The 230686-nt window shown below is 70.1% G+C and carries 192 protein-coding genes and 1 pseudogene (1 of these 193 cut by a window edge); 96 read left to right on the top strand and 97 right to left on the bottom strand.

Translation table 11 applies throughout. From position 1 onward, the window contains the following. Both AOM45_RS35010 and AOM45_RS35015 read right to left on the bottom strand, forming a co-directional pair. The coding region (locus AOM45_RS35010) for a transposase domain-containing protein (protein ID WP_169792648.1) at positions 1–603 on the bottom strand (603 nt) is incomplete at its 3' end. Positions 604–635: 32 nt separating this feature from the next. Then, entirely contained in the window at positions 636–1829 is a 1194-nt protein-coding gene (locus AOM45_RS35015) for an HNH endonuclease signature motif containing protein (RefSeq protein WP_059362855.1), read from the bottom strand. Between the two features lie 641 nt (positions 1830–2470). On the opposite strand from AOM45_RS35015, the gene AOM45_RS35020 reads away from it, so the two are divergent. The 5 genes from AOM45_RS35020 (at position 2471) to AOM45_RS35040 (ending at position 7471) form a co-directional block, all read left to right on the top strand. Continuing rightward, a complete protein-coding gene (locus tag AOM45_RS35020; protein ID WP_051783676.1) occupies positions 2471–4186 on the top strand; it encodes a S8 family peptidase in 1716 nt (571 codons plus the stop codon). 55 nt (positions 4187–4241) lie between these two features. Next, positions 4242–5144, top strand: coding sequence for a LysR family transcriptional regulator (locus AOM45_RS35025; RefSeq protein ID WP_030468412.1), 903 nt, complete (start codon positions 4242–4244; stop codon positions 5142–5144). Positions 5145–5220: 76 nt separating this feature from the next. Then, on the top strand, positions 5221–6216 hold the full coding sequence (locus tag AOM45_RS35030) for a YeiH family protein (protein ID WP_030468413.1): 996 nt from the start codon (positions 5221–5223) through the stop codon (positions 6214–6216). Between the two features lie 17 nt (positions 6217–6233). Then, positions 6234–6761, top strand: coding sequence for a cysteine dioxygenase family protein (locus AOM45_RS35035; protein ID WP_030468414.1), 528 nt, complete (start codon positions 6234–6236; stop codon positions 6759–6761). 68 nt (positions 6762–6829) lie between these two features. Continuing rightward, on the top strand, positions 6830–7471 hold the full coding sequence (locus AOM45_RS35040; RefSeq protein WP_156093891.1) for a hypothetical protein: 642 nt from the start codon (positions 6830–6832) through the stop codon (positions 7469–7471). Here AOM45_RS35040 and AOM45_RS35045 read toward each other — a convergent pair. Continuing rightward, positions 7458–8075 (bottom strand): TetR/AcrR family transcriptional regulator, encoded by a 618-nt coding sequence (locus AOM45_RS35045; RefSeq protein ID WP_051783679.1) that lies wholly within the window; start codon positions 8073–8075, stop codon positions 7458–7460. The genes AOM45_RS35040 and AOM45_RS35045 overlap by 14 nt on opposite strands. A 73-nt stretch (positions 8076–8148) precedes the next feature. On the opposite strand from AOM45_RS35045, the gene AOM45_RS35050 reads away from it, so the two are divergent. The 9 genes from AOM45_RS35050 (at position 8149) to AOM45_RS35085 (ending at position 15483) form a co-directional block, all read left to right on the top strand. After that, positions 8149–8814 (top strand): 3'(2'),5'-bisphosphate nucleotidase CysQ, encoded by a 666-nt coding sequence (locus AOM45_RS35050; protein WP_030468558.1) that lies wholly within the window; start codon positions 8149–8151, stop codon positions 8812–8814. Further along, entirely contained in the window at positions 8811–9698 is an 888-nt protein-coding gene (gene cysD / locus AOM45_RS35055; protein ID WP_035910584.1) for a sulfate adenylyltransferase subunit CysD, read from the top strand. The genes AOM45_RS35050 and cysD overlap by 4 nt, the downstream gene beginning before the upstream one ends. Further along, on the top strand, positions 9698–11473 hold the full coding sequence (gene cysC / locus AOM45_RS35060) for an adenylyl-sulfate kinase (RefSeq protein WP_051783681.1): 1776 nt from the start codon (positions 9698–9700) through the stop codon (positions 11471–11473). Before cysD ends, cysC begins: the two co-directional genes overlap by 1 nt. A 58-nt stretch (positions 11474–11531) precedes the next feature. Further along, positions 11532–12587: a DUF1214 domain-containing protein gene (locus AOM45_RS35065; RefSeq protein WP_030468419.1), complete on the top strand. Its 1056-nt coding sequence runs from the start codon at positions 11532–11534 to the stop codon at positions 12585–12587. Continuing rightward, positions 12584–13732, top strand: a complete 1149-nt coding sequence (locus tag AOM45_RS35070; RefSeq protein ID WP_030468420.1) for a sulfotransferase family protein — start codon at positions 12584–12586, stop codon at positions 13730–13732. The genes AOM45_RS35065 and AOM45_RS35070 overlap by 4 nt, the downstream gene beginning before the upstream one ends. Further along, on the top strand, positions 13732–14511 hold the full coding sequence (locus tag AOM45_RS35075; RefSeq protein WP_081902212.1) for an SDR family oxidoreductase: 780 nt from the start codon (positions 13732–13734) through the stop codon (positions 14509–14511). Before AOM45_RS35070 ends, AOM45_RS35075 begins: the two co-directional genes overlap by 1 nt. After that, positions 14508–14957 carry an SRPBCC domain-containing protein gene (locus tag AOM45_RS35080; protein WP_030468422.1) on the top strand — a complete coding sequence of 150 codons (450 nt, stop codon included), beginning with the start codon at positions 14508–14510 and terminating at the stop codon, positions 14955–14957. The genes AOM45_RS35075 and AOM45_RS35080 overlap by 4 nt, the downstream gene beginning before the upstream one ends. A gap of 136 nt (positions 14958–15093) precedes the next feature. Continuing rightward, the gene (locus AOM45_RS51275; protein WP_156093892.1) at positions 15094–15234 is read left to right on the top strand and encodes a hypothetical protein; all 141 of its coding nucleotides are present in this window, start codon (positions 15094–15096) and stop codon (positions 15232–15234) included. A 33-nt stretch (positions 15235–15267) separates the two neighbouring features. Continuing rightward, positions 15268–15483 carry a hypothetical protein gene (locus AOM45_RS35085; RefSeq protein ID WP_030468423.1) on the top strand — a complete coding sequence of 72 codons (216 nt, stop codon included), beginning with the start codon at positions 15268–15270 and terminating at the stop codon, positions 15481–15483. A gap of 261 nt (positions 15484–15744) precedes the next feature. Here the strand turns inward: AOM45_RS35085 and AOM45_RS35090 are convergent, their stop codons facing one another. The 3 genes from AOM45_RS35090 to AOM45_RS35100 form a co-directional block, all read right to left on the bottom strand. Next, positions 15745–16074, bottom strand: coding sequence for a hypothetical protein (locus tag AOM45_RS35090; protein WP_051783682.1), 330 nt, complete (start codon positions 16072–16074; stop codon positions 15745–15747). Positions 16075–16142: 68 nt separating this feature from the next. Beyond that, complete coding sequence (locus AOM45_RS35095) at positions 16143–16796, bottom strand: Crp/Fnr family transcriptional regulator (RefSeq protein ID WP_030468425.1); 654 nt, start codon at positions 16794–16796, stop codon at positions 16143–16145. A 99-nt stretch (positions 16797–16895) separates the two neighbouring features. Further along, positions 16896–17543: a TetR family transcriptional regulator gene (locus AOM45_RS35100; RefSeq protein WP_236703938.1), complete on the bottom strand. Its 648-nt coding sequence runs from the start codon at positions 17541–17543 to the stop codon at positions 16896–16898. Positions 17544–17620: 77 nt separating this feature from the next. Between AOM45_RS35100 and AOM45_RS35105 the strand changes: the two genes are divergently transcribed. Both AOM45_RS35105 and AOM45_RS35110 read left to right on the top strand, forming a co-directional pair. Beyond that, complete coding sequence (locus AOM45_RS35105) at positions 17621–18835, top strand: cytochrome P450 (RefSeq protein ID WP_030468427.1); 1215 nt, start codon at positions 17621–17623, stop codon at positions 18833–18835. Beyond that, entirely contained in the window at positions 18832–19023 is a 192-nt protein-coding gene (locus AOM45_RS35110) for a ferredoxin (protein ID WP_030468428.1), read from the top strand. The genes AOM45_RS35105 and AOM45_RS35110 overlap by 4 nt, the downstream gene beginning before the upstream one ends. A gap of 168 nt (positions 19024–19191) precedes the next feature. On the opposite strand, the gene AOM45_RS35115 is transcribed toward AOM45_RS35110, so the two are convergent. Next, entirely contained in the window at positions 19192–20691 is a 1500-nt protein-coding gene (locus tag AOM45_RS35115; protein ID WP_035910591.1) for a serine/threonine-protein kinase, read from the bottom strand. Between the two features lie 114 nt (positions 20692–20805). Here AOM45_RS35115 and AOM45_RS35120 point away from each other — a divergent pair, with 114 nt between their 5' ends. Beyond that, a complete protein-coding gene (locus AOM45_RS35120) occupies positions 20806–22344 on the top strand; it encodes a tannase/feruloyl esterase family alpha/beta hydrolase (protein ID WP_030468430.1) in 1539 nt (512 codons plus the stop codon). A 39-nt stretch (positions 22345–22383) separates the two neighbouring features. Here AOM45_RS35120 and AOM45_RS35125 read toward each other — a convergent pair whose 3' ends face one another. Next, on the bottom strand, positions 22384–22938 hold the full coding sequence (locus AOM45_RS35125; protein ID WP_030468431.1) for an EF-hand domain-containing protein: 555 nt from the start codon (positions 22936–22938) through the stop codon (positions 22384–22386). 124 nt (positions 22939–23062) lie between these two features. On the opposite strand from AOM45_RS35125, the gene map reads away from it, so the two are divergent. Then, positions 23063–23878, top strand: a complete 816-nt coding sequence (map, locus tag AOM45_RS35130) for a type I methionyl aminopeptidase (RefSeq protein ID WP_030468432.1) — start codon at positions 23063–23065, stop codon at positions 23876–23878. A 57-nt stretch (positions 23879–23935) separates the two neighbouring features. Further along, on the top strand, positions 23936–24235 hold the full coding sequence (locus tag AOM45_RS50035) for a helix-turn-helix domain-containing protein (protein ID WP_030468433.1): 300 nt from the start codon (positions 23936–23938) through the stop codon (positions 24233–24235). Here AOM45_RS50035 and AOM45_RS35135 read toward each other — a convergent pair. Genes AOM45_RS35135 through AOM45_RS51280 form a run of 4 tightly spaced genes read right to left on the bottom strand, consistent with a single transcriptional unit; the run spans position 24167 to position 27441 of the window. Further along, complete coding sequence (locus AOM45_RS35135; protein ID WP_030468434.1) at positions 24167–24499, bottom strand: S26 family signal peptidase; 333 nt, start codon at positions 24497–24499, stop codon at positions 24167–24169. The two genes, AOM45_RS50035 and AOM45_RS35135, sit on opposite strands and share 69 nt — an antisense overlap. Further along, positions 24499–26283, bottom strand: a complete 1785-nt coding sequence (locus tag AOM45_RS35140) for an ABC transporter ATP-binding protein (RefSeq protein WP_051783686.1) — start codon at positions 26281–26283, stop codon at positions 24499–24501. The genes AOM45_RS35135 and AOM45_RS35140 overlap by 1 nt, the downstream gene beginning before the upstream one ends. Continuing rightward, complete coding sequence (locus AOM45_RS35145) at positions 26280–27233, bottom strand: TlpA family protein disulfide reductase (RefSeq protein ID WP_156093893.1); 954 nt, start codon at positions 27231–27233, stop codon at positions 26280–26282. Before AOM45_RS35145 ends, AOM45_RS35140 begins: the two co-directional genes overlap by 4 nt. 46 nt (positions 27234–27279) lie before the next feature. Beyond that, a complete protein-coding gene (locus AOM45_RS51280) occupies positions 27280–27441 on the bottom strand; it encodes a hypothetical protein (RefSeq protein ID WP_156093894.1) in 162 nt (53 codons plus the stop codon). Between the two features lie 166 nt (positions 27442–27607). On the opposite strand from AOM45_RS51280, the gene fxsT reads away from it, so the two are divergent. Continuing rightward, positions 27608–30055, top strand: a complete 2448-nt coding sequence (gene fxsT / locus AOM45_RS35150) for an FxSxx-COOH system tetratricopeptide repeat protein (RefSeq protein ID WP_030468437.1) — start codon at positions 27608–27610, stop codon at positions 30053–30055. Here the strand turns inward: fxsT and wecB are convergent. Then, positions 30052–31173, bottom strand: coding sequence for a non-hydrolyzing UDP-N-acetylglucosamine 2-epimerase (gene wecB, locus AOM45_RS35155; RefSeq protein ID WP_236703939.1), 1122 nt, complete (start codon positions 31171–31173; stop codon positions 30052–30054). The genes fxsT and wecB overlap by 4 nt on opposite strands. A gap of 182 nt (positions 31174–31355) precedes the next feature. On the opposite strand from wecB, the gene AOM45_RS35160 reads away from it, so the two are divergent. Genes AOM45_RS35160 through AOM45_RS35200 form a run of 10 tightly spaced genes read left to right on the top strand, consistent with a single transcriptional unit; the run spans position 31356 to position 41099 of the window. Further along, on the top strand, positions 31356–32183 hold the full coding sequence (locus AOM45_RS35160; RefSeq protein WP_030468439.1) for a hypothetical protein: 828 nt from the start codon (positions 31356–31358) through the stop codon (positions 32181–32183). Next, on the top strand, positions 32180–33124 hold the full coding sequence (locus AOM45_RS35165; protein WP_030468440.1) for a polysaccharide deacetylase family protein: 945 nt from the start codon (positions 32180–32182) through the stop codon (positions 33122–33124). The genes AOM45_RS35160 and AOM45_RS35165 overlap by 4 nt, the downstream gene beginning before the upstream one ends. Further along, complete coding sequence (locus tag AOM45_RS35170) at positions 33115–34278, top strand: O-antigen ligase family protein (RefSeq protein WP_236703940.1); 1164 nt, start codon at positions 33115–33117, stop codon at positions 34276–34278. The genes AOM45_RS35165 and AOM45_RS35170 overlap by 10 nt, the downstream gene beginning before the upstream one ends. Further along, complete coding sequence (locus tag AOM45_RS35175) at positions 34260–35294, top strand: glycosyltransferase (RefSeq protein WP_236703941.1); 1035 nt, start codon at positions 34260–34262, stop codon at positions 35292–35294. Before AOM45_RS35170 ends, AOM45_RS35175 begins: the two co-directional genes overlap by 19 nt. Next, complete coding sequence (locus AOM45_RS35180; RefSeq protein WP_030468442.1) at positions 35291–36139, top strand: hypothetical protein; 849 nt, start codon at positions 35291–35293, stop codon at positions 36137–36139. The genes AOM45_RS35175 and AOM45_RS35180 overlap by 4 nt, the downstream gene beginning before the upstream one ends. Then, positions 36136–36315, top strand: a complete 180-nt coding sequence (locus AOM45_RS51285) for a hypothetical protein (RefSeq protein ID WP_156093895.1) — start codon at positions 36136–36138, stop codon at positions 36313–36315. The genes AOM45_RS35180 and AOM45_RS51285 overlap by 4 nt, the downstream gene beginning before the upstream one ends. Next, positions 36312–37553: a glycosyltransferase 87 family protein gene (locus AOM45_RS35185; protein WP_236703942.1), complete on the top strand. Its 1242-nt coding sequence runs from the start codon at positions 36312–36314 to the stop codon at positions 37551–37553. Before AOM45_RS51285 ends, AOM45_RS35185 begins: the two co-directional genes overlap by 4 nt. Next, positions 37550–38944: an oligosaccharide flippase family protein gene (locus AOM45_RS35190; RefSeq protein WP_030468444.1), complete on the top strand. Its 1395-nt coding sequence runs from the start codon at positions 37550–37552 to the stop codon at positions 38942–38944. The genes AOM45_RS35185 and AOM45_RS35190 overlap by 4 nt, the downstream gene beginning before the upstream one ends. Continuing rightward, positions 38941–40008, top strand: coding sequence for a glycosyltransferase family 4 protein (locus tag AOM45_RS35195; RefSeq protein WP_030468445.1), 1068 nt, complete (start codon positions 38941–38943; stop codon positions 40006–40008). Before AOM45_RS35190 ends, AOM45_RS35195 begins: the two co-directional genes overlap by 4 nt. After that, a complete protein-coding gene (locus AOM45_RS35200; RefSeq protein WP_030468446.1) occupies positions 40005–41099 on the top strand; it encodes a glycosyltransferase family 4 protein in 1095 nt (364 codons plus the stop codon). The genes AOM45_RS35195 and AOM45_RS35200 overlap by 4 nt, the downstream gene beginning before the upstream one ends. Here the strand turns inward: AOM45_RS35200 and AOM45_RS35205 are convergent. Further along, entirely contained in the window at positions 41083–42312 is a 1230-nt protein-coding gene (locus AOM45_RS35205) for a putative glycoside hydrolase family 15 protein (protein ID WP_081902213.1), read from the bottom strand. The genes AOM45_RS35200 and AOM45_RS35205 overlap by 17 nt on opposite strands. Then, a complete protein-coding gene (locus AOM45_RS35210; RefSeq protein ID WP_236703943.1) occupies positions 42294–43613 on the bottom strand; it encodes an exopolysaccharide biosynthesis polyprenyl glycosylphosphotransferase in 1320 nt (439 codons plus the stop codon). The genes AOM45_RS35205 and AOM45_RS35210 overlap by 19 nt, the downstream gene beginning before the upstream one ends. 363 nt (positions 43614–43976) lie before the next feature. Between AOM45_RS35210 and AOM45_RS35215 the strand changes: the two genes are divergently transcribed. From AOM45_RS35215 to AOM45_RS35235, 5 genes are all read left to right on the top strand, one after another. Next, on the top strand, positions 43977–44789 hold the full coding sequence (locus AOM45_RS35215; protein ID WP_162185670.1) for a glycosyltransferase: 813 nt from the start codon (positions 43977–43979) through the stop codon (positions 44787–44789). Next, positions 44789–46123, top strand: a complete 1335-nt coding sequence (locus AOM45_RS35220; protein WP_051783694.1) for an NAD(P)/FAD-dependent oxidoreductase — start codon at positions 44789–44791, stop codon at positions 46121–46123. The genes AOM45_RS35215 and AOM45_RS35220 overlap by 1 nt, the downstream gene beginning before the upstream one ends. Continuing rightward, positions 46099–47052, top strand: coding sequence for a lysyl oxidase family protein (locus AOM45_RS35225; RefSeq protein ID WP_030468451.1), 954 nt, complete (start codon positions 46099–46101; stop codon positions 47050–47052). Before AOM45_RS35220 ends, AOM45_RS35225 begins: the two co-directional genes overlap by 25 nt. Positions 47053–47425: 373 nt before the next feature. Then, positions 47426–48526 carry a tryptophan dimethylallyltransferase family protein gene (locus tag AOM45_RS35230; RefSeq protein ID WP_035910594.1) on the top strand — a complete coding sequence of 367 codons (1101 nt, stop codon included), beginning with the start codon at positions 47426–47428 and terminating at the stop codon, positions 48524–48526. Positions 48527–48538: 12 nt separating this feature from the next. Further along, positions 48539–49897 (top strand): tryptophanase, encoded by a 1359-nt coding sequence (locus tag AOM45_RS35235; RefSeq protein WP_030468453.1) that lies wholly within the window; start codon positions 48539–48541, stop codon positions 49895–49897. Positions 49898–49972: 75 nt separating this feature from the next. Here AOM45_RS35235 and AOM45_RS35240 read toward each other — a convergent pair whose 3' ends face one another. Genes AOM45_RS35240 through AOM45_RS35255 form a run of 4 tightly spaced genes read right to left on the bottom strand, consistent with a single transcriptional unit; the run spans position 49973 to position 53739 of the window. Next, positions 49973–50566 (bottom strand): GTP-binding protein, encoded by a 594-nt coding sequence (locus AOM45_RS35240; protein WP_030468454.1) that lies wholly within the window; start codon positions 50564–50566, stop codon positions 49973–49975. Beyond that, positions 50547–50927 carry a DUF742 domain-containing protein gene (locus AOM45_RS35245; RefSeq protein WP_030468455.1) on the bottom strand — a complete coding sequence of 127 codons (381 nt, stop codon included), beginning with the start codon at positions 50925–50927 and terminating at the stop codon, positions 50547–50549. Before AOM45_RS35245 ends, AOM45_RS35240 begins: the two co-directional genes overlap by 20 nt. Then, on the bottom strand, positions 50924–51361 hold the full coding sequence (locus tag AOM45_RS35250; RefSeq protein WP_030468456.1) for a roadblock/LC7 domain-containing protein: 438 nt from the start codon (positions 51359–51361) through the stop codon (positions 50924–50926). The genes AOM45_RS35245 and AOM45_RS35250 overlap by 4 nt, the downstream gene beginning before the upstream one ends. A 29-nt stretch (positions 51362–51390) precedes the next feature. Further along, on the bottom strand, positions 51391–53739 hold the full coding sequence (locus AOM45_RS35255) for a sensor histidine kinase (protein WP_308202612.1): 2349 nt from the start codon (positions 53737–53739) through the stop codon (positions 51391–51393). A 531-nt stretch (positions 53740–54270) separates the two neighbouring features. On the opposite strand from AOM45_RS35255, the gene AOM45_RS35260 reads away from it, so the two are divergent. From AOM45_RS35260 to AOM45_RS35275, 4 genes are read left to right on the top strand one after another with little or no spacing between them, the layout of a single operon-like run. Next, complete coding sequence (locus AOM45_RS35260; RefSeq protein WP_030468458.1) at positions 54271–55209, top strand: helix-turn-helix transcriptional regulator; 939 nt, start codon at positions 54271–54273, stop codon at positions 55207–55209. A 38-nt stretch (positions 55210–55247) separates the two neighbouring features. Then, positions 55248–57050, top strand: a complete 1803-nt coding sequence (locus tag AOM45_RS35265; protein WP_030468459.1) for an FAD-dependent oxidoreductase — start codon at positions 55248–55250, stop codon at positions 57048–57050. Further along, the gene (locus AOM45_RS35270) at positions 57047–58072 is read left to right on the top strand and encodes a maleylacetate reductase (protein ID WP_030468460.1); all 1026 of its coding nucleotides are present in this window, start codon (positions 57047–57049) and stop codon (positions 58070–58072) included. The genes AOM45_RS35265 and AOM45_RS35270 overlap by 4 nt, the downstream gene beginning before the upstream one ends. Beyond that, complete coding sequence (locus AOM45_RS35275; RefSeq protein WP_030468461.1) at positions 58069–58950, top strand: dioxygenase family protein; 882 nt, start codon at positions 58069–58071, stop codon at positions 58948–58950. The genes AOM45_RS35270 and AOM45_RS35275 overlap by 4 nt, the downstream gene beginning before the upstream one ends. On the opposite strand, the gene AOM45_RS35280 is transcribed toward AOM45_RS35275, so the two are convergent. Genes AOM45_RS35280 through AOM45_RS35315 form a run of 8 tightly spaced genes read right to left on the bottom strand, consistent with a single transcriptional unit; the run spans position 58937 to position 71181 of the window. Next, on the bottom strand, positions 58937–61744 hold the full coding sequence (locus AOM45_RS35280; protein WP_030468462.1) for a discoidin domain-containing protein: 2808 nt from the start codon (positions 61742–61744) through the stop codon (positions 58937–58939). The genes AOM45_RS35275 and AOM45_RS35280 overlap by 14 nt on opposite strands. Next, positions 61723–63150, bottom strand: coding sequence for a glycoside hydrolase family 43 protein (locus AOM45_RS35285; RefSeq protein WP_030468463.1), 1428 nt, complete (start codon positions 63148–63150; stop codon positions 61723–61725). The genes AOM45_RS35280 and AOM45_RS35285 overlap by 22 nt, the downstream gene beginning before the upstream one ends. Before the next feature lie 11 nt (positions 63151–63161). Continuing rightward, positions 63162–65588 carry a glycoside hydrolase family 127 protein gene (locus tag AOM45_RS35290; RefSeq protein WP_030468464.1) on the bottom strand — a complete coding sequence of 809 codons (2427 nt, stop codon included), beginning with the start codon at positions 65586–65588 and terminating at the stop codon, positions 63162–63164. 4 nt (positions 65589–65592) lie between these two features. Further along, the gene (locus tag AOM45_RS35295; RefSeq protein ID WP_035910597.1) at positions 65593–66414 is read right to left on the bottom strand and encodes a hypothetical protein; all 822 of its coding nucleotides are present in this window, start codon (positions 66412–66414) and stop codon (positions 65593–65595) included. 10 nt (positions 66415–66424) lie between these two features. Beyond that, positions 66425–67213, bottom strand: a complete 789-nt coding sequence (locus tag AOM45_RS35300; RefSeq protein ID WP_030468466.1) for a carbohydrate ABC transporter permease — start codon at positions 67211–67213, stop codon at positions 66425–66427. Continuing rightward, entirely contained in the window at positions 67210–68031 is an 822-nt protein-coding gene (locus AOM45_RS51290) for a carbohydrate ABC transporter permease (protein WP_030468467.1), read from the bottom strand. Before AOM45_RS51290 ends, AOM45_RS35300 begins: the two co-directional genes overlap by 4 nt. Before the next feature lie 3 nt (positions 68032–68034). Beyond that, a complete protein-coding gene (locus AOM45_RS51295; RefSeq protein ID WP_051783729.1) occupies positions 68035–69270 on the bottom strand; it encodes an ABC transporter substrate-binding protein in 1236 nt (411 codons plus the stop codon). Between the two features lie 30 nt (positions 69271–69300). Continuing rightward, a complete protein-coding gene (locus AOM45_RS35315; protein ID WP_030468469.1) occupies positions 69301–71181 on the bottom strand; it encodes a glycoside hydrolase family 127 protein in 1881 nt (626 codons plus the stop codon). Positions 71182–71286: 105 nt separating this feature from the next. On the opposite strand from AOM45_RS35315, the gene AOM45_RS35320 reads away from it, so the two are divergent. From AOM45_RS35320 to AOM45_RS35330, 3 genes are all read left to right on the top strand, one after another. Continuing rightward, positions 71287–72297 (top strand): LacI family DNA-binding transcriptional regulator, encoded by a 1011-nt coding sequence (locus AOM45_RS35320; protein WP_030468470.1) that lies wholly within the window; start codon positions 71287–71289, stop codon positions 72295–72297. Between the two features lie 80 nt (positions 72298–72377). Then, positions 72378–73769, top strand: coding sequence for a fatty acid desaturase (locus tag AOM45_RS35325; protein WP_030468471.1), 1392 nt, complete (start codon positions 72378–72380; stop codon positions 73767–73769). Next, positions 73766–74323, top strand: a complete 558-nt coding sequence (locus tag AOM45_RS35330; protein WP_030468472.1) for a TetR/AcrR family transcriptional regulator — start codon at positions 73766–73768, stop codon at positions 74321–74323. The genes AOM45_RS35325 and AOM45_RS35330 overlap by 4 nt, the downstream gene beginning before the upstream one ends. Here the strand turns inward: AOM45_RS35330 and AOM45_RS35335 are convergent. After that, on the bottom strand, positions 74320–74730 hold the full coding sequence (locus tag AOM45_RS35335) for a MarR family winged helix-turn-helix transcriptional regulator (protein WP_030468473.1): 411 nt from the start codon (positions 74728–74730) through the stop codon (positions 74320–74322). The genes AOM45_RS35330 and AOM45_RS35335 overlap by 4 nt on opposite strands. 55 nt (positions 74731–74785) lie before the next feature. Here AOM45_RS35335 and AOM45_RS35340 point away from each other — a divergent pair, with 55 nt between their 5' ends. Next, the gene (locus AOM45_RS35340) at positions 74786–75457 is read left to right on the top strand and encodes an alpha/beta fold hydrolase (RefSeq protein ID WP_030468474.1); all 672 of its coding nucleotides are present in this window, start codon (positions 74786–74788) and stop codon (positions 75455–75457) included. Here AOM45_RS35340 and AOM45_RS35345 read toward each other — a convergent pair. The 3 genes from AOM45_RS35345 to AOM45_RS35355 all read right to left on the bottom strand — a co-directional run bounded on the left by AOM45_RS35345 (position 75454) and on the right by AOM45_RS35355 (position 78449). After that, a complete protein-coding gene (locus tag AOM45_RS35345; RefSeq protein ID WP_030468475.1) occupies positions 75454–75846 on the bottom strand; it encodes a hypothetical protein in 393 nt (130 codons plus the stop codon). The genes AOM45_RS35340 and AOM45_RS35345 overlap by 4 nt on opposite strands. Positions 75847–75913: 67 nt before the next feature. Continuing rightward, the gene (crtI, locus tag AOM45_RS35350; RefSeq protein ID WP_035910635.1) at positions 75914–77374 is read right to left on the bottom strand and encodes a phytoene desaturase family protein; all 1461 of its coding nucleotides are present in this window, start codon (positions 77372–77374) and stop codon (positions 75914–75916) included. 13 nt (positions 77375–77387) lie between these two features. Beyond that, positions 77388–78449 (bottom strand): polyprenyl synthetase family protein, encoded by a 1062-nt coding sequence (locus AOM45_RS35355; protein ID WP_081902215.1) that lies wholly within the window; start codon positions 78447–78449, stop codon positions 77388–77390. A gap of 92 nt (positions 78450–78541) precedes the next feature. On the opposite strand from AOM45_RS35355, the gene AOM45_RS35360 reads away from it, so the two are divergent. The 4 genes from AOM45_RS35360 (at position 78542) to AOM45_RS35375 (ending at position 81657) form a co-directional block, all read left to right on the top strand. Further along, a complete protein-coding gene (locus AOM45_RS35360) occupies positions 78542–79468 on the top strand; it encodes a phytoene/squalene synthase family protein (protein WP_030468478.1) in 927 nt (308 codons plus the stop codon). 10 nt (positions 79469–79478) lie between these two features. Next, on the top strand, positions 79479–80435 hold the full coding sequence (locus AOM45_RS35365; protein WP_030468479.1) for a Rieske (2Fe-2S) protein: 957 nt from the start codon (positions 79479–79481) through the stop codon (positions 80433–80435). Between the two features lie 80 nt (positions 80436–80515). After that, entirely contained in the window at positions 80516–80803 is a 288-nt protein-coding gene (locus tag AOM45_RS35370; protein ID WP_030468480.1) for a WhiB family transcriptional regulator, read from the top strand. Beyond that, on the top strand, positions 80800–81657 hold the full coding sequence (locus AOM45_RS35375; RefSeq protein ID WP_030468481.1) for a MerR family transcriptional regulator: 858 nt from the start codon (positions 80800–80802) through the stop codon (positions 81655–81657). The genes AOM45_RS35370 and AOM45_RS35375 overlap by 4 nt, the downstream gene beginning before the upstream one ends. Here the strand turns inward: AOM45_RS35375 and AOM45_RS35380 are convergent. Genes AOM45_RS35380 through AOM45_RS35405 form a run of 6 tightly spaced genes read right to left on the bottom strand, consistent with a single transcriptional unit; the run spans position 81654 to position 87156 of the window. After that, positions 81654–83096, bottom strand: a complete 1443-nt coding sequence (locus AOM45_RS35380; RefSeq protein ID WP_030468482.1) for a cryptochrome/photolyase family protein — start codon at positions 83094–83096, stop codon at positions 81654–81656. The genes AOM45_RS35375 and AOM45_RS35380 overlap by 4 nt on opposite strands. Beyond that, positions 83093–84292 carry an NAD(P)/FAD-dependent oxidoreductase gene (locus tag AOM45_RS35385; protein ID WP_030468483.1) on the bottom strand — a complete coding sequence of 400 codons (1200 nt, stop codon included), beginning with the start codon at positions 84290–84292 and terminating at the stop codon, positions 83093–83095. The genes AOM45_RS35380 and AOM45_RS35385 overlap by 4 nt, the downstream gene beginning before the upstream one ends. A 37-nt stretch (positions 84293–84329) precedes the next feature. Next, entirely contained in the window at positions 84330–85853 is a 1524-nt protein-coding gene (locus tag AOM45_RS35390; RefSeq protein WP_051783699.1) for an FAD-dependent oxidoreductase, read from the bottom strand. Beyond that, the gene (locus AOM45_RS35395) at positions 85850–86533 is read right to left on the bottom strand and encodes a class I SAM-dependent methyltransferase (protein WP_030468485.1); all 684 of its coding nucleotides are present in this window, start codon (positions 86531–86533) and stop codon (positions 85850–85852) included. The genes AOM45_RS35390 and AOM45_RS35395 overlap by 4 nt, the downstream gene beginning before the upstream one ends. Next, positions 86520–86837 (bottom strand): lycopene cyclase domain-containing protein, encoded by a 318-nt coding sequence (locus AOM45_RS35400; RefSeq protein ID WP_030468486.1) that lies wholly within the window; start codon positions 86835–86837, stop codon positions 86520–86522. The genes AOM45_RS35395 and AOM45_RS35400 overlap by 14 nt, the downstream gene beginning before the upstream one ends. Next, on the bottom strand, positions 86830–87156 hold the full coding sequence (locus tag AOM45_RS35405; protein WP_030468487.1) for a lycopene cyclase domain-containing protein: 327 nt from the start codon (positions 87154–87156) through the stop codon (positions 86830–86832). The genes AOM45_RS35400 and AOM45_RS35405 overlap by 8 nt, the downstream gene beginning before the upstream one ends. A 184-nt stretch (positions 87157–87340) precedes the next feature. Here AOM45_RS35405 and AOM45_RS35410 point away from each other — a divergent pair, with 184 nt between their 5' ends. After that, positions 87341–88705, top strand: a complete 1365-nt coding sequence (locus AOM45_RS35410) for an alpha-amylase (RefSeq protein ID WP_030468488.1) — start codon at positions 87341–87343, stop codon at positions 88703–88705. Positions 88706–88804: 99 nt separating this feature from the next. Here the strand turns inward: AOM45_RS35410 and AOM45_RS35415 are convergent, their stop codons facing one another. Beyond that, a complete protein-coding gene (locus AOM45_RS35415) occupies positions 88805–89836 on the bottom strand; it encodes a LacI family DNA-binding transcriptional regulator (protein ID WP_030468489.1) in 1032 nt (343 codons plus the stop codon). Positions 89837–90072: 236 nt separating this feature from the next. Between AOM45_RS35415 and AOM45_RS35420 the strand changes: the two genes are divergently transcribed. The 4 genes from AOM45_RS35420 to AOM45_RS35435 are packed head-to-tail and all read left to right on the top strand — an operon-like array spanning position 90073 to position 94523. Next, positions 90073–91329 carry an ABC transporter substrate-binding protein gene (locus tag AOM45_RS35420; RefSeq protein WP_030468490.1) on the top strand — a complete coding sequence of 419 codons (1257 nt, stop codon included), beginning with the start codon at positions 90073–90075 and terminating at the stop codon, positions 91327–91329. A 9-nt stretch (positions 91330–91338) separates the two neighbouring features. Beyond that, complete coding sequence (locus tag AOM45_RS35425) at positions 91339–92259, top strand: carbohydrate ABC transporter permease (RefSeq protein ID WP_030468491.1); 921 nt, start codon at positions 91339–91341, stop codon at positions 92257–92259. 7 nt (positions 92260–92266) lie between these two features. Then, positions 92267–93154, top strand: coding sequence for a carbohydrate ABC transporter permease (locus tag AOM45_RS35430; protein WP_030468492.1), 888 nt, complete (start codon positions 92267–92269; stop codon positions 93152–93154). Between the two features lie 19 nt (positions 93155–93173). Continuing rightward, positions 93174–94523: a GH1 family beta-glucosidase gene (locus tag AOM45_RS35435; protein WP_030468493.1), complete on the top strand. Its 1350-nt coding sequence runs from the start codon at positions 93174–93176 to the stop codon at positions 94521–94523. Here AOM45_RS35435 and AOM45_RS35440 read toward each other — a convergent pair. The 3 genes from AOM45_RS35440 to AOM45_RS35450 are packed head-to-tail and all read right to left on the bottom strand — an operon-like array spanning position 94501 to position 97187. Continuing rightward, a complete protein-coding gene (locus tag AOM45_RS35440; RefSeq protein WP_030468494.1) occupies positions 94501–95466 on the bottom strand; it encodes an SDR family NAD(P)-dependent oxidoreductase in 966 nt (321 codons plus the stop codon). The genes AOM45_RS35435 and AOM45_RS35440 overlap by 23 nt on opposite strands. A 3-nt stretch (positions 95467–95469) precedes the next feature. Then, on the bottom strand, positions 95470–96183 hold the full coding sequence (locus tag AOM45_RS35445) for an ABC transporter ATP-binding protein (RefSeq protein WP_051783701.1): 714 nt from the start codon (positions 96181–96183) through the stop codon (positions 95470–95472). Next, entirely contained in the window at positions 96180–97187 is a 1008-nt protein-coding gene (locus AOM45_RS35450) for an ABC transporter permease (RefSeq protein ID WP_030468496.1), read from the bottom strand. The genes AOM45_RS35445 and AOM45_RS35450 overlap by 4 nt, the downstream gene beginning before the upstream one ends. 137 nt (positions 97188–97324) lie before the next feature. Here AOM45_RS35450 and AOM45_RS35455 point away from each other — a divergent pair, with 137 nt between their 5' ends. The 3 genes from AOM45_RS35455 to AOM45_RS35465 all read left to right on the top strand — a co-directional run bounded on the left by AOM45_RS35455 (position 97325) and on the right by AOM45_RS35465 (position 100218). Then, positions 97325–98476 carry a sensor histidine kinase gene (locus AOM45_RS35455; protein WP_030468497.1) on the top strand — a complete coding sequence of 384 codons (1152 nt, stop codon included), beginning with the start codon at positions 97325–97327 and terminating at the stop codon, positions 98474–98476. Beyond that, positions 98473–99096, top strand: coding sequence for a response regulator (locus tag AOM45_RS35460; protein ID WP_030468498.1), 624 nt, complete (start codon positions 98473–98475; stop codon positions 99094–99096). The genes AOM45_RS35455 and AOM45_RS35460 overlap by 4 nt, the downstream gene beginning before the upstream one ends. A 183-nt stretch (positions 99097–99279) precedes the next feature. Next, positions 99280–100218 (top strand): DUF1883 domain-containing protein, encoded by a 939-nt coding sequence (locus AOM45_RS35465; RefSeq protein WP_059362858.1) that lies wholly within the window; start codon positions 99280–99282, stop codon positions 100216–100218. A 13-nt stretch (positions 100219–100231) separates the two neighbouring features. Here the strand turns inward: AOM45_RS35465 and AOM45_RS35470 are convergent, their stop codons facing one another. Beyond that, positions 100232–101452: an extracellular catalytic domain type 2 short-chain-length polyhydroxyalkanoate depolymerase gene (locus tag AOM45_RS35470; RefSeq protein ID WP_030468500.1), complete on the bottom strand. Its 1221-nt coding sequence runs from the start codon at positions 101450–101452 to the stop codon at positions 100232–100234. A gap of 109 nt (positions 101453–101561) precedes the next feature. Then, positions 101562–102035 carry a DoxX family protein gene (locus tag AOM45_RS35475; protein WP_030468501.1) on the bottom strand — a complete coding sequence of 158 codons (474 nt, stop codon included), beginning with the start codon at positions 102033–102035 and terminating at the stop codon, positions 101562–101564. Positions 102036–102109: 74 nt separating this feature from the next. Here AOM45_RS35475 and AOM45_RS35480 point away from each other — a divergent pair, with 74 nt between their 5' ends. From AOM45_RS35480 to AOM45_RS35490, 3 genes are all read left to right on the top strand, one after another. After that, positions 102110–102679 (top strand): TetR/AcrR family transcriptional regulator, encoded by a 570-nt coding sequence (locus tag AOM45_RS35480; protein WP_030468502.1) that lies wholly within the window; start codon positions 102110–102112, stop codon positions 102677–102679. Positions 102680–102867: 188 nt separating this feature from the next. After that, positions 102868–105174 carry an ATP-binding protein gene (locus tag AOM45_RS35485; RefSeq protein WP_156093896.1) on the top strand — a complete coding sequence of 769 codons (2307 nt, stop codon included), beginning with the start codon at positions 102868–102870 and terminating at the stop codon, positions 105172–105174. 39 nt (positions 105175–105213) lie between these two features. After that, positions 105214–107889 (top strand): toll/interleukin-1 receptor domain-containing protein, encoded by a 2676-nt coding sequence (locus tag AOM45_RS35490; RefSeq protein WP_030468504.1) that lies wholly within the window; start codon positions 105214–105216, stop codon positions 107887–107889. A 7-nt stretch (positions 107890–107896) separates the two neighbouring features. Here AOM45_RS35490 and AOM45_RS35495 read toward each other — a convergent pair whose 3' ends face one another. Further along, entirely contained in the window at positions 107897–113089 is a 5193-nt protein-coding gene (locus AOM45_RS35495; RefSeq protein WP_035910604.1) for a DUF7379 domain-containing protein, read from the bottom strand. A gap of 159 nt (positions 113090–113248) precedes the next feature. On the opposite strand from AOM45_RS35495, the gene AOM45_RS35500 reads away from it, so the two are divergent. Then, positions 113249–113671, top strand: coding sequence for an ester cyclase (locus tag AOM45_RS35500; RefSeq protein WP_030468505.1), 423 nt, complete (start codon positions 113249–113251; stop codon positions 113669–113671). Then, positions 113668–114474 carry an NAD(P)H-binding protein gene (locus AOM45_RS35505; protein ID WP_030468506.1) on the top strand — a complete coding sequence of 269 codons (807 nt, stop codon included), beginning with the start codon at positions 113668–113670 and terminating at the stop codon, positions 114472–114474. Before AOM45_RS35500 ends, AOM45_RS35505 begins: the two co-directional genes overlap by 4 nt. On the opposite strand, the gene AOM45_RS35510 is transcribed toward AOM45_RS35505, so the two are convergent. After that, on the bottom strand, positions 114461–115447 hold the full coding sequence (locus tag AOM45_RS35510) for a zinc-dependent alcohol dehydrogenase family protein (protein ID WP_030468507.1): 987 nt from the start codon (positions 115445–115447) through the stop codon (positions 114461–114463). The genes AOM45_RS35505 and AOM45_RS35510 overlap by 14 nt on opposite strands. Next, complete coding sequence (locus tag AOM45_RS35515) at positions 115440–115814, bottom strand: nuclear transport factor 2 family protein (RefSeq protein WP_030468508.1); 375 nt, start codon at positions 115812–115814, stop codon at positions 115440–115442. The genes AOM45_RS35510 and AOM45_RS35515 overlap by 8 nt, the downstream gene beginning before the upstream one ends. A 48-nt stretch (positions 115815–115862) precedes the next feature. On the opposite strand from AOM45_RS35515, the gene AOM45_RS35520 reads away from it, so the two are divergent. Continuing rightward, the gene (locus tag AOM45_RS35520; RefSeq protein ID WP_051783706.1) at positions 115863–116714 is read left to right on the top strand and encodes a helix-turn-helix domain-containing protein; all 852 of its coding nucleotides are present in this window, start codon (positions 115863–115865) and stop codon (positions 116712–116714) included. Here AOM45_RS35520 and AOM45_RS35525 read toward each other — a convergent pair. Beyond that, entirely contained in the window at positions 116660–118033 is a 1374-nt protein-coding gene (locus tag AOM45_RS35525; RefSeq protein ID WP_030468510.1) for an alpha/beta hydrolase, read from the bottom strand. The genes AOM45_RS35520 and AOM45_RS35525 overlap by 55 nt on opposite strands. A 76-nt stretch (positions 118034–118109) precedes the next feature. On the opposite strand from AOM45_RS35525, the gene AOM45_RS35530 reads away from it, so the two are divergent. From AOM45_RS35530 to AOM45_RS35540, 4 genes are all read left to right on the top strand, one after another. Next, on the top strand, positions 118110–118877 hold the full coding sequence (locus AOM45_RS35530; RefSeq protein WP_372497467.1) for an IclR family transcriptional regulator: 768 nt from the start codon (positions 118110–118112) through the stop codon (positions 118875–118877). Between the two features lie 165 nt (positions 118878–119042). Further along, positions 119043–120077: a Rieske 2Fe-2S domain-containing protein gene (locus AOM45_RS35535; RefSeq protein WP_030468512.1), complete on the top strand. Its 1035-nt coding sequence runs from the start codon at positions 119043–119045 to the stop codon at positions 120075–120077. Next, positions 120074–120232 (top strand): hypothetical protein, encoded by a 159-nt coding sequence (locus AOM45_RS51300; protein ID WP_156093898.1) that lies wholly within the window; start codon positions 120074–120076, stop codon positions 120230–120232. The genes AOM45_RS35535 and AOM45_RS51300 overlap by 4 nt, the downstream gene beginning before the upstream one ends. Further along, positions 120229–121158 carry a PDR/VanB family oxidoreductase gene (locus tag AOM45_RS35540; protein ID WP_030468513.1) on the top strand — a complete coding sequence of 310 codons (930 nt, stop codon included), beginning with the start codon at positions 120229–120231 and terminating at the stop codon, positions 121156–121158. The genes AOM45_RS51300 and AOM45_RS35540 overlap by 4 nt, the downstream gene beginning before the upstream one ends. Positions 121159–121267: 109 nt before the next feature. Here the strand turns inward: AOM45_RS35540 and AOM45_RS35545 are convergent, their stop codons facing one another. After that, entirely contained in the window at positions 121268–121681 is a 414-nt protein-coding gene (locus AOM45_RS35545) for a MarR family winged helix-turn-helix transcriptional regulator (protein ID WP_236703944.1), read from the bottom strand. A gap of 65 nt (positions 121682–121746) precedes the next feature. On the opposite strand from AOM45_RS35545, the gene AOM45_RS35550 reads away from it, so the two are divergent. From AOM45_RS35550 to AOM45_RS35560, 3 genes are read left to right on the top strand one after another with little or no spacing between them, the layout of a single operon-like run. After that, complete coding sequence (locus AOM45_RS35550) at positions 121747–123225, top strand: aldehyde dehydrogenase family protein (RefSeq protein ID WP_030468515.1); 1479 nt, start codon at positions 121747–121749, stop codon at positions 123223–123225. A gap of 9 nt (positions 123226–123234) precedes the next feature. Further along, entirely contained in the window at positions 123235–124344 is a 1110-nt protein-coding gene (locus tag AOM45_RS35555) for an NAD(P)-dependent alcohol dehydrogenase (RefSeq protein ID WP_030468516.1), read from the top strand. A gap of 2 nt (positions 124345–124346) precedes the next feature. Further along, complete coding sequence (locus AOM45_RS35560) at positions 124347–125852, top strand: acyl-CoA synthetase (RefSeq protein WP_030468517.1); 1506 nt, start codon at positions 124347–124349, stop codon at positions 125850–125852. A 6-nt stretch (positions 125853–125858) separates the two neighbouring features. On the opposite strand, the gene AOM45_RS35565 is transcribed toward AOM45_RS35560, so the two are convergent. From AOM45_RS35565 to AOM45_RS35580, 4 genes are all read right to left on the bottom strand, one after another. Continuing rightward, a complete protein-coding gene (locus AOM45_RS35565) occupies positions 125859–126278 on the bottom strand; it encodes a pyridoxamine 5'-phosphate oxidase family protein (RefSeq protein WP_030468518.1) in 420 nt (139 codons plus the stop codon). Next, positions 126275–127990 carry an aa3-type cytochrome oxidase subunit I gene (gene ctaD, locus AOM45_RS35570; RefSeq protein ID WP_051783712.1) on the bottom strand — a complete coding sequence of 572 codons (1716 nt, stop codon included), beginning with the start codon at positions 127988–127990 and terminating at the stop codon, positions 126275–126277. Before ctaD ends, AOM45_RS35565 begins: the two co-directional genes overlap by 4 nt. 99 nt (positions 127991–128089) lie before the next feature. After that, complete coding sequence (locus tag AOM45_RS35575; protein WP_051783714.1) at positions 128090–128836, bottom strand: sigma 54 modulation/S30EA ribosomal C-terminal domain-containing protein; 747 nt, start codon at positions 128834–128836, stop codon at positions 128090–128092. 113 nt (positions 128837–128949) lie between these two features. After that, positions 128950–129810 carry a PaaX family transcriptional regulator gene (locus AOM45_RS35580; RefSeq protein WP_081902208.1) on the bottom strand — a complete coding sequence of 287 codons (861 nt, stop codon included), beginning with the start codon at positions 129808–129810 and terminating at the stop codon, positions 128950–128952. 105 nt (positions 129811–129915) lie between these two features. On the opposite strand from AOM45_RS35580, the gene AOM45_RS35585 reads away from it, so the two are divergent. Further along, positions 129916–130827: an extracellular catalytic domain type 1 short-chain-length polyhydroxyalkanoate depolymerase gene (locus AOM45_RS35585; RefSeq protein WP_162185671.1), complete on the top strand. Its 912-nt coding sequence runs from the start codon at positions 129916–129918 to the stop codon at positions 130825–130827. Positions 130828–130886: 59 nt separating this feature from the next. Here AOM45_RS35585 and AOM45_RS35590 read toward each other — a convergent pair whose 3' ends face one another. Further along, a complete protein-coding gene (locus AOM45_RS35590; RefSeq protein ID WP_030468523.1) occupies positions 130887–132227 on the bottom strand; it encodes an aspartate aminotransferase family protein in 1341 nt (446 codons plus the stop codon). 79 nt (positions 132228–132306) lie between these two features. Continuing rightward, positions 132307–132789 (bottom strand): Lrp/AsnC family transcriptional regulator, encoded by a 483-nt coding sequence (locus tag AOM45_RS35595; RefSeq protein WP_030468524.1) that lies wholly within the window; start codon positions 132787–132789, stop codon positions 132307–132309. A gap of 127 nt (positions 132790–132916) precedes the next feature. On the opposite strand from AOM45_RS35595, the gene AOM45_RS35600 reads away from it, so the two are divergent. Both AOM45_RS35600 and AOM45_RS35605 read left to right on the top strand, forming a co-directional pair. Beyond that, the gene (locus AOM45_RS35600) at positions 132917–134362 is read left to right on the top strand and encodes an aminobutyraldehyde dehydrogenase (protein WP_030468525.1); all 1446 of its coding nucleotides are present in this window, start codon (positions 132917–132919) and stop codon (positions 134360–134362) included. 12 nt (positions 134363–134374) lie between these two features. Beyond that, on the top strand, positions 134375–135415 hold the full coding sequence (locus AOM45_RS35605) for an agmatinase family protein (protein WP_030468526.1): 1041 nt from the start codon (positions 134375–134377) through the stop codon (positions 135413–135415). A gap of 147 nt (positions 135416–135562) precedes the next feature. Here AOM45_RS35605 and AOM45_RS35610 read toward each other — a convergent pair whose 3' ends face one another. The 6 genes from AOM45_RS35610 to AOM45_RS35635 form a co-directional block, all read right to left on the bottom strand. After that, positions 135563–137203, bottom strand: a complete 1641-nt coding sequence (locus AOM45_RS35610) for an amidohydrolase (protein ID WP_030468527.1) — start codon at positions 137201–137203, stop codon at positions 135563–135565. After that, a complete protein-coding gene (locus AOM45_RS35615) occupies positions 137200–138669 on the bottom strand; it encodes an APC family permease (protein WP_030468528.1) in 1470 nt (489 codons plus the stop codon). Before AOM45_RS35615 ends, AOM45_RS35610 begins: the two co-directional genes overlap by 4 nt. A 236-nt stretch (positions 138670–138905) precedes the next feature. Then, a complete protein-coding gene (locus AOM45_RS35620; protein ID WP_301314207.1) occupies positions 138906–140021 on the bottom strand; it encodes a glycoside hydrolase family 68 protein in 1116 nt (371 codons plus the stop codon). Positions 140022–140025: 4 nt separating this feature from the next. Next, positions 140026–140850, bottom strand: a complete 825-nt coding sequence (locus tag AOM45_RS35625) for a carbohydrate ABC transporter permease (protein WP_030468530.1) — start codon at positions 140848–140850, stop codon at positions 140026–140028. Beyond that, the gene (locus AOM45_RS35630) at positions 140847–141800 is read right to left on the bottom strand and encodes a carbohydrate ABC transporter permease (protein WP_236703945.1); all 954 of its coding nucleotides are present in this window, start codon (positions 141798–141800) and stop codon (positions 140847–140849) included. The genes AOM45_RS35625 and AOM45_RS35630 overlap by 4 nt, the downstream gene beginning before the upstream one ends. A 7-nt stretch (positions 141801–141807) precedes the next feature. After that, entirely contained in the window at positions 141808–143160 is a 1353-nt protein-coding gene (locus AOM45_RS35635; RefSeq protein ID WP_030468532.1) for an ABC transporter substrate-binding protein, read from the bottom strand. A 124-nt stretch (positions 143161–143284) separates the two neighbouring features. On the opposite strand from AOM45_RS35635, the gene AOM45_RS35640 reads away from it, so the two are divergent. Beyond that, positions 143285–144340, top strand: coding sequence for a LacI family DNA-binding transcriptional regulator (locus AOM45_RS35640; RefSeq protein WP_030468533.1), 1056 nt, complete (start codon positions 143285–143287; stop codon positions 144338–144340). A 36-nt stretch (positions 144341–144376) separates the two neighbouring features. On the opposite strand, the gene AOM45_RS35645 is transcribed toward AOM45_RS35640, so the two are convergent. Next, the gene (locus AOM45_RS35645) at positions 144377–145006 is read right to left on the bottom strand and encodes a lytic polysaccharide monooxygenase auxiliary activity family 9 protein (RefSeq protein ID WP_030468534.1); all 630 of its coding nucleotides are present in this window, start codon (positions 145004–145006) and stop codon (positions 144377–144379) included. Positions 145007–145405: 399 nt separating this feature from the next. Here AOM45_RS35645 and AOM45_RS35650 point away from each other — a divergent pair, with 399 nt between their 5' ends. After that, positions 145406–146491, top strand: coding sequence for an RICIN domain-containing protein (locus AOM45_RS35650; RefSeq protein ID WP_030468535.1), 1086 nt, complete (start codon positions 145406–145408; stop codon positions 146489–146491). A 3-nt stretch (positions 146492–146494) separates the two neighbouring features. Here the strand turns inward: AOM45_RS35650 and AOM45_RS35655 are convergent, their stop codons facing one another. Beyond that, entirely contained in the window at positions 146495–147112 is a 618-nt protein-coding gene (locus AOM45_RS35655) for a TetR family transcriptional regulator (protein WP_030468536.1), read from the bottom strand. A gap of 58 nt (positions 147113–147170) precedes the next feature. Between AOM45_RS35655 and AOM45_RS35660 the strand changes: the two genes are divergently transcribed. The 4 genes from AOM45_RS35660 to AOM45_RS35675 all read left to right on the top strand — a co-directional run bounded on the left by AOM45_RS35660 (position 147171) and on the right by AOM45_RS35675 (position 152805). Beyond that, complete coding sequence (locus AOM45_RS35660) at positions 147171–147959, top strand: SDR family oxidoreductase (protein ID WP_030468537.1); 789 nt, start codon at positions 147171–147173, stop codon at positions 147957–147959. Positions 147960–147969: 10 nt separating this feature from the next. Beyond that, positions 147970–149055 carry an NAD(P)H-dependent amine dehydrogenase family protein gene (locus AOM45_RS35665; protein ID WP_030468538.1) on the top strand — a complete coding sequence of 362 codons (1086 nt, stop codon included), beginning with the start codon at positions 147970–147972 and terminating at the stop codon, positions 149053–149055. 252 nt (positions 149056–149307) lie between these two features. Beyond that, a complete protein-coding gene (locus AOM45_RS35670) occupies positions 149308–151611 on the top strand; it encodes a beta-L-arabinofuranosidase domain-containing protein (protein ID WP_030468539.1) in 2304 nt (767 codons plus the stop codon). Between the two features lie 114 nt (positions 151612–151725). Continuing rightward, positions 151726–152805 (top strand): alpha/beta hydrolase, encoded by a 1080-nt coding sequence (locus tag AOM45_RS35675; RefSeq protein WP_156093899.1) that lies wholly within the window; start codon positions 151726–151728, stop codon positions 152803–152805. On the opposite strand, the gene AOM45_RS35680 is transcribed toward AOM45_RS35675, so the two are convergent. From AOM45_RS35680 to AOM45_RS53885, 4 genes and pseudogenes are all read right to left on the bottom strand, one after another. Then, positions 152789–154795 carry a discoidin domain-containing protein gene (locus tag AOM45_RS35680; RefSeq protein WP_201780122.1) on the bottom strand — a complete coding sequence of 669 codons (2007 nt, stop codon included), beginning with the start codon at positions 154793–154795 and terminating at the stop codon, positions 152789–152791. The genes AOM45_RS35675 and AOM45_RS35680 overlap by 17 nt on opposite strands. Positions 154796–154850: 55 nt before the next feature. Beyond that, positions 154851–155972 carry a M20/M25/M40 family metallo-hydrolase gene (locus AOM45_RS53150; RefSeq protein ID WP_030468542.1) on the bottom strand — a complete coding sequence of 374 codons (1122 nt, stop codon included), beginning with the start codon at positions 155970–155972 and terminating at the stop codon, positions 154851–154853. Beyond that, positions 155969–156556 carry a pyridoxal-phosphate dependent enzyme gene (locus AOM45_RS53595; protein ID WP_253728365.1) on the bottom strand — a complete coding sequence of 196 codons (588 nt, stop codon included), beginning with the start codon at positions 156554–156556 and terminating at the stop codon, positions 155969–155971. The genes AOM45_RS53150 and AOM45_RS53595 overlap by 4 nt, the downstream gene beginning before the upstream one ends. Positions 156557–156599: 43 nt before the next feature. Then, positions 156600–156998 (bottom strand): annotated as a pseudogene (locus AOM45_RS53885) (pyridoxal-phosphate dependent enzyme); the annotation flags it as partial. Positions 156999–157079: 81 nt separating this feature from the next. Here AOM45_RS53885 and AOM45_RS35695 point away from each other — a divergent pair. After that, positions 157080–157949, top strand: a complete 870-nt coding sequence (locus tag AOM45_RS35695; RefSeq protein WP_030468543.1) for a LysR family transcriptional regulator — start codon at positions 157080–157082, stop codon at positions 157947–157949. Position 157950: 1 nt separating this feature from the next. On the opposite strand, the gene AOM45_RS35700 is transcribed toward AOM45_RS35695, so the two are convergent. Beyond that, positions 157951–158427 (bottom strand): hypothetical protein, encoded by a 477-nt coding sequence (locus tag AOM45_RS35700; protein WP_201780124.1) that lies wholly within the window; start codon positions 158425–158427, stop codon positions 157951–157953. Positions 158428–158788: 361 nt separating this feature from the next. Between AOM45_RS35700 and AOM45_RS35705 the strand changes: the two genes are divergently transcribed. The 4 genes from AOM45_RS35705 to AOM45_RS35720 all read left to right on the top strand — a co-directional run bounded on the left by AOM45_RS35705 (position 158789) and on the right by AOM45_RS35720 (position 166451). After that, positions 158789–160711, top strand: coding sequence for an alpha-L-fucosidase (locus AOM45_RS35705; protein ID WP_030468545.1), 1923 nt, complete (start codon positions 158789–158791; stop codon positions 160709–160711). Positions 160712–160737: 26 nt separating this feature from the next. Beyond that, positions 160738–162165 carry an RICIN domain-containing protein gene (locus AOM45_RS35710; RefSeq protein WP_030468546.1) on the top strand — a complete coding sequence of 476 codons (1428 nt, stop codon included), beginning with the start codon at positions 160738–160740 and terminating at the stop codon, positions 162163–162165. A gap of 131 nt (positions 162166–162296) precedes the next feature. Then, complete coding sequence (locus AOM45_RS35715; protein ID WP_030468547.1) at positions 162297–163562, top strand: vanadium-dependent haloperoxidase; 1266 nt, start codon at positions 162297–162299, stop codon at positions 163560–163562. A gap of 153 nt (positions 163563–163715) precedes the next feature. Then, the gene (locus AOM45_RS35720) at positions 163716–166451 is read left to right on the top strand and encodes an AfsR/SARP family transcriptional regulator (protein ID WP_030468548.1); all 2736 of its coding nucleotides are present in this window, start codon (positions 163716–163718) and stop codon (positions 166449–166451) included. A 33-nt stretch (positions 166452–166484) separates the two neighbouring features. On the opposite strand, the gene AOM45_RS35725 is transcribed toward AOM45_RS35720, so the two are convergent. The 9 genes from AOM45_RS35725 to AOM45_RS35765 all read right to left on the bottom strand — a co-directional run bounded on the left by AOM45_RS35725 (position 166485) and on the right by AOM45_RS35765 (position 177246). Next, complete coding sequence (locus AOM45_RS35725; RefSeq protein WP_030468549.1) at positions 166485–166964, bottom strand: YbaB/EbfC family nucleoid-associated protein; 480 nt, start codon at positions 166962–166964, stop codon at positions 166485–166487. Beyond that, the gene (locus AOM45_RS51945; RefSeq protein ID WP_030468550.1) at positions 166961–167899 is read right to left on the bottom strand and encodes a hypothetical protein; all 939 of its coding nucleotides are present in this window, start codon (positions 167897–167899) and stop codon (positions 166961–166963) included. Before AOM45_RS51945 ends, AOM45_RS35725 begins: the two co-directional genes overlap by 4 nt. After that, positions 167896–168216: a hypothetical protein gene (locus tag AOM45_RS35735; RefSeq protein ID WP_156093900.1), complete on the bottom strand. Its 321-nt coding sequence runs from the start codon at positions 168214–168216 to the stop codon at positions 167896–167898. Before AOM45_RS35735 ends, AOM45_RS51945 begins: the two co-directional genes overlap by 4 nt. 157 nt (positions 168217–168373) lie before the next feature. Beyond that, on the bottom strand, positions 168374–170872 hold the full coding sequence (locus AOM45_RS35740; RefSeq protein WP_030468552.1) for a hypothetical protein: 2499 nt from the start codon (positions 170870–170872) through the stop codon (positions 168374–168376). Between the two features lie 17 nt (positions 170873–170889). Next, positions 170890–171699 carry a carbohydrate ABC transporter permease gene (locus AOM45_RS35745; protein ID WP_030468553.1) on the bottom strand — a complete coding sequence of 270 codons (810 nt, stop codon included), beginning with the start codon at positions 171697–171699 and terminating at the stop codon, positions 170890–170892. Next, positions 171696–172625: a carbohydrate ABC transporter permease gene (locus tag AOM45_RS35750; RefSeq protein ID WP_030468554.1), complete on the bottom strand. Its 930-nt coding sequence runs from the start codon at positions 172623–172625 to the stop codon at positions 171696–171698. Before AOM45_RS35750 ends, AOM45_RS35745 begins: the two co-directional genes overlap by 4 nt. Next, positions 172625–173926, bottom strand: a complete 1302-nt coding sequence (locus AOM45_RS35755; RefSeq protein ID WP_030468555.1) for an ABC transporter substrate-binding protein — start codon at positions 173924–173926, stop codon at positions 172625–172627. The genes AOM45_RS35750 and AOM45_RS35755 overlap by 1 nt, the downstream gene beginning before the upstream one ends. Continuing rightward, on the bottom strand, positions 173923–176055 hold the full coding sequence (locus tag AOM45_RS35760; RefSeq protein WP_201780125.1) for a glycoside hydrolase family 36 protein: 2133 nt from the start codon (positions 176053–176055) through the stop codon (positions 173923–173925). Before AOM45_RS35760 ends, AOM45_RS35755 begins: the two co-directional genes overlap by 4 nt. 174 nt (positions 176056–176229) lie before the next feature. After that, positions 176230–177246 (bottom strand): LacI family DNA-binding transcriptional regulator, encoded by a 1017-nt coding sequence (locus AOM45_RS35765; protein ID WP_051783723.1) that lies wholly within the window; start codon positions 177244–177246, stop codon positions 176230–176232. 287 nt (positions 177247–177533) lie between these two features. On the opposite strand from AOM45_RS35765, the gene AOM45_RS35770 reads away from it, so the two are divergent. After that, on the top strand, positions 177534–178604 hold the full coding sequence (locus AOM45_RS35770) for an IS110 family RNA-guided transposase (protein WP_059362866.1): 1071 nt from the start codon (positions 177534–177536) through the stop codon (positions 178602–178604). 1019 nt (positions 178605–179623) lie between these two features. Here AOM45_RS35770 and AOM45_RS35775 read toward each other — a convergent pair. The 7 genes from AOM45_RS35775 to AOM45_RS35805 all read right to left on the bottom strand — a co-directional run bounded on the left by AOM45_RS35775 (position 179624) and on the right by AOM45_RS35805 (position 187825). Then, a complete protein-coding gene (locus tag AOM45_RS35775; protein ID WP_059362869.1) occupies positions 179624–180820 on the bottom strand; it encodes an HNH endonuclease signature motif containing protein in 1197 nt (398 codons plus the stop codon). 425 nt (positions 180821–181245) lie between these two features. Next, positions 181246–181794, bottom strand: coding sequence for a TetR/AcrR family transcriptional regulator (locus AOM45_RS35780; RefSeq protein WP_162185726.1), 549 nt, complete (start codon positions 181792–181794; stop codon positions 181246–181248). Between the two features lie 135 nt (positions 181795–181929). After that, positions 181930–183168 carry an MFS transporter gene (locus tag AOM45_RS35785; RefSeq protein ID WP_051784307.1) on the bottom strand — a complete coding sequence of 413 codons (1239 nt, stop codon included), beginning with the start codon at positions 183166–183168 and terminating at the stop codon, positions 181930–181932. Continuing rightward, complete coding sequence (locus AOM45_RS51950; RefSeq protein ID WP_030471151.1) at positions 183165–183572, bottom strand: hypothetical protein; 408 nt, start codon at positions 183570–183572, stop codon at positions 183165–183167. Before AOM45_RS51950 ends, AOM45_RS35785 begins: the two co-directional genes overlap by 4 nt. After that, positions 183569–185308: an ABC transporter ATP-binding protein gene (locus AOM45_RS35795; protein ID WP_030471150.1), complete on the bottom strand. Its 1740-nt coding sequence runs from the start codon at positions 185306–185308 to the stop codon at positions 183569–183571. The genes AOM45_RS51950 and AOM45_RS35795 overlap by 4 nt, the downstream gene beginning before the upstream one ends. After that, positions 185305–187095 (bottom strand): ABC transporter ATP-binding protein, encoded by a 1791-nt coding sequence (locus AOM45_RS35800; protein ID WP_030471149.1) that lies wholly within the window; start codon positions 187093–187095, stop codon positions 185305–185307. Before AOM45_RS35800 ends, AOM45_RS35795 begins: the two co-directional genes overlap by 4 nt. An 88-nt stretch (positions 187096–187183) precedes the next feature. Beyond that, positions 187184–187825: a TetR/AcrR family transcriptional regulator gene (locus tag AOM45_RS35805; RefSeq protein ID WP_162185725.1), complete on the bottom strand. Its 642-nt coding sequence runs from the start codon at positions 187823–187825 to the stop codon at positions 187184–187186. 191 nt (positions 187826–188016) lie between these two features. Between AOM45_RS35805 and AOM45_RS35810 the strand changes: the two genes are divergently transcribed. The 3 genes from AOM45_RS35810 (at position 188017) to AOM45_RS35820 (ending at position 193065) form a co-directional block, all read left to right on the top strand. Continuing rightward, positions 188017–189015, top strand: a complete 999-nt coding sequence (locus AOM45_RS35810) for a methyltransferase (protein ID WP_030471147.1) — start codon at positions 188017–188019, stop codon at positions 189013–189015. A 21-nt stretch (positions 189016–189036) separates the two neighbouring features. Further along, a complete protein-coding gene (locus AOM45_RS35815) occupies positions 189037–190266 on the top strand; it encodes a metal-dependent hydrolase family protein (RefSeq protein ID WP_081902507.1) in 1230 nt (409 codons plus the stop codon). Positions 190267–190371: 105 nt separating this feature from the next. Next, a complete protein-coding gene (locus tag AOM45_RS35820) occupies positions 190372–193065 on the top strand; it encodes a LuxR C-terminal-related transcriptional regulator (RefSeq protein ID WP_162185724.1) in 2694 nt (897 codons plus the stop codon). A gap of 167 nt (positions 193066–193232) precedes the next feature. Here the strand turns inward: AOM45_RS35820 and AOM45_RS35825 are convergent, their stop codons facing one another. The 8 genes from AOM45_RS35825 to AOM45_RS35860 form a co-directional block, all read right to left on the bottom strand. Beyond that, positions 193233–193928: a thioesterase II family protein gene (locus AOM45_RS35825; RefSeq protein ID WP_156094186.1), complete on the bottom strand. Its 696-nt coding sequence runs from the start codon at positions 193926–193928 to the stop codon at positions 193233–193235. A 5-nt stretch (positions 193929–193933) separates the two neighbouring features. Continuing rightward, positions 193934–195067, bottom strand: coding sequence for an acyl-CoA dehydrogenase family protein (locus AOM45_RS35830; RefSeq protein WP_035912390.1), 1134 nt, complete (start codon positions 195065–195067; stop codon positions 193934–193936). Further along, a complete protein-coding gene (locus AOM45_RS35835; protein ID WP_030471142.1) occupies positions 195060–198149 on the bottom strand; it encodes a non-ribosomal peptide synthetase in 3090 nt (1029 codons plus the stop codon). Before AOM45_RS35835 ends, AOM45_RS35830 begins: the two co-directional genes overlap by 8 nt. 9 nt (positions 198150–198158) lie before the next feature. After that, positions 198159–205385 (bottom strand): hybrid non-ribosomal peptide synthetase/type I polyketide synthase, encoded by a 7227-nt coding sequence (locus AOM45_RS35840; RefSeq protein WP_030471141.1) that lies wholly within the window; start codon positions 205383–205385, stop codon positions 198159–198161. 30 nt (positions 205386–205415) lie between these two features. Beyond that, a complete protein-coding gene (locus tag AOM45_RS35845; RefSeq protein WP_051784303.1) occupies positions 205416–211304 on the bottom strand; it encodes a non-ribosomal peptide synthetase in 5889 nt (1962 codons plus the stop codon). 222 nt (positions 211305–211526) lie between these two features. Next, positions 211527–212630 (bottom strand): FAD-dependent oxidoreductase, encoded by a 1104-nt coding sequence (locus tag AOM45_RS35850; protein WP_035912388.1) that lies wholly within the window; start codon positions 212628–212630, stop codon positions 211527–211529. 20 nt (positions 212631–212650) lie between these two features. Beyond that, positions 212651–213808 (bottom strand): FAD-dependent monooxygenase, encoded by a 1158-nt coding sequence (locus AOM45_RS35855; RefSeq protein ID WP_051784302.1) that lies wholly within the window; start codon positions 213806–213808, stop codon positions 212651–212653. A 347-nt stretch (positions 213809–214155) separates the two neighbouring features. Beyond that, positions 214156–216054, bottom strand: a complete 1899-nt coding sequence (locus tag AOM45_RS35860) for a S9 family peptidase (protein WP_030471137.1) — start codon at positions 216052–216054, stop codon at positions 214156–214158. 53 nt (positions 216055–216107) lie between these two features. Here AOM45_RS35860 and AOM45_RS35865 point away from each other — a divergent pair, with 53 nt between their 5' ends. Then, the gene (locus AOM45_RS35865; RefSeq protein ID WP_030471136.1) at positions 216108–216326 is read left to right on the top strand and encodes a response regulator transcription factor; all 219 of its coding nucleotides are present in this window, start codon (positions 216108–216110) and stop codon (positions 216324–216326) included. Positions 216327–216373: 47 nt separating this feature from the next. On the opposite strand, the gene AOM45_RS35870 is transcribed toward AOM45_RS35865, so the two are convergent. Beyond that, a complete protein-coding gene (locus AOM45_RS35870) occupies positions 216374–216859 on the bottom strand; it encodes a hypothetical protein (protein WP_030471135.1) in 486 nt (161 codons plus the stop codon). A 190-nt stretch (positions 216860–217049) separates the two neighbouring features. Between AOM45_RS35870 and AOM45_RS35875 the strand changes: the two genes are divergently transcribed. Continuing rightward, positions 217050–218240, top strand: coding sequence for an MFS transporter (locus tag AOM45_RS35875; protein ID WP_030471134.1), 1191 nt, complete (start codon positions 217050–217052; stop codon positions 218238–218240). A 250-nt stretch (positions 218241–218490) separates the two neighbouring features. Here AOM45_RS35875 and AOM45_RS35880 read toward each other — a convergent pair whose 3' ends face one another. Next, complete coding sequence (locus AOM45_RS35880) at positions 218491–219423, bottom strand: LysR family transcriptional regulator (protein ID WP_051784301.1); 933 nt, start codon at positions 219421–219423, stop codon at positions 218491–218493. 99 nt (positions 219424–219522) lie between these two features. Between AOM45_RS35880 and AOM45_RS35885 the strand changes: the two genes are divergently transcribed. Together AOM45_RS35885 and AOM45_RS35890 are read left to right on the top strand one after the other, a co-directional pair. Further along, positions 219523–219945, top strand: a complete 423-nt coding sequence (locus tag AOM45_RS35885) for a hypothetical protein (protein ID WP_030471132.1) — start codon at positions 219523–219525, stop codon at positions 219943–219945. An 18-nt stretch (positions 219946–219963) separates the two neighbouring features. After that, complete coding sequence (locus AOM45_RS35890) at positions 219964–220350, top strand: hypothetical protein (protein ID WP_156094185.1); 387 nt, start codon at positions 219964–219966, stop codon at positions 220348–220350. 21 nt (positions 220351–220371) lie between these two features. On the opposite strand, the gene AOM45_RS35895 is transcribed toward AOM45_RS35890, so the two are convergent. Beyond that, complete coding sequence (locus AOM45_RS35895) at positions 220372–220995, bottom strand: TetR/AcrR family transcriptional regulator (RefSeq protein WP_030471130.1); 624 nt, start codon at positions 220993–220995, stop codon at positions 220372–220374. An 82-nt stretch (positions 220996–221077) separates the two neighbouring features. On the opposite strand from AOM45_RS35895, the gene AOM45_RS35900 reads away from it, so the two are divergent. The 4 genes from AOM45_RS35900 to AOM45_RS35915 are packed head-to-tail and all read left to right on the top strand — an operon-like array spanning position 221078 to position 226016. Next, a complete protein-coding gene (locus tag AOM45_RS35900; protein WP_030471129.1) occupies positions 221078–221839 on the top strand; it encodes an SDR family NAD(P)-dependent oxidoreductase in 762 nt (253 codons plus the stop codon). 28 nt (positions 221840–221867) lie between these two features. Further along, positions 221868–223655, top strand: a complete 1788-nt coding sequence (locus AOM45_RS35905) for a flavin-containing monooxygenase (protein WP_030471128.1) — start codon at positions 221868–221870, stop codon at positions 223653–223655. Next, a complete protein-coding gene (locus tag AOM45_RS35910; RefSeq protein WP_030471127.1) occupies positions 223652–225085 on the top strand; it encodes an NHL repeat-containing protein in 1434 nt (477 codons plus the stop codon). The genes AOM45_RS35905 and AOM45_RS35910 overlap by 4 nt, the downstream gene beginning before the upstream one ends. A 10-nt stretch (positions 225086–225095) precedes the next feature. Continuing rightward, positions 225096–226016: an MBL fold metallo-hydrolase gene (locus AOM45_RS35915; protein WP_030471126.1), complete on the top strand. Its 921-nt coding sequence runs from the start codon at positions 225096–225098 to the stop codon at positions 226014–226016. 21 nt (positions 226017–226037) lie between these two features. On the opposite strand, the gene AOM45_RS35920 is transcribed toward AOM45_RS35915, so the two are convergent. Both AOM45_RS35920 and AOM45_RS35925 read right to left on the bottom strand, forming a co-directional pair. Then, complete coding sequence (locus tag AOM45_RS35920; RefSeq protein ID WP_030471125.1) at positions 226038–226550, bottom strand: hypothetical protein; 513 nt, start codon at positions 226548–226550, stop codon at positions 226038–226040. A 71-nt stretch (positions 226551–226621) separates the two neighbouring features. Further along, complete coding sequence (locus AOM45_RS35925; protein ID WP_051784300.1) at positions 226622–229483, bottom strand: AfsR/SARP family transcriptional regulator; 2862 nt, start codon at positions 229481–229483, stop codon at positions 226622–226624. A gap of 123 nt (positions 229484–229606) precedes the next feature. On the opposite strand from AOM45_RS35925, the gene AOM45_RS35930 reads away from it, so the two are divergent. Together AOM45_RS35930 and AOM45_RS35935 are read left to right on the top strand one after the other, a co-directional pair. Beyond that, positions 229607–230032 (top strand): hypothetical protein, encoded by a 426-nt coding sequence (locus AOM45_RS35930; protein ID WP_030471123.1) that lies wholly within the window; start codon positions 229607–229609, stop codon positions 230030–230032. 13 nt (positions 230033–230045) lie between these two features. Then, positions 230046–230456 carry a peptidase inhibitor family I36 protein gene (locus AOM45_RS35935; protein ID WP_030471122.1) on the top strand — a complete coding sequence of 137 codons (411 nt, stop codon included), beginning with the start codon at positions 230046–230048 and terminating at the stop codon, positions 230454–230456. 66 nt (positions 230457–230522) lie between these two features. On the opposite strand, the gene AOM45_RS35940 is transcribed toward AOM45_RS35935, so the two are convergent. Beyond that, positions 230523–230686: the end of an RNA polymerase sigma-70 factor gene (locus tag AOM45_RS35940; RefSeq protein ID WP_035912385.1), read on the bottom strand. The gene runs 724 nt beyond the window's last position; 164 of the gene's 888 nt are visible here — the last part of the coding sequence; the start codon falls outside the window, past its right edge; it ends in the stop codon at positions 230523–230525.

Below are 230686 nucleotides of genomic sequence, written 5' to 3' on the forward strand. Positions count from 1 at the left end.
CTCAATATCGTCGAGCACGCGCGCAAACAACTCACGTTCGTAGACGCGCCAGGAGTCGATCGCCGCAGCCACGATCGCATGAGTGCCGCATTCACCCAAGCCCACGATCCGCACCTGCGGAAACGGGCTTTTCCCATCTTGATGCCCCGTCTTGCCGAAAGCCTCGAGGTTGTCCGCGGTGTCGGGCACATCCACGATGACGCCGTCGACGGCCATCACCCGCCACCCGTGAAACCACGCGCCCTTGGTGCCTGGCTGCGCCATCGGCGCCGCGACCCGCTCGAACAACACCCGCAACGGCTCCTCGCCGAGCCGTTGCCGCGCCTGGGAGATCGCGCTCGTGCTCGGCACCTGCCAGCCAGTCCGCCACGTGCCCAGAAACCGCAAGCCGTTGACCAGCTTGCGCATCACTTCCTCGTAGCCGTCACCGAAGAACAGGCACAACGCCAGCACGTAATAGACGACCACCCGCGCGGGCAGCAACCGTGAACGCTTCTCCCGACGCCCTGTCTCGACCAGCACCTCGTCCACCAGGTCACGATCGAACAGGCGGGTCAGCACACCGATGCTGATTCCATCGGTGAACGAGCGAGGCGACGGCACCGAACCACCGTAGTGCCAACCACTTCACGGCCTTACACAGCCACATCCAAGATCGCTAACTTAGCGGCATTGGGGTCGAGCCAGTCAGGTGCGTAGAAGGTCGGGATGCCGTTGACCAGCTTGACGTTCCACTTGCTCTGGTGGATGAGCGTGTGGTGGTGGCGGCAGAGCAGCACGGCGTTGCCGACGGAGGTGTCGCCTCCGTTGGCCCAGTGTCGGATGTGGTGGGCGTCGCAGTGTCTGGGTGGCCTGCCGCAGCCGGGGAACGCGCAGCCCCGATCCCTGGCGACCAGGGTGCGGCGGATTCCGGCGGGGAAGGTGCGGGTCTTGCGGCCGATGTCCATCGGCTGGCCCTGGCTGCCCAGCAGCAGCGGGATGATGCCCGCATTGCAGGCCAGCTGCCGCACCTGGTCGGCGGGGATGTGGTCGCCGTTGTCGAGCATGCCCTGACCCACCTGGTTGGCGAGGTCCTCGTGCCGCATCGTCACGGTCAGCGTGACCGGCTCGCCGCCGTGCTCGGGCAGCTGGTCGGCGCGCAGCATCAGGTCGACCAGGTCGGCGAGGGCGTCGCCTTCGCGTTCGGAGCGGCTGCGCTCGTCTGGGCCTTGCCCGGTGTCCGGACGGGGCTTGGCCAGCGGATCCAGCAACGCCTCGTACTTCGCACCGGTGACCTTGTCCAGCTTCGCCCGAATCTCCAGCCGCCCGTTCTTCCACTGCATCAAGTGCTGGTTCGTCGGCGGCGCGGGCTCAGGATCGCGAGGCTCGGGGTCGTTCTGGTAGAGGCTGTAGGCGAGTGTGTTGCCGAGCTTGCGGACTGTGACGGGCTCGAAGTCTCGCGCGTAGCCGACCACGGTGGTCTCGTGTTCGGCGGGCACGGTCTTCATGATCGCAGCGATTGCCGCGACGTGGTCGATCGACAACGCACCCTCGGCCACCGCCTGCGCCGTCAGCGGCAGCACCGGGGCGAGCTCACTACCGGTCGGGGTGATCTCATTCGTCAGCAGCGCGGCGTTGTCGATCCACCGCTTGGCGACGTGAATGTCCCAGCGGACGACGTGCCGCAACACCTTCGGCAAATCCTTGTAGCCGAGCTCGCTCGCGGCTCCGCGCCGATCCAATTCGGCGACGATCTGCAACGCGGCGTTCTCACGGACCTGGATTTCCGTCACCTCGTCGACGAGACTGCGGAGCAGCTCGTCGGTGGAGAGGAGGCGGGTTTCGATCACGTGTTCTAATCTACCGCAAGATCACGGCCAAATAACGGGTAACGCCGCACACGATCGAGTGAACCAGCGATGGCGAAGCCGAGCCGGACAGGGCAATGCGAACGCAGGAAACCGGTAATGGGGTGAGCCGAACAACAAACGCAACCACGCACGACTGCGATTGGGGCTTGACTTTGGGTGCGAGGTGCTAGCCTTTTCGGATCGGGCGGGTGCGGAGCATCCGACCTTTTCCGCCCGACACAGCGCCTCGCAAGGGCCCCGAAGTCAAGCCCCAATCGCAATCGTCGCGAAGCGGCGATGAAATGACCCGGCTCGTCATACGACCCACGAAACCACCAACGCAAGGCGACATGGCAACAAAAGGTGACCCCTCCGCTGGAACCCGCGCCGAACCACCCCAAGCCGACCCGCGCAACGCGCCCCGGCACGCGCAACCCCACCCCCGCCCCAAAGCCCAGCACGGACCCCCTGCCACCCACCGGCCCACACCCCCACGACCTGCGACGTTCGGCGTGAACCGAACGGAGCATTTCTGAAACCGCGCGTCCCGAACGCGTCCCCACCTCCTCTAATGCCGTGACGGGCCCCTGCACCCGCGCGACACGCGTGGGCATCGCCCGCTAGGGAGTGTTGGAGGAACAGTGTTCTTGCGTTCACGTTCTCGCCTGCGCACCGCGGCCATCGCCGCGGTCGTGGGCGCAGGCGTTCTGACGGCGGCGACCCCCGCCGCCGCGGCGCCTCTCGCGGGCACACGCGCGTACCTGGTCATCACGGCGCCTGGTGCCACGGCGGGTGCCGCGTCGGCCATCACGAGCAACAGCGGCACTGTGTGGACTACCTATGACGCCATTGGTGTCATCGTCGCTCACTCCGGGGCCGCTGACTTCGCGAGCCGCATGCGTGCGGTGTCCGGGGTGCAGAAGGTTGGTGCCACCCGCACCACGGACGTTCCCGCCGAGGCGGCCAACCCGCCGATTCCCACCGCGCCCTCGCAGGCTGCGCCGGCCACGTCCGAGCCTGTGCGTTCGGACATGACGCAGATCGGTGCCGACAAGGCGTGGGCGGTCAACCAGGGGTCGGCGAACGTCACCGTTGGTGTGCTCGACACCGGGGTTGACGACCTGCACGACGACCTCAAGGCCAACTTCGACGCCGCCAACTCCGCGTCGTGTGCCTACGGCAAGCTCGACACTCGCACCGGGGCGTGGCGGGACACCGACACGCACGGCACGCACGTGGCCGGGACGATTGCCGCGGCCAAGAACAACCGGGGCATGGTCGGGGTCGCGCCAGGGGTGAAGATCGCCTCGGTGCGCATCGCGGAGAAGCCGAGTGGGCTGTTCTTCGCGGAGAACACCATCTGCGCCATGGTCTTCTCCGGTGACCGCGGCTTCGAGGTGACCAACAACAGCTACTACACCGATCCGTGGCTGTTCAACTGCCCGGACAACGCCGACCAGGACGCGATCCTCGAGGGCGTCAAGCGGGCCGTGGCCTACGCCGAGGGCAAGGGCGTGCTGAACGTGGCCGCCGCGGGCAACGAGAACTACAACCTCGCCGCCAAGAGCAGTGACGCGACCAGCCCCAACGACTCGACGCCGGCGACTCGCACGGTCACCAACGCGTGCCTGAGCGTTCCCACCGAGGTCTCCGGTGTGGTCAGCGTCGCGTCGATCACCTCGACGAACAGCAAGTCGTCGTTCTCCAACTTCGGCACCGACAAGATCCACGTCGCCGCGCCCGGTGACAGCGTCTACTCGACGGTTCCCGGTGGTCGCTACGGCACCAAGTCCGGCACGTCGATGGCTTCCCCGCACGTCGCGGGTGTTGCCGCGCTGCTGAAGTCGGCGAACCCCACGGCCACGCCTGCCCAGCTGCGTCAGCTACTGGCGACCCAGGCCGACGACCTGCGCTGCTCCGACAGCCGGTGCTCCGGCACCACCGCGAAGAACAACTTCTTCGGTGAGGGCCGCGTCGACGCGTTCGCCGCGGTCGACACCGGCACGCCGCCCGGCATCACGTTCGAGAACACCGCTGACGTGAACATCCCGGACAACGGTGCCGCCGTGACGAGCCCGATCATCGTCTCCGGCATCACGGGCAACGCCCCGGCCGCGCTCAAGGTGGGCGTCGACATCGTGCACACCTACCGCGGTGACCTGGTCATCGACCTGATCGCCCCGGACGGCACAGCGTTCCGGCTGCAGAACTCGAGCAACGACAGCGGTGACAACATCGTGCAGACCTACACGGTCGACGCGTCCGCCAAGGCCGCGAACGGCACGTGGAAGCTGCAGGTCAAGGACGTGGCCTCGGCCGACGTCGGCTACATCAACTCCTGGAAGCTGACCTTCTAGGGGCCACCTGGTCGGCCGCCCTTCGCGGGCGGCCGATCAGGCATATGGTGCGAAAGTGTTCGATACCCGCCAGCTAGAGGTGTTCGCGACCGTCGCCAGGACCGGCTCGTTCAGCGCGGCCGCACGGGAGCTGCACTGCACCCAGCCGGCGATCAGCCAGCAGATGCGCGCACTGGAACGGCAGGTCGGAGGGCCGTTGTTCGTGCGCACCGGCCGCGGGCTGGCCCTCACCGAGGCCGGTCGCATCCTCGCCGAGCGCGGCACGGCGTTGCTCGACGAGCTGGCGGCGACGCACCAGCAGATCAGCGCGATCGCCACGCACGACATCGGCACCATCCGCATCTGCGCGTTCCCCAGCGCCACCGTCTCGCTCGTGCCGGCCGCCGCCGCGATCCTCGCGAAGGAACGCCCCCACCTGCGGCTCGAACTGGTCGAGGGCGAACCGCCCGACTCGTTCTCCCTGCTGCGGCGTGGCGCCACGGACCTGCTGGTCAGCTTCAGCTACGAGGGCGAACCCCAGGACGAGACCGCGGTCGCCGGGATGCTGCGGGTGCCGCTGATGCACGAACCGCTCGCGTTGCTCGTGCCCACCGGCCACCGGCTGGCAGGCCGCGAACGCGTGTCGATGGCCGAGACCGAGCAGGAGCGCTGGATCGCGGGCTGTCCGCGGTGTCGGCACGCGCTCGACGAGGCGTGCGCCGAGGCCGGGTTCACGCCCGACATCACCTGTTCGACCGACGACAACCTGGCGATCCAGAGCCTCGTCGCCGCCGGGCTCGGCATCGCGCTCGTGCCGCGGCTGGTCCTGTCGTTCCTCAAACACCCCGGCCTGACCACTGTCGACGTGGAATCGTGCGCCCAGCGGCACACCGCGCTCTACACGTGGCCCGACCTGATCCGGCTGCCGATCGTGCGCGCCACGGTGGACGCGCTGGTCACCGCCGCCGCGAGGGCCTGACGTATAACGCGGGCTTATGCGTCCCCAAGAGATCGGGATCTTCTGCGCATAGGTCAAGACGCCCATCGTGGTTGTCATGGGCAGCATCCGGACAACGCCGCGCGCGACCGACTCACCGGTACCCGGTCTGACCGTGGTCGCCGGCGGTGTCGCGGTCGCGATGATCGCCGCCTGGGTGCTGCCCTCCGTCAGCGCGCTGACCGTGGCGGTCCTGCTCGGCGCCGTCGTCGCCAACGTCGTGACGCTCCCACCCTCGCTGACCCCCGGCATCAAGCTCGCCGGACGACGCCTGCTGCGTCTGGGCATCGTGCTGCTCGGGCTCAAGCTCGTCATCCGTGACGTGCTCGCGCTCGGCTACGAGGTGCTGGCGCTGGCGATCGTCGCCGTGGTCGTCACGTTCGTCGTGACGCGCCGGCTCGGCCGGGTGCTCGGGGTGAGCGAAGGCCTGTCGTTGCTGATCGCGACCGGGTTCTCGATCTGCGGCGCGTCGGCCGTCGCCGCCATGAACGGCGTGCGCGAGCAGGACGAGGAGGACGTCGCCAAGGCGCTCGGCCTGGTCACCCTCTTCGGCACCGTCGCGATGTTCAGCCTGCCGGCGTTGTACCCGCTCACCGGCCTGTCCCCCGCCGGCTACGGCGTGTGGGCGGGTGGCAGCGTGCACGAGGTCGCCCAGGTGGTCGCCGCCGCCGGGCCGGTCACCGGCGCCCTCGCCATCGCGGTGGCCGTGAAGCTGACCAGGGTCGTGCTGCTCGCGCCGATGCTCGCCGCGGTGAGCGTCGCCGAACGCCGCAGGTTCCCCGACGCCGGCACGCGCCCGCCGCTCGTGCCGTTGTTCGTGGTGGGGTTCCTGGCCGCGGCGGGTGTGCGCGCCACCGGTCTTCTGCCCGACGTCGTCCTCTCCGCGGCGACGTTCGTCGACAACCTGCTGCTGGCCGCCGGCATGTTCGCCCTGGGCACCGCCGTGCGCCTGCGTTCCCTCGTCCGCTCCGGCCTGCCCGCTCTCACCCTGGGCCTGCTCTCCACCGTCCTGATCGCCGTGGTGGCACTGACCGGCGCTTTGTTGATCATGTGAGCGAAGGAGTCACCGCCATGCCTCGTCTGCTCTCCCCCGCCGCCGCTCTCCTGGTCGGCGACCTCCGGACCGCCGTGGTGCGCGGAGGCGACGACCACGCCGTCGCCGCCCGCGTGGCCAGGGCGTTGACCGGCCACCTGGCCGACCCGCTGCTGCTCGACCCCGAGCACCGCGAACCGGACCCGGACCACTACCGCCAGCACGTCCTGCACGTGGAACCCGACGGCAGCTTCTCGGTCGTCGCCCTGGTCTGGCTGCCTGGCCAGGAAACGTGCATCCACGACCACGTGTCGTGGTGCGTGGTCGGCACGTACGTCGGCGAAGAAGAAGAGACCACCTATCGGCTCGTGGGCGACCGTCTGGTGCAGATGGGCATCAACCGCACTCCGCAGGGCGTGGCGTCGTACCTGGTGCCGCCCGGCGACATCCACAAGGTGTGCAACAGCTCGGACTCGGTGGCCATCTCGATCCACGTCTACGGCGCCGACATCGGCCTGCTCGGCACGAGCATTCGGCGCAGGTACGACCTTCCGGTCGCACGCTGACCGAACCGTTAAGACCAACATCGGCTTCGCGGCTAACCCCGGTCCCCTCCTGCAGCGATAGCAGGAACGTGGAACCCGATTTGTGGTCGGCGGCCGCCGCGGCCCTCGACGAGCACGAGCACGACCAGGTGATGGCACGGCTGGCGGGCACCGTCGTGCAACCCGGCCAGACCGAGCGGCTCGCCAGGGGTGAGCGCGACGTCGTGTTCCTGCTGCCCGACCGGCTGGTGCTCGTGCGGCCGGAGCCGTTCTGGACGGGCTCGTACGAGCGCGGACAGGTCGTGCGGATCATCTTCGCCGCGGGTCACGTCCAGTTCGACCTCGTCGGGGGCGACAGCCTCGAGTTCTGGATCGACGCGGACCTCACCCCGGCCGAGCCGTTCGTGGAGCAGGCGGAGACGTGGCTCGCGCCGCGGAAGAGCTCCTCGGGCGGCGCCGCCATCGCGTTCGGGCTCGCGATCCTGGTGGCGCTGCTGTTCGTGTTCGGGCCGGTGGACCTGATGCCGCAGGACGACCGGCTCACCGTTCGCTCGACGTGCAGCGACTTCCTCCGGGTCGGCGTGGACGAGCAGCTGGAACTGCTCAGGCGCCTGTTCGGTCAGGCAGGCCAGCAGGACGAGGCGGACAAGCCCGCCACGCTCGACGCGTCACGCCGGCACTGCGGGGAGCACGGGGGCGCGACGCTGGACTCGCTCGTCACCGGGAAATGATCCCGCGTTCGATCGCACCCGTCGCGAACTCGACGAGCGCGGCGGGCTTCACCCTGTTCGCCCGCGCGCCCTGCAACAGCAGGTCGTCCGCGAGCCCGATCAGCGAGTCCCACACGAAATGCGGCAGCGCCGGATCGTCGAGAAGCGTCTGACCGCACTGCTGCGCGGTCTCGGCCAACGCCTTCGCGAGCGCCCTGATCGTCTTGCGGTAGTCCTGCGCGGATCCCGCGACCTCCTTGCCCCGGCGGCCACCGGAGAGCACCTTCGCCTCCCACTGCGCGGCGGAGCGCCCGAACCGGCGCCACAGCTCGGTGACCTGGGGTTCGATCTCGCGCAGCACCCCGGCGATCCCGAGTCCGCGGTCGACGGTCGCGAGGGTGCGCTGCAGCTCGTCGAGACGGCGTTCCATGAGCGCGGCGAACACGTCCTCCTTGCCGGAGAAGTACTGGTACACGGTGCCGGAACTGACGCCCGCCCCCACCGCGATCGCGCGCATGGTCAGGCCGGCGTAGCCCTGCTGTTCCAGGATCAGCTCGGCCGACGACAGGATGTCGCGCCGCCTGCCCTCTGCGTCACCCCATGCGGTGGTCTGCTCGGTGCTCACGAGCCGCAGCCTACTTTGAACAACGTTCAAAAGCATATTGAACGTTGTTCGGTTTCACCCTACTGTCGAGTGCATGGCGGAGACCGACGGCGAGTTGGCGAGACGGCTGGCCACCGAGACGGGCAGGCTGCTGGTCAGCGTCCGGCCGGGCAACGGCGATCGCGCCGCGCAGAACTTCCTGGCGGCGCAACTGGAGGAGCACCGCCCGGACGACGCGGTGCTGTCCGAGGAAGCTCCCGACGACCCCCGCCGGCTCACCGCCGACCGGGTGTGGATCATCGACCCGCTCGACGGCAGCCGCGAGTTCGCCGAGCCCGGTCGCACCGACTGGGCCGTGCACGTGGCGCTGTGGCAACGGGGTGAGCTCGTCGCGGGAGCGGTCGCCCTGCCCGCGTTCCAGCCGATCTCCCGGGTTCCGCACCGCCGTCCCAGGATCGTGGTGAGCCGCACCCGGCCGCCCGAGTGCGCGGAGCGGGTGGCGGCCGCGATCGACGCCGAGCTGGTGCCGATGGGCAGCGCGGGTGCGAAGACGATGGCCGTGGTGCGCGGTGAGGCCGACGCCTACCTGCACGCGGGCGGCATGTACGAGTGGGACTCGGCCGCACCGGTCTACGTGGCGCGCGCGGCCGGGTTGCACGCCTCCCGCGCCGACGGGCGTCCGCTCGTCTACAACCAGCCCGATCCGTGGCTGCCGGACCTGCTGATCTGCCGTCAGGAACTCGCGGGGGTGCTCACGTGAACCACCTAGACCGGCTCGAAGCCGACAGCATCGACATCTTCCGCGAGGCGGTCGCGGAGAGCGAGCGGCCGGTGCTGCTGTACTCGATCGGCAAGGACAGCTCGGTGCTGCTCCACCTGGCGCGCAAGGCGTTCTACCCGTCGAAGCCGCCGTTTCCGCTGCTCCACGTCGACACCACGTGGAAGTTCCGCGAGATGATCGAGTTCCGCGACCGCACGGCCGCCGAGCTGGGGCTCGAGCTGATCGTGCACCGCAACCCGGACTGCGTGGCGATGGGCATCAACCCGTTCGACCACGGTTCCGCGCGGCACACCGACCTGTGGAAGACCCAGGGACTGCGGCAGGCGCTGGACAAGCACCGGTTCGATCTCGCGTTCGGTGGTGCCCGACGGGACGAGGAAGCCTCTCGTGCCAAGGAAAGGGTGTTCTCGTTCCGCACCGCGCAGCACCAGTGGGACCCGAAGAACCAGCGGCCGGAGCTGTGGCGGCTGTACAACACGCGGGTCGCGCCCGGCGAGAGCATCAGGGTGTTCCCGCTGTCGAACTGGACCGAGCTCGACGTGTGGCGGTACGTCGAACGCGAACGGATTCCCGTGGTACCGCTGTACTTCGCGGCGCCGCGGCCGGTCGTCGACCGCGACGGCCTGCTGATCATGGTGGACGACGACCGCATGCCGCTGCACGAAGAACCACGTCAGGAGCTGGTCCGGTTCCGCACGCTCGGCTGCTACCCGCTGACCGGCGCGGTGCGCAGCGAGGCGCGGACGGTCGCCCAGATCGTCGAGGAGATGCGGACCGCCACCACGTCCGAACGGCAGGGCAGGGCGATCGACCACGACCAGAGCGGGTCGATGGAGCGCAAGAAGCGGGAGGGGTACTTCTGATGGAGCTTCTGCGGTTCATCACCTGCGGCAGCGTCGACGACGGCAAGAGCACGCTGATCGGCAGGCTGCTGTACGAGTCGAAGCTGTTGTACGCCGACCACCTCGCCGCGCTGGAGGCCGACTCCCGCCGCGTCGGCACCCGCGGCGGCGAACTGGACTTCGCGCTGCTGGTCGACGGGCTGGCCGCGGAACGCGAGCAGGGCATCACGATCGACGTCGCGTACCGGTTCTTCGCCACCGAGGCACGGCGGTTCATCGTCGCGGACACGCCGGGCCACGAGCAGTACACGCGCAACATGGTGACGGGCGCGTCCACCGCCGAGGCCGCGGTGATCCTGCTGGACGCGCGCAAAGGTGTGCTGAGCCAGACCCGGCGGCACGCGCGGATCGTGTCCCTGCTGGGCATCAGGCACGTCGCCGTGGCCGTGAACAAGCTCGACCTGCTGGACTACTCGCAGGAGGCCTTCGACGCGGTGGCCGCGCAGTTCGCCGAGTTCGCCGCCGAGCTGGACTTCGCCGAGATCACGTGCGTGCCGATGTCCGCGACCGAGGGCGTCAACGTGATCGGCCACAGCGAGCTGACGCCGTGGTACGACGGGCCGACCCTGTTGCAGTGGCTGGAGACCGTGGACGCGGGCTCGGCCCAGGACGGCCCGTCGCGGTTCCTCGTGCAGTGGGTGAACCGGCCGGACTCGACGTTCCGGGGGCTGTCCGGCCGGGTTCTGCGCGGCACGCTCCGGCAGGGCGACGCGGTGTCCACCGGTGGTCGAACCTCCACTGTGGACCGGATCGTCACGATGGACGGGGATCTGGCGGAGGCGCCGGCCGGGTCGTCGGTCACCGTGGTGCTCGCCGACGACGTGGACGCGAGCCGCGGTGACGTGCTGGGCGCCGCCGCCGACCCGCCGGGCGTCGCCGACTCGTTCCAGGCGCACCTGGTCTGGTTGAACGAGAACGGTTTGCTGCCCGGCCGGCAGTACCTCGCGAAGATCGGCGCCCGCACGGTCGGGTTCACCGCGACGAAGGCGTTGCAGCTCAACGAGATCGGCGTCGACAAGGTGCACTTCGACGCGCCCGTGCCGTTCGAGGGCTACCGCACGAACCGCGACCTGGGCTCGTTCGTGGTGCTCGACCGGCTCTCCAACGCCACCGTCGGCGCCGGGATGATCGATTTCGCGTTGAGCCCGGCGAACGTGCGCTGGCAGACGCTCACCGTCGACAAGCAGGCGCGGATCGCCCGCAACGGGCACCGGCCGTGCGTGGTGTGGCTGACCGGGCTGTCCGGCGCGGGCAAGTCCACCATCGCCGACCTGGTCGAGAAGGCGCTGCACGCGGAGGGCAGGCACACGTTCCTGCTGGACGGCGACAACGTCCGCCACGGCCTCAACTCCGACCTCGGGTTCACCGACGCCGACCGCGTGGAGAACATCCGGCGCATCGCCGAGGTCGCCGCGCTGATGGTCGACGCGGGCCTGATCGTGCTCGTCTCGTTCATCTCGCCGTTCCGTGCCGAACGGGCGCTGGCACGCGGGCTCGTCGGCGAGAACGAGTTCTGTGAGGTCTTCGTGGACACGCCGCTGGAGGTGGCGGAGGAACGTGACCCGAAGGGCCTCTACCGCAAGGCCCGGCGGGGTGAGCTGGCGAACTTCACCGGGATCGACTCACCCTACGAACCGCCGGAGGAGCCGGAGATCAGGCTCGACACGACGACGTTGAGCCCGGAGGCGGCGGCTGCGGCCGTGGTGGCGAGGCTGCGCGCGCTCGGCGTCTGTTGAACGTTGTCCAGAATCAGGTATGTTCAGCTAGAACACGTTCTAAATTCTGGAGGCTGTGGTGCCGGATCAGGCGTGGTCGCAGTTCTGCCGGGCGCTGGAGAAGGCCGGCGAGGTGGTTTTGTCGGACCAGGCACCGGACACCCCGCTCGACCGCGCGGAGGGCTACCGGTACCTCGCGAGACTCACGCGCGAGATGCTCTACTCCTGCCTGGACAACGCCGATCCGGACTTCCCGCGCTTCCACGAGCTGGACCTCGTCAAGATCGGCGCGGACAACCCGGACAACGTCTACCTGTCCGCGAACATCCGCGGCGACAGGACGTACCGGATCACCGGGACCCGCGGCACCATCGCGTACTTCAGCATCGGCTCCAAGGCCAACCGCTACGCCAAGGACGGCACGATGGCGTCCACCGGCGAACTGTCCGACGCCGACCTGGAGATCGCTCCCGACGGCACGGTGGAGATCATCGCGAGCGCCGATCCGCACGACGGGAACTGGCTTCCGCTCGCGCCCGACTCCACCGGTCTGGTGGTGCGCCAGACGTATCTCGACCGCGAGACCGAGGTGCCCGGCCGGTGGCACATCGAGCAGGTCGGTGGTCCGGCCGAACCTGCCCAACTCACGCCCGAGTTCCTGGCCAAGGCGTTGCAACGAGCGTCGTTGTCGGTGCACGGCACGGCGGCCACGTTCGCGCACTGGACGCGCACGTTCATGAAGCGCCCCAACGAACTGCCCGACTTCGGCCAGGAGATGTTCCAGCGCGCGGGCGGTGACCCGGAGATCTTCTACCTGCACGGCTACTGGTCGCTGAAACCCGGTGAGGCGTGGGTGATCGAGACCGACGTGCCGGACTGCCCGTACTGGAACTTCCAGCTGGACAACTGGTGGATGGAGTCGCTCGACCACCGGCGCCGGATCACGGTCAACAAGCACACCGCGACCTTGGTCGACGGCCGCCTCACGATCGTTGTCGCGGAACGGGATCCGGGTGTCGGCAACTGGATCGACACCTGCGGTCACAGCTCCGGAACGGCGTTGCTGCGCTGGCTCGGCGCCACCGACCACCCGATCCCGAAGTGCCGCGTCGTTTCGCTGGAGGAGGTTCGATGACGGTCACGACCGCGCTGAACGTGCCGGAACTGCTCGACGCCGCGTCGGCGAAGACCGGGCTGTCGGACTACGGCGACGACTGGTTCCGCGAGCCGCTCGACGTCCTCGTCACGGCCCTCAACACCGAGGCCGTGCTGTCACCGCTGGGCCACGAGCTGACCAAGCGGCGGTTGACCGCCCTGCTGTCCGACCGGCTGCGGCTGCGCGCGTTGCAGCGCGAACACCCGTCGGTGCTCGACGTCGAGGTGCGCGTCGCCGCCGAGATCTGCGGTCTGCCGCGCACCGGCTCGACCCTGCTGCACCGGCTGCTGGCCGCGTCGCCCCAGGTCACGTCGACGTTGTCGTGGGAGGTCGCCTACCCGATCCCGTTCCCCGGCGAGGGGCCAGGGGCTCCGGAGCGCAAACGCCGTGCGCAGGAACGCATGCAGCTGATGTCGCAGCTCCCTTCCAACTTCGGTGACCTGCACACGGTGGTGTGGGACGGGCCGGAGGAGGACGTGATCCTGCTGGACCGCACGTTCGTGTCGATGAGCTTCGACTCGTTCTACTGGGTGCCGTCGTACGGCGACTGGCTGCGGACCGTCGACCAGGGGCCCGCCTACCGAGAGCTACGCGAGTGGCTGCAGGTGTTGCAGTGGCAGAGCCCCTCCCGCTCGCTGCCCTGGGTGCTGAAGTCGCCGCACCACCTGACAGCGGTGGACACGGTGCTGGACGAGTTCGCCGACTGCAAGATCGTCATGACCCACCGCTCACCGGTCAACGCCGTGCCGTCGTACGCGTCGATGGTGAGCGCGATCTCCGCGCAGTACAGCGCCGACGTCGATCCGGTCCGAATCGGACGGTACTGGTCCCGGCGGTTCGCGAAGACCCTGGCGGGCTTCGCCTCCGCCCGCGCCGCACGCCCGGACCGCTTCGTGGACGTGCGGTTCGCCGACACCGTCGCCAAACCGGTGGAGGTCGCCCGCGAGGTGCTCGACGCGCTGGGCCTGCCCGCGGGTCCGGCCGACGACGCGGCGTTCGAGACCTACCTGGAACAGAACCGCACCGAACGGCACGGCTCGCACTCCTACGCGCCACCGGACTTCGGGCTCTCCGAGGACCAGCTGCGGCGCGACTTCGCCTTCTACTCGGAGGTCTACCTGTGATGCTCCAGGACGAGGTCGTTCTGATCACCGGCGTCGGTCCCGGCCTGGGCTCGAAGCTGGCCGTCCGCGCGGCCGCCGAGGGCGCGAAGGTGGTCATGGCCGCCCGCTCGGCCGACGTGATGAAGCAGGTGGAGAAGGACGTCGCCGCCGCGGGAGGCGAGGCCGTCGGCGTGCAGTGCGACGTGCGCAGGCCCGACGAGGTCGCCCGCCTGGTGGAGACCGCCGTCGACCGGTTCGGCACGATCACCGGCCTGGTCAACTCGGCGTTCGGGCATCCGGGTTTCTTCGACCTGCTGGACACGCCGGAGAAGGCGATCCGGCGGTCGGTCGACATCATCCTGTTCGGCGCGCTGAACGTGACGCGGGAAGTCGTGCCGCACATGAAGACGGCGGGCCGTGGGTCGATCGTCAACATCGGCACCATGGCCACGCGCAAACCGTTGCGGGGCGAGGGCGGCTACGCGGTGGCGAAGGCGGCGATGGCGACCGCGACCAAGTTCCTGGCGCTGGAGCTGAGCGAGCACGGCATCCGCGCGAACCAGGCCGTGCTCGGCTGGCTGGACGGGCCGGGCGTGCGGTTCTACCTCAAGCTCACCGCCGACAGCCGCGGTGTCAGCGAACAGGACGTCTACGACGAGATCGCGGCCCGCAACCCGTTGGGGCGCATTCCCACCGACGACGCCTGTGCCGGCGCGGTGCTGTTCCTGCTGTCGCGTCACGCTTCCGAGGTGACAGGTGCGGTGCTGGACGTCAACGGTGGGGAGTACATGCCGGCATGAGCTACGTCATCGAGTCCGTCACCGTGGAGATTCCCGCTCCCGCGCCGTTCGTGTGGGACGTGCTGCTCGACTACCCCAACTATCCACAGTGGAATCCGTACACCCTGTCCGTGGACACGACTCTCGCCGTCGACTCACCGATCGACCTCACTCTTCCGAAGCCGGACGGCAGCGAGGGCACGTGGGTCAGCCGCGAGTACATCCGCGTCGTCGAGCCGCCCCGCCTGCTGCGCTACGACACGGGAGACACGTTCCCCGGTCTGCTCGGGGTGCGCGACCAGCTGATCACGCCGCTGGGCGACGACCGGTGCAGCTACCACACGTTCGAGACGTTCACCGGCAAGTACGCGGAGGCGGTGTTCGCGGCGCAGGGTGCGTACGTCAAGAAGGGCTTCGACTCGGTCGCGCACGCGCTGCGTGACCGAGTCAAGGAGCTGACCGGCTGAACGGGCGAGCCCCTGAAGGACCGGGCGCTCTTTCCACCGGGGAGAGCGCCCACCCGCCGCCGTCCACCCGAACAGCACCACCGCCGTCACTCCCCCGAGCAGCAGTCCGACCAGCGTCACCTCTTTCAGCACACCCATGAACACCCACCCGAACGACAGCAGCAACGCGCACCGCAGCACCCCGAGCTTCCGCGCGCGCCACCCCGCGACGGCCAGCAGCACTCCGCCCACGATCGACCCCGCCGACGCCGTGACCGGCACGCGCCACAGCCCGTAGGAGACGTCCACATAGGACTCGGTCACGAACGTCGTGGCCCGCTCCAGCCCCATCCGGTCGACGAGCTCGAACGCCGTCAGGTCGACGCCGGAGAAGTACAGCCGCGCGAACAGCGACGCCACGAACGCCACGGCTCCCACGAGCGCGAGCCGTCCGCCGATCTCGCGGGCGAAGACGATCACGGTGGCGCACAACAGGATCGACGCCAGCGCGAACAACGCGTACCCGGCGGTGACCAGCTCGGGTTGACGGGCGTAGGCGGCCAGCTGCTCGGGTGCCGCGAACGGTCCGGCGTCGAAGCGCGCCCGTTCCGCGGCGGTGAACCCCGCTGTCTCGACACCGAGGCGCCGCACGAGCAACGCGGCGAACCAGACGATCGGACCTGCCAGCAATGCGAGAACCCTCATGCCGTTCAACGCTAGGAACTCGGTTCCGCCGGGACATCGGACCACGGTCCGAACTCGCGGCGGCGCGGTGTGGCCGCACCCCCTGGCCACGGCCACACCGGCATCAGAGCCGCAGCAGACTCGACGGTGGGCGTTCCGGCTCCACCGCCTCCTCCGCCGCGGGAAGCGTCTCGGGCAACCACGCGCGCAGCGCTCGCCCGAACATGAGCAGCGTGCGCCAGGTGTCCCACAGGGCGATGAGCGCCGCCGAGAGGACGATCGACACGGCCACCGCGAGCACGCCGCCACCGTCGAACAACACGACGACGGCCACGATCGCCCACAGCTCGACGACGGTGAAGATCAAGGCGAACACGACCCGTTCCGTGTACTTGCGGCGAGCCCGCAACACCTCCGCGCGAGAGTGGGGGTCGGGGAGTGAGTTGCGCTTCATGACGGCTCCTGGTGCGACTCGGCGAACTGTGACACCGAGGAAACCGCGAGGGCCTTGACATGTCTGCGTCAGATGCCACACAACGCGCGCAATTCTTCCTCGCGCAGAATTTCTATGCCGTTGCGGCGGGTCAGGATGATTCCCGAGTCCCGCAGGACTTTCAACGTCCGCGCGAGCGTCTCGCGGGAAATCCCCACAATGCCCGCGAGCTCGCGCTGCGTGAGAGGCACCGTCGCGATCAGGTCGTCCGCGCCGCGGTGCGCGAGGTCGAGCAACATCGCGCCCACACGGTGCAGCGAGGGACCCGTCCGCAGCTCCTGCTGGTCGACCATGGCCCGCTGACGTGACGCGACGACCGTCAGCATCGCCCAGGTGATCCCCGGCCGCACCCGGCAGAGCGCCTCCAGGGCACGGGCGGTGATCACCAAGCCGCACACGGAATCCACCGCGGTCAACGTCGCCGAACGGCACCTGCCGTCCACGGCGGCGAGCTCGCCGATGATCTCGCCGGGCCCGCGGACGGCGAGCACGGTCTCCTCACCGCCCAGCGAGAACCGGCTCACGCGGACCCGGCCGCGCGAGACCACCAACACGTTCCGCGTTGGGTCGCCCTGGTGGCAGATCACCGATCCGGGCGCAAATTCGACGCAGGTCGCCGAACCTCGCAACGCTGTGCGATCGGCGGCGTCGAGCAACCCCCAGAAAGACCTGTCAATCCCCATGCTTCCATGATTCAGGCAACCGCACGCCGCACACTGCCCCGATCGATCTAAATCAAGGCGCTGGTGCGCCAAGGGATGTGAATTCCCGGTCGGCGAGCACTACCGCGGCTGGGACAGGCCGCGCAGCACCCGGTTCAGCGCGCTGGCCATCTGCTCGCGGTGGCGTTCCAGGGTTTCCGTCGTGACGCCCTCGACCGCGGCCTGGGCGACGTCGTCGGTCGCCACCCTGAGCACGGCGCTCATGGCCGCGGCCTGCACCCGGACCTCGATCGCGTCGGCGGGCTGGCCCAGGCGCCGGGCGAGGACCTCGGCCAGCGCGTCCTCCGCGCGTTCGCGCAGGACCAGGTAGGCGGCGCGCAACGCCGGTTCGTCGTGGGTCAGGCGCACCACGGCCAGCACGGCGTCCACGTCCTCGTCCGACGAGGGCAGCACCGGGCTGTAGGCGGCGCGGAGGTGGTCGATCAGTTCCAGCTCCGGCGGCCAGGCTCGCAGCACCACGCAGAACGCGTCGACCATCTTCGTGAGCAGCGGTTCGACGCAGCTCTCCTTGTGCGGGAAGTAGCGCCAGAACGTGCGTTCGGAGACGCCAGCGGCCTGGGCGATCTGTTCTCCCGACGTGGCGGCGACGCCCTGCTCGGTGAACAGGCGGACCGCGTGGCGCGAGAGGTCCAGGCGCTGGCGTTGACGTTGCTCGTCGCTCACCGGAGGGCGTCCGCGGCGGGGCTTTTCGGTCGCAACGTCCGTCATCGGGCGATTTAAGCACGTCACCGCGTCCCGAACATTTAATGGCACTGACTGTCACGAAAGTGCTACGGTCGGGTGTCATGAGCATCGCTCCCGAACGCCTCCAGCTGCCGCTGCCTCGGCCGAACATCCTCGACCTCGCTCCGCTCTACGACGTCCTGCGCCGCGAGGCCCCCATCGCGCCGGTCACCACGCCGGCCGGGGATCCCGCGTGGCTCGTCACCCGATACGAGGAAGTCCGTCTCCTGCTCGGGGACAAGCGCTTCGGCCGGTCCCACCCCGAACCGGAACGGGCGTCGCGCATCTCCACTGCCGCCGTGCAGGACGGGCCCAGCGGCGAGTACGCGACCGAGGAGGCCGACCACGCCCGCATGCGGCGCCTGCTGACGCCGGCGTTCTCCGCCAAGCGGATGCGGATGCTGTCCGACCACATGGGACGGTTGGTCGAGACGTACCTGGACGAGATGACCGCGGAGCACGAGGCCACCGGCGTGGTCGATCTGCACTCGCGCCTCGCCTACCCGTTGCCGGTGGCCATGATCTGCCTGCTGCTCGGCGTGCCGGAGTCCGACCACGAGCTCTTCGCCCGGCTGTCCGAGCGCATGGCCAACACGGCCATCGGCGAGGAGGCGCACCAGGCGCGCGAGGAGTTCTTCCGCTACATGGTCGGTCTCGTCGAGACCAAGCGCCCGCAGCTCGGTGAGGACGTGATCTCCGACCTCGTGCGCGCGCAGAGCGAGGACCCGTCGTTCGACTACGAGCAGATGGTCAGGCTGTGCGTCGGCCTGCTGTTCGCGGGGCACGAGACCACCGTCAACCGCATCGGCCTCGGCACGCTCTTCCTGCTCACCGACCGTTCCCGCTGGGAGGCGCTGGTCGCCGACCCGGACGGCCGCGTCGACGCCGTCGTCGAGGAGGTCATGCGGCTGGGCGCGCCCGGCGACCTCGGTCTGCTGCGGTACGCGCGTGAGGACGTCGACATCGCGGGCGTCACGATCCGCGCCGGCGACGCCGTCGTGCTCTCCATCAACGCCGCCAACCGCGACGCGGACGTGTACAGCGACGCCGAGGACTTCAACCCCGACCGTCCGGAAAGGACACACCTCGGGTTCGGCCACGGCGCCCACTTCTGCATCGGCGCCTCGCTCGCCCGCACCGAGCTGCGGGTCGTGTTCTCCGCGCTGGCCCACCGCCTGCCCGGCATGCGGCTCGCCAAAGACCTCGACGACCTGGAGGTCCGCACCACCCTCACCGGCGGCGTCGCCGAGCTGCCCGTCACCTGGAGGTCGCTGTGAAAATCGTGGTGGACCAGGGGAAGTGCGTCGGCGCCGGTCAGTGCGTGCTAGCCGCTGACGACGTGTTCGACCAGAACGACGACGGGCTCGTGGCGTTGCTGGAGGAGAACCCGCCGTCGGAGCGGCTGGAGGACGTGCGGCACGCCGCCGCCGTGTGCCCGGCGGGGGCCATCACCGTGCAGGAGTGAGGCGGGAGCGCGCCGCGGTCTACTCGACGAAGTACGAGTCTTGCTTGTCGAGGAACGCGGCGCGCTCCTGTTCCGTGCGGCACGTGCAGGAAGTCGCCCTGCTCCGCCTCGATCCACTTGTCGCCGTTGTAGAGCCGGACGGTGCCGCCGAGGATGAAGACAGGTTCGCTAGCTCTTCATGATCGGCTCGGTGAGCTTGGAGCCGTCCGCCTTGCCGACGAAGCAGTAGATGAGCCGGTCGGAGCTGCGGTAACCGTTCTCGGTCTTGACCTTCCACGCCTCGGCCGTGGGGATGATCACCCAGTACCGCAGCGTCTTCTCCTTGTCCTCGCCGAGCACCTTGGACGACAGGAACGTGCGCGTGCACTCGGTGCCGCCGATCTTCGTCAGCTTCTCGACGCCGGGGTACGGCACGTCCTTCTGCATCTCGTTGTCCGCGTAGACCTTGTCGAGCCGCTCGACGTCGTGCTCGGCGTAGCAGCCGACCTCGTTCTTGGACTCGATCTTCGGCGCGCCCTTCGCCGGCGTCCAGACCAGGCAGGCGTTGCTGGACCCCCACAGCGAGTCGTGCGGGATGTCGCCTTCGGGGCCCAGCGTCAGCACCGGTTGCATCGCGGGGGTGCTGGCGGGGCCGTCGGTGATGCCGATGTTGTAGAGCAGCGGCTTGAACACGGTGATGAACAACAGGACCAGCGCGCCGATGAGGAAGAGCGGGGTGAGCGTCGCGGAGAGGATGAGGCCGACCGGGCGCTTGCGGCGAGGGGGAACGGGGACGGGCGGGGCGGACGAGCTCGCCAGCGGACCCGAGGTGACGGGTCCGGACACCGGCCCGGTCAGCACAGGCCCGGTCAGCTGCGGTTCCCCGCCCGTCAGGGCCCGCTCGATCAACCGGTGCGCGGCCGCCACTCCCAGCCGCCGCTGCGGATCCGGCTCCAGCAGCCCGGCGATCAGCTCCCCGAGCGGCCCGGTCACCCGAGGCTGTGGCCGTTCGCTCATCACCGCCAGGATCGTCGCCGAGGTCGTGGGCCGGTCGAACGCCCCGCGCCCCTCGGTCGCGTAGAACAGCGTGGCTCCCAACGCCCACAGGTCCCACGCGGGTGAGGCCGGGCCACCCGCCAGGCGTTCCGGCGACATGTACGCGGGCGAGCCGATCAACGTTCCGGTCGCCGTGAGCCTCGGGTCGTCGAGCGACTGCGCGATGCCGAAGTCGGTGAGCTTCGCCGGTCCCCTGGCAGGCACCATCACGTTGCCCGGCTTGACGTCCCGGTGCACCACACCGGAGGAGTGCGCCGCCTCCAACGCCCCCAGCAGCTGCGCGGCCAATGTCGCCGCCTCGCGCACGCCGAGCGGCCCGTCCAGGTCGACCGCTTCGTCCAGGGTGGGAGCGTTGATCAGCTCCATCACGATGAACGTCTGGTCGTCCTCGGAGATGAGGTCGTACACGGTGACGATCGCGGGGTCCTGCAGCTGGCTCGCGATCCGCGCCTCGCGCAGCACCCGTTCCCGGTACACGGCTCGCTCGTCCGCGGGCACGTGACCGGGCAGCAGCAGTTCCTTGACCGCGACGTCACGGCCGAGCACCGTGTCCTGGCCCAGCCACACGGACCCCATGCCGCCCCGCCCCAGTTCGCGAACGAGCCGGTAGCGTCTGTTGCCCACCTCGCGCATGCGCGGAAGTCTCGCAGCCGATCACCACCGTCCGTCACCCGGTCCAGTGACGTACACGGACAGCGTCATCTGACGGGCGCGACGCAGGAACCCGCGCACCTACCGTCGCGGGACGTGAGACGACTGACAAAGCTGTTGGCCACAACGCTGCTGCTGACCGGGCTCGCGCCACTCGCGCCGGCGTCCGCGAGCAGCTCGTGCGCCACGATCCCGGTCACCGCCCCGGCCGGCGCCAAGATCGAGTCCGTGGACGCCGCGGCACGTCCCGGCGGAACCGTCACGTTCCCGCAGACGCCGCTGTCCGCACCGCCGCCGATCCACGACGTGCCCTCGTACTGCGAGATCACCGTGACGCTCACGCACGCGGACGACCACGTGAAGGTCGTGGTCGCGCTCCCGGACACCGGCTGGACCGGCCGGCTCCAGGGCGTGGGCGGCAGCGCGTACGCCGCCGGTGACCCCGGTGCCCCGCTCGTGCAGGCCGTGAAGGACGGCTACACCGCCGTGACCACCGACGCCGGTGTGCTGGACGGGCTCAACACCAGCTGGGCGCTGAAGAACGGCGAGCTCGACCGGACGCTGCTCACCAACTTCGCGACCCGTTCGGTGCACGAGTCGGCGGTCGTCGCGAAACAGTTGGTGCGCAAGCACTACCAACGACCGGTGAGCTACTCCTACTGGAACGGCTGCTCGACCGGCGGCCGTCAGGGCTACTCCGAGGCGCAGAACTTCCCGGACGACTACGACGGAATCCTCGCCAACGCGCCGGCTGTGAACTGGTCGCAGTTCGCCGTCGCGACGCTGTGGCCGCAGATCGTGCAGAACCAGGACGGCCACGTCGTCAGCAACTGCGTGCTGGACGCGTTCCGCAAGGCCGCGATCGAGGCGTGCGACGCGAATGACGGCGTCACCAACAACATCGTCGACCGCCCGGACCGGTGCAGCTACGACCCGCGTCAGCTCGTCGGCAGGAAGATCCTGTGCGACGGCGCCGAGATCACCGTGACCAAGGCCGACGCCGACGTCATGCGCAAGATCTGGGACGGCCCGACCGACGAACGCGGCCGGTCGCTGTGGCCGGGCCTGCCGAAGGGTGCCGACCCGCTCTGGCTCGCGGGCACGCTGCCCGGCTATCCCGGCCCCGGCTTCCCGGTCGCCGCGCTGTGGGTGCAGAGCTTCTTGCTGAAGCAGCCCGGTTTCGACACCTCGAAGCTCACCTACCAGCAGTACCGCGACCTGTTCCGCCAGTCGGTCCGCGAGTTCGACGACGTCATCGGCACCTCGGACCCGGATCTCACGGCGTTCCGGCGCTCGGGCGGCAAGCTGATCACGTTCGTCGGCACCGACGACCAGCTGATCCCACCCGGCGGCACGCTGTCCTACCGCGACCAGGTCGAGCGGCGCATGGGGTACGTGAACGACTTCTACCGCTTGTTCACCGCACCGGGCGTCGACCACTGCTCCGGAGGCAACGGCCCGCAGCCGACCAACCCGCTCGGCCAGTTGGTCGACTGGGTCGAGCACGGCAAGGCTCCCGCGACGCTGACGGCGGCGACGGCGGACACCACGCGGAACCTGTGCCCGTACCCGCAGGTGTCGCGGTACCTGCACGGTGACCCGAAAACCGCCTCCAGCTACCGCTGCACCCGCTAGAAACGGCTCGGGGGACGGCTTTCGTCGTCCCCCGCTTCGTCAGGCGTGCTGCAACGCCTTGGGGTACAGCCAGCTGCCGGGCGTGTCCTCGGCGGGATTCGTGTAGTAGTCCCGGACCGCCGCGACGTACTCGTCCACGCTGATCGCGCCGTCACCGTCGGTGTCGAGGTGCGCGAACGCCAACCCGCACTCCTCTTCGGAAAGCCCGCGCGCCCTCAGCAGCACCCCGAACTCGGCCGCGTCGACCCGCCCGTCGGAGTTCGTGTCCGCGAGGTCCAGCAACGACTGCACGATCTCGAGGAACTCCGCCTCGAACGGCCCGCCGTCCACGAACGCCTCGATCATCGCCTCGCGGTACTCCTCCGGCCCGATCCTGCCGTCGCGGTCGGTGTCGCAGAGCTCGGCCAGCACCTCCCAGAACCTGTCGTACGCCTCCACGAGGTCGCGGCCCCGCTCCGACGACGCGGGCTCGCCGAACGCCCGCAGCAGCCGGTTGGCCAGCGCGTAGATGTCCGCGAGCTCGATGACGCCGTTGCGGTTCACGTCGTAGTGGGCGAAGGTCGAGTCGATCCTGTGGTGCAGCACCTGCTTCATGACCAGGCACTGTGCTGACGCGACGGTGCTTCGCGCAACGCGCGTCCCCCGCCTGGGTGGTGTTGTTCAGCCGTCTCCGCGACGCCGGTATAGTTATACCGGAACCAGCACACGGAGGAACACGTTGATCGAGCTCAAGTCGCCCGCGGAGATCGCGCGCATGCACGTCACCGGTCAGTTCATCGCGGAGGTGCTCGACGAGCTCTCCACGAGAGCGGCGGTCGGCGTCAACCTGCTCGATCTCGAACTGCACGCGCGCCGCATGATCGAGGAGCGCGGCGCGGTGTCGTGCTACTGGGACTACTCGCCGTCGTTCGGCCGCGGCCCGTTCCGCAACGTCATCTGCCTGTCGGTCAACGACGCGGTGCTGCACGGCCTGCCCAAGAGCTACGTCCTGCGGGACGGCGACCTGCTGACCATGGACATCGCCGTCGGCATCGACGGCTGGGTGGCGGACTCGGCGGTGTCGATCATCGTCGGCACGCCACGTGAGGAGGACCAGCGCCTGATCCGCGCCACCGAGGTCGCCCTGGAGGCCGCGATCGAGGCCGCGCGCGTCGGCAACCGCCTCGGCGACATCTCCGCGTCGATCGGTGAGGTGGCGGCGGACTTCGGCTACACGTGCAACCTGGAGTTCGGCGGGCACGGGCTCGGCCGCACCATGCACGAGGCGCCGCACGTGGCGAACAACGGCAGGCGCGGCCACGGCATGAAGCTCAAGCCGGGCCTCACCATCGCGATCGAGCCGTGGCTCGCCGCGACCACCGACAAGATCATCTTTGACGAGGACGGCTGGACGCTGCGGTCGGCCGACGGCTCGCGCACGGCGCACTCGGAACACACCGTCGCGATCACCGCGGACGGGCCGCTGGTGCTGACGCGCCGACGTTCGGAGAAGGCCGTGACCAGCACGGTGGCGAATTCCGACGGCCTCGGGTAACCATGCAGGTGGGCTGAAGAGGAGAGGAACGGAGGACCGACAACACCGGGAGTCTGAATGACCGCAGGGGGCAAGGCAGAACTCGGCCACGACCTGGACGAGCTGCGGCTGCTGGTCGGCATGTCCTATCGGGAACTGGCACGGCGCACCGGCTGTGCCCGCAGCACGTTGCACGACGCGTTGACCGGCCGCCGGTTTCCCCGGCTGGACACGGTTCTGGCGATCGTGCGGGCGTGCGGCGGCGACATCGCGCGCTGGAGGCTGCGATGGGTCGCGGCGTGCAAGCGTTCACCTGCCGCGCACTGCACCCACGACGTCGCCGCAGTCGATCAAGCCGAGCTGACGGGAGTCTTGTGAACGCGGGTTGTCCCCCACCACCACGACGAACCCTTCTGGTACTCGTGCCACGTCGGGCAACGTCGGTGCGAGCCACTCCGGCACCGGGTCTCCTGCGACGGCCGCCACCCTCTTGACCCGGTGCGGCAGTTCGGGGTCGGGCACCCGGAACACGATCACCTCGTGGCGGTGCGGGTCGCGGAAGAGCTTGCGCGCCAAGAGCTTCTGACCGTCGTGCAGAGTCGGCGACATGCTGTTGCCCCGCACGGTGACCCTGATCCACATCAGCTGATCCTCACGTCCTGGTAGCCGTCGGCCTGGAGCCGGAACAGGCGGGCGTACTCGCCACCGGCGTCCATCAGTTCGTCGTGGTCACCCTGCTCGGCGATCCGCCCGCCGGCCAGGGTGACGATGAGGTCGGCACCGCGCAGCGCGGCCATCCGGTGGGAGATCAGCAACCGCGTCCGGCCCTGCGCGTGCCGTCTCACCGTCTCGTGCACCCGTTGCTCCCCTTCGGCGTCCAGTCCGGACGTCGGTTCGTCGAGGATCATCAGGTCCGCGTCGGTGCGCATCAGGCACCGCGCCAGAGCGACGCGCTGCCACTGCCCGCCGGACAACGTCACGCCCGTCCGTTCCTCGTCCGCGTGGGTCCTGGACAGCACCGTGTCGTACCCGTGCGGCAACGCTTCCAGCACGTCGGCGACGCGGGCCGTCCGTGCCGCCTCGACGATCCGCGCTCTGTCACCGAGCTGGTCCGGTTGCCCGATGCCGATGTTCTCCGCCGCGGTCAGGTCGTACGCCATGAACTCCTGGAACACCACGCCGATCCGCCTGCGCAGCAGCGCGACGTCCAGCTCGCGGAGGTCCACGCCGTTCCACGTGATCGAGCCCCGCTGCGGGTCGTAGAACCGGCACAGCAGCTTCACCAGCGTGCTCTTGCCGGCCCCGTTGACCCCGACCAGCCCGACGGCCACGCCCGCGGGGATCGTCAGGTTCACACCGCGCAGGACCCACGGACCGTCGTCCGAGTACCGGAACCAGACGTCCCGCAGCTCGATCGCCGCCGTTTCCGAGGGTGCGCCCGTGCCGGCGGGCAGGTCGTCGTGCGTGCCGACGACGTCGAGGTAGTGACCGAACAACCGCACCGCGCGCCCGGCCTCGCCGAGCTGGAGCACGACGCCGGACAACCCGGTCTGGACTCCGGCGACCGCCCCCGTGAACAGCACCAGGTCACCGACGGACGACCGCCCCGCCGCGACGTTGAGCGCCACCACGACCGTGCCCGCGCCGGCCACCACGGCACTGAGCAACGCCAGCGCGCTCTGCACGACGGTGCCCCTGCGCTGTGCCGCGAGCCGTGCACCGGAGACCGTCGCGAGTGAGCCGACCATCCTGGTGTGCAACAACTCTCCCAGGCCGAACAGCCGGATCTCCTTGGCCGCCCGCACATCCGTGAGCAGCGCCCGGTAGAACAGCCGCCTCCGGTCCGTCGCCACCCACGCTTCCTCCGTCGCGGCCTCCCGCCGCGCCGTCGCCAGCCGGGCGACCACAGCGGTCACCACCGATGCCAGCAGCAGCAACGTCATCGGCGGCCACACCACCAGCAACGCGCCGGAGAAACTCGCCAGCAGCACGACCGAACGGACCAGCTCCTGGACGAACTGCGAGATCGTGCCGGGAGCCTCCTGCGCCGCCTCCTCCGCGAGCCGCAGCCGGTCGTGGAACACGGGATCCTCGATCCGCGCGAGCCCTGGCAGCGTCGCGATGCGGCGGAACAGGTTGCTCTCCACGGTCAGCGCGACCCGTTGCCGCACCACCTCCCCGAGATACCCGCAGAGGTAGAGCAACGCGATCGCGAGCCCGCCGACCAGTGCGGACGCCACCGCGAGGAACGCCGCCCGCCCGGGACTCGCCGTGCCGGACGTGAGCTCGTCGACCAGCAGCATCGTCAACCAGGCACCGGCCGCCGGCGCGGCACCCGCGAGCACGGTGAGCGCGAGGGTCACCCCGGCGATCACCGGTGCGGCGCGGAAGGGCAGCGCCAGCGCCGCCCCGGCGTTGCGGATCACGCCACCGGTGCCGGGACGCCGGCGAAGTCGCTGAGCTTGATCCCGGAAGCCGTCACCACACCGCCGTGGGTGTAGAGCAACGTCGGGAACGCCATGACCTCGAACGCCGACAGGATCGGGTCGTCGGTGCCGACCACGGCCACGCGACCGAGCGGGCCGACCTTCTCGACCAGCCGTGCCGTCGCCTCGGGATCGCTCGGATCACCGTCCACAACGGACACGAACCGGGCGGCGGGCGGGTCGGCGAGCAACGCGTCGGTGAGCGTCCGGCACGGCCCGCACCCGACGGAGAAGAACCCGACCTGCACCGGCCCGTCGAGGTCGGCCTCGGTGAACGGGAGACCATCGGTGCCGGTGACCTCGAACGGACGGATCACCGTGCCGGGCTGCGGGAGATTGGTGTTGCGCGGCGGGCCGGAGCGTTCCTGGAGCTCCCGGACCCTGGTGACCAGCCCGAACGTGAACAGCACGTGCAGCGCCACGACGACGGCGAGCAGCACGACGGCAATCGTGAGCAGGGTCAACGGTTCCTCCCAGGACACGGGTGTCGGCACGAACGCACCGGCGACGGCCACGGCGGCCAGCGACCCGTTGCGCACGAGGTGCTTGGGCCCCAGCACGTCGCCACCGGCACCGAAACACTTGCAGCGCACGTTCTGCCTGCTGGTGATCGCTCGCACGATCACTCCGCAGAACACCGCGAGCAGAGTCAGGACGGCCGCGTAGCCGAGCCGGGTACCGGGAACGGCGAGCAGCACGACGGCGACGGCCTCGCCCGCGAGGACCGCCACGGCGACCGGCTGCGCGGGCAGCCGCGGTGCGAGAGCGGTGATCGAGTCGCGGAACTCGGCCAACGCCTGCCGGGTCCGCACCTTGCCGGTGAGCGCGGCGACGAACACCACGGCGAGCAGCACACGAGCGAACAGGTCGAGCACTTCGGCCTCCGGCAAGAGTGCGGGGGTGCCGGCGAGACGCGCTCGCCGGCACCCCGTGGTGTCACTTGCAGCTGCTGCTCTTCGACGAGCAGATGCCGTTGCAGTTGAAGCGGTAACCCTTCTTGCAACACTGCCCGTTCTCCGGCACGCAGGCACCGGCATCGATCTTCGGCAGCACGAGTCCGACGAGCCGCTCACCGGCCAGCTGTGCGAAACGCTTCACGGGTCCGCTCCTCCCAGTAGATCAACAACAACGGCGTCCACGCTCGCCCGCCGCGGCCGTGATCGGAAGACTGGTCGGACGAAGTCGGACGGGGTCGGACGGCCGCGTGCAACACATCCGCGTGGCCGCGCGATGACCAGGTGACCGGCAGAGATTGGGGTGGCGAATGGCACGGCGCGTGTTCATCTCCTACGCACAGGAGTCCGATGAACACCGTGCTGTGGTGCGGGAGTTGTGGGCGTTCCTGCGCGCCAACGGTGTCGACGCGGTGTTCGACCAGGTCGCCGCCGGTCAGCGCCAGGACTGGTCGCTGTGGATGGCCGACCGGATCCGGGAAGCGGACGTGGTGCTGTGCGTGGCCTCCGAGCAGTACAAGCTGCGCGCGGAGAGCCGGACCTCGCCGGAGGTCGGGCGGGGCGTGCAGTGGGAGGCGCGGCTGATCCGTGACGCCTTCTACGACGCCCAGCAGGACCTGCAGAAGTTCGTGCCGGTGGTGGTGCCAGGGCAGTCCGCCGGCGGCGTCCCCGACTTCCTCGCCCCGGCCACGACGACGGTGTACGTCGTCGAGGACTTCACCCTGCCCGGCGCGGAGGACCTCCTCCGCTTCCTGCTGGGAAAGCCCGAGCTGCCCGAAATTCCACTCGGACAGGAACCGGAGCTGCCCGCCTGGACCCCGTCGGAGGTCCGTTCCTCCTCCGGGGTGGTGTCCCCGCAGATCGCGGGCATGGCGGAAGTCGTCGGCCGTGAGCAGGAACTCACCGACCTGCGCGCGGCGTTCACCGCCCAGCGCAAGAGCCGCACCCCCGTGATCCAGATCCTCACCGGCATGGGAGGCGTCGGCAAGACCAGCCTGGCCCGCGCCTACGCCCAGCGCCACCTCGACGACTACGGCGTGGTCTGGTGGGTCCGCGCCGAGGACCCGACCACGGTCGACGGCGAGTACCGCAGCCTGCTCGAACTGGTCCACTCCCCGGCGGAGGCCAAACTGGTCCGGGACGCTGTGCAGCGCGCGAATGCCTGGCTGTCGGAGCAGAAGCGACCCTGGCTGCTCGTCCTCGACAACCTCCCGGACGCCGCCGCGCTGCGAGGTCTGTTCCCCGCCAAGGGAAACGGCCACGTCCTCGTCACCAGCCAGGCCGGCCGCTGGCCCAACCCCGCCGCCGTCCACCCCATCGCCCCGCTCGACACGGACGCCGCCGTGGAGCTGCTCTCGGCGATGTCGCTGGACCCGGACGCCGAGGCCGCTTCCAAGCTGGCCGCCGAACTGGACGGACTTCCCCTGGCGCTGACCCAGGCCGCGTCCTTCACCGCGGCGAACGGGATCGACCTCGCTACCTACCTGCGGTTCTACCAGGACCGGAGTGCTGAGCTGCACGCGGACGGGCAGCCGGACGACTACCCGCACACCGTTGCCACCACCTGGGTCTTGGCCATCGAGAAGATGTCGGCGTCTGCCCGGTTGGTGCTCGACACGATCGCCTACTTCGCCCCGGACTCGATCCCGGTCTCTGTGCTGCGGCAGTTGATAGACGACGAGTTGGCGTTGACCCGAGCCATCGGGGAACTGCTCTCGCACAGCCTGGTGACGCGGGGAGCGGAGGGCACGATCACCGTGCACCGGTTGATCCAGGCCGTCACGCGGCATCGGCTCGGCGAGAACCTCGACCACGCCGTCCAAGCCCGCGATCTGGTCGCCGCCGTGCTGCCGGAACTTCCCCTCGACATGCAGAAGATGGCTGCATGGAAACAGCTCCGCAGCCACGCTCTGGCCGCTGCCGAGCATCTCCCGGCTGATCCACGAAGCTTCGATCTGCGCTACGACGGTGCGTTCCTGCACGGGGAAATGGGCGACGTGGAGACCGCGATCAAACAGTTGAAGGCGCTCGTCCGCGACATGACGCCGGTTCTCGGTCCCGAGAACGAGCAGATGCTCCGAGCACGACACGGCCTAGCGCGCTGGGCCTACCTCTTCACCCCGTCACAAGCCCACAAGGTAATGCTCTCCGAGTTGGTGGAAGCACAGACGAGGGTGCTGGGCGCCGACCACCCCGACACCCTGCACACGCGCCACGATCTGGCCTCCACACATCTCAGGCTGGGTGAGCTCGACCTCGCCCGCCAGCTCTTCGAGGACCTGCTGCCCGTTCGGACACGCGTGCTCGGCCCTCACCACGAGCGCGTGCTCCAGTCTCGCAGTCGCCTCGCGCTGGTCCTCGCACAGCTCGGCCGGTTCGCCGAGGCGATACCGATCCATCTCGACGTGATAGCCATTTCCACCACCGAAGTCGGCGCACTGGATCTGCGCACGGTGCAGCTCCAGGCCGCCTACGCCGTCACGCTCGGTCATGCGGGAAAATTCGCGGCCGCACGTGACTTGAACGCGTTCGCCGTCGAACAGATGACCATCCAACGCGGCCCGTACGACAAGCTCACAGTCATGACCAAGATTCCGCTGGCCGTGTGGACCGCAGCGGCCGGGAACCCGCGACTGGCAACGAGCACCCTGCTTCGCTCGCTCATCCGCATGCGCAACAGTCTCGGCAAGAACAACCCGCTCGTGCAGCAGTTCGAGGACGCTTTGAACAGCATTCGCGAGCCGAAGCGCAAGCGTTAGATCCCCGCCGCCACCGGCTCCCCCACCGGCGCCAGCATCGCCCGCACCGCCGACGCGATCAGCTCCGACGGCGACCCCGTCCCGTACGGCGACGCGATCTCTCGCAACGCGGCCCGATGGCCGGAAACGTCCTCGAGCCACGGCAGCACCGCAGCACCGACCAACGGCCCGGGAGGGACGAGCGTTCCGAACGTGCCCTCGATCTCCGGCCGCTCGGTAGTCCGCCGGACGACGACCACCGGTCGCTTCAGCACACTCACCTCCTCCTGGATGCCGCCGGAGTCCGACACGATCACCGCGGAACCGTGCGCCAGGGCGAGGAAGGTCCGGTACGGCTGGGGTTCGATCACGCGCAACCCGTGCAGCAGACCGGAAAGCCCGAACGCGGCGATGCGTTGCGCGGTCCGCGGGTGCAGGGGCAGCACCACCGGGAGCGGCAGGCGGCCCAGTTCGCGCAGGATCGTTTCCAGGTTGTCCGCGTCGTCCACGTTCTCCGGGCGGTGGATCGTCGCCAGCACGTAGCGGTCGCCGGTCAGGCCGAAGCCCGACAGTGCCGCGCTTTCCTCGTCGGCTGACGGCAGGGCGTGTGCCAGGGCCTCGACGACGGTGTTGCCGGTGACCACGATGCGGGCGTCCGCGATGCCCTCGGCGAGGAGGTTGTGGCGGTTCAACGACGTCGGCGCGCAGCACAGGTCTGCGAGGTGGTCGATGAGCACGCGGTTGTGTTCCTCCGGCATGGCGCGGTCGTAGCTGCGCAGGCCCGCCTCCACGTGCACCAGCGGCACGTCGCAGGCGTTGGCCGCAAGCGCTCCCGCCAGTGCGGAGGTCGTGTCGCCCTGGACGATGACGGCTCCCGGGCGTTCCGCGGCCAGCACCTCGTCCACCGCCGCGACCGCACGGCCCAGCTGGCCGCCCCGGCGCAGGCCGCCGAGGCGCAGCTCGTGGAAGCCGCCCGGTTCCGGCACATCACGGCGGATGAGCGAGTACATCGAACGGTCGTAGTGCTGGCCGGTGTAGATCATGGTGCACGCGCTGCCGAAGTGTTCGACGAGCGGTGCCAGTTTGATCAGTTCGGGCCTGGTGCCGCAGACGATCGTCACCGTGTTCGTTTCCCGCACCGCGGCAAGGTACTTCATCGATTCGGGCAAAACGGGGGAGATCACGCTGACGTTCACCCGAAAGCGTTGCGTGGGATATCGCTCGAAAGTGTTGCGGCACAGGCGTGTCATAGGGTGCGCGGTCATCTGAGTCTGAGGCGCGCGCCGACGCGTGTTTCGCCGAAACCTACGGAGAGTCCCGCGTGTCCGGTCATCTGGCGCTTGCTGTGTCCACTGTGCTGTACGGACTGGGGATAGTCGCGCAGACGGTCGCCGCGCGCAGGGCCGACGAACGTCCCGGCGCCGGGCTGGGTCTGCTCGCCCGCCTGGCCGTCGATCGGTTGTACCTGCTGGGTTTCAGCTGCCAGTGCGGCGGTTTCGGGTTCGCGTTCCTCGCCCGCGAGGAACTGCCGCTCTACCTGGTGCAGGCCGGTTCCTCGTGCGCGGTCGGGCTCGCGACCGTGATCGGCGTGCTGGCGCTCGGCTGGCGGGTCCGGCGCGTCGAGATCGCGGTGCTGCTGGTGATGGCGTGCGGCATCCTGCTGCTCACGGGTGCGGCGGCGCCGTCGACGGCGCGCGAGCTGCCGCTGGTGCCGGCGCTGGTCGTGCTGGGGCTGCTGACGCTCGCGGTGCTTCCGCTGGCGCGCACGTGGAAGGCGGCGACGCCGGTGCTGGCGGGCATCGCGTTCGCGGTGGTCGCGGTAGCCGCCCGGAACGTGGCGGGCAAGCCGCTCCTCGAGATCCTGCTGCACCCGCTGACCTGGCTCATGGTGATCGCCGCGTTCGTCGGCCAGGCCTGCATCGCGACGGCGTTGCAGCGGGTCTCGGCCACGTCCGCGGTGGCGTCGATGGACGCGACGACCGTGGTGATCGGCTCGATCGCGGGCCTCGCGCTGATGGGCGACCAGATCACGCCGGGACGGGAGTGGTGGGTCGCCCTGGGCGGGCTGCTCGTGGTGGGTGGCGTGCTGGTGCTCGGGTCCGTGACGAAGCCCGCGCCGGACCTGGTCGCGGCCGGAGCCGGGCGGTGAAGCCCGTCGCCAGCGTGTCGCTGGACCTCGACAACCTCTGGGCGTACCTCAGGACGCACGGCGACCCGAGGTGGGAGAGCAGACCGAGCTTCCTGCCGTCGGCGGTGCCCCGGCTGCTCGACGTGTTCGGCGAACACCGGTTGACCACAACGGTTTTCGTCGTCGGAGCGGATGCGGAACGCGACGACGGCGCTCACGCCGTCGCGGCTGTCACCGCGGCCGGGCACGAGGTCGCGAACCACTCGTTCTGGCACCAGCCGTGGCTGCACAGGTTCTCCGAGGCCGAGCTCGAAGCCGAGGTGACGCGCGCGGAAGAGGCGATCGTGGCCGCCGGGGCACCGCGGCCGGTCGGGTTCCGCGGCCCCGGCTACAGCGTCACGCCGCAGCTGCTCGACGTGCTCGACCGGCGCGGATACCGTTACGACGCCAGTGTTCTGCCCACCTGGATCGGCCCGCTGGCCCGCGCCTACCACAACCGCACCGCGGGCTCGACCGACGGCGGGGCCGACCTGTTCGGCGGGTTCGGCAAGGTGAAGGCCCCGAACAGCGCGTACCGCTGGCGCGGCAACGGTCTGGTCGAACTGCCGGTCACCACCATGCCGCTGCTGAGGGTGCCGATCCACGGCGCGTACCTGTTGCAGCTGCACCAGATCTCGCCCCGGCTCGCCCGCGGGTACTTCCGCACGGCGCTGCGGTTGTGCCTGGCCACCGGGATCGCACCGTCGTTGTTGCTGCACCCCACGGACGTGCTCTCGGGTGCCGAGGCGCCCGGCATGGAGTTCTTCCCCGGCATGGCGGTGCCGGGACGGGAGAAGGTGGAGCTGCTGGGCTGGGTGCTGTCGTCGCTGCGTCAGCACTTCGACGTCGTCGGCACCGGTGAGCACGTGGCCCGTCTCGCGGCTTCCGTTCTGCCGGAACGGGATCCGGTCGCATGTGGCTGACCCGTGTCCTCGCCTGCGGGACGGTCGCGCTGGCCCCGCTGGAGGGCTACCTGCTGCAGGTGCACGGTCAGCTGGCCAAGGTCATGCCCGCCGCGCTGATCGGCGTGTGGCTCGTGTCGCTGGTCCGGCAACGGAGACTGCCCGCGCCGCATCCACTGCACCTGGTGGTCGCGCTGCTCGCGGTCGTGCTGCTCACCACGTCGGCGGTGCACGAGGCCGAGCCGTTCACCCTGGAGTACCTGGTGCGGTGGGTGCCGTTCCTGGTGATCACGGTGGTGCTCGCCGACGTGGCCGCGCGCGAGGTGCCGGTGCGGGCGCTGCTCGCCGCGGCCGTCGCGGGGGCGGTCGTGGCCGCGGCTGGCGGGTTGCTGAGCCTCGTCGGTGGTTCGTTGCGCGCCACCGGGCCGCTGGAGGACCCCAACGACCTCGCGTTCTTCCTCGTGGCGGCGCTGCCGTTGCTGGTCGCGATCCCGGCGAAGGGCCGGTCGCGGGTGGTGTTGTTGTTGCTGGGCGCGGTGTTGGTGGCGGGGACGGCGGCCACGTTCTCGCGCGGCGGCGGGATCGCGCTGGGCTGCGCGCTGGTGTGGCTGGTCGCGCGGCGGGGCCTGCCGGTCCGCGCGGTGGTCGTCACCGCGGCCGTGACGGGGGTGGCGGCGCTGGTGTTCGCGCAGGCGGCTCACGCGGAGCTGTCGCGGGCGTTGCAGGAGAAGAGCCACATCGCGGGCACCAACGCCGACACCAGGATGCTGCGCTGGCAGGCGGCGGCGCGGATGCTGTCCGACTCACCGGTGCTCGGCGTCGGGCCCGGTGGCTTCCGCCAGCAGTACGCGGCGGCGTCGCACAACGCGGAGGTCGACGAGCAGACCCCGGTGGCGCACAACCTGTTCCTGGAGGTCGCCGCGGAGCTCGGGCTGCCGGGCTTCGCGTTGCTGATCGGGTTCGTCGCGATCGGGTTCGTCGCTTCGGAACGGGCGTTGCGTGCGGGGGGTCGTCGTGAGGCCGTGGCCGTGCAGGCGGCGCTGATCGCCGCGCTGGTCGCCTCGATCTTCCTGTCCGAGCAGTACTACCTGCCCCTGTGGTCGCTCGTCGCCCTCGCCGTCGCGATCGAGCACCGAACGCGAAAGGAGCGCCGACCGTGCGCGTTCTCCACGTGATCAGCGAGATGGGCGCGGGCGGTGCGGAGTCGCTCGTCGCCGGGATGGCGCTCGCGGGCGGTGACGTCGGCTGGGAGTCCGCCGTGGCCAGCGGTGGCGGTTTCCGCGCCGATGCGTTGCGCGACGCCGGTTTGCCCGTGTTCGACGTACCGGTGGCGCGCCGGTCTTTGACCGGAGTGCTGCGTGCGGCGTGGGCGACGCGTTCGGCCGTGCGCCGGTTTCAGCCGGATGTCGTGTTGGCGCACAACGTGTCCGCGAGCCTGACTGCTCGGATCGCGGCACCGCGGCGACCGCTGGTCACGGTGTTCCACGGGGTGGCCGACGCTGATGTCGCCGGTGCCGTCAGGGTGCTTTCCCGCGTGTCGTCCGTTGTCGTCACCGTGGCCTCCGCCGCTGCGTCGCGGCTGCACGACGCCGGGCTGGAGTCGGTGGTGGTGATCCCGAACGCGGTCTTCCCGACGGCGCCTTCGGTTGACCGCGCTTCGGTGCGCGCCGCGCTCGGTGTGCGGCCGGACGTGCCCGTCGCGTTGTGCCCAGCCCGGCTGGAACCGCAGAAACGGCACGACGTCCTGCTCGACGCGTGGGCTCTCGTCCCAGGTGACGCCGAGCTGTGGCTGGCCGGCGACGGCAGCCTGCGTGGCGCGTTGGAAGCCCGCGGCGTCGACCGCGTCCGGTTTCTCGGCACCCGCACCGACGTGCGCGACCTGCTGGAGGCGGCGGACGTCACCGTGCTCACCAGCGACTGGGAGGGCATGCCGATCGCACTGCTGGAGTCGCTGGCCGCCGGTCGTCCCGTGGTCGCGTCCGATGTGGACGGTGTGCGCGAGGTGCTGTCCGGCGGTGGCGGTGTCCTGGTGCCGCGCCGCAGCCCCGAGCAGACCGCTCGCGCGTTGCGCAGCCTGCTCTACTCGCCGGTCGCGCGTTCGGTCGCCGCGTCACATTGCGGCAGCGCCGACTCGCACGCGTTGATGAAGTCCTACGACGAACTGCTTCGCACCGTCCTGGAGGGACGATGAAGGTTCCCAGAGCTCTTGTGGAGGGCGTGCTGGCCGCCGTTGCCGTCGGCACGCTCGTGCTGCTGGCGGTCTCGATGCGCGACGGGGTGAGCGAGGGCAGGCTCACCCTGCTGGCCACACCGTCCACACCGGACAGCGCCCAGTTCGGCGAGGTCACCTCGCTGGCCGCACCGGCGGTGGTGCAGCTGGTCCGCAGCCCGTCGGTCCTGGACGTGGCCGCCAAGGCGGCGGGCACGACCCCGGACCGCCTGGCCGACGCCATCGCCGTGGAACTGGTGCCGGCGTCGGGCGTCGCCCGGATCTCGGTGCGCGCGGACACCTCGGAGCACGCGTCCTGGGCGGTGTCGGCCGTGGCGAAAGCGGTGATCGAGGCCGACCTCCTCGCCCCCGCCGCCAGGTTCCGTCTGGTGGACGACCAGCCCGAGACCGCGCGGGTGTCACCGGACTGGCGCCTCGCCACCGGCCTGGCCCTGGCCGCCGCGGTGATCGCGGGCGTGGCCGTGGCAGCGCTGCGACGCCTGCGCGGCAACAACGTCCGCACCGCCCTCGCGGCCGCGGGCATCAGCCACCCGGTGGTGGTCGCACGCGACGACGACCCCGGCCTGGCCGAGCGGCTGACGGCGTTGTGCGTGGCGGCGGCGCGGCCGGTGAAGGTGCTGGCGGTCAGCCCGTGGCTGGCGGAACGCGCGGAGGAGCTGGCGCGGACGTTGCCGGACAAGGCCTCGGAACCCGCGGAGGGGACCGCGGTGATCGCGGTGGCGGGGAACGACCGGCGGGGTGATCTGGCGACGGTGCTGGCGGTGTTGCCGGCGTCTTCGGTGTTGGTGGCGGTGGTGCTGGCGTGAGGGGGACGACGATGCGGCCCGGCCCGCGTGATGGTGGCGGGCTCGGCGACGCGGGTGTGAGCGGGACGGCGGCGCGACCCGACACGCCCAGTGGCCGCTTCGGTGGTGCTGGCGACATCGGCACGACGACGCGTCCCGAGTCACCGAGCGCCTCCACGACGGTGGTGGCGGCGTGATCACCACGACCAACCGGTCCGCCCTCGCCAAGACCGTCCTGACCGCACTCGTCGCCCTGGCCGGCACCCTCAGCGCGATCCGCGCGCTGCGCCCGTCCTGGGAAGCGCCCCTCCCCACCCCGCAGAACCTGCCAGAAGAACGCATGCAGGACTTCCGGGACGCGCTCTACTTCCCCATCCGAGAGTTCCTCGCCGGCGGCAACCCGTACGACCCCGCCGTGATGTTCGCGCACTGGCCCGTGCGCCAGAACTTCAACCTCTACCAGCCCTACCACCTCGTGCTGCACCTGCCGTTCGCGCTGCCCGGCTACCGGGTCGGCGCGGTGGCGTTCGCGCTGGCGTGCCTGGTGCTGCTCATCGTCCTCGCGACGATGGCCGCCGGGCGGGCCGGGTTGCCGCTCGTCGCCGGGACCGTCGTGGTGGCCACGTTGCTGGTGACCAGTCAGGTCGGCAAGGCGCAGATGTACGTCGGGCAGGTCAACCCGTTGATCGCGGTCGGGGCGGCCGGGGCGTTGCTGTTGCGGGCCAGGAGTCCTTGGTGGGCCTCGGCGGCGTTGGCGCTGGCCTGGCTCAAGCCGCAGTTCGGGTTGCCGCTGGCGTTGCTCATCTTCATCAGGGGCGATCGGAAGGTCGCCCTCGCCGGCACCGCGATCGCCGCCGCGGCCAGCCTTCCCGTGGTGGCGGTCCTCGTCCTCGAGACCAGTGTCGGGGAGTTCCTCGACGTGATCTCCCGCAACCTCGCCCACGCGAGCCACACCGGGTACGGCGCGGTCGACTCCCTGACCGCGCAACGGGTCGACCTGCCCGCCGTGTTCTTCCGGACGACCGGGTGGTTGCCGCCCGCGGCCGAACTGGTGGCGCTGGTGGGGGTTCTCACGGTCACGGCCGTGCTCGTGCGCAGGCTCGACCGCACCAGCAGCGAGGCCGCGGACGTTCTCACGTGCCTCGGGGTCGTGGTGGCGCTCGTGCACCAGCCGGGCGACGTGCTGATCGCGGTGCCTGCCCTCGTCGCACTGGCTGTCACCTGCTGGCGTAATCGGAAGGAACGTCACTGGAAGCTGGCCGCCGCCGCGACACTTCTCGTCACAGTCCCCTTCGCGCACCTGTACTTCGTCGACACGGCGGTCAAGGAGCTGCTCGGGGCGCGGGCGAGCGTCACGCTGGACGGGCTCGCCGTCGTCGCGGCGTGGGGTGTGCTCGTCGTGTTCGCGATCAGGCTCACCGGGCGCCGCGCATGACGGACGTGGCGGTGCGGGGTTCGTTGTGGCTCTTCGCGGTCAACCTGGTGAGCAAGAGCAGCCAGATCGTCGTGACGCTGGCACTCGCCCTGTTCCTCACGGAGACCGACCTCGGTGCGGTGGCGCTGGTGGTGTCGGTGGTCAACATCGGCCAGGTCGTGCAGGCGATGGGCGTCTACGACATCGTCAGCCGCACCGAGCTCGACCCGCTGCGCACGGCGGGCACCGTGCTCACCATGAGCGTCGCGACCGGTGCCGTCCTGGCCGCGGCGCTGGCAGCGGCAGCGGGCCCGATCGCCGCCGTCCTGGGCGCGCCCGAGGGGCTGCTGCGGCTCGCGGCGCTCACGTTGCCGTTCACGGCGGCGGGCGGGGTGCAGATGGCGTTGATGCACCGCGACCTCGACTTCCAGCGCCGCATGCTGCCCGACGCCGGCGGCATGGTGCTCGGTGCCGTGGTCACCGTGACGCTGGCAGCCCACCACACAGGCCCCACGGCGGTGGTGCTGGGGCTGCTCTGCACGGCCGTCGCGCAACCGGTGCTCGCGGTGATCGCCGGCGCGCGGATCCGGCCGGTCTGGGACCGCCGGGCCGCGAAGGAGGCGGCGGCGTGGATCGCGGTCGTCGGGCCCGGTGCGCTGATCGCGGTGATGCTGATCAACGTCGACTACCTCGCGCTCGGGCACGTGCTCGGGCCCGAGGCGGTGGGCGGGTACTCGCTCGCGTTCCGGATCGCGTGGGTGCCGTACATCATGATCGCGGTCGTGCTGGGCGGTGTGCTGTTCCCGATCTGCGCCCAACTGGTCCGAAGTGGACGGAGAACGCAGCTCCCGGAGACGGCGGGCCGGTTCACCGTGGCGACGCTGGTGATCACCGGCGGGCTGTACCTCGCGGTCGCGCTCAGGGCGGACGGCATCGTCGTGCTCGGTGAGCAGTGGGCGGACGCGGCACGGATCCTCGTGCTGCTGTGCGGCTACGGGCTCGGGCTGAGCCTGCTGCACGTCTGGTACCAGGTGATCAGGGCCGCCGGGCACGCGCGGCAGTACCTCGCCCTCGAGGCCGCCCACCTCGCCGCACTGCTGACCGCGCTGGTGTTCACCACCCGGCACGGCCCCACCGCGGTCGCCGTCACGCAGGTCACCGTCGTGTGGCTGCTGGTGCCGATCACCTGGCTGGTGCTCGTCCGCAACGGTCTCGCGTCCTCCCAACCCGCCCGCGCGGCCGTCACGGTCGTCGCCGGCGGACTGGTCAGCCTGGGCGTCAACCGGTTCCTGCCCGAGAGCGACACCGTCGTGAGTCTCGTCGTCAGCGGGGCGACCGTGCTCGTCGTCTACTGTGCGGTCGTGCTGCCGCTCAACCGCACCGTCCTCATCGGACTGAAGGAGCGGACGTGAAGGTCGTCCACGTGACACAGCCCGTCGAAGCCGGGGTCGCGGTCGTGGTGCTCGAACTGGCCAAGGCGCAGCAGCGACGCGGCTGGGACGTCAGCATCGCCTGTCCGCCAACGGGCTGGCTCGCCGAACGGGCACGCGAAGCCGGTATCCCGGTGCACGCCTGGCACGCGACCCGCTCCCCCGGCCCGCGCACCGCCCTGGAACTCCGCGCTCTCCGCACAACCCTGCGCACCATCAAGCCAGATGCCGTCCACCTGCACAGCTCCAAGGCCGGACTCGCCAGGATCGTGCTGCGCGGGCGCACCCCGACGCTGTTCCAGCCGCACCTGTGGTCGTTCCGCGTCGCGGACGGCCTGCTGAGCCGCGCCTGCCGCGTCTGGGAGGCACGAGCGTCCCGCTGGACCCACCTGCTCGTGTGCGTCAGCGACGACGAGCTCGAAACCGGCCGCACCGCGGGTGTGACCGCGAGAGCCGAGATCGTCTGCAACGGCGTCGACACCCGGCGCCTCACCCCACAGCCCAAACCGTCCGACACCCCGACCGCGGTGTGCGTCGGCCGGATCGCCCACCAGAAGGGCCAGGACCTGCTGCTCCAGGCGTGGCCCAACATCCTCGGCAAGGTCCCGGACGCCCGGCTCCTCCTCGTCGGCGACGGACCCATGGCCCGAGAACTGCGCGCCACCGACCATCCGAACGTGCACTGGCACGGGCACAGCGACGCACCGGCCGAGTTCTACGTCCAGGCGGACGTCGTGGTCCTGCCGTCACGTGCGGAGGGCATGGCGTTGGTGCCGCTGGAAGCCATGGCCTGCGGACGTCCGGTCGTCGCGTTCGACGTCGAGGGCGTGCGGCAGAGCATCGGCGACGCGGGCGAGGTCGTGCCCGCTCAGGACGTCGCGGCACTGGCGCAAGCGATTGCGACCCGGCTCGCGGACCCCGAACTCGCGGCTGCCGAAGGAAAACGCGGCCGGGTGCGTGCCGAGACCCTCTTCGACCGCGACCGCATGACCGACCAGATCGTGACGCTCACCGAGAAACTGGTCTCCCAGAGAGGACCACGATGACACGGATCGCCTACCTGCTCACCCAGGACAGCGGTGGGCCGGTGGACGTCACCGTCCGCCTCGCCGCCGCGCTGGCCAAGACCGACAGCGCCGAGGTGCGCGTGTTCGGCCCCCGACCCCTCCGGAGTGCCGAGCTGGTCGACCCGTACTTCGAGGAGATCCTCGTACCGCGCAAGGGGGACGTGCGCGCCGCACGGCTGGCGCGGGCCGCGCTCAGGACGTGGCGGCCGGACGTCGTGCACGCCCAGGACCGGCGGTCCGGCCTGGTGAGCGCGGGCCTCGCGACCACGGGCACCAAGATCGTGCACACCTACCACGGCGTGCCCGACGACGTGGACGAGCCGTGGTTCCGCGGCGTGCGCGGTGCGGAACCGCCATCGGCGTACACCCGTGCCGTGCTCGCCGCGGACGCCGCCGTCGCCCGTGTCGTGCACCGGACCGTGGTTCCCGCCAGGGAGATGGGCAGGTTCCTGCGCGACCGGCTCTACGTGCCGCCGCACCGCATGACCCACATCGACAACTGCGTCGACGTCGGTGCCGCGAACCCGCCGGCCGGGCCCGTGCGCAAGCTGGTGTTCGTCGGCCTGCTGGTGGAGCGCAAAGGTCTGCTCACCCTGCTGGACGCGCTGGAGACCACGATGCCGGAGGACGCGACGCTCACCGTCGTGGGCGACGGTCCGCAGAGGATGCAGGCGGAAGGCCGGGTGGCGCGCCGCAACCTCGGTGACCGCGTGCGGTTCCTCGGGTTCCGGTCAGACGTCCCCGAACTGCTGCTGGAGCACGACGCGCTGGTGCTTCCGTCCACAATGGAGCAGCAGCCGCTCGTGGTCGCGGAAGCGATGGCGGCGGGCAAACCGGTGGTCGCCACGGACACCGGCGGCGTGGCCGACATGCTGGGCGTTCCCGGCTCCGACCTGCCGCGTCCCGGTGACGTGACGGCCCTCGCGGCACGGCTGCGCGACCTGTTCGCCGACCCCGATCCCGCGGCCACGGGCGAGAAGCTGGCGATCAGGGCCAGGGAGCGGTTCACCGCCGAGGTCTGCGCGCGGCGGCACCTCGACCTCTACCGCAAGCTCACTTCGGGCCGTTGACGAACACGACCGCGTCCGCCGGTGCCAGGTCGAGCTGCGCCGGCACCGGCTCACCCCGCAGCGTGCGCAGGCCCGCGGGCGGGGTGAGCAGGACGGACGTCTTCGTGGGGTTCACCGCCACCCAGCCGTTGCTGTAGCGGCGGTTCCACACCCCGCTCGGGAGGCGGTTGGCCGTCTCGACCGCCTCCCCGAGCCGCGCGTCCTGGTACAGCGACCAGTACGGGTTCTTGTAGTCGGGATCGGCCCTCGTCCAGCACGTGTGAGGGCTCGCGAGCAGCGCGGCGGACGCGTACCCGACGCGCTCCTCCTGCTCCGACTTGGTGTGCGTGACCAGCAGCAACCAGGACTCGCCGAGCGCGGCCTGAGCCCGCTGCTCCTTGAACTGGTTGCCCTGGAACGTGATCAGCTCGCCGGCGCCGTCGTCGCCGCGCAGGCCGAAGTTCTCCTCCATCGCACCCGCGTACCGGGAGTGCGCCGACCACCGGCCCGGCGTCAGCTGGGACTCCGACACGTTGGGCACCAGCATCTTCCCGGACTTCTCCAGGGCGTCACCGGCGAGCGTGAGCATGCCGTCGAGGCCGTCGCGCAGCAGCCGGTCGGTCCCCGCCGTGTCGGCGGTGCCCGCGATCACCGCGGGCGAGTAGTACTTGAGCGAGCTGAAGTCGTTGTCCGCCAGCACGCCGTCCCAGCCCTCGCGGAGCACCTCGGCGACGACGGCGTCCGCCCACGACTTCTGGTAGGCCGGGTCCCACACCGCCATCTGCCAGTGCTTCGGGTACCCGTTCCACTCGATGCGCTGCCCCGTCGTGTCGATCGCGAACCACTCGGGGTGCTGCTGTTCCGCCGCGAAGTACCCGACCCCGGTGGGCAGGTACTTCGCGTCCCGGCCGCCCACGATCGCGCCCTCGTAGTTGCGGGCACTGGAGAAGTCCTTGTACACCAGGACCTTCACCTTGGGGTTCAGCTCGTGGAGCTTGCGCATGGCCGCCGTCTCCCACGCGTTCAGCACCACCACGTCGTAGTGCTTCGCGGCGGCCTTGAGCTCCCACGAGGACGGCGAGTCGCCGATGCCGTACCACCACGCGCACGGCGCCAGCGGTTTCGGCACCGGCCCGGTGACGATGGGCTCGGTCGCCTCGCTGACCGTGCACGCGCTCGAAAGGAGTACGAACGCGACAGCGGCGAATCGGCGGATCAGCGATTTCTGCGCCAACACAACTCCCCTGCTGTCATCAAGAGAATCCGCAGGTCCAGCCACAACGACCAATTCGCGATGTAGTAGTTGTCGTATCGAGACCTGTCGGCGATTGAAGTGTCACCTCGCAACCCGTGCACCTGAGCGAGCCCTGTCAGGCCGGTCGGAACGCGATGGCGAGCCCAATATAGCTCGTGAATTGCCGAAAACTCGCGAACGAAACCCGGGCGTTCCGGGCGAGGCCCCACCACGCACATGTCGCCGCGCAGCACGTTCCACAGCTGGGGCAGCTCGTCGATCGACGTGCGGCGCAGGAACCTGCCCACCGGGCCGACCCGCGAGTCGCCCTCGACCGACCACTTCACCTGCGAGTCGTCCTCGCCGGACTGCCGCACGCTGCGGATCTTGTAGAGGACGAACGTGCGGTCGTCCATGCCGACGCGGACCTGGCGGAAGAAGAGCGGCCTGCCGCTCTCGACCAGCACCGCGAGCGCGCACAGACCGATCAGCGGCAACAGCACCACGAGCGCGATCGCCGCGAGCAGGAGGTCCGCGGCTCGCTTGATCCACCAGGTCGGCCTGCTGGTCGGGGCGGTGCCGAGGCGCATCAGCGGGTAGCTGCGCAGCCGTTCGATGCCGGGGCCGTCAGGGTGCAGCTCGTACATGCGCGGCACGACGAGAGTCGAGCAGCCGAGCCGGTGGGCCGTGATGGCCGCGTCGACCAGCGGTGAGTCGCGGGTGTGGGAGAACGCGAGCACCACGGTGCCCGCCCGCAGCCGCACGATGGCGTCCGCGAGGTCGCCGTCGACGATCTCCAGCACCGGCGGCTGCCGGTCGGGATCAGGGCCGGAGTCGGCGAACGCGACGGGCCGCAGGCCGAACTCCGGGTGCTCCAGCATCGTCCGCGCAAGGTTCACGCCCACCTCGCCCGCGCCGACGATGATCGTGCGGTCGCAGCGGTCGAACCGCCTGCGGCACCACCGGCCGAACGCGAACACGAACCACCTGACCGGCTCGATGACCAGCGCGAACGTGATCATCGCCCACTGCACCGCGGCCACGTCCCGCTGCGCCGCGCCGCCGAGGAGGCCGACGCCGGCGAGCAGCGCGAACGCCAGTGCCGTGCTCGCCGCGGACCGGGGCAGGTCCTGCAGCCACGACAGCCACAGACGCCTGCGGTACAGGCGCCAGGATCCCCTGATCGTGAGCACCGCGGCCGCGACCGCACCGCCCCAGACCCAGCCGAGGTCGCGGTGCAGGGACACCGCCACGAGCGTCACGCAGTCCACGAGGACCAGCAGCACCGCGACGGCGTTCACCCGGCTGAGCAGGTCACGGCGACCCTCAGGCTGTCTGACGCCGGGGTGGACGGGGCGTCCGGGATCAGCCTCCCGCGCCGGGAGGGGTGCGGCTGGAACGGCAACCGCCGAGAATCGCCTCATTAGAAGATCATCCGATCGAAGGAGTTTTGACCACGGAACCACCCGTAAGAGTGAATGTGCGCCGAGAAAGTCATCTCTTCGGTTATCGACATTCCCTCTTTGGTGTCTCCGGCCCAACGCAGTTGGTGAGGTTTCGACATAGTTGCTGCCCTGAAGTCGCCCAGGGCCGTATCAAAGCTTTAGCACGCCGTGTCAATAATTCACGCCACCAACCGCGAGCCACCGAAGAGGGGGCATTGAGTGAGAGTCGACGAACACGGGATCCGGCATTCTGCCGGGGACCCCGCCGTGGTCGTGCAGCACACGACCCACGTGCACGTCGTCCTGCCCGCCTACAACGAGGCGGCCGCGCTCCCGCGGTTGCTGCGCCGCACCGCCGAGGTCGAGCTCGGCGGCCGGATCACCGTCTGGGTGGTCGACGACGGGTCGTCGGACGGCACCGGCGACGGCGTGGCCGGAGTGCGCGGCCTCGACGTCCGCCTCGTGCGCCACCCGGAGAACCTCGGCCTCGGCCAGGCCGTCCAGTCAGGACTCAGGGCGGTGCTCGCGGAAGCGGCGCCGGACCACGTCCTGGTCGTGATGGACGCCGACGACACGCACGACCCCGGCGTGATTCCCGCGCTGCTGAAGGAGATCGCGGCCGGCGCGGACATCGTGATCTGCTCCAGGTTCGTCGACGGCGGTGACGACTCGACGGCGCCGCGCTGGCGCCGGTTCCTGTCCCGCGGCGCCACCGTCGTGCTGCGCAGGGCGCTCAAGGTCGAGGGCGTGCAGGACTTCACCAGCGGGTTCCGCGCCTACCGGGTGAGCCTGCTGCGCCGCGCCGCCGCGCACTGGGGCGAGCGGCTGGTCGAGGAACGCGGGTTCGCCTGCATGGTCGAGCTGCTGCTGAAGCTGCGGCACTGCGCGCCGGTGGTCAGCGAGATCCCGCTGAAGCTGCGCTACGACCGCAAGCCCACCCCCAGCAAGCTCAAGCTCGGCCGGACGCTGAGGCAGTACCTGCTGTTGCTCACGCGTGACCGGCTCGCGCCCGTTCCGTTCAGGAAGCTCTGATGTCATCCCGCGTCGTCGTCATCGGCGGAGGCATCTGCGGCCTCGCCACCGCGCACCGGCTCGTCCGCGCAGGACTGCCCGTGACGCTGCTCGAGGCCGGCGACCAGCTCGGCGGCCTCGGCACGTTCTTCTCGTCGCAGGACCGGTGGGTGGAGCGCTTCTACCACTGCGTGATGCCGAGCGACGACGCGCTGCTCGCCCTGCTCGGCGAGGTGGGGTTGAAGGACGGCGTCGGCTGGCGCCCCACCCGGATGGGCATGGTCGTCGACGGCGTCCACCGCTCGTTCAACTCCGCGCTGGACCTGCTGCGGTTCACGCCGCTGAGCCTCGCCGACCGGATCCGGTTCGGCGTGATCTCGTTGCTGCTGCGCAGGCTCGGCAAGGGCAAGGACCTCGACCGGATGCGCACCGAGGACTGGTTGCGCGGCCTGTACGGCGACAAGGTCTGGAGCACGCTGCTCGCGCCGATGTTCGGCGCCAAGTTCGGTTCGGCGTTCGGTGACGTGCCCGCGCTGTACCTGTGGCAGCGGCTCGGCCGGGAGAGCAACGACTCCGTGCGCGGCTACCCCGCCGGCGGCTACAAGAGCGTGATCGACGCCCTGCGCGCGTCCATCGAGGCGGGCGGCGGCGAGGTCCGCACGTCCGCGCCCGTGGGCCGCCTGGAGACCGCACCGGACCGGGTGCTCGTCACGCTGGCCGACGGCGAGACGATCGAGGCGGACCACGTCGTCTCCACCGTGCCGCTGCCCGCGTTGCGCGGCATCGCGGACGAGGACCTCGCGCGGCGGCTGCCCGAGGTGCGACTGCCCTACCAGGGCGTCGTGAACACGTTGTTCTTCCTCCGCAAGCCGTTGTCCGGGCACTACTGGGCGCCGGTGCTGCGCTCGGGCACGGACTTCGACGGCGTGATCGAGATGACGCCGCTGACCGGCACCGAGCGGTACGGCGACAGGCACCTCGTGTACGTCATGCGCTACACCGACCGCGAGTCCGCGCTCTACCTCGAGGACGACGCGAGCATCGCCGCGAGGTGGACCGAGCAGCTGCTGAACCTCCACGAAGGACTCGCGCCGGAGGACGTCGACGAGGTGCGCGTGTTCAAGGCACCGTTCGTCGAACCGGTGTACCCGCTCGGGTACCTGTCCCAGCGCCCCGCCGTCGAGGTGCCCGGCACCCGGCTGCTGCTCGCAACCACGGCCCACGTCTACCCCAACGTCACGAGCTGGAACTCGAGCGTCGAGCTCGCGAACTCGGTGACGGACCTGCTCCTGCGCGACGCCAGGAGATCATCGACTCAGGAGAACACCGCATGGCCCGCAGAATCGGCGCGGTGATCGCCGCACTCACGATCACCGCGGTCAACCTCGTTTCCTCACAGGACGTCCAGGCCGATCCGTCGCCCCTGCTGCCCGACCTGAGGCAGGCGCCCATCGGCTGCCCCGGCGGCTTCTCCGGCAGCCCGGTCACGTGCCGCGCCTGGGACGTGTGTCCGGTGGAACACGCCTCGGAACCGCGGGGCAAGTGCGTGTACGGCGACGGACCGGTCGAAGCGGTCCGACTGCGGTTCACCACCTCGATCGACAACATCGGCGACGGCCCGTTGTTGCTGCACGCGCACCGCGACAGCACCGACGTGCCCACGATGAAGGTCCGCCAGGCGATCCAGTCCGGTGTGGACGGTTCGATCGCGGGCTCGTTCGCCGAGGCGCGGCGCGAGACCCGCTCCAGCGCGTACTACGAGCCCGCGCCGACGCACGAGCACTGGCACCTGCTCAGCTTCGAGTACTTCCAGCTGCGCACCCCCGACGGCGGTGTCGTCGTGACGGACCGCAAGAACGGCTTCTGCATCGGTGACCGGTACACGGTCCGCGACGACCTCGACCACCGGCCCGCCGACCCGGAGAGTCCCGCCGGACAGCTGGCGGGCCGCCTGGACGGGCACATGTGCGAACACCACAACCCGTCCGCTGTGGACGTGATGTTCGGGATCTCCGTCGGTTCCGGTGACGACTACAAGCACGAGGTCGACTTCCAGTGGCTGGATCTCACCCGCGTGCCGTCCGGCCTCTACGACGTCGTCAACGTCGTGAACTCCGACAGGGCGTTGCTGGAGAAGAACTACGACAACAACGCGTCGTCGATCGCGATCTCCGTGCAGTGGCCGCGCGGTGCGGCGAACCCGCCGGCCACGATCGAGACACCCCCGACGGTGCGCATGATCCGCAGCTGTCCCGGGAAGGTTCGGTGCGCGAAGGGCCGCTGAAACCGAGCAGCCGTCAATACTTCACGAACGAGGTGTGTCCGCAGTGACGGACACACCTCGTTTCTTTTGTGCCGGGACAATCGGGCAGCAATCGGGCGCCTATCACAGTCCCCATTCAAGACGCAATCCATCACTCTTCGGAACCGAATTGGATCACGCATAGCACACGTGCAGGCAACCGCACAATTCCTCCTCGCAACAACAAACTCGCGATCAAGTCAATAGGCCATGCAGTGCAACGTTGATCACAGCCCAGAGTGTCTCAGGCAACCCCCTTGGACCTTGACCTGGGCATGTGGTGGGTTGAGAGAATTCCCCTCGCGATTCCACCCCGTCAGGATTGCGACCCGACCCTGATTCCCCCCGATCAGGAGTGCCCACCTTGAGCACGCCAACCGTCTCATTACGCGATTTCGTCCTAGGCCAACTACGAAACCTCCTGCGAGCTGTCGGTTTGGCGAAGTCCGCAGAAAGAGCGACGGATCTGCTGGGTGAGGCATTAGGCCCCGGTTGCCTCCAGCCCCTCTCCGCGGTTCCGGGCTGGTCCTCTTTCGTCGCCGACGACCACACCCCGGTCGAATTCTCGGTGGCTTTGGCCCGAAACGAGCCGCCCACCGTTCGCATGATCGTGGAGTCGCTCGCCGAACAGCCGGGCGCGCGAGCGAACCTCGCCGAGGCCCTCGAGGTGCTCGACCGGCTGTCCGCGCGGCACGAGCTGGACCTCGGGCAGCTGGACCGGGTGCGGGACCTCTTCCTCCCGGACGACCCGCAGGGCGCGTTCGCGTTCTGGTACTCGCTGATCGTCGGGTCCGACGCACCCGCGATCAAGGTCTACCTCAACCCCGACGTGCGCGGCCGTGAGAGCGCGACCAGGTTGGTGGGCGAGGCGTTGGACCGGCTCGGTCTGAGCGCGGCGCTCCCCGCGATCACCGAGCACGCGTTGTGCAGGGAGGGCCTGGACCGGTTCTCGTTCTTCGCGATCGACCTGACGGACGCCAGCCGGGCTCGGGTGAAGACCTACGTGTCCCACGAGGCCGCCGGGGTGCAGAACGTCGTGCGGGCCGCCTCGGCGACACCGGACGTGGATCTGGAGCTCCTGGCGGACGTCACGGAACTGGCCTGCGGCGGCACGGGACCGTTCACCGGCCGCCCGCTGATGTCGAGCTACACCTTCATGGCCGGCGACACGGACCGGCCGAGCGGCTACTCCCTCTACATCCCGGTGCGGGACTACGTGCAGGACGACCTCGAAGCGTGTGAGCGCGTTCTCGCGATCATGACGAGGTGCGGGCTCGACACGGCACCGTTCGTCATGGCTCTCACGAGCATCGTCCGGCGGCCGCTGGGCGAGGGCGTCGGGCTCATCGCCCACGTGTCGCTGCGGCTCGGCCGGCCGCGGCCGGGAGTCACGGTCTACCTGTCTTCGGAGGCGTACGCCGTCACGCCTCCTCGCACCGAAGCACTGTCCGCTTAGAAAGGCACGTCCGTGGAGCCGTACCGCATCAAGGTCGTCGAACCGATTCCCATCACCACTCGCGAGTACCGGGAACGCGTGTACGCCGCCGCCGGGTACAACCAGTTCAACCTCACCGCGGACGACGTGACGATCGACCTGCTCAGCGACTCCGGCACCGGTGCGCTGTCCGCCGAGCAGCAGGCCGCCGGCATGCGCGGCGACGAGACCTACGCGGGCGCGCGGTCGTGGTTCCGGTTCCGCGAGGTGGCCGAGGACCTGACGGGGTACCAGCACATCTACCCGGTGCACCAGGGCCGTGCCGCGGAACGGATCCTGTTCACCGCGTTGCTCAAGCCGGGGCAGATCTCGCTCAGCAACACGCACTTCGACACCACGCGCGCGAACGTGGAACTGGTGGGAGCCGTGGCGCGGGACATCCCGTGCCAGGCGGCGAAGGACCTCGACAGCGACGAGCCGTTCAAGGGCGACATCGACCTGGTGGCGCTCGAAGAGGCGTTGAGCGGCCCTGACGACGTCGGCCAGGTGCTGATGACGATCACCAACAACGGCGGCGGCGGCCAGCCGGTCTCCATGGCGAACATCAAGGCGGCCAGCAAGTTGTGCCGCAAGCACGGGGTGCCGTTCATCCTCGACGCGGCCAGGTTCGCCGAGAACGCGTGGCTCGTGACCCAGCGGGAGAAGAAGTACCAGGACCGCAGCCCGCGCGACATCGCGAAGAAGGCGTTCCGGCTGGCCGACGGTTGCGTGCTCAGCCTGAAGAAGGACGGCATCGTCCACATCGGAGGGATGCTCGCGCTCAACGACCCGGAGCTGGCCAAGCAGTGCGAACTCCTGCTGATCGCCACCGAGGGGTTCCGCACCTACGGCGGGCTCTCCGGGCGCGATCTCGACATGTGCGCGCAGGGCCTGGTCGAGGTGACCGACCCGCTGTACCTGCGGGAGCGGGCCGAGGCGACCGCGTACCTCGCGGACTGCGCGCGTGAGGCCGGGGTGGACAGCGTGCGGCCGACCGGCGTCCACGCCGTCTACCTCAACGCGGCCAGGCTGCTGCCGCACGTCCCGCCGAGCAGGTTCACCGGTCACGCGCTCGCGTCGGAGCTGTACCTGGCGGGCGGAATCCGTTGCGCCGAGGTGGGTTCGCTCTACCTCGGGGAGATCGACTCCTCGGGCGAGCTGGTCACGCCGGCGCCGTTCGAGCTCGTGCGCCTGGCGATTCCGCGGCGCGTCTACACCCGCAGCCACCTGGAGTACGTGGCGGAGACGCTCGCGGGGATCGCCAAGAACCCGGAGAAGGTTCCCGGCTACCGGCTCACGGAGGCACCGGCGATGCTGCGCCCGTTCCGCTGCCGCCTGGAGCAGGTGCGCTGACGAGCGCCCTTTTTTGGCGCGAAAAGCACGTTCGGGCCGATAGATGGCCCGAACGTGCTTTCGCGCCAAACAGGATCAGGCCATCACGTCGAGCTTGTTCATCGCGTGCTCGATCACGCGCACCAGCACGGCCTTGCACGACTCGCGGTCACGGGCGTCGCACAGCACCAGCGGCACCGTGTCCGCGACGTCGAGCGCCACGCGCATCTCGTCCGTGGTGTAGGAGTGGCTGCCCTCGAAGCAGTTCACGGCCACCACGAACGGGATGCCGCGGCGCTCGAAGAAGTCGATCGCGCCGAACCCCGCGTCCAGCCTGCGGGTGTCGACGAGCACGACCGCGCCGATCGAGCCCATCGCCAGCTCGTCCCACATGAACCAGAAGCGGTCCTGGCCGGGCGTGCCGAACAGGTAGAGCACGAGCTCCGGGTTGATCGTGATGCGGCCGAAGTCGAGTGCGACCGTGGTGGTGTTCTTGCCCTCCACACCGGCGAGGTCGTCGATCTCCTCGCCGGCCTCGGTGAGCAGCTCCTCGGTCCGCAGCGGGGTGATCTCGCTGACCGCGCCGACCATCGTGGTCTTGCCGACGCCGAACCCGCCCGCGACCACGATCTTGACCGAGGAGGGGACGAGCAGCTCTTCGCGCCGCTGCTCAGATTGCACGGACACCATCGAGCACCTTCTGGAGTAGGTTCAGGTCGACCGGGACCGCCGTTCTCGACGGGTCCCGGGTGATGACGTCACCGCGCTGGATGAGGTCGCTCAGCAACACCTTCACGACCACCAGTGGCGCGTGCAGGTAGGCGGCGACCTCGGCGACGGACAGCGGTTTCCGGCACAGCTTGATGATTTCGAGGTGCTCGACCGAGAGCGAGCTGTGGTCGGACGACGTCCGCAGCGCTCGCACCTGGGTCGTGAGGGTCAGTTCCTCGCCCGCGGGCTTGGGCCTGGTGCGACCGCTCACCATCGCGTAGGGGCGGACCAGGGGGCCCGCCGCCTCGTCGTACCACCAGTCGGCCGAGTGCTGGCTCATGACAAGCCCAGTGCGTTCGGCAACCGGGGCGACGCCAGTGTTCTCGGCGCTGAGGAGAGGTACGCGCCCACGCGCTTCACGAGCATGTTCATCTCGTAGGCGATCATGCCCATGTCGGCGTCCTCGTCACCGACGACGGCGAGGCAGGCGCCCTGCCCCGCGGCGGTGACGAACAGATGCGCGCGCTCCATCTCCACGATGGTCTGCCGGACCTGCCCGCCCCCGAAGTGCCGTCCGGTGCCCCGAGCGAGGCTCTGGAACGCCGACGCCATCGCCGAGAGGTGATCGGAGTCGTCCTTGGACAGTTCGGGAGAGCGGGCGAGCAGCAGGCCGTCCGCCGAGAGCACGACCGCGTGCCGGGCACCGACCACTCTGGCGACGAGGTCTTCCAGCAGCCAGTTGAGCTCGGGGTGCCCGCCGGTCAGGTCGTCCACGGAAATAGCCCTTTCGGTGTTAGGCGTGATCACGGTTCCACGACGTCGTCCGCCTGGCGGGCGTTGCGCGTGCCCTGCTGGAAGGCGGACATGCCGTCGCGGGTTCGTTCAGCCCGTTCCTCCGAGTGGAGCTCGGTGAGATCGGGCACAGGCCGGAGGTCGTCGTTGGCCAGTTGCGGCACCAGGTGCTGCTGCCGCCTCCGGCGCGGCAGCTCGGGCCGGGTGTCCTGGCGGGTCTGGTCACCTTCCGCGGGGTCGTCGGCCGGCCACTCCCCTGTCAGGTGGCCTTCCCGCGGCAGTTCGAGGCGTCCGCTGATCTCCGGCTCCCTCGGGTGGACCGGGGCGTGGCCTTTTCCCGTGCCTGCCCAGAACTCGTCCAGCTGGAAGGACTCGGTGGGCCTGGCGTCGTGCACCAGGTCGCCCTGCATCGCCATCGGGGCCGCGGCCGCCTGGAGGGTCTGCTGCCGGAACGTCGGCTTGGGCAGCTGCGTGGCGTCGACCGGGTCGGCGGCACCGGCCTCACCGATGATCAGCTCGGACGGGATGAGCACCAGCGCGATCGTTCCGCCGGACGGGCAGTCGCGCAGCTCGACGCGGACGTGGCGGCGGGCCGCCAGCCGGGCGACGACGAACAGGCCGAGGCGGGACTCGCCGCGCAGCCTCATGGCCTCGAAGTCCGGCGGCGCGGCCAGCATCTTGTTGTGCTGCTCGCGGTCCTCCGGCTTGATGCCCAGGCCGTGGTCCTCGATCTCGATCACGAGGCCCTGCGGCACCTCGCTGCTGTGCACCTCGACCTGCGAACGCGGCGAGGAGAACGAGGTCGCGTTGTCGACCAGCTCCGCGATCAGGTGGATGATGTCCGCCACCGCGGCACCGGCCAGCGCCACCTCGGGCACCGGGTTGACCTTCACGCGGGCGTACTGCTCGGTCTCCGCGACGGCCGCGCGCACGACGTCGAGCATGCGCACCGGCTTGCGCCACTGCCGTCCCGGCTGCTCACCGGTGAGGATGATCAGGTTCTCGGCGTTGCGGCGTGCGCGCGTGGCGAGGTGGTCGAGCTGGAAGAACGCGTCGAGGTGATCGGGGTTCTCCTCCTCGCGCTCCAGCTTGTCGAGGATCTTGAGCTGGCGGTGCACCAGACCCTGGTTGCGGCGGGCGATGTCGAGGAAGACCCGGTTCACGCCTTCACGCGTCTGCGACTCCTTCACGGCCGCGGCGACGGCGGTGTACTGCGCGGCGTTGAACGCGTCGGCCACCTGGCCGATCTCGTCGTTGCCGTAGTCGAGCGCAGGCACCTCGGCCGCCACGTCGACGTGCTTGCCCTCGCGCAGCCGTTCCACGATGTCCGGCAGGCGTTCGTGCGCGAGCTTGAGCGAGTCGCTCTTCAGGCTCGTCAATCGGACGATCAACGCCTTGTTCACCAGGCGGCTCGACACGCGCACGGCGACGAAGATGCCGACGATCACGGCGATCAGCGCGATGAGGCTGCCGATCAGCACCGTCGTGAACTTCTCCTTGCCGTTGCCCATGGCGACGTTCACCGTGCCGCTGGACTGCTTCTCGACCAGTGAGACGAGCTCGGCGGACACCGCGCGGTCCGCGGTCTCCCAGTCCGTCAGCCCGACCGACGAACCGATGGGCCGTTCCGCGGACTGCAGCAGGCGGTTCTCCATGGAGACGAGCTGCTGCCACTGAGGGCTGCCGGTGAGCTGCTTGTAGGCCTCACGGGTTTCCGGCAGGGCGTAGGTCTCGTTCGCGGCGAGGTACGAGTGGTACGCGCCGACGAGGTTGACGAACTCGCGGTGCTCGTCCGGCGTGAACTTGCCCGCCGCCACCGCGCCGGAGGCGATCGAACCGGCCCGCGACATCGAGTCGGCGGCCTGGAAGTACTGGATGCCGACGAGCGCGTGCTGCGTCGTCTCGGCGTCCGGAACGATCCGGGCCTGCGTGTTGAACATCGAGAGACCCGCGTCCAGCACGCTGTTGTAGTAGCGGTAGGTCTCGGGCTTGGACGCGGTGCCCGCCTCGAGCCGCGCCCGCTGGTCGGGGAGCTGGTCCAGCAGACCGCTCAGCTTGTTGATCCCGTCGACGATCTCCTTCGGCGCCGAGGAGGCCAGCTCGGTGAACGCCGTCCGCATCTTGCCGACCGCGACGTCGGTGTCCTGCTGCTGCTTGAGCAACGCGGTCGTGCTCGAGCCCGGCTTGCTCAGGCTCGTCATGGTGAGCTCGCGTTCCTTCTGCAGCGACGCGAACGACTGGATGGCCGGAATCGACGCGTCTCGCACACCCGAGGCGATCAGCTGGAGGTACAGCCCCTCGAAGATGGTGTACGACGAGAACAAGGCCCACATCACCAGGAGGACGATGCTGGGAACCACCACAACACCAGTGAGCCGTGAACGAATTGTCTTGTAATTCGTATCAGGCACGTTCTTCAGCTTCACAACTCTCCACGACCACCCGAATTGGCGACGGAAAGATAGCACCGCTTGATCAACAGCGATGATCTTGGGGGTGGCATGCAGCGTACTCAGTCGAGTGCACAGTGCAACACCCCCGATCCGAGGTTCGGTACTACCGTGTGACCTGCGCTTGTGGTGCGTGAACACGCTCTCCGAACTAGAACGGTCACCGAAGTACTCCACTCCCGCGGGTACTCCGAACTGGCCTTTCCCGAACTGACCACGGGAAACGCACCGGTTATTGAGCGTGTACTTGACAGAACGCGCGGAATCTTCTAAGCGGAGACGGAGTGCAACCGTCCGTCACCGTTGGTTGTTCGTGAATTCGCCGGCGGAACTCGCGCACGTCTCGCGGCAGGTGCCGGGCAGGTTCGGCGCGACGCCGGACGACGTCGTCGGGGAGTCCTGTACGCGCTCGACGTCCCGGCCGCGAGATACCGTGGTGGGATGGCACCCGTGCACCCGCCCGGCCTGACCAGGTTCCGGACGCACGACCTGCCCGGCTCCCGCAGGCTGGCCGGGTGGGAGGAGCACAACGCCCGCGCGCTGGTCGGTCTGCGCGCTCAGCCCTTCGGCGACCGGCCCTTCGACGGCACCGAGGTCAACCTCACCCTGCCCCGCCTGCAGCTCGCACGGGTGACGGGGTCGCCGCACGCCGTCGAGCGGGACGTCCGGCAGATCGCCACGCACCCCGCCGACGGGGTGATCGTCTACTTCGCACTGGCCGGTGACGCCCGCTTCCACCACCGCGGGGGAAGCGGGCTGATCGTGCCGGGGCAGGGGCTCGTGCTGGACGGGGACCAGCCGTTCCAGCGGTCCTTCGCCGGCGGTCTCACCGAGCTCGTGCTGAAGGCGCCGCGGGCCGTGCTGCGCGAGATCCGGCGCGGGCCCGTCAAGCCTCACGTGTTCGACGTCCGGGTCGACGCGCACGCGCGGGCGTTGGTGAGCACGCTCTCCGACGCGCTGCGCGGTGGCACCGACTGGGACGGGCTGGAGGACGTCGCGACCGGGCTGCTCGGCAAGCTGCTCGGCGGTGAGTGCTCCGCCGCCGCCGACCTGGCCGCCGCGCACGCGTTCATCACCACCCACCTGTCCGAGCAGGACCTGTCCGCGAGCCGGATCGCCGCCGCCATCGGATATTCGGAACGGCACCTCTCGCGGCTGTTCTCGAAGTCCGGGCAGAGCGTGCCGCAGGCGATCCTGACGGCACGGCTCGACGCCGCCCGGCGCATGCTCGCCGAACCCGTCACGCTGGCCGAGGTCGCCGCACGGAACGGTTTCGTCTCGCAGGCCCACTTCTCGCGCACCTACCGGGCCCGGTTCGGCACCACGCCGCGGCAGGACCGGCGCGAGTTTTTGCCTTTTTCCGCCACGTCCGGCCGCTGAGCCTCCGCGGCGGCACCGGACGGGTCACCGTTTCCGGCATGGTGACCTTCCACGACGGCCTCGCCGACACCGCCCCACCGACGCACGCCGCGGTCGAGACCGACGTGCTGATCGTCGGATCGGGCCCGGCGGGAGCCTCCGCAGCGCTGTTCCTGTCCACACTGGGCGTCCCGAACATCATGATCACCAAGTACCGCTGGACCGCGAACACCCCGCGGGCGCACATCACCAACCAGCGGACGATGGAGATCTTCCGCGACGTCGGCATCGAGGACCAGGTGCTCGCGGACGCCACGCCGCACCACCTGATCGGCGACACGGTGTTCTGCACGTCGATCACCGGCGAGGAGATCGGCCGCATCCTCACGTGGGGCAACCACCCCGCGCGGCACGCCGACCACGAGCTCGCCTCGCCGTCGCTCAACTGCGACATCCCGCAGACCTACCTCGAGCCGATCCTGGTCCGCAACGCGACCGCGCGCGGCACGCAGACCCAGTTCAGCACCGAATACCTGAGCCACGAGCAGGACGACGACGGCGTGACCGTGCGGGTGCTGAACAGGCTGACGGGGTCCGAGTACACGATCCGCGCGAAGTACCTCATCGGCGCGGACGGTGCACGGTCCGCGGTGGCCGCCGACCTCGACCTGCCGTACGAGGGCGCGATGGACGTCGCCGGGTCCATGAACATCACGTTCAAGGCGGACCTGTCCGAACACTGCCGGCACCGTCCTTCGGTGCTGTACTGGGTGATCCAGCCCGGCGCGAACGTCGGCGGGATCGGCGCCGGGCTCGTGCGGATGGTCCGGCCGTGGCACGAGTGGCTCATCGTCTGGGGCTTCGACCTCGCCCAGGGCGTGCCCGAGGTGACCGAGGACGACGCCCTGCAGATCGTGCGCAACCTCGTCGGCGACCCGGCCCTCGACGCGGAGATCACCGGAATCTCGTTGTGGGGCAACAACGAGCAGTACGCCACGAGTCTGCACCGCGGGCGGGTGTTCTGCGCCGGGGACGCCGTCCACAAGCACCCGCCGAGCAACGGCCTCGGCTCCAACACCTCCATCCAGGACTCCTACAACCTCGCGTGGAAGATCGCCGCCGTCCTGAACGGACAGGCCGGCCCCGAACTGCTCGACACCTACACCGCCGAACGCGCTCCCGTCGCCCGGCAGATCGTGTTGCGGGCCAACAAGTCCGCCCGCGAGTTCGGCGCGTTGTTCGAGGCGCTCGGTCTCGATGCGGCCGAGTCGGCGGAGCAGATGCACGCGCAGATCGAGGAACGCAAGGACGTCAGCGCGGCGGGAGCGGCCAAGCGTGCCGCCGTGCGCGAGGCCATGGAGCTCAAGAACTACGAGTTCAACGCCCACGGCGTGGAGATGGGCCAGTCGTACCTGTCCAGCGCGGTCGTTCCCGACGGCACCACCCGTCCGGAACCGGCGCGTGACCCGGAGCTCTACTACGAACCGTCGACCTGGCCGGGAGCCCGGCTGCCGCACGCGTGGGTCGGTGACAGCAGGAGCAAGCTCTCCACCCACGACCTCGTGCCGTACGGGCGGTTCACGCTGCTCACCGGGATCACCGGCGAGGCGTGGGTGAACGCGGCGCAGAAGGCCGCCGATCGGCTCGGCGTGCCGGTCGAGACCGTCGTCATCGGTCCGGGACGTGCGGTGACCGACCTCTACTTCGACTGGTCGCAACTGTCCGGTGTGGACGAGGACGGCGCCGTGCTGGTGCGTCCGGACAAGCACGTCGCCTGGCGCAGTCACTGCCTGCCCGCCGACCCCGAGGCAGAGCTGATGGCGGTCCTGACCGCCGTCCTGAGCCGGGAGGAGAGCGCGTGACCTGGCAGTTCGAGCACGTCACGCTCGGCCAGCGGGTCCGGTTCGGCACCGGTCAGGCGGCCGTCAACCTCGCCGCGGAGGTCGAACGACTCGGTGCTCGCCGGGTCCTGCTGATCGCGGAGGACACCACCGAGGTGACCTCGAAGATCACCGTGGCGGCCCACTGCGCGGACGTGGCACCGCACGTTCCCGTCCAGAACGCCGAACGCGCCCGGAAGCTCGCTGCGGAGTCCGAGGCGGACCTGCTGGTGAGCGTCGGCGGCGGATCGACGACCGGGCTGGCCAAGGCCGTCGCGCTGACCACCGGCCTGCCGATCGTCGCCGTGCCCACGACCTACGCGGGCTCCGAGGCGACCAACGTGTGGGGCCTGACCGAGGACGCCCGCAAGACCACCGGCAGCGACGACCGCGTCCTGCCCGTGACCGTCATCTACGACGCCGCGCTCACCGAGTCGCTGCCGCCGGAGCTCGCGGTCGCGTCCGGCTGCAACGCCCTGGCGCACTGCGTCGACTCGATGTGGGCCCCGCGCGCCGACCCGATCAACCAGGCGCTGGCCGTGGAGGGCATCCGTGCGCTGAGCCACGGCCTCCGGGCGATCGGGGAGGTGGAAGGACGCGAGATGACGCTCTACGGCGCCTACCTGGCCGCCGTGGCGTTCGCCTCCGCCGGTTCCGGGCTGCACCACAAGATCTGCCACGTCCTGGGCGGCGCCTACAACCTCCCGCACGCGGCCACGCACACCGCGGTCCTGCCGTACGTGCTGGCGTTCAACGCACCCGCCGCTCCGGAGGCCGCCACCAGGATCACCGACGCGCTCGGCACCGGCGGCCTCACCGGCCTGTACGAGGACATCGGCGCCTCCCACGTGCTGCGGGGAGTGACCGACCCGGCGGAAGCCGCCCGTCTCGTCCTGCCCTCGGTTCCGCCGTCGAACCCCCGCCCGGTCACCGAGGACGACCTGACCGCACTGCTCGCCGCCGCCTCGGCGGGCCTGGATCCCACCGAGTGGAGCCGAGCATGACCACCCAGGAGCGCATCGAGGAAAGCCTGACCGCCGAGGTCGTCGCCTCGTTCGCGAACACTCCGGACCCGCGGCTCAAGGAACTGCTGGAGGCCCTGACCCGCCACCTGCACTCGTTCATCCGCGAGGTGCGCCTCACCGAGGACGAGTGGACGCGGGCCATCGAGTTCCTGACCGCCGTCGGGCACATCACCGACGAGAAGCGGCAGGAGTTCATCCTGCTCTCCGACGTGCTGGGCGTGTCCATGCAGACCATCGCGGTGAACAACGAGGCGTACGGGAACGCCACGGAGGCAACGGTTTTCGGCCCGTTCTTCGTGGAGGAGTCGCCGTCGGTGGGAGACGGCGGCGACATCGCGGCGGGCGCGGCCGGAACCCCGTGCTGGGTCGAGGGAACCGTGCGCGACACCGACGGCAACCCGGTGCCGGGCGCCAGGATCGAGGTGTGGGAGGCCGACGAGGACGGCTTCTACGACGTGCAGTACACCGACGACCGGGTGGCGGGCCGCGGGCACCTGTTCTCCGAGGCCGACGGCGGCTTCCGCTTCTGGTGCGTCACGCCCACGCCGTACCCGATCCCGCACGACGGACCGGTGGGAGCACTGCTGAAGGCGGCCGGTCGCTCCCCCATGCGTGCCGCGCACCTGCACTTCATGGTGTCCGCCAACGACTTCCGCACGCTCGTCACGCACATCTTCGTCGAGGGCGACCCACAGCTGGAGATCGGCGACTCCGTGTTCGGGGTCAAGGAGTCGCTCGTCAAGAAGTTCGAGGAGCAACCGGCGGGCACACCGACGCCGGACGGGCGCGCGCTCGGCGACAAGCCGTGGGCGCGCACCCGGTTCGACGTCGTGCTGGCACCGGTCAGTACACCTTGATCTCCGTCAGGGCGGTCTTGAACACGGACGCGTGCGTCATCACCACCCGCACCCGTTGCGTCCCGACGGGGGTGAACTGGACGAGGTTGTAGTTGGCGCGCGGCGAGGCCGGTGTCCTCACCTGACCGGCCACGTCCGCCCAGGCACCGCCGTTCCAGTACTGGACCTGGTAGGAAGCCGGTGCCCGGTACCGGTTTCCGGCCCGGTCGTCGCGGAAGTACAGCCGGACCTCGCTCGCCGTGCGCTGCTGACCGAAGTTCAGCTCGAACCAGTCAGTGGCGTTCGGTGAGCCGGACGTGCCCCAGACCGGTTCGTTGATCGGGAACCCGTCCACCGCGGCACCGGTCGACGTGCCGGACGCCGTGTAGGAGGCGGACGCGCCCTGCGCCAGGTTCGGCCGGGTCGAGGTGAGGTCGACACCGGCCTTGGCGAACACGTCGACCATCCGGGCGCTGTTCTGCACGACGTCACGCGGCGCGCGCACCCCGGAGACCGCCGTCTGGAACAGGATCGAGCCGCCCTGGGGCAGCGTGACGGACCCGGTCGCCGGGTCGTAGAGCACGCGGGTCAGCCGGTCGACGGTGAACGCGCGGGTGCCGTTGAGGTAGACCGAATACCCCTGCGGCACACCGTTGTAGCGCGTGACGCCGTCGGACGGGTCGTCCCACACCACGCTCAGGTCGGCGTTGCGGTGCTTGACGTTGTTGACCGCGAAGTGCGACCAGCCGATGTTGATCGGCGACAGCTCGATCAGGCCGTCGGTGCGCGGCCGCAGCCCCGCGGCGTCCTCGATGACCGTCCAGTTGCCGCTGCCGAGGATGTTGTGGTGGATCCACGACCGGTACTGGATGGAGCTTCCGTTCCAGTCCGCCCAGAACTCGTTGGCGTCTGGCCACTGCGTGTTGCCGCCGACGTACTGCGCCCAGGCGTTCCAATAGAGCAGCTTCTTGTAGTCCTCCGCCGTCATCCACTGGTTCGGGTAGTTGCGCAGCACCGACGAGTACAGCCGGAACTGGACCGTGGAGTTGATCGTGGAGAAGTTGTTCGAGCCGGGGTGGCCGGCCGCCGCGGCCTCGGCCTTGTCCTTCTGGTTCGCCGTGTAGAACGGGAACACCGGGTACTCGGACGGCTGGGCGAAGAGCCTCAGCGCCTGCTTGTACTGGTCGGTGTTCGGCATCAGGCCGACCGAGAACGGGTAGTAGTTGTTGATCTCCTTCCACGGCACGTGCGTGTTGGTGTCGACGTGCTTGTGTTCGAGCAGCTGCCGGGACGGGTTCCAGAGCGTGTTGATCACACCCGAGCGGATGCGGTCGGCCAGCGCCTGCATCTCGTTCGCCTTGCCGGTGTTGCCGACGAGTGCATAGGCCTGTTGCGCGGCAACGGCTCCGCTCCACACGTACGCGGTCTCCGCGCGGTCGAGCCTGCCGGGGCGCCAGTGGAACGACACCGCGTCGGCGTCGTTGCCGGTGAGCGCGCCCCAGTCGTACTCGATCACGCCGTTGTTGTTCGTGTCGTAGTACGACAGCTGTCCCTTGGCGTCACCTTCCGCGTACCGCGCGAGCAGTCCTGCGATCGACGGCTGGCCGCCGTGAACCTGGTAAGCGCGCCAGGCCGCCTCGGACACGTACTGGGTGTAAGAGTTCGACCAGTTCTCCGGGTCACCGGGGTTGTCCATGAACCGGCCGCCCTTGGACGTCTGGCCGATGGAGAGCCACGGTCCGTAAGAGTACACCGGATCGCGCAGGTACTTGAGGTCGTCGATGTGCATCGGCTGGGTCAGCACGATCGCGTTGTTGTAGCCGGTGACGCCCTCGATCGAAGTCGGGAACTGGTAGTCCTGGCCGGGGATGTCGACGTCGAGGTGGTTGAAGCGCATCAGCCACCAGCGGTAGTAGATGTTCTTCTTGATCGCCGGGTCCGGCACGTCGATGTACGGGATGTTGTCGGCCCACCACCGGTTGTACGCGCGCACGTGGGTGGCGAATGCGATCTCCGGCGAGTACCCGCGGTAGGCCTGGTACTCGGTAGACGACTCCGGGATCTCGGTCGTCAGGAAGCCCATGGAGACCTTGGTGGTGACGGTCTGGCCGGCGCCGACGGTGATCGACCGGTCCAGGCCACCGTTGTTCACGCCGAAGCCGTCACCGGAAAGCCGCGGCCGGATCGTGGTGAGGTTGTTCTTCACCGGACGGCTGCCGGTCAGCTCGTTCCCGCCGGCCGTGGTCGCGTACGGCGAGGTCGCGCGCAGCTGCAGGGTCGCTGACGAGCCGCCGGTGTTCACGATCGCCAGGTTCGTCACGGCCACGTTGTTGTGGGTGATGAACTTCGTCATCTCGACCCGGATCGCGCCGCTGGTGAAGACACCCTTGTAGTGGCTGGGTTTCTGCACGCGACTGTTCACCTGCTCGGTGAAGTTCCCGGGTGACACCGCGACCTGGTAGGCGTTCTGGCCGCTGATGTCGTCCCAGTAGGCCGACCGGCCGCCGAACCCGATCACGCCGGGGTTGTGGGTGTACAGGAACAACCCGCGGCCGCGGGTCATCAGGAAGTCGCCGGCCGGGTCGTTGCCGGGACGCGCCAGCAACCGGTCCATCCAGAAGTCGGTGCCCGAGCTCTCCGCGTCGTAGATGGCGCGCATGGTGCTGCCGGTGCTGTAGCCGACCGGTGGCGCGGGGACGGGCGGACCGGTGAACGCCGGGTAACCGATGTTCTGCGCGGCCGACGCGGGTGAGATCCCTCCGGTGAGCAGGACCACGGCCAGCGCCGGTGCCGTCAGGCGGCGAAGGCTTGCCATTCCAGGACTCCCGTCGAATTGCCGGCCCTGGCGGTGATGCTCAACCGCAACCGGGTCGTGGACACGGTGGGGAAGGTGACGCTGTTGAAGGTGTTCGCGGCGGTTCCGCACGAGGACTGGCCGGGCACGTCGGCGTAGGCGCTGCCGGTCCAGTACTGCGCGCGGCAGGATGCGGGCAGGTCGATGCCCTGGTCGTCGTCGAACCAGTAGACGGACGTGCGGTTGATCGACCGCGCGGACGGCCAGGTGTACTCGATCCACTGCGTGCCCTGCTCGGGCCAGTTGCCGTAGACGAGGTTCGAGCGGTCCGCGGAACTCGACGGCGTGCCGCCGTCGTTGATCGCCGCCAGGCTCTCCCACGACGACACGTGCGACGTGCTCGCGGTCGCGCTCGGCGCGATGTTGCCGGTGGGCGGTGTGCCGGGGTTCGGCGGCGGGCCGGTGGTGGTCTGGGTGACCCGCTGCATCGTGCCGTCGGCGTTGAAGTGCAACAGGTCCACTGCCACGGACCGGCGGAAGTTGCCGCCACCGGGTGCGTTCGCGTTGTGGTAGACCATGTACCACTGGCCGTTGAACTGCGCGACGCCCGCGTGGTTGGTGGTCGACGAGACCTGGCCGAGCACCACGCCGCGGTGCGTCCACGGCCCCATCGGGTTCGTGGCGGTGGCGTAGCGCTGGCAGGCGTAGCTGGACGACGTGACGCAGCCGTTGGTGTCGTTGGCCGCGTAGATCATGTAGTAGAGGCCGTTGCGCTTGAACATGAACGGCGCTTCCCAGAAGTCCTGGAGTCCCTGCGGCGTCACGACCGGGCCGTCCAGCTCGATCATGTTGGGCTTGAGCTTCACCGCCCGCGCGCCCCAGTAGCTGCCCCAGTACAGATAGGCCTGGCCGTCGTCGTCCGTGAAGACCGTGGGATCGATGTTGAGCCCGGACGAGTTGGGGGTGCTGTCGCTGATCAGCGGCCCACCCTTGGCGTCGGTGAACGGCCCGAGCGGGCTGTCGCCGACCGCGACACCTATGTCCATCCACCCGGCGCCGTTGCCGTTGACCGAGGTGTACCAGTAGTACTTGCCGTTGCGCGGTTCCACCTCACTGGCCCAGGCGTCCGCACCGGCCCAGCGGAACGTGCCGATGTTCGCCTTCGCGCCGTGGTCGGTCCAGGTGGCCGCGTCCGTGGACGACAGCACCCGCCACTCGCGCATCAGGAAGTTCTGCTGGCCGGACGCGGCTTCGTCCCGTCCGGCGTAGACGTACAGGGTGTTGCCGACGACCAGCGGGGCCGGGTCGGCGGTGTAGACCGACGTGATGATCGGGTTGGCCGCGCTCGCGGGCGTTGCCACGACAACGCCCGCGAGCAGTACGATCGCCGCGCCCAGAAGGGATGTGCACTGCAGGGTGGCGCGCATCGATCCTCCTTCTACGAACCGGTGGAGTGGAGGTTCGCGACCTCTGCGGCGGTGAGGGCGCGGCCGTAGATCCGGAAGGAGTCCACGGCACCGTCGAGGAACGGGTCGTTGTCGTACTGCGAGCGCCCGATCCAGTTCTGCGTGGTGTTGCCCGGCCGCAGGGTCAGCGCCGCGTTGCGCGCCACCTCCGCGCCGTTGACGTACAGGACGCCGAGGTCGCCGCTCTGGGTCACGGCGACGTGCGTCCACACCCCTTGCGGGAGTGCTGCCGGGGCGTTGATCTGTTGCTCCGCGCCCGCACCTCCGGTCGTGACCGCGAACCGCGCGCCACCCGCCGAGCTGCGCGGGGTGAGGAAGGCGTAGGCGCCGGTACCGCTGCCGAAGTCGAAGATCCGCGTCCACGTGGTGACGGTGTCGAGCCGCACCCAGGTGGCCACGCTGAACGCCGCGGCTCCGGCGAGCAGGCCCGCCGGCAACGTCACGTGCGCGCCGGACCCGGTCAGGTCGACCGCTTGCCCGGTCCGCCCGGTCGTCCACGCCGCACCACCCGCGAGCGCGGCGGTCAGGCCGTTGCCCGTGGCGTCGTTCGTGTTGCCGTCGAACGGGTAGTGCGCGATGAAAGGTGGCGCCTCCGCGGCCACGGTCCAGTAGACGGTGTAGCGCTGGCCGTGCATCTTGTAAAACGGCAGCAACGTCACCTGGCCGGTGCTCGCCGTGGCCGTGTACTGCAACGGGGTCGCCGTGGGCCTGATCGTCGACGGTTGCAGCGACGGCATCGACTGCAGGTCGTTCGTGCCGTAGGCGCCCGCGAGCACGATCGGTCCGTGCCGCATCGCCTGCACCGAGCGGTTGTCCGGAGTGGACTCCCGCTGCAGTGTCATCGGCAGGCTGATGTCGACGACGTCACCGCTGGTCCACGTGCGGTCGATCCGCGCGTACTCACCAGGAGTCACGCCTTGTGGCCCCCCGTTGACCCGGATCTGCGCCCCGGAGGCCCAGGCCGGGACGCGCACGCGCAGGTCGATCGCGCCGGACCCGGTGATCGTGATCTTCGAGGTCTCGCTCTCCGGGAACGAGGTCTCCTGCCGCACGGTGAACCCGCGCCAGCTCAGCGTCGACGCGATGAACAGGTTGACGTACAGCGTCGTGCCGGAGTGGGCGTAGATGCGGCCGGTGTGCGCGGTGTTGGTCTCCATCCCGGTGCCGTGGCAGCAGGTGAAGTCGTCGTAGTCGTTGCTGTACGTGCGGATCCCGCCCGGCCGCAGCGGTGTGTAGTAGCTGTGGTGGCCGTGGGTGGAGCTTGGGTTCTGCGCGCCGAGCAGGTGGTTGTAGAGCGTCCTCTCGTAGAAGTCGAAGTACCTGCTCGCGGGGCTCGTGCGGAACAGCTGCGCGGTGAGCTTGAGCATGTTGTAGGAGTTGCAGGACTCGCAGGTGTTGTCCGAGAGCTCGGACGCGATCCGGCCGGGTGCCTTGAAGTACTCGCCGTTGGAGTTGCCGCCGATCGCGTAGCTGTGCGAGCCGGTGACGATCTCCCAGAAGTTGCTCGCGATGTCGCGGTACCTCGTCGTGCCCGTGGCGTGGTACTCGCGGATCGCGCCGATCGCCTTGGGGATCTGGGTGTTGGCGTGGTAGCCGTTCAGCGCGTCCCGGTTCTGCGCGAGCGGGTCGAAGATCTCCGCGTGGTCGAAGTACTGGGCGGTGGTGAGGTGCGCGGGGTCGCCCGTGAGCTGGTAGAGGTTGGCCAGCACCTCGTTCATCCCGCCGAACTCGGTGTCGAGCATGTTCTGGCGCTGGTCGTGGGTGAGCCTGCCGTTGCGCCACGCCGCCCACGCCGCCTTGCGGGTGAGCACGGTCAGCGCCTGCTGGTTGCCGGTCAGCAGGTGCACGTCGAGCAGCCCGGCCATGATCTTGTGCAGGGTGTAGTACGGCGCCCAGACCTGCTCGCGCGCCTCGACCCTGCCGATGAAGCTCTCCGGGAACGCCGACAGGTAGCCGGTGCTGAAACCGCCGTTGCGGGCCCGGTCCTGACACAGCGCCAGCTGCTCGACCAGGTAGTTCGCCTTGGCGGAGAACGCCGTGTCACCGGTGGCCGCGAACGCTTGCGCGAGCGCGCTCAGCACGTGCCCGGTCGAGTGACCGCGCAGTTCGGTGGACGGCGACTCCCACCCTCCACAAGGGACAGCTCCGGACGGGAGCGAGACGTTGCGGCGGAACGTGTGCAGCAACCGGTCGGGGTCGAGGAACCTGAGATAGGTGTGGGTGCGGGTCGTGTTGTCCCGGAACGGGCCGGGCAACAGGGACACCGCGCCGAGCGGGAACAGTTCGGCGGACACCCCGATGTCGGGGCGTGCCGCGGCGAACGCGCGCACGGGCAGGGCCGCCACCGCGACGGCGGCGGCACCCGCACGCAGAACTGTGCGTCGAGAGGGAGTGAGCATCGGCCTAGAACCCGTACCGGTTCTTCAGGTGACGCCACCAGTCGCGCAGCATCCACCTGTCGAACTCGGTGATCACCGTGGAGCTGCCGGCCTTCATGATGAACCTGTCGACACCGCTCGGTGTCCAGTCGTAGAAGTCGTCCAGCCCGAACGTGTGCCCGACCTCGTGCAGGAAGATGTGCACGTCCGACGCGTTCAGGTTGCCCATGAAGTACTCGCTGCCGATCCGCTGACCCCAGTCACCGCCGGCGCCGCCGCCGAAGCCGGCCGTGAGCCACAACGACTGGTCGTAGTGCCGCGCGACGCCACCGGGGCAGCGCGGGTACGAACCGTTGCGGTTGAAGAACCTCCCGCAGCCCTCCGCGCACTGCGGCGCGTTCTCCCTGATGTCGTTGACGTAGATGTCGACGGAGTTGTCGTTCCACTGCAGCTGGTTGCGGTCGCGCACGGCCCAGCCGACGACCTTGATCGGCACGGACGCGTACGGGAAGTTGTTGTGCCCCGCCATCGCGTCCATCCACTTCTTGTACTGGCGGGCGAGCTGGGCGTGCACCGCGTCGCGTTGCTGCGCGGTCACCGGCTGGGGCGAGTCCCAGCGCACGCAGAAGTTCAGATAGCCCTTGTTCGTGAAGAGCTGGTCCCACCCGTAGTTGCGGAAGCCGTAGAGGTCGCCGTAGGTGCTCTCCACGTGCTGCCACACCTGGTTCAACGGGGTCACCAGGTTCGCGGGCGGGTTCCACGTGTCGGCTCTCGCAGGAGACGCCACGCCCACCGCCATCACCGCCGCGAACAGCGCGGCCACGAATCCTTTCCACCATCGGATCATGCTGATCTCCTCAGCCTTTCAGGGCGCCCGAGGTGAATCCCCGGACGTAGCTGCGTTGCAGGAACGCGAAGAGCACCAGGCAGGGCACGGCCATGAACGTCACGCCCGCCTCCAGGGCGGCGTAGTCGATCGAGCCGTGACTGGCGGTGCGCATGTTGACCACGGCAAGGATGGCGGTGAACTTGCCGGTGGAGTTGAGCAGGATCAACGGAGCGAAGAACTCGCTCCACGACGAGAGGAACGCGAACAGCCCCACGGTCACGAGGCCGGGGCGGACGGCGGGGACCATGATCCGCATCAGCGTGCCGAAGCTCGTGCAGCCGTCGACGCGTGCCGACTCCTCCAGCTCGATCGGCACTGCCTCGAAGCTGTTGCGCATCATGAACACCGAGAACGGCAACTGGAAGACGATCAGCACCAGGCTCAGGCCGACCAGCGAGTCCTCCAGGCCCAGCCAGCCGAGCAGCACGTACAGCGCGATCAGGATCGTCGCGTACGGCACCATCAGGATCGCGAGCGTGAGCAGGAACAGCGCGTCGCGTCCGGGAAAGCGGAACCGGCCGAACGCGTAACCCGCGAGCGTGGCGACGACCAGCGTGCCGCCCACGGTCAGCGCGCTGACGATCACGCTGTTGAGCACGTGCGCCGGGCGGATCCCGTTGGCGGAGGTGAAGAGCCGGGCGTAGTTCTCCAGGCCGAACCCGGTGTCCGTGCGCACCGACGCCCAGCCGCTCCACACCAGCGGGAACAGGAACAGGACCGCGAGCGCGGTGCCCGTGACGTAGTAAGAGGTCCTCATGCCGACCGCCTCCGCAGCACGGCGAGCTGGACCGAGCTCAGCACCGCGAGGAGCACGAGCAGCACCACGGAGATGCCGGCCGCCGAGCCGAGGTCCAGCCGGATGAAGGCCTCCCGGTAGATCACCATCACCAGCGAGGTGGTGCTGTTGTCCGGGCCGCCGCGCGTCAAGATCCAGAACTGGTCGAACGCGAGCAGCGACCCGGTGACCATCATCGTGAGCACCAGCGCGATCGTCGGACGCATCAACGGCACGGTGATCCGCAGGAACATCTGCGAGCGGGTGGCGCCGTCGATGCGCGCGGCCTCGTAGACGTCGACCGGGATGGCCTGCAACCCGGTCAACAGGATCAGCATGTTGAACCCCGCGAACCTCCACAGCACCAGCAGCACGGCCGATCCCAGCGCCGGGCTGTCCCCGCTCACCGGAACCGGCCCGATCTCCTCGCTCAGCAGGCCGAGGAACAGCAGTGAGGCGCTGGCGAACCCGACCGCCATCGGCAGGAAGAAGGCGGTCCGGAAGAACCCGACACCGGGCCGCCGGTTCTGCACCAGCAACGCGAGCCCGAACGCGATGGCGAACAGCAGCACCGTGATGATCACCGTGTACTTCATCGTGAACCAGGCCGCATCCGTCAGCAACGCGTTGTCCGCGATCGCCGTGTAGTTGGCCGGGGCGTTGAACCTCGGTGCGCCGAGCAACGGCCAGCGGTTCAGCGACATCCACGCGACGAGCAGCAGCGGAACCACGAAGAACAACCCCACCAGCACCGCCGCCGGGGTGGCGTACAAGGCCCCTGTCGCCGCTCGTCCGCGCATCTCTCACTCCTGCCGCAGCGACTTGGTGATCGCGTCGTTGCCCGTCAGCAGCGCGGCGGAGGCGTCACCGAAGAGCGCACCGCGCACGGTGGTCAGCCAGGGCCCCTGCGGGTCGTTGAACGTGGCGTTGAAGTTGCGGGCGTACGGCGTCTTCCCCTTGGCCACCAACCCGTTGGTGGTGACGAGCCGCGGGTCGGCCGAGGAGTACTTGTTGGCGGCCAGGTCGGTGCGCACGGGCACGCCCTTGCGCTTGGCGATGACCTCGACCTGGGCCTCGTCCGACATCGTCCAGGCCAGGAAGTCCCACGCCTGCTGTGCTTTCGTGCTCGTGGCGCCGATGCCGATCGCGTCACCGCCGACGAACGTGGACTCGCCGCCGTTGATGCCGGGGATCGGCGCGATGCCGGTCTTGACGCCCTTGGCCTCGATCGCGTCGAGCCACACCGACGGTCCGGGCGCGATGCCGACCTTGCCGCCCTGCAACGCGCCGAGCCACGTCGGTCCGGCCTCGCTCTTCGACCCCGGCGACGCGACGCCCTGGTCGTAGAGGTCGCGGTACACGGCGAACACCTCGGCCATGGCTGGCGAGTCGACGCGCGCGCTGCGGCCGTCGGCGTCCAGCACTTCGCCGCCCGCTGCCCACACCGAGGGCCACAGCGTGAACTCGATGCAGCCACCGCAGTTCCCGCCGAAGTACGTGCCGTGGACGTCACCGCCGAGCTGGTCGATCCTGCGGGCGTGCTCGGCGAACTCCTTGAGGGTGCGCGGTGGTTTCTCCGGGTCGAGGCCCGCCTTGGTGTAGAGGTCCTTGTTGTAGAGCATCACCGACAGGTCGATGGTGTGCGGCACCGCGAAGTTGTGGCCCTCCCACGTGCCCGCACGGACGTGGGAGGGGGCTACGGAGTCCCTGAACGGCAAGGACTTGAACTGCTCGGACACATCCGCCCACAGACCCTGTGCCGCGTACTGCGGCGCGAACACCACGTCCGCGGCGAACAGGTCGGGCAACGACTTCGCACCGGCCGCAGAGGCGAGCTTCGCCGGGTACTCCTCGTTGGGGTACGCGGCGACCTCGATCTTGTTGCGGTGGCCCGCGTTGTAGGCGTCGGCGTAGGCCTTGGACACCGCCTCGGTCGCCGCGCGCGTCCACAGCGTGAGGGTCGTCCCGTCGTCGGCGGAACCGGTTTTCTCCGCACCGCAGGCCGCGGTGGCCAGCACCAGCAGGACTGCCGCGAGCATCGCTTTCACGGTCTCTCCTTTGAGACGTGGTTACGCAGTGGGCATCCAGACCCGCATGGTCGACGGACCACGGCGGGCCCAGCGGTGGTAGGGCGTGAGGTGCAACGCCACCGGAGCTCCCGGCCGGCCGGACGGTTCGCCGTACGGCCACGCCGAGTCCGGCGACGCGTCGAACCTCGCCCGCACCACGGCACCGTCACCCGACGGCTCGGGACCGTGCCCGGTGCAGACCCGCAGTGCGTCGAGATCGGACTCCCCCAGCGACTCGGCGCACAGCACCAGCGGACCGCGCTCGACGGCCACACATCCGCGCACGGCGTCGATGCGCGGGTCCGGCCACGTGAACCGCGGCCGCATCGGCAGTTCGAGCCGGATCTCCTCCCCCACGGCCCAGTCGCGCGTCACGACCGCGTCACCAGGTGCGACCGGGCGGCGCTCGTGATCCACGACGAGCACCGCGCCGGTCGCCCACTCGGGCACGCGCAGGCTGATCGACCAGGGGTTGCCGCCGCTCCTGGTCACCCGCACGGCCACGTCTCCGTCGTCCGGGTAGGACGTGCGCACTCGGAGCCCGGCCGGACGTCCGTCCGCGAGCGTGGTCTCGACGTCGGAGTCGGCGTACTGGTGCAGCCGCAGGCCGGTGTCGTCCGCGGTGACGAGGTACGACGAGAGGCTCGCCAGCAGCCGCGCGGTGTTGGGCAGGCAGCACGACACCTCGAACCACGGCGCCCGCAGCCCGCCGCTGACGTCGAGCCGCTCGCCGCCGGTCGGTGGTTGCGCGGGGGTGCGTTGGTGCAACGTGTTCGCGTAGAAGAAGCTCCGGCCGTCGTCATCGATCGCCGTCGCGATCACGTTGTGCAGCACGCGATCCACGATGTCGGCGTACCGGTTCTCGCCGGTGGCGAGCAGCAACCGTTGCGCGAGCATGACCGTGGCGACACCCGCGCACGTCTCCGCGTACGCCCGGTCGGCGGGCAGCACGAAGTCCTCGCCGAACGCCTCGTCCTGGTGCCTCGACCCCATCCCGCCGGTGATGTGCGTGCGACGGGCCCACGTGCGGTCGAACTGCGCCGCGACCGCGCCCAGCAGGTCGTCGTCACCGGTCTCCACCGCGACGTCGACCGCGCCGCACGCGAGGTACAGCGAGCGCACGGCGTGTCCGCGCAACACGGTCGCCTTGCGCACCGGGACGTCGTCGTTGAAGTAGGACCAGCCGAACTCGTGGGCGGGCAGGCTGCGGTGACCGCGCCGGTCCACGAACAGCGCGGCCTGGTCGAGGTAGCGCTGCTCCCCCGTCAGCCGCGCGAACTCCACCAGCGCCGTCTCGATCTCCGGGTGCCCGCAGATCCCCGTGCCGTCGAGGCCGAAGACCTCGCACACGTGGTCGGCCGCGCGCCGGGCGACCTCCAGCAACGGTCCTTCGCCCGCCGTCCTCGTTCTGGCGACGGCGGCCTGCAGCAGGTGCCCGGTGCAGTAGAGCTCGTGCCCCCAGGCCAGGTCGCTGTGCCGCGGTCGCTGCCAGTCCCTGCCGAACGCGGTGCTGAGATAGCCGTCCTCGGCCTGCGCGGCGGCGATGTCGGCGGTGAGGGCCTCGATGCGGGCGTCGAGACCGGCGGCCGGAGACCTCCCGTGCTCCCAGGACATCGCCTCGACGATCTTGTAGACCTCGGAGTCGGAGAACTCCCGGCCCTTGCGCTCCCGCGACCCGGCTCCGTTCGCGACGGTGGTGAAGTTGCCGGTCCAGCCCAGCTCGTCCATCCACTCCAGCGCGTGCCCCAGCGTCGCCTCGCCGTTGACGTGCTGCCGGATTTTCCAGAAACCACCGGTGATGCGCACCTCGTCTGTCCCGAGTGGACGGAGAGGTCCACGGGACGGGACGACCGGCCCGCGGACCGGCTGGGTGTTGCGCATCGTTGCCACACAACGCACTCTGGAGACCGAAAACGATTTCGACAATGCGCCATCAGGAGCAGAAGCAATCGAATACTCGGTCGAATCTCATTCGAAAGGATTTCGATGGGCAGGCGACGGTCGGAAGCGGTCACGCTCGGAGACGTGGCCAAGCGGGCAGGCGTGTCCATCGCCACCGCGTCCAAAGCGATCAACGACCGCGGCGAGGTGGCCACGGCCACCAGAGCCCGCGTGCTGCGCGCCGCGGCCGAGTTGTCCTTCCGCCCCAACGTTCTCGCGCAGGGCCTGGTCGCCGGCCGCACCAGAGCGATCGGCCTGCTCACCGACGAGCTGGACGGCCGGTTCGCCATCCCGATCCTGCTCGGCGCCGAGAACGTCCTGTCGGACCGGGAGATGTCGATCCTGCTGTGCGACACGCGCGGCGACGCGATCCGCCGCAACCACCACCTCCGCACACTGCTGGCACGTCAGGTGGACGGTTTCATCGTCGTGGGCGACAGCAACGACGTCCGCGCGTCCCTGGCCGCCGACCTCCCGGTTCCCGCGGTGTACGTGTACTGCCGCTCCACCAACCCGTCCGACCTGAGCCTGGCCTCCGACGACGAAGGCGGCGCCAGACTCGCGATCGAGCACCTGATCACGTTGCGCCGCAGGAACATCGCCCACATCACCGGCCCGCAGTCCTACCGCGCCGCCCGCGACCGCGCCACCACCGTGCGCACGGTCCTGTCCGAACACGGCCTCCCCCTCGCCGGTGGGCAACCCCTGCACGGCGAGTGGTCGCAGCGCTGGGGCAGGCACGCCGCCCGGCTGCTGATCACCACCACACCCGAGGTCGACGCGATCTTCTGCGGCAACGACCAGATCGCGAGCGGCGTGGCCCAGTCGCTCACCGAGCTGGGGCGGCGGGTGCCGGACGACATCGCGATCGTCGGCTACGACAACTGGGAGATCTTCGCCGCCGACTGCAAACCGCCGCTGACGACGATCGACCTCAACCTCCAGGAGCTGGGCGCCACGGCGGTGGCTCACCTGTTCGCCGCGATGGAGGGTACTCCCGCGACGGGGGTGGTGCGGCACGCGTGCAGGCTGGTGGTGCGCGAGTCGACCGCGTGAGCACTTTACATCTCGGCCCCACTTGTCAAGTCGCTTTACATCTCCTACGGTTTTGTCAAACCGGCGACGGGAGGATCGAGATGACAGGCACTGTCACGCCCGGCTCCACCGAGCAGTGGAAGGACCACAAGCGCTACCTGTGGCTGATCGGCCTGGTGGTCCCGTCGCTCGCCTTCGTCGCCCTGGGCCTGCACGCCCTGACCGGGTGGGGCGGGTGGCTGTGGATCGGCCCGGTCGTCGTGCTGGTGATCGTCCCCGCCATCGACCTGATCGCGGGCCTCGACCGCTCGAACCCGCCGGACGAGCTGATCGAGGCACTCGAAAAAGACCGCTACTACCGGTGGATCACGTTCCTGTTCCTACCGATCCAGTACGCCGGTTTCACCTTGGCGTTCTGGATGATCGCGCACGGCAGTCTGTCCGTTGTGGACAAGATCGGCCTGGCGGTGTCGATCGGCTGCATCGGTGGCATCGGCATCAACACGGCGCACGAGCTGGGGCACAAGAAGGAGAGCCACGAGCGCTGGTTGTCCAAGATCGCGCTGGCGCAGAGCTTCTACGGCCACTTCTACATCGAGCACAACCGCGGTCACCACGTCCGCGTCGCGACGCCGGAGGACCCGGCCAGCGCCCGCGTCGGTGAGAGCTTCTACCGGTTCTGGCCGCGTACGGTCGCCGGATCGGTGAAGAGCGCGTGGCGGCTGGAGAAGAAGCGCTACGGCCGCCGTGACCGTCACCCGTACCGGATCGGCAACGACGTGCTGAACGCGTGGCTGATGTCGGCCGTGCTGTGGGGCGCGATGATCTGGTGGCTCGGCGCCGGGATCCTGCCGTACCTCGTCCTCCAGGCCGTGGTCGGCTTCTCGTTGCTGGAGATCGTGAACTACATGGAGCACTACGGCATGCTGCGGCAGAAGGTCGGTGTGCCGGGCCGCGTCCGGTACGAGCGGGTGAACCCCAGCCACAGCTGGAACTCCAACAACATCGCCACCAACGTCCTGCTGTACCACCTGCAACGGCACAGCGACCACCACGCCAACCCCGTGCGGCGCTACCAGACCCTGCGGGACTTCGAGGAGTCCCCCGTGCTGCCCACCGGGTACGCCGGCATGATCCTGCTCGCGCTGGTGCCGCCGTTGTGGCGCCGGGTCATGGATCCGCGTGTGCTCCACCACTTCGGCGGCGACATCAGCCTCGCGAACATCCACCCGCCCGCTCGGGCGAAGGTGCTGGCCCGCTACCCGGTGCCGCCCGCGACGGCCGAGCGGACGCGGCCGGACACGATCACGCTCACCGGGGACGCCCGAGGTGGCCGGTGCCCGGGATGCGGCTACGTTTACGACGCCGCGGTCGGCGCTCCCCGTGAGGGCTTCCCCGCGGGAACGCCGCGGTCGGCGGTGCCGGACTCCTGGTGCTGCCCGGACTGCGGCGTGCGCGAAAAGGTCGACTTCGTTTCCATCGGAGCTCCATGACACCCCTGCGGGACGCGATCCTGACGGTCACCGCCAAGCTCATCACCGAGCAGGGCTGGCAGGCGGTCACCATGGCACGGCTGGCGGCCGAGCTGGGCGTGAGCAGGCAGACCGTCTACAACGAGGTGGGCGCCAAGCCCCAGCTGGCGGAGGCGGTCGTGCTCGCGGAGCTCGACCGCTTCCTCACGGTGGTGACCGCCGCGTTCGACGAGCACCCGGACGACGTGCTGGACGCGATCCACGCCGCCGTGCACGACGTGCTGGACCTGGCGCGCGGCAACGCCTTGCTGCACGCCGTGGTCTCCGCGACGCACGGCGCGAACACCGAGTTGCTGCCCCTGCTCACCACTCACACGGACGGGTTGCTGGAGGCGGCGAAGGCCGTGGTGGTGCGCTGCCTGAGCGGGTACGAGCTGAAGATCACCCCACCCGAGCTGGAGATCGCGGTCGACCTGGTCGTCCGGCACGTGCTCAGCCACGTGATGCAGCCGTCGAGCTCGCCGTCCGACACCGCCGACGCGGTGCGGTGGGCGGCGGCGAAGCTGTTGTCCTAGGACTCGAGAGCGACGGCGAGCAGGTCGCCCAACTGGTCGAGCTCCTCGGCCGAGAGCGCGCTGAACGACGACTCGACGACGCCGTCGACCAGGTCCTGCCCCTCCGCCCGCAACCGGGCACCCTCCTCGGTGAGCCGGTGACGCACCGCTCTGCCCGGCCCCTGCACCCGTTCGATGAGCCCGCGCTCGGCCATGCGCACCGCCAGCGAGCCGAACGACTGGTCGGTCTGGAACGTCAGCACCGCGAGGTCGTGCAGCGACGCGTCGGGCTGACGGTGCAGGTGGCGCAGGGTGTCCCACTGGACGAGCGACAGACCCAACGGCGCCAGCGCCTGGCTCAGCGCGCGGTGGTGGCGGTGTTGCAGGCGCTTCACGGAGAGCGCGACGTCGGCGGGGCGGTGCTTCACAACCGGAATCCTAGCCATCTTGCTTAGATAAGGAACCTTATCTAAGGTTCCTTACATGACTACATATCTTCTCCTCCACGGCGGAGGCGGCGTTGCGACGATGAAGACGTTCGCGGACCTGCTGGCCGACCGCACGGGTGCCCAGGTGCTCTTACCGACCCATCCCGGGTTCGGCGGCACGCCCAGGCCCGCGGAACTGACCGGCGTGCGCGAGCTCGCACGCCACTACGTCACGATGCTCGACGAGCAGGACCTCACCGACGTGACGGTGATCGGCAACTCGTTCGGCGGCTGGCTGACAGCAGAGATCGCCCTGGCCGCGAGCCCTCGCGTCACGGCAGCCGTGATCGTCAACGGGATCGGCGTCGAGGTCGAAGGCCACCCCATGACCGACATCAGCGGCTTCACGCTCGCCGAGATCCAGGCGCACTCGTGGCACGACCCGAGCAAGGCGCCCACACCGGCCGCACCGGGTCCGAGCCCGGACGTGCTGGCGCTCATCGGCTACACCGGTCCGTCGATGACCGACCCCGGCCTGGCCGCACGGCTCGGCGACGTGCGGATCCCCGTCCGCGTGCTCTGGGGCGAGAGCGACCGCATCGTCACCCCCGAGTACGGCAAGGCCTACGCCGCCGCGATCCCGGCGGCGACGTTCACCCTGCTGCCCCGCACCGGGCACCTGCCGCAGCTGGAGACGCCGCGGCAGCTGCTCGACGCACTGCTTTAGAAGTGGTCCCCGCTCGTCAGCTCGTGCTCCATCACGTCGGCACGGGCGACCAGCAGGGTGAGCGGGCGCTCGAACTCCTCCCGGACGCTCATGTCCTCCAGCGGGACCATGTGCCTGAGCAGCGCGAGCCCGTCGACGACCGCCGCCGCACCGACCTCCGGCACGCCCGCCAGCTCGAGGAAGCGGCGCAGGTCGACCTCGTCGACGCGGCCCACGGGCGAGGAGATCTCCACCCACTCGGCGCCGTCCAGGTCGGGGAGGTGGTGCAGGGTCACCTGCTGGGTCCGTTCCCCGGACGTGCCGAGCCGGAAGCGCAGCCAGTCGCCGGTCTCCTCCAGCACCTCGTACCGCAGCCGGACATAGTTGATCACTTCGATCCACGACGTCACGCCAGGTCCCGCCCCTCACGCCGGTTTCGCCGCTCTGCCGGTGACCACCGTAGAGGCACGAGCCGCCTCAGCGGTGCAGACGCCCCGCTGCGAGCCTGCCGGAGATGAGGACCGGCGGGATGCCGACGCCCGGCGTGGTGCCGCTGCCCGCCAGCACGACGTTGCCGTCGCGGAACGGAAGGTTGCTCGGGCGGAACGGGCCGGTCTGGGCGAACGTGTGGGCCGCTGAGAACGGGGTGCCGGCGGCCTGGCCGTCCCTGGCCCAGTCCTCCGGCGTCACCACGGCGAGCGGTTCGGCGTCGGCGACGAGCTTGCGCGCCGTCATCTCGGCGATCAGCTCGTCGGCGTAGCGGTGGGCCACCGCCTCCCAGCGGATCGGCGCGCGGTCGAGGTTCGGGCACGGCGCCAGCAGGTACTGCAGGTGCCTGCCGGAAGGCGCGAGCGAGGGGTCGGTCAACGTCGGCGTGGTCAGCAGCAACGACGGATCGCTCATCAGCTCGCCGCGCCGGATGATCTCGTCGAACGTGCTGTCCCACGCGCCGCCGAACGAGATCGTGTGGTGGGCCAGGTCGTCCACCACACGGGATGCGCTGAGGTGCACCACCACCGCAGACGGCGACCACCGCAGCGGCGTGATCCGCCGCGGTTCGCCGCGCAGGAGCCGCGTGCTCTGAGCGGGGCCACAAGCGAGCACGACCGCGTCGCACGGGAAACGTGCGTCGGCGGTACGTACGGCGGACACGTGATGGCGCGCGCGTTCGAGCTGTTCGACCTCCACGCCGTACTCGAACCGCACGCCCGCGTTCGCCGCCGCGTCGGCGAGGGCCTGAGGCACGGCACGCATTCCGCCACGGGGGAACCACACGCCCGCGACGGTGTCCATGTAGGCGATGACGGCGTAGGCGGCGAGCGCGTCGCGCGGGGCGACACCGGCGTAGAGCGACTGGAAGGTGAAGACCCGCCGCAACCGGTCGTCGTGCAGGAACCGGCCGACGGCCTTGTCGAGCGAGCCGAACCCGCCGAGCCGGGTCAGCGTGAGCAGCTCCGGTCCGAGCAGGTCGAGCGGCGAGTCGAAGCTCGCGCCGATGAACTTCTCGCGTTCGGCCTCGTAGAGCCGGTGCAGCCACGCGCGCAGCTCGCGGTAGCCCTGCGCCTCCCGGCCACCGGCGAAGTCGCTGATCTCCTGCTCCATGCGGGCCGCGTCGGTGTGCACGTCGAGCGCGCTGCCGTCGGCGAACGTCGCCCGGTACGCCGGGTGCAGCGGCAGCAGCTCGAGGTGGTCCTCCCGCCGCGCCCCGACGGCGGCGAACGCCTCGTCCAGCAGCTCCGGCATGGTGAGCACGGTCGGGCCGGTGTCGATGAGGTGGCCACCGACGTCGAGCCTGCCCGCCAGGCCGCCGGGGTGCGGGTGCCGTTCGAGCACGGTCACCTCGTGCCCCGCCCCGCGCAGGTGCAGCGCGGCCGACAGCCCCGAGAGTCCCGCGCCCACCACGACCACGCGGTCCGTGCGGCCTTTCACGACGTGCACCACGAAGATCTCCTCAGGTCGTCCGCGTCACGGCGCGGTTCGCGAGACGGACCAGCGCCCGGCGTGCGTCGTCCTCGATCACGGCACGCTCCAGCGCGGCGAGCCCGGAGGCCGCGAGCAGCTCGATGTGCTCCTCGACGGCGGCCACAGCGCCCAGTTCCACCAGCACCGCGAGCACCTCGTCGACGCTGACCGGGCCGCCGTCGAGACAGCGCCGCAGAAGTCCCAGCGCGGCCGGTCTGTCCTGCGCGCGGGAGAGCGCGATCGCCATCAACGGCGTCCGCTTGCCCTCCCTGATGTCTTCGCCGACGGGCTTGCCGGTGACCGCGCTGTCGCCGAACGCGCCGATCAGGTCGTCGCGCAGCTGGAACGCCACCCCGATGTCGTGGCCGAACTCCCGCAGGCACTCGACGACCTCGGGACACGCACCCGCGAGCGCGGCGCCGAGGTGCAGCGGCCGTTCCACGGTGTACGCGGCGGTCTTCAGCGCGGCCACCCGGATGGCGTGCTCCAGCGACTCGTCGCGCCGGGCCACCGCCAGCAGGTCGAGGTGCTGGCCCACGATCATCTCCGTGCGCATGGCCTGCCACGCCTCCCACCCCCGGTGCAGCGCGTCCGCGGGCAGACCGGCGGTCACCAGTGCGTCGTCGGCCCACGCCAGCGCGAGGTCACCGACCAGCACGGCCGCCGAGTCGCCGTACTGGCGGGCACTTCCGGCGCAGCGCTCGCGCCGGTGCCGCGCGGCGTACACCTCGTGCACCGACGGCCTGCCGCGACGGGTCGGCGAGCGGTCCATCACGTCGTCGTGCACCAGCGCACAGCATTGGAGCACCTCCAACGCCACCAACGCGCGCACCACGGCGTCCGCCCGGTGCGCGCCTCCCGCGGCACGCCAGCCCCACCACGCGAACGTCGGACGGATCCTCTTGCCGCCGGCCAGCACCATCCCGCGGAGCTCGTCGGCGAGCTCGGGCGCGTGGTCGTGCCTCGTGCTCAGGAAGTCGTGCAACGCCCTGTCGAAGAGGACGGCGAAGTCGTCCACCTGCGACGTGTGAGCGTCCACGCTGGTCAGCATCGACATGTTCCGAGCTAAGCAGCGCTTCGGGAGGTCTGCATGATGAGTGCCGTCGTTGTGCAGAAGGCAACTCACCGACTTAGCGTGGAGGAATGTCGGCTGAGCGCGAACTGGACGCCGCGGGCGTCACCGCACCCGCACTGCGTGAGGCGTACCGGCGCTGCCGTGCGCTCAACGCCGAGCACGGGCGAACCTATTACCTCGCAACGAAGTTGCTCAGCGCGGAGCAACGGCCCGCCGTCCACGCGCTGTACGGGTTCGCCCGCTGGGTGGACGACATCGTCGACAACGTCCACAGTGGACTCGACGAGAAGATCACCGCGATCGACGGCATCGACGCCCGGCTGAACGCCGCGCTGACGAGCGGGACGACGGACGACCCGGTGCTCGCCGCGTTGCTCGACACCGTGCACCGCTACGACATCCCGGCGGTGCACTTCCACGACTTCATGGCCTCGATGCGGATGGACCTGACCGTCACCGACTACCCCACCTACGCCGACCTCGAACGCTACGTGCACGGATCGGCCGCGGTGATCGGGTTGCAGGTGCTGCCGGTGCTCGGCACGAGCGCGCCCCGCGAGGAGGCGGAGCCCGCCGCCGCGGCGCTCGGCATCGCCTTCCAGCTCACCAACTTCATCCGCGACGTCGGCGAGGACCTCGACCGGGGCCGGGTCTACCTGCCCGCGGACGAGCTGGCCGCGTTCGGCGTCGACCGGGAACGGCTGCTGCACGCGCGGGCGTCCGGACGTGCCGACGACAAGGTGCGCGCGGCGCTGCGCGACCAGGTCCGGCGCGCGCGGGAGGTGTACACGCGGGCGTGGCCGGGTATCGCGATGCTCGCACCGCGCTCCCGTCCGTGCGTCATGACCGCGTACCGGCTGTACGGACGCATTCTCAACCTCGTCGAGGACGCCGACTGCGACGTGCTGTCCCGTCGTGTCGTCGTCTCCAACGGCAGGCGGCTCGCTGTCGCCCTGCCCGCTCTCGCCAGGGCGGTTCTCGCCCGAACCGCGTGAAAGGACCCCCATGCGCTTTCCGTTGCGGATCTACTCCAGCCCTCCGTGGCGCGAGCAGCGGCCGACGTGGCAGGACGCGAAACCCGCGCTGATCGAGGCCGCCCTGAAACGCGCCACCGCCCGGCCGTCCGGCAACTGGTTCGTCGCCGGAGCGAGCAGGGACGTGGTGCGCGGCACGGTGTGCGGCCGCACGATCGCGGGCCGGGAGGTCGTGCTGTGGCGCGGCCCGCACGACGTGCTGATGGCGGGCTCGGGGTCGTGCCCGCACCTCGGCGCGCCGCTGTGCGACGGCGCGGTGGCCGGGGGCGAGCTGATCTGCCGCTGGCACGGGCTCGCGTTGAACGGCGAGCGCTTCGGTTCGTGGACGCCCTATCCCGCGCACGACGACGGCGTGCTCGTGTGGGTCCGGCTGGACGAGGCCGGCGGCGAGGAGCCGCTGCCCGCGCCGGTGCTGCCCGCGCGGCCGCCGGAGGGCGCGATCGACGCGGTCGCCACGCTCATCGGCCGCTGCGATCCCGAGGACGTGGTGGCGAACCGGCTCGACCCGTGGCACGGCGCGTGGTTCCACCCGTACTCGTTCGCGAACCTGCGCGTGCTGGAGACGCCGGTCGAGGAGCTGGACCGGTTCCTGGTCGAGGTCACGTTCCGGGTCGCGGGCCGCATCGGCGTGCCCGTCGTCGCCGCGTTCACCTGCCCCGAGCCGCGGACCGTCGTCATGCACATCGTCGAGGGTGAGGGCGAGGGCAGCGTCGTCGAGACGCACGCGACGCCGATCCGCGAGGGCAGGACCGCCGTGGTCGAGGCGACCATCGCGCACTCCGATCGGCGCGGGTTCGCGCTGGCCAGGCCCGCCGCCGGGGCGTTGCGGCCGGTGATGAGGTGGGCGGCCGCCCGGTTGTGGCGCGACGACCTCGCCTACGCCGAACGCCGGTACGCCCTGCGGCGCAGTGGCCGGTTCCCCGATTGAGCGAGTCGAGTTGAAACGATTTTGAATCGATTTTAGGATGGGTCACGTCAGCGGGGTTCCCTCGACCAAGGACGTGCGCCATGCCTGAACTGTCCCGTTTGCCACGACCAGTCACGGAGTCCTGGGACTGGCAACTGTCCGGCCTGTGCCGGGGCATGAACAGCTCCGCCTTCTTCCACACGCCGAACGAACGCGGCGCCGCGCGCGACGCGCGGGAGGCGGCGGCGAAGGCGATCTGCCAGCGCTGCCCCGTCATGCAGCAGTGCCGCGCGCACGCGTTGGAGGTGCACGAGACGTTCGGCATCTGGGGCGGTCTCGGCGAGAGCGAACTGCGGGCGATGCTCGCCGAGCGTGCCCGCGAGTCGTGACCTACGCGCCGCGCGCGGTCGCCGCGATGCTCGGCGTCTCCCCTGTCACGCTGAGAACGTGGGACCAGCGCTACGGCCTCGGTCCCTCGGTTCGCACGGAAGGTGGTCACCGCCGCTACGAGGACGCGGACGTCGAGGTCCTGCGGCGGATGGTCACGTTGACGGGTCAGGGCGTCGCACCGGCCGCAGCCGCCGAACTGGCGCGCCAGGAACCTCTTGCCCGGCAGGGGACCCCGCGCATCCCGGTGGACGACGCCGGGGCCGCCCAGCGGGGTTTCCTCGCCGCCGCCAAGCGGCTCGACGAGCCGTTGATGATGGATCTGGCGACCAAGCTCGTCACCGAGCACGGCGTGGTCTCCGCGTGGGAGTCGGTGTTCGTGCCGTGCCTGGTGGAACTCGGCGACCTGGTCACCGGTCGTGGCCGCGGTGTCGAGGTGGAGCACCTGGCCAGCGCGAGCGTGCTGCACGCGTTGCGCGGTGTGCAGCGCTCCAGCAGACCTGGCGTGCTCGCGGCGTTGCTGTCGTGTGCGCCGGACGAGCAGCACGTGCTGGCGTTGGAGGCGCTGGGAGCCGCACTGTCCGAAGAGGACTGCCTGTGGCGCGGTCTGGGCGCGAGGGTGCCGGCCGAGGCGTTGTGCGACGCGGTGGTGCGGTTGCGTCCCGCGGTCGCGTTGATCTGGGCGCACCGGGCGGATCTCGCCGAACGGGTGCCGCTGGAGGAGTTGAGCGAGAGGTCGGACGCGTTGCTCGCCGTCGCGGGGCCGGGCTGGGAAGGACTGGCGCTGCCGTCGTCCGTGCGGCGACCGGCCACGCTGCCCGAAGCGGTCAGCGTGGTGCTCAGCCGCGTGCGTTAGAAGATCTCGCGGTCGCGTTCGGCCTCGCGGACCTCGTCGAGATCCGCGAGGCGGTGCAGGCCCTGCACGGCGCGTGCCATGCGGTGGTTGCCGCGCATCCGTTCCCGGTTCCGGTCGAGCCACGCCCAGTAGCCCGCGGTGAACGGGCACGCGCGCTCTCCCGTGCGCCGCTTGGGATCGAACCAGCAGGTGCCGCAGTGGTCGGTCATCCGGTTGAGGTAGGCACCGCCGCTGAGGTAGGGCTTGGTCGCGATCACACCACCGTCCGCGTGCTGGCTCATGCCGATCACGTTCACCGGCATGACCCACGGGAACCCGTCGGCGAACGACGTGATGAACCAGTCGTTGAGCGCGGCGGGGTCGTAGCCGCGTTGCAAAGCGTGGTTGCCCAGCACCATCAACCGCTGGATGTGGTGCACCCAGCCGTGATCGCGCACGCCTTCCAGCGCGGTCCGGAGACAGGCCGCGCGGATGGCCCCCGGACGTAGCTCCGCCCACCACTGCGGCAGCGGGTTCTTGGCGTCGAAATCGTTGCAGTGCCGATATTCCGCGCCGAGGTGCCAGTACAGGTGCCACACGTACTCGCGCCACCCCAGCACCTGCCGCACGAACCCCTCGACACCGGCCAGCGGCGCATCGCCGGACCGGTAGGCGTCCTCCGCCGCGTAGACGACCTCCAGCGGGTGGAGCAGCCCGTGGTTGAGCGGCACGGACAACAGCGAATGCGCCATCGTCCAGTCTTTGGTGAGCACGGCGTCCTCGTGCGGACCGAAGTGCGGCAGCCGGTCGAGTACGAAGGTCTCCAACGCGCTCAACGCTTCCGCCCGCGTGATGGCGAACCGGCGCGGGCCGTCCTTGCCGACCGTCGGCAGGTTCATCGCGTCGAGGTCCTTGCGCACCTGCGCGTCGATGGCGTCCTCCTCCGGCCACCACGGTGCCGGCACGCCGAGCCGCGTGCGTTTGGGCGGGGGCTCGCGGTTGTCGGCGTCGAAGTTCCACCTGCCGCCCACCGGATCCGCGCCGTCCATCAGCACGTCGAAGCGAATGCGCTGGTAGTGGTAGAAGTCCTCCATCAGGAACCGTTCGCGTCCTCCGGCCCAGGCGGTGAACTCCTGACGGGAGAGGGCGAACGCGTTCGTCGGCCGGACCTGCACGCCGAGTTCGCACAGCATCCGTTGAGCGGCGAACGAACCGGGTTGGTAGGCGGTGAGCGGTCTGTTGAGATCACGGATCGCTTCGCGGTAGGTGTTGGCGCGCACCAGCGTGACGCGGTCGGGGAACTCGGCGGCGAGATGACGCATGCCGGACAGGACGAGGTGCAGCTTCTGCCGGTGGTAACGCTTGCGGCGCAACGCGGTGGCGGACTCGATCAGCACGATCTCGTCGTGCCCGGTGTGGAAGTGCGGGCCGAGCTGGTCGCCGAACAACAGCAGCGTCATCGCTTGAGGTCCGCGAGCACAGCTCGTGCCGCCCGGCGCCCCGAGTGCAACGCGCCCTGGATGGAACTGGTGTCGCGGTGGTCACCACACACGTACCGTCCTGCGCCCGCGCGCACGGACTTCTTCAGGCGGTGAGGTGCGTCCATCGCGGGCAGCGCGTGCGGGATCTCGTACCGTCGCAACACTTCCCACCGGCTGGTATCGGTGCCGTAGAGGCGGTTCAGGTGCGCGCGCACGTCCTGTTCTCCGGCGTCTTCCACGACGGAGGCCTGCACCAGCGGAGCCTTCGGCGAGTACGGGCGCGACACCTCGGACATGACGGCGGTGTTGACGACCGGGCCTCTCTGAGCGTCCACGACGAGGCATCCGTCGCGCAGTGGTGACCGCTCCGGCCGGAAGTACCAGGTGGTGACGCCGTGCCAGCGAGGTTCGGCCAGCCCCGGCAGCAGCCGTGCCGCGGTGGTGCCGTCCGTGGCGACCACAACGGCGTCGGCGGTGATCCTTTGGCCGTCCTCCAGGTCGACGCCGTGGTCGTGCACGGCTTTGACGGCGGTCTCCAAGTGGATCGTGTGTTGTGGCAGGCGTTCCGCCATGGCCTTGGGAAGTTCGCCCATGCCGAGCGCGGGCACGGCGGCGCCGGCCCGCGCGAAGCTGCGCCACACCAGGTGGAAGAACCGCGACGACGTTCTGAGCTCAGGTTCGAGGAACACGCCGGAGAGGAACGGCCGCAACACCTTCTCGACGGCACTCTCGGTGAGACCGAGGTGCCGCAGCTCGTCGCGGGTGGTGCGGTCGGGCGCGCTGAGCCGCACCGGTCCGAAGGCGTCCTGCGCGGAGAACCTGGACAGCGCCAGCAGATCCCGCGCGCCCAGGAGGTGCTGGCGCATCAGGCCGTCCCACGCACTGCGCCCGCTGCGGGGATCGGCGAGGAGGTCGTGCCGGCCGTCGTCGTGCACGAACACGCCGGGCCGCAGGTGCCGCAGCGGGAACGGGTCGAGCGCCAGCCGCCGCAGTTCGGGATAGGCGGGCAGGAGGATCTGGAAGCCGCGGTCGAAGCGGACGCCGTCCACGACGTCGGTGCGCACGCGGCCGCCGACCTCGTCCGCGGCTTCGAGGACGGTGACCTCGGCGCCGGCCGCGGTGAGTTCGAGGGCGGCGTTGAGGCCCGCGAGGCCTGCGCCCACGACGACGATCACAGCGCACGCTCCTCGGCTGGCGCCTGCCAGACAGCAATCACAACGTCCTCCATCGACGCGCCACCGACCGCAGCACCGGCACACGCCCCTCCACCGGCACCGACCACAGGTCGACCCCCGCGACACCCCAACGCGTCAACAGCTCGTTGGCCGCCGCGAACCCCGTGGTCGCCGCCCGTTCCATCAACGCCACCGGCAGGTCGATCCGCGCCAGGTCTCCCGCCACCACCAGGAAGTCGTCCGGCGTGCGCACACCCGGCCTGTCCGCGTAGCCGCCCGCCGGGAACAACGGGCAGTCCTCCCGCAGCTCGTGCCGCTCGTCGACCACCTCCGCGCGCTTGATCTCCGGGTACACCTCGGTGAGCTGTTCCCAGAGCCGTCGGCGCGCGTCTGCTTCGTCCACATCGGACGGGAGCGCGTAGCCGTGCAGCTCCACGACGGATCCGCCGGTGCGCGCCGCCCACGCCCGTGCCTCGTGCTCGTAGTGGTCGAGCACGCTGATGTTGTCGAGCAGGTCGAACCCACTGGTGCCGACGAAGCCCGGACGGTCCGCGTCCACCGGGCGGTCGAGCCAGTACCGCGACACCAGGAACCTCGGCGCGGTCCGCAAGGACGAAACCCGGCCCCGCCACGTCGCGTCGCCGAGGGTGGGCGAGGCCGAGACGACGGTGCGCAGGCCACGCACGTCCGCGGCGAGCACCACGGCGTCGGCCTCGACCGCGCCGCTGCCGATCGTGACGGAGAACCGCTTCTCCTCGCCCGGCAGGACCGACCTGACCTCGACGCCGGTGCAGATCGTCGCGCCCAGCTGGGCGAGGTGGCGTCCCAGCGGGTCCCACAGGCCGTGCGGGAACGGGTCCGCCGCCACGTCGAACAGCAGGCCCTCGCTGGAACCGAGGAAGTAGATGTGGAACATCACCGCGAGCTCGGCGGCCGACATCCGGCTGGGATGGGCGAAGAAGCTGCGGGAGAACACCTCGAACGCGAGCGCGTGCGCGGCCCGGGGGAACCGCAGGTTCTCGAGGTACGCGGCCGCGTCCATGCCGTCGAGCTCGGCGTACACGCGCGGCACCGACACGTCCAGCAGCGACAGCGCGGCCCGTGCGTCGACGTCGGGCAGGTCACGCCAGCGGAACGTGGGGCTGCGGCGCAGGAACGCCAAAGCGTTGCGCGGCACGGCGGTCGGGAGGCCCGCGAACGAGTCGCGGTGCCCGGACGCGTGCCACAGCGGGTAGTCCGGCAGGGCGGTCAGCGCGCGACCGGACGGGTCGACGCGGCGCAGCAGCGCCCGCAGGTTGTAGTACTGCCGGAAGAACGCGTGGAAACCGCGGGTCATGGTGACCTCGCTGCCGTCGGCGAGCCTGGTGCTCCAGCCGCCGACGCGTCCGCCGAGGTAGTTCTCGCGTTCGCACAGCACGACCCGGGCCCCGCGCTCGGCGAGCGGAGTCGCCGCGGCGAGGCCCGCGATCCCTCCGCCCACCACGACGACCACGGGCGCGTCGCCCGAGAACTGTGCGCGTCCGGCAGGCGCGGGAATCCGCACCGCCCTGGGATCTCTCACCGCTGCGGCTCCTGACCGGTGAAGGTGTGCACGACGCCGAGCTGAAGACCCGGCACGGGGGCGCTGCGCACGCCGACGAAACCGTTGCGCCGCAGCCGATCTCGCAACGCGCTCGCGCCGTCGAAGTCGATCACGCTGCGCCACAGGTAGGTGTAGAGCGACCGGTCACCGGTCACGAGCCAGCCGATCGGCACGATCACGCCGCACAGCACCGTCCACAACGCCGTGCTGAGCCACGAGTCGCGCACCGAGTACTCGTGCAGCACCAGTGGCGCACCGGGTTTCATGAGCCGGCGCACGTGCTGCAACGTGGCGTCCGGGTCCGGCAGGTTGCGCACCAGGTAGGCGGCGAACACCGCGTCGAACTCGCCCTCGTCGACGTCCTCGGCACGGCTGTGCACGAACCGGACGGTCGAGGGCCAGCGCTTCCGGCGTGCCCGCGAGAGCATTCCCTCCGACGCGTCCACCGCGACGACCTCCAGGCCTGGCACGGCCGCGACCAGCGCCGCGGTGGAGGCACCGGTGCCGCAGCCGAGGTCGAGCACCCTCATGCCCGGCCGCAGCCCGAGCGCCCGTGCCGACCGGCGCAACGCCTGGTGGTAGCCGGGGTTGAGCCCGACGAGCAGGTCGTAGCCGCGTGCGGCCCGGTCGAACTTCCCCGGCACCTCAAGCTTGTTCACGTGCCGTCCTCCCCCGCTCCCACAGGAGCAGCACCGCGGTGATCATGGCGAAGCCGTAGAGGAAGTCCTCGACGGGTATGTCCCACGGCGCGCGCACGCCGCTGATGGCCCAGTCCGCGTACAGCACGACCGGCGCGTCGAGCTTCGTCAGCCACCCGTCCACCAGGACCTGGAACCCGAGCACGATCACCATCGTGATCCAGTAGGCGGGCCGCCGGAACAACCCGGTGCGCAACACGCACAGCTCCAGCAGCACGACGACGACGGACGCAGCGGACGCGGCGAGCAGGTACTCCTCAACCATTCGGCAACCAACGTTCCGAACGTTCCCGCACCGCCTCGTAGGTCAGCAGCGCGCAGATCGGGATCGCCACGAAGAACAGCACCTCCTCGATCGGCAGCACGCCGCCGATCTCGACCCCGGTGGTCGCCTCCGGGTGGAAACTCCAATGGCCGCGCATGATCGCGATGACGTCCCACACCACGAGCACGGCCAGCACAGGTGTGACCGCCCGCAGCAGCTCACTCCCGCGCCGGTACACACCGCGGCCCATCCACTCCAGCGGCATCGTGATGAGCAGGCACACACCCAGCACCGCCAGGTACTCGTACTGGCTTCGCATCGCCGACCTCCTGCCACGACCGTATGGGTGCCGCGGCAGGTCTGCACAACGGCGCGAAAAGGACCACAGAGGACTGAGCCGTACGCTCCACGGACGAATTCGGCGCGAAACTTCTTGCAACGCTTCCCGCTACAACCCGCCGACTGGTACGACCGGGTGAACAACCCTGCAGCAAGGAGACAACGTGGTTTCCTCGGCTCTTCGCGTCCTGCTCCTGTCCGTGCTGGTCGCCGCCGTGTGCACACCCGTGCAAAGTTTTGCGGCGCCACCGGGCAACAAGGACGTCACCGTCACCCTGTTCCAGTGGCCGTTCGCCCGTGTGGCCTCGGAGTGCACCAGCGTGCTGGGCCCCAAGGGCTACGGCTACGTGGAGGTCTCGCCGGCCACCGAGCACGTCCAGGGTCCCCAGTGGTGGACCTCCTACCAACCGGTCAGCTACCGCGTCGCCGGCCGCCTCGGCGACGAGACCGCCTTCCGCAACATGATCACCACCTGCCACGACGCGGGCGTCAAGGTGATCGCCGACGCCGTGATCAACCACATGAGCGCGGGAGCGGGCACCGGCACCGGCGGCTCCGGCTACTCCAAGTACAACTACCCCGGCCTGTACAGCGACTGGGACTTCCACTCGTGCCGCACGGCGATCAGCAACTACCAGGACCGCTCCAACGTCCAGAACTGCGAGCTCGTCAACCTGTCCGATCTGGACACCGGCAGCGACTACGTGCGCGGCGCCATCGCCGGGTACCTCAACCGCCTCATCGGCATGGGCGTGGACGGGTTCCGGATCGACGCCGCCAAGCACATCGCCGCCGCCGACATGTCGGCGATCAAGGCCAAGCTGAGCAACCCGAACGTCTTCTGGGTGCACGAGGTCATCTACGGCGCGGGTGAGGCAGTGCAGCCCGGCGAGTACACCGGTTCCGGCGACGTGGACGAGTTCCGTTACGCCTACGACCTCAAGCGGATCTTCCAGAACGAGAACCTCGCATACCTGCGCACGTTCGGCCAGTCCTGGGGCTTCCTGCCGAGCAACCAGGCCAGGCCGTTCGTGGACAACTGGGACACCGAGCGCAACGGCTCGACGTTGTCGTACAAGGACAACTCGACCTACACGCTCGCTAACGTGTTCATGCTCGCCTGGAACTACGGCGCGCCGCAGGTGTACTCGGGCTACGAGTTCAATGACAAGGACGCTGGCCCGCCCGGCAACTCCGTCTGCTTCAGCGGCTGGAAGTGCCAGCACCTGTGGACGCAGATCGCGAACATGGTCGCGTTCCGCAACACCGTCGCCGGCACGGACGTGAACAACTGGTGGGACAACGGCTACGACGCCATCGCGTTCGGCCGCGGCAGCAAGGGTTTCGTCGCGATCAACCGCGAGACGTTCGCGATCGCGCAGACATTCCAGACCGCGCTGCCCGCAGGAACCTATTGCAACGTCCAGGAGAACGGCTGTGTCCGGGTGACCGTGGATTCCTCCGGCAGGTTCACCGCGATGCTCGGCGCAGGCACAGCGCTCGCACTGCACGTGAACGCGCGAGGCTGACCAGGTCGGGCCCGCTCGCCGGGGCGGGCCCGGCTCAGGCGCCGCACATCAACGCGCCAGGCCGAGCACGACGGACCCGCCCATCGCGGCGGGCCCGGCTCAGGCGCCGCAGGACTGCCGGACGACCAGTCTCGTCGGCAGCACCACCGGTTCCTCCTGCCCCGCCCCCGTGATCATGGCCATGATCGCCTTGGCCGCGGCCACCCCGAACCCCGGCTTGTCCTGCGCCACCGTGGTCAGCGCGGGATCGACCACGGCCGCGATCTCGATGTCGTCGAACCCGACGATCGCCAGGTCCTGCGGCACGCGCACCCCCGCGGCGCGGGCCGCGAGCAGGGCACCGACGGCCATCTCGTCGCTGGCCGCGAACACCGCGGTGGGCGGTTCGTCCAGCGCGAGAAGTCGTTGCGCGGCAGCGGTTCCGCTGGGCCGGTAGAAGTCACCGGCGACGACGTACTCGTCGCGCATCTCCAGACCCGCCTCCAGCATCCCCTTGCGGTAGCCTGAAACGCGGGCTGCGGAGGGCTGGTTGCCCGGCGGTCCGGTGATCGTGGCGATCCGGGTGTGGCCGAGGCCGGCGAGGTGGCGCACCGCCGACTGGGCGCCGCCCGCGTTGTCCGAGGTGACGTACGTGGCGCGCGGGCCGTCGACGGCGACGTCCAGCGCCACGCACGGAACTCCTGACTGGGCAAAGGCTTCGAAGGCCTCCGCGTCGGAACCGCTGTCGATCAGAACCAGGCCGCCGAGGTGGTGGCGGCGGGTCATGTTCACGTAGGCGACCGGATCCGCCAACGACGCGCCGACCTCGCGGGCGTCACCGCTCGTCGCCAGCATCAGCAGGTGGTAGCCGTGCGCGCTGAGGGCGGACTTCAGGCCGATCAGCAGGTCCTGGAGGTACGGGTGCCGCCAGCCGGGCCTGCGGTGGTCGGTGTCCCAGACCAGTCCGATCATCGTGGACTGCTTGGTCGACAACGCCCGCGCCGACTCGTTGGGCTGGTAGCCCAGCTCGTTCGCGACCCGCAGCACACGGTCGCGCGTCTCCTCGTTCACCGTTTCCGGCTGGTTGAAGACGCGCGACACCGTCGCCACGGACACGCCGCAGAGCTGGGCGATCTCTCGCCCGGTCGCCATTCGGCCTCCGTTTCACCGTAAGCGGTTACATAGACCCTACGAGCAGCACTTCTGCTAGTCAAACGGGTGCGCGAGTTGATCTGTTTATCGTTTTGTTACTTGACGGCAACCGTGTGATCCCGTTGTCATTGGCGCCACACCTTCCGGCCCGTCGTTCGTCACGGCGCCGGTTCACCCGCCCTCGAAGACCAAGTTCTTCTGCTTCAGCGCGCCCAAAAAACGACGGAGGCACTCGAATGCGCCCCAAAGCACTCGCCATCGGCTGCGCGGCCCTGGCGACCGCCGTGGTGCTCAGCGGTTGCGGCAGCGACACCGCGTCCGGTGGCAAGACCAAGCTGACCATCGGGTTGTTCGGCAACTTCGGTTACGCCGAGCTGCTCAAGGAGTACGCGAGCACGCACCCGGACGTCGAGATCACCGACCGCACCGCCTCCTACTCCGACCACCACAAGAACCTCGCCGCGCATCTCGCCACGAACAACGGCGCGGCGGACATCGAGGCGGTCGACACGGGTTACGTCAACCAGTTCAAGGCCACGCCGGACAAGTTCGTGGACCTCAACACCAAGGGCGGTGACCAGCTCAAGGACCGCTGGCTGCCGTGGAAGTGGGAGGGGTCGCTGTCCAAGGACGGCAAGCAGATCGGCTACGGCACCGACATCGGCGGCCTCGCCATCTGCTACCGCCGCGACCTGCTGCAGAACGCCGGACTGCCCGCCGACCGCGACCAGGTCGCGGCGTTGTGGCCGACCTGGCAGGACTTCATGGCCGCGGGCAAGAGGTTCCAGGAGAAGGCACCCGACGGCGTGAAGTGGTTCGACGGCGGACCGACCGTGCTCAACGCGATCGTCGGCCAGGCGCCGGTCGGGTACTACGACAAGTCCGACAAGATCGTCGTGGGCGAGAACAAGGACGTCAAGGCGGGGTGGGACCTCGTCGTGGGCGGCGTCCAGTCAGGACTGTCGGCGAAGCTGCTGTACTCCACGCCGGTCTGGAACACCGGGTTCAAGCAGGGCCAGTTCGCGACCGTGACGTGCCCGGCGTGGCAGATGGCCAAGATCAAGGATCAGGCCGGTCCCGACGCCGCGGGCAAGTGGGACGTCACGTCCGTGCCCGGCGGTGGCGGCAACTGGGGCGGCTCGTACCTCACGGTTCCCAAGCAGGGCAAGAACGTCGACAAGGCCGTGGAGCTCGCCGCGTGGCTGACCGCGCCCGAGCAGCAGGCCAAGGTGTTCAAGAGCTCCGGGCTGCTGCCGTCGATCCCGAAGCTCTACGACGACCCGTCGATCGTCGACTACAAGAACCCGTACTTCAACGACGCGCCGATCGGCAAGCTGTTCACCGACGCCGCCAAGAAGCTGAACCCGCAGTACCAGGGCCCGAAGGCCGGCGACATCCAGACCGCCATCGGCAACGCGATGCAACGCGTCGAGCAGGGCAAGCAGAACGGCGAGGACTCGTGGCGCCAGTTCGTCGGCGACGTCCAGAAGTGACGACCTGACATGGCTCTGATCGACAAGGCGGCCAGAAGGCACCGCTGGGACACGAAGTTCGCGCCGTACGGGTACGTGACGCCGTACTTCCTGATCTTCGGTGTCTTCGGGCTGTTCCCCTTGCTGTACACCATCTGGGTCTCGCTGCAGCACCGCAACCTGCTCGACGAGGGCGGCGCGTACGTCGTCTGGTTCGCCAACTACGCGAAGCTGCTCGCGGACCCGTACTTCTGGAACGCCATGGGCAACACGCTGAGCCTGTGGCTGCTGACGACGGTGCCGCAGATCCTGTTCGCGCTCGGCATCGCGGCCCTGCTCAACCGCAAGGTCAGGACGCGCACGCTGTTCCGGATGGGCGTGATCCTGCCGAACATCACCTCGGTGGCCGCGGTGACGATCATCTTCGCCCAGCTGTTCGGTCGCGACTTCGGTCTGGTCAACTGGGTGCTGGACCTGTTCGGCGCCGGGCAGATCGACTGGCAGGCGGGCACCGCCACGTCCCACATCGCCATCGCCGTGATGGTGGTGTGGCGCTGGACCGGCTACCACGCGCTGATCTTCCTGGCCTCCATGCAGGCGATCTCGCCCAGTCTGTACGAGGCGGCCACGCTGGACGGCGCGAGCGGCTGGCAGCAGTTCTGGCGGATCACGGTGCCGTTGCTGCGGCCGCAGATCATCTTCACGACGATCATCGCGACCACCGGCAACATGCGCCTGCTCGCCGAACCGCTGCTGTTCAACCCCGGCGCGGCGGCCGCGACGGGCGGCTCGGACCGGCAGTTCCAGACCGCCGCGCTGTACCTGTACGAGCAGGGCTTCACCAACTACGACTTCGGCTACAGCTCGGCGATCGCGGTCGTGCTGGCGATCGCCACGATCATCGTCGCCGGTCTCGGTTACCTGGTGACCAAACGGATCCAGACGGAGTGAGGACCCCATGACCGCTGTGCTGGACCGTCCGGCGCCGGTGCGACCCACCGGCCCGGCGCTGCGGGCGCGCAGGCTCGCCAGGCGCGTCGCCGGGCCGTGGACGTACGCCGCCCTGATCGCCGTGCTCGCCGGGTCCGCCTTCCCCGTGTACTGGTCGTTCGTGGTGTCCTCGCAGACACCGGACGCGATCGACAGCGTGCCGCCGGTCCTGGTGCCCGGCGGCCACCTCTTCGCCAACATCGCCCGCGTCTTCGACACCACCGACTTCGCGCTGGCGCTGATGAACTCGATCGTGGTGGCGGGCACGGTCACCGTGTCGGTGGTGTTCTTCTCCACCCTCGCGGGGTTCGCGTTCGCCAAGCTGAAGTTCCGCGGCCGCAACGTCCTGCTGCTGCTGATCATCGGCACGCAGGCGATCCCGACCGAGCTCGGCATCATCCCGCTCTACATGATGATGAGCGAGTTCGGCTGGGCCGGGCAGATCCACGCCGTGATCGTGCCGGGGCTGGTGACCGCGTTCGGCGTGTTCTTCATGCGGCAGTACTTCGAGCGGGCGATCCCGGACGAGCTGCTCGAGGCGGGCCGGATGGACGGGTGCCACTCCCTGCGGCTGTTCTGGCACGTCGCGCTACCCGCGGCACGACCGGCGGCGGCAGTGCTCGGGCTGTTCACGTTCATGCAGGCCTGGAACGACTTCTTCTGGCCGCTCGTCGTGCTCGTGCCGGAGAACCCGACGGTGCAGACGGCTCTGTCCACTTTGGCCTCCGGCTACACGACCGACTACACGCTCGTGCTGACCGCGGCGACGATCGGCACCGTGCCGGTGCTGGCCGTGTTCCTGTTGTTCGGCCGCCAGATCGTCGGCGGCATCATGTCGGGCGCCGTCAAGGGCTGACCTCGCAGAGGAGAACGTTGTGAGCTTTCCGGCCGGCTTCCGCTGGGGTGTGGCGACCTCGGCCTACCAGATCGAAGGGGCGGCCCGAACCGATGGCAGGGGACCGTCCACCTGGGACACGTTCGCGACCGTGCCCGGCGCGGTCGCGAACGGCGACACCGGTGACGTGGCGGCGGACCACTACCACCGCTGGGCCGAGGACGTGCGCCTGCTCGTCGACCTCGGCGTCGACGCCTACCGGTTCTCGCTGTCGTGGTCGAGGATCCTGCCGGACGGCCGCGGCCGGGTCGAGCAGCGCGGCCTCGACTTCTACCGGCGGCTCGTCGAGGCGTTGCTGGGCAAGGGGATCGAGCCGTTCATCACGCTGTACCACTGGGATCTGCCGCAGGCGCTGGAGGACGAGGGCGGCTGGCGCGCCCGCGACACCGCCCACCGGTTCGCCGACTACGCCGCCCTCGTGCACGAGTCCCTCGGTGACGTCGTGCGGAACTGGACCACGCTGAACGAGCCGTACTGCTCCTCGATCGTCGGCTACGGCGAAGGACGCCACGCCCCCGGCGCACGCGAGGGCCACGGCGCGCTGGCCGCGGCGCACCACCTGCTGCTCGGCCACGGCCTGGCCGTGCGGGCGATGCGGGCGAACGCGTTGGCCGAGCAGGAGTTCGGCATCGTGCTCAACCAGTCCCCCACCGTGCCGGTGACGGACTCCCCCGCCGACGTGGCCGCGGCGAGCCGTCAGGACTGCCTGTTGCGCAGGCAGTTCACCGACCCGTTGTTCGGCGCGGCGTACCCCGACGAGCTGACGTCGATGTTCGGTGACATCACCGACTTCTCGTTCCGGCACGACGGGGACCTGGCGGTCATCGGCGAACCGCTGGACTACGTGGGCCTCAACTACTACTACCGCCTGCACGTCGCCGACGCGCCGCACCGCGAGCCGGACCCGGCCAAGCGCACCGCCCACGACATCGGCGTCGACACGACCCGGTTGCCCGACGTCCCCCGCACCGGCATGGGCTGGCCGGTGGAACCCGCCGGTCTCACCACCGCGCTGACGGACCTGAAGGCACGCCACCCGGACCTGCCGCCCGTGTACGTCACGGAGAACGGCTGCGTCTACCCGGACGTGGAAGGGTTCGAGGACGCCGAACGCATCTCGTACCTGCGCGACCACATCGGCGCCGCGGCCGCGGCCACCGGTGTGGATCTCCGCGGGTACTTCTGCTGGTCGCTGCTCGACAACTTCGAGTGGGCGCACGGGTACAAGCACCGGTTCGGCCTGGTCCACGTCGACTACGAGACCCAGCAGCGCACGCCGCGGGCGAGCTTCCACTGGTACCGCTCGTTCATCTCGCAGGCACGCCGGTGATGTTCGCGCAGCAGGCCCAGAACGCGCTGACGTCACCGCGTTTTCCGGTGACGGGCAGGTAGTGGACCGGCCGCTCCCGCCGGTCGTGCCAGAAGCGGCCGGTGGGAGGAGCGGGGCTGGTCGCGGACAGCCACACGACGGTGTCCGCGCCCTCCTCCGCAGTGCGCAGCAGCAACCTGGCCAGCCGGTGGAACCCCGGCAACGACCCGGCCACGCCCGGTGTGTCGGCCCAGCCGGGGTGCATCCCGTGCACGCCCACGCCTTCTGACGCGTACCGGTCCGCCAGCAGAGGCACGAGCGCGACCTGCATGCGTTTGGTGCGGGCGTACGCGGTCGCGCCGCGGTACTCGCCCTCGCGGTACTCCGGATCGTCCGAGCGCAACCGCTGGGTGTACATGCCGCCGGAGGACACCAGCACCACCCTGGGGTCCGGCGACGCGGCCAGCAGCGAGCGCAGCAGGTCCGTCATCAGCAACGGCCCGAGCACGTGCGTGGCGAACGTCAGCTCGTGTCCCTCCGCACTCGTCGTGCGCTGCGGTGGCATGGTGCCGGCGTTGTGCACCAGGACGTCAAGGCGCTCGAACTCCTCCAGCATCCCGCTGGCGAAGCGGCGCACCGACGCCAGGCTCGAGACGTCGCAGTGGCGGACGTGGACGACGGCGCCGGGCACCGCGGCGATGATCTCGTCCCGGGCGGACTGCCCCTTGGCCTCGTCGCGCACCGCCAGCACGACGGCGGCACCGAGCCGGGCGAGGCCCAGCGCGGTGGCCTTGCCGAGCCCGGAACCGGCCCCGGTCACGACGGCGAGCCCGCCGCGCAGGGCACCGGGCTCGGGGTCGTCGGCGGGCCAGGTCCGCCGGCGCAGCCGGAAGCCCCACTTCGAGTAGCCGGGAACCACCAGCCGGTCCATCACGACGTCGAGCGCGGCGAACAGTCCGCTCACGGATCACTCCTCTGCTCCTCCCCTGGGGTTCGGTTCGAGGACGGGATCCGGTTCGTGCAGACGGCCGTCGCGAATCGTGACGACGTCGTCCACCGCCGTGAGGTGACTCCGGTCGTGCGTGACCAGCACGGTCGCGGTCGCCTGCTGGTGCGTCAGCCTCGTGATCAGGCCGACCACCGCGGCGCCGCGGTCGTGGTCCAGTGCGCTCGTGGGTTCGTCGACGAGCAGCACGGTGGGGTCGTTCATCAGGGCGCGGGCGATGTTGACGCGCTGCCGTTGACCACCGGAGAGCTGGTGCGGGCGGCGTCGGGCGTGATCGGCCAGGCCGACCGCGTCGAGCAGTTCCAGGGCCTTGCGGCGGGCGTCCGCGGGCTTGCGGCCGGTGACGTGTGCCATGACCTGGAGCTGTTCGGCGGCGGTGAGCGCGGGCAGCAGGTTGGGCTGCTGGAAGACGATGCCGATGCGGTGGCGGCGCAGTTCGGCGAGCCGGCCGCGGGACAGACCGGAGGCGGGAGTGCCGTCGATCGTGACGGTGCCCGAGTCGGGGGCGACGAGGGTGGCGGCGACGGCGAGGAGGCTGGACTTGCCCGAACCCGACGGGCCGATCACCGCCGTCGTGGTGCCCCTGGGCACGTCGAGCGTGACGTGGTCGAGCGCGGTCAGCCTGCTGTCGCCGTCGGGGTAGGTGAGGGTGACGTCGGTCAGGGTCAGGCTCATCGGGCACTCCCCAGTGCGGTCAGCGGGTCGACGGTGACGATGCGGCGGACGGCCAGCGCCGCACCGACCGCACCGAGCAGGATCGTGGTGGCGGCGGGGACGAGAACCGTCGCGGGGTCGAGCAGGAACGGCACGGTGCCGCGGACGAGCAAGCCGACGGCGGCGGCGAGCGCGGTGCCGATCAGGGTTCCCGTCGTGAGCAGCACGAGCGCCTGGCCCAGTGCGTCGCGCAGCAGCGTGGCCGTGGACGCGCCGAGGGCCTTCAGGACGGCGATGTCGCCGCTGCGCTGGATCGTCCAGACGGTGAAGAACGCACCGATGACGAGGGCGGAGATGACGAACAGGAAGCCGCGCATGAGTTGCAGCGAGCCGTTCTCCGAGCGGTAGGAGCCGATGGCGTCGAGCGAACCGTCCTTCGTGGTCGTCCGGGTGCCGGGCACGTCCACGACGTCGCCTGTGGTCCTGAGCGCGATGACGGTCGCGGTCGTGCGGTCGCCCAGACTCGTCCAGACGACGGGGGTGTGGCTGAACCAGGCGTCGCCGCGCACGGCCGCGACGGTCAGGTCCCGTCCGGCGAGGGTGACGGTGTCGCCGGTCCGGACGCCGAGCTCTTCGGCAGCGGGAACGGACATCGTGACCGACCCGTCGCCGACCTCCGGGACCAGGGCCGGGGAGACCGCGAAGATCGAGACCGCCGCGCTGCGGGAGCCCGCGGTGGCCTTCGTCGTGCTGATGGCCACCGGCTCGGCGAGTGACACACCCGGTGTGGCGGCCCAGCGGCGCCACTGCTCCTGCGTGACGGTGGAGTCCGAATAGGACAAGTGTTGATCGGAGAAGGCGATCCGGTCGACGGGCAGGTCGGTGATCGCGGACACGTTCTGCCTGCCGAGGCCCGCGGTCAGGCCGGACAGCAGGCCGACCAGCAGGGTGATCAGCACGATCACGACACCCATCAGGGCGAAGCGGCCCTTGGCGAACCTGAGGTCTCTCAGGGCAACGAACACGGTGTTGAGCCTTTCGTGGAGGGATGCGTCCACTGTGGTCCGCTCGCCGCCCCGTCCGCTTCTGGCGCAGGAGGAGGAAGAAGTTGTCACTTTCGACAGAGGCCGAACTGCGGCCAGGTGCCTAAGCTGGGTGAACTGTGGACGAGACCGCTGCCCTCACCCCGACCAGCCGCGTGCTGACCTGGTGCCTGCACCTGCTGGTCGCGGGCCTGCTCACCCTCACGGCGTTCCGCGGCACGCCACCGGTCGTCGCGGTCGCCGTCGCGCTGGGCGTGGTCTACGCGGCCGGCCCGCTCCTGCCACAGGTGCGCACGTCCCGCCGGGCCGCCGCGGTGTGGTCGGCAGCCGTGGGCCTCACGTGGGTGGCGTTGCTCGTGCTGTCCGCCGACGCGGTGTGGCTCGCCTTCCCGTTGTACTTCCTCCAGCTCCACCTGCTGCCGCGCCGCGCGGGCCTGGGAGCGGTGGTCGTCACGGCGGCGACCGCGATCACCGGTTTCGCCGCGCACACCGGCACGTTCACCCCGGCCGTCGCGATAGGTCCCGCCCTGGGCGCCGCGGTGGCCGTTGCCGTGGTGTGGGGCTACCAGGCCCTCTACCGCGAGAGCGAGCGCCGCCGCGTGCTCATCGACGAGCTCACCGCCACCCGCGCCGACCTGGCCCAGGCCCAGCACAGCGCCGGTGTCCTGGCCGAACGCGAACGGCTGGCGAGCGAGATCCACGACACCCTCGCCCAGGGCCTGACCAGCATCCAGCTCCTCCTGCGCGCCGCGGAACGCGCCCTGCCCGCCCACCCGGAGAAGGCCGCCGGCTACGTGGACCAGGCCAGGCGGTCGGCGGTGGACAACCTCGCGGAGGCACGGCGTTTCGTGGCCGCCCTGAGCCCGCCCGCGCTGGCGGCGGCACCGCTGTCCGACGCCCTGGAACGCCTGTGCGCCACCACGTCCGCCCAACACCCGGTGATCGTCCGCTTCCACCTCACCGGAGATCCCGTGCCGCTGCCCACCGCCCACAAGGTGGCGCTGTTGCGCATCGCCCAGTCGGCGCTGGCCAACACCGTCCAGCACGCCGGCGCCGGCACCGCCGACGTCACCCTGAGCTACCTGGGCGACCAGGTGGCCGTGGACGTGACCGACGACGGAACCGGCTTCGACCGCGCCGACGAAGGCTTCGGCCTGCCCGCCATGCGCGCCCGCGCCCACTCCCTCGGCGGCACGTTCGCCGTGGAAAGCACTCCGGGACACGGCACGGCACTGGCCGCCCGCCTGCCCCTGACCGAGGACGCGCGGTGATCCGGCTCCTGCTCGCCGACGACCACCCGATCGTCCGCGCCGGCCTGCGCGCCGTCCTGGAAACGGAACCCGGACTGGTGGTCGTGGCCGAGGCGGAAACCGCGGAGGACGCCGTCACCCGCGCCGCGGAAGGCGACGTGGACGTGGTGCTCATGGACCTGCGCTTCAAGGGCGGCATGACCGGCGCCGAGGCCACCGCCGCCATCACGAGCCGCCCCGGCGCACCCAGAGTCGTGATCATCACGACCTACGACACCGACGCCGACACGGTGCCCGCCATCGAAGCGGGCGCCACCGGTTACCTGCTGAAGGACGCACCGCCGGAAGACCTGGCCGCCGCCGTCCGCACCGCCGCCGCGGGCCACACCGCCCTGGCGCCGGCGGTGGCCGACCGCCTGATGAACCGCCTGCGCACCCCCGGCACGGGCCTGACCCGCCGCGAGGCCGAAGTCCTCACGCTGGTCGCCGACGGCCTGTCGAACCAGGCCATCGGCGCCCGTCTGCACCTCACCGAGGGCACGGTGAAGTCCCACCTGGCCCGCATCTACACGAAGCTGGGCGTCGGTTCGCGCACGGCGGCCGTGGCCGCCGCGATCGACCTGGGGATCATCCGCAGGTGACGCCGTGCGGTTCGCTCATTTGCCACAACGCAGCTATTGAATTCCAAGAACCATCGGAATTTGCTTCTCGAAAGTAGCTCCAACGGGCCACGCGCGGACTTCTCGTCACGAGCGATGATGCGGAATCGCCTTGACCGGACGGAGCTGACCGTGTGGAGCTGGCTCGATTCGTTTTGGCCTTTGGTGGTAGCGCTGGAAACCTGGCTGCTGGTCCGGGTCTGGCGCCATCCGGATCTCCGGCTGCCGTTCGGCAGGGGAAAGCCCGCTTTCCGCGTGGGAGCGGCCGGAGCGCCGAGCGAGATCCAGTACTACGCGTTGAAGCACCAGCCGAGACGTGCCCGCGTCCGCGTGCGCCTGCACGACACCGCGGCGAACGTGAAGCTCATGGACGCCAGGAACTTCCGCCGTTACGAGAAGGGCGAGAAGCACCGCTACCTCGGCGGCTACTGCCGGAAGTCGCCGGTCTACCTGGACATCCCGTACGACGACCGGTGGTACGTCACCCTCCACCGGCAGGCCGACGGGCGCATCCCGAACTCGATCAAGGTGTACGGCCCCGACCTTCCACCGATGCCCGAGTTGCCGGCCATGACGCCGGAGTCGTCGCTGGTGCGGATCAAGGAGAACTTCGACCTGCTGACGACAGAACTGGAGAAGGAGGCGGAGCAGAAGGACGTGTTCGTGTCGTACGCGAGCGAGGACGGCCCGACCGTGGCCCACCCGCTCGCCAGGCTGCTCGTCAAGGCCGGGTTGTCCGTGTGGATCGACCAGTACGAGCTGAGGACGGGTGACCCGTTGCGACGCAAGATCGACAACGGCATCGCGAGCAGCAGGTTCGGCGTCGTGGTGCTGTCACCGGACTTCTTCCGCAAGGGCTGGCCACAGGCGGAGCTCGACGCCCTCCTCACGCGCGAGATCGACGACGACCGGCAGTGGGTTCTCCCGATCTGGCACCGCACCACCAAGGAGGAGGTCCGCAGGCACAGCCCGCTGCTGCTGGGACGGATCGCCCGCAGCACGAGCGACTACCTGATCGAGGACATCGCGGAGGAGATCGCCGGGATCGTGCTCGGTGCCGGCACGAGCGAGGACGAGCTGCCGGTGGCCGGCAGCCCAGGCTAGAGACGCCGCCGGGTCAGCACTTCACCCAGTAGTTCGGCGAGGTCTGGCGGATGCTGCTGGTGGTGTAGGTGTTCCACAGGCCGAGCAGCTGGCCGGAGCCCACCGCGTACGTCTGTCCATAGAGGACGTATGCACGACCGGCGGTGGTGTGCGCGTAGTTGCTCGCGGTCACGCAGTCCGGCACCGGCGCGGTCGTGGTCGTGGTCGTGGTCGTCGTGGGCGGCGCACCACCACCTGACAGCGCCTTGACCATGTTCACCACGGCGACCATCTGCGGACCGGTCTTGAGCGCGTACTGGGCGGACTGGTACCCCCACCAGTCCCAGCAACCGCGCGGGTTCCCCGTCATCGTCGTCGCCTGCGGGTAGAGCACGATCATGTTGTTCGTGTCGGCGTACTCGTTGAGATGCCCCTTGTCCATCAACGCGTTCCCGACCAGGCCGTAGTACTGGTAGCAGCCGTGCAACGTGACCATCAGCTTGCACGGCCCGGTCTCGCACGTCCTCGGCACGTAAGCGAAACCGTCCCGCCCCATGCTGACCGGCGCCGGGTTGCCGCCGGGGACGTACCTGCCCTGGTCGAACTGGATCAGCTTGCCGGACAACGTGGACGCGGGCGCGTTCACCTGACCGAAGAGGTGCCCGAGCATCTCCCCGACGGGATCGGCCGTCCCGCAGTTGTTGACGTACGGCGAAGACGTGGAGCCGCAGCTGTTCGGGCCGATCGGGCTGACCCAGGCGTGCCCGGCCGCGGTGGTGTTGTTGTAGACCACCCGAGCACCGAAGTCGCGGTAGTAGGTGGCCAGGTCGTCGTTGACCGCCCGGTCGACGGTCTGGTCGGCCGTGCCGTGGAACAGCCACACCGGATCACCGGAGAGGTTCTGCGGCGGGTCGACGGTGCCGGCCGTCGCACGGGTCCTGGTGAGCTGTTCCAGCTCGGCCGGCGTCTTGCGGGGCTGGAAGGTGTCCATGCACGCGAACTGGGCGGTGTTCACGCTGTTCTGCGCGCAGTCGTAGGCGCCCGCCGAGAAGATGCCCGCACCCTGGAAGACGCTCGAGTACGCGACGTGGAGCTGGTTGGCCAGGAATCCGCCGGACGACAGGCCGCTCACGTAGGTGCCGGTGATGTCGTACCCGCCGAGGGTGCCTGGTTGCGGCGCCGGGACCGCCGCGATCGACGCCACGGCCAGACCCGTCGCCGCAACCAGCCCCAGGAACGCGTTCCTCGATCGCATGTCTCGCCTCCGTCATTGCAGGCAAAAACCGTGCGCTGATGCTAAAAGCGTCGAAATGTGGCGCACCACGTGTGCGGTCGACACCTCGCATCGATCGCAAATGTGGCGATCAGCTGTTCGCGCTGGCCAGAACTCGTGAGCGCGACCTGAGGTAGTACCTCGCGACGGTGATCGTGGCCGCCAGGAACACGATCTGCAGCAACGTCCGCGGCACCAGCTGGTCGTCCCACGGCACCGGGCCGTTCAGGGCCTTGTGGACGTTCGCCGGGAACATCGCGACGAGCATCGCCGTGAGCCCGAGAGCGGACCAGCCCGCGGTGCGCGACCAAAGCAACGCCGCGGCGCCCGCCAGTTCCAGCACACCGGTCACGGTGACCAGCAGGCCCGGCGCGGGCAGGAACGGCGGCACCATCGCGATCAGCTCCTCGCGCAGACCGATGAAGTGCGCACCTCCTGTCAGCACGAACATGACCGCGAGCCCGCCGCGCAACGCGACAGGCAACGACCTGAGCTGCCGGACGCCGAGCACCCCGGCGAGCAGCAGCACCGACGTGACGACGACCAAAGCGATGAACGGAGCCATTCCCCCACCCTCCAAACTTGTCAGTGACAAGATTGCGTCCCGGCGTGCATCTTGTCAACGGTAAGATTGGGTTCGTGCCTCCGTACCACCACGGCGACCTGCGCCGAGCCCTGCTGTCGTCCGCCGTCGACATGATCACCGAGCACGGACCGGCCGGGGTCAGCCTCCGCGAGCTGGCCCGCCGCGCCGGCGTCTCCAACGCGGGCCCGATGCACCACTTCAAGGACAAGGCGGGACTGCTCACCGCCCTCGCCGCCGAAGGGTTCACGCTCCTGGCCGAGACCCTGACGGCGACCCGCGAGCGCACGGACTCGTTCGTCGAACTGGGCGTGGCCTACGTGCGGTTCGCGGTGGAGAAGCGGGCGCACTTCGAGGTCATGTTCCGGCCGGACCTGCACCACCCGGACGATCCCGCCCTGACCGAAGCCCGCGAACTGGCAGGCGCCGCGCTCGCCGGTGGGGTCGAGGACGTCGGGGACCGGCACACCGGCCCGGACCGGCGGATCGCGGGCGTGGCGGCGTGGTCTCTCGTGCACGGGTTCGCGACGCTGTGGAACACCCGCAACCTCGACCCGGAACTGGGTGACGATCCCGAGGAACTCGCACGACGGGTCGCGGCGGTGTTGTTCGGGCAACGCGGCTGATCGGCCCACATTCCGGTGTGCACGGAATGAGCGGATTCCGTGCGCGCAGAAATACTTCATGATCCAGTTTCCGCGAATGGTGTTCTTTTTGCGACGAATGGTCGGCGGCGTTCAGCGGGACCGATCAGCTTCGCCGTATTTCCGCCGAACGACACCGTGTCTCAACAGGTGCTCACTACGGTGAGTTCGTGGGCAGTAGCAGGGTGAACGGCTCGGTGCAGGGCACCGTGGTCCAGGCGCACTCCATTACCGGTGACGTCCATCTTCACGGTGGCACCGGGCACAGAGTCACGCCCCGGCAACTACCTGCCGTCGCTTCACATCTCTTCACGGGCAGGCAACAGGAACTGCTGGCGCTCACCTCCGCACTGCACGGATCGCGAATAGCCGTGATCCGCGGAGTCGGCGGTGTCGGCAAAACGTGGCTGGCGCTGCAATGGGCGCACCGCAACGCCGAGCAGTTCCCCGACGGGCAGCTCTTCGTCAACCTCCGCGGCTTCTCCCCCGACGGCAGGCCCTCGGCGCCGGACACCGTGCTGCGGGGGTTCCTCAAAGCACTCCAGGTCTCGCCGTCCGCCATGCCGGACGACCTCGACGCGCAGGCGGGCCTGTACCGCAGCCTCGTGGCGGAACGGCGGATGCTCGTGGTCCTCGACAACGCGGCGAACGTCGCCCAGGTCAAGCCGCTGCTGCCGGGAGGGTCGAAGTGCACGGTCGTCGTGACGACCCGCCGCGATCTCGGCGGGCTCGTCACCGCCCACGGCGCCCGGTCCGTGCCGCTCGACGTGTTCGACGAGGTGTCCGCGTTGCAGCTGCTGGCCCGTCGTCTCGGGCCCGGACGCCTGATGGCCGAGCCCAGGGCGACGAAAGGGCTGCTGCGGTGCAGCGCGGGACTTCCGCTCGCGCTCGGCATCGTGGCCGCCCGCGCGTCCACCCACCCGTGCTTCCCGCTCGGCCTGCTGGCCGACGAACTGTGCGACACCACGACCCGGCTGGACGGCCTGGACGCCGGTGACACCGACTCCAGCCTGCGCGCCGTGCTCTCGTGGTCCCACGCGGGACTCTCCGACGACGCGGCGCACCTGTTCGGACTGCTCGGCGCGGTACCGGGGCCGGACATCGCGCTGACGTCCGCGTTCAACCTGGACACCCGTCCCGCGTCAGCGACCCGGATGCTGTTGCGCGAGCTGGAGGCGGCGCACCTGGTGCAGCAGCACGTGCCGGGGCGCTACCGGATGCACGACCTGGTCCGCCTCTACGCCAAGGAGCAGAGCGCGGCGCTCGACCGGGAGCCCGCCCTCACCCGGCTGTTCGAGCACTACGTCAACACCGCCGCGTGCGCGGTGCACGTCCACTACCCGCACGGCAGGCACAGCAGTCCACTCGGCGACACCCGGCCGGTGCCGGGCATCTCCGACCCGGACACCGCCACGGCGTGGATCGAGGCGGAACGGCTGAACCTGGTGGCAACGGCCAGGTTCGCCGCGGAAGTCGGCTGCCCGGTCCTGCCGAACCGGCTGTCGGTCACCCTGTGGGCGTACCTGCTCAACCACTCCCACCACCACGACGCGCTCGCCCTGCACACCTACGCGCTGCGGGCCAGCTGGAGGGCGGGCGACCGCGCGGGCGAGTGCCGGGCGTTCATCAACCTCGGGACCGTGTACGAGAGGTTGCGGCGCTACGCGGAAGCCGCTGACCACCTCGAAGAAGGGCTCGCGCTGAGCCGCGAGATCGGCGACCGCACCGAGGAGTGCCGTGCGTTGAGCAACCTCGGCATCGTGTGCTGGCTGACCGGCGACTACGCGGGTGCCGTCGAGCACCTGGAAGCCGCGCTCGCGTTGAGCAGGGAGCTCGAAGACCCGGACCTCGAGTCGTACGCGCTGTGCAAGCTGGGGTTCGTGTACCGCTCGCTCGACCGCCTCGACGACGCGGCGAGTCACCTGCGAGCCGCGCTGACCATGACGCGGCACCTCGGCGACCGGGTCGACGAGGCGTTCGCGTTGTGCGACCTCGGCGCCTGCTACGTGCTGATGGACCGGCCGGACGACGCGCTTCCGTTGCTGCAGCGGGCTTTGGAGCTGAGCCGCGAGATCGGCGAGCGCGCCGCGGAGGCGCTGACGCTCACGTTCCTCGGCGCCCTGCACCGCCGCACGGGCCACCACCGGGAGGCGGTGGAGGCGTTGAACACGGCCGCGGGCGTGAGCCGCCGGCTCGGCGACCGGTGCCTGGAAGCCAAGGCGTTCAACGAACTCGGCGAGGTCTACACGGCGATGGGCGATTCGGTGCGGGCGATCGGCTGCCACTGCTTCGCGATCGTGCACGCCATGTCGATCGGTGACGCCTACGAACTGGGCCGGGCGCACGACCGGCTCGCACGGGAACACCAGCGCTGCGGTGCGGTCAAGGACGCCGCCCACCACCGCGCCGAGGCCGCCAGGGCGTTCGGGTCGATGACTCTGCCCCTCGATTCCGCGAGAACCTCGGACGCCTCATGATCATCTCCGTAGGATCACCCGTCGTCGAAGGGGGCACGGGTGTACGACGGGTTCATCTCCTACAGCCACTCGGCTGACCGGCCGCTCGCCAGGTCGTTGCAGCGCAGCCTGCACCGGATCGGCCGCCCCTGGTACCGGCCGAGGGCGCTGCGGGTGTTCCGCGACGACGTGAGCCTCGCCGCGAGCCCGGACCTGTGGTCGTCGATCCAGGACGCGTTGCTGGCGTCGCGCACCTTCACCCTCATGGCGTGCCCGGAGTCGGCCGCGTCGCCGTGGGTCGCCCGCGAGGCCGCCCTGTGGCGGGAGAAGAAGTCCAGGGACACGTTCCTGATCGTGCTGACCGGCGGTGAGCTGGTCTGGGACGACGAGGCGGGCGACTTCGACTGGGACCGCACCACCGCGCTGCCCCGGTGCCTGGAGGGCTGGTTCACCGCCGAGCCGCTGTGGGTCGACCTCCGCGAGCGGGAACGCCGCAGCGGCAAGGAGTTCCGCAGCGCGGCCGCCACGCTGGCGGCCGCGATCCACGGGGTCGCCAAGGACGAGCTGATCAGCGAGGACCTCCGCCAGCAGCGCCGGCTCGTCTCCGTGCTGGCGAGTCTGCTGACGCTGGCGCTCGTGGCGGGCGGTGTCGCGGTGTGGCAGCAACGGGTGGCCGTCGCACAACGCGACCGTGCGACCGAGCAGGCCAGGATCGCGCTGTCCAGGGCGTTGTCCGGTGAGGCGCAACGGCTCATGTCCTCCGACCCGCAGCTGGCGGTCCGGCTCGCGCTGTCGTCGTGGAGCGCCAGCGGGTCCGTGCAGGCGAAGGCCGCGTTGATGAGCACGCTCGACCAGGCGCGGCACGTGGTGTCGATCGTCTCTCCCGGCACCGACACGGTGAGCCGCAACCGGCACGTGAGCGTGGCCACGCGCGCCAGTGTCGCCATGAGCGCCGACGGGACGATCGCCGCCCACGCCTACTCCGACGGGAAGATCTCCTTGTGGGACAGCAAGTCCCGTCGACCCGTCACGTTCGCCCCGCCGGACTGGACGTCCGCGCTGACGCTCAACGGCGACGGCAGTCTGCTGGCGGGCACCGACGGCTCGTCGGTGAAGGTGTGGAACACCAAGGACGGCTCCCTGACCCACGACATCCCGATGTCAGGTGACCTGGACAGGTTGGCGATGTCGCCCAACGGCCGGTGGCTCGCCATCTCCGGCGGCAACTCCGGTGGAGCTACACCGGCGTTCGGCGTGTGGAACCTGGAGACCGGTCTTCCGGTGACCAAGGTCGAGGACCGCAACGCCCCCGGCGGTCCGCTGGAGTTCCACGGGGATCGCCTCTACACCGTCGACGGCCGCTCACCCGAGGCGAAGGTCGTGGTGTTCGAACCCGCGAGCAGCACCTGGTCGACGTTCGGTGCCGGCCGGGTCTGGCCGCACGGCCTGGCGGTCAGCGGATCGACGCTGGCGCTGCTCAACGGTTCCGCGCTCGAACTGTGGGACCTGGGCACGCGGACCAGGACGCACACGACAGAGGTGGGCGAAGACGCTTGCTGTGTCAGCGTTTCCGCCGACGGGCGACGCATCGCCGTTGGTACTGAGCAGGGTGCTGTGCTCCTGTACGACCAGACGCTCGCTCAGACCACCCAGCTCTTCCAGCACCCCATCAACGTTCAGGACCTGCGGATGAGCGACGACGGCACACTCGTCATCTCGATCGCCGAGAACGGCACCGTCGTGGTGACCTCACCGGACCGGGACGGCAGGGTGCGCGCCGCGGTGCAGGGACCGCCCGGCGTCAGCGGGGTGGCGGTGAGCGCGGCAGGGACTGCGGCGGTCTCCGGTTCGGACGGCGTCGTGCTGCGCGATCCGTCCACTCTGGCCGAGAAGTCGAAGTTCTCCGCGCCGGGCGGTGCCGTGCGCCTCAGTCCCGACGGGCAGCGGCTGTCCGTCGGCAGGCCGGGTGCCATCACCACGTGGGACACCACCACCGGCGCTCAGGTCGGCTCGATCGTCACCGACGAGATCGGTTTCCTCAGCGACAGCCGGCACCTGGTCACGGCCCGGTCCGATGGCACACCCGTGGTCGAGGAGGCCGGGAAGCGCGGGACGGCCCCGGTCGGCGGCTCCCCGCACGACCAGCAGATCGCGACGAACCTCAAAGGTGACGTGGTCGCCGTCGTGACGAAGGCGATCCAGCCTCACGAAGGCGGTGGGGGCACCGACCTGACGCTCTGGCGGTGGACCGGCGGGGAGCTGGAGAAGATCCGCCAGGTCCACTTCGCCGCCCTCGTCCGGGGCTTCGCGGTGAGCGAAGACGGCGAGCAGGTGGCCGCGACGGACATCGACGGCCGCGTGCTGCTCGACGACGGACGGCCCGGCGGACCGGTCGTGTTCGGCCGGGGCGTGGACAGCGCCTGGGCGTCGGTGGCCTTCGCGCCCGGCCTGGTCGCCCAGCAGCATCCCGAGACCGGCGAGCTCCTGCTGTGGAACAGCGCGGACGGTGGCGAGGTCGGCACCTGGCGGCACCCCGGCGCGGCGGGGAAGGTGACCAAGCTCGTCGCGACCGGTGACGGAGGGCTGTTGAGCGCCAAGGAGGACGGCCTGCTCACGTTGTGGGAAGGAAATCCGGACGCGTGGACGCGCACGTTGTGCACGACGGTCAGCGACGGTCTGTCCACAGAGGAGCGACAGCGCTACCTCGGTGACATCGACGTGCGCTGGCCGTGCTGACTCCTGGCTACTGAGGACTCCACGCCTCCAGTCGTTTCTGCAGGCGGCCCAACGCATCGACGGTTTCCTTCGCCGCGGCGAGCGGCGTCAGCGCGCACACGGCGAGATCGATGTGCTCGATCACCGCCGCTCGAGCACGCAGGCTCGACTGGGCGAACGCCCGGAAGTACTCCTCCACGACGGCGTCCTCGTTCTTCACCAGCTCACCGGAGATCAGCGCCTCGGCGAGTTTCGCGTCGGCAGGCGTGACGCGGGACCAGAAGTCGGGACGGCGCTCCGCGCGTGCGGCGGCGATGGAGCCCGCGATCAGCTTCCGCGCGTCCTCCTCGGCGAACGGCTGGGTGTCGTCGCGTTGGTGGGCGAGCCAGCCGAGCACGACGACGTTGAGCGCCGGGTAGAAGTTGATCGAGCCGTGCCGCTCGCGGTGGAGGTCGACGGCGCGCTGGTAGTTGTCACGCGCGTCGGCGAGCGCACTGGTCAGCTTTCCCGGGTCGCACGCCTCGCACAGCGCACGTCTGCGCTCGACGCTCGCCTTCAGGGAGTAGCGCTCCGGCGTTTCTCCCAGCTGCAGGAGGAGATCAGCCGACTTGCCCGCGCGGTCCAGCAGTTCGGCCGCCACAGGACCGGGATCGTCCGGGCGCCGGATGCGTTCGACCGCCCATTTCGCCCTGACGTTCAGCAGTTGCTCGAAGGACCTGACCGAGCCGGACGCGTCCCAGTCGTCCTGGGCCTTCTCGTAGCAGCTGACCGCCTTGTCGTACCGGGCGAGCAACGCCCAGACGTCGCCGACGGCGGAGAGCTCGTGTCCTCGCAGCCACTCCGTCGGGGTCGACTCGAGCAACGTCTCCAGTTCCTTGGCCAGCGCCGTGGCCACGACGTCCGGCGCGTCCTCGGCACGTCGCTTCAACGCGGCGAGCTCGTCGGCCAGTTCGCGGGGAGCCACGAGCTCCTCCCGTTGCGCGGCCCCGCCCACCGCCGGATCCAGCCGGAACGCGGGCGGACCGTAGACCTGGTACGCGCCCCACGTGTTCGTCGACCGGTGGTGTTCCCAGACCGCCTTGCGGGCGTTGAGGCTCGCGATGCCCAGCTCACCGCCGTCCAGCAGCTCGTCGTAGATCGTCGTGGCGAACCGGTGTGCCGCCTCGTCCTCGACAGCCCAGCCCGCCGCGATCACGGAGCGCACCCCGTTCTCGATGAGCTGCCGCGAAATGCTCGACGCCAGCCGGTCCGCGCGGGGTGTGCCCTGGTCCGGCAGCTGCATCGCGCCGAGGTGACAGCAGTTGAGGAAGACGACGTCCGGCGTGGTGCGCATCTTGGCGATCTCCAGCGCGCCGAGGTAGACGTCCTTCCCGATGATCACACCGCTGCGCGACGGGTCCTTGGCGTCGAAGTGGCCGTGTCCCGCGATGTGCACGATCCGGTACTCGTGCCGGAACAACGCGTTCAGGATCGGCACGACGTCATCGTCGTCGTCCACCCCGGCGATGATCGAGGTGACCTCGTAACCCTTGGTGCGCAACAGGTTCGCGACCTTCTTGGCCTCGTCCCGCGCCGCGGGCAGAGCCGGCATGCCGGTGCCCGCGGGATCACCGATGACCAGCGCGGCGTGCCCCGACGACGGACGGGTCGTCTCGGCGAACGTGCGCGTCTCCAGCCGGCGGATCACGCCGACCTCGACGGCGAGCGGCTGCACGTCCAGGTCGTGCGACCGGCTGGCGAGCATCTCCAGCGGCAGGGCACCGGCTTCCTCGTCGATGACCAGCAACAGGTTCTCGCTGCCGTAGCCCTGTCCCTTCAGCGAGTTGGGCACGAGCAGCTCGTACAACGTGTTGTACAGCTGCTCGTCCGGCTGGTGGTCCGCGATGGCCTCCGCGACGAGCGCGTCCAGCAGCTTGCGCTGGGCGGTGTTCACCCGTTGCTCGGCGCGGGCGGATCGGCCGATGCTCGTGAACGAGAGCGCCCCGAGCCGTTGCGCGTCGCCACCGCTGTCCTCCGCGACGATCCGGACGGTGCGCCAGATGCCCTCGCGGTAGGCCGACGGCGCACCGGGCTTGCCGTCGAACCCGGTGAGCATGCGGCGTTCGACGACGACCTCGCCGCCCTTGACGTCGAGCGTCTGCGCCAGCCGCACGGCCGCCTTCGTCGCCTGGATCGCCCGCTCCTCGTACATCTCGACGATCCTCAGCTCGTCGATGACGACCCGTGAGCGCAGGTCGTCCAGCCTGCGGTTCGCCTGGCGGACACCGGACACGATCGACGTCAGCGAGTTCTCGACCGGCATCGGCGGCACGAGCGCCGTGCCCACCAGCACCGCGGAGATCGACAGCGGGGCGGGCGACTCGCCTTCGGGCGTCCGGTCCTCCTGGATCGCGGCGAGCCTCAGCACCGCCTGGGTGACGCCCGCGGTCAACGCACCGGGCGTGAGGTCACCGGCGTCGCCGAGCCCGATCACCATCGCGGCCGGTCCGCCGGAGGACCCGAACACCTCGCACGTCCCGAGCCTGCCGGGGTACTGGCGGAACGCCGCGCGCCGCTCGAGTGCTCCCTTCAGGTGGGCGTCGAGGGCCTTCTCCGCTCCGCTGATCGGCGTGCCGTCCTGGTGGCCGACGAGCACCGCGCCCTCTTCCCAGCGCAGATCCCCGTGCACGACACCGACCTTGAGCACCCGCCGCCGCGTGGCCGAGCGTCCTCCGCCCCACGCCAGCCGGACGAGTTCCTCCGCGGTCGGCAGCACGAGAAGACCACGTGGATCGGTGAGCGGGCCCGACGCTCCCGGCTTGGCCGTCGGGGCCGTGAGCAGCTTGCTCGGCGGCCGTCCGGCGAGGAGGTCGAGCACAGCGGACACGGTGTCCGGATCCGACGGCAGGTCCGCGTGCGGCACGAGCGCGTACCACCTCGCGGGCCCGTCCAGGCGATCACTCGGACATGGTGCGAACCCGTCGCCGTTCGGAGAGACGTCGTAGCCGCCGTCGGAGTTGGTGCCGCACACGGTCTGCTCGGCACTGCCGTACACCGCGCTGATTCCCGTCCAGCTGGGAGGGATCAGGCGCTTTCGCCGTTCCGCGCCCTCTTCCGGCAGCAAGTCCTTGAGGATCGGCCAGTCCTCGAGCCATTCGGCGACCCGGGTGGCGTCCGCGGTGTGGTCCAGCAGGGCCAGCGCCGCGGTGAACTCGTCCTTGCCCTCCAGCCGCGCCTTGACGAGCCAGCTGCCCTCCAGCGGCGGTCCGAGCAGCACGGCCCTGCCGCCGGCCCGGTTCCACTCCGACCGCAGGGGCTCCGACGACAGCGCGGCGAGCAGCACCAGGCAGCCCGCGCCGTGCGCCACCACGTGCGGAGTCCCGTCGCGCAGTTTCTCCGCGAGGTCGGCCGCCAACTCGTCGAGCTCGCGGCGCCAGTCGAACTGCCACGGCGTGACGTTGTGCTGACCGGCCAACGCCGAGCTCAGCACCGAATAGCCGTCGACGAGCCCGCCGGGTTTCGCCTCACCGTCCGTGAGAACTTCTTCCGGGCCGTGGCCGACCAGTTCCGCCAGGTTCGGCCACACGAGCTGGTCCCCGCGCGCCAGCGTCGAGCCGAACAGGTCGGGCACGAGCAGGACCTGCCCGGTGATCTCGGTGGTCCCGCCGCGTTTGACCGGCCACTGCGGCGGCGGCGGGGTCTCGAAGCCCTGGGCGCCGTTGCCCGCGAGCCAGTTCTCCAGCGCCTGCCTGCTGTCCTCGTTGGCGAAGTAGCCGCCGTGGTTGACCGACGGCCCCTGGAAGAACGCGCGCTGGGAGGCCTCCCTGCTGACTCCGCCGGACATCGACGACGTCGGCACCACGAAGTCGTGGTTCTCGCCGTAGAAGAGGTCCGCGCCCTGCACCAGCAACCGGTTCAGCACGCCCCGGCCCTGCACGTCGCCCGCGATGGACCCGAGCCCGTCGGCCAGCGGTGGCGCCGCGAGCAGCATCCGCAGGAACGGCGACTCGGGCATCTGCGCTTCCAGTCCCGGCATCACCCTGGGATCGGTGCGCTGCTCCAGCATCGTCAGCAGGAACTTCTTGATCAGCGCAGCGATCCCGGTGTCCCGCAGCACGGGCACGAGGTTGAACACGTTGAACAGGAACGAGGCCCAGCGGTCGATGCGCCCGGACGCGAGCGTGGTGCCCATGGCCGGGCAGGCGACGCGCACGAACCGTTCGACCCGGAGCCCGCGTCCGCGGAGGTTGTCGCGGAGGTCGCGCAGAGCCTGGTGGTCAGGGTGGTCCGGCACGCCGGCGTACGCGGCGAACGACGGTTCGTGTCGCGCCGCGTAGCTCAGCACCTCGCCGACCAGCCCACCGCGCGAGTGGCTCACGAGGTGCAACGGCGCGTCCGGCAGCACCTCGACGGCGTCCAGCGCGTTCTGCGCGGGCGTCTTGCCCAGCGTCGCGTGTTCGAACGCCAGCACCCGGCCCTCGTACCGGTCGACGATCCGTGCCCACTCCGAGGTGCCGCGCAGCTTCCCGAACGCCGCCTCGGTGTGCGAGAACGTCCCGTGCAAGAGGACGAGATAGGGCTTCTCGCTGTTCGGAAGCGGCGCCGTGTGCCGCCCTTCCTTCTCCAGGAGGAGCTTCTCGTCCACGGTGTAGACGCCCCGGATCTTGGGCTTGCGCCGCCGCACCGACTCTTCCGCCTCGTCCGCGACCGGCGCGTCGACCCAGTTCGTGATGGTCTCGACGGCCTTCTTCGCCGCCGACGTCAGCACGAAACCGGACAACCTCCCCGCGATCACCCCGGCGCCGCCGAGCACGCCCGACCTGGTCAGCACAGGTCCGATCTCGGCGTCGAGGTCGCTCAGCGCCTTCGTGACACCGGGTGGCAGCGTGATCTTCGAACGCCGCACGCTCGCGACCCGTGAACCCCCGTCGCGGCTACGTTCGCCGAGGAACGGCGTCACGTCGAGCGGCCCCGGCACCGCACCTCGCGTGGCACCGCGCCGCGCCTTGTCGACGAGCGTGGCGGCCCGGTAAAAGCTGACCACGCCGTCGGTGTCCGCGACCTCGACGACGTCGTCATCGTCACCGGAGAGCAGCACGGGACCGGTGTCGCCGCGGCTCACCCCCGCGACGTCGACCTCGCGCCGCACGACGTAGCCGACATCCCCGCCGTAGAGTTCCGCGAACTCGTCGCGACCCGCCGGCTCCTCCGCCGGTCTCCCTTGGACGGTGAACTCGGCCATGGGCACCCGCTCTCCTGGTGCATACCGCCTGCGGTAGTTCCTCGCTGTGGCGGCCCGGCTCGTTACAGCGCGTCGATCATCCATCCACGACCGGACGCTCTCCGTTGTGACCTGGCTCACGGAGTGTCACACGCCGGCCGCGCCCGGCGTCCCGTGCCCATGACAACGACCAACAAGGCGGCGTTCAGCCGCTTCCACGACGCCGTCAACAGCGGCGACCTGGACGCCATCTCGAAGGCGATCGACGAGGTCGTCGCTCCTGACCTCGTGTTCCACGCGCCGGTGCCGAGCGACCTGACCGGCGTGCAGGTGCTCAAGCAGGTGTGGGTGACGCTGCTGCACGCGTTCCCCGACATCCAGGTCACCACCGAGGACGTGGTGGCCGAGGGCGACAAGGTCGTCTACCGCAACACCGTGACCGGCACCCACCTCGGCGAGTACCGGGGCCTGCCGCCGACCGGCAGGTCCGTGAGGTACGACGAGATCTTCATCATCCGCTTCGCCGACGGCCTCATCGCCGAGATCTGGGGAGTCGTCGACGTCTTCGCGCAACTCCGGCAGCTGCAGGGAGACCCGTCATGATCCTCATCACCGGCGGCAACGGCGTCGTGGGCCGGCACACCGCGAAACTCCTGCTGCGGGATGGCATCGCGGTCACCGCGGTGACCCGGAGCGACGGCGACCTGTTCAGTCCACAGTGGATCGAACCGTTGCTGGAAGGCGTGCAGTCGGTGCAGATCAGCCCGCGCGCCACCGGTCCCGGTCTCGAAGAGCTGCTGGCCCTGGCCGTCAAGCAAGGCGTCCGGCGCGTGGTGCTGCTGTCGGCCACCACCGTCTCACACCCGGCGGGCGAGGCGCGTTTCGCCGCCCAGTTCAGGGCGGCCGAGGAGCTCGTCGTGCACTCCGGTCTGGAGTGGACGGTGCTGCGCCTGGCCGACTTCGCCGCCAACGCGCTGGCCTGGGTGCCGCAGGTCGAGGCAGGTGACGTGGTGCGCGGGGCGTACGGCGCGGCCGCCACGTCCCCGATCCACGAAACCGACATCGCGGCGGCGGCCGCGCAGGCCCTGCGCGGCGACGGGCACGCCGGGGCGGTGCACACGTTGACCGGGCCGCAGTCGCTGGACCAGCACGAGAAGGTGCGGCTCATCGGTGCCGCGATCGGGAGGACGCTGTCGTTCCAGGAGCTTCCGCCCAAGCAGGTGCGGCAGGGCCTCCTCGCGCAGGGACTGCCAGAGGAGGTGCCCGCCCGCCTGCTCGGGTCCCTGGCCGACTACGCCACCCGGCCCGGTCCCACCACCGGCACCGTGGCGGACCTGCTGGGCAGGCCCGCGCTCACCTTCGCCGACTGGGCGCGGGACAACGCGGCCGCGTTCAGCCGGCCGTGATGACCACCTTCCCCAGCGGTTGCTCGCTCTCGTAGTACCGGAAGGCCTCGACGACGTCCTCGAACGCGAACTCGCGGTCCACCACCGGCCGCAGACCGCCGGCCTCGATCGCGCGGTTCATCGCCCGGAACTGGGCCTGGCTGCCGACCGCGATCGGCCGCACGCTCGCGCCGGAGCCGAACAGCAGCCTCGGGTCGAGCGGCGGCACGTCCCCACCGATGAACCCGACGAGTGCCACTTCCCCGCCCACCGCCACCGCGCGCAATGACTGCGACAGGTCGCCGGCCACGTCCACGACGTGGCCGGCACCGCGGCCAGTCCTGGAGCGCACTTCGGTGGGCCAGTCCGGTGTGCGGTGCAGAACCTCGTGCGCTCCCAACGCCTTCAGCCGTCGTGCCTTGTCCTCGCTGCTCGTCAGGGCGATCACCTCGGCTCCGAGCAGGACGGCGAGCTGCACCGCGAACAACGACACGCCACCGGTTCCGAGCGTCACGACCGTGTCGCCCGCGCGCACACCGGACAGCGCGTTCCAGGCCGTCACGCCGGCGCACGGAAGCGTTGCGGCCTCGGCGAAGGACAGGTGCCGCGGCACCGGGACGAGTGCGGACTCCGGCAGCACCACCAGTTCGGCCAGCATCCCGTCCAGCGATCCGCCCAGTTGCGGCAGGTGCTCCGGCCCGAACGGACCGTCGAGCCAGCTCGGGAAGAGTCCGGCGGTGACTCGGTCACCGATCTGGGTCCGGTGCACGCCAGGTCCCACGGCCACCACCTCGCCCGCGCCGTCCGACACGGGAACGAGGTCGGGCTTGACCGGCAACACGTACGTGCCGCGCAGCACGAGCAACTCGCGGAAGCTGAGCGACACCGCCCGCACGGCCACCAGGACCTCACCGGGTCCCGGCTCCGGCGCGGGTGTCTCCTCCAGCCTCAACCCGTCGATCCCCGCACCTGGGGTCGCGCGCCAGCTACGCATCGACGGCCTCGCGCGGCGACCTCTTGGTGTACCCCAGCGCTTCCACGATCTGGCCGTCGCGGACCTGCATGAGGTTCACGCCGCGCACGTAGTCGAGCGGGCCCTCGCCGAACCGGTACCGCCACTTGATCGTGGCGCGGTCACCGGCCACCACGACGTCCTCCTGCTCGAACCGGGTGTCGCGGTTGCCGGCGAGCGCCCGCCAGAACGTCAGGCACTCGTCCCGCCCCACGCACCGCAGGCCCTCGGGAGCCGGCTCGATGGCCTCCATCACGCAGTCCTCGTGGACCAGGTCCTCCAGCAACGTCCAGTCGTGCTCGGCGAACGCGGCGTTGAACTTCTTGATCACTTCGCTCACATCGGTCATGCACCGATCTTGTGATCTCCGGTGGGGCAGAACAATTCCCTGCGGGGAATGGACGAACAGGCTAGGAAGGACACCGTGCCGACGATCGAGAACCACCTGGGAAGCGAGCTGCGCCGGTGGCGGGACGCGCGCCGGATCAGCCAGCTGGAGCTGGCGTCGAGGGCGGGCACCACGCAGCGCCACCTGAGCTTCGTCGAGACCGGACGGTCGCTGCCCGGCCGCCCGCTCGTGCTGCGCCTCGCCGAGTCGCTGGACCTGTCGCTGCGGGAACGCAACGCGCTGCTGGTCTCGGCCGGGTACGCGCCCGCGTTCAGCGAGACGAACCTCGACGACCCCCGGATGCGGCCGGTGCGGGAGGCGCTGCACCAGGTGCTCGCCGGGCACCTGCCGTACCCGGCGCTGGTCGCGGGCCCGCTCGGGCAGATCGTCGCCGCCAACGACGCGATCGGCGTGCTCAGCGAGGGCGTCGCGCCGGAACTGCTGGCGGGTCGGAACATCTGGCGGCTGGCCCTGCACCCGGACGGCATGGCCGCCCGCGTGCAGAACCTGGCCGTGTGGGGCAGGCACGTGATCGAGGGCCTGCGCGCCAGGGCGGCCCGTCATCCCGACCCGCGGCTCAGCGAACTGATCACCGAGCTGTCGGGGTACCTGCCGGACGCGCCACCGCCCGGCAGGGACTACCTGGGTTTCGCGGTCCCGCTGGAGCTGCGGACCTCGGAAGGAACCCTGCGGCTGCTCACGACGCTGACGTCGTTCGCCACCGCCGTGGACGTCACCCTCGCCGAACTGCACCTGGAGGCGTGGCTACCCGTCGACGAGGCCACCGCCGACGTGCTGCGCCGGCGTCACGACGGCTCGACTGCCGGGCAACCGGCCGGAATCTCGAGGTCGAGCAGGTAGTTCTCGACTCCGCCGCGGGTGCAGTCGCTGCGCGGGTAGGCGACGTGGCCCCAGCCCTCGTAGGTCATCAGGGCGGTGTTGCGCGGCGCCTGCCGGTGGAGGTTGACCGCCCACGCGTACGGGGTGACCGGATCGTGCCGCGCGCTGAGCACCAGGATCCTCGGTGCGTCGGCGATGTCGAGGCGGTGCGGCGGGTTGGCGGGCGGCCCCGCGACGCCGATGCACGCGGTGGCCTCGTCGTGGCCGATGAAGCTGCCGCGCATGATCGGTGACCGGCGCAGCTCCTCGGCACGCAGCCGCGAGTACTCCTGGAAGTTCTTGACGCGCAACGAGAAGTCCTGGCAGACCGTCGCCAGCCGGACCGACTCGTAGTTCGGTTCGAAGTCCAGCGCCGCCTCGGCCTCGGCGCCGAGCCTGCCGGCGATGACGTTCGCGATCCAGCCGAAGTCCGGTCCGCCGAGCCCCTGGTAGACCGTGTCGATCAACCGCTGCCGGCCGGAGGGGTCACTGTCGAGGGCCTTCTCCCAGGCCGCGTACACGTCCTGCCCGTGCAGGGCACACGACACCGTGCGGTCGCACCAGCGGGCGAACTCGACGAACGAGTCGTCCACCGCCGCCGCCCTGTCCCCCGTGAACCGGCGCGTGTCGACGCTGTGGTCGACAACGCTGTCGAGGACCATCGCGCGGACCCGGTGGCCGAACTTCTCGGCGTACAGCTGGCCGAACACCGTGCCGTAGGAAAGTCCGAGGTAGCTGATCTTCCGCTCCCCCAGCGCCCTGCGCATTGCGTCCATGTCCTGCGCGACGGTGGCGCTGTCGGAGTGGTCGAAAATCGGTCCGCTGCGCTCGCGCCACTTCTGGAGCACGCCCTGGTTGTGGCGCAGCAGCGCGGTGAACCCCGCCTCGTCCGACGGGTAGATCGACGGCTGGTCGTTCATCAGGTCCGCGCACCGGATCGGCAGGCTGTTGCCCGTGCCGCGCGAGTCGATGCCAACGATGTCGAACCTCGCCCGCAGCTCGGGGCTGAACAGGCGGGAGAGCGCGAACTGCGCCGCCGAGCCACCGGGCCCGCCGGGGTCGACCATCAGCACACCCAGCCGCCGCGCGGGATCGGTGGCGACGTGGCGTGCCACCGCGATCTCGATGCGCCCGCCGCCGGGCCTGCTCCAGTCGAGCGGCACGCTCAGCGTCCCGCACTCGCCCTCGGGGTTGTCCTCGCAGGGCGCCCAGGCGATGGACGGCGCCTGCTCCGCGGCCGCCACACCCCCGCTGATCACCAGAACCATCGCCGCGATAGGTAACGCCAGTGCCCGTCTCATCAGGCGCACAGTGCCTCCAGCTGTGGGAGCGTTCTTACGTTAGCGCTCACAACACTTTCAGAAGCACAATGCGGGGGTGAACGCGCCCAGACGAGGCAGGCCCGCCGGTCCCACCGGACCGGTGATCGGACGTGCGCTCCAGCTCCTCGACGCGTTCGACGCCGAGCACCGCGAACTGACGCTGAGCGAGCTCGCCCGGCGCGCGGACCTGCCGCTGTCGACCGCACACCGGCTGATGCACGAACTCTGCCTGTGGGGTGCCGTCGAGCGAGGCGGCGACGGCCTGTACCGGATCGGCCTGCGCTTGTGGGAGCTCGGCTCGCTCGCGCCGCGCGGTCCGGGCCTGCGCGAGACCGCGTTGCCGTTCCTGGAGGACCTCTCCCTGATCACCCGGGAGAACGTGCAGCTCGCCGTCCGGGAGGGCGCGGAGGTCGTCTTCGTCGAACGGATCGCGGGCTCCGGCGCGGTGCCGGTGCTCACCCGCGTCGGCGGCCGGTTCGCGCTCACCGCCACCGGCGTCGGCCTCGTGCTGCTCGCGCACGCCCCCGTCGAGGTCCAGGAGGAGGTGCTCGGCAGCCCGATCGAGCGCTACACCGCCGAGACCGTCACCGACCCCGCCCGGTTGCGCCGGATGCTCGCCGACGTCAGGGCGAACGGGTTCTCGATCAGCGACCGCCAGGTCACGATGGACGCCCTGTCGGTCGGCGCGCCGATCCGCGACCGGAGCGGGGCGGTGATCGCCGCGGTCTCGTTGGTCGTTCGGCACGGCAGCACGACCGCGCACGCGCTGGCACGGCTCGTGCGGACCAGCGCGCAGGCGATCTCGCGGGCCCTGTCGGCGTGAGAGCCTCCGCTCGGCCACCCACACGCCGGCACAAGCTCACACCCGCACCCAGTCGATCTTGGGCATCCTCTCGGCCTAAGAGCTTCCATTTTCCGGAAACCCCGCTACGACCGACGCAGTGGTTCAGGTCACGCTGAGCCTCCCCACCACGAAGAAGGAGCTCCGATGCCCGGCTTCCCGCGCGACCAGTGGTACGTCGCCGCCTACGGGTCCGAGATCGAGCACGACCTGTTCACCCGCACCATCTGCGGCGAGCCGATCCTGTTCTGGCGCACCCGCGAGGGCACCGTGACCGCGATGCCGGACCGGTGCGTGCACCGGCGTTTCCCGTTGTCCCAGCCGCCTTCGCGGCTCGTCGACGACCAGGTGGTCTGCGGCTACCACGGTTTCACCTACGACGCGGGCGGCAAGTGCGTCGCCGTGCCGGGACAGACCCGGATTCCGCGCACCGCAAGGCTTCTGCCGTACCCGGTCGTGGAGCAGGACTCGTTCGTGTGGGTCTTCATCGGCGACCCGGCCAACGCCGACGCGTCGCGGATCCCGCGCGCGCCGTGGCTCGTCGCGGACGACTACACGACCGTCTGCGGCATGGAACCGTTGAACGCCAGGTACGAGTTGCTCGTCGACAACCTGCTGGACCTCTCGCACGAGACGTACCTGCACGGCGGTTACATCGGCACGCCCGAGGTCGCCGCCACGCCGATCACGACCGAGGTCGACGAGGACGCGGGCATCGTCTACGTCTCGCGGCACATGGACGACGCGGAGTGCCCGCCGTTCTACTCGAAGTCGACCGGCCTGCAGGGCAGGATCGCGCGCTGGCAGGACATCGAGTACACGCCGCCGTGCCTGTACAAGCTGCACAGCCGCATCGCGCCGGTCGGCTCCGTGCCCAACCCGGACGGGACCGACCCGGACGCGTTCCACGTCGAGGTCGTCTACGCGATCACGCCGGAGACCGAGAACTCGACGCACGACTTCTGGGCCGTGGCGAGGGACTTCGCGCTCGGCGACGAGGAGGTCTCGGCGTTCCTCGCGGAGAACAACCGCACGGTCGTCATGCAGGACGTCGTGGCGCTGAACGTGCTGGAGCAGGTCATCGCCAACGAACCCGAGGGCTACCAGGAACTGTCGGTCAACATCGACACCGGTGGGCTCGCCGCGCGCAGGATGCTCAAGAAGCTGGCCGAGAAGTCATGAAGATGCTCACCGGCAACCGCATCTACCGCATCCACTGGGTCCTCGGCACCGACCGGCTCCGCGCGGTGTGCCACTGCGACGCCGAGCGCGAGTTCGAGGACCCGGTGGAGCTGTGGGAGTGGCTGCTCGACCACCCGGTGGGGCACACGCCGTGAAACTGTTGCTGGAGAAGAAGGAAAGCATCTCCGACGGGGTGGTGCTGCTGACGCTGCGCCACCCGGACGGCGACCCGCTGCCGGCCTGGACGCCTGGCTCGCACGTCGACCTGGTGCTCACCGGTGACCTGGTCCGCCAGTACTCGTTGTGCGGCGACCCGGCGGACACGTCGTCCATCAAGGTCGCCGTGCTGCGCGAGCCCGAAGGACGCGGTGGCTCGCGGCACGTGCACGACGTTCTCGACGAAGGACAGCTGGTCGAGATAGCAGGGCCGCGCAACCACTTCGAGCTCGTCGAGGCGAAGCGCTACCTGTTCATCGCGGGCGGCATCGGCATCACGCCGATCCTGCCGATGATCGCGCAGGCACGGCAGGCGAACCACGAGTGGCGGCTGGTCTACGGCGGCCGGACGCGGTCCTCCATGGCGTTCCGCGACGAGCTGGAGGCCCTCGGCCAGGTCGAGATCCACCCGCAGGACGAGCACGGCCTGCTGGATCTCCAGTCACTGCTCGGCGAACCGGAGGAAGGCACCGCGGTGTACTGCTGCGGACCGGAACCCCTGCTGGCCGCCGTCGAGCAGCACTGCGCGGCGTGGCCGAAGGGTGCTCTCCACGTCGAACGGTTCTCGCCGAAACCCGACGCGGACCGAGGACCCCGGCACGAGTTCGAAGTGGAGCTCGCGGAGACGGGCAAGGTGTTGCGGGTGCCGCCGGACCAGTCCGTGCTCGAGGTCGTCGAACGAGCGGGCGTGTCCGTGCTGTCGTCGTGCCAGGAAGGCACGTGCGGCACCTGCGAGACGATCGTGCTCGACGGCACGCCCGACCACCGCGACTCCGTCCTCACCGACGAGGAAAAGGAGACCGGCGACGCGATGATGATCTGCGTGTCCCGGTCGCGCTCTCCCCGGCTCGTGCTCGACCTCTGACGAACACTTGACAGTTCAACTAGGCAGAACCATGATTTCTATATCAGGAATCCTGATATTAGAGATCCTGATGCAGAAGCTCGACGAGGAGCGGAAACATGCGTGGGCACTAGGTGAGAGCGGCGCGGCACCGGTTGAGCAGGTCGTGCAGCGCAGTTCGCTCGTCAGAGTTGAGCCTGCTCACCATCCGTTCCTCGATCGCCGCGATCTCGGCGGCGTGCTCGTCCAGGAACGCCTTTCCCTTGTCGGTGAGGCTGATCAGCAACCTCCTCCCGTGAGCGGGGTCCTGCTCGCGGGTGATCAGCTCACGACGCTCCAGCGCGGCGACCATGTCGGTCATCGTCTGCGCGGTCACGAACGAGTTCCGCGCCAGTTCCGCTGACGTGAGACCGTCGCGGCCGGCCAGCACCGTCAGCGCGGTGTACTGCAGGGTCGTCACGCCGGCGGGGCGCAGCACCTCGTCCATGAGTGCGCGCACCGCGAGTTCCACCTGCTTGACCTCGTACATCAGCGACGGTCGCAAGAGCCTCACCTTCCCCATCGATCGTCTCGATCACAGCGAAGCCTGTCACAGGAAGGCAAATCCACATGACCACAGTCGACGACCGTCCGGACACGACGCTGCGGCGCCCCGACGTCTCGCCCGGCAGGCTGTTCATCGGGGGACAGTGGCGGGAGCCCGCGGAAGGTGGCCGGATCAACGTCGTCGACCCGTCCACGGGGACGGTCGTGACGTCCGTCGCGAGGGGCTCGACGGCGGACGTGAACGACGCGGTGGACGCCGCTCGAGCCGCGTTCGACGGCTGGGCGGCGACACCGGGCAGGCAGCGCGCCCGGATCCTGCACCGCGTCGCCGACGTCGTGCGGGCCAGGGCGGACGAACTGGTCGCCGTGGAGAGCCTGGACGTCGGCAAGCCGGTCTCGCTGTGCCGCCCGGTCGACGTCGAGACGACCGCCGAGCAGTACGAGTACTACGCGGCGCTGGCGCAGAGCATCGACGGTGCCACGCGGCAGATCCCGATCCCCTCGCACGCCTACACCCGCCGCGAGCCGCTCGGGGTGGTCGCCGCGATCACGCCGTTCAACTTCCCGCTGATCCTGTCGAGCTCCAAGATCGCCCCGGCGCTCGCGGCGGGCAACACCGTCGTGCACAAGCCCGCGGAGGACACGCCGCTCAGCGCGTTGCTGATGGCCGAGATCCTCGCCGAGGCGGGCGTTCCCGACGGCGTCGTCAACGTGGTGACCGGGTACGGCTCCGAGATCGGCGAGCACCTGCTGCGCCACCCCGGCGTCGACAAGGTGGCCTTCACCGGGTCGACGGCCGTCGGCAGGCACGCGGCGAGCGTGGCGGGCGGGCAGCTCAAGCCGATGACGATGGAGCTGGGCGGCAACGCGGCGCACATCGTCTTCGAGGACGCCGATCTGGAGAAGGCGATCGGCGCGGCGATCAAGGGGTTCGTGTTCAACACGGGCCAGTTCTGCATGGGCGGCCCCCGGCTGCTCGTCGCGGCACCGTTGTACGACGCGGTGGTCGAAGCGCTCGCCGGTGCCGTGCCGCACGTGCCGCTCGGCGACCCGTTCGACCCGGCCACCGTGATCGGCCCGATGGCGGGCGAACGTCATCTGTCCAAAGTGGAACGCTATGTGGCACAGGCGAAGAAGGACGGCGGCCGGATCGTGGCGGGCGGGCAGCGCGCCGACCGCGACGGGTTCTTCTTCCACCCCACGGTGATCGCGGACCTGCCGGACACGTCCGCGGTCGTGCAGGAGGAGATCTTCGGCCCGGTGCTGACCGTGCAGCGGTTCGACACCGAGGACGAGGCGGTCGCGATGGCCAACGGCACGCCGTACGGCCTCGCCGCCGGGCTGCAGACCGAGAACCTCGCCCGCGCGCACCGCGTGGCCGCGCGGCTGCAGGCGGGCATCGTGTGGGTCAACGACTGGGCGATGCTCGACCCCGCGATCCCGTTCGGCGGGGTCAAGGACTCCGGGTACGGCCGCGAGTACGGCCCCGAGGCGCTCGCCGCCTACACACGCACCAAGTCCGTCGTCATCTCCCTGGCCTGAGGAGCAACCATGTCCACCACAACGACGGCGGCCGTGGTCGAGTCCGCCGGTTCCGGGTTCGCGCTCACCCAGGTCACGCTGGACGACCTGCGCCCCGACGAGATCCGCGTCCGCGTGACGGCCGCCGGCATCTGCCACACCGACCTCGGCGTCGCGGGCGGCCACCTGCCGTTCCCGCTGCCCGGCGTGCTCGGCCACGAGGGCGCCGGAGTCGTCGAGGAGGTCGGTTCCGCGGTCACCAAGGTCGCCGCGGGCGACCAGGTGCTGCTGAGCTACACCTCCTGCGGCCGCTGCCCCAACTGTCGCGACGGCCACCCCGCCTACTGCGACACCTGGCTGCCGTCGAACCTCATCGGCGGCGAACGAGCCGACGGGACGTCGCCGATCTCCCGCGACGGCGTCCCGCTCGGCGGTCACTTCTTCGGTCAGTCGAGCTTCGCCCACCACGCCGTCGTCGACGAGCGCAGCGTCGTGAAGGCTCCCGCGGACGCACCGCTCGACCTGCTCGCCCCGCTCGGCTGCGGGGTCATGACCGGCGCCGGCGCGGTCTGGCACGTACTCGCCCCGCGACCCGGCGCCACCCTCCTCGTCACCGGTGCGGGCGCGGTCGGCCTCTCCGCGGTCATGGCGGCCCGACTCACCCCCGCGACCCGGATCATCGCGGCCGATCGCGTGGCGTCGCGGCTCGCCCTCGCCACCGAGCTCGGCGCCACGGACACCATCGACACCACTCACGAGGACCTCGGCGAGGCGATCGCGAAGCTCACGTCCGACCGCGGTGTGGACGGCGTCGTGGAGACCACCGGCAACGCGGACGTGCTCGGCATGGCGATCTCCTCGCTCGCGACCCGCGGCACCGCGGTGATCGTCGGCGCGCCCGCGTTCGGCACCCAGGTGCCGGTCAACGTGAACTTCATGCTGTCCGGCCGCAAGGTCGTCGGCCTCACGATGGGCGACGCCGAGACGCAGTCGCTGATCCCGGTGCTCGTCGACCTCGTGACCGCGGGCCGGATGCCGATCGACCGCCTGATCACCCACTACGAGTTCGGGGAGATCCAGCAGGCGGTCGACGACGCGCTGGCCGGCGTCACCATCAAACCCGTGCTGCGGCTGGGGTGACGATGACCGGGCCGGCCAACACCGGCGTCGGCAGCTGGCCGGCCCGCCGGGCACGCATCTCCCCGCACCGCACCGCTCTGGTGCAGGCGGACCGCACGCTGACCTACGCCGAGCTCGCCCAGCGGGTCGAGCGCCTCGCCGGTGTCCTGGCGAGGCTCGGCGTGCGGCCCGGCGACCGCGTGGCGTACCTGGGCGTCAACGACATCAGCGTGTTCGAGACGCTGTTCGCGACCGCGTCCTGCGGGGCGATCTTCGTGCCGCTCAACTACCGGTTGTCCGGCACGGAGATCAGCTACATGCTCGCCGACTGCGGCGCGTCCCTGCTGGTGCACAGCGCGGACGCCGACGGGCTCGTGGCGTCGGCGGGTCCGCTGCCGCGCGTGCTGCGCACCGAGGACTTCGACGCCGAAAACTCCGGCGAGCCACCGTCGCCCGCCGTGGCGCTCGACGATCCCTGCCTGCTCCTCTACACCTCCGGCACGACGGGCAAACCGAAGGCGGCGGTGCTCACCCACGGCAACCTCACGTGGAACACCGTCAACCAGCTCGCGCACTTCGACGTCCTCAGCACCGACCGCGCACTGTGCATCGCGCCGTTGTTCCACTGCGTGGGCCTGGGTCAGATCACGCTGCCGACGTTGTTCAAGGGCGGCAGCGTCGAGCCGGTCGCCAGGTTCGATCCGGGAGCGATCCTCGCCCGCATCGCCGAGGCGCGGATCACCACTTTCTCCGCCGTGCCGACGATGTTGCAGATGATGTGCCAGGACCCGTCCTGGGACACCACGGATCTCAGCTCGCTGACGTGCGTGCTCTACGGCGGCTCACCGGTGCAGGAACGCGTCGCGCGGGCGTGGCTCGACCGCGGCGTGCGGCTGCTGCAGGGCTACGGCATGACCGAGGCCTCCCCCGGCGTGTCGATGAGCACCCACGACGGCACGCCCGACCACCCCCTCTCGGCCGGCGTCCCCCACTTCTTCACCGATGTGGCCGGACTGAGCGCTGACGAATGCAGCACCCCGCTCGGCCCGGACCCGGCGGAGCTGCTCGTCCGCGGCCCCAACGTGTTCTCCGGGTACTGGAACCGTCCACAGGAGACTCGTGACAGCTTCGTCGGCGAGTGGTTCCGCAGCGGCGACGTCGTCAGGTCCGACGACGGCTGGATCCACGTGGTGGACCGGGTCAAGGACCTGATCATCTCGGGCGGCGAGAACGTCTACCCGGCCGAGGTCGAGGCCGTCGTCGTGCAGCTGGACGAGGTCGAGTCGTGCGCGGTGGTCGGCGTGCCCGACGAACGCTGGGGCGAGGTCGGCGTCGCCTACGTCGTGGTGCGCTCCGAGCTCACCGAGGCCGCGCTGCGCGACCACCTGACCGCGAACCTCGCGCGCTACAAGGTACCCAGGCACGTGGTGTTCGTGGAGTCGTTGCCGCGCAACGCGACCGGGAAGGTGCGCCGGGTGGAGCTGAGGGCGCGGGCCGCCACCACCTTCGCGCAGAAGGGATCCGGCTGACCGCGCTCAGGTCACCACCACCTCCCGTGCCTCGACCAGCTCGAATCCGTTGATCATCCTCGGGCGGATGCGGATGAGCTGGTTCATCGCGCCGTCGACCCACGGTTGCAGCATCTCCTCGTACCGGTGCACCTCGCCGGCTTCCTGGACGCGGCGGGCGTACCCGGTGATGATCACACTCCAGCCCAGCCGGCTGTCCGCGTCGATCGCGTCCGCCTCGTAGGCCACCACCACGCCGACGGACCTCAGCAACGCCGCCCCCAGATGGGTGCGGATGATCACCGCACCACCGTCGACGACGTGGTTGACCGGCCGGATGGCCGGCATCGCGTTCTGGGAGAACACCACACGACCGAAGGGAACGCTGCCGAGCCGGTGCAGTGCCTCGTCGTTCGTGAGCTCGCGCATTTGACGTGTGCCGGTCACGGCGCCTTCGTCCCTTCTGGCAGTTCCTTGCCGGTGAAGCCCACGTGCGCCTCCCGGTTGATCCGCTCGACCATGTGCGGGTAGTGCAGTTCGAACGCGGGCCGGATCGAGCGGATCCGCGGCAGCTCGGTGAAGTTGTGCCGTGGTGGAGGGCACGACGTCGCCCACTCGAGCGAGTTGCCGAAGCCCCAGGGGTCGTCGACCGTGACGATCTCACCGAAGCGGTAGCTCTTCACGACGTTCCACAGGAACGGCAGCGTCGAGGCGCCCAGCACGTACGCGCCGATCGTCGACAACGTGTTCAGCGCCGTGAAGCCGTCCGTCTCCAGGTAGTCGGCGTACCGGCGCGGCATGCCCTGGTTGCCGAGCCAGTGCTGCACCAGGAACGTGGCGTGGAACCCGACGAACGTGAGCCAGAAGTGCAGCTTCGCCAGGCGTTCGTCCATCATCCTGCCGGTGATCTTCGGGAACCAGAAGTAGATGCCGGCGAAGGTCGCGAACACGATCGTGCCGTAGAGCACGTAGTGGAAGTGGGCCACCACGAAGTACGTGTCCGACACGTGGAAGTCCAGCGGCGGCGCGGCGAGCAGCACGCCGCTCAGCCCGCCGAACAGGAAGGTGACCAGGAAGCCGACGGAGAACAGCATCGGCGACTCGAAGGTCAGCTGTCCCTTCCACATCGTGCCGATCCAGTTGAAGAACTTGATGCCCGTCGGCACCGCGACCAGGAACGTCAGCAGGGCGAAGAACGGCAGCAGCACGGCGCCGGTGGCGTACATGTGGTGTGCCCACACCGCGACGGACAGCGCGGCGATGGACAGCGTGGCGTAGACGAGTCCTTTGTAGCCGAAGACCGGTTTGCGGGAGAACACGGGGATGATCTCGGAGATCACGCCGAAGAACGGCAGGGCCAGGATGTAGACCTCGGGATGCCCGAAGAACCAGAACAGGTGCTGCCACAGCACGACACCGCCGTTGGCCGGGTCGAACACGTGCGCGCCCAGCAGCCGGTCGGCCAGCAGGCCGAAGCCCGCCGCGGTCAGGATCGGGAACACCACCAGCACCAGGACGCTCGTCACCAGGATGTTCCAGGTGAACACCGGCATCCGCCACATCGTCATGCCCGGCGCGCGCAGGCACACCACCGTCGTGATCATGTTGACGGCGCCGAGGATGGTGCCGAGACCGCCCACCGCCACGCCGACGATCCACAGGTTGGCGCCGGCACCGGGCGAGTGGATCGCGTCGGACAGCGGAACGTAGGCGAACCAGCCGAAGTCCGCCGCTCCGCCCGGCGTGACGAAGCCGCCGAGCATCAGCAGACCTCCGAAGAGGAACAACCAGAACGACAACGCGTTGAGGCGCGGGAACGCGACGTCCGGCGAGCCGATCTGCAGCGGCAGCACGAAGTTCGCGAACCCGAAGACGCTGGGCGTGGCGTACAGCAACAGCATCACCGTGCCGTGCATGGTGAACAGCTGGTTGTACTGCTCCGCGGACAGGAACTGCAGCCCGGGACGTGCCAGCTCCGTGCGGATCAGCATCGCCATCGCTCCGCCGATCATGAAGAAGGCGAACGTGGTGACGAGGTACATCACACCGATCTGCTTGTGGTCGGTGGTGCGGAACAACTGCAGCAGAGCCGAACCCTTGATCCGGACGCGCGGCGGATTCGGCTGCACCTCGACCGGTGCGGGAACCAGGGCGGTCACGTTCTCTCCTGTGTCACGGGAAGCACGCGTGAATCCTGATCGCGGCCAGGAGGGTCCATCAGGGACCAAAGTCCCGGCTGGGCCGGGACTCTGCGTCGATCACCGAGCGGCCGGGGTGATAAGTCCGTAATGACCGTCGTAACGCCGGTACAGCACCGAGCCCCGGTTCGTGTCGGCGCTGCGGAAGAACCGGAACGGCAGCTCCGTGGCGTCCAGCCGCTCCACCGCCTCCTCCGGGGTCAGCAGCGGCACCTCGTGCACGTTGACCGTCAGCGGCACCGACACCGGCCCGGCAGGCGGTGCCGTGCTCACCAGCCGGGCGAGGCGGTACCCCGTCGGCCCGATCCGGTAGATCGCACTGTCCTCTCCGGTCTCGGCGTCGACGAACAGGTGGACGTCGTAGTCCATCAGGTCCATCGTGCGCGCCGCCTGGTCCGGTGTGCAGCGCACCGGTGTGCAGTACTTGCGACGGACGATCTCCCGCTGTCCGTTCACCTCTACCACCGCGACCCTGGGCCGCTCGTTCCGCCAGACCTCGAGCCCCGCGAGGGCGGGCAGCCGCTGCGCCAGGCTCCGCCGCAGCGACTGCGCCGCCTCGGGGAAGAACGCACCGGCGGCCTGCCCGCGCACCGGCTGTCCCCGCAGCTCGAAGTTGGCCTGCACCAACGCCGACCACGGCGACGCGGAACGAGCACCGCGCGTCAGCTTGATCCGGACGGCAGGACTCGCCCCCGGCAGCCGGGCCAGCAGGGCATCGACCTGGTCGCGGACGAGCTCGCGCACGTCGTCCAGCACCTCACCGGCGGTCTGCGTCGCGATCTGACCGTCGGATCTTCTCCGGCGCACTTCAGCCTCCGAGAACCCTGCGGGGTGGAACTTCCCGGCTGTGAAGCTAGGCGGGAAGCCCCACGGGCGATCAGGGCACAAGGTCCCTTCCGGCACCGTTCGAAGAACTCTGGCTACCGGCCGGAGGCGGACTGGGCCTCTTCGTCCACAACGGATTCGAGCACGTCGGCGGCCAGTTCCCCGGCCGACCGCTCCCACCCCCGCCGCAACTCCCGGAACAGCGCGGCAGCACGCGTCCCCGGCCACCCCTCCGGCAGCAACACCGACGGCAGCACCGGATCGCGGCGGATCAGCAGCAACCACTCCGCCCCGAGCAGGATCCGCCGCGACAGCTCGTCCAGGTGCTCGAACCCGTCGTCGCCCCAGCGCGCCAGGAAGTCCGAGTAGCCGGCCGCGATCGCCGGCAGGTCCCAGGCCTCCGCGGCGATCCGCGCGGGGTCCGTCCACCTGAACGCCTCGGCGCGGAACACCTCGGCGTGGTCGAGGAGGTCGAGCTCCGCCAGCGTCGCCGAGACGTCCGCGTCGGATGTCGAGACCCACAGGCCGCTGCGCAGCGGGCCGAAGCCGAACCAGCCCAGGCGGGTGCGCAGGGCGTGCCGGTCCGCGCGCCTGCTCTCCGGGACCGAGAACGTCAGCAGCGTCCAGCGGCCGTCCCAAGTCGAATCGACGATGTCGCCGTCGAGTTTGCGTTGGCCGTCGCGCAGCACCGCGGTGCCGTGGTCGGTCAACCCCAAGAACGCCTGCCGTCCTCGGCGGACCGTGCGGAGCAAACCGCGGCGGCCCATGCGGCCGAGTGCTGTCCTGGCTGCGTGTTCGCCGATGCCGAGCCGTCCCAGCGCGGTGACGATCCCGACTGTCGACACCGCCACGCCCCGGTCGAGCACGTGGTCGCCGAACAGGGCGAGCGCGGCGGTTTCCGGGCGCACCGCAGACCCGGCAACGCCACCGTCCGGAGGAGTCAACTCTGCTGACATCGGCCCATTATTCGTCGAATGGCTCGCCACGTCATTCGTCAAAAGATTGACGGCCGTCAGAGATCTGAATACCTTCGGTGGTCCGGAATCCCTGACCGGAGGTCGATGATGACCACACGCAAAGCCCTCATCACGCTCTTCACCGCCCTGCTCACCCTCGCCGGAGTCCTGGCACCACAGGCATCCGCCGCGTCACTGGTGGAGGTGACCAACTTCGGGAACAACCCGGGCGGGATGCGCATGCACGTCTACGTGCCGGACACCCGACCCGCCAAGCCCGCGATCGTGGTGGCCATGCACGGCTGCGGCGGCTCGGGCCCCGGCTTCTACTCGGGCAGCGAGTTCGCCTCGCTCGCCAACCGCCGCGGGTTCATCGTGATCTACCCGAGCGCGCAGCAGCAGGCCGGGTTCGGCAAGTGCTTCGACACCTGGTCCGCCGCGGGGAAGCAGCGCGGCGGCAGCGATGCCGCGTCGATCGTCTCGATGGTGACCTACGTCCAGCAGCGCTACAGCGGCGACCCGAACCGCGTCTACGCCACCGGTTCGTCGTCCGGCGGCATGATGACGCAGCACGTGCTCGCTCTCTACCCGGACGTCTTCAAGGCGGGCGCGGCGTTCATGGGCGTGCCGTTCACCTGCTTCGCCAACGCCGCCGACTTCCCGCCGCCCGGCAGCAAGTGCACCAACGGATCCATGAACCGCACCCCGCAGCAGTGGGGCGACGCCGTCCGGCAGGCCTTCCCCGGCTTCACCGGCCAGCGGCCGCGAGTCCAGCTGTGGCACGGCACCAACGACACCCTCGTGCCCTACTCGCTGCTGCAGGAGTCGATCGAGCAGTGGACCAACGTGTTCGGCCTGAGCCAGACGCCGACGTCCACCGACACCCCGCGCCAGAACTGGAACCGGCGCAAGTACGCCGACAAGGTCGAGGCGTACAGCATCCAGGGCGCCGGCCACAGCCTGCCGGCGACCGGCATGGCCGCCGTCGCACTGGATTTCTTCGGCATCACCGGCTGACCCGATCACGATGAACGGCGCATTTGTCCACCTCACGTGAACGAATGCGCCGTTCATCGCTAGATCAGTTTCCAGGCGCCTTCCAGGGCGTGGCGGATGATCTGCTCCATCTCGTCGAAGTGGGACTGCTCGCAGATCAACGGCGGCGACAGCTGGACGACGGGTTCGGCGCGGTCGTCGGCACGGCAGTACAAACCGTTGTCGAACAACGTCGTCGACACGTACCCCTTGAGGATTCGCTCGGACTCCTCCGCGGTGAAGCTCGTCTTGGCTTCCCGGTCCTTGACCAGTTCGATGCCGTAGAAGAACCCCGTGCCGCGGACGTCACCGACGATCGGCAGGTCCCGCAGCTTGTCCAGAGTGGACTTGAAAGCGTCCTCATTGGACAGGACGTGCTCGTAGATGCCATCGCGCTCGATCAGGTCGAGGTTCGCCAGCGCCACCGCGCACGACACGGGGTGGCCGCCGTAGGTCGAGCCGTGCATGAACACCGTGCCGTCCTTGCGGAACGGCTCCATGAGCCGCTCGTCGATCAGCACCGCGCCGAGCGGGGCGTAGCCGGACGTGAGCCCCTTGGCAGTGGTGATCATGTCGGGCTGGTAGCCGTAGCGCTGAGCGCCGAAGGTGTGGCCGAGGCGGCCGATCGCGCAGACCACCTCGTCCGACACCAGCAGCACGTCGTGCCGGTCGCAGATCTCGCGGACCCGCTGGAAGTAGCCGGGCGGCGGAGGGAAGCAGCCGCCGGTGTTCTGCACCGGTTCGAGGAACACGGCGGCCACGGTGTCCGCGCCCTCGAACAGGATGGCCTGCTCGATCTGGTCCGCGGCCCACCTGCCGAACGCCTCGTAGTCGTCGGCGTGCTCCGGTGCGCGGTAGAAGTTCGTGTTGGGCACCCGGATCGTGCTGGGCACCAGCGGTTCGAAGTCCTTCTTCAGCGCGGGCAGGCCGGTGATCGACAGGGCGCCCTGCGACGTGCCGTGGTACGCGAGCGACCGGCTGATCACCTTGTGCTTCGTCGGCTTGCCGGTGAGCTTGAAGTAGTTCTTGGCGAGCTTCCACGCCGTTTCGACGGACTCGCCGCCGCTGACGGTGAAGAAGACCCGGTTGAGATCGCCCGGCGCCTCGGCGACGAGACGCTCGGCCAGCTCGATCGCCCGCGGATGCGCGGCCGACCACAGCGGGAAGTAGGCGAGCTCGCGCGTCTGCCGGGCGGCGGCTTCGGCGAGCTCCTCGCGGCCGTGGCCGACCTGGACCGTGAACAGGCCGGCGAGTCCGTCGAGGTACCGCCTGCCCTCGGTGTCCCAGACGTACGCGCCTTCACCACGCGCGATGACGGGCACGGCGTGGTCGTCGGCGTCGGCGTGGCGCGTGAAGTGCAACCAGAGATTGTCAAGCGGCATGCCTACGTTTATCGCACACGTAACGTGCGATGGCAAGCGAATCAGTAGCCAGAACGGTCCAGAGCGACGAAATCCGCAGTCAGCGAGTGCCCCACTGGTAGGACTGCTTGCGCAGCGAGAGGTAGACGAGCAACTCGGTGTCCGCCACCCCCGGCAACGTGCGCACGCGGTGCGAGATCAGTTCGAGCAGCGCGTTGTCGTCCTCGCACACGACCTCGCACAGCACGTCGAAGCGACCGGCGCAGACCACGACGTAGGCGACCTCGTCGATCTCGGCGAGCGCGTCGGCCACGGGCTCGATGGGGCCCTGCACGTTGACCGCGACGAGCGCCTGGCGGAACATCCCGACCTGCAACGGATCGGTGACCGCGACGATCTGGATGACCCCGGCGTCCGACAGCCGCTGCACCCGCTGGCGCACGGCGGCCTCGGACAGGCCCACCGCCTTGCCGATCGCGGCGTACGGCCGGCGGCCGTCCTCCTGGAGCTGCTCGATGATCGCCTTCGAGACGTCGTCGATGATCAGCTGGTTGCGGTCGTCCGCGGGGCTCGTCCTCTTCACGCGCCCAGTATGACCATCCGCGATCACTTGAGCGCACCATCGCAATCCTCCTGCGGTTCCGGTAGCTTGAAGGCGCATCTACCACTGAATCCGTCGTCCAAGCACCCGTCGACTGAGGAGAAGCACCGTGAGCGACAGGCTGGAACTGCGCAACTTCGTCGGCGGTGAGCACGTCGGCACGGTCGAGGGCCGGCGTGAGGACCTGGTCGACCCTGCGAGCGGTGAGGTGTTCGGGAGCACGCCGGTCTCCGGCGCCGAGGACGTCGACCACGCCTGCCGGACCGCCGCCGCGGCGTTCGAGACGTGGCGCGACGTGACGCCCGCACAACGGCAACGGGCGTTGCTGGCCTTCGCCGACCTGGTGGAGGAGCACGCCGACGAGCTCGTGCGGGCCGAAAGCCGCAACACGGGCAAGCCTCTTGGGCTCACCGCGAGCGAGGAGCTGCCCGCCGCCGTGGACCACCTCCGGTTCTTCGCGGGTGCCGCGCGGGTGCTCGAGGGCAAGGCCGCCGCCGAGTACCTGCCCGGCCACACCAGCTTCGTGCGGCGCGAACCGATCGGCGTCGTCGGTCAGGTCACGCCGTGGAACTACCCGCTGCTGATGGCGGTCTGGAAGATCGCCCCGGCGCTCGCGGCCGGCAACACGATCGTGCTCAAGCCGTCGGACACGACCCCGGTGACCACGATCCGTCTCGCCGAGCTCGCGGCCGAGGCCCTGCCCGCCGGGGTGTTCAACGTCGTGTGCGGCGGCCCGGAGACCGGACAGGCGCTGGTCGAGCACGAGATCCCGCAGCTCGTCGCGATCACCGGCTCGGTGCGCGCGGGCAGTGCCGTGGCCACCTCGGCGGCCCGCGACCTCAAGCGGGTGCACCTCGAGCTCGGCGGCAAGGCACCGGTGGTGGTGTTCGACGACGCGGACGTCGAGGCCGCGGCCGCGGCGATCGCCACGGCGGGCTACTTCAACGCGGGCCAGGACTGCACCGCCGCGACCCGTGTGCTCGCCGGGCCGGGCGTCCACGACGACTTCGTGGCCGCGCTCACCGAGCAGGCCAGGCGCACGACCACGACCTACGAGAAGGGCGCGGAGGACCCGGACGCGCTCGTGCCGCCGGTCAACAACGCGCGGCAGCTCGCCCACGTCACCGGGTTCCTCGACCGCGCGCCCGCCCACGCCGAGATCACCGCGGGCGGCCGGCGCCAGGGCGACAGGGGGTTCTTCGTCGAGCCCACCGTCGTGACCGGGCTGCGGCAGGACGACGAGATGGTGCAGCGGGAGATCTTCGGCCCGGTCATCACCGTGCAGCGGTTCACCGACGACGACCAGGCCGTCGCCTGGGCCAACGGCGTCGACTACGGCCTCGCGTCGAGCGTGTGGACCCGCGACTTCGGGCGCGCCATGCGGATGAGCAAGCGACTGGACTTCGGCTGCGTGTGGATCAACGCGCACATCCCGCTCGTCGCCGAGATGCCGCACGGTGGTTTCAAGAAGTCCGGCTACGGCAAGGACCTTTCGCTGTACGGGTTCGAGGAGTACACCCGCGTGAAGCACGTCATGGCCAACATCGAGTCCTGACAGGAGAGACGCATGAGCCGCTACGGCGCCCAGTTCGGGCCGGACGTCACGTTCCTGGGCGTCGAGCGGTGCAGCCTCGACGAACCGGAGTCCTTCGCCGGGGCGGACGTCGTCGTCCTCGGCGCGCCCTTCGACGGCGGCACCTCCCACCGTCCCGGCACCCGCTTCGGCCCGCAGGCCATCCGCACCACCGACTACCTCCCCCACGACGGCTCGCGCCCCAGCCTCGCGCTGCGCACCGACGGGCTGCGCGACCTGCGCGTGCTCGACGCCGGAGACGTGGAGATGTACTCCGGCGACATCACGACCGCCCTGTCCGCGCTGGAGAGGGCGGTCGAGACCGTGACGCGGTCCGGCGCGATCCCGGTCGTCCTCGGCGGCGACCACTCGATCGCCTTCGCCGACGCCAAGGGCATCGCCAACGTCGTCGGGCACGGCCGGATCTCCATGCTCCACTTCGACGCGCACGCCGACACCGGCGACATCGAGTTCGGGTCGCTGTGGGGACACGGCCAGCCGATGCGCAGGCTCATCGAGTCGGGTGCGTTGCGCGGAGACCGGTTCCTGCAGATCGGGTTGCGCGGCTACTGGCCCCCACCGTCGACATTGGACTGGATGGCCGCGCAACGCATGCGGTCCTACGAGATGACCGAGATCGGCCACCGCGGCCTGGAAGCGTGCCTCACGGAGGCGTTCGGCATCGCCACCGACGAGTGCGAGGGCGTCTTCCTGTCCGTCGACATCGACGTGTGCGACCCCGGCCACGCCCCCGGCACCGGAACCCCCGAGCCGGGCGGGCTCTCCGCGCGGCAGCTGCTCGACTCGGTCCGCCGGATCTGCCTGGAGCTGCCCGTCGTCGGCATGGACGTCGTCGAGGTGAGCCCTCCCTACGACCACGCCGACATCACGGCGGCGCTGGCGAACCGCGTGGTGCTGGAGGCGTTGTCGGCGATTGCGCGCCGCCGGCGTGACGCCACGGAGGGCACGCGGTGGGACCCGTCGCGGCCGCTGCTCTCGGATCGACCGGCACCGGAGTCAGCAGGCTCGGACTGACTCCGGTGCGGCCCGCGGCGGGTCAACCGACCAAAGCCGACCCGGGCGCGCCCCGCGGGTCGGCCACCGCAGTCGATGAACGGACTCCGGCGCGTCGGCCACCACAGCCAACCGATCAAGGCCGGCCCGGCGCGCCGGCCACCACGGTCAGCGGACCAACGCCGACTCCGGTGCGTCCGCCGCGCGGTGCACGATCACGCCACCGACCACGGTCAGCGCGATCGGCGCCTCCGCCAGCTCGTCCGGATCGGCCCGCAACGGGTCGACGGTGAACGCGGTGAAGTCCGCCCGCCCGCCGATCGCGATCCGCCCGCCACCGGGTTCGCCCGCGGCCAGCGCGGCGTGCGAGGTGTAGCCCTCCAGCGCCATGCGGGCGGTGAGGCCCTGGGTCGGGCCCACCGGCGGCACCTCCGGTTCCAGTGCCGGCCTGCGCGTCATCGCCTCGGCCAGGCCGTGGCGGGCGTCGAACGGGGCCACCGGCCAGTCCGAACCGAGCACCACCGGCACGCCGGCGTCGCGCAGGTCGCGGCACCGCCAGGCGCGGTCGGCCCGGTGCGTGCCGAGGCGCACCGACCAGTTGTCGGTCTGGTCCGCTCTGGTGAAGTGGCTGCAGTGCGTGGGTTGCATGCTCGCCACCACTCCCTGGCGGCGGAACCTGTCGATCAGGTTGCCCGGCAACGTCTCGACGTGCTCGACGCGGTGCGGCACGGAGGCCGTGCGGGCGAGCCCGTCGAGCGCGTCCAGGACGTGGCGCACGGCCGCGTCACCGATGGCGTGCGTGGCGGTCGGGACACCGGCCGCGGCGAGCTCGCGCAGGGCGTGGGTGTAGGCGTCGACGTCGGGCCAGAGGCTCTCCGTCGACTCCCCCAGCGCGTCGGGCGCCTCCAGCCAGGCCGTGCCGTTGTCGATCGTGCCGTCGAGCATGAACTTGACCGCGGCGACCTGCCAGCGGCGGCCACCGCGGCCCTGCAACCCGATCAAGGAAGAGATGCCGTCGGCGTCGACACCGGGATCGCACCAGGGCGCGAACCGCAGCCGCAGCGGCAGGTCGCCCAGTTCCTCGGCCGCGGTGAGGACCTCCTCGCTGTCTCCGAGCAGGTCCATGACGTGGCCGGCGGTGAGGCCGGTGGCGGCCATCTCGCGCAGCAGCACGTGCAACCGGGCGGCGCGGGCCGCGACCGGCTCCACCGGCACGTGGTCGAGCACCAGCTGCATCGCCGCCGACTCGTGCAGCAGCCCGGTGGGGCGCCCGGTCTGGTCGCAGACCACGGTCGAGCGCTGGTCGAACTCCCTGGGGCCGTCGATCCCGGCGATGCGCAGCGCGGCCGGTGTCACCAACGCCGAGTGCGCGTCGAAGAAGCGGACGAACGCGGGCCTGCCGCCCACCGCGTCGTCGATCAGCGCCCCGGTCAACGGCCTGCCGCCGAACACGTTCGGGTCGAGTCCCCACCCCTGCACCCAGGCGTCGGGTGGACGGGACGCGGCCGCTTCGGCGAGCAGGCGGCACGCCTGGTCCGGGTGACGGACCTGGGACAGGTCGACGTCGGCGGTCAGGCTCAACCCGGCCACCGGATGGAAGTGACCGTCGACCAGGCCGGGGGTCAGCACGGCCCGGCCGAGGTCGACCACCTCGGTGCCCGGACCGCGCCAGTCCCGCACGTCACGCCTGCTGCCGACCGCGCTGATCACTCCGCCGCTCACCGCGACCGCCTCCACCGGGCGGGCACCGACGGTCAGCGTGTGCACCGTGTGGACGGTGTCGGCGCACAGGACGAGGTCCGCTTTCACGCGGCGGCCTCCTGATCCGCGCCCATGCCGACACGCGCGTAGGTCTCGGGACGCCGGCCGCGCAGCCAGATCGCGAACACCCAACCGGCGAGCAGGGTCACCGGGACGATGCCGACGAGCACGACGTTGACGCTCGCCGGTGCGTTGGTGAGCAGCGCGACGTTGTCGATCAGGACGTAGGTCGCCCCGGCCAGCAGCACGGTGGACACGATCGCGGCGGTCAGCGCCGCCGGTGTGCTCGCCGCCTTGTTGCGCCGCAGGAAGTAGACCGCGCAGGAGATCGCGGTCAGCGCCTGCAGCACCACGATGCCGACGACACCCGGAGTGTTGACCCACAGCAGGAGACCCGTGACGGGGTCGGCGCCGGCGAACGCGAACCCGCCGATCACGACCACCGCGAGAACCGTCTGCACGACGCTCGCACGGTACGGAGACCCGAAGCGCGGGTGCACCTTGCCGATCCACGCGGGCAGCACGCCGTCCTCGGACAGTGCGTGGGTGTAGCGGGTGATCGCGTTGTGGAACGCGATCTGCGACGCGTAGACGCTGGAGATCACGAGGAGGCGCATCAGCGTGGCCGCCCACGGCCCGACGTAGGTCTCGGTCGCCGCGAAGAACAGGCCGGGGAGGTTCTCGGTGGCGGCGCCGACGACCTTGTCGCTGCCGAACCCGATCACCACGGACCAGACGATGAAGCAGTAGAACACCGCCATGAACCCGACGGCGAAGTAGGTCGCGCGGGGAATGGTGCGTTCCGGGTCGCGGGCCTCCCTGCGGTACAGCGCAGTCGACTCGAAGCCCATGAACGCCGCGAAGGCGAACGCCAGCACACCACCCATGCCCGGCGTGAAGGCCGCGGCGGGGGTGAACGACGCACCGTCCACACCGGACGCACCGCCGTGCGTGAACACGCCGATCGCCATCAGCAGCAGGATCGCGGACTCGAGCACCAGCAGGACGCCGAGGACCTTCGCGCCGACGTCGATGCCCAGCCAGGCGATGACGAGCACCAGTCCGAGCGCGATGAACGCGATGACCGGCCACGGCACGGTCACCCCGAACAGGTCGGCGAGCGTCGCCCTGGTCTGCGCGGCGAACAGGCCGTAGACCCCGATCTGCAGGGTGTTGTACGAGACCAGCGCCAGCAGCGCGGCCGCGAGCCCCCAGCCGCTGCCGAGCCCTTTGGCGATGTAGGCGTAGAACGCGCCCCCGCCGCGGACGTGCTTGGTCATGCGGGTGAACGCGACCGCGAAGATCACCAGCACCGCTCCGGCGGCCAGGTAGGCGAGCGGTGCTCCGACGCCGCCGATCATGAGGCCGAGCGGTGCGACACCGGCCATCACGGTGAGCGGGGCCGCGGCCGCCACGACCATGAAGACCAGGCCTCCGGTGCCGAGCACACCGCGTTTGAGCTGCCCCTCCGGTAACGGAGCGCTGGTGTCGTCCGTGGGGACGGTTCGGGTCATGGCGCGCCCTTCCGCTGTGTCTGGGGTCACTCGTCCTGTGGTTGCCGAATCATTGGCCAACATCCGCCCCAAGTCAAGTTTTTCGTAGCAAAACCGGCCACTCGACACTCAAACAGTAGCTGGAGCGTGCTTCGACAACGAAAACAGTTGTGCAACCGCTTGATCCGTTCGCATGAAAAAGCCACCGGCCCGGTGGTGCACCGGGACCGGTGGCTGGACGTCTCGCCCCTCGACCGTCAGCAGGCCAGAGCGGTGGTGTCCTCCTTCAGCGTCAGGTGGAGGGTGGGCGCGACGGTGCCGCCGAACCGCGCCCGCGCCGTCACGGGGTCGGCGAGCCGCGCGCCTTCCCCGTCGGGCGCCAGGTAGTTCACGAAGCTCTCGACGCTGAGATCGGGCAGCACGAGCCAGGCGTAGGCCTGCTCCGGCTGCTCCGCCGGGTTCGCGATCACCAGGCCGGAGCCGTTGAGCGGCCGGTACGGGCCCGTCAGCGCGGGCGCGACGAACCCGTAGAGCCCGGTCGGCGCGAGACCGGCCGGGTGGAAGGTCCGGCTCGTGGTGCAGAAGAAGAGGTAGTACCGGCCGTCGTGCACGACCACGTGCGGCCGTTCGATCTCGTGGTTCACGCCCTCCGAGACCACCAACGGCGGCAGGAGCGTCCACTCCTGCGCGGTCACGTCGGCGAGCGCGATGGCGCCGGTGTAGTCGTCACCCCACGGGATCGAGGCCGCGATGAGCAGGTACTCGCGTCCGTCCGCCGGATCGCGGAACCAGCCGGGGTCGCGGAAGGCCTGGATGCGGCCGGCGCCGCCCTCGACCTCGTCCGCCGGCAGGTAGGGGTCCTGCCCGCGCAGGGCGACCCGGTGCGCGGAACCCCGGTCGAGCGCTACCTCTCCGTCGACGGTGAGCCGCGGCCGCGTCAGGACGACCCGCTGGTGGAACGTCGGCGTGGCCTCACCGCGCACACCGGCTCCGGTGTAGAAGACCGACACCGTGCCGTCGGCCCTGCGCACGGCAGACCCCGACCACTCGCGGCTCCCCGGTGACGCGCCGTCGGCGAAGGCGTCGCCGAGGTCGTGCCACTCGTCGCCCTTCCTCGCCAGCAACCGGATCCGCGCACGGTCGTGGCGTTCCTCCGGATGTCCGGCGACGGGAGCTGCCAGTGCCATCCACAGCTCGGCGCCGTCGGCGAGGCACACCGAACCGTCCTCTTCCTGGATCGGCCAGCTGTCCCAGACGTCGTGCTGCGGCAGTGCTTTCGGGGCGGCGGTGATGATCGGCGCCGTGGTGGCCCCGTCGGGGACGAGCCGGTCGAGGTGCCGTCTCGTCCACCGCGTGGTCTGGATGTCGGTCAGCGGATCAGCCCTTCAGAGAACCCTGCAGCAGCGCCGAGGTGAAGCGGCGCTGGAAGATCAGGAAAAGAACGAGGACGGGTGCGAGCACGAGCAGCGATCCCGCGCACAGCAACGGGATGTCGGTGCCCCACTGGCCCTGGAAGGCGCCGAGCGCACCGGCCATGGTGCGCTTGCGGGGGTCGCCGACGAGGACGATCGCGAGCAGGAACTGGTTCCAGGTCCACAGGAACTGCAGGATCGCCAGCGAGGAGATGGCCGGCATCGCCAGCGGCACGTGGATGCGCCAGAACTGCTGCCACGAGTTGGCGCCGTCGATCTGGGCCGCTTCGGAGATGTCACCGGGCATCGTGACGAAGTGGGCGCGCATCCAGAACACGCCGAAGGGCATGAACAACGCGATGAGCGGCAGGATGATCGCCCACCGGGAGTTCAGCAGGCCGAGGTCCCGGATCTGGTAGTACAACGGCGTGATGACGCCTTCGTACGGCAGCGTCAGGCCGAGCACGAACATCAGGAACACCCAGCGGTGCCCCTTCATCCTCAGCTGACCGATCGCGAAACCCGCCATCGTCGCCAGCAGCAGCGACAGCGGCACCACGCCGAGCACGATGAGCGTGCTCGACTGGAGCAGCTCACCCATGTGCGCCGCCTGGAACGCGGTCGCGAAGTTGTCCCACCGCGGCTCGCTCGGCCACTCCAGCCCGGTCGGGTACGTGCCGGAGGGGTGCAGCGCGGTGACGAAGAGGCTCACCAGCGGCAGGACGGTCATCACCATCAGCAGGACGAGGAACACCCGCCCCAGCCACGCTTCACGACGTCCGACGATCACGACTCCTCCTTCGTGAGCCGCTGGATCGGCAGCACACACACGAGCACCAGTACGACGAGCACCACCGCGAGAGCCGAGGCCACGCCGACCTGCCGTTCGACGAACGCCTGGTAGTAGATCTCCAGGCCGGGCACCATCGTCGTGTTCCCCGGACCGCCCTGCGTGGCGATGTAGACGATGTCGAAACTCGCCAGCGCCGCGATGACCGTGACCGTGACGCAGACGCCGATCTCCTGCCGCAGACTCGGCACGGTGATCGAGAAGAACTCGCGCAACGGTCCGGCGCCGTCGATGCGCGCGGCCTCGTACAGCGCCGGGTCGATCTTGCTCATCCCCGCCAGGAGCAGCAGCGTGCACAGGCCCAGCAGCACCCACGCGCCGATCACGCCGACCGCGGGCAGCGCCGTGCCGAAGTCGCCGAGCCACGCCCTGGTCACGCCGCCGAGCCCGACCGCGGACAGCACCTGGTTGACCAGGCCGTTGCCCGACAGCAGCCAGCTCCACGCGATACCGGCGGCGACCAGCGGGATCACCTGCGGGATGAACAGGACCGTCCGCGCGACGGCGGCGAGCCGGCTGGTGGCGATGCGCCGGATCGTGGCGGCGATCGCGAGGCCCAGCAGCACCGGCACGCCGCTGAAGAACACGATCAGCTCGAAGGCGTTGACGATCGTGCCCGACAGCTCGGGGTCGGTGAACACCTTGACGTAGTTGTCGAAACCCACCCACGGGGAAGCGCCGATGCCGTCCCACTCGTAGAACGAGTACTGCACCGTCCGCCCCATCGGCAGCAGGACGAACAGCGCGTAGGCCGTGATCGCGGGGGCCACGAAGAGCCACGCGACCCACGCCTTCCCGCGCCGCCGCACGCGCGGCTTCGCGGTTTTCGTCAGAACTTCGGAACGTGCGGCCGGCGGCGTGAGAACGCCACCGGCCATCCGCTGCGTCATCGGCGGTTCAGCTCCCGACCTGGGTCTGGTAGTCGCTCTGCACCGCCTTGAGCAGCCCCTCAGGGCTCTGCTCCCCGGCGAACAGCTTCTGCAGCTGCGGAGTCCAGCTCTTGGCGTAGATCGCGCCGGTGGCGTTGGCGATGAAGTCCATGGCGCCGTTGTCCTTCGAGATCCGTTCGCCGGCGGCCAGCGTCTCCGCGGTCACCGTGCCCTGAGCCACCGCGGGCATCTTCGCGTCGGCCGCTCCCATCGGGTGCGAACCGCCGACCTCCACCGCGATCCGGCGCGCGGTCTCGTTCGTCGCCACCCAGTCCAGGAAGACCGCGGCGCAGTCGGCGTTCTTCGCCTTGGCGCCGATGCCGAACGTGAGCGGCGCCGACATCGCCGCCACCTTGCCGCCCTTCTCCGCGGGCAACGGGAAGAAGCCCACCTCGCCCGGCATCTTCTTGTCGAGGTTCCCGGACTCCCAGTCACCGTTGAACATGAACAACCCGTTGCCCGCCAGGAACTCGCTCATCATCTTGGCGTAGTCCATCGCGTTGGCGTCCTTGGCGAAGTAGCCCGACTTGATCCAGCCCTGCAGGTGCCCGGCCGCCTTGACGTTCGACGGGGTGTCGATCGTGGCGCCGGGCTTCTGGTAGATCCAGTCGTTGACCGGCTTCGGGTCGCCGTAGGCCGCCATGAGGTTCTGCAGCGGGAACGCGAGCCCGCCGGTGGCGCCGCCGTTGAACACGGTGATCGGGGTGACGCCGGCCTGCTGGGCCTTCGCGAGCACGCCGTCGAACTCCGCGAGCGTGGTGGGCGCCGCCGTCATGCCGACCCGCTCGGCGAGGGTCTTGTTGTAGAAGACGCCGGTGACGCTGAAGTTCAGTCCCATCGCGAACAGCGAGCCCTCACCGCGCGCGCCGCCGCCGGGCTTCATGCGCAGCTGTTCCAGCTGGGACGCCGGCCACTTGTCCCAGCCGAACACTCCGGCGTATCCGTCGAGGTTCTTCAGCAGGTTGTTCTTCACGAGCTCGGAGACCTGCGGCAGGCGCATCAGGTCCGGCGGGTCGTCCGCCAGCACGCGCGGCGCGTTCTGCGTGATCACCGCGAACTGGTCCTCGCGGATGTCCCACTTGACGTTGGGGAACTGCTTGGAGAACTCGTCGCTCAGCGCCTTGGGCAACGGGAAGCCCGTCTCGAAGTACGCGCGCAGCGTGACCGGTTGCGTGCCACAGGTCGGTTTCTCGGTCAGGGCCGCGCCCGTGTCCGTCGACTGCACACCGGTGCCGCCGGGTCCGCCACAGGCTGCCAGCAGAGCGGCTGCCAGTAAGGCGGCACCGGCCAGACTTCCGCGGTGACTGGTGCGACGCGGCATTGCGCCTCCTCGGATCCACTTCGCCGACCGGCGCCTGTCCGCCGGTTGCTAAATCGTGTTAGCAGGGCGCAGTGTTACCCTCGCCCCGACTGAAGTCAAGATCCTGCGGTGCGGAGGTTTTTCCTTGAGTCCACGGAGGGTGACGCTCGCCGAGGTCGCCGAGCGCGCCGGTGTGTCCCGGAGCACGGCGTCGCTCGTGCTGGCGGGGCGCAGCCGTGAGCTGCGGATCTCGCACAGCGTCGAACAACAGGTCATCGCCGCCGCGAAGGAGCTGGACTACCGGCGCAACGCGGTGTCCGTCGGCCTGCGCACCGGCAAGACCCGCACGATCGGCTTCGTCTCGGACACGGTCGCCACGTCCCGGCTCGCCGGTGACATGATCAAGGGCGCCGTCGAGGCCGCCCGCGAGCGGGACCTGCTGCTGTTCATCGGTGAGACCGAGGGCGAGGAGGACCTGGAAGTCGGCCTGCTGCAGGCGATGCACGACCGCCAGGTCGACGGCATCATCTTCGCGTCGATGTTCACCAGGGCCGTCGAGACCCCGGCCGCGCTGACGACCGGCCCGGCGGTGCTGCTCAACGCGGTACCGAAAGGACAGTCCACTTTGTCCTCGGTCGTGCCGGACGAGATCGGGGCGGGCCGCAGCGCCGCACAGGTGCTGCTCGACGCGGGCCACCGCGACGGCATCCACCTCATCGGCGTCGGCCCGCGAATCCGTGACGTCCCACCGGAAGCACTCGCCGGCGTCCAACGGCTCACCGGCATCCACGAGGTGTTCACCGGCGCGGGCGTCGAGCTCGCCGGCGGCCGGATCTGCTCGGACTGGCAGCCGGAACTCGGTTACGAGGCAACCCGGGAACTGCTGCGGGAGACCACGCCGTCCGCGTTGATCTGTCTCAACGACCGGATCGCCGTCGGCGCGTACCAGGCCCTCGACGACTTCGGCCTCAAGGTGCCCTCGGACGTCTCCGTCGTCTCGTTCGACGACCACCCCGTCGCGACCTGGATCCGCCCCAAGCTCACCACGATCGCGCTCCCCCACTACGAGCTCGGCCGCAAGGCGGTCGAGGTGCTCCTGCGCGAGATGGATTCCGACAGCGAGGGATCCGCACCGCTGGGCGAGACGCACCGCCTGCCGATGCCGGTGCGGTTGCGCGACTCCGTGGCCGCCCGGTCGTGAGCGGGTGTGGCCGCACCCGCTCACGACACGGTGAGGTCAGCCGAAGTTCACGTCACTGCACCACATGTAGGCCTGGTCGAGGTGTGAGGCCTGCCAGATCGTGAAGACGATGTGGTGCCCGCGGTAGCCGGACGTCTGGACGTTGAACGTGATGTCCTTGGCCGGGGCGTACCTTCCGGTCTGCGTGATGAAGTCGAGGTTGTTCCAACCGAGGCTCTGGGTGGTCGGGTCGTACCCGTTCTTGCTCACGTAGACGCGGAAGTAGTCGGCGCCGTGACTCGCCTGGTCGTACAGGTGCATCGTGAAGTTGCTGCCCACGTTGGTGGTCTTCCACCGGCCGGGCGTGTTGAGGGAGTTGTTGCGCGCCAGGGCGTTGCTGCAGAGCTGCCCGTTGGGCGTGGCGCCCTGGAAGTTGCCCTTGAGCCCGTCCCGCAGCGCGCTCATCCAGTTCCACATGGTGTCGGCGTTGGCCTGGAACGCCTGCCAGCACATGGGGTCCTGGTCCTTCATGGCGGGGTTGGTGTGCTGACTGCCCCACGTCTTCCAGCACTGGTAGGCACGGGTCGCCGGGCCGATGATCGTGCCGTGCGCCGAGGCCGTGGGAGCGGTCCACAGGATTGTGCAGGCCAGCATGCCGATGATCACTGCGATGCTGCGCGTACGCATGAATGGGCCTCCATCCGGTGATCGAGCAGGGGATCGAGCAGCGGCGGACTGGGAGCGCTCCCAGGGAATATAACCTACACGTAACGCTTCGAAACCGCAAGGAAACGTTGAGTGATCACCGGCGAGGGTTCGAGGGTGCAGCGAAGCTGAACGCCTGACACAACGTGCCGGCCGGTCACACACCAGCTGATTTCACCGTTCATGTGAACGCTAACTCAAACGACTGCCCGCTCCGCCGCCGCAAATGTGTCAGACCATCATCTTTCAGAATCGATCTGTTGAAGGCATTCGACGAGGTCATCGACAAGTCGTCTCAACTGGAAGTTCCCTTGACACCACATTGCCTCGCGGCCCAATGTGATCGCTAACACCATTGTTGCTCTCATCGAGGAGAACACGATGACGATCAAGACGTGGCGGGCCGTCGCCTGCGCCGCCGCTCTGCTCACCGCCACGCTGCCGGCCGCACCGGCGCTCGCGGAGTCCAACGGCGGAACGCGGGTCATGCCGCTGGGCGACTCGATCACCGAGGGCACGCAGGTGCCGGGCGGCTACCGCATCGGGCTGTGGCAGCGGCTCTCGAACTACCGCATCGACTTCGTCGGCTCGCAGTTCAACGGTCCGTCGTCGCTGGGCGACCACGACCACGAGGGACATCCGGGCTGGCGCATCGACCAGATCGACGCGAACATCGTCAGCTGGCTGGGCAACACCAACCCCCGCAGCGTGTTGCTGCACATCGGCACCAACGACGTGCTGCAGAACTTCGACCTGGCCAACGCGCCCGCACGTCTGTCCACTCTGGTCGACCGCATCACCTCGACCGCGCCGAACGCCGACGTGTTCGTCGCGACGATCATCCCGTTGTCCAACGCCGGGCAGGAGTCCGCCGCGCGGACGTTCAACGCCACGATCCCGGGAATGGTGCAGAGCAAGGTCAACGCGGGCAAGCGCGTGCACCTGGTCGACATGCACTCCGCCCTCACCACGGCCGACCTGATCGACGGTGTCCACCCGACCGCCGGCGGCTACGACAAGATGGCCGCCACCTGGAACACCGCGCTGCGCTCCGTGCCCGGCAGCATCGGTGACCCCACGGGCACGGCCCGGCAGATCGTGGGCGTGCCGTCGGGCCGGTGCGCCGACGTTCCCGGGGCGACCACGAACAACGGCACGCAGCTCCAGCTGTGGGACTGCCACGGTGGCACCAACCAGAACTGGACCTACACCTCGTCCAAGCAAATGGTGGTCTACGGCAACAAGTGCCTCGACGCCTACGGCTGGGGCACCACCAACGGCACCCCGGCGGCGATCTGGGACTGCACCGGCGGCGCGAACCAGCAGTGGAACGTGAACGCCAACGGCACGATCACCAGTGCGCACTCCGGCCTGTGCCTGGACGCCAGCGGTGGCGGATCGGCCAACGGCACGAAGCTCGTTCTGTGGACCTGCAACGGGGCCGCGAACCAGCAGTGGAGGTCGTGACAGTCAGGTCGACACGGTCGCGGTGAGCATTCCGACGACCAGGTCGACCAGCTCCGAGGCCGTGTGCGCGTCGTCCTGAGACAGGTCGTCCGCGCACACGGCCCGTTCGCGATCGGCGAGCAGTGCGAACAGCACGGTCGGCAGCACGCGCAGCCGCCGACGCCTGACCGCGGGCGGGACGTCCTCCAGCGCGCGGTCCAGCCGCATGATGATCAACCGGACCGCGGCCCGGCCCGCCCGGTCGAGGTTCGCGTCGGCGGCCAGGGCCGGGTGGGTGCGGACCTGTTCGAGGAACCGGGCGTAGTGGGTGGCGCCGTGCTCGTACGGGACGGTCAGCATCGGCACGACCAGTGCCGCGACCAGGGCGCGGACGTCGTGCGCCGCGCCGGTCGCCTCGGCCTCGGTGAGCAGCTCCAGGCGGTGCTGCTCCAGGTCGGCGATGCGGTGCTCCGCGACGGCGTCGATCAACCCGTCCCTGCCGCCGAAGTGGTACTGCACCGCGGAGTTGTTGCGTTGCCCCGCGGCCGTCGCGATGTCGCGCAACGGCACTTCCGGGCCGTGCTCGGCGATCAACCGCTCGGCGGCGACGATGATCCGCTCCCTGGCGTCCGCACTGGCCACGGCACCACGTTAACACGCGCCTCTTGACTTTTAAGCACGTGGGCTTAACGTTGGCCGGGTGGTGACGGACATGTTCGGGTTGCCCGGCGCGGTCGCGGTCGTGACCGGCGCGGGCCGCGGAATCGGGGCCGCCTCGGCGGTCGCGCTCGCCGAGGCGGGTGCGGACGTGGTGATCAGCGCGCGCACCGCGGAACAGCTGGCCGAGGTCGCGGGGATGATCGAGGCGCTGGGGCGCAGAGCTGTCGCCGTGGCGGCGGACCTGTCCGATGTGGACGCTGTGAAATCATTGGCGCACACGGCGGCGGAACGGTTCGGGCGGTTGGACGTGGTGGTGAACAACGTCGGCGGCACCCTGCCGAACACGTTCCTGACGACCACGCCGGACTTCCTCGAGGACGCCTTCCACTTCAACGTCACCACCGCACACGCGCTCACCGGCGCGGCGGTTCCGCTCATGCTCGAGAGCGGTGGCGGGTCGGTGGTCAACATCGCCTCGGTGATGGGCAGGCTCGCCGGTCGCGGCTTCCTGGCCTACGGCACGGCGAAAGCCGCACTGACCCACTACACGCGCCTGGCCGCCACGGACCTCGCGCCGCGGATCAGGGTCAACGCGATCGACGTGGGCTCCGTGCACACCTCGGCGCTCGACGTGGTCGCGCGCGACGAGAAGATCAGGACCTCGATGGAGCAGGCGACGCCGTTGCGCCGCCTCGGACATCCAGACGAGGTCGCGGCCGCCGTGCTGTTCCTGGCGTCACGGGCCTCCGGCTACACCACGGGTTCGGTGCTGCGGGTCGACGGCGGCATCGGCGCGCCCAACCTCGACTTCAACCTCCCTGACCTCTGAGGAGACGCACGTGGCCCATCGCGTGGTGCAGTGGAGCACCGGCAACGTCGGCAGGTGGGCGTTGCGGGGGATCATCGACCACCCGGAGCTGGAGCTCGCCGGCTTGTGGGTGTCCAGTACCGCCAAGGAGGGCCGCGACGCGGGCGAGCTGGCCGGCCTCGACCGCTCCCTCGGCATCGCCGCGACCACCGACGCCGACCAGCTGATCGCTTTGAAACCCGACTGCGTGGTCTACACGGCGATGGCCGACCACCGCCTGAACGAGGCGATCGACGACCTGTGCCGGCTCCTGCGCGCGGGCATCAACGTGGTGGCGAGCGGCCCGGTGTTCCTGTCGTACCCGGACGGCACCGTGCCCCCGGAGGTGGTCGAGCCCGTCCGCCAGGCCGCGGCCGAGGGCGGAAGTTCGTTGTGGGTCAACGGAATCGACCCCGGCTGGGCCAACGACTGGCTGCCGCTGCTGCTGTCCGGCACCTGCCAGCGCATCGACCAGATCCGCTGCTCGGAGATCACGGACTACTCGACCTACGACAACCCGTTGGTGCTGTTCGACATCATGGGCTTCGGTTCGCCGCCCGACCACACTCCCCTGCTGCTGCAACCGGGAGTGCTCACCCTCGCCTGGGGCAGCGTGGTCCGCCAACTCGCCGCCGCCCTGGACGTCGAGCTCGACGCGGTGGTCGAACACCACGAACGTTTCCCCGCACCGCAGTCGTTCACGGTCGCGGGCCGCACGATCGCCGAGGGCACCATGGCGGCCCTGCGGTTCACCGTCAGCGGCATGGTCGGCGACCGCCCGGTGCTGGTGCTCGAACACGTCACCAGGCTTTCTGCGGACCACGCACCGGACTGGCCGCAGCCCGCCGGGACCGGGTGCTACCGCGTGGAGGTCACCGGTGAGCCCAACTACGTGCTGGACCTGCGGTTGACCGGCGGGGACGGCGACCACAACACGGCAGGGGTGGCGTCCACCGCGATGCGCCTGGTGAACGCGGTTCCCGCGGTGGTGGCGGCGCCGGCTGGGCTGCTGACGGCGCTCGACCTGCCGCTGACCACGGGGCGAGGACTGGTGTCGGGTCGGCCGCTGGTGTCGTGACGCTGGCGTGGCGGCGCGGGCGTGGCGGCGCACGCTGGTGTCGCAGCGCAGGCCGGGACCACCACGCTCCACTCGCCCAGACGTGTGAGCGCTAACAGCCCCACCACAAATCAATCGAATATTTCGACTATCGACGCCATCGAAGTGAACGTTAGCGCTCACATCACCCGTTGACCCGGCAACAGAACCGTCGCTAGATTCCGGTGCAGTTCTCCGGATCCGCACGTTTCGCCGAGCAACTGGAGCATCGCCATGTCCTCACCGTTGAGTCGACGCAGGCTCTTCCAGGCCGCGGGCGTGGCCGCCGTCGCGACCGCGGCGCCGTCCCTCGTGGCAGGTTCGGCCCAAGCCGCAGTACCTCCCGCGCGGGGCGACGCGGGCGTGTCGGCCTTCGCGTTCGACCTGTCCGAGGTGCGGTTGACGGCGGGCCGGTGGATGGACAATCAGAACAGGACGTTGGCGTACCTGCGGTTCGTCGACGTCGACCGGTTGCTCTACAACTTCCGCGCCAACCACCGGCTGTCGACCAACGGCGCCGCGGCGCTGGGCGGGTGGGAAGCGCCGAACTTCCCGTTCCGCACCCACAGCCAGGGGCACTTCCTCACGGCGTGGGCGCAGGCGTGGGCAGTGCTGGGCGACACGACGTGCCGGGACAAGGCGAACTACATGGTCGCCGAGCTCGCCAAGTGCCAGGCGAACAACGCGGCTGCCGGGTTCAACACCGGGTACCTGTCGGGTTTTCCGGAGTCGGACTTCGACGCGATGGAGGCCGGTTCGCCGAAGTCCGTGTCGTACTACTCGCTGCACAAGACGCTCGCCGGGTTGCTGGACGTGTGGCGGTACATGGGCAGCACCCAGGCGCGGGACGTGTTGCTGCGCTTCGCCGGGTGGGTGGACTGGCGCACGGCCCGGCTGTCCTACGCCACGATGCAGCGGGTTCTCGGCACCGAGTTCGGCGGCATGAACGCGGTGCTCGCCGACCTGTACCAGCAGACAGGTGACTCCCGCTGGCTCACCGCGGCCCAGCGGTTCGACCACGCGTCGGTGTTCGACCCGCTGGCCGCCAACCAGGACCGGCTGAGCGGCCTGCACGCCAACACGCAGGTGCCGAAGTGGATCGGCGCGGCCCGCGAGTACAAGGCGACGGGAACGACCCGTTATCGCGACATCGCCCTCAACGCCTGGAACATCACCGTTGGCGCGCACACGTACGTCATCGGCGGCAACAGTCAGGCCGAGCACTTCCGCGCGCCCAACGCCGTCGCTTCCTACCTCAACACCGACACGTGCGAACAGTGCAACACCTACAACATGCTCAAGCTGACCCGTGAGCTGTGGCTGCTCGACCCGGACAAAGCGTCCTACTTCGACTTCTACGAGCGCGCCCTGCTCAACCACCTGATCGGCGCGCAGAACCCCGCGGACCCGCACGGCCACATCTGCTACTTCACCGGGCTCAACCCCGGCCACCGGCGCGGCAACACCGGGCCCGCGTGGGGCGGCGGCAACTGGAGCACGGACTACGGCACGTTCTGGTGCTGCCAGGGCACCGGCCTGGAGACCAACACCAAGCTCGCCGACTCCATCTACTTCCACAACGGCACCACGCTCACGGTGAACCTCTACACGCCGTCGGTGCTGACGTGGTCGTCCCGCGGCATCACCGTCACCCAGACCACCACCTACCCGGCGAGCGAGACGACCACGCTCACCGTCACCGGCAACGCGGCCGGGTCCTGGACGATGCGGCTGCGCATCCCCGCGTGGACCACAGGCGCGACCATCAGCGTGAACGGCGCCGCGCAGAACGTCACCGCCACGCCCGGCAGCTACGCGGCCCTGACGCGGACGTGGGCGTCCGGCGACGTGGTGACGCTGCGCCTGCCGATGCGCGTGACCGCCCAGCCCGCCAACGACAACACCGGTGTCGTCGCGCTGGCCTACGGCCCGGCCGTGCTGGCGGGCAACTACGGCAACACCAGCCTGTCCGCGTTGCCCTCGCTGGACGTCGGCTCCGTCACCCGCACCAGCACGTCGTCGCTGGCGTTCACCGCGAAGGCGAACGGCGCGCAGGTGAACCTCGGCCCGTTCCACGACGCGCACGGCTTCAACTACACGGTCTACTGGAACACCTCCGGCCCGAGCTACCGGCTGGTCAACGCCGGCACCGGCATGGTGCTGGGCATCCAGAACATGTCCACAGCGGACGGTGGCCTCGCCGTGCAGTGGCACGACAACGGCACGGCCGACCACAACTGGCAGCTGATCACCGACGGGTCCGACGTGCGGCTGCGCAACCTCAACAGCGGCAAGGTCCTCGGCGTCGAGAACATGTCCACGGCGGACAACGCCCGCGTCCTGCAGTGGTCGGACAACGGCACCGCCGACCACAGGTGGACGCTGATCCCGAACGGCGACGGCACCCACAAGATCCGCAACGCCAACAGCGGCAAGCTGCTCGGCGTCCTGAACGGCTCCGCCACCGCGGGTGCGCAGATCGTGCAGGACCCGGACAACGGTTCGGCGGACAACCGCTGGCGGCTGGTCGCCAACTGAGACACTGTGTGAGCGCTCACTTCGGCCGTCTCGAATGGACGGTCGCTTGACTCCGGATGTCGATTTCTCCAGTGTTGTCGTTAACAGTTCCAGGTGACGCTGAAGGAGTCGTCGGTGCGATTGGCCCTGCGCGCGGCCAGCCTCGGGGCAGCGGCCGCCCTGCGCCTGCCGGACCCGGTGATCCGCGCGATCGTCGGCAGACCGGTGCAGGTCGAGGGGGCGCGGCTGAGTCCGACGGCCCAGCTGCTGATCGCGCTCGAACGGTTCGTGCCGCGGTCCGAACCTCTGGCGAACCCGGACATGGCAGCGGCCCGCAGGGACTACGACATCGTCTCGTCCGTGCTGCTCGCCGGTGCCGCCTCGGACGTCCGGGTGCACGACACCGTCGTGGACGGCGCACGCGGCCCGCTCGCGGCGCGGGTGTACAGCCCTCCCGGCACGTCCGGCCCGCTGCCCGTGCTGGTGTTCTTCCACGGCGGCGGCTTCGTGCTCGGCAGCATCACGAGCCACGACGGCGTCTGCCGCTTCCTGAGCCGGCACGGCGGCGTGCGGGTCGTGTCCGTCGAGTACTCCCTCGCCCCGGAGCACCCGTATCCGGCCGGAGTCGACGACGCGCACGCGGCGTTCCGGTACATCGTCTCGCACGTGGAACGCTTCGGTGGTGCCGAGGGCGTCGTGGGCGTCGCCGGTGACAGCGCAGGCGCGGCGCTCGCGGCCGTCGTGGCGCAACGGTGTGTCGACGAAGCGACGACGAAGCCCGCGTTCAACCTGATGCTCTACCCCGCAGTGGACGGGATGAGTCAGCACCGCTCGCGCGAGCTCTTCGCGAGCGGCTTCTTCATCGACAGCGACCTGCTCGCCTGGTACCGGACCTGCTACTCACCGGACGCCGAGCGGCTGTTCGAGCCGTACGCCTCGCCGTTGCGCGCTCCCGACCTCCGCGGACTCCCGCCGACCTGCGTGGTGACAGCGGGGTTCGACCCGCTGCGGGACGAGGGCGTCGAGTACGCGGACCGGCTGAGGGAGGCCGCGGTACCCGTGACCCACCTGCACCGCGAAGGGATGGTGCACGGGTTCGCTTCGTTCCTGGCGTGCGACAAACACGCTCGGCGCGCGATGCGGGACGCCGCGGCGGAACTGCGTCGCATGGCCGCCGCGGCCTGGTCGTCGAACCCGCTCAACCACCGATCCTGAGCTGCGCCGCCACGCTGGGTGTCCCGGCGATGTCGAGCGCGAACAACAGGTAGTTCCCCGGCGGCACGATCCCCGGATCAGCCGGGATCGCGACGCGGTGCGAGGTCGGCGAGACCACCGAGGACGTCAGCGGCACCCGCCGCTGGTCGTTGTCCACCGAGTGCGTCACCGAGCTCGTCCGCACCAGCGAGAAGCCTTTCACCGCACGGTCCGTGCCGACGGTGATCGTCGATCCACCGCTCGCCGCGGCCGGTGCGGAGGTGATCGCCGGACGGGGCTTGCGCGAGCCGTCGGCGTTGAGCAGGTACGGCGGCGTGAAGATCTGGCCGTCCGGGTGGTTGGTGGCGCACTTGCCGCACAGCCCACCTCCACCCGAGAAGACGGTTCCGTCGGGCAGCAGGTTCGCCACGCTGTGGTAGTTGCGCGGGGTCGCCATCGCGGCGAGCGCGGTGAACCGGCCCGTCGCCGGGTTCCACAGTTCCGGCACCAGCACGGAGGTCTCGTCGGAGAACGGCACGGGGTAGCTCTGCCCGCCGATCACCACCACCGTGCCGTCCGGCAGCACGACGCTGTTCGAATAGGCCCTCGCCGCGGCCATGTCCGAGGTCCGGCGCACGGACGGTGTGCGTCCCGTGATGTCCACGGCGTGCGCGGCCTTCGTGGCATCGGCCTTCTCGTAGGCGGGAGCTCCGCCGACGGTGAGGATCTTGCCGATGTCGTACATGACCGCGTTGCCGTTCATCGCGTCCCGGCTGTCGCCACGGGTGCCCGCGTCGACCACCTTGCCCCGGCCCGCCGTCTCGATCCAGTTCATCCTCGCGCTCGGCCCCGCGTGGAAGACCTTTCCGCCACCGGCCGCGAAGAGCCAGGCGTGGTTGTCGGCGCGGTACACGCCCGCGGGGTCGGCGGTCAGGAACGGCGTCGACGGCACGTCCGGCAGCGACCTCCACGTGTTCGTCGCGGGCGAGTACAGCTCGCCCGCCTTGGCCTTGCGGCCACCGGACCACGAACCGCCGACGGTGAACACCTCGCCCGTGGACAAGGTCGTCTGGCCCTGGTAGCCGCGGCCGACGGTCATGTCCGGCGCGCTGGACCACGTGTCGGTGCGCGGGTCGTAGATGCTCGTCTTCGTGGCGTTGCTGCCGCCGGTGACGAGGATGCGGCCGTCGGCCAGCATCGACGTGCCGGGGCAGAACATGTCGTGCCCGGTGTTGTCGACCCGGCGCCCGCTGACCTGGCCCGTGGCGAGGTCCATGACCGCGGTCTGGGTGTACCCGTTGGCACCGCCGAACTCGTTGGCCGCGTAGGCGGACCACATGAGGAGCTTGTTGCCGGGCAGCAGCGCCGATGCCGCCGGCACGATCGGCAGCCCGATCGTCGGGCCCCAGGCGCCGGTCACGCTCGGGTTGCCGGTCACCGGCGGCGGCAGGCCGGGGTCGCCCAGCAGGTCGATCTCCGCCGCGCTCGCCCACGGACCGCGCTCGCCCGCCTCGGACAACGCCACCAGCCGCACGTACCGCGCGCTGCTCACCGCGAAGCCGATCGTCTTGACGGCCTCGTCGTCGGCCATCGTGCCCGTCACGACCGGTGCGTCCCAGGTGGTGCCGTCCTGGCTCAGCCGGATCTCGTACCGGCCGATCCTCCCGTTGGCGCGGCCGGTTCTCGGCGTGTAGACGAGTCCGGACACGCGCCGCACCTTGCCGGTGTCGATCGTCAGCCACTGCGGCAGCGACGACGCCGTCCTCCACCGGCTGTGCCAGATCGTCGCCCGGTCCCCGTCCAGCACCCGCGCGGGCTCGTTGCCCGCCTCGTCACTGCTCGCCGTGGCGACCCAGCCGTCCCTCGGCAGCTTGGCCGCGGCGGGAACCATTGCGGCGGCGGCGATGTCCACGTGATGGCCGTGCTCCGGCTCGAGCAGGCGGGGCACGACGGCCACGCCGATCACCATCAACCCGACGCAGACGGGCGTTGCCAACGATCTTCGCTTCACGCCTGCAGACCGTATCTTGATCTTGCCTGCGCAAGTATCGGCCGTTCGGACTTGATCATGCCGACGAACAGAACGTTCGCGCGAGTCCGGTGAGGACGGTCGCGGCCGTGCTGGTGCCCGAGAGGCTGACCCACTCCACGTCGGCGTGCGCTCCTTCGCCTTCCGGTCCGTAGAGGACGGTCGGGATGCCCGCGTCGGCCAGGAAAGCCGAGTCGGCCCAATAGGACATGGGTGCCGCGGTCGTGCCGGAACCGGCCGCGTCCAGCAGCATCCGCACGATCGGCTCGGAGTGCGGTGTCTCCATCGCGTTGCGGTGCAGGACGGTCCGCGCGGTGACCTCGAGACGCGGGTCGGCGGGCCGGCACCGTTCGAGCAGGTCGGCCACGTCGGCCTCGACGCGGTCGAGCGTCTCGCCGGGCAACGTGCGGCGTTCCACCGTGAACACGCACCGGTCGGGAATGGTCGACTCCTCGGTGCCGCCGGAGATCAGCGACGCGTGCAGGTTTCCCGGGCCCAGGAACGGATGCGGCCTGTCGCGCAGGTGCCGGTCCAGCTCGTCGAACGCGACGAGGTGGTGGCCCGCGGCCAGGATGGCGTCGGCGCCGAGGTGCGGCCGTGAGCCGTGGGCGGCGACGCCGGTGACGGTGACCTCGGTCCAGACGAACCCGCGGTGGGCGGTGCCGACCTGCCGTTCGGTGGGCTCGGTGACCACGGCGGCGTCGATGCCGGCGAGGTCGAGGTGCGCGAGGACGTCCTGGATGCCGAGGCTCGCGACCTCCTCGTCGGCGACGGCCGCGACGACGACCTCCCCGTCGATCCCGGAGCGGGACGCGTCGCGGCAGGCGATGAGAGCGGCGGCGAGGCCTGCCTTCATGTCGTAGGCGCCGCGGGCGTAGAGCCGGTCGCCCTCGACGCGAGGGACGAGCGCGCCCGCGAGCCCGACGGTGTCGAGGTGACCGCACAACAACAACCTGCGGCCACCGGTGTCTCGTCCGCCGCGCAGCACGACGCTGGGCCGTCCGGGAGTGCTCTCGACGATCTCGGTGCGCAGCCCCTCGGCTCGTCCCCAGTCTGCGACGAAACGGGCGATCTCCGTTTCACCGGCGCCGGACGGGTCCAGGCCGGGGTTGACCGAGTCGATGCGGACCAGTTGCTCCAGCAGTTCGCGAACGGTCATCGGAGGCGTCCTTCCGTACTCAGCAGGACCACGACGGCGTCGTCGTCCAGGGCGAGTGCGGCCCGCCGCCCCGGATCGGTGAGGGCGGCACGAAGTCCCGCCAGGGTGGCCGCGCCGCTCGGCCCCGAGGACACACCCCGCCGATCGAGGTCCTCGACGGCTCGCAGTGCTTCGTCGTCGGTGACCGCCACGGCCGCGTCGCACCCCGCGTGCAGCACGGGCCACGCCGCACCGGAGACGGTGCCGCAGTTGAGGCCCGCCATCACCGTCGCCGCGGTCGGCACCGTCACGGGCCGTCCCGCCGACAGGCTCGCCACCAGGCACGCGGCGGTGTCGGGTTCGACCGCGAGAACGCCGGGGTGGCGCGCGCCCGGACGGCGGTGGTGCCGCACGACCGCCTCGGCCAGCGACCCGACCCCGACCGGCACCACCACGAGGTCCGGCAGGCCGCCGAGCTCGGCGTCGATCTCCTCCAGCAACGTCCGGTAGCCCTCCACGATCCAGGCGGGCACCTCCTCGTAGCCGTCCCACGCGGTGTCCTGGACCAGCGCCCGGCCGGGCTGCTCCGAGGAACTCCGCGGCACGCCGGACCGCCGCGTCGTAGTCGCCGTCCACCCGCACGACCTCCGCGCCCTCCCCCGTGATGAGGGCGGCGGTGCCCGCGAGCGTCACCTCCGGCACGAACACCGTTGCCCCGACACCGAAGTGCGCCGCCATGCGGGCCACCGCGCGACCGTGGTTGCCGTCGGTCGCGGTCACCAGCGAGACGCCGGGCTGCCGCGCGAGCACCTGGTGACACGCCCAGGACGCGCCGAGCACCTTGAACGCCGGCAGCCCGAGCCGCGCCGACTCGTCCTTCACCAGGACCCGGCCGACCCCGAGCTCGGCGGCGATCTCGGGGACGGGCACCAGCGGTGTGGGCGCGTAACCCGGCAACGACCGGTGGAACGCCTGGGCGTCGCCCGGTGCGAGCGGGGCGGTCCAGTCCCGGGCGGCCGGCGAGCAGTACCAGTTCATGCCGTCCATCGTCAGCGTGCCGACTCATCAGGTCCAGCGCGGAATCAAGCACGATAACGTGAAGCAAACCTGATGCTTCGAGGAGCCGCGATGCTCGATCTCCGCCGCCTGCGCCTGCTGCGCGAGCTCGCCCGCCGCGGCACCATCGCCGCCGTGGCCGAGGCGTTGTCGTACAGCCCTTCCGCTGTCTCCCAACAGCTCGCCGCGCTGGAGAAGGAGACGGGCGTGCCTCTGCTGGAACCGGCCGGGCGCCGGGTCCGGCTCACCGCCGCGGCCGAGCTCCTCGTCACGCACACCGAGGTCCTGTTCGAGGAGGTGGAACGAGCCGAGGCCGCACTCGCCCAGTCGCTCGGCGAGACCGTCGGCACGCTGCGCGTGGCCGCCTTCCAGACCGCCGTCCTCACCCTCGTGCCGAACGCCCTCACCCGGCTGGAACAAGATCACCCCGGGCTGCGCGTCGAGGTGACCGAGCTGGAACCCGAGGTCGCCCTCCCCTCGCTGCTGGCCGGGCAGTTCGACGTCGTCCTCGGCGAGGAGTACCCGGGACACCCGCTGCCCCGCCCGCGCGAAACCGAGCGGCACGACCTGCTCACCGACGAGCTCCGCCTGGTCACCCCGGCGAGCTGGAGCCGGCGGCCGCTGACCGGGCTCGCGTCCCGCCCGTTCGTGATGGAACCGGTCGGCACCACCGCCAGGGAGTGGGCGACCACGGTGTGCCGGCAGGCGGGCTTCGAGCCGGATGTCCGTTACACCTCAACGGATCTCCAGGTCCACCTGCGATTCGTGGAGCGCGGCCTCGCGGCGGCTCTGCTGCCCGACCTGGCGGGCGCCGGGGACCGGCACGCCGTGGTGGCGCGCCGGCTCCCCGGACGTCCGGAACGACAGATCTTCGCCACGGTGCGCCGTGGCGCGGCCGGTCAGCCCAAGATCCAGGCTTTCACGTCCGCCCTGCGGACGTGACTCACACGGCGAAGAACGTCCGCGAAGTGTCCGGAACCGACGTGCTGACGCCGTTGGTCGTGTCGGTCAGCAGGATGTTCGTGTAGGTCACGCTCGCGAGAACGAGCCGCTGGCCGTTCGGGCAGCTGAAGCTACCGGCGGACGGCGGTCCCGCGGTCAGGCTCGCCCGCACGCGGCCGTTCTTGACCTGGAACGTGCCGTTGGCCGACACCTCGGAGTTGATCGTTTCCTTGTTGGCGGCCTGCGGGTGGTTGCCGCCGCCGTTGATGCACGCGAAGACCGCCGTGGCGTCGGCGGTGAGCACGTAGTCGACGTTCTCGTTCCCGAGACCTCTCTCGTCGAACGAGACGGTCAACGCACCGGATCCCGTGACGGTGCCCGTGGCCGAGTGGAACTTCGGGGCGGCCGCCCCCGCGGTCGGAGTCGCCAGGAACAGGGCGGTGACGACTGCCACCAGAACGATGATCAGCTTGCGCATGTGCGTCTTCCTTCAAGGACCCCCGGATGTTTCGGTCGCCGCCGAACGCAGGCTACGACCGCCGCACGGGCTGCCGGGAGGGTCGTTCGCCCTGTTCACGGCACGAAGTCCCGCGGTCGCACGGAAGGCATCACGCCACAGTGGAGGGTGACGGGTCCACTCGGGACTTCCCGCACACGGCCGCACCTGACGGCCACAGACATCCGATCAATCATTGCCGACGTCGACCGAACAAGGTCGAACAAAGTCTTGTCGAAGAACTCATTCGATGCGAATGTCTCGCGCCAGGGACCAACCGGACAGGCCGGCCACCTGCCGGGAAGGCCCCTGGGCACAAGCCTTCATTGATCGGAGGTCTCGGATGCCCGAAAGCGTCAGTCGCCGAAGTCTGATCGCTGGGACAGGAGCAGCCGTCATCGCCGCCACCACGACCTCGCACTCCCCCGCACAGGCCGCCACCGCACTGCCGCTCGTGCCGCTGCGCATCCCCGAGGTCGACCTGGGCGTCGAGCAGCAGTCCGACGAGAAGGTCCGCTGGCTGCGGGACGCCAAGCTCGGCCTGTTCCTCCACTGGGGTCCGTACGCGGGCCCGGCCAGGGGCGAGTGGTACATGCACAACGCGCCCGTGACGCCGGAGAACTACCGCAAGTACGTCACCGACGCCACCAGCCAGCAGTTCACCGCGAGTTCCTACAACCCGGCCGACTGGGCGCAGCTGGCCAAGGACATGGGCGCGCGGTACACCGTGCTGACCGCGCGACACCACGACGGGTTCGCGTTGTTCCCGAGCGCGCACCCCAACTCGTGGACCTCGGCGCAGGCCCCGCTGAACCGGGACCTGGTCGAGGACTACGTGGCCGCGGTGCGGGCCGCCGGGCTCAAGGTCGGCCTCTACTACTCGCCGATCAACTGGCGCTATCCCGGGTACTACGACGTCACCGGCACCAACTGCGCTCCGAACCCGTGGAACTACACGACCGATGCCGCTCACGAGGAGAACGCGCGGATCATGAAGAACGAGGTGTACCAGCAAGTCCGCGAGCTGGTCACCCGGTACGGCGTGATCGACGACCTCTGGTGGGACGGCGGCTGGATCGCCGAGCAGGGCACCGACGCGGACGGCGCGTTCTTCTGGGAACCGGGCCAGTACCGCGACGCCGCCAACCAGTGGCCGGTCGACGCCGCCCACAGCGAGACCGACGCCAGCGGCACACCGCTCGGCCTGACCGGGTTGGTGCGCAAGCACCAACCGGACATCGTCACCACCTCGCGGTCCGGCTGGATCGGCGACTACACCAGCGAAGAGGGCGGTTCGGTGCCCAGCGGCCCGATCCGGACGGGCGCGGTCACCGAGAAGTGCTTCTCCGCGGGCGGGGCCTGGGGCTACACCGGTGACAGCGCGATGTCGTACGGCGACACCATGAACGTCCTCGTCAACGCGTGGGTCCGCGACATCACGTGCCTGGTCAACGTCGGCCCCGACCGGACCGGAGTGATTCCGCCGAGCCAGGCAGCGCTCATGCGTCAGATCGGCACGTACATGTCGATCTACGGCAGCTCGGTCTACGGCACCCGCGGCGGCCCGTGGGAGCCCGTCGCCGGCCAGTACGGCTTCACCAGCAAGGACAACACCTTCTACGTGCACCTGCTGCCCGGCTGCAGCGGCACCACGTTCACCACCCCGTCGATCGGTGACGCGCGGGTGAGCAGCGTCTTCGACGTCGCAACGGGATCGGCGCTGTCGTTCACGGTGAGCTCCGGGCAGATCACGATCACCGGCATCGACCGCACCCGCCACCCGCAGGACAGCGTCGTCGGGGTCGTGCTCGACCGGTCCGTGCGGCCGGCCGACGTCGCGGCGGGCAGGACCGCCACGGCCAGCAGTGAGGAGACGAGCAAGGGCAACACCGCGGCGAAGGCCGTCGACTCGTCCACCTCGACCCGCTGGTGCGCGAACGACGGGAACACCGGCCACTGGCTCGCGGTCGACCTCGGTGCGACGAAGCCGATCACCGGAGCGCGCATCGCGTGGGAGCTCGACGCCGCCAACTACCGTTACCGCATCGAGGGTTCGACCGACAACACCACCTGGACGACGCTCTCCGACCAGACCACCACGACGAGCACCGGCCAGGTCCGGACGGCCGTGTTCACCGCGCAGGCGCGGTACGTGCGGGTGACTGTCACCGGGCTGCCGTCCGGGGGCTGGGCCTCGATCCGCGCGTTCGAGGTCTACGACCGGCCGTTCGCCGCCAACCAGGACTGGCGAGTCGTCGGCCGGTAACACGCACACATCCGGAGGGACCAATGATGTTCCGCAGGTTCGCCGTGGCCGCCGCCACGGTCCTCCTGTCCTCGCTGGTGATCACCTCGGCCTCTGCCGCGCCGGTGGTCATCACGAACGCGACCCAGTTCACCGACACCACCGGGGCCGTGGTGCACGCCCATGGCGGAGGTGTGCTCAAGGTCGGCGCCTACTACTACTGGCTCGGCGAGAACCGCAATCCCGACAACACGTTCAAGGCCGTTTCGGTCTACCGCTCGACCGACCTGAAGACCTGGGAGTTCCGCGCCAACGCGCTGACTCAGTCGAGCGCCGCGGAGCTGCAAACGGCCAACATCGAACGGCCCAAGGTCATCTACAACCCCGCCACCCGCAAGTTCGTCATGTGGATGCACAAGGAGAACGGCAAGGACTACAACGAGGCCCGCGCCGCGGTCGCCGTCTCCGACACGATCGACGGCAACTACACGTGGCTGGGCAGCTTCCGCCCGCCGAGCGGCACGACGTCGCGTGACCAGACGCTGTTCGTCGACGACGACGGCACCGCATACCAGATCACCGCGACGGCCGACAACGCCGACCTGAGCATCTTCCGGCTCAACGCCGACTTCACCGGTTACGCCTCCCTGCTCGCGAACCCGTGGCCCGGCCAGTTCCGCGAGGCACCGGCGTTGTTCAAGCGCAACGGGGTCTACTTCATGCTGACCTCGGGCACCAGCGGCTGGAACCCGAACCAGCAGCGCTACGCCACCGCCACCAGTCTCGCCGGTCCGTGGACGGCGATGGCGGACATCGGCAACGCCACCACCTACGGCTCGCAGACGGCGTTCGTCCTGCCGGTCCAGGGCACGTCGGGCACCTCGTACCTGTACCTGGGCGACCGGTGGGGCAACTCGATCGGCGGCACCGTCAACGACTCGCGGTACGTCTGGCTGCCACTCGTCTTCCCCAGCAACAGCACCATGATCATGCCCTGGTACCCGCAGCTGTCGATCGACGTCGCGGCCGGCACGCTCACCGGTGTCGGCGGCGGGCCGTACTACAACCTGGTGGCCCGGCACAGCGGCAAGTGCGTCGACGTCACGAGCAACTCGGCCGCGGACGGCGCGACCGTCCTGCAGTACACCTGCGGCAGCGGGCTCAACCAGCAGTGGCGCCTGACCGACGCGGGCGGCGGGTACTTCCAGGTCATCGCGCAGCACAGCGGCAAGTGCCTCGACGTGTCCGACGCTTCCACCACCAACGGCGCCACCGTGCTGCAGTACCGGTGCGGCAGCGGCACCAACCAGCAGTGGTCGTTCCAGGACCAGGGCAGTGGGAACTACCGCCTGGTCGCCCGGCACAGCGGCAAGTGCCTGGACGTGTCGGACGGGTCCACCGCCAACGGCGTGAAGCTCATCCAGTGGACGTGCGGCAGCGGCACGAACCAGCAGTTCGCGCGCCGCGCAGTCTGAACCCGTGGCCGGGAAAGCTCTGCGTCCCAGGGCTTTCCCGGCCCGCCGTTCGTACCAGCCAGGTCACCCCCGGCGGCCGTCGCACAACCGCCGGAAGCACGACACGATGGGCCTTGTTGGGAGGCGAGGCCGTGAAGAAGTTCGTCCTGGCCCTCGTGTTCGGTGTGACCGCCGCCGGGGTGGGCGCACCCGCGGACGCCGAGCCGCGATCGGACGGCGTGCGGGTGTGGAACGAGCTCGCGCTGACCGCGGTGCGGGCCACCCGCGCCACCGACGCCGATGCGGCACGCACCTACGCGATGCTCAACGTGGCCCTCTACGACGCTGTCAACGGACTGACAGGAACACGCACGCACGCGCTGGTGCCCGGTCCAGGACCGCACGGCGCCGATGCCCGCGCCGCGGCCGTCGCTGCCGCGCACGCCGTTCTCATCCGGCTGGACCCCGGCCGGGCCGCCACCTACGACGTGCAACTGCGCACCGACCTGGACCGCCTGCCGGCCGGTCGTCACCGCGACGCCGGTGAGCGGTGGGGACGTGAGGTCGGCCAACGGGTGGTGGCCGCCCGTGCAGACGACGGTTCGACTCCGGTGCTGAGCCAGCCCGCGGGCACCGGGCCAGGGGTGTTCCGGGCCGAGTGGTCCGGCGTGCAGTACCGCGATGTGCGGCCGTTCGCCGTCCGCAACCCGTCCGCGTACGTTCCCGGTCCACCGCCCGCGCTGGGCAGCCTGGACTACGCCGCCGCCTTCGCGGAGGTCGCGCTCCTCGGTGACGCCGCGCTCCCCGCTCCAGACAAGCTCGCGACCTTCCAGTTCTGGTCGGTGCCGACCGGAACGGACCAGCCCGCCGGTGAGTGGGTCAAGATCGCGCTCACCGTGTCCCGCGACCGTTCGCCGGCCGACTCGGCGCGGTTGCTGGCGTTGCTGACGATGGCGCTGGCCGACAGCACGGTTCCGACCGTCGCGACGAAGTTCACCTACCGCCACTGGCGTCCTGCCACGGCGATCCGCGAGGCCGACACCGACGGAAACCCGTCGACGCAGCCGAACCCGGGCTGGACGCCGCGAGCGGGCGGCATCGGCGGAACACCGGAGTACCCGTCGGGGCACAGCTCCTACAGCGGTGCCGCGGCGGCCGTGCTGGCCGGGTTCTTCTGCGCGGACAACATCCGCTTCGCACACACCACGGACACCGCTCCCGACGGTCAGGCGCGCACCTACCCGAGTTTCTCCGCCGCCGCCGTCGAGGCCGGCCGGTCGCGGGTTTTCGGCGGGCAGCACTTCGAGTTCAGCGACCAGGCGGGTCTTGCCATCGGACGTGGCGTCGCGGCGGAGGTGCTCGCCACGCGGCTGCTCAAACGGACCGGACCCACCCACCACGGTGAGTGTCCACTGTAGACGTTCTGGCTACGGCGACCCGCCCGGTTCACCCCCCAGGTCCCCCCTGCCCCGACGGGCCGCCGCGAGGACCACGATGGCGGACCGGCGTTCAACAAGCGTGTCATCAACGTGGAATCGCCTGCTCAGAAGCGGTATGCAGGAAGGGGGGTGATGGCGGTGGAGCTTCGGGTGCTGGGGGACGTCGAGGCGTGGATCGACGGCCGGCGGGTCGAGGTGGGGCACGCGCGTCAACGGTGCGTGCTCGCGGTCATGGCGCTGGAAGCCAACCGCGTCGTCACGGTGGACCAGCTGCTGGACCGGGTGTGGTCCGCGCAGCTCCCCCACCAGGGCCGGCAGGTCGTGCGCACGTACGTGTCCAGGCTGCGCCGGCTGCTGGCGCCGGGCGGAGTGGAGATCGAACGGCGGCCGGGCGGGTACGTGCTGCTCACCGACCCGGACAACGTGGACGTGCACCGGTTCCACCGCCTGGTCACGCAGGCGCGTGCCGCCGGGGACGAGCGGGCGATCGGGTTGTTCGACCAGGCGCTGGCGCTGTGGTCCGGTGAGCCGTTCACCGGACTGGAGACGCCGTGGCTCGCCACGGTCCGCGCCGGGCTGGAGCGGGAACACCTCGCCGCGCGACTCGACCACGTCGACGTCGCGTTGCGCTGCGGCGAGCACACCCGGCTGCTGCCCGAACTGTCCACATTGGCCGGTGAGAACCCGTTGGACGAGCGGATCGCCGGCCAGCTGGTGCTGGCGCTGTACCGCGCGGGCAGACAGGCCGACGCGCTGGCGCACTACCAGCGCACCCGGCGGCTGCTCGCGGAGGAGCTGGGCACCGACCCTGGCCCGCAGCTGCGTCAGCTGCACCAGCGCATCCTCGGCGCCGACCCCACCCTGGCACCAGGGCCGGTTTCGTCCGTGGTGCCGCGGCAACTGCCCGCCGCGCCCTGGGCGTTCACCGGCCGCACCGACCACCTGGCCGCGCTCACCGCGGCACTCGACCACCGGGGCACCGTGGTGATCTCCGCGATCCGCGGCACCGGCGGGATCGGCAAGACGTGGCTCACGCTGGCGTGGGCGCACCGCCACCTCGACCAGTTCCCGGACGGGCAGCTGTTCGTGGACCTGCGCGGGTTCAGCCCGGACAGCGAACCGGTGGCACCGGCGGCGGCGGTGCGCGGGTTCCTCGACGCGCTGGGGGTGGAGCCCGATCGGCTGCCGTCCGACCCGCAGGCGCAGGTCGGGTTGTTCCGCAGCCTCGTCGCGCGCAGGCGGATGCTGATCGTGCTCGACAACGCCGCCGACGCCGAGCAGGTGACGCCACTGCTGCCCGGCGGGGACTCGTGCACGGTGGTGATCACGAGCCGCCGGACGCTCACCGGGTTGATCAGCAGGCACGGCGCGCTCCACCTGAGCCTCGACACCCTCAGCACCGCCGAGGCCCACGCTCTGCTGGTCCGGCGCCTCGGCACGTCGCGGATCGCGGCCGAACCGGAGGCGGTGGCCGACCTGGTCAGGCGGTGCGGCGGGCTGCCGCTGGCGCTGGGCATCATCGCCGGTCGCGCCCACGGCCACCCACACGTGCCGCTCGCCGAGTTCGCCGCGGACCTGCGCGACCTCGGGCTGGGCGCGCTGGAGGACGACGACCCCGCGACCGGCCTGCCGACCGTGCTGTCCTGGTCCCTGCGCGGCCTGACCACCGAGCAGCAGGTGGCGTTCGGCCTGCTCGGCGTAGCGCCCGGCCCGGACATCAGCCTGCTCGCCGCCGCCGCGCTGACCGGCCTGTCCGTCGCGCAGACCCGGAAAGTGCTGCGGGGTCTGGAAGAGGCGTCGTTGCTCGGCCGGAGCACGCACGGCCGCTACCGCATGCACGACCTCGTCCGCCGTTACGCCACGTCCCACCACGAGCTGCCCGATGACGTGCGGCAGGCGGCGCTGCGGCGCGTGATCGACTTCTACCTGCACACCGCCCACGCCGCCGACCACCTGCTGAACTACAACCACCCCGATCTTCAGCTGGACCCACCGGAGTGCCGGCCCCTCGAACTGCCCGACCTCGCGGCGGCACTCGCGTGGCTCGAGGCCGAACACGCCTGCCTGCTGGCCGCCCAGCACACCGCCGCCGTCCACGACTGGCACCGGGCGGTGTGGCAGCTGGCCTGGACCGTGAGCACCTTCCACACCCGGCGCGGACGCCTCCGCGACCGGCTCACCGTCTGGCAGGCCGGTCTGAGCGCGGCCGAACAGTTGAACGACCCGGCCTCCCGCGCGCTGGCCCACCGCCTCCTCGGCCTCGCGCACTCCGATCTCGGGCTGCACGACGAGGCGATCGGCCACCTGCGGAAGTCCCTGACCGTCGCCGAGCAGCACCAGGACGCCGTCAACCAGGCCCACACCCACCGGGTTCTGGGCCTGGCGCTGGAGAAACGGGACTGCCGGCGCGCGCTGGACCACGCCACCCGAGCGCTGGAGCTCTACCGCGGCATCGGCAACCCGGTGTGGGAGGCCTGCGCCCTCAACGACGTCGGCCTGTACGCCGGTCTGCTCGGCGACCACGACGAGGGACGAGCGCACTGCGAGGCCGCGCTCGTCCTGTTCCGCCGCCACGACGACCTGACCGGTGAGGCGGACGCCCTCGACAGCCTGGGCCACATCGCCCACCACGCGGCCCGCCACGACGAGGCGATCCACCACTACCAGCAGGCCCTGACGCTGCGCCGCCACCTCGGTGCCACGTACGGCGTCGCCGACATCCTCGACGGGCTGGCCAGCTCGCAGGCCGCGCTCGGGCGACGGAACCAGGCGCGGGCCGCGTGGTGCGAGGCGCTGGAGCTGTACCGGGACCAGGGACGTGACGAGGACGCGGACCGCGTCCAACGGCAGCTCGACGCCGTCAGGTGAGCTTCGGCGCGGAGTTGGCGCCGCCCGCCGCGTTCACCAGGGTTCTTCCTTGAGCCAGCTGTCCGGCGGTCCCTCTTCGGCGTGCTCACCGGTTCGTCTCGACGGCGCGTTGCCCCGCACGGGCAGGGCCAGCGCCACCGAGCCGACCTCGGGCGCGGGCAGCAGGAACGGCGGCAGCGCCCGGATCACGCCCTCGTTCTGCAGCTTCACGTACACCTCGCGCACCTGGTTCCGCGCGTCGGCGGTCGCCTGGCGCACGACGGCGGTGATCGCGTGCGCCAGGTCGTCCTGCTTGGCCTGCTTGGTGAGCGGCGACAGTTCGAGCCGCAGCAGCAGTCCTGAGTGGTCGACGGTGGCGCGCACGTCACCGTGTTCGGACTGCGCGGTGCCCGTGATCGCGGCGACCTGCTTCTCGGCCCACTCCCGCGCGTTCTGGCGGCGGTCGACCGCCGCCGCGCCCTCCTCGGACTGGGCGCGCAGCCGAGCCGCGCGCGCCTCGGCGTCCTCCGTCACAGGCCGGGCCGAGAGGGACCGCTGTCCGCTTCCTTCGGCTCCTTCACCAGGTCGTCGTGGCTGATCTTGCCCGACGGCTTGCGGCCGTCCTGGTGGAAGTCGTCCGGGTTGAACTTGTCGTCGGTGACGATGCGCGGCCGCGGCGGGTTGACCTCGGGCACCCCCGCGCCCGCCATGCTCTCGGCCACCGCGCGGAACCCCAGGCGGACCTTCTCCATCTGCCGGCGGGCGGTCTCGAGGATGTCGTCGCCCTTCCAGGGGAGCTCGCCGATGACCTCCTCCGTGCTGCTCGCCTCCAGCACGGTCGAGTTGACGCCGGCCGCACCGGTCTGCAGCGCGTCACCGACCGCGAGGGTGGCGATGAACGCGGCACCGGTACCCGCGGTCGCCGCCGCGACACCGATCGACACCGCCGCGGACGCGAGCGTGATCATGATCTTGGCTTCCCTGACCTCACCGGCCTGGACGCCCTTCTGCCCCGTGTCGACGAGGGTCAGCACGTCGTCGCGGAAGGCCGTGATCGACTTCTCGTAGGCCTGCATCGCGTACTTCGCGGCGCGGACGATGTCCCGCTTGCGGGCGAGCGCACCCTCGATGCTCGGCTGGCCGCGCAGGTACGAGCGGAAGCCGTCGGCGGCGTCGCCCTCCCAGTTCTCCAGGTAGAGGTCGATGTCGTTGAGCACGCCCTCGCAGAAGTCCTGGTCGATGTCGTCCGCGGCGAGGGACAGCAGCGAGATCTCCTGCCGCACGGCCTCCAGCGCCACGTCGACGTCGACGAACCGGGCGAACTTGGCGAACATCAGCTGGATGTCCTCCTTCGCCGTCGGGTAGCTCGCGTTCTTCTCCAGGTGGTCGGGGAAGAACCAGTCCTCCTGCTCGTCGAACTTCTTGCAGAAGTAGTCGGCGTGCTTCTGCATGTCACTGGCCCAGCTCACGGCAGCAGCCCTCCGAGCGTCCGCTGGTTGTCGTCGTCCGCGGCGATGTAGCGGTCGGCGACCTCGATCAGGGCCTCCTGCGCCAGTTCGAGGTTCTCCTTGTTCCTGGCGAACACGTTGAGGAGCATCGACCGCGCGCTGTACCACTCACCGGCCGCCTCGTAGACCTCGACGTCACCGGCGAAAGCCTGGCCGTCGAGCTGCTCGGTCTGGGCGATCTTGCCCCTGGCGGTGTGCGTGTGGTCGATGAGCTTGCCGATGTCGACCTTCGCGGTGTGCTTCAAGCCTTCTGGTTCGGCGTGGAACCCCGTTCCCACCATGCCCCCTTGCCGTCTCACTTGGTTTGACGACGTCAGGCTATGTCACCCGTTCGGGCGAAGATCACATAGTGTCGATCTGCTCACAAAGATCGCAAACCGATGATGAACGGCGCTTTCATCCGCCTCACAGGTGGACAAAAGCGCCGTTCATCGTTCAGGAGCGCCGGGTCACCTTGTTCGCCACCACGAGCGGGGCGAACTGGACCCAGTCGACGTTCGGTCCCCACGCACCGGGATTGCCGAAGGTGACCGCGCCGGACTGCGTGACCAGGTCGAGCGGCGAGGTCTCCAGCCAGAAGCCGTCCCACGTGTAGTTGTGGCGGTACCGCGCGGCCGTCGCCTTGCCGCCCGCCTCGGTGGCGACGAGCGACCGGTTGATGATGTCGGTGTTGTAGGGGTGGCCGGTGTTCTTGTCGGCCTGGGCGTAGGAGACGGTCAGGTTGTACTGACCGGCACCGACTCCGGTGCGCGGAACCGTCAGCGTGCCGTTGTTGCCGAGGTAGCCGACGTAGGAACCGCCGGACGCCCAGGGGCTCGACGCGATCGTCGCGCCGCCCGCGAGCTGACCGGCCTCCGCCTCGACGCGGACCGCGTTGCGGTCGGCCGCGGCTTCACGGGTGACCGTGAGCGTGCCGGTGGCGAGCGGAGGGCTGCCCTCGTTGGACAGCTTGACCTCCGTGACGCCCGCCTTCAGGTGCACGGTCGCGCTGGCGATCCACGCACCGGCGCCGGTGGTGGTCAGGTTGGCGCCGGTGGCCCTGCGGCCGGAGAGCGTGAGCCCGAGCTTGCTCGCGCCGGTCGTGGTCAAGGTGGTGTCGAGGCGGTAGTACCCGTCCTCGGCCGCGGACACGTACGTGGTGACGGACTCGCCCGCCCGCAACATCGCGCGGGAGCCGCGTGCTTCGGAGAGCGGGTAGACCGTCCTTTCCGGACCGGTGACCTCGGTGAGGTCGACGCGGTCGAGTGCGACGTCCGCCGAGCCGCCGAGGTAGCCGCCGGGACCGCTGGTGCGCAACGAGATCCGGTGCGTGCCCGCGGTGAGCTGGACCGGCGTGTCGTACCGGCCGCGGTAGGTCCAGCCCAGCGTCGCGGGCAGGGTCAGGTTCCGCACGTGGGCGTCGTCCACGTAGAGGGCCTGCTGACCGACGAACGCGTTGGTGCCGTAGAAGACGCCGAGCTTGTACGTGCCGGTGCGGGGCACGGTGATGTTGACCGTCACGCGGGAGTTGGGCTTGTTCATCGCGCCGACGTCCTTGCCGCCGGACGTGGTGTACTTCCAGCCCCCCGGGTCGATCTGGTCGAACACGCTTGCGTTCTCGACCGTGCCGTTCTCGGCCTCGTAGCTCGTCTGCCACGGCGCGTTCGCGACCGGTGCCGAACCCGAGGCCGGCGTGATGATCACCTGGTACGCGGCGAGCCGGTCGCCACCGGGCACCTTGACCGTCGCCGCGCCGTTCGTGACGCGGACCCGTGACGCCGCCACCACCGGCGGCTGGCCCGCGTCACCTTCGTAACCGCTCCAGCTGGTCTTGGAGATCCGCACGTCGACCTGGTCGCCGAACACCTTCCGGTCGATTCCGGTGAGCGCGACGTTCACGTCGTTGGCCGTGCCGCCGAGCAGAACGGTCGCCTTCGCGGCGTTCAGCGTTGCCATGCCCTGCAGGGTGTCCTTGACGTTCGGTTGCGGGGGCGTCACCTTGACCGTGTTGCCAGAAAGGTCGCCGTACCACTTCGTGAGCCACCAGCCGCCGTTGGCGCGACCCGCGCGCACGGCGTGGTCGCTGAGGTTGCCGGCCATGGACCAGAACGCCATGTGACCGTCCACTTTGGTGTCCTCCAGCATGGTGATCCACTGCACCATCTGGCCGGGCACCGAGGTGTCGCGCCGGTTCGAGTACTCGTTGATGACGATCTCGCGCGGCGAGATGCCGAGCTGCCGTTCCATCTCGCGGTAGTCCGCGTAGTTCTTGCGGTAGTACTGCAGCGAGTCCGGGCCGAGCTCGTGCCAGCTGGTCATCTCCGGCAGCACGTTGTTCGCCTTGGCGTAGGTGAGGAACTCACGCAGGTGGTCCGCGCGGTAATGGGTCTCACCGATGCCGGCAATGCGTGCGTTGGGCAGCACGGACTTCACCAGGCGGTAGATCCTGGTCCAGTCGGCGAAGAACTTCTGCTTCTTGTTCGCCCAGTCCGAGTACCAGATGCCGTCCGGCTCGTTGAAGATCGTCCAGACGAACCGGTCGCGGTCCGGGCGCTGGGCGACCTTCTCGAGCTGCGGCCGCAACCTCGCGGCGTAGTCGTCGATGCCCAGGTCCTCGTACGGCCACTTGCTGTACGCGTCCTGCGCGTAGATGTGCATGTCGGTGCCACCCGCGGCGAAGTAGCCGTCGGCGAGCTTCACCGCGTCGCCGTTGGGGTGCTGGTCCCCGTCCGGCGCCTTCTGGGAGATGCTGCGCGGCCGCATTCCCGCGACCAGGTCCTGCGACGGCACGCCTTCGTCGCCGAGACCGTAGAGCATGCCCGTGGCGCCGCCGTGGAACGCGCCCGTCGAGGAGGCGAGGTCCACGCGCAGGGTCTCGGTCGCGGCGACGGCGGCCGGTGGGGACAGGGTGGAGAGCGCTAGCGCGGCAACGACCGCGCAGGCAGGGATACGCATCGGAGCTCCGTTTCGGATCACTTGACGGCACCACCGGTGATGCCGGAGATGATCTTTCGTTGGGCGACGGCGAGCACGACGACGAGCGGCAGGCTCATCAGCACGACGTAGGCGAAGATCAGGTGCCAGTTGTTCAGGTACAGCCCGGCACTCGCCACGCGGAACAGGTTCAGCGGCAGGGTGTCGAGCCGGCCGCCGACGACGAAGAACGCGTAGAACACGTCGTTCCACACGTACAGGCAGATCAGGATCGTCGCGGTGGCGAGCACCGGCCGCAGTAGCGGAAGGACGATCCGCCAGAACACCATCACCGGGCCCGCGCCGTCGATCTGCGCGGCCTCCTCCAGCGCCGGCGGGATCGTCCGGACGAAGCCGGTGACGAAGAAGATCACCGTGGACAGGTAGATCCCCGTGTAGACACCGATCATGCCGATGGCGGAGCCCGCGAGCCCGAGCTGGCGCAGCAACAACACGACCGTGACGACCGCCGGTGGCAGCACGATCCCACTGATGCCCAACGCGTACAGCACCGCGTTCAGCCGGGTCGCGCGGCGGGCCAGGACCCACGCCGCCATCGACCCGAACGTCAGCAGCAGGGCGACCGTCGGCACGACGACCAGCAGGCTGCCGAAGAACGCGGCGGGCACCTCGCCCTCTGTCCACACCTGGCGCAGGTTCTCCAGCAACTGCCAGTGTTGCGGCAGTGAGAGATCCGGGTTGAGCGCCTCGCCCTGGGACTTCCCCGCGGTGACCACGACGAGCCACAGCGGGATGCCGATGACCACGAGCACGAGCGCGGTCACCGCGAACGGCTGGGCCTTCCTCACAGCGCCGCCTCCCGCCCGCGCAACGTCCGGATCACCGGGAACGCCAGCAGCGCGACGAGCAGGAACAGCACCAGGCTCATCGCGGTGGCCTGGGCGAAGAGGCCCTGCCCGAACGTGCGGTAGATGAAGATGTTGAGGATCTCGGTGGTGCGCGCCGGTCCACCGCCGGTCGTTGCCTGGACGATGTCGAAGCCGTTCATCGACCCGAGCAGGGCGGTGGCCACGTTGAACGTCACCGCGGGCGCCAGCAACGGGAACTTGATGCTCCAGAACGCCTTCATCCGCGACGCGCCGTCGATGCGCGCCGCCTCCACGAGGTCCTCCGGGATCGTCTTCAGGCCCGCGAGGTAGATGAGCATCGACAGCCCCATCCACTTCCACGCGTGGATCACCGCGACCACGACGATCGTCCAGGTGGTGTCACCGAGCCACGCGTAGTCGATGCCGAGCAGGTGGTTCAGACTTCCCTGGGGTTTCAGCAACGCCTGGAAGATGTAGCCGACCGCGAGCGCGGACATCAGCACCGGCACCAGGAAGAAGATTCGTGCCACGCGGTTGAGCGTCGTGTCGCGCTCGAGCAGCACCGCCAGCCCGAAGCCGAAGAGGTTCTGGAACAACGCCACCAGCACGGCGTAGACGAGCGTGATCCGCACCGCGCGCAGCAACGTGCCGTCCGACGCGAGCTGGGCGAAGTTGTCGAAGCCCACCGGGTTGATCGCGCTCTTGAAGCCGGACCAGTCGGTGAACGCGTAGACGAAGTTGAACACCGTCGGCAGGAAGAAGAAGACGAGCAGGATGGCGAAGGCCGGTGCCAGGAACCACATCGGGTGCGTCTGCCGCCTGATGTGGTTGCGGCGCGGCGGTTCCGGCACGGGGAGCGGCCGCGCCGGCGACCGCTCCCGCACCGCTGAGGAGGTGACGGACATCAGAACCCCGGTGCCCCTGCCGCTTTGGCCAGCTGGGCGAACTGGTCCTGCGTCGCCTTCGCGACCTGCTCCGGCGTCATCGTCCCGGCGATCATGTCCGCGAGGTTGATGTACAGGTCGGGGTTCGCGACCGCCAGCGCCTGCATGGAACCGACCGCGGTGCCCAGCGACGCGTGCACGTCGAGCAGCGCCTTCGGCACACCGGCCGGGTTGGCGACCGCGGGCTGCAACGAGACGGTCTTGCGGGCGTTGACGAACTCCTGGTAGCCGGGGCCCGTCCAGTACGACAGCAGCTGCCTCGCGGCGGCCTCGCGCTTGGCGTCACCGGTGCGGAACGCGACGAGGGCGTTGGACTGGTCCGGGATGAACGTGCCGACGTTGCCGGACGGCGAGATCGGGAAGAACCCGATCTTCTTGTCGAGCGTCGCGGTGTCGGACTTGGCCTGCAGCTGCCCGAAGAACGAGTTCACCTGCACCGCCATCGCGGCCTTGCCGTCGAGCAGCGCGGCACCCTGGTCCTCGAACTTCGCGGTCTTGATGTCGGCGTTGAACAGTCCCTCGTCGATCAGCGACTTGTACTTCTTGATCGCGTCTTCGACCACTGGGCTGGTGAACTTCTCCTTGCCCGTGTTGATCTTGTCCCAGAGGCCGCTCCTGGCGGCGTCGGCGAGCTGGACCTGCACCCACCACTGCGTCGCCCAGCGGTCGCCCGCCATCTCGAAGAACGGCGTGACGCCCTTGGTCTTGAGCGCCCTGGCCTTGGTGATCATGTCGTCGAAGTTCTTCGGCAACTCGGTGATCCCGTTGGCCGCGAAGACTTCCTTGTTGTAGTAGACGCCTTCGACGGCCGGGCTGGTGACCAGCGCGGCGTACCGGGTGCCGTCGAGGATGCCGGTGATGTCCTTCAGCTCCGGCGCGAGCTTCCCGAGCCAGGGCGCGTCGGTGAGGGGCTGGAGGTTCGTCTTGGCGTTGATGGCCGTGAGCATGGACGCGGTGGGCTGCCAGAACGCGAGGTCCGGCTTGTCACCGGTGGCGACCTTGGTCTGCACGCCCTGCTCGTACGGGTCCGGGATCGTCACGACGTCGACGTCGGCCCCGGTCGCCTTCTCGAACGCCGCCACCACCTGCTCCGGCACGGTGTTGCTGTTCTGCGCCGCCCAGACCGTCAGCTTGACACCGCTCAGTGACGCGGTGGGGTCGGCCCACGAGACCGGGCCGCCGGCGGCGCTGTCCGCGCCGGGGTCGCTGCACGCGGTGAGCCCCAGCAGGAGGGCTGCCGCAACGCTGATCCAGCTCTTCATCGGGTGGATCCTTCGGGTGAGGTGGTCGGGGACGTGGTGATCCGGTACAGGCGGGCCGAGGCCGGTAGTCGTTGGGCCGTCAGGGTCAGATCTTGTCCATCCCAAGTGGACGTCCACTCGGGAAGATCACGTGGGTAGAGCACTTCCAGATCGATGTCACTGTTTCGCAGGTGCGGCAGCGGCAACGTGACGCTCTCCTGGTCGCTGTCGCGTTGCCACACCGCCAGGTAGGTGACGTCACCGGAGGTCAGCGCGAGGCTCAGCCAGCTGTCGTCCCACGCCGGCAACCCCCGTGGCCACAACGGAACCGAGGTCGCGAGATCCGCCCGGATCTTCTGGTGGACGCGCACCGCGGCCCGCACGGACTCCAGCTGTGTGGCCGTCATGAGGTCGAGACGCCCCGACAGGTACAGCCGGCCGAGCATCCCGGTGCAGAGCGTGAAGGCGATCTCCTCGTCGGACATGTCCGGCTGCGGATAGGCCCAGCTCGCCGACTGCTCCGGCAACAGCGACATCGGCGCCGCCACGGCGATCGGCGGGTAGCGCAGGGGGTCCTGCTGGTCGCTGGTCGACTGCAGCTGCATCCTGGCCATCATCGCGTAGTCCATGCGCATGGCCCCGGACGCGCAGTTCTCCAGGATCAGGCCGGGATGCCGGTCGAGAACACCGTCGAGCCACGCGAGGTGCGCCCGGTTGGCGGCGAGCAGGCCCGCACCGGGGCTGTCCGACGCCACGTCCGTGCCGGCACCGGCGTCGATGTTGTAGTCCAGCTTGAAGTACCCGATGTCGAGCTCGCCCACCAGCCGGTCGACCACGTCGTCGAGGTGCTTCGTGGCACGGGGATGGCGCAGGTCCAGGTGGTAGCGCCCGTGCTCGACGAGCCGGACACCACCGCGTTGCAGGAACGCCGCCTCGGGAAGGCGCTCCGCCATCGGACTGCGCACGCCGATGACCTCGGGCTCGAGCCAGAGTCCCGGCACCAGGCCGAGGTCGCGGATGTGCGCGATCACTTCTTCGATCCCTCGCGGGAACCTGGTCTCTGACGGCTGCCACTCACCGACGCTGTCCCACCAGCTCGACCCGTTGTCGTACCAGCCGGCGTCGATGCAGAACACCTCCGCACCGGCCGCCGCGGCCGCGTCGACCAACGGCAGCAGCTTCTCCGTGGTGGGATCACCCATGATCGTGTTCATGTAGTCGTTGAACACCACCGGAAGCGCGGCCCGGTCCCGGTGCGGGCGCACGATCTCGCGGCGGTGTTCCGTGAGCGCGGCGATCGCACCGTCCACACCGGACCGCGAGACCGACACCGACACGGGCACGGAGGTGAAGGACTCGCCGGGCAGCAGCCGGCGCTGCCACTGGTGGTCGATGTCGGTCGGCCCGAGCAACGCGAGGTAGGCGCCGTCCAGCCGTTCGGCCACCTCCCATCGCCAGGGCCCGTTGTGCTCGATCTGCCACAGCCAGGCCTGATTCGTCCGGCGGTCGACGAGACCACCGGTCGGCAAGACCGTGCCCGTGGACCACGTGCCGGTGCTGACCACCTTGAGGCTGCCGCGCCCGTCCTGGCCGTGGAGTTTCAGGTTGAGGTCGGACACGGCGTTCTCCCGCAACGGCCGCCGTGTCCAGCGCCCCTCCCCGAGCCACTCGCTGTCGGCCCGCACCACGTCGAGGTCCTCGATCTTCGCGGGGAAACCGGCCGCGAAGGAGGTGAGGCCCAGCAGGGTCAACGACTCCGGACCGCTGTTGGTCACCGTGGTGGTGATCTGGCAGGCGGCGACCCCGTCGACCGAGCGAAACACGGTGCGCGCGACCAGCCCGGTCTGCTCGTCGCGCAGGTCGACGTGGAGCTCGCTCCACTTGCCGTCGGTGCGGCGGGCGGAACCCGCGTAGACCATGCGGCGGCCGACGGCGGTTTCGGAGAAGCGGTGGGAGACCCTGGCTCGGCCGTGGCCCGCTACGAGGACTTCGACGAGAGGTTGGGCGATGAAGGGCCGGCCGCTGCCGGCGGGGTCGCCACCGGCCGAGAGCGAGCGCACGGCGACCGCTCCGTCCGGGGCCACGTCCAGCACGAGTTCCAGCGCCGAATGCCCCCAGGTCACGCCGGTGCTGGACTCGATTGAGATCACTGTCGCCCCATTCCCGCTGGTCAATTCGGTGTGACCGGTCACATCGTCGGCACAGTGTGAGCGCTAACACAACGGCCGCGAAAGGGTGCGTTACCCAGTTGTTACAGCGGAGGAGCGGCGGGCTCGTGGGCGACCAGTCGCGGTGGAGTCACCCACCACGACGCACTTCCCCGATCACCGCGGCGGCGCCGTCGACTCCCGCACCACCAGCGACGGCGGCGCCAGCGAGATCACCTGCCGCGGCTCCCCCGCCAGTTCCGCGGCAATGGCAGCCAGGCACGCCCGGCCAAGTCCCACGAAGTCCATCCGCACGGTCGTGAGCGCCGGCGTCCAGTAGGCGGCGCCGGGTACGTCGTCGAAGCCGATGATGCTCACGTCTCCCGGTACGTCCCGGCCGGCCTCGTAGAGTGCGCGGCGCACTGCCAGGGCCGTGTCGTCGTTGCCGCACAACACCGCCGTCACGTCCGGGTCGGCGGCCAGGCGGGCACCTGCGAGGTAGGCCGAGCGGACGTCCCAGCCCGCGGTCAGCACCTCGGGCACCGGGACGTTCGCCGCTTCGAGTGCGGCGCGCCAGCCCGACTGGCGGGCGCTCGTGCCGCTCTCCGACGGGATCGCCACGTGGTGCACCGTGCGGTGGCCCAGTTCCAGCAGGTGTGCGGTCGCGTCGACGGCGGCCTGGCGTTCGTCGAGGAAAACCGTCGACCGCGAGACGCCGGGAAGTCCACCGGCTTCCGTGGCGGCCACCGCGGGAACTTTCGCCGGCAACGCGCGCAGCACTTCAGCGCCGGCCGTGTCGAACGCGATCACGACGACGCCGCCCGCGTCGGGATCGCTCACGTGCTCGACCGCGTGCTGGACGTCGGCCGGCTCGTCCGACTCGACCACCCGCACACCGACGGCGAAGCCCGCTGACCGCGCGGCCTCCTCTATGCCCTGCAACGTCGCGGCGTAGCCGTACAGCGTGGTGTTGGCCACCACCACCGTCACGGTGTTCGACACGCCCAACCCCAGCGCGCGGGCCGCGCGGTTCGGGCGGTATCCCAGGCGCTCGATGACCTCCAGCACGTGCCTGCGGGTGTCGGCGTTGACCCGCGGCGAGTCGTTCAGCACCCGTGACACGGTCTGGTACGAGACGCCGGCGGCGGCCGCGACGTCCCGGATGCTCAGCGTGGCGGAAGATCGTCGTGTCACGCCGCCAATCGTGATCGCTGCCGGTCGCGACGTCAAAGTCCGGCAGACCGTCACGGACCGTCCTTCCTGGACGGCGGCTCGAGCTGGCGTCGGTGTCGTCCGCTTGAGCGCGTCGTGTCGCCTTGCGTTGGTGGTCGCTTTGGGTTGTATGACGAGCCGGGTCATTTCATCGCCGCTTCGCGACGATTGCGATTGGGGCTTGATGCGATGAAGGAGCGGGGCCTCGCTCCTGGTGGGTCCCGAGCGGACACTCGGGTTGCCTAGTTCTCACGCAAGGGAGGCCCCTGGTGTCTAAGTATGACGGGAAACAGTTCGTCGGGATCGATTTGCACCGGTCTCGTTCGGTGATCGTGCGGATGACCGCTGAGGGTGAGCGGCTGGACGCGGTGCGGATCGTGAACGATCCAATGGCGCTGGTGGCCGAGATCGGCAAGGCCGGTGAGGCGCCGGAGGTGGTGCTGGAGGCCACGTACGGCTGGTACTGGGCCGTGGATGTTCTGGCCGGGGCTGGCGCGCGGGTGCATCTGGCGCATCCTCTGGGGATCAAGGGTTTCACGACCCGGCGGGTGAAGAACGATGTGCGGGATGCCACGGATCTGGCGGATCTGCTGCGGATGGGCCGGTTGCCGGAGGCGTGGATCGCCCCGCCGGCGGTGCGGGAGTTGCGGGAGCTGGTGCGGTATCGGTGCCGGTTGGTCGGTCGGCGGTCGGGGTTGAAGGCGGGTGTGCACGCGGTGCTGGCCAAGCAGGGCCTGCGGCTGCCGGTCACCGATCTGTTCGGGGTGCGGGGGCGTGCCCTGCTCGCGGCGGCTCCGCTGGACCCGGTGTTGCGGGCCAGGGCGAACTCGCTGTGCCGGCTGATCGAGGCGTTCGATTTCGAGATCGACACCGTCACCGGCCTGCTGCTGCGCCGGGCCGCGAAGGACCCGGGCTGGGCGGTAATCCAGCAGGTCCCCGGTATCGGCCCGATCCTCGCGGCGGTGATCGTTGCCGAGATCGGGGACGTGCACCGGTTCGCCGGGCCGCGGCAGCTGTGCTCGTGGGCCGGGCTGACCCCGAAACACTACGAGTCCGACCGCACGGTGCGGCGTGGTCACATCACCAAGCAGGGCTCGCGCCTGCTGCGCTGGGCGCTGGTCGAGGCCGCCCAGAAGATCCCCGCCAGCGCGGGCTGGCCAGTCGCCACCCGTGACGGCATCCGCCAGCGCCGCGGTCGCGGTATCGCCACCGTCGCCGTCGCCCGCCGACTGCTCACCCTGGTCTATTTCGGCCTGCGGGACGGGCACATCCGTGCCCTGGACCCGCGCGCCACCACCAGTTCACCGGACACCACCAGTTCACCGGACGCCGCGGCATGAGCTGCGGACCTGGTCGTGACCGGACGCGGATCGCCCGAAGTCTGACCCCCACCACCCGGTGGCGTGGTCGTGGTCTTGATTGACCCCGCCCGGTCACGGTCGCACCCCACCACGCACACACCTGCGAATAGATGACCGGCAACCAGGCAACTGGCCTGCCACCGGGAACAGACCCGGCACGGTGAACGCGACCCCACACAACAAGCAGAGCCTGTTTCCGGCTCGAACAGCGTGACGCGTCCAGCGACGGCGTCAAGACCCTCCGGCCCCCTCCCGGGGGCGGCCTGCGGCCGGTCATTGACCCCGCCCGCCGGACACGCCTGCCCACAAACAGCCGAAAACCCCGAAAACCAACCCTTACAAGGGGACTTGACCGGCCCCGCTCCTTCATAGATGACTTCGGGGCCCTTGCGAGGCGCACATCGGCCTTGAAAAGCCGGGCATAAGGAGCCCGGCCGATCCAACCAGCATAGCACCTCGCACCCAAAGTCAAGCCCCAATCGCATTCGTGCGTGGTTGCGTTTGCTGGTTGGCTCACCTCATTACCGGTTGCCCGCGTTCGCATTTCCCTGTCCGGCTCGGCGCCATCGCGGTTGTTGGGGGCTCGGCTTCGCCGTCGTGGCGTTGGTGGTGGGAGATTCGGCTCGGCGCCATTGCGGTTGGCGGGTACTTGGCTTTGCCATTGCCGCGTTGCGGTGGGCGATTCAGCTTGGCTGCGCTATTGCCGGTTGGCTTCGGCTTCGCGAGATTGGTCCCCATTGGACGTGACCTCATTGAATTGACCCCGCGGAACTGTCTCCACGCGGTAGACGTATCACGCGGGAGGAAGAACCCGTCGCCCATGTAGGCGTTGGCCGGTCAGTGTTGGCGAGGCACCTCGGCGTGGCCGGGCAGCGGTGACGGCGGTGCCTGTCCGTGGGCATGGCGGCAGGCGTCAACGTCGCCTCGCCGTGCTCAGGCGTCGTTGATCAACACCGCCTCACAGGTGGTCAGGCAGCATCGCTGTGCATGCCTCACGGTCAGGCGATGTTGATCGGGTTGCGTCTTGGCTTTTGTTGGGGGTCGAGCCAGTCGGGTGCGTAGAAGGTCGGGATGCCGTTGACCAGCTTGACGTTCCACTTGCTCTGGTGGATGAGTGTGTGGTGGTGGCGGCAGAGCAGGACGGCGTTGTCGACGGAGGTGTCGCCGCCGTTGGCCCAGTGCTGGATGTGGTGGGCGTCGCACTGCCGTGGTGGTCTGCCGCAGCCCGGGAAGGCGCAGCCCCGATCCCTGGTGACCAAGGTCCGGCGGATCGCAGCCGGGAAGGTGCGGGTTTTGCGGCCGACGTTGAGCGGCTGGCCCGCTCCGCCCAGGACCATCGGGATGATGCCCGCGTTGCACGCCAGCTCACGCACCTGCTCGACCGGGACGCGGTCGCCGTTGTCCAGAGTGGCGTGGCCGACCTGGTTGGCGAGATCCTCGTAGTCCATGGTCAGCGTCAGAGTGACCGGTTCGCCGCCGTGTTCGGGCAGCTGGTCGGCGCGCAGCATCAGATCGACCAGCTCGGCCAGGGCGTCGCCTTCGCGTTCCTCGCGGGAGCGCAGGTCCGGGCCCTCGTCGGCGGTGGTCGGTCGGGGCTTGGCCAAGGGATCGAGCAGCGCCTCGTACTTCGCGCCGGTCACCTTGTCGAGCTTCGCGCGGATCTCCAGTCGCCCGTTCTTCCAGAACATCGAGTGCTGATTGCCCAGCGGCGCAGGCTTGGGGTCGCGCGGCTCCGGGTCGTTCTGGTGGATGGTGTAGGCGAGTTTCGTGCCCAGACGGCGGACCGTGACGGGCTCGAAGTCGCGGGCGTAACCGACCACGTCGGCTTCTTGCTCGGCGGGCACGGTCTTCATGACCTCGGCCACCACCGCGACGTGCTCGATCGACAACGCGCCCTCGGCCACCGCCTCCGCCGTCAGCGGAAGCTTCGGAGCGAGTTCACTGCCGGTCGGGGTGATCTCATTGGTCAGCAATGCGGCATTGGCGATCCACCGCCTTGCGGTGGAAAGATCCCAGCGGACAGCGTGCCGCAACACCTGCGGCAAATCCCTGTAACCCAGCTCGCTGGCCGCTCCACGCCGTTCGAGTTCCGCGATTTCCTGCATCACCTCGTGCTCGCGCACCCGAATTTCCGTCACCTTGCTGACGACGCTGCAAAGCAGCTCGTCGGTGGACAGGAGGCGGATCTCGATCACGTGTTCTAATCTACCGCAAGATCACGACAAGATAACGGTAAAAGCCGGACACAATCGAGTGAATCACCCAGCCGCGCCAACCCGCCCCCACCGGGAACGCGATGCCGAAGGCGAGCCGAACAGGGCTGTGCGAACGCGGGAAACCGGTAATGACGGAAGCTGACCAACAAAACGCAACCACGCACGCTTGCGATTGGGGCTTGACTTTGGGAGCGAGATGCTAGCCTTTTCGGACCGGGCGGGTGCGGAGCATCCGACCTTTTCCGCCCGACACAGCGCCTCGCAAGGGCCCCGAAGTCAAGCCCCAATCGCAATCGTCGCGAAGCGGCGATGAAATGACCCGGCTCGTCATACGACCCACGCGCCCACCAACGCAAGGCGACCGGATCGCAGAAGGTGACCCCTCCGCTGGAACCCGCAGCAAGCTAATGAGCCCCGACCAGCTTGCGGCCGAACTCGCACGCCTCCTCGATCACCAGGTCCGGCGGGATCGACTTGTCGTGGTGGACGACGTAGTCGAGCACGCCGTGGATCGCGCCGTAGAGCAGGACGGCGTTGATCTTCGGCCGGTCGATGGAGAAGGCACCGGCGTCGGCGCCGTCGCTCAGCAACGTCGACAGCATCAGCAGATGGCGGTTCGCCGCGGACACACCTGTCTGCACGTCCGAATCCCCTGGCGCATGGGCGAACAACGCGTCGTGGAGATGCGCGTTGTGCATGTAGGCGTTGATCATCTCCACGATCCACGCCTCCAGCCTGCCGACCCAGTCGTCCTCCGGCAGCCGGGACAACAGCAGCTGCTGCTGCGTGATCAACCGCTCCACCACGCGTTCCTGCAGTGCGGTGATGACGTGCGCCTTGGACTGGAAGTAGAGGTAGAACGTTCCCTTCGCGACACCGGCCGCTCCGGTCACGTCGTCGACCGTCAGGCCTGACAGTCCTTTCGAGACGATGATCTGTTCCGCCGCGTCCAACAGTTGACTGCGTTTGTCCGTTGTGTTCCGCGCTGCCGTCATCCTCATCCTCACGCCCACCGGTGCTGCCGCGCCCCAGTATGCGCTGCGAGGCGGGCACGCCGGTTCGAGGTACGGCGGATAGCTCGAAATCGATCATGCGTCCACCACTGGGATTCTGTCGGGCGACTCCTGCGGAACGACGACCGGACGATCCTTCAACCGGGCGTTCACGACAGCCGCCGTCAGAACCGACGCAGCAGCACCGAGCAGGACGGGAAGATACCCCACCCGCTCGGCGAGCGCGACGGCCAGCGCGCCGCCGGCCAGCGACACGAAAAAGCCGACACTGGTCAGGACGGTGAAATCACTCGCGGCCGTCGTCGGGCGGGCGAGATCCATCGTGATCGCGTTGATGGCCACGGACCCGGCCGCGTACACGGCACCGAACAGGCACAGCGTCGCGGCCGTCGCGAGGAAAGGCGCGTGGCCGAGCGCCAGCGGGGCGAACCCGAGCAGCACCAGGCCCTGCGCGGCACAGGACAAGACGAGCACGCGCCGGCGGCCGAGTCGTTTCACCAGGAAGCCCGCACCGAGCGCGCCGAGGCCGGCGACCGAGCTGCCGACGACGCCCACGGTGAACCCGATCCTGTCGGCCGACCAGCCCGCGTCGACGAGCATCGGCGTCACCAGCGCATAGCCGCCGGTCATACCGATCCAGATCATCGGCAGCAGGAACACCGTCCACCTGACCACACCCGGCTCGCGGAACACGGTGAGCACGGCACGGAAACCGGGCCGCTCACCGGCAGAGGGACGTGGTGGTTCGCGGTACCGGGAAAGCTGCCACAGCGGAAGAACCGTCAGCACGGCGAGTGTCAGGACGGCGACGTACCAGCCGAACTGCGAGTACACGAAGAGAACGACGCCGCCGCCGAGCACGCTGCCGACGTATCCCCCGGCGAGCCGCACGCCGCTGCCGACGCCGCGGTCCTCCGGCTCGAGCGCGCGCACGGCGAGCGCGTCGGCCGCCACGTCCTGCACGGCCGCGGCCTGGATCACGACCAGCACGACGACGAGCAGCAGACCGAAGTCACCGACCGGGTCGAGAGGCAGCAACACCACCAGCATCACCGCCATCAACGGCTGGAGCACCAGCAGCCACGAGCGGAAGTGACCCCGCCGCCCGCCGTAGCGGTCGAGCAGCGGCGCCCACAGGAACTTGACCGCGAGCAGCAGGCCGGCCGCGTTGATCGCCGCGATCTGGCTCAGCGACGCGCCCCGGTCGCGCAGGATGACCACCAGCGCGATGGTGAAGAAGTTGATCGGCAGGTACTGGCCGGCGTGCAGGAACCCGAGCAACCGGAACGTGTCCCGCGTCGATGGCCCGGTCACCCGACTCTCAACTCCCCCGACTCGGCCCACAGGCGCCGGACCCGCCGCACCGCGAGGTACAACGGGTCCTCGCGCTCCCGCGCCACGTCGTCGGTCGGCAACGCGACGCCGGTGAGGGTGGCCATCGCACGAACCCACTCCGGCACGGCCGCCGCGCGGTACTGCGCGTACGCGTCGCAGCACCGGCGCGCCCAGGCCAGCGCCTGCCGGTCCGCGCGGTGTGCGTGCTGTTCCGCGAGCTGCGCCGCGGCCCAGCACGCGGTGCGCAGGTCCGCGGCCCGCGGGGCGGTGAACGCCTGCCGCACGATCGCGGCGAGGCCCTCCCCGCGGGCGGTGCGCATGTGCGTGAGGTACACCGACTCCAGGTCGAGCCCGCCGTACGGCCCGTCGTGGTCGACCCTCACGGCCGCGGTCCCGACGTGACGCGCCAGCCCGCCGCGCGGGACCGTTCGGCGTAGAAGCCCGCGTACCGACCGGCGCGTTCGATCAGCTCGTCGTGCGTTCCGAGCTCGATCACCGTGCCGCCGTCGATCACCGCGATCTGGTCGGCGTTGACGACGGTCGAGAGCCGGTGGGCGATCACGACGATCGTCTTGCCCCGCGCGGCGAGCGCGGCCATGCCCGCCGCCACCGCCGCCTCGTTCTCCGGGTCGAGCGCCGCGGTCACCTCGTCGAGCAGCACGATCGGCGTGTCCTTCAGCAGGGCACGGGCGATCGCGACCCGCTGGCGCTCACCGCCGGACAGGGACAACCCTCCCTCGCCGACCCGCGTCCGCCAGCCGTCGGGCAGGCGTTCCACGACCTCGTCCAGCCGGGCGGCGATGACCGCCTCCCGCACCTGCTCGTCCGTGGCGTCCGGTGCGGCGAGCCGCACGTTCTCGTCGATGGTGCCGTCGAAGAGGTACGTGTCCTGGAAGACGATGGACATCTGGTCCATCAGGTCGCCGGAGGTCAGGTCGCGGACGTCGGTGCCACCGACGCGGACCGCGCCGCGCTCGACGTCCCAGAACCGCGCGATCAGCCGCAGGATCGTGGTCTTGCCCGCGCCGGACGGTCCGACGAGCGCCGTCATCGCGCCGGCCGGGATCTTCAGCGAGAACCCGCGCAGCACCGGGCGGCCGCCGTAGGAGAACGTGACGTCGTCGAACTCGATCCCCGCCGTGGCGGGCGGCGTCGACGCAGGCGGCTCCGGCAGCGGTGACGCGGTCAGCACCTCGGACACCCGCTCGATCGCGACGTCGGCGACCCTGATCGTGCCGAAGAGGTTGCCGATCTGGGCGAGCGGCTCGACGAAACGCGTGGCCAGCACGAGCAACGCGACCGCGTCCGCCACCGTCAGGTCGCCGCCCAGCGCGAGCCACGTGCCCGCGATCAGCACGATCGTGAAGCCGAGCTGCACGACGCCGACGTACACGAGCTGCGGCATCGTGTGCCTGGTCAACGCGGTGCGGAAGGTGCGCCGCTGTTCGTCCAGCGCCCGCTCCATCGGGGCGAACCCTTCGAGCGCGCGGCCGGTGGCACGGAAGACCGGCTGTGCCTGGGCGAACTCGATCGCCCGTCCGGCCGCCTCCGCCGACGCATCGTCCATGATCGCCTGGGTCTCCCGCACCACGGGACCGGACCACCTGGTCACGAACATCGCGGCGGGCACGGTCACCAGGAACGCGACGCCCATGCGCCAGTCGACGAAGAACACACCGGCGACCACCGTCGCGGGCGTGACGATCGACTGCACCAGCTCGGGCCAGACGTGCGACACGATGCCCGCCGCGGACGGCGTCGACTGCGCGACCGCGCGCGCCAGCCGGCCGGACGGGTTGCCCACGTACCAGCCGAGGGGCAACCGCTGCAGGTGCCGTCCGATGTCGTGCTGCAGATCCCGCATGACCTCGTTGGCGGTGCGGTAACCGAGCGCCTTGGCCCACCACACCCCGGCGAGGTAGGCGAACCCGAGCACCGCCACCACGCCGAGCCACTTCACCGCGGCGCCGAGGTCCGGCGGAGCGGCCAGCACGGCCCGCAGCAACGGGATGATCATCACCAGCAGACAGCCCTGCAGCACACCGATGAGGACGTACCTCGCGGTGAGCATCCGCAACGTCTTGCCGTGCGGCCAGACCGCTAGCAAACGCTTGATCACTGGGCCGCCTCCGTCGTCATCTGCTGGATGAACCACATCCGCGCGTACCTGCCGTCGCGCCTGATGAGCTGGTCGTGGGTGCCGTGCTCGACGATCTGCCCGCCGTCGAGCACGAGGATCTGGTCGGCGTGGGCGATGGTGTGCAACCGGTGCGCCACCACGAGCAGCGTCCGGTTCCTGGTCAGCTCGGCGAGCGCCTCCTGGACGGCGACCTCGTTCTCCGGGTCGACGTAGGCGGTCGCCTCGTCCAGCAGCACGATCGGCGCGTCCTGGAGGATCGCGCGGGCGATCGTCAGCCGCTGCCGTTCACCACCGGACAGCACGCCGCCGCGTCCGGTCACCGGGGTGTCGTAGCCCTCCGGCATCGCCATGATCACTTCGTGCATCCGCGCGGCCTTCGCGGCGGCCTCGACCTCGGCGTCCGTCGCGTCCGGCCGGCCGAGCCGGATGTTCTCCCGGACGGTGTCGCGCACCAGCACGACGTCCTGGAACACCACGGCGATCAGCCGCAGCAGCTCGTTCTGGGGAATCTCGCGGATGTCGACGCCGCCGACCTCGATGGCGCCGCCGGTCACGTCGAAGAACCGCGGGATCAGCCGGGTCATGGTCGTCTTGCCGGACCCGGACGGCCCGACGATCGCCGTGACCGTCCCCTGTGGACAGATGGCGCTGACGTCCTGCAGCACCGGGTTGCGGCCGTCGTAGGAGAAGTCGACACCGGAGAACCGGATGTCGTAGCCGGTGGGCACCTGCGGGTGCACCGGTGCGGGCAGCGGCGGCTCCGCGAGCACGTCCGTGACGTGCTGCGCGGCCACGCTCGCCTTGCGCAGCAACTGGGTGCCCTGCACCAGGGTCATGAACGGCGCGGGCAGCCCGACACCGACGAGCACGAACGGCAGCAGGTCGAGCGGTTGCAGCCAGCCGGCGGCGACGAATCCCGTGCCCACGCCGAGCACGACCACCAGCACCGACGCGGGCGACAGCAGCGCCATGCTGGCGAACATCGCCTTGCCCGCTTCCCGCGTCCACGCCGCGAGCGCGTCGCAGAATTCGTCCACGGCGGACGAGAAGCGCCGGTGCGCGCGGCCCGCCTGGCCGTACGCCTTGATGACCTGGATGCCGTCGACGTACTCGATCGTCGAGTTGTTGATCCTGCGTTGCGCGTCGATCAACTGGGCCATCCTGGCCGGCATGGTGCGGTGCGCGATGCGGATGGCCAGCACGGCCAGCGGCAGCAGCGCGAGCGTCACCAGGGTCATCCGCCAGTCGACGGTGACGAGGTAGACGATCGCGGCCAGCGGCAGTCCGATGGCGCTGGCGACGTCGAGCATCGCGTGCGCCACCAGGTGGTGCATGTCCTCGATGTCGTCGTCCATCACCTTCTTGAGCTCACCGGAGCCCCGTCCCCCGAACCACCCGAGCGGCACGGTGGCCATGTGCCTGGCCAGCCGGGTGCGCAGGTGCCGCTGCAGGTCCGCGTCGGCGTAGTGCGTCACCAGGCTGCCGGTCACCAGCAGCCCCAGCCGGCCCGCGGCACCGGCGACGCCGGCGACGACCCACCACGTCACCGCCGAGCGCGGCCCGTCCGTCAGCAGCAGCGCGGTGATCTCGGCCACCGCGACGTACGGCAGCAGGCCCAGCACCGAGCTCACGAACGACATCGCGGTGCCCAGATAGAGCCGCCCACGCACCGGGCCGAGCAGCTCCCTGGTCTGCGGTTTGGCGGTGCCGCGCGGCTGCGGCTCCACCTCCGCAGAGCCGGTTGACACGTCAACAGTAGCGGTCACAACAGAAACCCTCCCCTGGTCAGGACATGCGTACAACATACGCACAAGGACAGCCTAACCGAAACCCGTTTCCAATAAGAAAACTGGGTCAGCGAGCGAGGAAGCCGTCGACCATGGCCTCGAGACCTTCCCGGAAGACGTCCCGGGTCATCAGCTCACGCATCGCGGGCGCCACGTGAGCGAGCTCCTCGTAGCCGTCCCGACCGGCCGGTTCCTGCTGGTCGTAGGTCCGCGCCGACGTGGCCGACAGGTGCCCGAAGAACACGTGTCCCCACGTGTAGTGCCAGATGGCGGTGTGCGCGACGGCCGCGGCGCGCTCGTCCAGCCCGGCCTCCCGCATGGCGGCGAACATGTGCTCGGACAGGTGCAGGGCGCTGGGCGGCAGCTCCTCGACGGCGAGCACGGCCTGCACGACCCAGCGGTTGCCCTCGAGGACGTCGTGCACCACGGTGACGGTGTCGAGCAACCGCCTGCGCGGGTCCGGTGACGCCGGCAGACGACGGCCGGTGATCTGCCGGGAGACCGCCTCGAGCAGCTCCATCAGCACCTCGCGCTTGTCGGCGACGTGCCGGTAGAGCGACATCGGCGCCGTCCCGATCTCGTCGGCCAGCCGCCGCATCGTCAGCACCTCGACGCCGTCGCGCTCGACCACGCGCATCGCCGCTCTGACGATGCGGGCCCGGTTGAGCGGTCCCGCCTGGCCGACACGTCCTCGCACTCCGTCCTTCACGAACACAGTGTGCACGCAGGGTTTTGGTCGGTTGATACCGAAGGTTCCCAATCCAGACCGGCCTGGGCTACAGTGTGACTGACCGTCAGTCATGTACTGACTGCAACGTTCTCTGGGGAATCACTCACTTTCCGTGTTCAAAGGGGGATGGCATGGTTGCACCTGCGGGCAGGGTCACGCCGACACCGCTCATGCGAATCGCGAGCGGTTTCGGAATGACGAAGGCTCTGGCGGCGGCGGTGGACCTCGGTCTTTTCGACTACCTCTCCAAGGTCGTGACCGCGACGACGGCCGACGTGTGCCGCGACCTCGGTCTCGTGGAGCGACCGGCCGTGATGTTGCTGACCACCTGCACGGCACTGGAACTGCTCGAATCCGACGGCGAGCACTACCGCAACTCGGCCGTGGCGGAGGAGTTCCTCGTCCTCGGCAAGCGGCACTACTTCGGCGATTACGTGAAGCTCAAGAACGTCCGCGCGTACGAGTCGTGGGGAGAGTTGCTGAAAGCGTTGCGCACCAACGCTCCGACCATGTGGGACCCGAAGACGCAGGACAGTCCGTTCGAGGACATCTCGCAGGAAGAGGCCCAGCTGTTCTACTCGGCGATGAGGTCGATCTCCGCCTACACCGCGGCCGCACTGGCCAAGGCCGTCGACCTCTCCGGCGCGAAGAAGCTGCTCGACGTCGGTGGTGGCAGCGGTGTGTACGGCATCGAACTCGGCCGGGTGTACGAAAACCTGCACACGACGGTGTACGACCTGCCGTCGGTGGCTCCGCTGGCCGAGCAGGCGGCTGCCGCGGCGGGCATGGCGGATCGCATCTCCGCCGCACCCGGTGACTTCCTGAAGGACGAACGACTTCCCGGCGGGCACGACGTCGTGCTGCTGTCCTCCGTGCTGCACAACTGGGGCCCCGAGTTCGACGCTTCGTTGGTGCGCAAGGTGTACGAGGCCGTCGAGCCCGGCGGCACGGTCATCGTCTGCGAGGTGTTCGTCTCCGACGACGGTGACGGGCCGCTCGAAGGCGCGCTGATGAGCCTCAACATGCTGGTCGAGACCTCCGGCGGCGCCAACTACCGCAAGCACGAGTACGAGACCTGGCTGACCGACGCGGGCTTCACCGACATCGAGTTCGTCAGCTTCGAGGCAGCCGGGGCCAACGGGGCCATGCTGGGGCGCAAGCCGCTCTGACGATCCTCCTGGGGGAATTGCATGTACCGCATCGATGCGGAGGTGATGATTCCCGGCAGGGGATCACCACTGTCCAACGCCACCGTCGTGATCGACGGCGACCGCATCTCCTACGCGGGTCCGCGCGACACCGCCCCGGCCGGGGAGCACCCGACCGTCTCCGTTCCCGTCGTCATGCCGGGACTGTGGGACTGTCACGTGCACTTCGCCGGGGTGCGTGACGGGGCGAGCACCCAGGAGATGATGCTGACGCCCGCACCGCTCGCGACCGTGCGGGCGGCGAAGGACGCGGAAGTGTTGCTGCAGGCCGGTTTCACGAGCGTCCGCGACCTGGGCGGCTACGGCGTGCACCTCGCGGCCGCGGTCGCCGAGGGCACACTGGCAGGGCCGTCGATCTACAGCGCCAACAAGGTGATCAGCCAGACCGGCGGTCACTCCGACGCACACCGCCTGCCCTACCAGTCGGTCAGCGATCCGTGCCGCGCCAACGGGATGCAGATCCTGGCCGACGGCGTCGACGAGTGTCTGAAGGCCGTCCGGCTCCAGCTGCGCGAGGGCGCACGCGTGATCAAGGTGTGCACCTCGGGCGGGGTCGTGTCCGAACTGGACGATCCGTACCACCGGCAGTTCAGCGACGCGGAGCTCCGCGCGGTCGTCGAGGAGGCGGGCCGCGCCGAACGTGCGGTCGCCGCGCACTGTCACGGCAAGGCGGGCGTGCTGGCCGCCGCCGCGGCGGGCTGCACGACGATCGAGCACGGCAGCCAGATCGACGAGGAGACCGCGGCCGCCATCAAGGAGAGCGGCGCGGTTCTCGTGCCGACCCGCACGGTGTTCGCGGCGTTGAAAGCGAGTCTCGGCGTGCTGCCGCCGCACTGGCGGGACAAGGTGGCGCGGCTCGCCGACGAACACCTGGTGAGCATGCAGGTCGCGCTGTCCGCCGGTGTGCAGCTGGCCGCCGGCACCGATCTCGGGCTCAGCCGGCCGGGCACTCCCCTGTCCTTCGGCCGCAACGGCGAGGAGTTCGGCCACCTCGTCGCCGCGGGCATGACCCCGCTGCAGGCGATCGAGGCCGGCACCGCGGCCGCCCCGCTCACCCTGGGCGGGCAGGCACCCAGGTCAGGTCTGCTCGAACAGGGCTACGACGCAGACGTCATCGCGCTCTCCGCCAACCCCGTCGCGGACATCTCCGTGCTCGCACGACCGGAGCTCGTCACGCACGTGTGGCGGAAGGGGAAACCGGTCAAGCAGTAGGCACACCGACACGACAACCGGGGGAGATTGATGAGTTTCGACGTCGAATCGACACCACTAGGGGTGCGGTTCCCGTTTCCGAGGTCCACTTTGGACACGTGCGACGTGTCAGACACACCACCCGACTTACCCGCGCTGGAACAGCACCTCGACTTCGTCGCTCTCGGGCACGACGCGGTGCTGTTCGCGGAAGGCGGTGCGGGCACGGGCAAGACCACGCTCCTGCGTTCCGCCGCGATCGCCGCGGAACGCCGCGGGTTCGTCGTGCTCTCGACCTGCGCGAGCCGGTACGAGTCCCACCTGGAGCTCAACCTGATCCGGCGGCTGTGCGGATGGGCGGAGGAGGACACCGTCCTCGACCCGCACGCGGCCCAGGACGACCTGCAGACCGCCTGCCGCGACGTGCACCGCGCGGTACTGGAGCTCGCGAGGCAGGCGCCGGTCCTGATCGTGGTCGACGACCTGCACTGGTGCGACCTGTCCTCGTTGCACTGCCTCGCGTTCCTGAGCCGTCGCACGCGCGGGCGCCCGGTCGCCGTCCTCTGTTCGAAGCTCAGCGGCAGCAACGGCCCCGATCCGGTGCTGCTGGACGAGATGCTGCGGTCGCACAGCTCCACGTCACGGGTCCGCCTGGGACCGTTGGACGGAACGGCGCTGCGTGATCTCGCCGCACGGGCGCTCGGGTCGGTGCCGCCGGGGCTGCCCGCCTCGCTGGCGTGGTGGTGCGGCCGCAACCAGTTCCTCGTGGGTGAGGTGCTGGAAGCCCTGACCTGGTACCACGAACTCCCGTCGTCGATCACCGAGGTGGTGCCGCCGAGCATCCACCCGTGGCTGCTCAGCAGGCTGCCGCACACCGTGCCCGCGTGCCTGCCGGTGGCGCAGGCCGTCGCGCTGCTCGGCGACCACGCCAAACTCGCACTGGTCAGCGAGGTCGCCGGGGTGTCGTCGATCGACGCGGCGCACGCGGTGATGGCGATGACCGACCTCGGCCTGCTGCGCGCCGGGGAGATCGTGGCGTTCCAGCACCCCGTCGTCGCGGCCGCGATGCGCAACGCCATCCCGCCAGCCGACCGGCCGCTGCTGCACCTCATCGCGGCCGAACAGCTGCAACGCTCGGGTGCCGCGCCCCGCACGATGGTGTCGTTCCTGCTCGGCTCCGACGCGGTCGAGTCGCCGCTGACCGTCCGGCTGCTCCTCGACGTCGTGCGCGACCTGCACGAGACCGAGACGGCCGCGGCGCGAGTACCGCTGCTGCGGCAGCTGCTCTCCCGCCCGCTGCCGAACGAGGCCAGGGTGAAGATCGTGCACCTGCTCGGTCTCGCCGAGCTGGAGCTCGCGCCCAGCCAGGCGGCCGAACACCTCGCGGAGGCCTACCAGCTGACCGACGTGCAGCACAGGGCGACGGTCGCGCTCCAGCAGGCGCAGGCGCTGCACCTGCTCGGGCGTGCGGAAGAAGCGGTCCGGCTGCTCGACGAGGTGGCGACCTCGACCACCGCGGACGAGCTCCTCCGCACCCGGATCGAGCTGCAGCTGATCACCACCACGATCGACGACCCGTCCCTGCACACGGCGGCCCTGCGCGCGACCCGCAGGCTGCGGCACGGCGAGCACAGCGAGAGCGCGGAACAGATCGCGGCGGCGCTGACCGGTGCGTCCGCGTGCGGCGTGGAACCCGGTGAGGCCTGGCGGTTGCTGGCACCGGCCGGGTCGCCGGGGCTGCCGCTCGCGTGGCTGATGACCGCGCGGGCGGTGCTGTCCACCGGCCACCACGACCGGATCCTGCCCTACACCACGGAATGGGTCTCAGCGAAGCGCCAGGGCCCGGTGCAGGAGGTGCTCGCGCGGAGCCTGCGGGCCGAGGTGCTGCTGCGGCTGGGCAGGGTGACCGAGGCGGCGGCCGACACGCACGCCGCGCTGGAGATGTTGAGCAGCCTGGACGACGAGGCCCGGCAGGCACCGCTGACCGCGGCGCTCGGCCCGCTGGTCGACACGTTGCTGGAACGCGGTGAGCTCGAGTCGGCGGGCAGACTGCTGGCCGACGCCGACCTCGACAGCGACACCCCGCCGCGCTGGCACCGGGTGACGTTGCTGCTGGGCCGCGGACGACTGCGGCAGGCGCTCGGCGACCCGGTGAGTGGCCTGTCGGACATCATGCGCTGCGGCGATCTGTTGTCCTCGTGGGGAGACTTCGGCCCGTACGCGGTGCCGTGGCGGGTGCACGCCGTCCGCGCGCTGCTGGCGCTGGGCGACCGCGACACCGCGCGCAGGCTGGCCGACGAGGAACTGGCCGAGGCCCGCAGCCAGGGTTGCCGGGCACACCGGCTGGGCGTGGCGTTGTGCTCGACCGGTCAGACGGTGGGCGGCAACGCGGGACGCGACCTGCTGATGGAGTCCATCAACGTGCTCGAGGACAGCCACGCGCAACTCGACCTGGCCGTGGCACTGGGCGAACTGGGCACGGCCCTCAGCAGAGCAGGCCGCGCCCGCGACGCGCGGCACCGGCTCAAGCAGGGCTGCGCACTCGCCGACGAGGCGGGCGCGACAGTGCTGTCCACCGTGCTGGAACGCAGGCTGCGCGAAGCCGGCGGCCGGGCCCGCGGCCGCGTCCACGGCGTGGAGTCGCTGACCGCGACCGAACGCCAGGTGGCGAGACTCGCGGTGACCGGACGCACCAACAAGGAGATCGCGAGCACGCTCTTCGTCACCCGCCGCACCGTCGAGATGCACCTGACCCAGGTGTACCGGAAGCTGCGGATCACGGGCCGCAGCGAGCTGTTCGACGTGCTGGGAGACTCGTGACCGCAGGGCTCTGATCACCGCGGCCGTTCGGGCGTGCCCAACGACGTGCCCGCCCCCACGCACCGCAGGTGGTGCGTCTCAGCGACCTGATCGAGGAGAGTTCCTCGGTGTGCCCCGCCTCCGCACACGACCCAGGTCCCGAACCACCAACGTGATCTCCGCCCACGTCACCACTGCAAGTCCCGGCACAACGCCCTCACCAGCGCGACCTCCTCGGTGTGCAGAAAGAAGTGGTCCCCCGCGAACAGGTCCACCCGGCACCGCCCGCGGGTGTGCCGCGCCCACGCGTGCAGGTCCGCGACCGGGATGTCCGCGTCCCGAGTCCCGCCGTACACCGAGATCGGGCAGTCCAGCGGCTCCCCCGGCACGAGCCGGTAGCACTCCGAGACCGTGAAGTCGGCCCGCAGGGCAGGCAGCAGCAGCCGCATGAGGTCCGCGTTGCGCAGCACCTCGTCCGGGGTGCCGTTCAGCTCGCGCAGCCGGGTCACGAACGCGTCGTCGGGCAGGTGGTGGATTCTCGACTCCCGCAGCGGCAGGTGCGGTGCGCGGTGGCCGGAGACGATCAACCGTGCCGGCACGCGACCGTGACGGGTGCGCAGCAGTCGTGCGGTCTCGAACGCCAGCAGCGCACCCAGGCTGTGTCCGAAGAGGACGATCGGCTGGTCGAGGTGCGGCAGCAGGGTGGGGAGCAGGTCGTCCAGCAACGGGGCCAGGCGGTCCACCGGGCGGTCCCGGATCCGGCTGCCGCGGCCAGGCAGCTCGACCAGGTGGACGTCCGCCACCTGGCCGAGTGCCTGCCGCAACGGCACGTACGCGCGTGACGAGCCGCCCGCGTACGGGAAGCAGAACATCTGTGGACGCACCGGGCTCACCCGACCGGCACCGGAGCGGTCAGCGTGGGAAAAATGGTGCGCAGCAGGATGTTGTCCGTGCCCTCGTAGATCTTGCCCGCCTTGGCGTCGCGCAGGAGCTTCTCCACCGGGTGCGCGCGGTCGTACCCGATGCCGCCGTGCACCTCCACGGCGACGCCGGCGGCCTCCTCCGCGACCTCGGCCGCGAACAGCTTGGCCATCGCGGTCAACCGCAGCCGTTCCACCGGTGAGCAGCCCTGCGCGATGGCGCGCACGGCGTCGTAAGTCAACGCCCGCGCGGCCTCCAGCCTTGTCGCCACCGCGGCGATCGGGAACTGCACGCCCTGGAACGTGTTGATGCGGCTGCCGAACTGCTCGCGCCGGGACGCGTACCGCAGGCTCAGCTCCAAAGCGCCCTGCGCGAGCCCCACCATCTGGGCCGCGATGCCGAGCCTGCCGATGTCCAGCGCCTCCAGGGCGACCGACCGTCCCGCACCCACGCCGCCGACCGCGTCCACGGCCCGCACCCGCACGCCGTCGAGCGTGAGCTGGGCCGTCGCCGCCGCCCGCACGCCGAGCTGGTCGGTCGGTTCGGCGACGGTGAGCCCCGGCGTGCCGCGTTCGACGAGGAACGCCGAGGCGTCCTTGCCCTCCGGTGACGACGCGAACACCAGGAACAGGTCGGCGTGCACCGCGCTGCTGGTCCACTTCTTCCTGCCGCGCAACAGGAATCCGCCCGGCACCGGCTCGGCGACGGTCTCCAGGTTGAGCGCGTCGCTGCCCGCCTGCTCTTCCGACAGCGCGAACGCGCCGATCGAGCCGCGGGCGAGCGCCGTCAGGTACCGCCGTTTGAGATCACCGTTGCCCTGCCGGAGGATCGTGCTGACGATCAACGCGTTGTGCACGTCGACCACCACCGCGACACCGGGGTCGACCCGCGCCACCTCCTCGATGCACACCATCGCGTCGAAGAGGGTTCCGCCGCGACCGCCGTAGACGCGCGGGATCTCGACCGCCATCAGACCGGCCGCGAACAACTCCCTGCGCAGCACGGGATCCAGCCGCGCGGTCCGGTCCATTTCGGCGGACCGGTGCCGGATCTCGCGCTCGGCGAGCTCGCGGACGGCGGCCCGCCACGCCTGGTCACTCACCGGCCACCGCCTGCGCGATCCGTTCCACCGTCGGGTTCACCAGCAGGAGGCTCACCGGGACCTCCGCCCCGTGCGCCAGCTTAAGGTGGGCGGACAACCGCATGGCGAGCACGGAGTGCAGGCCGAGCTGACCGAGGTCGTCGAGCACGCCGAGCTCCTCCAGGCCGAGCTGCGCCGCGACGAACTCCGCGATCCGGCGTTCGAGATCGGTCCGCGGCGCGACCTTCTCCACGGCCTGACCGGCGATCCGCAGGTCGGGCAGCGCGGCGTGGTCGATCTTGCCGTTGGGTGTCGTCGGCACCGCGGCGATCCAGCCGAGGGCGGCGGGCACCATGTGCGCGGGCAACCGTTCCCGCAGGTGCAGGAACAACTCGGGTTCCGGCACGCGCTCACCGTCCGGCACCACGTACGCCACCAGCGCGCCCGACCGCACGACCACGCAGGCGGTCAGCACGTTCGGATGCGCCCGCAGCACGGACTCGACCTCGCCCGGCTCGACGCGGAACCCGCGCACCTTCACCTGCCCGTCGGCGCGGCCGAGGTACTCGAGCTCGCCGTCGGGAAGCCGGCGGGCGAGGTCGCCGGTGCGGTACATGGTCGCGCCCGGCACGAACGGGTCCGGCAGGAACCGTTGGGCGGTCAGCTCTTCACGCCCGTGGTAGCCGAGCCCGACGGCGTCGCCGGACACGTGGATCTCGCCGGGAACCCCGGTGGGGACCGGCCTTCCCGACGCGTCGAGCAGGTACAGCCGCTGGTTCGGCAGCGCCGAGCCGATCACGCTCGCGCCGTCCCCGTGCTCGATCTCGTCGTGGGCGATCCGGTGGAACGTGCTGACCACGCTCGCCTCGGTGAGCCCGTACAGGTTCACCAGCGCCACGTCCGTCCCGAGCCACGGCCTCAACGTGCGCGGGTCGAGCCGGTCCGCGCCGAGGAACACGTAGCGCAGCGCCAGGTCGTCACGCGGAGCGAGCTGCTCGAACGCAGCGGGCGTCTGGCTGAGCACCGTCACGCCCTCGCACTCCAGCAGGTCCTGCAACGCGAGGGAATCCCGCGCGAGACCGGGTGGCACGACGACGAGCGTGCCGCCGTGTGCGAGTGCTCCCCACATCTCCCAGACGGTGTAGTCGAACGCGTAGGAGTGGCACAGCGTCCACACGTCGTCGGAACGGAAGCCGAACGTGTCGTGCGCGGCGGACAACAGCGAGAGCACACCGCGGTGCGTGACGCGCACGCCCTTCGGCTGACCGGTCGAGCCGGACGTGTAGAGCACGTAGGCGAGGTCGTCCCCGGTGATGTCGACGGCGGGCGGCGCGGAGGCCTCCGGCCACAGGGTCCTGTCGTCGAGCCGCAGGACCGGACGGCCGAGCTCGGCAGCCACGTCGGCGACCGCGGCGCTCGCGAGCACGAGCGGCAGGTCCGCGTCGTCGGCCAGGTACCGCAACCTCTCCGGCGGGTACTCCGGGTCGAGCGGCACGTACGCCGCTCCGGCCTTGAGCACCGCCAGCACGGCGACGACGAGGTCGGCGGAGCGTTCCACGCACAGGCCCACGAGCGAACCGGGGCCGATTCCCCGTGCCCGTAACAGGTGTGCGATGCCGTTGGCCGTCTGGTCGAGCCGCCAGTACGTCATGCTCATGTCGCCGCACCGCACGGCGACCGCCGTCGGCTGCCGTTGCACCCAGTGCGTGAACCGGTCCTGCACGGTGCCCGGCGGCACCGGCACGAGCGGTGCGGCGACGTGGCCGGCGAAAGCGGTGATCTCCTGCCGCGGGCGGGGATCGAGGTCACCGATGCGCATGCCGGGGTTGCGCACCACCTGTTCGAGCAGCGCGCGGAGCTGCGCCGCGATGGTGAGGCCCGCGTCCCGGCCGAAGTGCCGCAGGTCGTGCATGATGCGCAGCGGCATGTCGTCGCCGGGCATGATGACCATGGTGATCGGGTAGTGCGTCCGCCCGTCGTACACCGCGTCCACGAGGGTCAGTCCGACGTCGTCCAGCCGCAGGTCCGGCATCGGCACGTTCTCGTACGACACGGTGGTCTGCAGCAACGGCATCGGGACGTCGGCGAGCCGCTGGATCTCCACGAGCGGCAGCGCCCACTGCTCCCGCATCGCTGCCTGCTCCGCCTGGAACCGGCGCAGCCACTCGACCAGCCGCTCGGAGCGGTCGAGCCGCGTGCGGACCGGCAACGTCACGATCATCGGGCCGAGGATGCCGCCGGCGCCGGGCAGGTCCGGCGGCCGGTGCGCGATCGTCACGCCGGTGACGAGGTCGTCGGCGCCGAGATGCCTGCTGAGCAACAGGATCCAGGCCGCCTGGGTGATCGTGGGCAGGGTGAGCTGGTGCTGCTTCGCCAGCGCCTGGATGTCCTCGGCGAGGTCGCCCAGCGTGACGTGCACGTAGTCGTGCACGCCCATCTTGCCGAGCGAGACCGGGTCGGGGGCGAGACCGAGCGAGGCGACCGGCGCGAAACCCTCCAGCTCCTCGCGCCAGAACTTCTCCTCGGTCGTCGTGGTCCTGCCACGCCACCAGCCGACGTAGTTGCGGTACGGCACCGCGGCGGGAAGACCGGGGTCCTCACCGCGGCACACCGCCCGGTAGCAGGTGAAGAAGTCCATGATCGCGAGGCCGAACGACCAGCCGTCCATGAGCAGGTGCGAGAAGCGCCAGGCGAACGTCCAGGTGTCCTCGTCGCGACGGATCAGCGACACCCGCATCAGCGGCACCGCCGTGAGGTCGAAGCCCTGGAGGCGTTCCTCGACGAGCCACGCCTGGAAACGCCGTTCCTGCTCGTCGGCCGGCTGGTCGCGCCAGTCCTGCAGGTCGAGCGGGAGCGTCGCGGTGCGGTGCACGACCTGCAGCGGCTCTCCCCCGTCGTCCCAGTGGAACGTGGTGCGCAGGATCGGGTGCCGGTCGAGGACCAGCTGCCACGCCCTGCCGAACTCCTCCGGCCTCATGGCGCCGGCGAACGTGATGCTCAGCTGCTCGACGTACACCCCGCTCGCCGGCTGGTGCAGCTGCTCGTACAGCAGGCCCTGCTGGATCGGCGAGAGGCCGTACACGTCCTCGATGTTCTTCGCCATCACTGCCTCTCAGTCGTCGTCGCCGAAGCGGGCGAGGAAGGAGTTGAGGCCTTCCTCGTCGAGCCCTGCGAGCGGGAAGTCGGACGTGCGGTAGGAGCCGGTTCCCGCGCTGCGGCCGTACGCCACGATGCGGTCGAGCGCCTGTTCGAACCGTGCGGCCAGTTCGGCCGGGTCGGCGTCTTGCGAGTGCCGCCACCGGATCCGCAGCACGCCGTCGACCACGGCCGCACCGATCTCCAGCCGCGGACCGGCGGGCGACGAGCCCTGGTGTTCGGGGCCCGCGAAGTCCTCTGGCAGCCCGACAGGTCCTACCAGCCGCCAGTCGGCGGGAACCTCGTGCAACAGGACGTCCTTTTCGGACAGTTCCACCTCGTCGGTCGTCGTGGTGCGGAAACCGTCCTTCACCGCGTCGATCACGTCGGGCACCGCCGCGTCCTGATCCGGGCGCGGCAACGGGGTCAGCGTGGTGAACCGGCCCGCCGTCGCGCTCAGGTCGGCGGCGCCCTGGACCCGTTCGGCACCGCGAGCGACGACGACCCGCCCGTCCACCGCCAGGAGCAGTGCCGCGGCCAGGGTTTCGGTCAGCGACACGTGGAACGCGCCGAAGGTGTCGTCCCTCCACTCGACCGGCATCGCGTGGTGGAACGTCCGGTCCCGCACGGCGCCGGCACCGGTGGTGATCGCGGGCAGTTCGGCGGCGCTCGCCCACGCGGTGTACGGACCAGCGGGTTCGAGCCAGCGCACCGGTTCGTGCCGCGACAGCTGGTCGTACGCCGAGGCGAACTCTCGGAGCAGGATCTGCCACGACCGTTCGTCGGCGACCAGCCGGTGCAGGATCCAGACCAGCTTCCGGCCGCGGTCACCGAGCCCGAACACCGCGAGCCCGACCACCTCACCGGCCGACGGATCGAGCTCGTGCGCGATCTCGGTGACCATCTGGTCCATGAGCTGGTCCCGCTCGCCGTCGGGCAGCGCGGAGAGGTCGATGTCCGCGACGTACGGCCGGTCCCCCGGCTCGGCGGGCACCCGTTGCTCACCGGCGTCGGCGTCGACCACCAGCCGCAGCACGGGATGCCGCGCCATCAGTTCGGCCAGCGCCTCCTCCGCCACGGCCGGGTCGAAGTGCTCGGCGACGTCCAGCACGACCCACTCGGCCCGATCGGTGAGCAGCGCGCGCTGGTACGGCGTGAGCGGGGCGGACTCCGCGGTCACCGGTGTGATGCCGGACCGCACCAGCGCACCCGCGAGCTGCGCGACGGTCTGGTGCTCGAACAACTGCTGCGGCGTCACCGGGAGGCCGAGCGCGTTGGCCCTGGTCACCGCCTGGATGCCGAGGATCGAGTCGCCGCCGAGGTCGAAGAAGTTGTCGTGCGGGCCGACGTCCTGCCGGGACAGGACGTCGGCGACGATCGCCAGCAGCTGGTCGACGAGCGCCCGCAGCCGGTCGTCGACGATCGGGTCGCCCTCGTCCACCCGGTCGGCGGCCGGGTCCGGCAGTGCCGTCCTGTCGACCTTTCCGTTGCTGCTCAACGGGAGCCGGTCGAGCACGACGAACTGCGCCGGGACCATGTACGACGGCAACCGGTCAGCCAGGTGGGCCCGCAACCCTTCCTGGTCGAGGGGATCGTCGAGCTCCGCGTCCGGCACGACGTAGGCGACGAGCCTGCGGTGGCCCCGGTCTCCGGCCGCCGTGACGACGACCTGCGCGACCCGCGGGTGGTCCAGCAACGCGTGCTCGACCTCGCCCAGCTCGATCCGGTAGCCACCGATCTTGACCTGGAAGTCCTCCCGGCCGAGGAACTCGATCACCCCGTCCGGCCAGTACCGGCCGAGGTCACCGGTCCGGTACCAGCCGTCGGTGAAGCTCCGCACCGTGCGTTCCTCGTCGTGCCAGTACCCCTGCGCGACACCGGCTCCACCGATGAGCAGCTCGCCGGGCACCCACACCGGGCAGTGCTCGTCGAGCGCGTTCACCACCATGAAGGCCTGGTTGCGCAACGGTTTGCCGTACGGGATCGACACCCAGGCCGGATCGACCTCCTCGATCGCGTGGAAGATCGACCACACCGCGGCCTCCGTCGCACCGCCCAGGCTCACCACCGAGCAGCCGGGCGCGAACGCCCGCACCCGGTCCGGCAGGCTGACCGGCAGCCAGTCGCCGGACAGCAGCATCACCCGCAACGGCAGCCGGTCCGACCGGCCCTCGGCGTGCTCGGCGAGCATCTGGGCCAGTGCCGGCACGGTGTTCCACACGGTGATCTCGTGCTCGGTCACGAGCTCCCACCACCGGCCGGGGTCGCGTCCCGCCTCCGGCTCCGGCAGCACGAGCGCTCCGCCCACACCGAGCACGCCGAAGACGTCGAACACCGACAGGTCGAAGCTCAGCGACGACAGGCCGAGGACCCGGTCTCCCGCACCGACACCGAACCGGGTGCACACGTCCGCCAGGGTGTTGAACGCCGACCGGTGCGTGACCGCGACGCCCTTGGGCACGCCCGTCGACCCGGACGTGTAGATCACGTAAGCGACGTCGTCCGGCTGCGCCGGGCACTCCCAGCCCGCGAGATCGGCCGATCGCCAGTCGGCGTTCTCGTCGATCTCGCTCACCACGCACGCGACCCCGGAGTGCTCCACGAGCCACTGGCGGCGTTCCTCCGGCAGGTCGGGGGCGATCGGCACGTAGATCCCGCCGGCCGCCAGCACGCCGAGCACGGCGACCGTCTGCCGCCAGCCCTTCTGCACACCGATGCCGACGGGTGTGCCGCGGCCGACCCCGTTCTCGCGCAACGACTCGGCGAGCCGCACCGCCCGGCCGCACAGCTCGCCGAACGTCAGCCACGTGCCGTCCGACCAGACCGCCGGAACGTCCGGCACGGACAGCGCACGGGCGAAGACCGCCTCGTGCAGCAGCATGTCCAGCAGCTCGCCCTCGGTCGCGTTGGCCTCGGCGAACACCTTCTCCTGCCACGCGGGCAGGGTGACGCCCACGGCCTGCCACGCGGGTTCCTCGACGAGGCTCTCGACGAGCGCGCGGTAGGTGTCGAACATGTCGTCCAGCAACCCCTCGGGGAACAGCTCGTCCACCGCGTGCCACGACAGGTCGAGCGCGCCGTCGACCTCCATGACGAAGTGGTCCAGCGACACCTGCGGGGTCTGCGAGATCGCGTGCTGCTGCGTGCCCAGCCACGCGAACGGCCCACCGCTCGTGCCGGGGTCCTGCATCAACGCGCTGGTGAACACGACCGGCATCAGCGCGCCGGTGGCCGAGCCGCGCACCCGTGCCAGCTCGCGCAGCACCCGGACGCCGCTGACGTGCCGGTGCTCCAGGTCCTGCCAGCTGCGCTGCTGCACCTGCACGACGACGTCGGCGAACACCGGCGCCTCGCGCAGGTCGACCTCCAGCAGGTTGAACGACGCGAACTCGCCGACCAGCTCGTCGACCTCGGGGTGGAACGGCAGCCGGTTGACCGCGGTGAGGTTCAGCGTGAAGTGCTGCGACTTGCTCCACCGCCCGACCACGGCCGCGTAGGCGGCCACGAGCACGCTGGTCGGCGTGACGCCGTGCGACGCGGCGATCTGCTTGATCCGGTTCCACCGGTCGACGTCGATCCTGGCGTGCCTGCGGGAGAACTCGGCGGGCCCGGACGGTGCGCTGAGCGCGGGCAGCTCCGGTGCGGGCGGCAGCGTTTGCACGCGCTCCCGCCAGTACTCCAGCGACCGCTCGTAGACCGCGGTCTCGCGCATCGCGGACTCGGCGAGCACGTAGTCGCGGAACGACAGGCCGAGCGGCGCGGGATTCCAGTCCGGGTGCTCGTAGAACCGCTGCCAGTCCCGCTGCACCTGGAAGAAGAAGCTCGCGACGTCGGCTCCGATCAGGTCGAAGCTCACGTGCACCCGCAGGCCGCCGGCGCCACGGGTCGCCCGCACCTCCCACAGCGGCCACTGGTCGACGGTGTGCATCTGCGCGGACATCCGCTCGCGCACCGCCTCCGGCCCCAGTTCGTCGACCTCGATGCGGTACGGCTCAACGGATTCGAGCACGCGCTGCCGTCCGTCGGGCAACACGACCGCGCGCAGCATCTCGTGCCGGTCGACCACCTTGCGCCACGCCGCCTCCAGCCGTTCGAGGTCGAGCGAGTCGCTCTCGTACTCCAGGTAGACGTGCGCGGCGACGTCACCCATCTCGAAGCTGCCGAACCGGCCGATCCACTGCGCCTGCTGGATCTCCAGCAGCGGGAACGGCTCGAACCGGTGCTCGGGATCGGGCGTGACGACCGGAAGTGCGTCCGATGTGGACTGTCCGTCGGACGCGGCGACGCCCGCGATGGTGGGTGCCGCGAGCAGCTGTTGCAGCGTGACCTCGACGCCGAGCTCGCGCAGCCTGGTCACGACGCGGGACGCGAGCAGCGAGTGGCCGCCGAGCTCGAAGAAGCTGTCGTGCACGCCGATCGGGCTGATCCCGAAGAACTCCTCCCACACCCCGGCGACGAGCCTTTCCCGGTCGTCGCGGGGCGCCACGTAGTCGGCCAGCAGCAGCGACCGCTCGTCGTTCGCGTCGACGTCCGGCGTGATCTCGACGTGCGCGACGACACCGCCGCCGTCGGACCGCTCGACCCAGTGGCGCCGGCGCTGGAACGGGTAGGTGGGCAACGAGATCCTGCGCCGAGCGCCGCGGTGCAGCGCGGTCCAGTCGACCCCGACGCCCGCACCCCACATCTTGCCCAGCGCTTCCCGCAGCACCACGCCGTCGGCCCGCTCGTCGGTGGCGGTCCGCATCGTGGCGAACACCGCGCTGCGCGGCGGCAGGCTCTGCCTCGCCAGCGTGCCCAGCGCGTGACCGGGGCCGGCCTCGGCGATCACGAACGGCCCACCCGCGGTCGCGACGCGCACGCAGTCGGCGAACCGAACGCCCGCGCGGATCTGCCGCGCCCAGTAGGCCGGATCGGTCGCCTGCTCGTCGGTGATCCAGGTGCCGGTGACGTTGGACGTGAAGCGCCGCGTGGGCGGTCGCAGCGTGATCGAGCGCAGGTGCTCGGTGAACGGCTCGACCACCGGGTCCATCATCGGCGAGTGGAACGCGTGCGACGTCCGCAGCGGACGTGCGGTGACGTCCCGCGCGGCCAGGGCTTCGGCGAACGCGGTGACCTCGTCACCCGGACCGGAGACGACGACCAGCTCGTCGGCGTTGACCGCCGCCACGGCGAGGTTCCCGGACAGCATCGGCCGCACCACGGCCTCGCCCGCCGCGACCGACAGCATCGCTCCCGGCGGCTGCTCGGCCATCAGGCGTGCCCTGGTCACGACCGCCTTCAGCGCGTCGGGCAGGGTGAACACGCCGGCCAGGCAGGCGGCGACCAGCTCGCCGACGCTGTGCCCGACCATGCCGTCGGGCCGGATTCCCCACGCCTCCAGCTGCACCGCCAGCGCGTACTCCGTGACGAAGAGCGCGGGCTGGGCGTACCGGGTGTCGGTGAGCGTGGCGGGGTCGCCGTCGAACAGCAGCTCCGCCAGATCCCTGTCCAGCAACGGCCGCAACAGTTCCAGGCAGCTGTCGACGGTGGCGCGGTAGTGCTCCTCGGTCTCGTACAGGCCGCGCCCCATGCCGGGGTACTGGGTGCCCTGACCGGGAAACAGCAGCACCAGACCGGGTTCCTCGGCTCGACTGTCCCAGGTGGACACCCGGTCGGGCGCTTCGCCCTCGAGGAGTCCCGGCAGCTCGGCGAGGTCGGTGCACACGACGGAACGCCGGTAGCGCCGGTGCGCGCGTCCGGTCTGCAGGGTGGCGGCGATGTCGGCCAGGTCGAGTTCCGGTTGTGCGCCGACGTGTTCGGCGAGCCGGGCGGTCGCGTCGTCGAGGGCGGCGGGCGTGGCGGCGGAGAGCAGCACGACCTGCTCGCGCTCGGCAGGGCCGGGCTCGGTGGCCGTCCTCGGCGCCTCCTCCAGGATCACGTGGGCGTTGGTGCCGCCGATGCCGAACGAGCTCACGCCGATCCGGCGCGGGGTGCCGTTCGGCTTCCACGGCACCAGGCTCGTGTTGACCTGGAACGGGGTGCGGTCGAAGTCGATCTGCGGGTTCGGGCGGGTGAAGTGCAGGCTCGGCACCAGCTGTTCGTGCTTGAGCTGCAGGATCGCCTTGATGAGCCCGGTGATGCCCGCCGCGGTGTCCAGGTGGCCGACGTTCGACTTGACCGAGCCGAGCGCGCAGTACCCGGACTCCGCGGTGTGCTCGCGGAACGCCCTGGTGAGCGCGGTGACCTCGATGGGGTCACCGATCAGCGTGCCGGTGCCGTGCGCCTCGACCGCGCTGATGGTCGACGCGTCCAGCCCGCCGACCTCGAGCGCGGTGGCGATCACGCTGGTCTGCCCGTCGATGCTCGGTGCGGTGTACCCGACCTTGCGGGAGCCGTCGTTGTTGGTGGCGGAGGCCTTCACGACGGCTTCGACGTGGTCGCCGTCGCGCAACGCGTCCTCGAGGCGCTTGAGCACGACCACACCGGCGCCGCTGCCGAACACCGTGCCGCTCGCCTCCGCGTCGAACGGGCGGCAGTGCCCGTCCCTGGAGAAGACCAGCCCTTCCTCGTGCACGTAACCGGTGTGCTGCGGCACCCGGACGGACACGCCGCCCGCGACCGCGACGTCGCACTCCTCGTTCAGCAACGCCTGACACGCCAGGTGCACCGCGACCAGCGACGTCGAGCAGGCGGTCTGCACGGTGACGCACGGCCCGTGCAGGTCGAGCTTGTAGGCGGTGCGGGTGGCCAGGTAGTCCTTGTCGTTGTGGATCATCAGCTCGAACGCGGTGGCGTTCGGCGTTAGCCGCGCGCCGCCCAGCAAGTTCGAGATCAGGTAGGTCGGCAGGTTCGCGCCGGCGTAGACACCGATCACGTCCTGCTCGCCCGGCACGCAGGCGGCGTCCTCCAGCGCTTCCGACACGCATTCGAGGAAGATCCGCTGCTGCGGGTCCAGCAGCGCCGCCTCCCGTGCGGTGAAGCCGAAGAAGCCCGCGTCGAACAGGTCGATGTCGTCGAGGATCGCGCCGGCCCTGACGAAACCGGGCTGGCCCAGCACTTCCGCGGGGATGCCCGCCGCCAGCAGGTCGGCGGCGTCGAGCGGCGTGATCGACTCGACGCCCTCGCTCAGGTTGCGCCAGAACCGGTGCACGTCCGGAGCGCCGGGAAACCGTCCCGACATCCCGACGACCGCGATGTCCGTGGTGCTCGTGTCTGCAGTGGACACTGGTAGTCCTCCGTGGTGCGTCGGGGGTTTTCAGGAGCGGCGGCGCTGGCGGGAAGCCCGCAGCCGCCTGCCGCGGTCACTGCCCTTGCGCGCGGCGGCGCGGTCGTCGTCCGCACCGGCGAGGCGCTGGGCGAGCGCCCGTGCGTTCGGGCACTCGAAAACGGTCAGCAGCGGGAAGTCCCGGTTGAGCGCGGCACGCAACCGCTGGTAGATCGACGTGACGCGGACCGAGCTGGCGCCGAGCTCGAAGAAGTTGTCGCGCGCTCCGACCTCGACGCCGCCGAGCACGTCCCGTGCGATGTCGACGACCAGCTGCTCCAGCTCGTTCGCTGGCGCCTCGTACGCGGTGCTCCGCGCGACCGCGACACTCTGCGCGGCCAGCGCACCGCGGTCGACTTTCCCTTGACCGGACAGGGGAAGGTCGTCGACGACCCGGATGACCGACGGCACCATGTAGCCCGGCAGGCGCCTGGTCAGGTGCTCGGTCAGCCGTTCGGCGAGCGAACCCTCCGCCGGCGGCTGGTCGTCCGGGACGCCACCGACCACGACGTGCAGCAGCTCGTGCGACTCACCGAGCGCGAACAGGTCCGTGATCCGGTCCTGCCTGGTGCCGCCGACCTGGCAGAGCCCGAGCTCGCAGCCGGTCGCCGTGGTCTCCAGCAGCTGCGTGACCAGTCCGGCCTCGATCAGCGTGAAGTCGCGGGCGAGCTTGCCGTACAGCGGTTCGATCGCGGCGTGGTCGGCGACCAGGAAGATCGCGAACGCGGCACCGTCGTAGAGCGACCGGGAGGCGGCCGCGAAGTCGGGCCCCGGGCCTTCCTCGTCCGGTGAGCACCGCACCAGCCGGTGCGCGTCCGGGTCGTAGTAGTACGCGCCGCCGGGCAGGCCGTCGACCCGGTCGGACTTGACCCACACGTACGTCTGCACGGGGTAGAGGCCGCCCGCGGAGCCGTAGTCGTAGGCGGGCAACGCGCGGTCTCCCGCACGGGCCCGCAGCGCGCCGAGCAGCCTGCTCAGCCGTTCGAACGGAACGGGTTCGCCGAGGAACGCCCGCCGGCTCGACCTCGTGCGCGGCCGCGGGGCGTCGACGAGCGGCACCGCCTGGCCGGACAACCGGCGAAGACCGTGCCGCGCCAGCGTGAACTCCATCCGGCGGGCCGGATCCAGTTCGACGTCCCCGGCGTCCTCCGCCTTCTTCTCCTCGGTGGTGACGAAGGCGACCAGCCGCTTGTCACCGCGGTCACCGGACGCGATCACGACCGCCTGCCGCACGTCGGGGTGCGCCGTGAGCGCGTGCTCGATCTCCCCCAGCTCGATGCGGTAGCCACCGACCTTGACCTGGAAGTCCTCCCGGCCGAGGAACTCGATCACCCCGTCCGGCCAGTACCGGCCGAGGTCACCGGTGCGGTACCAGCGGTCACCGCCCAGCGCGGACACGAAGCTCCGCGCGGTCCGCTCCTCGTCCCGCCAGTACCCCGTCGCGACGCCGTCACCGCCGATGAGCAGCTCACCGGTCACCCACACCGGACTGCGCTCACCACGCTCGTTGACCACCGCGAACTTCTGGTTGCGCAACGGTTTCCCGTACGGGATCGACACCCAGGCGGGGTCCACGTCCTCGACGGGGAAGAAGATCGACCACACCGCGGCCTCCGTGGCACCGCCGAGGCTCAGCACGGAGACACCCGGTGCCACGGCGTGCAGGCGCTCCGGCAGGTCCACCGGGATCCAGTCGCCGGACAACATGACGACCTTGAGGCCGACCACGTCCTGCTCGCCTTCCGCGTGGGCGCAGAACATCTGCGCCAACGCGGGAACCGAGTTCCACACCGTCACGCCGTGCTCGACGACGAGCTCCCGCCACCGGCCTGGGTCCCGTGCCGCCTCCGGTTCCGGCAGCACCAGCGCGCCGCCGACGCCCAGCACGCCGAACACGTCGAACACGGACAGGTCGAAGCTCAGCGACGACAGGCCGAGGGAACGGTCCTCCGCGCCGATGCCGAAACGTTCGCAGACGTCGGCCAACGTGTTCAGCGCCGACCTGTGCGTCACCGCCACTCCCTTCGGCGTGCCGGTCGACCCGGACGTGTAGATCACGTACGCGACGTCATCGGGCTGGGCAGGGCACTCCCAGGCCGCGACGTCCGCCTCCTCCCAGCCGTCGACGTCGACGTCGAGCGTGGCGACGCCGGACCATGCGTCCAGATGCGCTTCCTCGGTGACCACGCAGCACACACCGGAGTGCTTCTGCAGCCAGCGCCTGCGTTCCCTCGGCAGGTCCGGCGCCATCGGCACGTAGATCCCGCCGGCCGCCGCGACGCCGAGCACCGCGACGATCTGCCGCCAGCCCTTCCGCAAACCGACCCCGACCGCGGCACCGCGACGAATCCCCATGGCGCGCAACCGTTCCGCGACGGCGGTAGCACGGCCGCACAGCTCGCCGAAGGTCAGCCACCGGCCGGCCCAGACCGCGGGCTCGTCCGGAGTGGACAGTGCGCGGGCGAACACGGCCTCGTGCAACAGCTGTTCCGGCAGCTCGCCCTCGGTCGCGTTGACGTCGTCGAACAGGATCTCCTGCCACCGCGGCAACGCCACGTCCGACGCCTGCCACGACTCCTCGTCGGCCAGACTCTCCACCAGCGTGCAGTAGGAGGCGAACATGTCGTCCAGCACACCCGCGGGGAAGAGCTCGTCGACCGAGTCCCACGACAGCGTCAGCGCGCCGGTGTCCTCGGTCGCCTGGTGGTCCAGGTAGACCTGGGGCGTCTGGGACACCGTGTACCCGGTGCGGCCCAGCTCGATCGGGAACAGCGACTCGTCCTCGCCCTGGTAGCCGACACCGCTCGTGAACACGACGGGCGTGAGTGCGCCCGTGGCCGTGCCGCGTGCCTGTGCGAGCTCGCGCAACACCTGCACACCGCTCACCGCGTCGTGTGCGAGGTCGTTCCAGAGCTGGGTCTGCACGGCCTGTGCGAAACCCGCGAACGGCACCGGCTCGCGCAGGTCGATCTCGAGCGGGTCGATCGAGGTGAAGTCGCCGACCACCTCGGCGATGTCCGGGTGCACCGCCGGGCGGTTGAACAGCGTCACGTTCAACGTGAAGTGCTGCGACCGGCTCCAGCGGCCGATCACCGCGGCGTACGCGGCGAGCAGCGTCGTGGAGGCCGTGACTCCGTGCCCGGAGGCCAGTTTCTTGACCCTGCGCCACGTCGAGGCGGGGATCCGGCGCGACCGGCGCACGAACACGGGCCGCTCGACGTCACGCGGGCTGACCACGAGCGGCAGCTCCGGCGCGCCCGGCATGGTGTCGAGCCGGTCCCGCCAGTACGCCATCGCGGCGCTCGCCCGCGCCGACTCCTGCTGACGTGCCCGTTCCAGGACGCAGTCGCGGAAGGACAGCACGACCTCCGGCAGCTCCACGCCGGGATCGGTGTAGTAGCGCGCCCAGTCCCGCATGACCAGCCGAAGGCTCCACAGGTCGGCGACGAGCAGGTCGAAGCTGACGTGCACCCGCACCCGTCCGTCGGCGAACCGGCTCGCCCGCACCTCCCACAGCGGCCACTCGCCGACAGGGCGCATCTGCGCCGACATCCGCGCCCGCACCGCGAGCACGGACTTCTCGTCGGCGGAGGGATCCACGACGATCCGGTACGGCTCAACGGTCCTGAGCACCTGCTGCGTGCCGTCGGGCAGCACCACCGCGCGCAGCATCTCGTGCCGGTCGACCACCTCGCGCCACGCCGCCTCCAGCCGTTCGAGGTCGAGCGAGACGGCGTCGAGCTCCACGTAGCCGTGCGTGGCGACACCGCTCAGCTCGAACGTCTCGCTGCGGCCCACGAGGTAGGCGTACTGGATGTCGGTCAGCGGGAACGGTTCGAAGCGGTGCGCCGGGTCGGGCACGATTCCCGCGACCGGCAACGGCTCCGGCCGGTCGAGCTCACCGAGCACCTCGTCCACGATGGCGTCCAGCACGGCGGTGGTGCTCGTCAGCCGCACGCCGAGCTCCCGTTCCAAAGTCCCGCGGAACTCCATCAACCGCAGGGAGTCCACGCCGAGGCCGGTCAGCGGCACACCGCTGTCGATCTGCCACGGCGACAACCGCGCGGCGATCGCGATCTGCTGGCGCAGCCACGCCTCCAGCGCACCGCGCCGCGCCGCGGGCGTCATCGAGACCAGCGCGGCACGGTCGAACCCACCTGCCTCCGTCCTGGTGTCCCTGCTGCTCGCGAGTGCGGGCAACGCACCGTCCAGATAGGACTGGCGACAGGCGGCGTGCTGGATCTTCCCGCTCGTGGTGCGGGGAACACCGGCGGGCCGGACGAGCACGACGTCGTGGGGTTCGACCTCGAACTCGGCCACGACCGCGCGGCGAACGGCCTCGGCCACCGCGGCCAGGTCGGTGGTCCTGGTGGCACGCACGGCCTGCACGACGACGAGCCGTTCCTCGTCCTCGACGGGCACGGCGAACGCGGCTGCCACGCCGGACACCGCCTCCTCCGCCGCCGCTCCCGCCACCTCCTCCACGTCGTGCGGGAAGATGTTGCGGCCACGGATGATCACGAGGCTCTTCATCCTGCCGGTGAGGTAGAGCGATCCTTCGTGGCGGAATCCCAGGTCGCCGGTGCGCAGGTGCGGCCCGCCGCCGTCGGCCGTCCGCGCGGTGAAGGTCGTGTCGTCGTCGATCTCCCAGTAGCCGCGGGTGACGGAATCACCCGCGAGCCACACCTCGCCGACGAGGTCGTCGGGCAGTCGTGCGCCGGTCTGCGGATCGACGATCTCGAAGGCACAACCGGGAAACGGCGTGCCGCAGCCGGTGAGCTCCCTGGCCCGCCCGCCCCGCGGTGCGGCGACCCTGCCCTGCTCCAGTTCGGCGGCGTCGACCTCCAGGAACGACGGCGGACCGTCCACCGAGCACGTGGCGCCGAGCGTCATCTCCGCGAGGCCGTACGCCGGTGTCAGCGCCTCCGGCCGCAACCCGGTGCCGGAGAACACGTCCCGGAACTCCCGCACCACGCGCGGCGTGATCGGCTCGGCACCGATGATCAGCCGCCGGAACCGGGAGAGGTCCAACGAGGACCGGTCGGTCTCCGTCGTGCGGTCGACGCACAGGCGCAGAGCGAAGTTCGGGGCGTAGGCGACCACCGAGCCCTGCTGCTCGGACAGCTCGTTCAGCCAGCGCATCGGCTTCTCCGCGAACGCCTGCGGCTGCATCAGCACGCACCGCGACCCGGTGAACTGCGAGCACAGCAGCACCCCGACGAGCCCCATGTCGTGGAACAACGGGATCCAGCTCACGAACGTGTCGTCCGGCGTGAACCCGAACCCGTCCCGCAGCGCTGTCAGGTTCGCGGTCAGGTTGGCGTGGCTCACCATCACGCCCTTGGGATCGCTCGTCGATCCCGAGGTGTACTGCAGGAACGCCAGCTCCTCCGGCGCGATCGGCTCCGACGTCAGCGTCCGTTCGGTGATGTCCTCGTCGTGCAGCCAGGCGGGCTGCGCGGTGTCCTCCGGCCAGGCCGACCGCAGCAGCTCCACGTCGGCGCCGGCGGCCACCACGACGGTCGGCCGCGCGTCACCGACGATCCGCTGGAAACGGCGCCGCCGCGGGGAGTTCACCGTCGTCGCGGGCGCGAGACAGGGCACCGCGCACACACCGGCGTAGAGGGCGCCGAAGAAGCTCTCGATGAACTCGGGCGTCGTGGCGCACACGAGCGCCACCCGGTCGCCCGGCTCGGCGATCTCCCGCAACGCCGCCGCGACGGCCTGCGCTCGCGCGTCGAGTCTGCCCCTGGTCATCACGACCCGGCCACCGTCGGAGTCGACGAGCTCGAACGCCACCTCGTGAGGTGCTCGTTTCGCCTTCCCGCGCACGATGTCCACGAACGTGGCCGTGGACGACACCAACACCGGACCAGTCATGGGGCAGCTCCTCGGGACCGCGGGCGGATGCCTTCACAGCTTGGAAAACCTCGGACCGCGACACATCGCGGCAGTGCCGAAGACTTCTCCGTAGCTACACCGAAAGAACACTGGACGAGCACTTCGGTCGATCCCCCGGTACGACCGTGCCCCCGCAACGTGAAACGCCGCCCTCGTAGCCGGGTACGAGGGCGGCGTTCCACCGGGTGGGAGGTGTCCCGGTCATTCACGGGGCGAACGCGTCGCCGGACGCAGCGCCTCCTCCGTCCACTCGGAACGGTGCTCGCCGTTGCGCGGCATCAACTGGGAAAGCAGGGCCACGGACATGTCCTGGGTGGCTTCGGTTTCCTGCCGCTCCTGCGCTTCCCACGCCTTCAGCGCCAGCGGGATGTCGTCCGCCTCGGCAACCGCGATCGCGAGGTTCAGCGCGTTCGTCATGGCCGTCCCCGCACCCTGCCCCAGGGTCGCCGGCATCGCGTGCGCCGCGTCGCCCACGACCGCCGCCGAGCCGACCGACCACCGGCTCAGCCGCAGCACCTCGTACCGGTCGAACCGGGGAGCCACCGGCAGGCCGGTCAGCACCTCGTCGAGCACCGGGAACGAGGCACGCCAGACCTCCTCGTTCAGCCGCTCGCCGATCGCCTCCTCGTCGCCGTCGGGGGCGGAGAGGCTGAGGTAGAGGTCCGTGGAGTTGCACGGCACGTACAGCACACGCCGCCGGTGCTCGAGGTTCCAGTAGTTGACGTAGTTGCGCCACTGACCGGAGTCGCCGGGCGCGCGGTCGAGCGGCACCAGGAACCGGTACATCCCCAGCCCGAACACGTCGTGGCCGGTCAGCAACCCCAGTTGGTCGCGCACGGTCGAGCGGATGCCGTCGGCCGCCACCACGAAGTCGGCCGGCCACCGCGTTCCGCCCGCCACGACGAGGAACCCGTCGGGATCCGCCTCCACCACGTGGGAGTCGGTGCGGAAGTCGACGCCGAGCGAGCGCGCCCGGTCCAGCAGTGCGGTGTAGAGGTCCAGTCTGCTCAGGGTGATCATCCGCAGGCCGCCCGGCAGCGGCAGGGGCCGCGTGCCCAGCAGGGTGCCCCGCGAGTCGCGTTCCTCCCACTGCCGCGCCTCGTGCGACCTGAGCAGGACGCGGTCCGCGCAGCCGATCGACTCGAGCACGCGCAAACCGTTCTCCCACAGGAAGATTCCGGCGCCGAAGTCGCGCAGCTCGGTGCCGCGTTCGTGCACCCGGACGGACCACCCGCGCTGTGCGAGTCCGATCGCCACCGTCAGGCCGGCGAACCCCGCTCCCGCGATCTCGACGTGTCGCCCCACGGGCGCACCTCCGTTTCGTGTCATCGTCGTGCGTGCTGCGGGTCTGGTGAGAAGCCGTAGATCCAGTCCATGAACTGTCCGTTGAGGACTTTCTCGAGGTAGTCCCGGAAGATTCCGGCGGTGTCCTGGCTCCAGTCGCCGTTGGTGAGCGACGCCGAGCTCAGCCCGATCCTCGTGGTCCTGCCGATCCGTTCGAGCTCGTAGCAGGTGAGCGCGTCGGCGACGTCGTCCGATTCCGCGCGGTGGAGGCACCTGGCCAGCACGACCGCGTCCTCCAGCGTGGTGTTCACGCTCTGGCCGAGGAAGTTGATCATCGGGTGTGCCGCGTCGCCGAGCAGCGTGATCCGTCCCTTGCTCCACACCGCGAGCGGCGGGCGGTCGGCGAGGTCCGTCGCGTCGAGTTGCTCGGGGTCGGCCCCGCGCACCAGTTCGGACACGATCGGCGGCCAGTTCTCCAGGCGTTCCAGGAGTTTCCGCATCGACTCCCCGGGATCACGCGGCCAGTCCTGCGCGGAGTTGATCGTGGCGGTCCAGTACAGCTCCGCGGGACCGAGCGGGGCGAAGAAGATGCCGAGACCGGGACCCACCACGGTGAACCCGTCGGTCCGGCCGGGCGGCAGCTCCCGCCGGGTGATGCCGCGCAGCATCGAGGCCACGTGGCGGGGCGGTGGCGCACCGAAGAGCTCAGCGCGCACGGCGGACCGCAGGCCGTCCGCGCCGACCACCGCGTCGGCGGAGAACTGCGAGCCGTCGGTGAAACAGGCCGTTGCCACGTCGTCTCCGTCGCGGACCGTCCGCAGCGTCAAGCCCGTCCGCAGGCCGGACCGGCCGTGCGCGTCGAGCAGGACCTGTCTCAGATCCGTGCGCCGGACGACGACGAACGGGTCGCCGTGGCGCTGGTGGAACTCGCCGTACCGGATCGCGCCGAGGCTCTGACCGTCCACCGTGCTCACGTGGTGCTCCGACTCGACGGACAGGCAGTGGCCGCGTTCGCGCACCTCGTCGCCGACGCCGAGTGCGTCCAGCGCGCGCAAACCGTTGGGTGACAGCACAACGCCGGCGCCGGTCAGAGGAAACCCGCGCTGCCGCTCGAACACGGTCGTGCGGACCCCGGTTCCGCGCAGCGCGAGCGACGCGGCCAGCCCGCCCACTCCGCCACCGATCACCGCGACGTGCATCGACAACCACCCCCTGAAGACCGACCAGGACGAGCCTTCTCCGCCGCCACCTGACCAGTCGTCGCGGGACGACCGAAGGATTTGCCGAGAGATGAGGGCCGCGGTCTCCCGCGACTGACCGGCAGTCAGTCATCGTGACATCGCCATAGGTTCATATGGCGATGCCGCGATCAGGGGAGGTACTCATGCTCAGTGAGACCCAGTGCAACTGCCCGAACTGCAACGACACGTGCGAGGCATGCACGTGCACGAACTGCACGTGTCCCACGTGCAGCCACTGAGCGGTGTGACCGCTGGATGACGAGGGCCCCGGACGCGGTGCGCGCGTCCGGGGCCCTCCATCAGTATCAGAAACCCAGATGGGTGCGGTAGAACCGCAACTCCGCCTCCAGGCAGGCGATGATCGTCTCGGCGCGCCGGAAGCCGTGCCCCTCACCGTCGAACACGAGGTGCTCGTACGCGACGCCGTTCGAGTCGAGGTCGCGGACCATGGCGTCGGCCTGTGCGGGTGAGACGACCGGATCCTCCTTGCCCTGCAACAACAGCACGGGGCACGTGCCGGGGCTGACGTGGCCGATCGCCGACCGCGCGCGGTAGGTCTCTACGCACTCCGGCAGCGGCCCGACGAGTCCGTCGAGGTAGTGCGACTCGAAGTCGTGCGTGAGCGCCACGAGCGACTCGAAGTCCGCGATGCCGAAGTACGACACCGCCGCCGCGAACGTCGGCCCGTGCGCCGCGACGCCAGTGGTCACCGCACCGAGCGCGGTCGAGCCGCCCGCGGACGGCCCGCGGATCGCGAGCCTTCTGCCGTCTGCCATGCCGCGTTTCACGAGCGACCGGGCGGCGGCGACGACGTCCGCGACGTCCACGACACCCCATTGGCCGTTCAGCCGCTCGCGATAGCCGCGCCCGTACCCGCTGGACCCGCCGTAGTTCACGTCCAGCACGCCGATTCCCCGGCTGGTGAAGAACGCCTTCGCGAGGTCGGCCAGCCCGACCTCGTGCCCGGTCGGACCGCCGTGCGCCCACACGACGTACGGCGGCAGCTCGCCTTCGGGCCCTCGCGCCACCGGGCTGGACGGCGGATAGGCGAGCGCGTGCACCGTGTGCCCGCCGATGCCGTCGAGCTCGAGTCTCCTGGGGCGCGGCAGGTACGCGGCGTCCGGCAGCTCGTCCAGTTCGGCCCGCAGGCACTCCGTTACCCCGGTCGTAACGTCGATGCGCACGACGGCCAGCGGGCGGTCCGGCGCCCCGGCGATGCAGGCGACGGCCGTGCCGTCCGCCGACAACGTGGGCAGGAACGACGTGTAGGGGGTCGGCACGTCGGTGAGGATCCCGGTGTCCGGGTCGAGCACACCGAGCCGCAGGTCGCCACGCCCGTGCAGCACGGCGAGCCGTCCGTCGGGCAACACCGCGAACGTGCGGTCCCCGAGCTCCCACAACGGTTCCGCGAACTCCTCGGCACGCGGGCACAACGCGCGGACCCGGCCGTTCAGTTCGACGCGGTAGAGGTTCCACCAGCCCGACCGGTCGGACACCGCGTAGAGGGCGTCACCGCACCACACCGGTGCCAGCACGGACTCGGACCGGCCGCCCATCACCACGCTGCCGAGCCCGCCGTCGAGGTCCGCGACCCTCAGTTCGGTGCCGTCCCACGGCATGTCCGGGTGGTTCCAGCACACGAACGCGATCCGGGTGCCGTCCGGTGACGGGGTGGGGAAACCGAAGAAGCCGGCGCCGGACACGACCTCCCGCACCACACCGGAGCCGTCGAGCGGCACCACCACGATCGACCTGGTGGTGCTGTCGTCGTCGTGCCGTTCCCGCACGCAGAACACCGAGGCGCCGTCCGGTGAGAGTGCGAAGTCCGCGTACCGCAGTGCTTCCGGCTCGTGCGGCGCGGGAGTGAGAGCGCGCACACCTCCGTCGTCGGCCAGGTACACCCGTTGGTCGCTGTAGTTCGAGAACACCACCCCGTCGCGCACGGGGAGGTGGGAAAGGCCGCCGTACTCGTGCACGGTGCTCCGCACGTTCCACGGTGCCGGCAGCTCGATCAGGCCGGAGCGCACGACCGTGCAGCGGCCTTCCTCACCCGGTTTCGACTCCTGCCACCACACCTGCCCGCCCGCCGCCTGCGGGAAGGACAGCCTGACGCGGGAGCGCGCGACGTCGGACGCGCTGATCGGGGACGGCCAGGTGCCGTACGCCAATTCCTTCGGACAATCCTGTGGTCGCGCGGAAGTCATCTCTTGACGATAATGATTTTCATGCTGAGTAACTGGTTTCGGGGGTAGCGCTGGTGCATCTGAGTCCACGTCAGGCACAGATCTTGTCCCTCATCGCCGAAGGTCTGGGAGACAAGGAGATCGCGCAACGACTCGGCATGTCCGCGCGCACCGTCGACTCCCACCTGCAACGGCTCTACGTGCGCTACGGGGTGCACAGCAGAGCCGCGATCATCGCGCGGTGGCTGCTCGAAGGAGGCGTTCCGGAACCGGTACCCGCCATCGCCGAGTGAACCACCAGGGGACGGCGCGCGTCGCCGTCCCCTTCTCGTGCGCCGGATCAGCAGAGCATCATCACGGTGGCCTGGACGAACTTGTCGTTCTTGAACGCGGCCAGCGGGCCGCAGAACGCCTCGGCTGCCGTCTTCGGTGCGGCCGACGGGCCTTCGACGATGAAGTCCCGCTCCTCCGTGATCGTCGCCTTCACCTGCTCGCCGGGGCAGTGCACGCCGCGGTTGCGGACCAGCACGTCGGTGATCTGCGTGACGAGCTCACCGAGGTCGCCCTCCGCCCACGTGGAGACGGTGCCGTCGGTGTCCTCCAACGAGAACCGCTCGAAGACGCGTGCCTCCGCGCGGTCGTCGCCCTGGATCATCAGCATGTACACGCGCCGCTGCACGAGGTCGTCCGGCAACGCGACGAGGTTGGCCTCGACGGTCTCCGGTGATCCCATGAAGCTGTGCGACTGGCAGTCCCACGCGGCCGTGATGCACTTCTGCACCTCGGCCTCGACCTGCTGCGGGGCCCGAGAAATCTCAACAGCCATCGATTTTTCCCCTCCTGCAAGAATTCTTCGCCACGTCCTGCGAGGACTTCACCCAAGGTAGTGAGCCTGCCGCACCCGGTCGATTGGGCGATTTCACTGACAGGAGAAGGAAGGAGACATGCGCGGGACGCATACCCCTGCGCTGAACGATCATTTGACCGCGAGTTCGCGCCACCGCGATCGTGGCCTCATGACCGCACTGACCCGGTACCGCACGGCGTTGGCACTCCCCGGCATGGCCAGGGTCATGGGAGCCGCGTTCGCCTGCCGGTTGCTCGCGGGAATGGTGGTGCTGGCACTGCTTCTAGTCGCACACCGCACCACTGGCAGCTATGCGAGCGCAGGAGCGGTGTCGGGCGCCTACGCGGTGGCGCTCGCGTTCACCTCACCGCTGTGGGGCCGGATCGCCGACCGCCGCGGCCCGCGAACCGCGCTCGCCGTCGCGTCGGTGCTCCAGTCGACCTGCTTCACCCTGTTCGTCCTGACCGCGATGACTCAACCGTGGCCGCCCGCGCTGACCGTGCTCGCGTTCCTCGCGGGCGCGTGCACCCCACCGGCCGGCGCCATCTCCAACACGGTGATCGCCCGGGTCACCGACGAGGAGGCGAAGCGCACGCTGTTCTCGTTGTCCGGACTGCTCACCGAGACCGTCTTCATCGCGGGCCCGCTGATCGTGGCCGGTGTGGTCGCGGTGCTGGCACCGATCTACGCGGTGGTGGTCACCGCCGTGACCTCCGCGGCGGGCACGTGGTGGCTGCGCGGCGCACGGGCCGTGCTCGCCATCGAGCTCGACCGTCCCGAACACGGGGAAAGCCTGGCCCTGCACCGGAACCCGAGGCTGGCACACCTGCTGGCGGTCGTCGTGCTGGGCGCGTTCTCGTTGGGAGCACTGGAAGTCTCACTGGTCGCCCACGCCGACGGCTTGCGGATGAGCGCGGGAGTGCTGCTCGCCGCCATGGCCTGCGGTGGCGCGGTGGGCAGTTTCCTCTACGGCGGCACGAGGTTGCCGGGATCGCCACTCCTGCAACTGGTCGGCGCGCTCACGCTGTTCGGCCTGCTGGTGGCCACGATCGGCCTGGGTCCAGGTGTCGTCGCGACCCTGGTGGTGCTCGCCGTCGCCGGCGCGGTGAACGGACCGTCCGACGCGCTGCAGACCATGCTCGTCGGCGACTACAGCACCGACGGCACCAAATCACAGGCGTTCGCCGTGCTGATCGCGGCCAACTGGGTCGGTTTCGCTGCCGGCAACGGGATCGCGGGCGTGCTCGTGGAGCGCTACTCCCCAGGGGCCGGGGCGGCGGCGGCTGCGGTGACCACGGTGGTCGCGGCGGGGTCGCTGCTGGTACCGCTGGCGAGGAAACGGACTCCGGTCGCCGGGTGAGGCCTGACCGGACAGCGGGCCGCAGGTGCGGCGGGCGTCCGCTGAAGCCTGGCCGGACAACGGGCCGCAGGTGCGACGGTCGCGGGCTGAGGCCTGGCCGGGCAACGAAGGCGTGGCCGCGAGGGTCGGTGCGCGGCCGCGGCGGTCGGTGCGTGCGGCCGTGCGCACCGGCATCGCGGGCGTGGTCGTGGAGCGCTATTCCCCCCCAGGCGCCACCGCGACCACGCCCGCGATCACCACCGCCGTCGGCTCACCGCTCGTACCTCCGGCCAGAAAACCCACCCCGGCCCCCAACCGAAACCCGATCGGGCAACGAAGCCGCAGCCGCACGCACCGACTCCACCATCGACGCCACCGCAGGCACCCGCCGCGCACCCGCGGGACACGCGAGATACAGGCGCCGGCGCGGAATCTCGTCACACGGCCGACGCACCACAACATCACGGCGCACGCTCGGCAGCGCGAGCGACGGGAACAGCATCACGCCCACCCCGGACGCGACGAGTCCCTGTTTGCCCGTCCAGTCGTCGCAGTGCACGGACACCGCCGACACGAAGCCGTCGAGCGGCCCGAGGCAGTCCGGGTGTGCGCCGTCGATCCACGTGTCGTCGCTGAGGTCCGCGAGCGTCAGTCGTTCGCGCGCGAACGGGTGGTCGCGCGGCAACGCCACCAGCAGTTCGTCCTCGACGAGCGGGACGAGCTCGATCCCGTCGAGGTCCTGCGCGTGCAGGTCCCACTCCGTCACCAGCGCGAGGTCGAGCCGGCCAGCACGCAGGTCGGCCAGGTGGCGTTCGGGATCTGTCTGCGGCACGAACGGCTTGGCAGCGCGCGGATTCCGGGTCACGTGGTCGTGGAACGCCCGTGGCAGCAACGTGGTGTTGGCGCTGCTGAAGGAACCGATGGTCAGCGAGCCGCCGTCGCCGCCGAGCGCCGAGAGCTGGCGTTCCGCGCGGTGCAGGCGATCCAGGACGCCGCGGGTGTGGTCGACGAGCAGCGCGCCCGCGGGAGTCAGTGAGGCGCCTGTCGGGGAGCGCACGAGCAGCGGCACGCCCGCTTGTCTTTCCAGCGCGGCGATCTGGCGCGAGATCGACGGCTGGGTGCGGCACAGCGCCGCGGCGGCACCGGTCATCGACCCGTGGTCGGCGACTGCCACGAGCGCACGCAACCGGTCGAAGTCGAACATGCGCCCAGCGTATCCGCAGGGGATTTCCCCGACGGGAGTTCACCGCACAGGTCGTTCACCGACTGGGTGCGCAGCCGGGCAGCTCATACAGTCGCACGCATGCGCGAGAGCACGGCGCCGGCCGTCACCGAGATCAACTGCTTCGCGTTCGCGGGCACGCCGGACTCGGTGACACGCAGTGTGTACGCGCTGCCCCGCACCGTTGTCCAGCACACCTGGTACGCGCTGCTGGTCGAGAGCGAGCGAGCGGCGGACATCCGGGTCTTCTCCCGTGCCAGGGCCGGTGACGACATCGGACCGGTCGCCAGCTGGCACGGCGGGAGCCTCGGCGCGTTGCCCATCCGGATCATGTCGCTGCTGATGAACGCCGGTGACGGCATCGGGGCGGCGTTGAGCGAGCACGGCGACTTCGTCGAGCACGGCCTGGTTCCGTGCCCGCCCACCCCACGCGGCGCGTTCGGTCACGCGCTCGGTGCCTACGCCGCGGACCGGTCGATCCGCGCCTTCGTGATCGCGCTGTAGGCCGTGCACCACTGGGGCATGTACTGCTTCAGCGGACCGCGCCGTCAGCTGGCGGTCCAGCTGTTCGCACTCCCCCGCGACATCGTCCGCAAGGACCTGGTCGTCCTGTTGCTGAGCACCGACGACCAGGGCGGCGCGTGGATGTTCGTCCGCGACGGCGACCTCACCGCGGTCCACGAGTGGCAGTCCGCCTCGCTCGACGACCTGCCGGAGGCGGTGCTGTCCCTGCTGTCGTCCGAAGTCGGGCCCGCCGACGCCGTGTCCGTCCTCAGTGGACTCTACCCGTTCGCCGCCCGTCCTCCCGCACTGCCACCCGCTTCGGCCCGCGGCGCGTTCGGCCTGCCGCTGGACGGGTTCGCCGGCGACAGCGCGCGGGCCTGCGTGCTCTACTCCGGCGCACTGTGAGGAGAGCCACCGCGACGCGCGCTACGTCGGAAGCCCCTGCGCCGCGATCACGAGAGCTTCCGCCGTCGCCGCCGCCAGGGACTCCGGCGTCTCGGTGTTGAACGCGTGGTGCTCCACGGTCACCCGCAACGCACTGTTGATCATCGCTGCCTGGATCGCGGTGACCAGGTCGGGCTCGGCCAGACCCGCGCGGTGCGCGAGCGCCTCGGCGAACGCGGGCTCCGCCTCCCGGTGTGCCTCCAGCCAGACCGCGCGCAGGCCCGGATCGGTCCTGGCCAGCCGGACCAGGTTCATCATCGCCACCACCTCGCCGGGGGATCCGATGCGGCCGGACGTGAGCATGGCGAGCAGGTCCGAGACGCCCTGGTCGCGGCGCCACGCACGCAGGCACTCGGCCGTGTGCTCGATCCCGCCGGTCAGCAGCGGCATGACGCAGCTCTCCTTGCTCGGGAAGTAGCGCCACAGCGTGCGCACGGAGATGCCCGCCTCGGCCGCGATCTCCTCGGCGGACGTGCCCGCGACTCCCTTGGCCAGGAAGAGGCGGACGGCCGCGCGTGCCACCTCGAGGCGGGTCTCCGCCTTGCGCCGTTCGGTCAGCGGCGGTCGTCCGGTCCGCTCTGAAGTGCGGGTCTGCTGGTCGGGCATGTCACCTCCGTCCGGACATCCTACTTCTTGGCCTTCAGCGACATAGTGGCACTGAGTGCCAATAAGTGGCTATGGTGGGGGCATGAACAGCGATCTGAACGGCAGCAGCGTCGTCGTGACCGGCGGCGGATCCGGAATCGGGAGGGCCGCGGCTCTCCAGTTCGCGCAGCTCGGCGCGAAGGTGGTGGTCGCCGACGTCAACGCCGAGGCGGCCAAGGCGGTCACCGAGGAGATCACCTCGGCCGGCGGCACCGCGGTCGTCGTGGCGGGTGACCTGACCGAGTCCGCCGTGGTCGACGAGGTGGTCGCGACGGCGGTGGAGCAGTTCGGCGGCCTGGACGTGCTGGTGTGCAACGCCGGGATCACCGACTCGATGAGCGCGGCGGCCGACGTCACCGACGCGGAGTGGGAACGCGTCCTCGGCGTCAACCTCACCGCGCCGTTCAAGCTCACCCGTGCCGCGTTGCCGCACATGCTCGCCAAGGGCAAGGGCGCCATCGTCTACACCGCGTCGGAGGCTGGCCTGCGCGGCAGTGCTGCCGGCCTCGCGTATACGATTTCGAAGACCGGCCTCATCGGACTGACGCGCTCGGTGGCGGTCATGTACCGGGAGTCCGGCATCCGCGCGAACGCCATCGCACCGGGCGGCGTGGCCACGGGCATCGCCCTGAACATGGATCCCGCCGCGCACGGCCCCCAGGTCTTCGGCAGGTACATGCAGAACATCGGCCGGGTTTCGCAGGCGGAGGAGCAGGCCAACGCCATCGTCTTCCTCGCCTCCGACGCCGCCTCGAACATCAACGGTGTCGTCCTCCCGGTCGACAACGGCTGGTCCGCGGTCTGAGAAACCCCGTACAGCGAAAGGTTTTCCTGTGCTTTCCGAGGACCTCGGCTTCGATCCGCACGAGCTCCGCGCCAGGTACCGGGCCGAACGCGACCGCCGCGTCCGTCCCGACGGCTCCGCGCAGTACCGCGACGTCAGCGGCGAGTTCGGCTTCTACGCCGACGACCCGCACGCCGATCCGCACTTCACCCGTGAACCACTGCACGACGAGGTGGAGGCCGTCGTCATCGGCGGCGGCCTCGGCGGGCTGCTCGCCGCAGCACGGCTGCGGCAGGCGGGAGTCGGCTCGATCCGGGTGGTGGAGAAGGGCGGCGACTTCGGCGGCACCTGGTACTGGAACCGCTATCCGGGAATCCACTGCGACATCGAGTCGTACGTCTACATGCCGTTGCTGGACGAGCTCGGGCACGTCCCCGCGTGGAAGTACGCGCCAGGCGAGGACATCCGGCGGCACGCCCGTGCCATCGGCGAGCACTTCGACCTCTACCGCGACGCGTGCTTCCAGACCGCGGTCACCGGCCTGCGCTGGGACGAGGACGCGGCCGGGTGGATCGTGTCCACCGACCGCGGCGACCGGATGCGGGCGCGGTACGTGGTGATGTCCAACGGCACCCTGGACCGGCCGAAGCTCCCCGGAATCCCCGGCATCGACACGTTCCGCGGACACACCTTCCACACGAGCCGCTGGGACTACGGCTACACCGGCGGTGACGCGAACGGGAACCTCAGCGGACTCGCCGACAAGCGCGTCGCCCTGATCGGCACCGGCGCGACCGCGATCCAGGTCGTGCCCCACCTCGGCCGCGACGCCCGGCAGCTGCACGTCTTCCAGCGCACCCCGTCCACTGTGGACTACCGGGACAACAGGCCGACCGACGACGAGTGGGCGGCGTCACTGCGGCCGGGGTGGCAGCGCGAGAGGATGGAGAACTTCCTCGGCATCGTCAGCGGCGACGAGACCGGCGAGGACCTGGTCGCGGACGCGTGGACCGGCAGCGCCCGGCTGTTGCGGAAGATGACCGCGGGCCAGGACCGCGGCTCGCTCACGCCGGAGGAACGCGAGCGCGCCGAGGAGCTCCTCGACTTCCGGAAGATGAACCAGATCCGCGCCCGCGTCGACGAGATCGTGCAGGACCCGGAGACCGCCGAGCTGCTCAAGCCCTGGTACCGGTACGCCTGCAAGCGGCCGACGTTCAGCGACGAGTACCTCCAGACCTTCAACCGCCCCAACGTCACCCTCGTCGACACGGCCGACCACGGCGGCGTCGAGCGCGTCACGGAGAACGCGATCGTGGTAGGCGACCGCGAGTACGAGGTGGACTGCATCATCTTCGCCACCGGTTTCCAGGTGGCCATGTCGGACATGATCACCGGCCGGCTGCCGGTGCACGGCCGCGGCGGCACCCACCTGTTGCAGCACTGGAGCCGAGGGCCGCGGACGCTCCACGGCTTCTACAGCAACGGTTTCCCGAACCTGTTCACCATGGGGGCGTTCCAGAACGCGTCGTCGGTGAACTTCGCGCACGTCCTCGACGAGCAGGCGAGCCACATCGCGGCGGTCGTGGCGGAGGCGGGCAAGCGCGGCGCCCGGTGGGTCGAGCCGAGCGAGGAGGCGGTGGACGCCTGGGTGTCGGCGCTCGGCGAGAACGCGGAGGAGCTCCACCGGTTCTACCTGGAATGCACTCCCGGCTACTACAACAACGAGGGCAAGCCCCACCCGCGCCGGAGTTTCGCCAAGGGTGCCACCGCGTTCCACGCCCTGCTCCGGGACTGGCGGCACAACAGCATGGACGACGTGATGGTGATGCCCGGATGAATCCCTTCCACGGCACGAACGGCATCGCGTTCGGCCCGGACGGGCGCCTGCACGTCGCCGACTTCCTCGGTGGGCGCATCAGCGCCGTCGACCTCTCCACGGCCGAGGTCGAGGTGGTCGTGCCTGCGGGCGACGTCGTCCAGTCACCGGACGACATCGCGTTCGCTGAGGACGGGTCGATGTACATCACCGACCTCGTGCCCGGCCGGGTCTGGCGCCGCGACCCGCTCGGCGAGCTCACGCTGGTCAGCGACGAGGTGAAGGTGCCGAACGGCATCACCTGCGTGGGAGACCGGTTGTTCGTCAACGAGATGCGCCCCGGCGGGCGGCTGCTCGAACTGTTCCCCGGCGGCGGTGAGCCCGTCGTGCTCACCGGCGACCTGCCGATGGCCAACGCGATGCAGCTCGGCCCGGACGGCCACCTCCACTACCCGCACGTGCTCACCGGCGAGGTCCACCGGATCTCGCCGGACGGCGGCACCCCGGAGCTCGTCGCCGACGGCGTGCACCTGCCGGTGGCGGTTCGTTTCGACCGCGAAGGCGCTCTGCTGATCCTTTCCTCCGGCCCCGAGGGCGACATCACGCGCATCTCCCCCGACGGACGGCGGCAGGTGATCACGACCGGGATCTTCGGCCTCGACAACGCCGCGGTCGACGAGGACAACCGCGTGTACGTCTCCAGTTTCGCGAGCGGCGGCATCGCGGAGCTCCACCCGGACGGCAGGCTCCGCCAGATCGTGCCGCAGAGCCTCGTCGGGCCGTACGGTCTCGCGGTCGACCGCACCGGCACCCTCCACGCGGCGGATCACTACCGCGTGGCTGGAGAGCGCACCCTCAGCTCCACGCACGGCGTCGCCGCCGGCCAGGACGAATTGCACACGACCTCGCAGTACGGCGAGGTGCGCACGGGACGAAGGGTGCGCGCCAAGGGTTTGCGCTGCCCGCTCGGCATCGCGGTGCGCGACGACGGTGCCCTCGTGGTCGCGGAGACGGGTGCGGGACGGATCATCGCGATCAACGCGGACGACGCGATCACCGTGGTGGCGAACGGGTTCTCCGAGCCGGTGGATGTGGCGTTCGACGCTCACGGGCGGTGCTACGTCAGTGACGAGCAGGGCGTCGTGCACCGGATCGGCGACGGGCAGCCGATCGCCGAAGGTCTTGCCGCACCACAAGGCATCGCCGTCCGGGGTGACGAGCTGCTCGTCGTGGAGGCGGGCCGGCGTCGAGTGCTGGCGATCGACCTGGTGACCGGTGAGATCAGGACCGAGGCCGGCGATCTCCCTCTCAGTCCTCCTAGAACGGTCCGCGCGTTGTTCACCCACGGCATGCCGGGATGCCCACGCGCGTTCACCGGGCTCGCCGTCGCACCCGACGGCACCCTCCACGTGTCCGGACGTGGCACCGTGCTCCGGATTCCGCACGAGTAGGTTGCCCGTCATGACTGCTCAGCCAGAACTGCGGGAGGTCGCTCCCGGCGTCCACGCCTGGATCCAGCCGGACGGCACCTGGTGGATCAACAACGCCGGCGCGGTGCACGCGGACGGCGAGGTCGTCGTCATCGACACCTGCGCGACGGCCCGCCGCACCCGGCTCTTCCTGGACGCGCTCGCCGAAGCCACCGGCGACGCGCCGATCAGGCTCGCGGTGAACACGCACCTGCACGGCGACCACGTCTACGGCAACGCGCTGCTGCCGGACGAGACCGTGATCGTCGCGCACGAGCTCACCCGCCAGGGCATCCTGCAGGACTTCATCCTGGCCAACACCCCGCCCGCGTGGTCTCCCACGCCCGACTGGGGTGTCGAGGCCGTCCGCCCGCCCACCGTCTCGTTCCGCGACGAGATCACGCTCCACGCGGGCAGGACCCCGGTGGAGGTGCGGCATCCCGGTCACAGCGCGCACACCGTCGGGGACGCGGTGGCCTGGCTGCCGGAGCAGCGCGTGCTGTTCACCGGCGACCTGATCTTCCACCAGGTCACGCCGATGATCGCGATGGGCTCCCTCGACGGGGCGCTGCGCTCGCTGGACTGGCTGGCGGGCTTCGACGCGGACACGGTCGTGCCCGGCCACGGACCGCTGGTGACCCGCGCGGCGTTCGCGGACGTGCTGGCCGCACACCGGCGGTACTACGAGTTCGTCCGCGACACCGCTGTCGTGGGGCGAGAAAAGGGCTGGACGCCGCTGCAGGCCGCGCAGGAGACCGGTCTCGGCGAGTTCGCGGACCTGCCCGACGCCGAACGCCTGGTGCTGAACCTGCACCGGGCCTACGCCGACGCCGACGGCACCGACATCAACATCACCGTCGCACTGGCGGAGGCCATCGCCTTCAACGGCGGACCGCTGCACTGCGCGGTGTGAAGGACCGGGCCGGCGGTCGCGTCAGTGACCGCCGGCCACCTTGACCACGATGACGATCCCGCCGATCACCAGGTTCACGAGTCCACTGAGGACCGACATGAGCACGCTCGCCTTCATCCGCCGGCCCGCGGTGTAGCCCCACACGAACATCGTCAGGGTGTCCACGGCGACCGACCCGTACAGCGCGGCGGTGAGCGAGAAGGCCCCGAGCGCGGAGAAGAGCACCAGGACCAGCGGACCGATCGCCGCGGTCATCAACGGACTGGTGACGACGAGCATGTGCCGCAGCTCCACGCCGTTCATCCTGTGCCCGTAGGCGAACCGGTACCCCTGCACCTCCGCCGCGATCGTCGCGAGCCACAGGCCGAAGGACGCGCCGAGCACGGACAGGGCGGCCGAGAGGTGGGTGCTCGACCCGGCCAGCGCTAGGCCGAGCGTGACCGCGATGACCGCCAGCTCCGCGTAGATGCGTTCCTTGAGACGCTCCGCGATCCGCGCCACGTCCTGGCCGGTGCTGCCGTCCGACTCGATCACCGTTCGCCGCCTTCGACTGCCGTCGTTCCTCGCACGCCGACAGTACTCCACGAACGTCCACTGTGGAGCGCTCAGGCCAGCCGCTCCGCCATCTCGTCGAGCCTGCGGGAGTTGACCGGGTCGGGCGCGCGGAGGTGCAGCTGCCTCGCCGTGTCGAACGCGCGCCGTGCCGCGTCGAGATCGCCCGTCTCGGCGCGAACTCCGGCGACGTCGAGATGGGCGGCGACGGCGAGGTGCAGGTCGTCCGTGTCGCGGTAGAGCCGCGCGGCGACGGCGAACTCGTCGGCCGCGGCGGCAGCGTCTCCGAGAACGCGAAGGCTCTGGCCGAGTTCGCGGTGCGTGAGGGCCAGGGTCACCTTGTTGTCGGCCTCTTCGACGGGTGCCAGCGCGGAGCGGAAGTACCGGACCGCGTCGTGGTGCCGGTCGGCCCGCGCGTGCACCTGGCCGAGCGACACCAGGGAGTCACCCTGCTGGCCGACGAGATCGTCCTCTCGCGCGATCGCCAGTGACCGTTCGAGATCCGCGACCCCGCCGGCGAAGTCACCGAGCAACGACTTCGCGTCGCCGAGGTTCTGCAGCGTGATGGCCAGGTAGCCGCGGTCGTCGGCCGCTGTGAACAGTTCCAGCGCGGCCTCGTACGAGGCCACGGCGCGGACGGTGTCGCCCAGCTCGTTGTACATCCAGCCGAGGTTGTTCTGGATCGCCGCTTCCCGTTGCGCGTTCCCGGACTCCCTGGCGATCGCGAGACACCGTTGCTGCTCCCGCACGGCCTCGTCGACGCGTCCGACGTGCACGAGCGCGATCGAGAACTGCACTCTGGCCGGGACCTCGAGGTGGGCGGCGTCGAGCTTCATCACGGCGTCGACCGCGTACCGCTGCAGGGACGCCCCGAGCGCCCAGGTGCCGCGGTGCTCGAAGTAGCCGCCCAGCAGGAACGGGATCTGCCACGCCTCCACGTGTCTTCCCGTGGACACCGCGTGGTGGACCAGCGCCACCAGGTTGGACTTCTCGCCGTCCAGCCACGCCAGTGCGTCCAGCGCCGTGCCGAACGGCGCCGCCGGGTCGGCCTCGACGAGGGCAGGGCGGTAGGGCAGGAGCAACCGGTCCGCCGCGGCCAGCTTGCCGACGTACCACGTGCACAGCCGGTCGAGCGCCGCCTCGCGGCATTGCGGATCCTCCTCCGTCCGCGCGCGTTCGTTGGCGTACAACCCGATCAGGTCGTGGAACACGTAACGGCCGGGAGTACGGCTGTCCAGCAGATGAGCGTCGTGCAGCACTTCCAACAGCCGGCTGCCGCGCCCGGCGTCGATCGCGGCCAGTGCGGCGGCGATCTCGGGGGTGGCGTCGAGGTCCGGCACGAGGCCGAGGCACCGGAACACCCTGCGCGCCACGGGTTCGAGGCGCTCGTACGACAGCCCGAACACCGAGCGCACGGCGGCCTGGTCGTCGTCGTCGACCGCGAGAGCGTTCAACCGGTTGCGAGTCACGTCCGAGACGAAGTCGGTGAGGCGGCGGCGGGGCTGGTCCAGCAGGTTCGCGGCGGCGATCCGCAGTGCCAGCGGCAGGTGACCGCAGGCCTCGGCGAGAGCGGCCGCGGCGTCCGGTTCGGCGGCGATTCGCCGGCCGCCGAGCAGCGCCACGAGCAGTTCGAGGGACTCGTACGGGTGCAGCGGCGTGAGCAGCAGGCGGCGCGCACCGTTGATCGCGACCAGACCGCCGAGACGGCTGCGCGAGGTCACCAGCGTGACCGTCGTGGACGTGCCGGGCAGCAGCGGCCGCACCTGGTCCGCGTTGTGCGCGTTGTCCAGCAGCACGAGCATCCGGCGGTCGGCGACCAGCGACCGGTAGAGCGCGGCGGCGCTGTCGAGGTCCTGCGGGACGTGTTCGGCTCGAACACCCAGTGCACGCAGGAACTCGCCGAGCGCGTGCGCCGCGTCGACCGGCTCCGTGGTGGCCGCTCCGCGCAGGTCGGCGTAGAGCTGGCCGTCGGGGAAGTCCGCCCGCCGCAGGTGCGCCCACTGCAGTGCCAGCGCGGTCTTGCCGACACCGCCGGCACCCGCGATCGCCGAAATCGTCACCAGACCGGCGCCGGCCACCGCGTCGTCCAGCACACCGAGCTCCTCGGTGCGCCCGCTGAAGTCGCGGGGCGGGGCGGGCAGCTGCGCCGGCCGGGGACGGCGCGGCCGCACCGGGAGGTCCAGCACCGGATCGGCACGCAGCACCTCCTGGTACCGCGTGTGCAGCGCGTCGGACGGATCAACGCCCAGCTCGTCGCGCAGCACCTCCCTCGTCTGGTGGTAGGTCGCGAGCGCGTCCGCCTGCCTGCCGCAGCGGTACAGCGCCAGCATCAGCTGGGCCCGGAACCGTTCGTGCAACGGGTACCGCGCCACCACCTCGGTCAGTTCCGCCACGAGATCGTCGTGCCGGCCGAGCTCCAGGTCGACGTCGACCCGCTCGGCCAGCACCGCGAGCCACCGGTCGGTCAGCGCCTCCGCCACGGCCAGCACGGCCGGCACGTCGGCGAACTCGGCCAGCGGAACACCGCGCCACAACGCCAGCGCCTTGCGCAGCACCCCGGCACGCCGCCCCGGATCGACGGTCGCGTGGGCGTCGGCGACCAGCTGCCGCATCTCGTCGGCGTCGCACTCCCCCGGTCGCACGACGAGCCGGTAGCCCGCGGGCCCGTGCACGATCCGAGCCGGGTCACCGAGTTTCTTCCGCAGCCGATGCACGTACAGCTGAAGCGTTTTCCGTGCGGACGCGGGCGGACTGGACTCCCAGAGCGCCTCGGCGAGCGCTTCGGCGGACACCGGCGAGTTGGCGTCGCAGAGCAGCACGGCCAGCAGACGGCGCAGCATCGGCTGGTCCAGATCGACGTCTTTCCCTTCCACCGCGACGCGGAGCGGGCCGAGCACACCGAACTCCGTCTTCATGAGGGCCTCCCCCACGACGACGGTGGCACCGCGGCGATGAAACCGCAGTGAAACCGACCGCGTTCACGGTGATGGCGTAGTCGCGGACAGCGGCACGAGGCATCAGACAAAGGGGGCTGTTGCATGGGAAGAATCAAGTTCGGGGCCGTCGGCGCGGTCGCGGCCGCGCTGGCATCGACGCTGCTCGCCGGACAACCGGCCGCAGCGCAGACCGGAGGACCTTCCGTGCTGGCTGACAGGTCGTGCCGGGTGGTGCAGTGGTCCTGTGTGACCGCGCCGCTCTGGGTCCCGGCCGGCGCCGCCGTCCACATCGCCACCACGGGCGTCCCCTGGGGAGCGCCGTGGGAACCCGGTCAGCCAGAGCCGGTCAACTCGTTCGTCCTCATCCGGTACATGGATGGACCGGGCGACCCGGAGGTCAGGCGCGACAACAAGAAGCGAGGAGTCCAGCACGACTGGTGGATCAGCGGGTTGCCGGCCGGGAACTACCGGGCGGAGCTCCACTGCCCGTACCAGTGCCCCGGTGCCCTGCTGTACTTCGACAACTGACGCGGAGGGAACCGTGCTCGCGAAGCTCGCGATGTGGGCGGCCGTTGCGGCCGCCCTGGTCACCGCTCCCGCCGGAGCGGCCGCCGACGACCACAACGGCGTCGAGCTCGAGAAGCTCGGCACGGACCTGTCCGCCGCGGCCTGGGAGTGCGCGGCCGGGTACTCCTGCTACTACGACCGCACCGAGGGCCGTGACTGGTTGTGGAACGCGCCTGGTTGCGGCTGGTACAACCTCGAAGTGAACGTCCCGCGGCTCGACAACCGCATCTCCTCGATCCGCAACCGCGGCAGCGGCCTGGTCGAGGTGTGGCGGTGGGAGAACGGCAGGGGCTGGGTGAAGAAGGGCTGGGTGCCGGTCGGGTACCAGGGCAGCTTCTACGGTGATCTGGAGAACGACATCGACGCCGTGGACGTCAGGTGCTAGACGCCGGAGCCGTCCGGGTCCCGCGGGGTGGTCTGGACGGCTCACCGGCCGAACGCGCGAGTGCGGTCAGATCTCGCGGACGACCCGGCCGGTGACGGCGCCGAGCTTGTCGGGGTTGGCGACGTTGTGGAGGGCGACGATCCGGCCGGTGTCGTCGAGGTCGAGCGTGAGCGTGGCGATCACCCGTCCGGCGCCGGCGAACACCACGCCCACGCCGCCGTTGAGCTCGA

Source organism: Lentzea aerocolonigenes (assembly GCF_000974445.1).
In the GTDB taxonomy this organism is placed as follows: domain Bacteria; phylum Actinomycetota; class Actinomycetes; order Mycobacteriales; family Pseudonocardiaceae; genus Lentzea; species Lentzea aerocolonigenes.

Bases quoted from the DNA above. Each gene is read 5' to 3' on its own strand.
- AOM45_RS35030 (WP_030468413.1), top strand. From the start codon at position 5,221: ATGGGCAGCATCCGGACAACGCCGCGCGCGACCGACTCACCGGTACCC.
- AOM45_RS35035 (WP_030468414.1), top strand. From the start codon at position 6,234: ATGCCTCGTCTGCTCTCCCCCGCCGCCGCTCTCCTGGTCGGCGACCTC.
- AOM45_RS35050 (WP_030468558.1), top strand. From the start codon at position 8,149: ATGGCGGAGACCGACGGCGAGTTGGCGAGACGGCTGGCCACCGAGACG.
- cysC (WP_051783681.1), top strand. From the start codon at position 9,698: ATGGAGCTTCTGCGGTTCATCACCTGCGGCAGCGTCGACGACGGCAAG.
- AOM45_RS35070 (WP_030468420.1), top strand. From the start codon at position 12,584: ATGACGGTCACGACCGCGCTGAACGTGCCGGAACTGCTCGACGCCGCG.
- AOM45_RS35075 (WP_081902212.1), top strand. From the start codon at position 13,732: ATGCTCCAGGACGAGGTCGTTCTGATCACCGGCGTCGGTCCCGGCCTG.
- AOM45_RS35080 (WP_030468422.1), top strand. From the start codon at position 14,508: ATGAGCTACGTCATCGAGTCCGTCACCGTGGAGATTCCCGCTCCCGCG.
- AOM45_RS51275 (WP_156093892.1), top strand. From the start codon at position 15,094: ATGAACACCCACCCGAACGACAGCAGCAACGCGCACCGCAGCACCCCG.
- AOM45_RS35090 (WP_051783682.1), bottom strand. From the start codon at position 16,074: ATGAAGCGCAACTCACTCCCCGACCCCCACTCTCGCGCGGAGGTGTTG.
- AOM45_RS35095 (WP_030468425.1), bottom strand. From the start codon at position 16,796: ATGGGGATTGACAGGTCTTTCTGGGGGTTGCTCGACGCCGCCGATCGC.
- AOM45_RS35100 (WP_236703938.1), bottom strand. From the start codon at position 17,543: ATGACGGACGTTGCGACCGAAAAGCCCCGCCGCGGACGCCCTCCGGTG.
- AOM45_RS35105 (WP_030468427.1), top strand. From the start codon at position 17,621: ATGAGCATCGCTCCCGAACGCCTCCAGCTGCCGCTGCCTCGGCCGAAC.
- AOM45_RS35115 (WP_035910591.1), bottom strand. From the start codon at position 20,691: ATGCGCGAGGTGGGCAACAGACGCTACCGGCTCGTTCGCGAACTGGGG.
- AOM45_RS35125 (WP_030468431.1), bottom strand. From the start codon at position 22,938: ATGAAGCAGGTGCTGCACCACAGGATCGACTCGACCTTCGCCCACTAC.
- AOM45_RS50035 (WP_030468433.1), top strand. From the start codon at position 23,936: ATGACCGCAGGGGGCAAGGCAGAACTCGGCCACGACCTGGACGAGCTG.
- AOM45_RS35135 (WP_030468434.1), bottom strand. From the start codon at position 24,499: ATGTGGATCAGGGTCACCGTGCGGGGCAACAGCATGTCGCCGACTCTG.
- fxsT (WP_030468437.1), top strand. From the start codon at position 27,608: ATGGCACGGCGCGTGTTCATCTCCTACGCACAGGAGTCCGATGAACAC.
- AOM45_RS35170 (WP_236703940.1), top strand. From the start codon at position 33,115: ATGTGGCTGACCCGTGTCCTCGCCTGCGGGACGGTCGCGCTGGCCCCG.
- AOM45_RS35180 (WP_030468442.1), top strand. From the start codon at position 35,291: ATGAAGGTTCCCAGAGCTCTTGTGGAGGGCGTGCTGGCCGCCGTTGCC.
- AOM45_RS35190 (WP_030468444.1), top strand. From the start codon at position 37,550: ATGACGGACGTGGCGGTGCGGGGTTCGTTGTGGCTCTTCGCGGTCAAC.
- AOM45_RS35200 (WP_030468446.1), top strand. From the start codon at position 40,005: ATGACACGGATCGCCTACCTGCTCACCCAGGACAGCGGTGGGCCGGTG.
- AOM45_RS35220 (WP_051783694.1), top strand. From the start codon at position 44,789: ATGTCATCCCGCGTCGTCGTCATCGGCGGAGGCATCTGCGGCCTCGCC.
- AOM45_RS35225 (WP_030468451.1), top strand. From the start codon at position 46,099: ATGGCCCGCAGAATCGGCGCGGTGATCGCCGCACTCACGATCACCGCG.
- AOM45_RS35240 (WP_030468454.1), bottom strand. From the start codon at position 50,566: ATGGTGTCCGTGCAATCTGAGCAGCGGCGCGAAGAGCTGCTCGTCCCC.
- AOM45_RS35245 (WP_030468455.1), bottom strand. From the start codon at position 50,927: ATGAGCCAGCACTCGGCCGACTGGTGGTACGACGAGGCGGCGGGCCCC.
- AOM45_RS35260 (WP_030468458.1), top strand. From the start codon at position 54,271: ATGGCACCCGTGCACCCGCCCGGCCTGACCAGGTTCCGGACGCACGAC.
- AOM45_RS35265 (WP_030468459.1), top strand. From the start codon at position 55,248: ATGGTGACCTTCCACGACGGCCTCGCCGACACCGCCCCACCGACGCAC.
- AOM45_RS35275 (WP_030468461.1), top strand. From the start codon at position 58,069: ATGACCACCCAGGAGCGCATCGAGGAAAGCCTGACCGCCGAGGTCGTC.
- AOM45_RS35280 (WP_030468462.1), bottom strand. From the start codon at position 61,744: ATGGCAAGCCTTCGCCGCCTGACGGCACCGGCGCTGGCCGTGGTCCTG.
- AOM45_RS35285 (WP_030468463.1), bottom strand. From the start codon at position 63,150: ATGCGCGCCACCCTGCAGTGCACATCCCTTCTGGGCGCGGCGATCGTA.
- AOM45_RS35290 (WP_030468464.1), bottom strand. From the start codon at position 65,588: ATGCTCACTCCCTCTCGACGCACAGTTCTGCGTGCGGGTGCCGCCGCC.
- AOM45_RS35295 (WP_035910597.1), bottom strand. From the start codon at position 66,414: ATGATCCGATGGTGGAAAGGATTCGTGGCCGCGCTGTTCGCGGCGGTG.
- AOM45_RS35300 (WP_030468466.1), bottom strand. From the start codon at position 67,213: ATGAGGACCTCTTACTACGTCACGGGCACCGCGCTCGCGGTCCTGTTC.
- AOM45_RS51290 (WP_030468467.1), bottom strand. From the start codon at position 68,031: ATGCGCGGACGAGCGGCGACAGGGGCCTTGTACGCCACCCCGGCGGCG.
- AOM45_RS51295 (WP_051783729.1), bottom strand. From the start codon at position 69,270: ATGCTCGCGGCAGTCCTGCTGGTGCTGGCCACCGCGGCCTGCGGTGCG.
- AOM45_RS35315 (WP_030468469.1), bottom strand. From the start codon at position 71,181: ATGCGCAACACCCAGCCGGTCCGCGGGCCGGTCGTCCCGTCCCGTGGA.
- AOM45_RS35320 (WP_030468470.1), top strand. From the start codon at position 71,287: ATGGGCAGGCGACGGTCGGAAGCGGTCACGCTCGGAGACGTGGCCAAG.
- AOM45_RS35325 (WP_030468471.1), top strand. From the start codon at position 72,378: ATGACAGGCACTGTCACGCCCGGCTCCACCGAGCAGTGGAAGGACCAC.
- AOM45_RS35330 (WP_030468472.1), top strand. From the start codon at position 73,766: ATGACACCCCTGCGGGACGCGATCCTGACGGTCACCGCCAAGCTCATC.
- AOM45_RS35340 (WP_030468474.1), top strand. From the start codon at position 74,786: ATGACTACATATCTTCTCCTCCACGGCGGAGGCGGCGTTGCGACGATG.
- AOM45_RS35355 (WP_081902215.1), bottom strand. From the start codon at position 78,449: ATGCTGACCAGCGTGGACGCTCACACGTCGCAGGTGGACGACTTCGCC.
- AOM45_RS35360 (WP_030468478.1), top strand. From the start codon at position 78,542: ATGTCGGCTGAGCGCGAACTGGACGCCGCGGGCGTCACCGCACCCGCA.
- AOM45_RS35365 (WP_030468479.1), top strand. From the start codon at position 79,479: ATGCGCTTTCCGTTGCGGATCTACTCCAGCCCTCCGTGGCGCGAGCAG.
- AOM45_RS35370 (WP_030468480.1), top strand. From the start codon at position 80,516: ATGCCTGAACTGTCCCGTTTGCCACGACCAGTCACGGAGTCCTGGGAC.
- AOM45_RS35380 (WP_030468482.1), bottom strand. From the start codon at position 83,096: ATGACGCTGCTGTTGTTCGGCGACCAGCTCGGCCCGCACTTCCACACC.
- AOM45_RS35400 (WP_030468486.1), bottom strand. From the start codon at position 86,837: ATGGTTGAGGAGTACCTGCTCGCCGCGTCCGCTGCGTCCGTCGTCGTC.
- AOM45_RS35405 (WP_030468487.1), bottom strand. From the start codon at position 87,156: ATGCGAAGCCAGTACGAGTACCTGGCGGTGCTGGGTGTGTGCCTGCTC.
- AOM45_RS35415 (WP_030468489.1), bottom strand. From the start codon at position 89,836: ATGGCGACCGGGCGAGAGATCGCCCAGCTCTGCGGCGTGTCCGTGGCG.
- AOM45_RS35420 (WP_030468490.1), top strand. From the start codon at position 90,073: ATGCGCCCCAAAGCACTCGCCATCGGCTGCGCGGCCCTGGCGACCGCC.
- AOM45_RS35425 (WP_030468491.1), top strand. From the start codon at position 91,339: ATGGCTCTGATCGACAAGGCGGCCAGAAGGCACCGCTGGGACACGAAG.
- AOM45_RS35430 (WP_030468492.1), top strand. From the start codon at position 92,267: ATGACCGCTGTGCTGGACCGTCCGGCGCCGGTGCGACCCACCGGCCCG.
- AOM45_RS35445 (WP_051783701.1), bottom strand. From the start codon at position 96,183: ATGAGCCTGACCCTGACCGACGTCACCCTCACCTACCCCGACGGCGAC.
- AOM45_RS35470 (WP_030468500.1), bottom strand. From the start codon at position 101,452: ATGCGATCGAGGAACGCGTTCCTGGGGCTGGTTGCGGCGACGGGTCTG.
- AOM45_RS35475 (WP_030468501.1), bottom strand. From the start codon at position 102,035: ATGGCTCCGTTCATCGCTTTGGTCGTCGTCACGTCGGTGCTGCTGCTC.
- AOM45_RS35495 (WP_035910604.1), bottom strand. From the start codon at position 113,089: ATGGCCGAGTTCACCGTCCAAGGGAGACCGGCGGAGGAGCCGGCGGGT.
- AOM45_RS35500 (WP_030468505.1), top strand. From the start codon at position 113,249: ATGACAACGACCAACAAGGCGGCGTTCAGCCGCTTCCACGACGCCGTC.
- AOM45_RS35505 (WP_030468506.1), top strand. From the start codon at position 113,668: ATGATCCTCATCACCGGCGGCAACGGCGTCGTGGGCCGGCACACCGCG.
- AOM45_RS35510 (WP_030468507.1), bottom strand. From the start codon at position 115,447: ATGCGTAGCTGGCGCGCGACCCCAGGTGCGGGGATCGACGGGTTGAGG.
- AOM45_RS35515 (WP_030468508.1), bottom strand. From the start codon at position 115,814: ATGACCGATGTGAGCGAAGTGATCAAGAAGTTCAACGCCGCGTTCGCC.
- AOM45_RS35520 (WP_051783706.1), top strand. From the start codon at position 115,863: ATGGACGAACAGGCTAGGAAGGACACCGTGCCGACGATCGAGAACCAC.
- AOM45_RS35525 (WP_030468510.1), bottom strand. From the start codon at position 118,033: ATGAGACGGGCACTGGCGTTACCTATCGCGGCGATGGTTCTGGTGATC.
- AOM45_RS35535 (WP_030468512.1), top strand. From the start codon at position 119,043: ATGCCCGGCTTCCCGCGCGACCAGTGGTACGTCGCCGCCTACGGGTCC.
- AOM45_RS51300 (WP_156093898.1), top strand. From the start codon at position 120,074: ATGAAGATGCTCACCGGCAACCGCATCTACCGCATCCACTGGGTCCTC.
- AOM45_RS35550 (WP_030468515.1), top strand. From the start codon at position 121,747: ATGACCACAGTCGACGACCGTCCGGACACGACGCTGCGGCGCCCCGAC.
- AOM45_RS35555 (WP_030468516.1), top strand. From the start codon at position 123,235: ATGTCCACCACAACGACGGCGGCCGTGGTCGAGTCCGCCGGTTCCGGG.
- AOM45_RS35560 (WP_030468517.1), top strand. From the start codon at position 124,347: ATGACCGGGCCGGCCAACACCGGCGTCGGCAGCTGGCCGGCCCGCCGG.
- AOM45_RS35580 (WP_081902208.1), bottom strand. From the start codon at position 129,810: ATGTCAGCAGAGTTGACTCCTCCGGACGGTGGCGTTGCCGGGTCTGCG.
- AOM45_RS35585 (WP_162185671.1), top strand. From the start codon at position 129,916: ATGATGACCACACGCAAAGCCCTCATCACGCTCTTCACCGCCCTGCTC.
- AOM45_RS35590 (WP_030468523.1), bottom strand. From the start codon at position 132,227: ATGCCGCTTGACAATCTCTGGTTGCACTTCACGCGCCACGCCGACGCC.
- AOM45_RS35605 (WP_030468526.1), top strand. From the start codon at position 134,375: ATGAGCCGCTACGGCGCCCAGTTCGGGCCGGACGTCACGTTCCTGGGC.
- AOM45_RS35615 (WP_030468528.1), bottom strand. From the start codon at position 138,669: ATGACCCGAACCGTCCCCACGGACGACACCAGCGCTCCGTTACCGGAG.
- AOM45_RS35630 (WP_236703945.1), bottom strand. From the start codon at position 141,800: ATGACGCAGCGGATGGCCGGTGGCGTTCTCACGCCGCCGGCCGCACGT.
- AOM45_RS35635 (WP_030468532.1), bottom strand. From the start codon at position 143,160: ATGCCGCGTCGCACCAGTCACCGCGGAAGTCTGGCCGGTGCCGCCTTA.
- AOM45_RS35645 (WP_030468534.1), bottom strand. From the start codon at position 145,006: ATGCGTACGCGCAGCATCGCAGTGATCATCGGCATGCTGGCCTGCACA.
- AOM45_RS35650 (WP_030468535.1), top strand. From the start codon at position 145,406: ATGACGATCAAGACGTGGCGGGCCGTCGCCTGCGCCGCCGCTCTGCTC.
- AOM45_RS35670 (WP_030468539.1), top strand. From the start codon at position 149,308: ATGTCCTCACCGTTGAGTCGACGCAGGCTCTTCCAGGCCGCGGGCGTG.
- AOM45_RS53150 (WP_030468542.1), bottom strand. From the start codon at position 155,972: ATGACCGTTCGCGAACTGCTGGAGCAACTGGTCCGCATCGACTCGGTC.
- AOM45_RS35695 (WP_030468543.1), top strand. From the start codon at position 157,080: ATGCTCGATCTCCGCCGCCTGCGCCTGCTGCGCGAGCTCGCCCGCCGC.
- AOM45_RS35700 (WP_201780124.1), bottom strand. From the start codon at position 158,427: ATGCGCAAGCTGATCATCGTTCTGGTGGCAGTCGTCACCGCCCTGTTC.
- AOM45_RS35705 (WP_030468545.1), top strand. From the start codon at position 158,789: ATGCCCGAAAGCGTCAGTCGCCGAAGTCTGATCGCTGGGACAGGAGCA.
- AOM45_RS35710 (WP_030468546.1), top strand. From the start codon at position 160,738: ATGTTCCGCAGGTTCGCCGTGGCCGCCGCCACGGTCCTCCTGTCCTCG.
- AOM45_RS35720 (WP_030468548.1), top strand. From the start codon at position 163,716: ATGGCGGTGGAGCTTCGGGTGCTGGGGGACGTCGAGGCGTGGATCGAC.
- AOM45_RS35740 (WP_030468552.1), bottom strand. From the start codon at position 170,872: ATGCGTATCCCTGCCTGCGCGGTCGTTGCCGCGCTAGCGCTCTCCACC.
- AOM45_RS35750 (WP_030468554.1), bottom strand. From the start codon at position 172,625: ATGTCCGTCACCTCCTCAGCGGTGCGGGAGCGGTCGCCGGCGCGGCCG.
- AOM45_RS35755 (WP_030468555.1), bottom strand. From the start codon at position 173,926: ATGAAGAGCTGGATCAGCGTTGCGGCAGCCCTCCTGCTGGGGCTCACC.
- AOM45_RS35810 (WP_030471147.1), top strand. From the start codon at position 188,017: ATGCGAATCGCGAGCGGTTTCGGAATGACGAAGGCTCTGGCGGCGGCG.
- AOM45_RS35815 (WP_081902507.1), top strand. From the start codon at position 189,037: ATGTACCGCATCGATGCGGAGGTGATGATTCCCGGCAGGGGATCACCA.
- AOM45_RS35835 (WP_030471142.1), bottom strand. From the start codon at position 198,149: ATGGCGAAGAACATCGAGGACGTGTACGGCCTCTCGCCGATCCAGCAG.
- AOM45_RS35845 (WP_051784303.1), bottom strand. From the start codon at position 211,304: ATGACTGGTCCGGTGTTGGTGTCGTCCACGGCCACGTTCGTGGACATC.
- AOM45_RS35855 (WP_051784302.1), bottom strand. From the start codon at position 213,808: ATGCACGTCGCGGTGATCGGTGGCGGAGTGGGCGGGCTGGCCGCGTCG.
- AOM45_RS35860 (WP_030471137.1), bottom strand. From the start codon at position 216,054: ATGACTTCCGCGCGACCACAGGATTGTCCGAAGGAATTGGCGTACGGC.
- AOM45_RS35870 (WP_030471135.1), bottom strand. From the start codon at position 216,859: ATGGCTGTTGAGATTTCTCGGGCCCCGCAGCAGGTCGAGGCCGAGGTG.
- AOM45_RS35875 (WP_030471134.1), top strand. From the start codon at position 217,050: ATGACCGCACTGACCCGGTACCGCACGGCGTTGGCACTCCCCGGCATG.
- AOM45_RS35880 (WP_051784301.1), bottom strand. From the start codon at position 219,423: ATGTTCGACTTCGACCGGTTGCGTGCGCTCGTGGCAGTCGCCGACCAC.
- AOM45_RS35885 (WP_030471132.1), top strand. From the start codon at position 219,523: ATGCGCGAGAGCACGGCGCCGGCCGTCACCGAGATCAACTGCTTCGCG.
- AOM45_RS35890 (WP_156094185.1), top strand. From the start codon at position 219,964: ATGTACTGCTTCAGCGGACCGCGCCGTCAGCTGGCGGTCCAGCTGTTC.
- AOM45_RS35895 (WP_030471130.1), bottom strand. From the start codon at position 220,995: ATGCCCGACCAGCAGACCCGCACTTCAGAGCGGACCGGACGACCGCCG.
- AOM45_RS35900 (WP_030471129.1), top strand. From the start codon at position 221,078: ATGAACAGCGATCTGAACGGCAGCAGCGTCGTCGTGACCGGCGGCGGA.
- AOM45_RS35910 (WP_030471127.1), top strand. From the start codon at position 223,652: ATGAATCCCTTCCACGGCACGAACGGCATCGCGTTCGGCCCGGACGGG.
- AOM45_RS35915 (WP_030471126.1), top strand. From the start codon at position 225,096: ATGACTGCTCAGCCAGAACTGCGGGAGGTCGCTCCCGGCGTCCACGCC.
- AOM45_RS35925 (WP_051784300.1), bottom strand. From the start codon at position 229,483: ATGAAGACGGAGTTCGGTGTGCTCGGCCCGCTCCGCGTCGCGGTGGAA.
- AOM45_RS35930 (WP_030471123.1), top strand. From the start codon at position 229,607: ATGGGAAGAATCAAGTTCGGGGCCGTCGGCGCGGTCGCGGCCGCGCTG.